This is a genomic window from Robertmurraya korlensis, assembly GCF_023715225.1.
Classification (GTDB): Bacteria; Bacillota; Bacilli; order Bacillales; family Cytobacillaceae; genus Robertmurraya_A.
This window is the reverse complement of record NZ_JAMBNS010000003.1, coordinates 115344-346029: the sequence shown is the minus strand read 5'-3', so window position 1 is coordinate 346029 and position 230686 is coordinate 115344. Positions and strand designations below refer to the sequence as shown.

Genomic DNA, 230686 nt, shown 5'->3' with positions numbered 1-230686 from the left:
CATATAGGCACCAGGTTTTTTTAAAAGCAATCCTGGTGCCATTTTTATCGATGGAGTTAATGGATTATGGAAGATATTCTTACAGCTTGCTGTACGCGACTGAAGGAAAATGGAAGAATCGTAAATAGGTTAAAGATTACAAGCAAAAGTGTTAACACGAACAATACTTGAAATCTATTATTTGGGCAAGTTCATAGGGTGATTCAAATTTTGTCCTCAAATGATAGCTTACTTTTATTTCACGGTGTAGGGGGTACATCTATGCGTAGAGCACAATCCATTATGATTCAAGGAACACATTCAGATGCAGGAAAAAGCGTGATATCAACAGCGCTTTGCCGAATTTTTTCAGATATGGGCTATAAAACAGCACCATTTAAATCTCAAAATATGGCGTTAAACTCTTATATTACGTTGGATGGTAAGGAGATTGGGAGAGCTCAAGGAGTTCAAGCCGAAGCCGCACGAACCATAGCGACTACGGATATGAATCCGATTTTAATCAAACCATCGAGGGACTATGAGGCACAGATCGTTGTTCATGGGAAGCCGTATAAAAATATGCAAGCAGGAGCTTATCGGCAAGATTTTTTCCAACAAGGGCTCACCTTAATTAAAGAGGCGTACAAGCGACTCGATCAACAGTTTGAGCGAATTGTGATTGAGGGAGCGGGAAGCCCAGCCGAAATCAATCTAAATGATCGTGAATTAGTAAATATGAGGGTTGCAAACATGACGGAATCACCTGTCATTCTAGTAGGTGACATTGAGCGTGGTGGAGTGTTTGCGAGCTTAGTCGGAACGCTTCAGTTGATCGATGAGAGTGATCGGGACCGAGTGATAGGGGTCATTATCAATAAATTCCGGGGAGACGTAAGCTTACTCGAACCAGGTCTTGATTGGTTTACCGAGTATACTGGAGTGCCTGTTCTAGGAGTCGTTCCCTTTACGAACGTGAAGGTGGATGCTGAGGACTCTGTTGCCTTAAAGCTATACAGCACAGAAAGAGATTCAGCGAAAGAAATAGATATCGCAGTGATTCAATTTCCTAAAATATCAAATTTCACAGATATTGACCCCTTTTTATCGGAAGAAGACTGCCATGTACGCTTTGTTAGCAGCAAGGTACAGCTTCAGAATCCTGACCTGCTTATTTTGCCTGGCAGTAAAAATACCATTGAAGATTTGATGTTTCTTAAGCAATCCGGATTGTATGAAGAAATTCTAAAGCTCACGAAAAATGGGAAATCAATGGTGTTTGGAATATGTGGAGGCTACCAAATGCTAGGTGCAACGGTCGAGGATCCAGAAGGTATTGAATCCCAGGTTGCGATTGAAGATGGTTTAAAACTATTGCCAATCTATACAACCATCACATCTGAGAAAAAGACCACCCTATCAGAAGGGACCATTCAAATAAATGAGCAAACTCATGATGTGAAAGGTTACGAAATTCATATGGGAGTTACGACGTTTCTAAAGCCTTGTACACCATTAATTACTCATGGTACCACTACAGATGGAGTTATAAGTGACAATCAACAAATTATAGGAACATACTTTCATGGAATCTTTGATAATGACTCATATCGTGCAGCAATTATTAATCAAATTCGGAAAGTGAAAGGCCTAGAAGAAAAACATGACCGTGTTTCATTTCGCTCACAACGGGAGGAAGCCTATGACCAGCTGGCTGATCATGTAAAAGAACATATCAATCTTTCATTTATAGAAGAGAAGATGCGTGAGTATTACGAAAAGAAGATACGTTTTGAAAATGAAACAGCGATGGAGGGAACTCGATGAAAATAGGAAAGGTATTTCTTGTTGGAGCAGGTCCTGGAGACCCGAAATTACTAACTTTGTATGGGCTAGAATGCATTCAAAATGCCGATGTTATTTCCTATGATCGCTTAGTGAATAAAGAATTACTGAAGCATGCGAAAGAAGACTGTGAACTGATTTATAGTGGGAAAAGACCAGGCAAGCACCATTTGATTCAAGATGAAATCAATCAACTTCTTGTGGATCATGCGATGAAAGGGAAAATTGTAACAAGGTTGAAGGGGGGCGATCCGTTTGTATTTGGTCGAGGAGGGGAGGAAGCAGAGTTTTTAGCAAGACATGGGATCCCTTTTGAAGTGGTTCCTGGAGTAACCGCAGGAATCGCAGCTTCAGCTTATGCAGGGATTCCTGTCACACACCGAGATTATGCCACCTCTTTTGCGATGGTAACCGCACATGGACGTGAGGAGAAAGGAAGTGAATTTTTGAATTGGGAGGCTCTTGCTAAAGGGATTGATACGATCGCTTTTTATATGGGCGTAAACAATCTTTCGAATATTTGTAAGAACCTAATATCCCATGGGAAAAAGGCTACAACACCGGTAGCAGTCATTCATTGGGGGACGACCTCTGTTCAAAGAACCGTGACAGGAACGTTAGAAACAATTGAAGAAATTGTGAGTAAGAACCAAATATCTCATCCTTCTATCATTCTTGTGGGAGGGGTTGTTCAAATGAGAGAAAGAATCCGTTGGTTTGAAGAAAATCACGCTGAAGCGCTAGCTATGGCAAGGGCGTAAGGAATGCAAGAGAAGGGAACTGCATGATGGAAAAAAGGGTACTCTTTTTTGTAGAGTATCCTATTTTTTTGTGGTCATAAAGAGCAGTTGTAGGATAAAGTAGAGGGTAAGAATGGAGGGATCGTTGCTTGGCGAATTTTATTACGGTAAAAAATATTCGTATTGGCGTGGGAACACCGAAAATTTGTGTGCCAATGACAGGGAGAACAGTGGCAGACCTTTTAGCGGAGGCAGAGCTTATTCATTTAAATAAGAATGTGGTCGATATGGTTGAATGGCGGGTAGACTTTTTCAATGGTAGTGAAGACCTTAGTAAGGTGATGACTGTACTTTCAACAATCCAACAGCGTTTGGAAGAGCTTCCTCTTGTTTTTACATTTCGAAGCCTAGAAGAGGGTGGGGAAAAGGAAATTCATACTTCTTATTACTTCGAATTGAATGAAGCGGCAGCGAAGTCAGGTAAGGTCGATTTAGTAGACATTGAGCTACGCCATCGAGATGAGGATATTAATGAGATTCTCTCCATCATTCATGAGAATGGTCGATTTGGGATCCTTTCTAGCCATAATTTTGCCTCTACACCTTCTAAGGATAAAATGGTGGAAATTCTTGAACGTGGTAAGAAGCTAGGAGGCGATATTCCAAAAATAGCAGTAATGCCGACCTCTGCTAGAGATGTGCTAGCACTGTTGGAAGCTACTGTTGAGATGCAAGAAAATCATCCAGAAACTCCGATTATCACAATGTCTATGGCAGGGCAAGGAGCCATTAGTCGCCTATCTGGTGAAGTGTTTGGATCCAGCGTTACATTCGGAGCGTTAAAGAAGGCATCCGCACCAGGACAAGTAGAAGTAACTGATCTCAAACGAACACTAGAAGTCATTCATCATAGCTTACAAAAGTAACGAGCCAATTTTATTGGTTCGTTTTTTTATTAATTGACATAAATATCTGTCTCCATTATGATAATCGAGTAGATAGTTAAATAGTTGAACTATTAAATAATGAAACTATTTTTAGAGGTGATAGGGTGCCAGATCAGCGTATTGAAGAAGTTGTGAATAAATATATTTCTCTATCTTTTTCCGTTAATAAGATAGGGGAAGCACTTGTTAAGGAGCAGCTTGATTGTGACCTAACAAGTGAGCAGCATTATATGTTGCGCTACATCTATCAAAATCATTCTTGCACATCGTCAGAGCTTGCGGACGTTTTTTCTGTAAAAAAGAGTGCGATCACTGCTATTATTACTCGATTATGGACGAAGGGCTTAATAAAGAGAACGAGAGATGAAAATGATCGTCGAGTGGTGTACTTAACGTTAACGGATCATGGCAACGAGCTTTATTTAGAAACGGAAGCTAGAATCCATAAACTGGTGGAGTCAATTATCACGAAATTCGATCAGAACGAAATAGAAATGTTTATCAAGTCATACGAGAAATTGCATGACGTACTTTTAGAAACAAAGAAGAATCAACTGGAGGATTAGCTCATGTATGCGATTATAAAAAATAAGTGGTTAGTGTTAGTGGCGTGGATTGCTCTAATTGTTGGACTGTTTATGCTGGCTCCTAACATGGCCGATCTTGTTCGTGAGAAGGGACAAATTGATGTTCCGGAAGGATATTCCTCTTCACTAGCCTCTGACATTATGGAAAACGTCCAAGAACAGGAAGGCGGAGGAGATGATACGCAGGTCGCCCTCGTTTTTCATAGTGAGGAAAAATTAACGGATAAAGAAATACAAGAGGCTGAAAAGGCGATTCGAGCACTTGAAAACAAAAAAGAAGAGCTTGGGATTACAGACATTCTTACTCATTTTAATGAAGAGGTTCTAGAAGAACAGCTTGTCTCAAAGGATGGAAAAGCGATTCTTACATCACTTACCATTGAGTGGAAGGACCGTGAACCGAAAGAATTAAGTGAAGCCCTTTATGAAACGATCGAGGACGTGAAGGTCGACCACGATTACACGAGTAACTGGTTAATTAATGAAGACTTGATGACAAGCTCTCAAGAAGGATTGAAAAAGACAGAAGGAATAACAGTTGTTTTCATCTTAGTGGTTTTGTTACTCGTTTTCCGTTCGGTGGTAGCACCGGTCATCCCATTGTTAACGGTTGGATTCTCCTACTTAGCTGCTCAATCGATTGTTTCAATTTTAGTAGATAGATTGGATTTTCCAGTTTCGAGTTATACACAAATCTTCCTTGTAGCAATATTGTTTGGGATTGGAACGGACTATTGTATCCTTTTACTTAGCCGTTATAAAGAAGAACTTACACATTACGAAAACCGTGCAGATGCGATAGTAGCAACGTATCAAAATGCCGGACGTACGGTATTTTTCAGTGGATTAGCCGTAATGATCGGTTTTGCCGCAATCGGGTTTTCAAAATTTGTGCTTTACCAATCAGCAGCAGCTGTTGCGGTTGGAGTAGGGCTTTTGTTAATTGCCTTATTTACGATTGTTCCGTTTTTTATGGCAGCCCTTGGCGGAAAAATTTTCTGGCCATCAAAGAGTACCGCAGAGCATGGTGAAAGCAAATTCTGGGGTGTAGTTGGTCAATTTTCTCTAAAGCGCCCAGTGATTGCGCTTCTTATTGTAGCAGCCGTTTGTGTTCCGTTCTTAGTCACATACGATGGCAAGCTATCTTATAATTCTCTTGAAGAAATAAGTGGAGATGTCCATTCTATTCGTGCCTTTAATGCCATTGCCGATAGCTTTGGGCCAGGTGAATCAATGCCGACACAAATCATTTTAAAAAATGACGAAGCAATGGATTCAATGGAATATATTAATTTAGTGGAAGAAATCAGTAAACAGTTAGCGCGTGTACCACTGGTAGACACCGTTCGTTCGGTGACACGACCAACGGGTGAACCAATTGAAGACTTTTTAATCGCGAAGCAAGCCGACACGTTACAAGAAGGACTTGGAGAAGGAAAAGAAGGTCTCGATCAAATTAGCTCAGGTCTAAAGGAAGCAAGTACTGGTCTTGAAAGTTCGGCTCCACAACTTGAACAAGCAACTGCTGGGATCGGTGAGCTCGTAACGGGAACATCGCAGGTTCAGTCAGGATTAACCGAAATTCAAACAAACTTAGCAAAAATTGAAGATGGTATTCGTCAAGGAGCAGCAGGTTCAGCTCAAATCAAGACCGAGCTTGGAAAAGTAAAATCTGGTGCAGAGCAGTTGCTAGCAGAGTACAAAAAGCTTGCTGGTGCTTATGGACAAATGGGAGCTGGCTTAAACGAGCTTTCTGCCGCTCTTGCTTCTACTGATCAGTATTTTGCCGCTTTAGAATCGAGTTATCCTGCGTTACAAATGGATGAATCTTATCAAAGATTAAAGGGAACGGTTCAAACGGTTCAGCCACAATTAGCTGGAGTAGCTAGTGGCATGGCTGAGGCTAATGCTGGATTTGCAGTCATTAATGAAAACCAACAAAAAATCGTTTCTGGTTTAGAGCAGTTTATCGTTGGAATTGATAAGCAGCTTGCCGGTCTCAATCAGCTTGCAGACGGTCAAGGGAAAATTGTTGATAATATGCCAAAGCTAACTTCTGGATTAGCTGGAATTCGTGACGGTCAACAGCAGCTTGCAGCTGGTTTTGGTGAATTAGGCGGTCAATTAGGTCAACTAACAGATGGTTTGAACAAAAGTGTGGATGGCTTAAATCAAATCTCAAATGGATTAGGCTCGGCTCAAGACTATATTAAAGGTCTTTCTGAAAACGATAATGGTGCATTCTATCTACCACCTGAGGTTCTTGAAAGTGAAGATTTTGTCCAGGTGCTAGACACTTATATGTCTGAAGATCGAAAAGTTATGACGATTGATGTGATTCTTGAAGCAAATCCTTACTCCAATGAGGCCATCCATCAAGTAGATAAACTAAATGAAGCGGTAAAGAGTGCCACCGCGAATACAAAGCTTGAAAATGCCGTGGTTGCCGTTGGAGGAGTGACAAGAACCAACGCTGACCTTGATGCCATTTCAGGAGAAGATTACTCTCGTACGGTTGTGCTAATGTTAGTAGGGATAACCATCATCTTAGTCATTCTTTTCCGTTCAATGATCATGCCAGCGTATATCATTGCATCGTTGATTTTAACGTTCTACACATCTATGGGAATTAATGAAGCGATCTTTGTTAACCTCCTAGGCTATACAGGAATTAGCTGGGCCGTACCATTCTTCGGCTTTGTAATCTTAATCGCACTTGGAGTCGACTATAGTATCTTCTTAATGGACCGATTTAATGAATATAAGGACCTATCGATTCGTGAAGCAATGCTTGAATCAATGAAAAAAATGGGTACGGTTATCATATCAGCAGCTGTCATTTTAGGTGGAACCTTTGCTGCGATGATGCCTTCAGGAATGCTATCCTTACTACAAATCGCATCCATCGTATTAGTAGGATTATTCCTATACGCCCTTGTGATTCTTCCATTATTCATCCCAGTCATGGTAAGAACCTTCGGAAAAGCCAACTGGTGGCCGTTCTTACGGGAAAAGTAGGATAGATTGTGAGACTCCGCCATGGTTGGCGGGGTTTTTAGTTGGAAATAAAACAACGGATAAGAAAGAAGAGTGGAAAGATACTATACAGGAGGTGAGTGAATTGCAAAATAAAGAAAATGAAGTTGCTGCCATTAATGATGCCAATATTGAGCTAGCCGAAAGACTTGAGGATAGTGAGGTTCATTCTTCAAGTCCAGGTGATACGGAAGCGACGAAAGCGAATTTAGAAATTGATAAGGCCTTCTCCCATGATCAAACGGCCGATCCACTTCCTACTTATGTTATGTATGAAACACCGGCCATTAAGATTAACCCAAAAAGATAGGTGCTGAAGCAAGCTTCAGCACCTTTTTTAATTCATTAATCAAGATCAGTCTTATCGTTTTGATCCTTATTATTTCGCTTGTTTCCTTTGCTATTGTCTCCACTTCCATGTAAGACGCCATGGTTTTCTGGAGAATTTTGGTTCTTGCTGCCTTTATTATACTTTTTAGTCATGTTATGAGCTCCTTTCAAAATTACCTTCGATGATAGTTTGGCTCACAACGGGTTCCTTCAATCATGAAAAAGAAAAAGACCTCCACTACTGGGAGGTCAAAGAAAAAGGGGGAATTACACTTGTACTAATATCATCACCAATGTGTTACCATTTTATACATGTATAGGAAAAAATTTATATAAAAAAGTAGCTTCAGTAATTGGAAGCTACTTTAGTAGATTATTCACGCTATAAATTTTTCCGTTTTCAACCTCTTCAGTAAGAAGCAAGTCAATGAGTGCATCGGCAACAACCTTTGTGCTTCTTAGCATCCCATTTTCTTTATAAGCAATAAATTTATTCACCTCTTGGAAGGAATGTTCCGTTGAAGAGCGTATAACACCTTGCATATCGGTATCCATAATTCCTGGACTATAACCAATAATCGTTGCATGGCCTGAATGGTTTTGTTCTACTGCCACGGTTTTGGTAAACATATTTAATGCTGCCTTTGTGCTACAGTACACACTCCAACCATGAACAGGCCTTTCGGCAGCACCCGATGTAACATTAACAATGGTTAGCTTCGTTCCGTTTGCCTTTTGTAAGAAAAGGTTTGTCGCGATCATCGGAGCAGCAACATTGAGTTGAAGGGACATTTCAATTGCCTCATGATCTAAACTCCCCACTGTGTCAATCGGTTCAACCACACCTGCGTTATTAACGAGTAAAACTTCATTATCTGTACTAGAACAAATGGTCTCGACAACTGTAGAAAAGGCATGTTTGGCATCCCTGCTATTCGTCAAATCACACGTTATATGCTTATAAAATAATCCATTTTCTAAAGCAAGCTGTTTTAGTGCAGGATTTTCATTTCTGGAAATAGAAATGAGCCCAAAATGTTCCTGCAGAACTCTTTCGGCAATCGATGCACCAAGTCCTTTGGAAGCCCCAGTGACAACTGCATACTTCATCACAACACGTCCTCTCATCATATGAGATATTTTACCATACGAGATTAAAAATTATCACATCATAAGTCTTTTTCCGATTGCTGAAATTTGAGGAGCTGATCTTCAATCAAAATATAAATCGAGGTAATAATGCCCGCTACAAGCCAAGAGATTGTGATTAAGTCGTAGCCTAAAATGAGATACAATAAAAAGGATGAAATAAAAGTGAAAAATAAATAGTGGTGAGGGAGAACATGCAATTTATCCATTTACCTTCTCTGCCTTCCAATAGTATTCACTAAAGATCTCCGCAAATGCCTCAATCGTGTTATACAGCTCAGTTAAGTCATTATCCACTCCGCCAAACTCAACGAGAATCGATCCTGTTGATAAATCTTGATTATAGACTCCGTTTCCTTCTGTTAGTCCTTTTGCTAGAACACCGCGACTTAAGTTCGGATATTTTTCATCAATCATTTCATTTAATTCGGTTGCCACTTTTAAATTCTGTTCGTAATTTTTATTTGCCTTTCCGACAACAAAGAAGAGTCTTGCGTAAGATTTTCCATTAATGACCTCTGTTGTTTTTTCTTTTCGAAGTGCATCACGGTGAATATCGATAACATAATCAATAGCATCATTTCCTCCAAGCGCCTCTTGGACGAGTTTACGGGAGAGATCGTAGGAATGATCAGTTGTAAGATTATTTTCTTTTAATAGGTTAGGCATGCTTGTAGTATCATGAAGAACACTAATGCCATTCGTATTTAGTTCTTCAGTAAGCTTTTTCCCAACAGCAATGATATTTGCTGATTCATTGTTACTCGTAGCCTCTTCCGGTTCTTTAGCATTTTTCAATAATGGTAAAAATGACTCCCAGCTATGAGTATGATAGATAAATACACTTTTTTTTCCTGCCACCACTGGGGTGTTTCCACCTTCAGCCTCTTTAAGCATTTCCTTTGCTATTTCTCTTTCTTGTAAGAGTATTTCTACCGGTGGAGCGGATTCGATCGGTAGGTTAGTGAAATTCGTACCGCTACCGGCAACTACGATATTTGTATCAAACACGGAATATCCAGGGAGTTCTCTTCCTAGAAATGTTCTTGTATCCTCCGGTTGAATATTTGTTGCCAGCTTTAGAGCGAGCTTTGATAAGGACGAAACAGTGAAGCTCGCTTTTTCATTATATATATGGTGGTTCTCCGATTTTACAAAATAAACAAGCCATTCATGTGTGTCAATATTCGAAATCCACTTTTTGACGGTTTCAGAAGTAAAGGCATTTGTGTAGGTTGTTGCGATTCCTACAAGTAAGAATGTAGCTATCATGATAGCCACCCAGCCTTGTAAAAAGGTCCATATTGATAGCTTTGAAGACTTCATGTCAACACCTCCATAGCTACTATATGAGCCTATCCACTTTTTCAGAAGAAAAAAAGGAAACAAGCATCGCACGAAAAGAGGAAACCATGTTTTTCACTATTGGAAATATCAATGTCTCACTTTATTCACATTTATACAGTACATTAGTTACAGGACTGGTATGTAATCATTCCCAAACAGGAAAGAAGAGTTGTGCTTTACTAGAATTAAAAATATAATGGAGTATTGAATACCATGTTTTCAGATGGGAGTATTACTATGTCTTCAAATCAACAGCCTTCGTCTAAAATAGACTTTCATTTAATATTTATCTTAATGCTTCTGTTTTTATCGAGCTGTATTGCGATTTACAGCGCGCAATCGACAGGACAATATGATTCAAACTTTTTATTAAAACAGATCATCTGGTATGGAATTGGAATAGGGATTATTGTGGCAGTCATAACACTTGACTCGGACCAGCTTAAAAAGCTCTCCTGGTATGCGTACGGATTTGGTGTCTTCTTATTGGCATTTCTAATTATTGCGCCAACTGGTATTGCACCTGTTATTAATGGGGCTAAGAGTTGGTATAAAGTTCCATTTATGGGATCGTTTCAGCCAGCTGAACTCACGAAGGTCTTTATTATCCTCGCACTTGCAAGGGCAATAGGAGATCATCATGAGAAATACCGAATCAAAACGATTCAAACGGATTTTATCCTATTAGGAAAAATCGTTCTTATTACGATGGTACCTTTACTGCTCGTCATGCAACAACCGGATTTAGGAACATCTCTAGTGATGATTGCGATTATGATAGGGATGATTTTTATATCGGGGGTATCATGGAAGATTCTTCTCCCGATCTTTTCATCAGGAATCACTTTGATCGGAGTCATTTTCTACTTAGTACTATGGAAACCTGAAATACTAGAAAAGTATCTCGGAGTTAAGGAGTATCAGTTTGGGAGAATCTATTCCTGGATTGATCCTTACAATTATCAAAGTTCTACCGGCTTTCAGCTGACCCGTTCCTTGCTTGCTATTGGTTCAGGAGAAACGACAGGAAAGGGTTACGGTACGAGAGAAGTATACTTGCCAGAAAGTCATACAGATTTTATCTTTAGTATTGTGGGCGAAGAATTTGGTTTTGTCGGAGCTAGCGTTATTATTAGTTTGTTTTTCTTACTGATCTACCATATTACAAAGGTTGGTATGGAAACGAAAAATGAGTTTTATACGTATATTTGTGTCGGGATTATTAGTATGATTACCTTCCACGTGTTTCAAAATATCGGAATGACGATTGGTCTTTTACCAATCACGGGAATTCCGCTTCCATTCATTAGTTATGGGGGAAGTTCCATCATGGGGAATTTCCTTGCAATTAGCTTAATCTTCTCGATTCGCTATCACCATAAAAAGTATATGTTTTCAAGTGATGATTAAAAACCCTCGCCGATATGGCGAGGGTTTTTTAGGGGAGTACTCCTTGTTATATTGAGGGGGTAATAACAGGAGCTAGTCATATATATCAAATTTAAGAAGTTAACTTATTTTAAGAAATACTTTTCGATATCATCAAGCATCAGGTTCGCTGCGACAACTCCGCCAGCTGTATTCCAGATGGCATCATCAATTTTATAAACATTACCTTGCTTAGCAACCTCAAGGTTTTTAAATAGTGGATCTTCAATCCATTCCTTCTCTACTTGAGTAGCGGCTCCGTCACCTGTTTCATAAGTGAAATAGAATAGAATGTCTCCATCCATCAATGGAATCTGTTCTTTTGTTGCACCTTTGATCGCGAATTCATTCACATCTTGACTTTCAGGACGAGCAAAACCTAATTGATCTAATACCACACCAGAGAAAGAGTCCTTTTGATATATACGAACATCAGCCGCTAAGAAACGAACGATAGATACTTTTTTCTGAAGCTGGTCACCAAGCTCTGTTTTTAAGTCAGCAACACGAGTATCGTAATCAGAAATCACTTTGTTTCCTTCATCTACTTTATTTAACGCTTTTGCGTAAAGCTCAAAGTTTTCCTTCCAGTCTCCACGTAATGTTTCAGAGAATACGGTAGGAGCAATGGCACTTAATTGATCGTAAATGGATTCTTGACGCATTTTATTTCCAATAATTAAATCCGGTTGTAAAGCAGCAATGGCTTCAAGATTTACTTGTGTATCTGTTTCAAATCCAACTACTTGAACATCCTTCATATCATCAGCAATATGCTCGTACCAAGGATCTCCATTTGCTGTCCAAGATTGTACCGCTCCAACAGGAGTTACTCCTAATGCTAATAAGGCTTCAGTTCCTTCATTTGTTAAAATAACAACCTTTTTAGGTGTATCAGCAATAGTAGTTGTCCCCATTGCGTGCTCAACAGTATAGCTTGTATTTTCTGCCTTCGCATCCTCTTTTTTGCTATCTGTGGATGCTTCTTCGTTGCTTCCGCATGCTGCTAGAAGACTAAGAATTAAGATGGTTAACATAGTGAAAGAAAATTTAATAAGTTTCATAAGTTCCTCCTACAATGAATGTATGTAATTGTTAATGATAATCATTTTCACTTACGGGTATTATCATAAAATGAATTGGAAGGGGTGTCAATAGGCAATTGAGATTTATTTTCATTTAGATAATAAAATAATAGGGAATTACCTAATGAAAATGATTCTCAAAATCATTGACAGTGTGTATGGCATCCAATAGACTGAATCTTGTAAGCAGTAACAATATGTAGAAAAGGATAAGAAGGATGCTGTTAAAAAATAATTTTCAAAGAATAGTTGGACTCATTTTTATCGTTTTATTATTTCTCTATTTAATAGGTGCAAGCATTGTATATGGGTATACCGATACATCGTGGAAAATGGCATGGGAAGCATTTCAAAACAATAATGGATCAAACGAGCATTTAGTAATTGAAACAGTGCGATTACCAAGAGCATTAATTGCAGCTGCAGTAGGTACTAGCCTCGCCATCGCAGGTGCTTTGATGCAAACATTAACAAAGAATCCATTGGCATCACCTAGCATTTTTGGCATAAACGCTGGGGCAGGTTTTGCTGTGGTTATCGCTGTATCACTTTTTCAAATTAGTCATTTACAAGCCTTTGCGTGGATTGCATTTCTTGGTGCAGCTGTTGCGGCTATCAGCGTCTATTTCATCGGTTCCCTCGGACGAGAAGGACTCACTCCGATGAAGTTAACATTGGCTGGTGCAGCGATTGCTGCGATGTTCTCCTCCTTTACACAAGGTTTTCTTGTATTAAGTGAAGTCGCACTAGAACAGGTATTGTTTTGGTTAGCTGGTTCTATTCAAGGGAGAAAGCTCGAAATTCTTGTTTCTGTTATCCCTTACCTTGTCGTTGGATGGATAGGTGCGTTACTTCTCTCCTCCAAGCTTAACGTTTTATCCATGGGAGAAGATGTGGCTAAAGCACTTGGCATTCGTACGGGTTTATTAAAAATTGGAATCGGTGTAATTGTCATTTTATTAGCAGGTGGGTCGGTAGCAGTGGCGGGTCCTGTCGGCTTTATTGGAATTGTGATTCCGCATATTACAAGAAGTATGGTCGGAATTGATCATAAATGGGTTATTCCCTATTCCGCATTTTTAGGAGCCATTCTATTGCTTTTGGCTGATATTCTTGCAAGGTATGTCATTATGCCTGAGGAAGTACCAGTCGGCGTGATGACAGCGATCATTGGGACTCCTTTCTTTATCTATATTGCTAGAAGGGGGTTTAACGCAAAGTGAAGCAATATCAAAATCTTCGATGGTTTCAAGGGAAAGTGTCTATATTAATAGATAGAAAAGCAAGCTTTGTCATGCTTTGCTTGCTGATCGTAACAATGTCTATTTTCATTATTAGTACGGGTTTAGGTGATATGAAAATAAACCCTGTCACGGTGGTCTCGGTCTTCTTTGGTGGGGGTACGGAAATGGAAAAGCTCGTGGTTCAATCCTTTCGTCTGCCAAGAATCATTGTCGCTTTAGTCGTAGGAATGTCACTGGCTGTGGCTGGGGGAATTTTACAGGGGATGATTAGAAATCCATTAGCGTCACCAGATGTTCTTGGAATTACTGGCGGAGCATCAACAGCCGTTGTACTATTTTTGGCCATCTTTAGTAATGAAAGCAATGCATTAACGGTTAGCATTCAATGGATGCCGCTTGCAGCTTTTATTGGATCAGCTGTTGCGGGTTTACTCGTCTATATCTTTGCATGGAAAAACGGAGTATCCCCGGTTCGGCTTGTATTAATAGGGATCGGTTTATCAGCCCTTTTCCAAGCATTAACTACAATGATGATGCTCCTTGGCCCAATTTACCGGGCAAGCCAAGCAAATATTTGGATTACAGGAACGGTCCATGGCTCAACTTGGAGCAATGTGTTTACGATTGTTCCGTGGGCATGCACGCTCATGTTTTTGGCCTTTTTTATGGCTAGAAAAGTGAATGTGCTAGGATTAGGAGATGATGTAGCCACAAGTGTAGGGACTTCTGTGCAAAAACTAAGATTCGTGCTGTTGCTCATAAGTACAGCTTTAATAGGAAGTTCTGTTGCTTTTGCCGGAGGGATTGGTTTTGTTGGTCTCATGGCACCACATATGGCTCGGCGCCTAGTGGGCTCAGTATATGGGGCGTTACTACCGGTCTCCGCTTTGATCGGTGCCATTTTGGTCATGGTCGCCGATTTGATTGGCCGAACGATGTTCTCTCCATTAGAAATTCCAGCAGGCGTATTTACAGCAGGTATCGGTGCACCGTACTTTATTTATCTTCTTTTTAAAACAAGAAATGCATAAGGTCAGGGAAGGAGTACGAATAAGGATGAAAAAAGCTATTGAAACGAAACAATTAACACTTTCATATGGTGACTCCATCATTATAGATGAATTAAATTTAACAATTCCAAAAGGCGAAATTACTGTATTTATCGGTGGAAATGGATGCGGAAAATCAACTCTTCTACGGTCAATCGCTCGGCTATTAAAGCCAAAAAGCGGAGAAATCGTTTTAAATGGAAAAGAAATTGCCAAGATGTCCTCAAAAGATGTGGCAAAGCAAATGGCTGTGTTGCCTCAGGGGCCAGTTGCTCCTGAGGGTTTGACGGTTCTTCAGCTGGTGAAACAAGGGCGCTATCCCTACCAAACATGGCTGAAGCAATGGTCTAGTGAGGATGAAGAAAAGGTCTATGAAGCGCTTGAAGCAACCGGTTTGCTCGATTTGAAGGAACGGTCAGTAGACTCTCTTTCAGGAGGTCAACGTCAGAGAGCATGGATTGCGATGACATTAGCACAGGATACAGACTTTATTCTTTTGGACGAACCAACCACCTATTTAGATATGACACATCAAATAGAAATACTAGATTTATTATTTGAGCTGAATGAGAGGGAAAATCGGACGATCGTGATGGTGCTTCATGACTTAAATTTAGCGTGTCGTTATGCACATAATATCGTTGCAGTAAAGGATAAGAAAATAGCAGCTATGGGGAAACCCGAGGATGTAGTGACAAGAGGTCTTGTGAAAAGGGTATTCGACATGGATTGCGAAATCTCCATTGACCCCTTATTCGGAACGCCGCTTTGCATCCCATATGGAAAGGGAAGAACGGTATTTAGACAGGCAGGAGCAGTCAATGGATAAATTTTTTTCAGAAACAGAATTAAGTCAACTGAAGAATTACCGATTTACATTGGAAAAGGTTCATCAGGAATCTGATTTATCGATTACGTTAAGTGAGCTTCTTCAAAAAGATCAGCTTCGAACCTTTATCAGTCGGGCTTCCGAGCATATTGGTTCGCCGAATGTAAAAGTGACAGCGTCCATGTTTATTAAAAGATACGCTTTTCTATCAGCTATTTATTTGTATGCGATGACCGCTTTTAACAAACGATTTCATATACAGCTCGAGCATATGCATCTTCAAACAGACGAACAAGATCCACTCTGGCTGCCTACGTTCTTTTTCTCAGAGTGGAGAATCAGTGAACCAACAGGTGATAGAGACCAATGGAGATATGAAGCCATTGCTGACTTTTTCTCCAATATCGTTACTCCTATTGTGGAGAGTGTGAAGACGGAGTCCAAGCAATCCAAACTCGTATTATGGGAAAATATTGCGATTTATATTTTTTGGCTGTATGAATCCGTGTTGTCTGAACATGAAGATGAAGAGGTTCGTGGCCGTGCAGTGGAAGACCTACACTTCATTGCTCAACAAGCACCTGGCTCATTGTTTGGGAGTTATCACGAAAATCCCATAAAAAAGCATTTTCATGTAAAACGTTATATTCCTGAGCTTGGAGAAGAAGTTCGTGTACGAACCACGTGTTGCTTCTTTTATGCTTTAACAGGAACATCGGACCGTTGTAAAATTTGTCCACAAACTTGTAATCGACCAAAAAGGTACATAAGAACGGAGGGAACTCGTGAGCAATAACTTAGATGAAAAGATCAATGGACTATTAACTAAATATACCGAGTTGCTACTAGGTGAGGCAGATGCTGATCATGTGGAAAAAGTGAAGGCGTGGATCCTGTACTCTCACATGAGCAAATCAATGCCAGCTCTTGTTAAGCATTGGAACGACACGTATCCTGATGCTAAGAATGAGATTAAGGAAACAATTAATGAAATCAAAGAATTAAATGAAGCGCACAGACAAGCGAAGGAATAAAGCCGAGTCCAAATGGGTTCGGTTTTTTCATGGTCCGATCTTGTTCGATTCCTTTCCATCATCGTAGGAAATGACGATCGGAAATGGTAAAATGACAGGTAGAAACGCTTAGCTTTTCCTTTTCATATAGCTATAGTAAACGCTTGCAGGAGGGATAACACAATGGAACAATTGATGAGAGATTTCTTTTTATTCCTTTCTAAAAACAAAGCATTAACTAGACTAGCAAAGCGATATGGATTAAGATTCGGTGCATCACGGTTTGTTGCTGGTGAAACAATTGAACTCGCAACACGTGTTATTCAAGACCTCAATAAAAATGGTCTACTTGTTACAATCGATTATTTAGGGGAATTTGTCGACAATGAGAAAGAAGCAAATGAAATGGCTGACAACTCCATTCTTGCGATAGAAGCTATAGGGCGGGAAAAACTCCAATCACAATTATCATTAAAAATGACGTCGATGGGATTAGATATTTCTGATGACGTTGTTCTTCACAATATGAGAAGAATACTAGAAGCAGCAAAAAAGAACGATGTGTTCGTAACGATAGATATGGAAAACTACTCTCGTGCACAGAAAACAATCGATATTTTTAAGATATTAAAAAGTGAATATGACCATGTTGGTACAGTCATCCAGGCCTATTTATATCGAACGGAAAAGGATATTGCAGAACTGAACCACTATCATCCGAACCTACGCTTAGTAAAGGGAGCTTATAAAGAATCCCCGGAGGTAGCCTTTCCAGTAAAAAAAGACGTGGATGAAAATTTCAAAAAGATTATTAAGATGCATATGCTAAACGGAAATTACACGGCTGTTGCCACCCACGATGATGCGATTATTGAATACACCAAGCATTTAGCCAAAACCAATGCCATAAGCACTGACCAATTTGAATTCCAGATGCTCTACGGCATCCGACCGGAACGGCAAGTTGAACTTGTTGAAGAAGGGTATAAAATGAGAGTATACGTCCCGTATGGAACCGACTGGTACGGCTACTTCATGCGCCGTCTAGCCGAACGCCCAGCAAATGTAGCCTTCGTACTAAAGGGTATGTTTAAAAAATAAGTAAGGAACTACCCATTCGTTTGAGTGGGTAGTTTTTTATGTCCTTCGAAGGATGAAGGGAGTTAAGAACTTTAAATTGAACAATATTTTGCAGCTATTTAAAGGGGGCAACGTCCTTCAACAGGTGAATGAAGAACGTTAGAAAGGCTTGGAAAGGGGGTAACGTCTTTCAACAGGTGAATGAAGAACGTTAGGAAGGCTTGGAGAGGGGGCAACGTCCTTCAACAGGTGAATGAAGAACGTTAGGAATGCTTGGAAAGGGGGCAACGTCCTTCAACAGGTGAATGAAGAACGTTAGGAAGGCTTGGAGAGGGGGCAACGTCCTTCAACAGGTGAATGAAGAACGTTAGGAAGGCATGGAAAGGGGGCAACGTCCTTCAACAGGTGAATGAAGAACGTTAGGAAGGCTTGGAAAGGGGGCAACGTCTTTCAACAGGTGAATGAAGAACGTTAGGAAGGCTTGGAAAGGGGGCAACGTCCTTCAACTACGACCCCAACAAAAAAACGTACCCGACACCATATCGAGTGCGGGTACACTTATCATTATTTTTTATACTGGTTGTTCTGGCTGTTTCGTTTTCCACCACCATCATTTTCAACAGTTGGGCCAGCATCACCCTTTACGCTAGCGGCACTTACGCCAGCCTTTGATGGATTTTTCTTTATCTTTGCCATGTGTACACCCCCAAACTTTTTCCCTCGTGTATAACATATCCACAATCATAGGATTCTATTGACCGCATAAAATAATGTAAATTTCAAAAAATTTTCAAATTTCAACGACAAAGGATTGCGTAATATTTTTAAATATCTTATGATAAAAGTAACCAAAAATGAATGAGTATTCATTCAAACTAATGAATCCACTCAAAAAAAGCTAAAGGGGGAGACAAAAGTTGATCCAACAAATTAAAAAGGCTGCCGTTTTAGGCTCGGGGGTAATGGGGTCTGGTATAGCCGCACACCTTGCCAATATCGGGATTCCAACATTGCTATTAGATATTGTTCCGCGCGAACTAACTGAAGACGAGAAGAAAAAGGGGTTAACACTAGAAGATAAAGCAGTCAGAAATCGTATCAGCCAAACAGCAGTACAAAAGCTGTTAAAGCAAAAACCTGCACCATTAACCTCAAAAAACAATTTAACCCTCATCGAAGCAGGAAACTTTGAAGATGATCTATCAAGACTTAGTGAAGTTGACTGGATAATTGAAGTAGTTGTCGAAAACTTAGCCATTAAGCAGCAGATTTTCAAGAAGGTTGATCAATATCGAAAGCCTGGTAGCTTTGTAAGCTCAAATACATCTGGTATTTCTGTAGAGGCAATGGTAGAAGGCCGCTCTGAAGACTTCCAACAGCATTTCCTTGGTACTCACTTTTTTAATCCACCTAGATACTTAAAGCTTTTAGAAATCATTCCAACTCAGCATACTTCACCCGATGTACTTCATTTTATGAAGCAGTACGGTGAAGATATTCTCGGAAAAGGTGTGGTTATCGCTAAGGACACGCCAAATTTTATTGCTAACCGAATTGGTACGTACGGTCTGTTAGTGACAGTAAGGGAAATGTTAAAAGGTGGATACAGTGTTGGAGAAGTGGATTCTGTAACAGGACCGCTAATCGGACGACCGAAGAGTGCAACCTTCCGTACATTGGATGTAGTTGGACTAGATACTTTTGCGCACGTAGCAAAAAACGTATATGACCAAGTAAATGGTGCAGAGAAAGAAGTATTTGAGGTACCTGCCTTTATGAATCAAATGCTTGAAAAAGGGTGGCTTGGAAGCAAATCTGGTCAAGGGTTCTTCCTGAAAAAAGGGAAAGAAATACTTGAATTAGATCCGGCCACTCTTGAATACGTAGAACGAAAAAAATTAAAAACCTCCTCTATTGAAATGAGTAAACAGGAAAAGGGCTTAGTAAATAAAATGAAAGCGCTTGTATATGCAAACGATCGTGCAGGAGAACTACTATGGAATATTTTTAGTCCAGTACTTGTGTATTCTGCGGATTTACTCGGTACGATTGCCGATGATATCGTCGCGATTGATCGTGCCATGAAATGGGGCTTTGGTTGGGAGCAAGGTCCATTTGAAGTATGGGATGCTATTGGACTAGAAAAATCAATTGCCAAAATGGAGAAAGACGGTCTGGCCGTTCCAAGCTGGATAAAGGAAATGCTAGCAAATGGCCATACCAGCTTTTATAAGGAAGAAGAGAACGGTGATCTTTTCTTCTATACCAATGGTGAATACAGGCTTGTCGAAGAAAACCAAAAGGTTATTAACCTGAAAAAAATCAAAAAACAGCGTGGCGTGATTAAGAAAAATAGTGGTGCAAGCTTGATTGATCTTGGAGATGGAGTGGCCCTTCTAGAATTCCACTCACAAAGTAATGCCATTGGGCTTGATATTGTGCAAATGATTAATTTTGCTGTTGATGAAGTGGAAAAGAATTTCAAGGGCTTAGTGATTGGGAATCAAGGGAAGAACTTCTGCGTCGGTGCAAATCTTGCCATGATTCTAATGGAAGCACAAGATGATAATATTTTTGAAATTGATATGGTTGTTCGTCACTTCCAGCAAGCGATGATGAAAATTAAGTACAGTACAAAGCCGGTTGTTGCCGCACCATTTGCGATGACCCTTGGTGGTGGAGCAGAGGTTTGCCTACCGACTGCACATATTCAAGCGACTATGGAAACGTATATGGGACTCGTGGAAGTCGGGGTAGGTCTTATCCCTGGTGGTGGCGGAAACAAAGAGCTATACATGAAATTCTTAAATAGCATGCCAAACGGAGTTCCATTTGACCTTCAAAATGTGGCGAATAAAGTGTTTGAAACGATTGCGATGGCAAAGGTGTCCACATCGGGAGAGGAAGCGCGTGAAAACAACTTCTTGAATAAAGCAGATGCTGTCAGTGTAAACGGAGACCACCAGCTTTATGATGCGAAGCAGGCTGTTCTAGCACTTTATGACAAAGGGTATAAGCCACCCGTTCGAAAGAAAATTCCAGTCGTAGGTGAAACGGGTTATGCCACCTTACTTTTAGGAGCACAAACGATGCATTACTCGGGATATATTTCAGAGCATGATTTAAAAATTGCAAAGAAACTAGCTTATGTGATAGCAGGCGGAAAAGTGCCTTTCGGAACAGAAGTCGATGAACAATACTTGCTTGACCTAGAAAAAGAGGCATTCTTGAGCTTAACTGCAGAGCCAAAATCGCAAGCAAGAATGCAGCATATGCTTCTAAAAGGAAAGCCGTTGCGAAACTAATAGATTAATAGAGTGATAGTAGCATAAATAGGAAGCGAGGGAACGTGATGAGAGAAGCGGTTATCGTTGCTGGAGCACGAACTCCAGTCGGAAAATCAAAAAAAGGGTCGCTTGCCAGTGTTAGACCTGATGATCTCGGTGCACTGGTTGTAAAAGAAACCTTAAAGCGGGTAGGAAATTACGATGGAAATATTGATGACTTAATTATTGGATGTGCTATGCCTGAAGCAGAGCAAGGGTTAAATATGGCGCGGAATATTGGGGCACTTGCTGGGCTTCCTGATACAGTCCCTGCAATCACCATCAATCGTTATTGTTCATCAGGGCTTCAATCGATTGCCTATGCGGCAGAAAAGATCATGATTGGTCATGCCGACACCATCATTGCGGGTGGAGCAGAATCCATGAGCTTAGTACCAATGATGGGTCATGTAGTAAGACCCAATGTCAAACTCGCTGAAACAGCTCCTCAGTACTATATGGGGATGGGGCATACAGCAGAAGAGGTAGCAAAGAAATTTGGAATTTCTCGTGAAGATCAGGATGCTTTTGCGGTTAGAAGTCATCAAAAAGCAGCGAAAGCTCTTCAAGAAGGAAAGTTTGTTGATGAAATTGTACCAGTAGACGTTATTCTTCGCTCGGTTGGAAAAGAAAATAAACTAATCGAAAAACCATTCGTTTTTAGTCAAGACGAGGGGGTTCGTCCTGAGTCAACCGTAGAAACATTGGCGAAGCTTCGTCCAGCCTTTTCGGTAACAGGAACCGTTACAGCAGGGAATTCCTCGCAAACAAGTGATGGAGCCGCAGCCGTCATGGTAATGGATCGTGAAAAAGCAGAGGCTAGTGGACTCACGCCACTTGTCAAATTCCGGTCATTCGCTGTTGGAGGTGTGCCACCTGAAATTATGGGGATCGGCCCAGTTGTAGCCATTCCAAAAGCACTAAAGCTTGCTGGATTAGAGTTATCGGATATCGGATTATTTGAACTAAATGAAGCCTTCGCTTCTCAATCGATTCAAGTCATTCGTGAGCTAGGAATTGATGAGGAAAAGGTAAATGTGAACGGTGGAGCGATTGCACTAGGTCATCCACTTGGCTGTACCGGAGCTAAGCTAACCCTTTCTTTAATTCATGAAATGAAGCGACGTAATCAACAATTTGGGGTTGTTACGATGTGTATCGGTGGCGGAATGGGTGCTGCCGGAGTGTTCGAACTTTTATGATAGAACGGAGGAAAAAAGATGACTAATCAAACAGATAAATTAATTAAAGGTGGAAGCTTTCTAATCGAAGATGTTTCCTATGATCGAGTCTTTACTCCAGAGGATTATACAGATGAGCAAAAAATGATCGCAAAAATGACAGAGGACTTTGTTACCAATGAAGTTCTCCCACAAGTGGAGCATATTGAAAATCACGAATTTGAACGTTCGGTAAAACTTTTAAAAGAAGCTGGTGAACTCGGTCTTCTAGGCGCTGACGTTCCGGAAGAGTATGGTGGCTTGGCTCTAGATAAAATCAGTTCTGCACTAATTGCAGAAAAAATGTCTCGTGCAGGTGGTTTTTCCATTTCACACGGTGCACATGTTGGAATCGGGTCGCTACCAATCGTATTGTTTGGGAACGAAGAACAAAAGCAAAAATACTTACCTACACTAGCGACGGGTGAAAAGCTGGCTGCCTATGCATTAACAGAACCAGGCTCGGGTTCAGATGCATTAGGGGCAAGAACCACGGCTGTTTTAAATGCAGAAGGAACCCACTATGTGCTTAACGGAGAAAAGCAATGGATTACAAATGCTGGCTTTGCCGATGTATTTGTTGTTTATGCAAAAATTGATGGCGAACATTTCTCTGCTTTTATCGTAGAAAGAGAGTTTTCGGGCGTGTCTGTTGGTCCAGAAGAAAAGAAGATGGGTATTAAGAGTTCCTCCACTCGTACATTGATTTTAGAAGATGCTCAAGTACCGGTAGAAAACCTTTTAGGAGAGTATGGCAAAGGCCATATTATCGCCTTTAACATTTTAAATATTGGTCGTTATAAGCTTGGGGTAGGTGCAGTCGGTGGTTCTAAGGCGGCGTTTGAAATTACGACGAAGTACACGAACCAACGTCAACAATTTAAAACAAAGCTATCTCAATTCAATTTAACAAAAGAAAAACTAGCCACCATGGCTTCCAGAATTTATGCAGCAGAAAGCTCTGTCTACCGTACAGTTGGACTTTTCGAAGAACGCATGAGTAAGCTATCGGACGAAGAAGTGAAGAATGGGAAAGCGGTAGCGGCATCAATTGCTGAATATGCAATTGAGTGTTCATTAAATAAGTTTTTCGCGACGGAAGTGTTGGATTATGTAGCGGATGAAGGCGTACAGCTTCACGGTGGCTACGGCTTTATGAGTGAGTATGAAATTGAACGAGTGTACCGCGATTCTAGAATTAACCGAATTTTTGAGGGCACAAACGAAATCAATCGACTATTAGTGCCAGGTACTTATTTGAGAAAAGCATTTAAAGGGGAACTTCCTTTATTCCAGAAAGCACAGGCCCTTCAAGAGGAGCTAATGATGCTTATGCCAGAAGAGCCAGGGGATGCCCCGTTAGCTCAAGAAAAGTATTTAGTGAAAAATGCAAAGAAAATCGGACTTCTTGCAGCAGGCCTAGCAGCGCAAAAGTTTGGTAAAGCACTTGAGCGTGAGCAGGAGATCTTAGTGAACATCGCCGATATCGTATCTAATGCTTATGCGATGGAATCAGTGGTTCTACGAACAGAAAAAGCAATCGCTAAGGACGGAGAAGAAAAGAGCAAGCAAAAGCTTTTATACACACAAATCTTCTGTCAGGAAGCGTTCAATGAAATTGAGCAGCATGCAAAGGAAACACTTGTTGCAACAGAAACAGGTGATGCACTGCGCATGATGATTTCCGCCCTACGTAAATTTATAAGACACACTCCAATTAACGTTATTGCGAAAAAGCGAGAAGCATCCGAAAAACTAATCGAAGCAGAAAAATTTGTTCTATAACTACAAAATCCCCCCCCCTTTAAATAGATGAAGGGGGGATTTGTTCGTAAAGTAGAAAATCCACGGAAATTTCGTAGTCAAAGTTATGAATTTGTACCTAATTATGTTAATATGCAATTGAAAGTGTAAAAGGATGGTGGTAACATGGCATTGACCTTCTATTGGTATCCGAAATGTGGAACCTGTCGAAACGCGAAAAAATGGCTGGATTCTCACAATATTGAGTATCAAGAGGTACATATCGTAGAGCAGCCTCCTTCAAAAGCGGAACTTCAATCCTACTATAAAGCAAGTGGACTTGAGCTGAAAAAATTCTTCAACACGAGCGGACAAAAATACCGCGAGCTCGGTGTAAAAGATAAAATCGCAACATCTTCAGAGGACGAGCTTCTTGAGCTTCTTTCCTCGGATGGAATGTTAATCAAGCGCCCATTGCTAACAGATGGAGAGAAAGTAACGCTTGGCTTTAAGGAAGCAGACTATGAAAAAGTATGGCTTACAAAGTAACCAACAATTAATACATAATATGGAGGGGTTTTATCGTGAGTACACCAAAGGATCTACGTTATTCTGAAGAACATGAATGGGTAAAAACAGAAGGAAATACCGTTCGTATCGGTATTACACATTTCGCTCAATCGGAGCTTGGTGACATCGTGTTTGTTGAACTTCCAGAAGTAGGTGACACAGTAACTGCTGATGAGCCATTCGGTAGCGTTGAATCTGTTAAAACAGTTTCTGAACTTTACGCTCCAGTAAGCGGAAAAGTAGTAGAAGTAAACGAAGATTTAAACGACAGCCCAGAGTTCGTTAATGAGTCACCATATGAAAAAGCTTGGATGATTGTTGTTGAGCCAACTGACGCAAGTGAAGTGGATAACCTAATGACAGCTGAGCAATACGAAGAAATGATTAACGAAGACTAATCACAAGAGGCACCTTTTAGGTGTCTTTTATTGTCTCTTTTTTTTCTAGCAAACATGGGCATGCTACTCCTAAGACAGAAAAGAAAGGGATGGCTTACAACATGACTTTGCAGCAAGGAAAATTAGATATTACAGACCGTGTTGTCGGAAAGCTTCAAAATGGCGAAATAGTGCTTTATCTAGAGAATGAGAAAATCGGAAAGGTTACTTTACCGAGTGGGAGTGATATGCAGCTTGAGCATCATTTTGAAAGTGCTGGAGAGAAAATTTTCCAGCTTGTGTCCACTCCATCCAGCGACGAACCCAGATATACGGATTGTGATGAAGGTGGATGGTGTTAATTCTAGGGCAGCGGTTTTTTTCCGCTGTTTATTTTTTTATAATCGTAAATAGTTAGAGGAATTGTACACCTCTTTCGAGAATAATGAATAAAGTAAAGAAAATACAACATGTTCACAGGTGATGCATATGACTGAAATGAGACCTGAAAAAGTAATTATTGTGGAAGGTACGTCAGACAAAAAGAAGGTGCAAAAGGTTATTAAGGAGCCTGTAGACATTATTTGTACAAATGGAACGATATCTCTTTCGAAACTCGATGAAATCATTGATGATTTGTTTGGAAAGGATGTCTATATCCTTGTCGATGCTGATGAAGCTGGAGAAAAGCTTCGAAGACTTTTCAAACGGGAATTTCCAGAAGCAGACCATTTATACATCGATCGAACTTACAGGGAGGTCGCTACTGCACCAGAACATCATTTAGCTACTGTACTGCTTGGGGCAAACATCGACGTCTTTACGCAATTTTTAGACAAAGTGTAAGAAGGGGTAACAACATGCAAGAGTTGCTGGATAATAATAGGGAACGGCTCCTCTCAGCTGAGGAAACAAAATTTCTCTACTTGTACACACCATTATGTGGTACATGCCAAGTGGCAGGAAAAATGTTAAGGGTCGTTGAAGAGCTTTTGCCACACCATAACTGGTTAAAGGCAGATTTGAATTTTGTGTCGGACTTAGCTGAACAATATTCGATTGAGTCCGTTCCCTGTTTACTTGTTATAAGAAACAATGAACTGGTTAAGAAAATTTATGCTTTTCAATCGGTACCATTTTTATATGAAAGCTTAAAATCTTTTTAGGAATCAGACGGTACATGTCTGATTTTTTTATTTGTGGATTTCCTAATCTCTTCGACAGTAAAAGTAATTTCGTTCAAAAAGTTGACATATTTCTCGGGAAATGAACTCTAACTACAGCATTCGATACAAAGCTTGTTAGATACCCCTGACAAACGCCCCGAAAATTTGTCGAAAAGATATTAAAGGTAAGCCTTCTCTCAAAGTGGAATATATATGTAGTCGTATTTTTAGAGGAGGAAGACCGATGCTTGTTCAGTTACAAAGAACAGTAAATGAATGGAATAACCGAAGTCATTTACTGCCTTTTTTAAAGAAGGCACCAGTTGTTATTTGTATTAGATCAGAAGATGAGGCCTTCTTTATCCATATAAATAATGGGAACGTTGAACTTTTACTCAAAACTGACCATCATCATATTGACGCACATCTTCAAGGACAGAAGGAACATATCATATCTTTGCTCTCTGGGGAAATCAAGCTAAGGCAAGCGACATTAACGAATTTAATTTCCTTACGGGCAACATTTAGAACAGCTCTTTATTTAGAAACCTTGTTCTTTTTAGTAAAACCATATAAGCATGTTAATAATTTATGAAATTTTTCTGAACTTTCTAAATTGTTGTTGACTTACCAATTTTACCCATGATACCATCAACTACGTGATTAATAAAAATATTCTTATCATGAGTGGTGGAGGGACTGGCCCTTTGATGCCCGGCAACCGGTGGTATACACGGTGCTAAATCCAGCAGAGGAAACTCTGGTAGATAAGAAGAGACACTACCACCCCCTCTTCTTAGGATGAGGGGGTTTTTAAAATAATATTTTTTTGGGAGGGAATGGAATGACAGAACAGAAGAAGTATCGGTTAGAAACGCTTGGAGTACATGGAGGATTGAGCCCAGATCCTACTACAGGAGCAAGAGCGGTACCGATTTATCAAAACAATGCTTATCAATTTAAAAACACTGAGCATGCTGCTAATCTCTTTGCACTAGCTGAAACTGGATATATTTATACACGCATTCATAATCCAACTACTACTGTATTCGAAGAAAGAGTTGCCCTGCTAGAAGGTGGAGTAGGAGCACTTGCAGTATCGAGTGGAATGGCAGCGATTACACTGGCGATTCTTAATCTGGCTGAAGCAGGGGATGAAATCGTTGCGGCTTCTAATCTATATGGAGGTACATATAATCTATTTGCCGTTACACTACCTAAATATGGGATACAAGTAAAGTTTGTGGATTCGACCAATCCAGAGAACTTTAAACAAGCTATTACAGAGAAAACAAAGGCGGTATTTGCAGAGACCATTGGAAACCCAAGCTTGCGAATTTTGGATATCGAAAAAGTAGCAAAGGTCGCACATGATGCAGGCATTCCGCTAGTAATCGATAATACCTTTGCTACTCCTTATTTATGTCGTCCAATCGAGCATGGTGCGGATATTGTCATTCATTCGGCAACAAAATGGCTTTTAGGGAATGGTACGACTCTTGGAGGTATTATCGTGGATGGCGGAAAGTTTGATTGGAATTCGTCAAAGTTTCCTGGATTTACAACCCCTGATGCAAGCTATCATGATATTGTATATAGTGAAGCAATTGGTGCTGCAGCTTATATTGTAAAAGCAAGAGTTCAATTACTACGTGATCTAGGTCCAGCATTAAGCCCTCAAAATGCGTTTCAATTCACACTTGGGCTAGAAACTTTGCATGTGAGAATGAAGGAGCATGTGGCAAATACGAAGAAGGTAGTAGAGTATCTAGAAGCACATCCTGCGGTTAATTGGGTGATGTACCCAGGAAATGAAAAGCATCCAGATTATGAGCTTGGGAAGAAATACTTACCTAAAGGAGCAGGTTCTATCGTTGTTTTTGGAATCGATGGAGGTCGTGAGTCCGGAGCAACTTTCATAAATAGTCTCAATCTTTGGGCGCATGTTGCCAATGTTGGCGATGCAAAAAGCTTAGTCATTCATCCAGCAAGCACAACTCATCAACAGCTTGACTCTGAGGGATTAAAAGCAGCAGGTGTTCCAGAGGATTTAATTCGTCTATCAATCGGAATTGAAAATGTTGAGGATTTAGTTGAAGACTTAGAGCAAGCGATTACATTGGCGACTGGGAAAACATCGCTTACTAGCCATGTGTAATCCATAAGATTTATTGTCGAAATTTATCGTTGACACTCCGGTTTTTCCGTGTTACGATAGCAATCGTGATTAAGACTACAACGTAAAGTTCATATAAATTGATAAGCTCTTATCAAGAGAGGTGGAGGGATGTGCCCTATGAAGCCCGGCAACCGTCAAATTTTTGAAATGGTGCCAATTCACACAAAGCATATTGCTTTGATAGATGAGAGAAAGGTGATTGTTTCTGCCTTTCTGCTCATGCAGAAAGGTTTTTTTTTGTTCATTTAGATAGTTCTCATTCGAATAGGAATGGTACGAATGATAGAACCTAAGTGGTAATGAAGCCTTCTGTTGCATGATCCTATGTAGTTTTATCAGAATAATCGGAAATGGAAGGAGGAGAAACCTTTGATCTCGATAAAAGACGTGAAAAAGATTTATTCTTCAAGACAGGGAAAAGTAACGGCTGTTGATAATGTAAATCTAGAAATTACTGAAGGAGAAATCTTCGGTGTAATTGGTTATAGTGGGGCAGGGAAAAGTACGCTTATTCGCATGTTGAACGGGTTAGAAATTCCTACTGAGGGATCCGTCATTGTGGCAAATAATGAAGTATCGAAAATTAAAGGTGGTAGCCTTCGTAAAGCTAGACAGGAAATAAGCATGATTTTCCAACATTTTAACCTTTTATGGTCTCGAACGGTAAGAGAAAATATTGCATTTCCACTTGAAATTGCAGGAGTGCCTAAAGGGCAAAGAATGAAAAGAGTAGACGAGCTTATTCGTTTAGTTGGATTAGAAGGAAGAGAAGATGCTTACCCTTCTCAATTAAGTGGAGGGCAAAAACAAAGAGTCGGTATTGCGAGAGCACTTGCTAACAATCCAAAAGTTCTCCTTTGTGATGAGGCAACATCTGCTCTTGATCCACAAACAACAGATTCCATTCTAGAGCTCCTAGTTGATATTAATAAGCGTTTAGGTTTAACCATTGTCCTTATCACCCATGAAATGCACGTAATCCGAAAGATTTGTCATCGCGTAGCTGTTATGGAAGGTGGAAAGGTTGTTGAACTCGGTCCAGTACTTGATGTATTTAAGCATCCTAAGGAAGAAATTACGAAACGATTTGTTCAACAGGTAACAGAGCCGGAAGAAACGAAGGAAACGATTGAACATTTATTAGAACTGTATCCGCATGGTACGGTCGTTCAACTAGGCTTTGTTGGAGAAGCAGCAGAGCAACCGCTGATTACGAATCTTATTCGTCATTACCATGTGACGGTAAACATCCTGCAAGGGAAAATATCACAAACACAGAATGGTTCTTACGGAACACTTTTTATTCATTTAGATGGGGAAAAGGAAGAGCTTTCAAAGGCCATTGCATATATCGAATCACAACAGGTAGGAGTGGAGGTGATTTCGAATGCTTGAGACACTTTTACCAAACGTGAACTGGGAAAAAATGATTGAAGCGACGAATGAAACTCTTTATATGACAGCTATATCAGTTGTTATCACATTTGTTCTTGGTTTAATTTTAGGACTTTTATTATTTTTAACAGCTAAGGGTAATATTTGGGAAAATGCAATAGTGAATAAGGTGATCAGTTCTGTAGTGAACGTCTTCCGCTCAATTCCCTTTATTATATTAATCGTTCTTCTTATCCCTTTTACAAAGCTTATACTAGATACAATGATAGGTGAAAATGCTGCTTTACCGGCATTAATTATTGGTGCGGCTCCGTTTTACGCGAGAATGGTGGAAATCGGATTGCGTGAGATTGATAAAGGGGTTATTGAAGCGGCTAAATCGATGGGAGCTAAAACAAGCACGATTATTTTTAAGGTGCTTATTCCTGAATCACTGCCAGCTTTAGTATCGGGTATTACGGTTACGGCTATTGCCTTGGTGAGCTATACAGCAATGGCTGGTGTCATTGGTGCGGGTGGTTTAGGAAACCTAGCATATCTTGAAGGGTTCCAAAGAAGTCGTAGTGACGTAACCTTTGTGGCAACTGTCATCATTTTAATTATTGTGTTTATTATCCAATTTATTGGAGATTCTATAACATCAAAACTTGACAAAAGATAGGAGAGAAAAAAAATGAAGAAATTTTTAAGCTTATTTTTATCATTAGCAGTTGCTCTAGTTCTTGCTGCTTGCGGTACAGCGAATCAAGATGAGTCTAACGCTGGTGAAGGTGAAGAAGCAGCAGAAACAACTGAATTAGTAGTTGGAGCTTCTAACGTACCACATGCTGAAATTCTAGAAGAAGCAAAATCACTATTAGAGGAAAAAGGAATTGAATTAAAGATTGAAACTTTCCAAGATTATATCCTACCTAACCAAGCGTTAGAATCTGGTGATCTTGATGCAAACTATTTCCAACACATTCCTTACCTTGAGTCTCAAATGGCTGAGCATGGCTATGATTTTGCTAATGCTGGTGGAATTCATATCGAGCCAATGGGCGTGTATTCTAAAAAGTATAAGAGCTTAGATGAGCTTCCAGAAGGAGCACATATCATCATGAGTAGCTCAGTAGCAGACCACGGTCGTATTTTAACTATGCTTGAAAAAGAGGGGTTAATCACTCTTAAAGAAGGCGTAAATAACGTAGAAGCAACGGTTGAAGATATCGCAGAAAATCCTAAAAATCTTCACTTTGACACAGAGTACGAAGCATCATTATTACCACAAATCTATAACAATAATGAAGGCGATGCAGTACTTATCAACTCAAACTATGCAATCGATGCAGGTCTGAATCCTATTGAAGATTCAATCGCAATCGAAGACAAAGAGTCTCCATACGTTAACGTAATCGCTGTTCGTAAAGGCGATGAGAACTCTGAAGCAATCAAAGCTTTAGTAGAAGTGTTACACTCAAAAGAAATTCAAGATTTCATTCTTGAAAAGTATAAGGGTGCTGTAGTACCTGTATCTGAATAATTTGAAATGCAGATGTCTCTTAAAAGAGGCATCTGTTTTTTTATGTAATAATTTACGTTAATTCAAGGATACTAACATATGTGATACTACATAACTTGAGGACTGGAGTGGGACAAATGGATCAAGGATTTATTGCAAGTAACCCGAGTGAAGAAGCTCTACATGAATATAAATTAGGACTTGGCACGTTTACTCAAAAAATGCCAGAAATCGCTAGTCATTTTAATGCTTTCACAGAAGCATGCTTTAAAGAGGGCGTCTTATCACAAAAACAAAAACAACTAATTGCACTTGGAATTAGCTTATATTCTCAGGATGAATATTGCATCATCTACCATATCAAAGGATGCATGGATCAAGGGGCAACTGAGCAAGAAATACTTGAAGCAGTTGGGGTGACAGCAGCGTTTGGTGGTGGAGCGGCTCTGAGCCAGGCCGTTACCCTTGTTCAAGATACAATGGATGATTTTAATCAATTAAAACAGTGAGTTAAGCTTATATCGAGAGCATTTGGTAAGAAAACACTGGAAATCATAAGGTGAGTATTTCTAACAAAGTCTTAGTCTAATACATCCCTAAATATCGTGTTTTATCGGCTTTGTTCCAAAGTTTTGACCTGTGTTACGATAGATGTGACCAAAAGAGTCGAATAAAGCGATATTTGGAAGGGATGGATTCATTATCAGTCAACTAAGGTTGAACTACACGAGTGAGATGGAAAAGGCGATGTATGGAGCTCATGGAGTGGGATATGAAACCTACAGTAGAAAGCATAAGGTTAGAATGAAAATTGAAAAAGCAAGGCAACAAAATTATCTACAAAGTCAAAGAATGATTGCTGATTTGGACCGAAGGGTTCATGCCTAGTAGCTAATATATATATAGAAGAAATTAGGGCCAGTGGTGATTTCCACTGGTTTTTTTGTTGAGCCAATGGTATCGTACATAGAAAAGATAGTCGGAGAAAAAAATAGGTAGGTAATATGTCGATAAGAGGTTCATAAGAGTTGATATCACATTTCATTTGTTATAAGATTGTAATGAGAATAAAATGAGAATGAAAATAAAGTTTTTATAGTAAAGAGATAACTAATTTTCTTTCAAATTATGGAGGTAATAGATATGTCAGGATCAACTTTATCCATTAAGGATTTACATGTGTCAATCGATGAGAAAGAAATTTTAAAAGGGGTAACACTTGAAATCAAGGGTGGAGAAATTCACGCAATCATGGGACCTAACGGAACTGGTAAATCTACTTTGTCTTCTGCGATTATGGGACATCCTAAATATGAAGTAACTTCTGGTTCAATCTCTCTTGATGGAGAAGATGTACTTGAAATGGAAGTTGATGAGCGTGCTCGTGCTGGTCTATTTTTAGCGATGCAATACCCAAGCGAAATTAGTGGGGTAACAAATGCTGACTTCTTGCGTTCAGCTATTAACAGCCGTCGTGAAGAGGGTGAGGAAGTTTCTTTAATGAAATTCATCCGTCAAATGGACAAAAACATGGAGTTTTTAGAAATGGACCCAGATATGGCTCAACGTTACTTAAACGAAGGGTTTTCTGGTGGAGAAAAGAAGCGTAACGAAATTTTACAATTAATGATGATTCAGCCAAAGATTGCCATTCTTGACGAAATCGACTCTGGATTAGATATCGATGCGTTAAAGGTTGTTTCAAAAGGAATTAACGAAATGCGCAGCTCTGAGTTTGGTTGCTTAATGATTACTCACTATCAACGTTTATTAAACTACATCACACCTGACTTCGTTCACGTTATGATGCAGGGACGTATCGTTAAATCTGGTGGCCCTGAGCTTGCTCAACGTTTAGAAGCTGAAGGATATGATTGGATTAAAAAAGAGCTTGGCATTGAGGACGAAACTGTCGGGCAAGAAGCGTAAGTTAGGGGGACCAGACATGACTACAGAAACCGTATTACCATTCGATAAGGAATATGTGACTTCTTTTTCTAAAGAGATGGGTGAGCCAGCTTGGTTAACAGAACTTCGCGTAAATGCGTTAGTGACAGCTGAAAACCTTTCACTTCCAAGACCTGATAAAACAAATATTACAAAATGGAACTTTACTCAATTCGATAAGCATATCGTAAAGAGTGAAGATTATGCTTCTCTTGCAGATCTTCCGGAAGATGTAAAATCATTGATCGGTACAGAAGAAGGCGAGAAAACATTATATATTCAACGCAATAACCGCCCGACGATTCTTTCTGTTTCAGAAGAATTGAAAAATCAAGGCGTAGTGTTTGTAGATATCTTTACGGCTGCTCGTGAGCATGGGGACCTTTTACAAAAGTACTTCATGAAAGACGGTGTAAAGGTTGATGAACACAAACTTACTGCTCTTCATGCCGCATTAATGAATGGTGGAGTATTCCTATATGTTCCTAAAAACGTAGAGGTTTCTGCACCAGTTCAAGCGGTATTTATCCATGATGACAAGGAAGCAAATGTGTTCAACCATGTTCTTGTAGTGGCTGAAGATAATAGCTCTGTCACTTATGTTGAAAACTATATTTCAACGGTGGAAGAAGCAAATTCAATTTTTAACATCGTAACGGAAGTAGTTACTGGTACAAATGCAACTGTTCAATATGGTGCAGTTGATACTTTAGCTAAAGGTGTAACCACTTATGTCAACCGTCGTGGGGTAGCTGGACGCGATGCTCGTATTGAGTGGGCACTTGGCTTGATGAACGATGGAAACACAGTATCTGAAAACGTAACAAACCTAGTCGGTGATGGTTCTGTTGGTGATACGAAGACAGTAACCGTTGGACGTGGCGAGCAGACACAAAACTTTACAACAAGTGTTGTTCACTGGGGTAAACACACGGATGGCCAAATTCTTAAGCATGGTGTAACGAAAGACAGTGCTACTTCTATCTTTAACGGGATTGGAAAAATTGAATACGGTGCAACCAAGTCAAATGCCGAGCAAGAATCACGTGTATTAATGCTTAGTGAAAAAGCACGTGGAGATGCTAACCCTATTCTTCTTATTGATGAAGATGATGTAACGGCAGGACACGCAGCTTCAGTAGGACGAGTGGACCCACTTCAACTTTACTACCTAATGAGCCGTGGAATTCCTAAAACAGAAGCAGAACGTCTTGTTATTCATGGCTTCTTAGCTCCGGTTGTTAACGAGCTTCCAATCGAAGGCGTGAAAAAGCAGTTAGTGGAAGTTATTGAGAGGAAAGTAAGATAATGAATATTCAGGATATTCGCAGTCACTTTCCGATTCTACATCAAGAAGTGAATGGCAAACCATTAGTGTATCTTGATAGCGCAGCAACTTCTCAAAAACCGATCTCAGTAATCGAGACGTTAGAGAAATATTATAAAGAATACAATTCGAATGTGCACCGAGGTGTTCATACGCTTGGTACAAAAGCAACCGATGCATATGAAGGGGCACGTGAAAAGGTTAGAAGATTTATCAATGCAAAATCTACAGAAGAGATTATCTTCACTCGTGGAGCGACTACTGCATTAAACTTTGTCGCCCATAGCTATGGTTCAGACAATCTTCGTGAGGGTGATGAAATTGTCATCACCTTTATGGAGCACCACGCCAATATTATTCCTTGGCAGCAAGTAGCGAAGAAAACGGGTGCTACCCTTAAGTACATTCCCCTTCAAGAGGATGGAACAATTAGTCTGGACGATGTAAGAGCAACTGTTACTTCAAATACAAAAATTGTGTCCGTGATGAAGGTTTCAAATGTTTTAGGCGTGATGAACCCGATCAAAGAAATTGCCAAGGTTGCACATGAAAATGGTGCGGTAATGGTGGTTGACGGTGCCCAGGCTGCTCCTCATATGAAGATTGATGTACAGGATCTAGATTGCGACTTCCTTGCTTTTTCAGGCCATAAAATGTGTGGACCAACTGGAATTGGAGTTCTTTATGGAAAGAAACAGCATTTAGAAAAAATGGAGCCGGTTGAGACAGGTGGAGAAATGATTGACTTTGTAGATTTATACGAATCTACTTGGAAAGAGCTTCCTTGGAAGTTTGAAGCAGGTACCCCAATTATTGCGGGAGCTGTTGGACTTGGAGCAGCGATTGATTTCTTAGAACAAATTGGCTTAGAAAATATAGAAGCACATGAGCATAAGCTCGCTGCTTATGCGATGGAGAAATTATCATTAATAGAAGGTATGACGATCTACGGTCCGAAAGATCCAGGTCTTCGTGCAGGCGTGGTTACTTTCAATATCGATGATGTTCATCCACATGATGTGGCAACAGTGCTCGACGCAGAAGGTATTGCCGTACGTGCTGGTCATCATTGTGCACAGCCGCTAATGAAGTGGCTAAAGGCTTCGGCAACTGCTCGTGCTAGTTTTTACCTGTACAACACCGAAGAAGAGATTGATAAGCTTGTGGAAGGGCTTATCAAAACAAAGGAGTATTTTAGCGATGTCTTCTAATCATTTAGATACCCTCTATAGACAGGTAATTATGGATCATTACAAAAACCCTCGTAATAAAGGGGTCCTAGAAAACGATAGCCTAACCATCAATATGAATAATCCAACATGTGGAGACCGGATTCAGCTTACACTTCAGCTCGAGGAAGGTGTCGTGAAGGATGCAAAATTTGAAGGAGAAGGCTGCTCAATCTCTATGTCATCTGCTTCTATGATGACGCAAGCCATCAAAGGGAAAAAGCTGGACGAAGCCTTAAAGTTATCGGAAGTGTTTTCCCAAATGATGCAAGGTAAGGATTACGATGATAGCCTTGACTTAGGTGATATAGAAGCGTTACAAGGTGTTTCCAAGTTTCCTGCGCGTATTAAGTGTGCGACTTTAGCGTGGAAAGCAATGGAAAAGGGAATTAAAGAAGAACAACAATAAGGGGAAGCATAAACGCATGCTCCTACGAATGGAGGAACACGACAATGGCTAAAAAAGCGCCTGAAATCGGTGATTATAAATATGGCTTTGCCGATAAAGATGTGTCTATCTTCCGCTCGAAGCGTGGATTAACACGTGAAATCGTGGAAGAAATCTCAAAAATGAAGCAAGAGCCACAATGGATGCTTGATTTCCGTTTGAAATCATTAGAGCATTTTTACAATATGCCAATGCCACAATGGGGTGGAGATTTAGCGGCATTAAATTTTGATGAAATTACGTACTATGTAAAACCTTCTGAAAAGACAGAACGTTCTTGGGATGAAGTTCCTGAAGAAATTAAACAAACATTTGATAAGCTTGGTATTCCTGAAGCGGAACAAAAGTACTTAGCTGGTGTATCTGCTCAGTACGAATCTGAGGTTGTATATCACAATATGCAAGAAGATCTTGAAAACCTAGGTATTGTGTTTAAGGACACGGATTCTGCCCTTCGTGAAAACGAAGACATCTTCCGTGAGCACTGGGCGAAAGTGATTCCTCCAACAGATAACAAATTTGCTGCATTAAACTCTGCTGTATGGTCAGGTGGATCTTTCATCTATGTACCAAAAGGTGTAAAGGTAGAAACTCCACTTCAAGCATATTTCCGTATCAACTCTGAAAACATGGGGCAGTTCGAACGTACGCTTATCATTGTTGATGAAGGCGCACATGTACATTATGTAGAAGGTTGTACAGCACCTGTTTATACAACTAACTCACTTCATAGTGCAGTTGTTGAAATCATTATCAAGAAAGATGCTTACTGTCGTTATACAACGATTCAAAACTGGGCAAACAACGTGTTTAACCTGGTTACGAAGCGTGCAGTTTGTGAAGCAAATGCAACAATGGAATGGATTGATGGGAACATCGGTTCAAAGCTGACTATGAAATATCCTGCGGTAATCCTTAAGGGCGAAGGTGCTCGTGGAATGACATTATCAATCGCACTAGCTGGTAAAGGTCAACACCAAGATGCTGGAGCGAAGATGATTCACCTAGCTCCTAATACGTCTTCTACTATCGTTTCAAAGTCGATTTCGAAGCAAGGTGGAAAAGTAACGTACCGTGGAATCGTTCATTTTGGACGTAAAGCAGACGGAGCGCGTGCGAACATTGAGTGTGACACGCTGATTATGGATAACCAGTCAACTTCAGATACCATTCCTTACAATGAAATCTTAAACGACAACATTTCATTAGAGCATGAAGCAAAGGTTTCAAAGGTTTCTGAGGAGCAATTGTTCTATCTAATGAGCCGTGGTATTTCTGAAGAAGAAGCAACTGAAATGATCGTAATGGGCTTTATTGAACCATTTACGAAAGAACTTCCAATGGAATATGCAGTTGAAATGAACCGTCTAATCAAGTTCGAAATGGAAGGTTCAATCGGTTAAGAAATAAGAGAAACGTTCACCTAGAAGGTGAACGTTTTTTCATACATATGATATGATGGTGACAAAAGTTGGAGGGGTGGAATGTGATCTATATTGGAGTGACTGGTTGGGGTGACCATGATCGATTGTACGGTCCACATACCTCACCTAGAAATAAGTTAAAAGAGTATGCTGGTTTTTTTCCAACTGTCGAAGTGGATTCCTCCTTTTATGCGATACAGCCTATAAAAAATTCGCAAAGATGGACCCGGGATACCCCGCCTTCCTTCCGTTTTATTGTAAAGGCCTATCAGGGGATGACTGGACATTCGAGAGGAGATATTCCTTTTGAAAGCAAGGAGCAAATGTTTCAAGCGTTTAAGGACTCACTTGCACCTTATATAGAGAGTAACAAGTTAGCTATTGTCTTGTTTCAGTTTCCGCCTTGGTTTGATTGTAAAAGGGAGCATGTAGAATACTTGCGTTGGTGCAAAAAACAGATGGGGGATATCCCATGCGCACTTGAATTTCGTCATCAATCGTGGTTTCGTTCCTCGTTTTATGAGCAAACAATTCAATTTATGAAGGATGAAGAGTGGATTCATAGCATTTGCGATGAACCACAATCAGGAGACGGGTCTGTCCCTACTGTGCTCGAATCACTAGAGAGAGAGAAGCTGCTTATTCGTTTTCATGGAAGAAACGTACATGGTTGGCAAAAGCGTACAGAAAACTGGCGGGAAGTCAGATACTTATATCGATATAATCAGAGTGAATTGCGACAATGGGTAGAGCATATAAAAAAACTAGAAGAAGAAACAGAACATCTATATATCGTTTTCAATAACAATTCTGGTGGAGATGCCGCTGATAACGCGCTTGAGTTGATTGATCTACTCGGAATCGAGTATGAAAACTTAGCGCCTCGCCAGCTTGATTTGTTTTAGCATTTTTGTAAGGGGAGAGAAAGTATGACCTTTGAAGATATTCATATTTATCACACGAATGACTTACATAGTCATTTCGAGCACTGGACAAGAATTAGCTCTTTTTTACAGAGAAGGAGAGACCTTCACCAAAGTGCAAACGAAAACGTTCTTCTATTTGACATAGGTGATCATATGGACCGTTGGCATCCTCTTACAGATGCTACAAGGGGAAAGCGGAACACCGAGTTATTAAATGAAGTGGGATACACGGCCGTGACGATTGGAAATAATGAAGGAATTACGCTCTCCTTTGAAGACTTAGACAATCTATATCAAAAGAGAACATTTGATGTGATTGTAGCGAATTTCTTTACGGCTAAAGGTACGCGTCCTCAGTGGGTAGAGCCATATCATATTTATGAGCTTAAAAATAAAGTACGTGTGGCTGTTATCGGTTTGACCGCTTACTTTTCACATTTTTATGCACAGCTGGGCTGGAAACTATCCGAACCGATGGAAGAACTAAAGCATCAGCTCGCCTTAATAAAAGAAAAAGCAGACATCATTATTCTCCTCTCTCATTTAGGCATACATGATGATGAGGCCATTGCTGAAGAGTTTCCTGAAATTGATGTGATTTTAGGGGCACATACCCATCATGTGTTTCATGAAGGAAAAGAGATAAATGATGTCATTCTAGGTGCTGCAGGAAAGTACGGAATGTTTCTTGGCCATATTACACTTACGATTGATTGTGAAACACGTCAGGTGACAAAAAAGCGAGCTATAGCGTATGATTCAAATAAACTTCCTTATGTAGAAAACGAAAAGGAAGAGGAGAATCAGCTGTATGAGGAAGGAAAGGCATTGCTTTTTACAGAAGTTGCTAGAATAAGAGAGCCTTACCGATCGAGGGAAGTATTAGCACGCCTTCTTTGTGAAACTCTTCGCAGCTGGTGTAACGTAGATAGTGCCTTTTTAAACGAAGGGTTAATATTGCATGATTTACCAAGTGAAATGGTTACGGAATACGATTTATTAACAATTTGTCCACATCCCATAAATCCTACGGTGGTCGACCTTTCAGGTGCCGAATATCAAGAAGTCATCCGACTTGCATTAGATGAGAAGTGGGGGAATATGGTGATTAAGGGGTTGGGATTTCGTGGGACTTTCATGGGGAAAATGATTTTTGAGGGTGTCGAGGTGAAGCATGGGAATAATGGACTCTCTTTTTATATTAATGGTAAGAAAATTGAAAGAGAAACACGTTATCAATTAGCCATTCCAGACATGTTTACTTTTGGTCAGCTGTTTCCTGAGATTAGACGAGCGGAGCATAAAGTATTCTTCTTCCCAGAGTTTATGCGTGACTTGTTACGCTGGAAGCTTCAAAACTTGCAATAGCTAGGCAAATGAAACTCACATTTTTTCTTCCTAATACATAAGTTGATAAGGAAGAAAGGAGAGTGTAGCAAGTGATTGAGCTTTCACCTATTGAAATCAATGGGCACACTTTTTTAAGTGTATCAGTAAAACTCCCAAAAACAAATTTGCTCGTCGTGAGCAATGATAAAGGATACATCATGTGTGGTGCTCTTGATGTGGCACTTCTCAATGAAAAGCTTAAGGATAGAAAAGTAATTGCTGGTAGAGCCGTTGGTGTTAAAACCATAGAGCAGCTTTTAGAGGCACCTTTAGAATCCGTTACGTTTGAAGCTGAAAATTTAGGGATTACAAAGGGTATGCTTGGAAAAGATGCCATGTTAAAAATGATTTAAAAAGGCGCAGAATATGTGCCTTTTTTTAGTTTTATTTGGAAATAATGGTAATAGGAAATAGGTTTGTTCTTACTGATAAGTAAATATAGCCATTTGGCCTATTTATTTTTGTAATTAGGTACTAAAGTATGTTGTAATTTAGTCGATAATAGAGTTATCTTAGAAGATAAAGTAGGAATTTGTCAGAACTTGTTGAATAATCTCAGTCAGACTAATACAGGAGAACTATAATGAGACTAGTAGCTACCGCTAATGTAGAATCTGGAACAATACTAGGAAAAACGGTTAGAAATGATAAAGGACAGATTTTACTAAGCGAGGGAGTAGAGTTAAACGAAAAAATGCTTAAGCGATTACAATTGCTGGGCATTACCTACATATATATAAAGGATTCTTTAACAGAGGGGATCGAGTATATTGAGGTACTCCCTGATTCGATTCGAAGAGAGGCTGTCCAAACGATAGAAACAACCTTCCAAGAACTTCAAATGGATAGCAAATTTAATACCACATTTGTTATTGAAAAAGCTTCAAAAAGATTTAAAGATCTAATAAGACAGCTTTTATTTGAGTTGAAAAATAACGGAAATTTGTTAACCATGTTAGCTGACGTCTATACATATGATAACTATATCTTTACCCATTCCTTACACGTGACGATGTATTCTCTTGCGATTGGAATCAAGTTAAAGCTTCCTCCTAAAGAGCTTGAAATGCTAGGAATGGGAGCCATCCTTCACGATGTAGGGAAAATGAAAGTATCATGTGAAATTCTTCAGAAGCCTGGAAAATTAACAGATGAAGAATACGATGAGATAAAAAAACATCCTGAAGAAGGATTTCAAATGCTTCGTAATGTTCCGGCGATGTCTCTTATTGTCGCTCATTGTGCGTATCAGCATCATGAACGGCTAAATGGGACGGGGTATCCACGAGGGATCGTTGGAGAAGATATTCATCAGCTTGCAAAAATTATTGCGGTAGCTGATGTGTTTGATGCGGTTACTTCAAATCGAGTGTATCGTGATGCTATGCTACCTCATCATGGCTTGGAAATTTTGTTTGCCGGCTCAGGAACTCTTTTTGATCCTAAAATAATTGAGGCATTTCGCAAAGGGGTAGCTATATACCCTGTTGGAATTACGGTTTTACTTGATGATGGCCGTAAAGGAGTTGTATCCAAACAAAACATAGGAGTTAGCGACCGGCCCGTTGTAAGAGTCATTGAAGTAGATGGGATAAGCATTAACCCATACGAACTAGACCTAAGCAAAAGCTTAACAACAATGATTGTCGAATGTGACACGACCTTTCCTAAAAAAGCGTAACTAGTCTTTCAACCATAAAAAAATTCATATTTTTGCGCTAGTTCCCTCCTTTACAGCATACATATAGCTTGTAAAGGGGGGATTTGTCTTGCGTAAATTTCGCGGTCGTCTGCCGCGGAGAGGTCCATTGCCGTTCAGATATGTTTTTTTACTTACCTTTGTGTTTTTTATCTTTTCAACAGCAGCTGGTCTTTGGATAATAAATGAGGGATTGAAGCCTACACTTGTTAGCTATGCAAACTCACAAACTCGAAAAATTGCTTCACTCGTCATAAATAATGCAGTAAGTAAAAAAATAACTAATGTTATGGATATAAAGTTCGAAGAAACCGGGAATGGAGACGTGGTGTTCTTAAACGCAGAACATTTAAACCGTGTTAAAGCAGAAGTAACAGAGTTGGTACAAGACAATATTAAAAAGGCTGAAAAGGGAGATCTCTCAGAGCTTGAATCCTTCACCGATATTGAAATCAATACGGATAAAAAGGAAAACGGAATCGTTTATTATGTTCCGTTAGGTCAGGCTACCAATAATGCCCTTTTAGGTAACTTAGGACCAAAAATACCAATAAAATTTAACTCTATCGGTTCCGTTACTTCTACCTTTAAGACAGTGAAAGAAGAATTGGGAATCAATAATACATGGGTAGAAATTCATGTTCAAGTAGAAGTAAAGGTACAGATTATCATTCCATTCGCTACGGAAATTATTACCGTTAAAGAGGATGTACCGGTTGCGACTGGTCTAATAAAAGGTGAAGTTCCACAGTTTTATAACGGTGGCGGTGGTGATTCAGGTGCATCAATTGACCTCCCTATGGACAACTAATCAGTAAGTGAAAAAGTCAGAGAATATCTTTGTTCTTCTGACTTTTTTTCTAAATAAAAGTAGAAGAGAGAGGAGGGAAAGAAATATATGAGAATAATATTCTGAAATGTTAGTATTTTCACATATTTAACAACTTCTACTATATTAACGTGTTAAACTAAATTATTATTCTGAAAATAATGTTTTGACAGATGGACAAAAACTAGCTATACTAACTTTAGATTAAATTAAATAATCAGAAAATATAAAAAGTTCCAATTCTTCACTAAAATAAGGAAATAAGGTTGGGACTCAGTAGGAGGTCATTTTTACTATGGATAATCGTCCACAATGGGGGACTCGTGCAGGTTTTATTATGGCAGCAGTTGGATCAGCTGTTGGTCTAGGAAATATCTGGCGTTTTCCCGCAGTAGCTTATGAAAATGGAGGAGGAGCATTCTTTTTACCGTACTTATTCGCTATCTTAACTGCTGGTATCCCGCTTCTCGTTCTAGAGTTTACACTAGGTCATAAATATCGCGGATCATCTCCATTAACATTCGCTCGTCTAAACAAGAAATCTGAATGGCTTGGCTGGTGGCAAGTCGCAATATCTTTTGTTATCTCAACATATTATGCTGTAATTATCGCTTGGGCAATGTCATTTGCGTACTTCTCTTTCGGAGAAAAATGGGGCAAAGACCCAGGAGCATTCCTTTTTGGAGACTATTTAAAGCTTGCTGAAGCACCAGGTCAGGTTGGTAGCATTGTTCCTAGCGTATTTATTCCATTAGTACTAGTTTGGGTAATTGCACTTGGTGTGCTTTTCAAAGGTGTTAAAAAGGGTATTGAAGCAGCGAACAAGATCTTTATTCCGGCACTTGTTATTTTATTCCTAGTAATCGTCGTTCGCGCTGTAACATTAGATGGAGCTGCTCAAGGTTTGGATGCATTCTTCAAACCGAACTGGAACTTAATTGCTGAACCTAAGGTTTGGGTTGCTGCATACGGTCAAATTTTCTTCAGCTTATCCATTGGTTTTGCGATTATGGTCACGTATTCTAGTTATCTACCAAAGAAAACAGACTTAACAAATAATGCATTTATCACAGCTTTTGCTAACTCTGGTTTTGAATTATTAGCAGGTATTGGTGTATTTGCTGCACTAGGTTTTATGGCTCAGCAGCAAGGTGTGGCAGTTAGTGAGGTAGTTGCAGGTGGAGTAGGGTTAGCTTTCGTGGTTTTCCCGCAAATCATTAGTGAATTCCCTGCGTTTAACGGCTTATTAGGATCTATTTTCTTCCTATGTTTAGTATTAGCAGGTCTAACATCTTTAATTTCAATTATTGAAACATATGTAGCTGGTATTCAAGACAAGTTTAAGGTTTCACGTAACAAAGCGGTAGCAATTGGTGGAGGAATCTCTGCAGTCATTTCAATTCTATTTGCCACTCAAGGTGGATTATACTTCCTTGATGCTGCTGATTATTTCATCAACCAATTTGGTATTGTTGTAGCTGGGTTTGCTGAGGTAGTATTAGTGGCATGGGTATTACGTGAAATGAAGAATCTTCAACAGCATGCGAATAGCATGTCAGATATGCTATTAGGCGCATGGTGGAAAGTTTGCTTAGGATTTATTACACCAGTTGTTTTAGGATATATGATGATTCAAAACTTCATCAATAACTTAAAAGATAACTACGAAGGTTATCCAACAAGCTTCCTATTATATACAGGTTGGGGAGTTGCAGTAGCTGCGATTGTGGTTGGATTTGTATTCGCTGCTTTCAAGTGGCAAAAAGGTTCCTTGGATTTACCTTCAACTGATAGCAAGGGGGTTTCAAAATAATGTCAACCAGTGCGATTGTTATGATGGTTGTTGGTATGGTTATTCTATGGGGTGGATTAGCAGCTAGTATTGCTAATGCTTATAAAAAATCAAAAAGCGCTTAATATAATAAGGGAGGACTAACGGATTAAAACCGCTAGTCCTCTTTTTATTTTCTTCGAGCACGTTCTTGCCGTTCCCAAAGTTTTAAATGCGGAAACGGATCATAGCTCCATTCTGTATATCCATTATCACGATACATTCCATAATGAAGATGTGGTGGGAATTTACCTGAAGTACCTGGAGGTCCATAACCAGAACTTCCGACACCACCTATGACCATTCCGGGTTCAACGATTTGTCCTACCTTTAAGTCCTTACTAAAGCCGCTTAAATGGGCAAAATAATGATAGTTATTGTTAATGTCACGTATCCCAATTCGCCAGCCGCCAAAACGGTTCCATCCTTTCATCTCAACAATGCCAAATGAGGTTGCACGAACAGGTACACCATAGTGGGCAAAAATATCTGTTCCTTCATGCATGCGTCTTCCACCCCAGCCACGAGCGTCTCCCCATGTGTTACGATAGCTATAATCGGATCTAAGAGGTACTGGAAAGGCATGACTATCAAGATCCAGACGACCATATTTTTTATAAATTTCTGACTTTCCGATAATAATCCCTACAGTTTTATCTCGTTTATAATAATCCCAAAGACCAATTTTTATATTATCATGGTCCGTCCCGTATGATAGGATGAAGTTTGCAAAAGAAAAGAGAACATCCTCGTCATCTTTCAGACTGGCCTTTCCATCGCCGTTCCCGTCGATTCCAAAACCGTTAAAGTATTTAATGGACATCGGATTCTCATCTTCAAGATTTGGGTTTAGCGGCCCAACCCATTCCTCTGGTTTGTAGTAAATGCCAGTTAAACCCTCCGCTTTCGGCAAATCACGTCGAGACTGCCTGAGACTTCTTTCATATTGGTCAACAGCGGCCATATAGTACCAAGGTATATTGGTAGCTGCTTCAACTTCTTTATATAGCTCGAGGCGCTTTGCGTAAATGGTCTGTTGATCGGTTTCAGCATGTGCATATCGAACAGAAGGTAATAATAGCATCATAACAAGAAAAATAACGATTCCTTTTAGCAGTTTCCGCACGATGATCCTCCTTCAAAAGAATTAACATGATTTAGTTTGTCTTAAATCATTTAAAACAATATATATCAATTACTGGTAATAGTAAGTCTCTTGCTTGTCGTATAATCTTCATTATGTTAAAGTGATTCAGGAGTAGTATGAATTAGCTACATAGTGTGAAAAAAACACTTATCATATAAGGATGGTGTGGGAAGTTGAGCAAAAACCAAGAACATCTACGTAAACCCGAGTGGTTGAAAATTAAATTAAACACGAACGAAAATTATACAGGCTTGAAAAAGATGATGAGAGAGAAAAAGCTTCATACCGTTTGTGAAGAAGCAAAATGCCCAAATATCCATGAATGTTGGGCTGTTAGACGTACCGCTACATTTATGATTCTAGGTGATATTTGTACTCGTGCATGCCGTTTCTGTGCGGTTAAAACAGGTCTTCCGACAGAACTTGATCTTCAAGAACCAGAACGTGTGGCTGATTCTGTTGTGTTAATGAATCTAAAGCATGTGGTTGTTACAGCTGTAGCGCGTGATGACTTAAAAGACGGTGGTGCAGCTGTATTTGCCGAAACCGTTCGTGCGATCCGTAGAAAGAGTCCATTCACAAGTATTGAAGTACTTCCATCAGACATGGGTGGTATCGAAGAGAATCTTCGTATGCTAATGGATGCACGCCCAGATATCCTGAATCATAATATTGAAACGGTGAAACGGTTATCAGATCGTGTGAGAGCACGTGCAAAATATGACCGTTCACTTGAGTTTTTAAGAAGAGCAAAAGAAATGCAACCGGATATTCCTACAAAGTCTTCTATTATGATTGGTTTGGGTGAAACGAAGGAAGATCTACTTGAAGCTATGGATGATTTACGAGCAAATAATGTTGATATTTTAACAATTGGACAGTACCTGCAGCCGTCTAAAAAGCATCTGTCAGTTGAAAAATACTACCGCCCTGAAGAATTTGCTGAACTAAAGGAAATAGCCTTAAGCAAAGGCTTTAGTCACTGTGAAGCTGGTCCACTTGTGCGTTCTTCTTACCATGCAGACGAGCAGGTTAATGCTGCAGCTAAGCACAAGCAATTATTAGGTGAAAAAGAAGCAAAAGAAGCATAATACGAGAAAAGAGGCATTACGAAGTTCGTAAGCCTCTTTTTCTTATTGGTTCATTTTCGCCTTCAATTGTTGGCTTATATCGTCCTTATCCATGTCTTCATTAAGCTCTCCTTGAGCTTCACCATTCGCATTTTCACCTGTGCTCATGTTTTTCCCTTGAGGAGAGACTAACATTTGCTTAATGAGTTGGTTGATTCCAGTTTCCGTATTTGCACTATTCGGACCAAGGTTGGCAAAATTCTCTACATTTGGACGAAGTGCTTCGTTATCACTAACATATACATGGTACCATCTCGGAACAACGGACATAGCCATACGCTTTACTTGGTCAGCTGTTAAATTGCGGTCACTAGAATCGGTATGGTACACTATGAGAACTTCCTCATCTGTTACCAATGTGGAGATATCGTCTACATTAGGAACATCTGTGCAATACTCACCGATGATATCAGCTACCTTTTCGCGATCAATGGCAGCATAGTGATTTTGGGACTGTGTACGAGCCATTTCGTCCTTTTTATGTCTTACATAACCAAAATCTTTAGAACCATTTTTATCTCGATTGTATATATCACCAGTTGGGTCATTAACGCTTAAAGCATTGCTTCGTTCGTTTTGAACATCATCACGCCCTAAATTATTTTGACAAGCAGTAAGTGTTGTCATTGCACAAATTCCAAGGATTATCATTGAGTTTTTCAAGATTTACACCCCCTCTTTTATAGAATGACCACGAGAATTCTTTTTTCCTCTTAGTAATTCATGGAGAATCAGTTATAATTTAAAATAGATGAGTGAGTGAGGTGGACAAATGATCTGTATCGGAAATATATGTTACGAAGTAGTAGAAGAACGAACAAATGGATTTAATGAAGATGCCTTTAAGGCTCGTTACAGCGATATATTAACAAAGTATGATTATATCGTGGGTGATTGGGGTTACGGTCAACTCCGTCTAAGAGGGTTCTTTGAGGATAGTAATCATAAAGCAACATTTGACACGAAAATCAGTACATTAACAGAATATCTGTATGAATACTGTAACTTTGGATGCCCTTACTTTGTAGCTAAGCGTGTAAAAAACACCAATACGATTAAAAATGACGTGTAGCGGTACACGTCATTTTTCGTCCATAAATGCATTATTCTTATAAGGAGCCTGAGTATCCCTTGTTGAATCATCGTGCGTTGGATGTGCCCCGTCCATTTGTCTAGGGAGCCCCTCATGGAGCGTTTTATTTTCGTAGTTGAATGCACTATAAGATCGCTGTTCGGTTGCCCCTGTAAGTTCCTGTTTGCCTTGTAGAGGCTCGTCTGCCTTATAAGGAGAGCCATATGGACCTTCTGGTGTTTGTTGAGGAGGAATATAACTTCTTCCGACCTCTACATTTGAAAAATCTGTATACTTCTCATCACTCATGGTCTTTCCACCTCCCTCATTAGTATGTGAGAGGTTAAGGAAAGAATTCAATTCTTACACTAATTCCATTAAAAAGGAACGTAATTCTTCTGCATCTTCCTCAGATAGTTGAAAAGCATACTCTATATATCCTTCTTCTTTTAAATCATCTGGACCAATAATCGCAAAACGACTACCTTGAATATCTAAAACGATTTGTTTGCCATAATGTCTATCAGATTGAATAATGGCTAAGTCAAATCGAGTGTTTTCCCCCATAAAACTTACAAAACGTGTTTTTGTATTTACTAAATCATCGTATAGAAAGAAACGATCTCCCATCTTAGTCACCCCTATGTCTCAATGTAACGCCTATTATCATCTTAACAGAACAAGCAAGCCCATACTAGATGCTTGCTCTGAAGAGAAATATAGAATAGGAAAAGCCTCTCGTTTTTCCTAATTTATGTTACAATGGAAATAGTTTTCACCGCGAACTTCTGAGAGGACTGAGACGAAATGGCATGGACCACGAAGTCAATAAACAACATAATACAGTGGAGAAAAGTAGTCTGGCCTTTAAGGTCCATTCGAATGTATCCTCCACAATTCGTCATTAGAGACCCGATTATTCAAGGGGTACGAAAAGCCTTTAATCAAGGCCATGAAGTGGCTGTTATTGTTTTTAATATTTCTAATATGAAAGATATTTATGAGCAGTTAAGTGAGAAGCAATATATAGATTTTATAAAAAAGTTGAAAATGAATTTTCAACAGGTCATTCAAGAGCAAATTGAAGATGATGACCTGCTTTTGTTGCATGATTACAACAGTGATGGAGTCACTTTATTTATTAAGGTAGATCATGAACAGCACTGTATTTCTGAAATTGATCAGGTGATGAAGAAGGTCTTAAGGGAAACGGAAAATAGGCTATGCAGGCAATTTCTAAGCTTAATCATTCAGTTTGAATCAGGCTATATGTTTGTGGAAAAGAAGCAATATTCTATTCAGGAAGCGATCTTAAAGGCTGGGCAGCAAGCGTTGGCAATGGCAGAGAAGCGGGTACAAACGGAGTTTAATGAGCTTCTTTATAGTCTGAGCAGAATTGTCGCGCAAAAGAATATTTTGCTTCTCGCCCAACCGATCATTGATGTAGCTACAAAAGAAATCCGAGCCTGGGAAATGCTAACTAGAGGACCAAAGGGGACGGAATATGAAAATCCATTACACCTATTTTCGGTTGCACGCCAAACAGGAATGTTGTATGACTTAGAGTTAATTGTACTAGAAAAAGCACTGCAACAAATTGCTGATACAGGTTGTACACACGATATTTTCATTAACTTTACCCCGATTACGGTAGGAAATCAAAAGTTCATTCGTGATCTAAAGAAGTTGATGGGGAAATATAAAAATATCTCACCAACTCAAATTACAATTGAAATCACCGAGAGAGATTCTATCGATGGTATGGAATACTTTATTTATAATATCAACCTTCTTAGAAATTTAGGATTCCGTATTGCGGTGGACGATACGGGTGCTGGATACGCGTCATTAAACACAATTAGTGAAATAATGCCTGATATTATTAAGATTGACCGTTCTGTTATTCAGGATATTGATAAAAACTCGCTGAAAGAATCTATGCTCAAGGGACTTCTTCTTGTTGCCCGTGAGGCTGGATCTCTTGTTGTCGCTGAAGGAATTGAAAGTGAAGAGGAAGCCTCAGTATTATTCAGAAATCGTGTTGACTTAGCACAAGGATACTTATTTGCTAGGCCAGCTTCGTTAATTCATGGACTAGCGTCTGTATAAACAAAAATGGTTGTGCTATTTGGAAAGGAGCTGAAGATGCGTGTACTTTGTTGATAGAGAATTAATTGAGGAAAGATTAAACTATTTAGAAAAGCAAATACAGCAGTTTGAAGAAAAGAATGAGTGGAGTACCGCTCTTGAACAGGCTGCACTTGAGCGCCTTACACAAATGATGATTGAATCTATCCTTGATGTTGGCAACGCGATGATCGATGGATTTATCATGCGTGACCCAGGTAGCTACGAGGATATTATTGATATTCTTGAGGATGAGAAGGTCATTTCGCTTAATATGAGTCAGGACTTGAAAGTGATGGTTCAATATCGCAAAACACTTGTTCAGGATTATACGAGAATTGATCATGAAGATGTGAAGAACACTTTCTCGAGGATCCTTCCATCGATTAAACTTGTTTCTGAATCTGTTAGACAGTACTTAACGAATGAACTCGGACCAGTCACCGCATTTAAAAACTAAGCGAAGCCTCTCATGTTGAGGCTTTTTTGTGTTTGCCATCTGTTTTGTGCAGAATAATGATAACCAAATAAAAGGGACAGGAGCTATAAAGATGAAAAAGTATAAAGGATACCTTATCGACCTTGATGGGACGATGTATAGAGGAACGGAATTAATTCAAGAAGCGGCAGATTTCGTGAAGCAGTTAAAGGAACAAAACATACCGTATTTATTTGTAACAAACAATTCCTCAAGAACTCCGAGTCAGGTCGCAACAAAATTACGTAATTTCGGTATTCCAACGACCGATGACCAAGTGTTTACAACTAGCATGGCAACAGCAAACTATATTGCAAAGCAAAAACAAGATGCAATCGTGTATTGTATAGGAGAAGAGGGGCTTAAAACCGCATTAGCTGAAAAAGGATTTCAGCAAGCGGAGTCACATGTTGACTTTGTGGTATGTGGGATTGACCGTGATATTACCTATGAAAAGCTTGCAACTGCTTGTTTAGCAGTTCGTGCGGGAGCAACCTTTATTTCAACAAATGCAGATATTGCGATTCCAACAGAGCGTGGATTGATGCCTGGAAATGGATCACTCACTTCGGTAATTGCTGTCTCAACCGCAACAAAACCCATTTTTATAGGAAAGCCAGAGGCCATCATTATGGAGCAAGCGCTTGAGGTACTGGGGACAAGTGAAGAAGACACCATCATGGTGGGAGATTATTATGACACAGATATTTTGGCTGGGATGAACGCAGGGCTAGACACATTATTAGTTCACACAGGAGTAACGACAAAGGAGCTTCTACAAGGGTACAAAAAGCAACCAACTTATGTTCTTGACTCGTTGGATCAATGGGAAGTATAAGAAGAAGAAAGGGGATGAACACTCGTGTTCATCCCTTCTTATATTATTCTGTATTCTGTGCACGATGAGCTAATCGGCTAGAAGCAGCTGCGGCAACCGCGCCAACAATGTCATCTAAGAAGGTGTGGCATTTTCCTGAAGACTTGTCATTGAGATCTTTTAGTATCCCAGGTTTTAATTTATCAATATACCCGTAGTTCGTAAAACCAATGGAACCGTACACATTTACGATAGAGAAAGCAAGAACCTCGTCAACTCCATAAAGTCCTTCATCCACCTCAATAATGGACTGCAATGGCTCTTCCATCAGCTTTTTTTCAGCCATTATATCTAACTGTATTCCAGTTAAAATGGCATTTTGAACTTCTCTTTTTGAGAGCACTCGCTCTACATTTTCAATGCAGTCTTTCATCTGTAAATCAGGATGATACTTTTCCTGTAGAAAATAGACAAGGTCAGCAATGTCTTGAACTTCCACGCCTCGCTCGTGTAGCCATTTACGTGCTGTTTCTTCTGATAGACTCATCTTCTTCTCTTCAGCCATTCGCTTCACCTTTTCTCTCTCATTTTCACTATATATATAACTATATCATTAAAATTATGCACGGAACCAATTTTGGGTGCACGGTCTACCTTTGAAGCATTTGTCACTTCGGTATCCTTTATACAACAAAACACAAGTTTTCTTTGCCATGAACATATACATAGGTAGTAAAACAAACAAAAGTGGGTGTATGTATGCTTCGAGAAATATTAAGTGAACATTTTCAACTTCAAATAGAAGAACCACTCTCGATAGGAAGATATGAGTCAGGAAGAATAAAAAATCAGATGTATATGCTCGTCCCTGTAAGTTCCCTGCCTGAGGAAAGTCTATCTGAGCTTATGCAGCTTTCTACACATGTCATGAATCAAGGCGATCGGAATACTTGTCAGTTTTTACAAAAAGAATCAGGTCAATCGGTAATTGAGAGTCAACAGGGGAAATATGTGGTCCTTGTCTGTCAGATGTCTGCAAATAGAAATCAGCAGCATATAGGTCGTAAGCTATCCAAATTTCATTACAGGGGAAGAACCATTCAATTCCAAACAGACAAAATCAATCGAATCGGTAAGTGGAAACAGTACTGGGAGCAACGACTTGATCAAATGGAACGCGTATGGAATGATATGCTTTACAAGCAGCCAGACCATGAATTTGAACGATTGTTCTTAGAAGCATTTCCTTATTATATGGGGATTGCCGAAAATGCTATTCAATACTTAGTTGATACGGAGCTTGATGATGATCCGCAAGCCGTAGACAGTGGAACGATCTGTCATGTCCGATTCACAAAACATACATGGGGAAATCAAATTTATATGAAAAATCCATTTGATTGGGTATTTGACCACTGTAGTCGGGATTTAGCAGAATGGACAAGAGACCGCTATTTTACCAATATTAAGTTATACGAGCCAGAAGTAAGTCAGTTCTTTCAAGATTATCAAACCGTGATGCCACTATCCTCTTTCTCCTGGAGACTGTTGTACGCAAGATTGCTATTTCCCCTTCATTTCTTTGATAATGTCGAGAATTACTATATCACCAGCTCGGAGCAGGAAAAAAATAGTTTGCAGGATCGATTTGTTAAAAGTCTTGATCAAACAAAGGAGCATGAAGAATTTTTATCGTCCTTTTATCAATTGGCAGAGGTGCCTGTCCGCAGAATGAAGATCCCGAAGCTGGATTGGCTATAATATAGAAAAAATATATTTCTCGAAATAATCAAACAATACAAGGGATGAAGCGTTTTCATATAAATTCCTTCTACAATTACCCCTTGTAATATTGAGTCCCTCCATCTATAATGTCTACTATATACAAACAACTGTTCATTCCAGAAATACACATAGGAGGGGAAAAGGATGAAAGCTATCTCAATTGGATTATTAGGTTTAGGCACGGTCGGTACGGGTGTAGTTAAAATTATTGAAAATCATCAAGACAAACTCATGCACCAAGTTGGCTGTCCTGTTCAAATAAAAAAAGTGTTAGTAAAAGATATCGACAAACAAAGAGATGTAAGTTTAAATAGAGAAATGTTAACAACAAATCCCAGTGATATACTACAGGATTCAGAAATCGATGTGGTTATTGAAGTAATGGGTGGTGTTGAAGAAACAAGGCAACATCTTCTATCAGCTCTAAATAATAAAAAACATGTGGTAACTGCAAACAAGGATTTAATGGCTCTCTATGGTTCGGAGTTACTCACTGCAGCTTCTGATAACGGCTGTGACTTGTTTTATGAGGCAAGTGTAGCAGGTGGGATACCTATTTTAAGAGGTTTAGTAGATGGGTTAGCCTCTGATCGTATTACGAAGTTGATGGGAATTGTAAATGGTACAACCAACTTCATTTTAACGAAGATGGCACAGGATGGAAGTGCATATGAAGAGGTGTTAAAAGAGGCGCAAGACCTTGGTTTTGCTGAAAGTGATCCAACAGCTGATGTAGAAGGCCTTGATGCGGCAAGAAAGATGGCCATTCTTTCAACACTTGGATTTTCAATGAAAATTGATTTAGATGATGTAAAAGTAAAAGGAATTACCGATATTACTGAAGAAGACTTAGAATACGGAAAACAGCTTGGATATACAATGAAGCTAATTGGGATCGCGGATCTTGATGATGATAAAGTTGAGGTAAGTGTTCAGCCAACGTTCTTAGTAGAGTCACATCCGTTAGCATCTGTTCATAATGAATACAATGCTGTGTATGTATACGGAGAAGCGGTAGGAGAAACGATGTTTTACGGACCGGGAGCTGGAAGCCTTCCAACAGCGACAGCTATTGTTTCAGATCTAGTTGGAGTGATGAAAAACATGCGTCTTGGTGTCAATGGTACAAGCGCGGTATCTCCACAATATCCGAAAAAGCTGAAAGAAGCTTATGAAATCAGATCAAAGTATTTCTTGCGTTTATTAGTGAAAGATGAAGTAGGTGTATTTGCAAACATCACTTCTATTTTCTCAGAGCATCATGTTAGTTTTGAAAAAATTCTTCAGCTTCCAGTGAAGGAAAAAGGCTTAGCAGAAATTGTGTTAGTTACACATCATGCTTCTTTACAGGATTACGAGGATATTTTGGTAAAATTAAGAGACCTAGAAACAACAAAGCAAATCAAGAGCTCGTATCGAGTGGAAGGGAGCAAGTAGAACATGAGGTGGCAAGGATTAATTCAAGAATATAAAGAGTTTCTTCCGGTAAGTGAGAACACTCCGAAATTAACATTAAACGAAGGCAATACTCCATTAATTCACCTTGAAAATCTTTCAAAAGAGTGGGGAGTAGAGCTTTACGTTAAGACAGAGGGAACTAATCCAACGGGTTCTTTTAAAGACCGTGGAATGGTTATGGCAGTTGCCAAGGCGAAGGAAGAAGGCAGCGATACCGTTATCTGTGCATCAACAGGAAATACGTCTGCAGCAGCTGCGGCATACGCTGCAAGAGCAGGAATGCGTTGTATTGTTGTTATTCCTGAAGGTAAGATTGCAATGGGGAAGCTTGCGCAAGCAATTATGTACGGAGCAGAGATTATTTCTATTGAAGGAAACTTTGACCAAGCTTTAGCGATGGTACGTAAAATCAGTGAAACAGAGCCGGTTGCATTAGTTAACTCGGTAAATCCATACCGACTTGAAGGACAAAAGACTGCTGCATTTGAAGTGTGCGACCAGCTAGGTGGGGCTCCGGATATTTTAGCCATCCCTGTTGGGAATGCAGGAAATATCAGTGCGTACTGGAAAGGTTTTAAGGAATATCACGAAGCAAAGGGAACTGCCCTACCTAAGATGCATGGTTTTGAAGCAGAAGGGGCAGCAGCAATCGTTCATAATCGTGTGTTTGAAAATCCTGAAACAATTGCCACTGCGATTCGTATCGGAAATCCAGCAAGCTGGCATTTAGCTTCTGCTGCTGTTGAAGAATCAGCAGGGAAAATTGACGAAGTAAGCGATGAGGAAATTCTGGCTGCTTATCAAAAGCTTGCCTCTACAGAAGGTGTATTTGCTGAGCCTGCATCATGTGCGTCTATCGCTGGTGTGTATAAGCAATTGCAAAATGGTACCATCGCTAAGGGTAGCAAGATTGTTGCAATTTTAACTGGAAATGGATTGAAGGATCCAAATACAGCGATCGAGTGCAGCCCAATTAAGCCGGTGTTGTTACCAAATGATGAACAAGCTGTTGCTAACCATATTCGAGGGGTTGTTCATCAATGAGTGAAGAAGCTGTACTTATCATCGATGTACCAGCAAGTACGGCAAATCTAGGACCTGGTTTTGATTCTGTCGGGTTAGCACTAAATCTTTATTTATCACTTGAAGTAGAAAAAGCAGAGAACTGGCAAATTGAAATGCTTTCCGAAGAGCTTGAAGTATTTCCGAAGGATAAAACAAACTTTATTGTTTCAACCGCCATCGAAATTGCTGAGAAGTATGGAAAGAGTTTATCTCCATGTTTAATTAAAATGAAAAGTGATATTCCATTAGCAAGAGGTTTAGGTTCAAGTGCTGCAGCGATTGTTGCAGCGATTGAACTGGCTGACCATGTAGCCGAACTAAGTCTATCAGATGAGGAGAAAATGAAGATAGCTTCGGTTATGGAGGGGCATCCAGATAATGCAGGTGCAGCTCTTTACGGTGGTTTGATTGTAGGAACGCAGATCGGAGAAGAGGTTGATTTTTTAACCTATACAGATCTTGCTTTTGATATTGTTATGGTCGTACCAAAAGAAGAGTTGCTAACAAAAGCCTCCCGAGGTGTCTTGCCTTCAGAGCTTTCATATGCAACAGCTGTACGAGCTAGTTCGGTATCGAACGTGCTAGTGGCCGCACTCTTACAAGGAAATTTATCATTAGCAGGTAAAATGATGAGCAAGGACTTGTTTCATCAGCCTTATCGCAAATCAATAGTGCCTGAACTCGAGCAAGTTGAAGACTTAGCGCTTCAATACGGTGCCTTTGGAGTTGCTCTAAGTGGTGCTGGTCCAAGTGTCATCTGCTTTGTAGAAAAAGGGCTCGGACAAAAGGTAATTGGTCGTATGGAGCCGTATTTGCCACATGTATCGTTTTACTCTTTACAAATAGACAAAGACGGAAGCCGTGTGCAAAAAAAGGTGAAAAGACTAGAAAAATAAGAAAAAGCGATTTCGCACGAAATCGCTTTTTCTTCAATCATTGAATTAGAAAACTTGTTCTACTTCTACTACGCCTGGAACTTCCTCTAATAGAGCACGCTCAATTCCAGCTTTTAAAGTAATTGTTGAGCTTGGGCAGCTACCGCATGCGCCTAACAAACGAAGCTTAACAATGCCATCCTCAACGTCTACTAATTCACAGTCCCCACCATCACGAAGAAGGAATGGACGTAATTTATTTAGTACCTCTTGAACTTGTTCAAACATTTCTTGCTCTGCCATCTAAATCGCTCCCTTCATACCCCTTATTATAATCATTTTAATTAAAAAAATCTATCGGTAAAACTCAAATCCAAAAATCGTCAATCTAGTGTGTTCTGCGCCTATTATCATGTAAAATAGACATAGTGATTAAAAGGGGGAAGGAACATGATTGAGCTAGTAGTATACGGGGCAGAAGTACTTTGCCCAAGCTGTGTGAATTTACCATCATCAAAAGAAACTTATGAATGGTTGGAAGCGGCCATTGGAAGAAAGTACCCAAACCAGCCATTTCAAATAACTTATGTAGATATTTACCAACCACCAAAAGATGAAAAAAAGCAAGCCTTTGCTGAACGCGTCATTGAGGAAGATATGTTCTATCCAGTTGTAGTCCTAGAAGATGAAGTGGTAGGGGAAGGGAACCCGAAACTAAAAACGATCTATGCGGCAATGGAGAGACATGGCTATAAGGCAAGTGAATAGAGAGGAGATCTAAGTTTTGATCGATCAAGCAGTGCATTTACTCCAATCTTATTTTGGATACTCTAGCTTTCGAAAGGGTCAAGAACAAATTATTCAAACAGTGCTTAACGGGAATGATGGAATTTGTATTATGCCAACAGGTGGAGGGAAATCACTTTGTTATCAGATACCAGCCCTACTGTTTGAAGGGACAACGATTGTTATTTCTCCATTGATTTCTTTAATGAAGGATCAAGTAGATACTCTTCAACAGGCAGGTGTTTCTGCGACCTATATTAACAGTTCATTGACGAACAAAGAGATTCAAGAAAGGTTGACCGGAGCGAAGGAAGGAAAATATAAACTTTTGTATCTTGCGCCAGAACGGCTGGAGTCAAGTGATTTTCTCCAAAGTCTGCAAATGATCCGTATTCCTTTTATCGCAATTGACGAGGCACACTGTATCTCACAATGGGGGCACGATTTTCGTCCGAGTTATTTACAAATTCAAAAGTTTATTCGCAGCTTACAAGATAAACCGGTCGTTTTAGCCTTAACGGCGACTGCGACACCACAAGTAAGAGAAGACATATGCAAAACCTTACACATAAATGATGCCAACAGTGTAATTACAGGATTTGAGCGTGAGAATCTAACTTTTTCGGTTGTCAAAGGACAAGATCGAAATGCATTTATAAAGAGCTATGTGAAGAAAAACAATAAAGAAAGTGGCATTATCTATGCTGCTACGAGAAAAATGGTTGATCAGCTGTATGAGCGATTAAAGAAAGAAAAAATCTCAGTCACACGTTACCATGCGGGGATGAGTGATGAGGAAAGAAATTCAGAACAGGAATTATTTTTAAAAGACGAAAGTAATGTGATGATTGCTACTTCCGCATTTGGAATGGGAATCGATAAATCGAATATTCGATATGTGCTTCACTATCAGCTTCCGAAAAATATGGAAAGCTATTATCAGGAAGCAGGACGTGCAGGTAGAGATGGACTTAAAAGTGAATGTGTCGTTTTATATTCCCCTCAAGATGTTCAAATACAGCGCTTCTTAATTGATCAGTCTGCTGATCGTAGCCGAATGAGTCAGGAGCTCGAAAAGCTTCAATCAATGGTCGACTATTGCCATACAGAAGCCTGCCTTCACACACATATATTAGAGTATTTTGGTGAAGAAGAGGCAACTGATTGTGGTAGATGTGGAAACTGTAGAGATACGAGAACGAGCGTAGATGTTACAAAGGAAGCACAAATGATCTTATCGTGTATCATTCGTATGGGTCAGAAATACGGTAAAAACTTAGTAGCTCAAGTGCTTACCGGTTCAAAAAATAAAAAGGTCTATGACTTTCGTTTTGATCAGCTGAGCACTTACGGAATTTTAAAGACAAAAAGTGCAAAAGAGGTTAGCGAGGAAATTGAGTTTCTCATTACCCGTGAATTGATCGGTGTGGAGCATGGATCTTATCCAACGATATATGTCACACCGGCTGGAAGAGAAGTATTAATTGGGAATGAGAAAGTGCTAAGAAAGGAAGCTGTAAAGACAAGAGCGATTACGGAGGTGGACAGCCCACTGTTCGAAGAGCTTCGTGCTAAAAGAAAAAGCTTGGCTGAGAAAGAAAAAGTTCCACCGTTTGTCGTTTTCTCGGATGCTACATTGAAGGACATGTGTGCAAAAATGCCTCACACACCGGAAGAATTTTTAAATGTTAACGGTGTTGGTCAAAATAAGCTGAACAAGTATGGAGAAGAGTTTATGGAAGTCATCCGTAGCTTTTCTAGTAAAGTACCTGTTCAATAAAAAAAGCTCTCCTACCATAATAGGAGAGCTCTTTTTTGAAAGATAAGAGAGTATAAAGTTTTCGACTTTTGAAATTGTCTAGCTCCATCGCCCTAGCGCCTAGTGTCCTTCGCTCTCCGCCCTACGATAAGTCAAGCACGAATGCGCCTCTGGCTCTTCGTGTTTCCTTTATCTCAGTTGGAGCGCTCCAGGCCTGTCGTGCGCTGAACAGGGCGCTTGCGCTTTTCTATCAGCCATTATGATATTTATACTGGTCACTCCATTAAAATCCATTGTTAAATCAATGTTTACACAGTAATTTATTATAAATACCCGCCCATTACCCGCCTAACTTGGTAAAATCCATCAAAGTCCATTTTATCGATTGATGAGATCACCGAATACAGCACCAAGCTTGTCCGCTGTGTCGGATTTCATTTTTTCTGTAACATGCGTATAAACAGCAAGAGTCGTTTTAGCATCTGTATGGCCTAACCGTTGCATAATTGCTCGCAAATCAGCACCAGCCTCTGTAAGCATTGATGTATGCGTATGACGTAAGATATGAGGGTGTAATTTCTTTTTGATTCCATAGTCCTGCCTAAGAAACTTTTCAAGACGCTTCATTCGATAATGAATAAATCTTGGTGACATAGGAAATCCATCTTCTCGAGTTATAATAAAGTCAGCTTCATGCCATATATAACGGTTCCTCATTTTTTGTTGATTCTGTATATTTTTGTGATTCTTTAAAAGTTTTGATATATTATCATCAAAGGATATCTTACGAATTGATTTCTTTGTTTTAGGGGTGAGTATTTTATACTCATCCTTTTTTCCATCTATATTAAACATCGTTTTAGTAATACTTATCTCTTTAGTATCAAAGTAAATATCACTCCACTTGAGAGCAAGTAATTCTCCTACCCTCATCCCAGTGAAAGCCAACAGGGTAAAGATCGAGTCATCCATTGGAAGCATATGAACATCCACAACTTTTAAAAACACTTTCAATTCATCTGTTTCTAAGTAGCTTTCAAGAACCTCATCCTTTTCAATATCTTCTACTGTTTCTATCTTCTTCGGCATGATTGCACCTTCAGCAGGAGAACTTTTAATAATATCCCATAGAATCGCCTGTTTAAAGATGTTTTTAGCTACAGCGTGAGCTGCATAAATAGTGTTAAAGGAATATCCATCCTTATGCATTTGGTCTATAACATTCTGATAAGCCTTTCCAGTAATGTTTCGGACTGGTATCTTAGCGATATACTTACCAAACCGTTTGACATGGTATTCTCTAGAACGTTGAGCACTCTCCTTCATATTCTTTTTATGAGTAATTAACCAATCATTTGCTAAATTTTCAAAGGTTATAGAGCTTTGTTGAGGGTCTGTGGTCAATCCATATTCGGTAATCTCCTTTAGTTTTTGTTGAAGATTCGCTTTGGCCTCAGGTTTAGTTTTTCCACGTGCAGAAATACGTTTTCTTTTTCCAGTCACGGGATCTTTGGGAGCTTCCTCAGTCGCCTCCCATATATACCCTTTCTTAAGTTCAACCTTCCTAAAATTCACAATTTCACATCCTGTCCACAAAATGTTATATTTATTATAGAACATCCGTTCGTATTTGTGCTAAAATTATACAGTATAGTCCCAAAAATTCCAAACTTCGACATATTTTGCGATAAAAAGTATGTTAGAATATTTTCAAAGTTAACTACAAAGATGATTTTAGCCAGTGAGCAGACAAAAACTTGTCTACTCTTAACGCCTACTCCGATGCTCATATAGTTCTTCCATAGAACATTTTAAAATTACGGAAGCATTATAAGCATTTTCATAATCCATTACAGCCTGGTCTTTTACCCAGCGGTTAACAGTTTGTGGCCTTACGTCCATCAGTTCGGCAAACTCCACCTGGGTTAAATCATTCCGGTGTAAATGTTTAAGGAGCAGGCACTTACCGACTGCGTAAGTCACCTCTACTCATCCCTTTAGGAGCTGATGTTGATCATGGCGAAAGAAGTAATTAATCTGTCCGAAATTATTATGGTTTTACTTGAAGAACAAAAAAAGAATACTACTCCATCGCTCGCAGAGACCGTACATAAGCCATGATGCCTTTTAACTCGGTTTCACTTAGTTCTTTTCCGTCCAGTTGAATTTTGTACTTATCTCTTAATTGAGAATCAGTAAGGTCGTTTAAGTCATTAATAAACGCCTTATTTTTTTCTGTGTAAAGAGAGCTTAAATCTATCTCTTGTTGCCCCTCAAAAAAGAAACCAGGTTCAACCTTATATAGTTCTGAAGCTTTCAGGATTAAATCGATACTTGGTTTTGATTTATCATTCTCCACCTTCGATAAAAAAGCAGGGCTTATTTCCAAAGCCGCAGCTGCATCCTTCTGATCCATTCCCTTTCGAGTTCTGGCTTTGATAAAATTCCTTCCGAAATTCACACAAAACACCACCTTCTAAAATAAATTTACTATAGTCAACAACCCCTTTCAACGTGCCTAAATTAACTCATAAGTTAATTATTTTCTTAAAACTGAAAAATATTTATAATAATTAATTGACTATGTGGAAATTATGGATTAATATTAACTTATAGGTTAATTAATTAGTTAAATTAACCCGAAAAAATTTTTAAACATCGGTTAACCAATAGGTTAATTACGGAGGTGAAAAACTTGGAAAAAAATTTTGAATTGCCTCATGTGTTAACTGCTAGTGATATTTGCCAACATCTAAATATCAGCAAAAGTAAAGCATATGAACTTTTTAAAGTGGAAGGATTTCCGGTAATTGCAATCGGAGGAAACAAACGCGTTTATAAGGATGACTTTCTTAATTGGGTTGAAAGCCAAAAAGCCACAAACAAAATAGAAAGGAGCATGTAAGGTGCTTACGATAGAACTAGATGAAAGGGAGCTGGAGCAACGCTTTACCGAAGAATTAAAAAAGCGTTTAGCCAATATAGAAAGAAGACATACGTTTTGGGATATGAAAGAACTTTGTCGTCAAACTTGTTTAAGTGAAAGTAGTGTTAAAGAAAAGTTCTTCTATGATCAACGCTTTCCGAAGTTCAAAGCAGGAGGAGGCAAATGGTTATTTCCAGCTGCTGAATGTGAAAAGTTCCTATTGGAATGGGCCAAAGAACAACCAAGTAGTTAAAAAGGAGCCTGATCACCATGAATATGCTTGAATGTCCAAATGAGCAAACAGCTAGAAGGTATTTATCAGGGTTAAAAGTGAAGGAGCTTAAAGCAATAGCCCAGGAACATGTAGTCTTCGTGAGAGACATGAACAAAACAGAAATGATTGAGAAGATTATCCGTTCTACAGTCATAGCTAGAGATAGAGCTGTAGGTATTCAAAATCGCGTGAAGGAGGTCAAATAAATGTCAAAAACAAGATGGGATGAACTTTTCGATAAGCCAACTGATCTTGATTTAGACAAACAAGCAAGAATATTAGCAAGATTTTTCGTTCATTTAGAAACGAGAGATGATGATAGCGATTATGAAAAATTGAAAAAACACGTAGAAAGTTTTCAAGAAAACAATTAAGCCTGAATGGGCTTTCCTTTTAGCCAAATGGCGAAAATTGACTAACAGTTTTTGTTCTAAAAACTAGATTACCAGAATAGGAGGTTTGCTCAATGAATCCGGTAGCTATCTATTTCTTAATGACTCTTTGTTTAGTTGGTGGTATCTTGATTGGTTCTTTTCCTAAGAAAGGTGATGCAAAGTGAAGTCGGCTGGATGTTATGCAATCTACAAAGGTGATGATTTCATCTGTTTAGGTACCGTGAAAGAGTGTGCAAAAGAGTTAGGAGTTAAGGAAGATACGATCCGATTCTATATGACTCCAGTTTATAAAAAGCGAATGACTAAAAGTTCATCCGGAAACTACATAGAGGTGTTTCGCGTGGAAGATGATGAGTAGTCAATCGACACAAGGAGCAAACAATTGATGAAAATATTAAATCCAAACTTCGGAATTGGTTTTAAAGTTGCGTGGTTAATACATGTACTTATTGAATTTCTAAGTGGTGATATTAATACGTTGATTACAGTTCTTATGGGTAGCATGTTAATTTTGGCTATCGGTTTAGAAAGTATGACTATTCATAACAAATATGACGAAAGGAAATAACCAATCGACAGAAAGAACGACATAAGACTAGGAGGAATTTTATTATGAAAACAGTTCAAGAAAGATTATTACAACAAGTGAAAAACATTAACGATACAGTTGAAAACATTGAAATGACAGATGAATTTAAGGTTGTGGCAATTGGTGTTATGAAAGAAAAAATAAATGAAATGGTTGATGAATTAATTACAAGTCTTAATGCATAGTTCGAGGATGTAGTGAACGTAAAGGAGGCGAAATAGTGATCTTCATCCTAGCATGTATATTCAGCGGAATGGTCGGTGCGTTTGGGATGGCAATATGTGCAGCAGGATCTTATGAAAAAGGTTATGAAGATGCAAAGAAAGGACTTTAAAGGAGGTGATGGAGTTGCAAGGGGATGATATCCAATATGATCGGAGAGGACACATGTTATATCATCCGGAGTTTCATAAGAACCATGGGAAGCCTTTCTCTGAATTAGAGAGAGAGTACCTTTGTAAGTATTACGAGCATGATGGCCGTTTTTCCATTTCATTAGCTTTAGGTAAAACAGAAAATGCGATAAAAGAGGAGCTGCGGAAATTACGCAAAGCCGGTTTGTACGAGTACTACAAAAATCTTAATAAACATTGGTGAGGAGGAGCATTATGAATAACCAGTTGGTTTTTATTGAAAACAATCAAGTGGTAACTGATTCATTAACTATCGCAGATGTCTTTGGTAAAGAGCACAGAAATGTAAAAAGAGATATTGAAGTTCAAATGGATAAATTACGTGAAGCAAACGAAAGTGAATTTAATACGCTCAACTTTGAGCGCATTAACTATCGAGATTCTAGAGGTCGTCTTCAAGAAAAGTACATTTTAACAGAAGCAGCATTTACTTTAATTGCTATGTCGTATGTAACACCAGAGGCAATGAAGATGAAAGTCGCATTTATTGAGGAGTTTCATAGAATGCGAGATACATTGCGTGGTGTTCGTCCTCTTAGTGAAAGAGAACAGTTAGTAGCATCTCTTAAGTTGTCATTAGAGACAGCTGAGGAAATCACAGAGGTTAAAGGAGAAGTGAAGGAAATTCGGAACATGGTGGAACAACAAATCACGCTTGATCACGGAGAACAAAGACGGGTCCAGAAAGCTGTCGGCCATAAAGTATATGAATTAGAACATGATCCTGATTTAAGACCTGCGTTATTTAGTGAGATTTACAGAGAAATTAAAGACCGTTTCGGAGTTGGAAGCTATAAGGATATCAAACGTAAAGATATGCAGTCAGCACTTAGATATATTGAGGCATGGGTGCCAAAAAAGGTGGTGTAGGTATGAGTGAAATATATTGTGGAATCGATGCATGTGGTGATGACATTTTTGTTGGTGACGTCATTTTAGAAATTAACGGAGAAGTCGTTTTAATTGGTAATGCTGCTCGTTATCTTGAAGAATTTCATGGAGCTAAACAAAAAGTAGTGAAAGTTGAAGAATGACTCTTGCTGCAACAAGAGCCATCCAAGACTAGTATCATCATAAATTATCATACCTTACTTTTAGATTGTAAGGCAAACGAGGTTTGTAATGATTGATCAAAACGATGTGTATAAAGTTTTGCTGCCAAACTGGATATTTGAAACAGCAAAAGATAATGAACACTTAAAACAGCTTGTACTAAAGTATATGACTGCTTATCCAAATTATTCCGTCAAGACGATAAAAAATCGTTTTGCTCATTGCGTAAGAATAGATGTTCCCGAGAAAGGAGTAAAAAGGAATGGCAAAGTTTAGAAAGGTTCAAACCACCTTCTGGCAAGATTCAAGAGTACTTGAAGAATTAACTCCAGAAGATAAGTATTTTTACTTATATCTTTTAACAAATCCTAATACAACCCAAATTGGTGTCTATCAAATAACTAAAAAACAAATGGCCTTTGATCTAGGGTATTCAACAGAGTCCATTAGTAGTTTACTTGATCGATTTATAAACGTTCATCGATTAATTAAATACAACGAGAAGACCAGAGAAATTGCTATCAACAACTGGGGAAAGCACAACTTAACTAATGCAGGTAAACCGGTTATTGATTGTATTAAGAAGGAGTTACAGGAAGTAAAAGACGTGAACTTACTGGTCGAAATCATCTCACATATCCCAAATGAGGACATTGCAACGCTTTTTTCACGAACCGTCCACGGTACGTATAACGATGCGTCCACGCTAGGTGGGGAAGAAGAAGAAAAAGAAGAAGAAAAAGAAGAAGAAAAAGAAGAAGAAAAAGAAGAAGAAATAAAAACTCACGCTTCGCCTCCATTCCGAGAAATTATCGAGTATCTAAATGAGAAGTCCGACTCATGTTATCGATATACCACAACTAAGACACAAGAGCTCATTCGTAAACGATGGAAAGAAGGCTTCCGTTTAGAAGATTTCCAGAAGGTAATCGATATAAAGGTAAATGAATGGTTAAAGCATAAGGAAATGAGCCGTTACTTACGACCTGAAACATTATTTGGAACTAAATTTGAAGGCTACTTGAATCAGAAAGTAGGTGATCAAGATAAAAAGCCTCCAGGAGATTATGACAAGCTTTTCTAAAATTAGAGTTGTTGGTTCTCGTGTTTGTGATGATTGCGGTAATGAAGTCCTTATGATGGAGCGAATTGTTGGTGATCAAGTAATTCCAGTAAGCAAGTGCCTAAACTGCATCAATATTGAAACGAAGAAACAATATGAAGAGTTTGTAAAGAAAGCTGATAGCAAGAAACATGAATACATTTATGAGCAATACAGTTTAGTCCCATTCGATTTAGAAAAGGCATCCTTTGATTCCTACATACCAAATCATCCAACTCAATCAGATGCACTTCAAAAAGCAAAATGGTATGCAGATAACTTCTCAAAAATTGATGGGTGGAATTCTCTAATCCTAAAAGGTCCTTATGGAGTAGGTAAGTCACACTTGGCTAAATCCATTTCAGACGGTGTTAGAAGTAAGAATTTCACGGTGATCTACATCGACACTCCAACTTTAATGAACAAAATTAAAAACACTTTCGGTAATAAAAAAGAATCACCAGATAAGATATTTGATGCAATTGAAGCAGCTGACTTAGTAATATTCGATGACTTGGGAGCTGAACGAGTAAAGACGGATGAAAAAGGTGAAAGTTGGGTAGGAGAAGTTCTTTTTCAGATGTTTTCTGCAAGGACTAGCAAACCTAAAGTAATAACTACTAACTGTGGATCTGGTGAATTATCTGAGAAGTACGGGCAAAACGGGGGAAGAATTGTTTCTCGAATGATGAAGGGAACCAAATTAATCATTGTTGAAGGCAAGGATATGAGAGTTCAAGATTTTTAGATTGGGAGACAACTATATGTGCGAATTATGCAACGGAAAACATGTGGTTCGTAGTATCACTTCATTCTCCATAGAATTTCAACCTTGCCCCAAATGCGGACCTTTACCAGAAGAAAAATGGATTGAAGATTTGACTAGATTACGTGAAAAAATAGCAGTTGCTAAAGAAAGAGTTCGGAGGAGAAAACATGAGTCAGTTTCCAATTACCAATAAAGCAGTAGCAACCATGATTGAAACCATGCACCGACAGGATATGGTTGGTGTTCAAAAGTACGGAAAACCATTGAGTCACCTGGACAATTATAACTGGTTAGAAATGTTCTTAGAAGAAATGGCTGATGGACTGAAATATATCCAATGCGAAATGGAACGAAAGAACGATTTGATTAAAATACTCGAAGCAGGGGAAGAAGCATCAAATCCAAGATTCTACATCTCAATGGCCCTTAGCGTATTAAAAATGGAGGGGACAAGCCATGGAAAGAATGAAGCAAATCAGACTGAATTATAAAAACGGTCGTATGACTTTTGAGGATCTGGAATGGATGATGGAAACAGTTGAACAGCAGCATCAAACAATTGGTGATTTAAAGCAAAAATCTCGTTTTAAATCTTTTATGAGCATGGCTACGGAGAACTTAGAGCTCATGGAAAAGGTAAAGCGTTTAGAAGATATTGAAAAGCGTTATGACGCAATGTTGAAGGCAAAATAATGCCCATTGGGAGTTGATGTATATGAAAACTTACAACTCTGTAAAACAACATAATGAAATTAAAAAACAATTTGTTCTAGATAAATTAATTAAAGCTGGAGTTACAAAAGGACAAAGCGGAAAGTCCGTACATGATATGGATTATGACGAATTGAAGTATGAGTTAACACTTCAGGCTTTCAGAGAAATTGATATTACTTCAGATAGTAGTAGGTGGTGGTAAATATGGCGAATCCTACTTGCCCTAAATGTAAAAAGGAAGGTCAGTTTTATGCAAATGCTTATCCGATGGTCTTGATGGAATGTATTCCTTGTCGGGTGACTTGGAAATCTAAATCTCCTGTATGTCCGAATTGTAAAAAGCCTAATGGTTTTGCTGTAGAGGGTACATGCAGCACATGTTATTCCGAGGGGAGTGGTAAAAAATGAGCAAGAATCCACTCCTTCAAAAGAAGTATGAGGAAGGCAAGAAAATAGGCATACAAATTGGTTCGAAGTTTGGGTTTGAACAAGGTAAGTATAGTGCTTGCATGCATTTTGCTGATAAGTTAGAGGATTTGGGTAAGGTGCCAGGCATTGGACCAAAGACAATAGAAAAGATATTAAATCACCTTGGTGCTGAATACAGGGTGGAGAGATGAAAATACTCACTCTTGGACAGTTGTATTTTTTAGCAAGATATTCAGACAAGTATAGATATGCTGCTTTACTTGAAATAGATCGGAGGATACCTAGATGAACATAAATAAGCTATTTGGAATTCAAAAAATATTACGAGATCGGATTAACTATACAGAACCAGACCGTTTTAACAAGTTAATTCTCGCTCTGTTAGTGGAATTAGGGGAATGCGCAAATGAGCTTCCAGAAATATTTAAGTTTTGGAGTAAGGGTAAAAAAAACAACCATGAGAAGGCCTTAAAGGAATATGTTGACGGCTTACATTTTGTTTTTGAATTAGGACTGGAATTAGATTATATCCCAGAGCATCTTCCAGGATTGTACCATAGTAAACCAGCTATTCAGTTTATTGATTTGTACTATAAAGTTTCGGAGTTGAATTTCTTAGTTTCTTCTTACGGGAAAGAAGAAAGAAGAGTGACTGATTCATACCAGGATATTTTTGATACATTCCTTCACATTGGTAGACGACTAGGATTTACTTGGGAACAAATTGAACAAGCATACGTCCAGAAAAATGAGGTTAATCATCTAAGACAAGACAACGGTTACTAATCATGAAAGTGCTCATCGCTGACGATCGTAAGCCATGGATGATTAAAGAAGATAAGAAAATGTCTTGTCTAACTAGGTATTCTCTCTACAAACATTGTAGCAATCACATAGGGTTTGATTGTAAGAGATTAGGTGGTACCGAGATTCCTAAGTTACGGGGGAGAAAGCATGGATGACATCGATTATCAAGCATTAATAGACAAACTTGGAAATGTAACCATGCAAAATAAACAGCTAAGAAGAGCAAATATCAATAAGGATAAAACAATTCGCCATTTAAAAAGGGTGATTAGGAAGTTAAAGGAAGAATTGGAGAGGGACCGGAAACCTCACTACAAGAACGGCAAAAGGGGGACGAAGTTTAATGGCTAGAGTTAATCGCAAAAAAAGATTAGATGATAAATTATCTCGTGAGAAAAAACAAGCCGAACAGGAACAATTAAATAAAGCTTTTAGAAATATTCTCGTTAAAAGAGGTGTTTTGAAATGATTAATGGCCCAGTGATTACTTGGCAAATGACCGAGGAAGAACGTTTGGAGTACATTAAAAAACATCCCATAATCCCAATAAGCAAAAAAGACAGCTATGCAGGTGTCGAAGAAAGAATGTACAGAAGAGTAAAAGAGAAGAAAATGAAACCGCCAGCTCCTAATCATAAACCTAAATCCAACAGCCCATGGCATAAGCAATCCATTAAATATGGTGAAGATATTTAATGAGGGTTATAAAATTTAGAGCCTGGGACGAGGAAAACAATACTATGATTCCTGGTGATTCATTAGCATTTGAGGAATATGCACCAGTTAGCCACTTGTTGAGCAGTTGTAAAAACATTAATCAGTTTACTGGTCTATTAGATAAAAACGGAACTGAAATTTACGAGAACGACATTGTTAAGATTCCAGATTGGCTTATTGATCCACCGGATGAACCTCAAATTTTCTCCGAATCAACTGTTGTATTCAGAGAAGGTTCATTCTGCTTAGATGATGAGTGGAGAATCCTAAATGAATTTGTCGCCAGTATGTGTGAAGTGGTCGGAAATGTGTACGAGTGACACATAAAGCGCAGTAATAAAGGGGGATGAAGAATGGAAAACAAGAAACATCAGTTGAAGATACTACCCGAATATTTTGAAGCTGTTACAGAAGGAATAAAAACTTTTGAAATCCGAAGAAATGATAGGGATTACCAAGTCGGGGATGAATTATTCCTAAACGAATTTGATATTGAAAAGCAAGAGTATACAGGCAGACGAGAGAAAGTAACCGTTTCTTATATTACCGACTATGCACAAAAAGAAGATTATATTGTCATGGGTATTATTTTTACTTAATGCACATTCCGAAAAAACAACACCTTTTTGGAGGTGATACGAAAGTGGAAGATAAAGAGTGGTTAAGGCGATCAATTAATATCGTTCTAAACCATCAAACTAATAAGGACGAGCAATTAGAAAACATTATGAGACTAGTTGAGGCTTATGAAAATATGAAACAAATTTAAGAATATAAGAGGTGAAACGTCATGTACGCTGGAGAACAACTCATATCAGAGATTGCTGCCTTAATAGGTGATATTGTACCAGCCTTTTCCTTTGATGATGCTAAAAATAAAATATCAGCTATTGTTACTAGATACAACATTCAGAAGATTGATGAAGAAGAGGTTCATCCAGATTTACACGATAAGGTTCACCTCTTTATTTCATCCAAAAAGCTTGAAGGATTGAGTCCACTAACATTAGATGGTTATCGATTAGAGTTAGGTCTATTTGCAAACTCAGTTAAAAAATTAACCAAGGATATTACTGCAGCTGACATTCGTAATTACCTTGCGCAACAGACCAATGTAAAGATGAGTACAATTGGTAGAAAGTTATCAGTAATCAAAAGCTTCTTTGGGTGGTTGGCAGGAGAAGAAATCATCAACAGAGATCCTGCAGCAAAACTAAAGCCACCTAAGACTGAAAAGAGATTACCGAAAGCTTTAACAATCGAAGAGCTTGAATTACTTAGAGAATCGTGTAAAACAGTTAGACAAAGAGCATTCATTGAAGTGTTATACGCAACTGGTTGTCGTCTATCTGAAATACATCAACTAAACAGAACAGATATAAACATTCAGTCCATGTCTACAAACGTAATTGGTAAAGGAAATAAGGAGAGAGAAGTTTATCTTTCTTATAAGGCTATGTACCACTTGAAGAAGTATTTAAAGAGTCGAACGGACGATGATCCGGCATTAATGGTGTCGGAAAGAAAACCATACGGTCGTCTTTCTAAACGGGGAATACAGAGAGAAATTAAGCAAATAGCAAAGGATGCTGGTTTAGAAAAGAAGGTTAGTCCACATGTACTCAGACATACCTTTGCTACTTTGACACTTAATAATGGAGCTGAGTTAGTAGCTGTACAAGAGTTATTAGGTCATAGTAGCCCAGATACAACTTTAAGATATGCCAGAATCACCGAAGAAAGAAAACGAGAGCAACATAAGAAACATCTAGTTATGTAGGTTAGGAGGGTAGTAGGTTGCAACAGTTAGAGATATTTGAATTTGTACCTCCTTTAGAATGGTGGATTGAAGAACAAATAAAATCGACAGCACCAGGTAAGGAAGTAATATTCAATAGAGATGATGGACAAACATTACATGTTTTCTATAATGGAAAAGCCGAACACTTGTATAAAGGAGAAATAGAAGATTATTCATATCACTCTTCAGTAATAAGTGGAGCTTGTTATTCGTTGGAAGACATTATAAAAACTGTTTTATCGTGGTTATCTTATGAGGTAAGGAGCCGTAGAAAATAGTGATATTTAAAAGGTTAATGGTACATGAGATAATAAAAAAAGCCAGGATTTCTCCCAGCTCAGCCTATTAATATTATACCATTGGGAGGGGTCATATGGTGAGTCAGTTATTCTTTACATTACCAGAAATCGACAGAGAGCAAACGAAGTCACTTGTTGAAAAAGCATTGGAGAATTACCGAATCTATTTGCTTTCAGTTCCCGAAGATAAGATTCCAAAAATGACAGCTACTTACTCACTTGTACCTCCAACATTTTCAAATGAATTCCACTCCCAGACCGAACAGATAGCAATTGGAAATATTGATTATGAAGTAGCAAAAGAAAAACACATTGAGTGGGTAACAAGAGCTATAAATCGTTTAAGATACAAAGAGAGAGAACTAATCATTAAAAGGTATCTTGAAGATGAAGTGTATGACTATGAACTATATAACCAAATGGGTATGTCAGAACGGAAGTATTACCGATTAAAAGCTCGAGCCTTTTACAATTTAGCTTTTGCTCTTAAAGTGGAAAAGTACGTTGAAAAGGATGTGGTTGGTTCATGAACTTTGTCCAACCCATTCGAGATCCTGATATGATCTTTGAAATTAAGAAGTTCTTAAGAGAAAAAAGCGAAAGAAATTACATGTTATTTGTGACAGGTATTAATTCAGGGCTTAGAGTATCTGACATTCTTCAACTAAGGGTAAAAGATACGAAACGGTCTTACTTTAACATCATTGAGATAAAAACAGGTAAGAAGAGACGTTTTGATATGACGACTCAACTACAAAGCGAATTAAAGAAGTATGTTGAGGGAAAAGAAGATCATGAATACCTTTTTGTAAGTCGAAAGGGTATAAATAAACCCATTGGTCGAAGCATGGCTTATAAGATACTACGTGAGGCTGCAGAGTATGTTGGGTTAGATGATATCGGCACACATACCATGAGAAAGACATTCGGATATCACATGTACATGAAATATAAAGATGTGGCCTTGCTCCAAAAGATACTTAACCACTCAGACCCAGCATTTACTTTAAGATACATTGGAATAGATGAGGACATCCAAAACAAAGCAATCAGAGGATTTAAAATCTAAGCTCTCCTATTTAGGTAGGATGAGCTTTTTTTATTTTGATTCATTCAATTAACCATATTAAGCGAGTGTGTCATTCGTTTTTAAGAAGTTGAATTGAACCATGTGTATCAATGGTTTCAGCGTTTATGTGAATGAAACAAAATATAAGATATGAGTAATTCATTAGAATAATTAAGTGGTGAGCAAGGAATTAAAAATAATGGCAGACAAAAGGCAGATAAAAGGCAGAAGGTTGGCAGGTTATTTGGAAATATACATGGTAAGATAGTAGAGTGATAAGAATGTGAACTGCGGAAAAAGATTCACATTCGGTTATAGATTTCCTTCGACAGAATTCTATAAGAAGACGTTGTTACCAATTGGTGCAGCGTCTTTTTTATTTATTCAAAGCAGGTGATTGTATGTTGTTTTCCGATCATTTAACCAGAGCTGACATACAGCGTTTGAACAACCTTAGAAAAGCTTCGAGGAATAAAAAAGAATCTAAACCTAAAGAATAACCTATTAAGGTGAAAAGAAATGAGAACTTATCCAGGAGAGACATCGAGGATCTAATGGGTATTCGAAAAGATACTTATAAGAGGGAGAGAGGAGCAGTGAAGAGAAGATGAGTGACATAGTAAAAGCACTAATCTTAGGATTTTATGCTGGATGTATCTTTACCTTCTTTCTCTTATATAGTGGTGAGTTATTGAGAAAGTATCGAGATAGTAATAATTTGTGAAACCAAAAGGAATATCCTTCCGTATAGAGAATAAATAAATAGTACATTATTCTTAGGAGGGAATCATCATGTTATATCTATTAGCTATTATCTTGCCACCTGTTGCTGTTTTACTAAAAGGCAAACCATTCCAAGCATTACTTAATCTTTTATTGACTATCTGTTTCTGGTTGCCTGGAGTGATACATGCATGGATCGTTATTAATGGAGCGAATGCAGATGCACGAATGAAGAAGCAAGCCAAACTAATAGCAGAAGCGAATAGCAAACAAAGCTAAGCATCTCATCATGAGGTGCTTTTTATTTTGGGGTGAGAAACATCAAACCTTATGCACAAAAGTTTTATAAGTCCAAAGCTTGGAAAGATTGTAGAGCTTCTTACTTTACTCATCGTCATGGATTGTGTGAACGATGTGATAACCCGGGTAAGATCGTACATCACAAGAAGTACATAACACCTGATAACATCAATGACCCAGATATAACACTTAACTTCAACAACCTTGAGCTTCTTTGCCAAGATTGTCATAACAGAGAACATCACGCAATGACGAGCGTTACGGTTGAGGGTGTAAAGTTTGATAGCAACGGAGATTTAGTACAGGCATAGCCCCCCTATCAATCTCAAAATTTTAACCAGCCAAAAGACCGATGGGCAAGTTTCCGTGAACGCACGGGTTGCGCGCATGAGGGGTGTAGGTCAAATCGCTATGAAAGGAGCATGTTTTTATGGATGAAGAAAAAAAGATAGAAAAACTTAAACGGATAAAGAGAGAAATATCGAGACTTAACCAACTCTTCAAAAACCTAGAACCGAAGAAAAAGAAGGCTGTGGAATCACTTATAAAAAATGCTGCTTTCATGGCTATTACCTTAGAGGACCTGCAAGATGATATTAATATAAATGGAACTACCGAAGAGTACCAAAACGGGGCCAACCAAAAAGGGATAAAGAAATCATCTTCCGTGGAAGTCTATAACACGATGATAAAAAACCATGTGCAAGTAATGAAGGCTCTCACTGATTTACTACCAAAGGAAGAGCCAAAATCAACAGATGATGGGTTTGAAGGATTCGTGATCGATAGATGATTAGATACCCATTAGCTTATAACCCTATTATCGAATATTGGAACAAGATTGAATCAAACGAGGAAATTGTTTCTAATAAAGTTCGACGTATTTACAAAAAGGTGGTTGGAGATATTACCGACACTTCGAGTGAATACGAATATGATCCTAAAAGGGCAAATCATGTAATAGAGTTTATCGAAAACTTCTGCAAACACTCTAAAGGTAAATGGGGAGGAAAGCCGATTGAGCTGGAAGTATGGCAAAAAGCGTTTCTTGCTGCTTCATTTGGATTTATTCACAAGATCGATGGTACACGTAAGTATCGTGAAGTACTTCTTGTGGTCGCCCGTAAAAATGGGAAATCCACCATAGCATCCGGCATAGGTCTTTACCTTCAAGTAGCTGATGGAGAACCAGGTTCAGAGGTTTATGCTGTGGCCACTAAGAAAGACCAGGCTAAATTAGTTTGGTTAGAGTCAAAACGAATGGTAAAGAAATCTCCTTCTTTGTTGAGACGAATAAAACCTCTGGTGTCCGAGCTTGTATCCGAATGGAATGATAGTTCGTTTAAACCTCTTGGGTCTGATTCTGAAACGTTGGATGGCTTGAACGTTCACGGGGCCATGATGGACGAAATTCACGCATGGAAAGATAAGAATCTTTACGATGTTATTGTGGATGGTACATCGGCTCGTGAGCAACCGATGATCTTTATGATAACTACGGCCGGGACCATTAGAGAATCCGTTTATGATATGAAGTATGATGAGGCTGAAATGCTTCTTAATGGATTTGATGATCCAGATGGTTATAAGGATGATCGTTTCCTTCCAATCATTTACGAATTGGACAAGCGTGAAGAATGGACGGATCCAGCTAAGTGGAAAAAAGCGAATCCAGGCTTAGGTAGCATAAAGAAAATTGACCAATTAGGGACAAAAGTAAATAAGGCTAAAGCAAATTCACTTTTAGTTAAAAATCTACTAACGAAAGATTTCAATATCAGAGAAACATCAAGTGAAGCATGGTTAACATTTGAACAGATTCTTAACGAACATAAATTTGATATGACTGAATTAAACCCTAGTTACGGCATCGGCGGCTGCGACTTATCGAGCACCACCGACTTAACGGCAGCTAAGGTTATTTTTATGATGCCAGGCGATGAAAAGATATATGTGAAGCAAATGTACTGGTTGCCTGAGGACTTACTAGAGCAACGAGCAAAGGAAGATAAGATTCCTTATGATTTGTGGTATGAGGCTGGTTTAATGAGGACCACACCAGGAAATAGTGTACATGCAAAATTCGTTACTGAGTGGTTTTTGGAAATGCGTGATGATCATGGAATCTATTTACCTTGGATTGGTTATGACAGATGGTCAGCGAAGTATTGGGTAGAAGAAATGCAAGGACATTTCGGATACGAGTCAATGATTCCTATTGCTCAAGGTAAACAAACCTTATCTATGCCCATGAAATTACTTGGTGCCGATCTGGAAGCAAAGAAAGTGATTTATAACAATCATCCTATCGACAAATGGTGCTTGTCTAACACGGCTATTGATGTGGATAAAAACCTTAATATACAACCAAATAAGACAAGTAACCAACGTCGAAGAATTGACGGAACTGCAGCGTTATTAAATGCGTATGTTGTTCTTCAAGAAAAGAAAAATGATTATCTCAACATGATTTAATTTGAAAGGTGGTGAGAATTTGGGATTATTTGATCGTATTTTTGGAAAGAAAGAACCTCCTACCACCACAAGGTATGAACTAATAAGCGACACATCAAATGGGTTCTTTTTGTGGAATGGAAATATGTACGAAAGCGATATTATTCGCTCGTGTATTCGACCGAAAGCAAAGGCAGTAGGGAAATTAGTTGCAAAACATATTCGCGACAATGCAACTGGCTTTAAAATTAATCCAGATGTGAGTATTCGGTTTCTCTTAGAAGAACCAAACCCGTTTATGACCGGGCAAATGCTTCAAGAAAAGCTTTCTACTCAATTAGAACTTAATAACAATGCTTTTGCTTTAATCAAACGTGATGAATTTGGTTATGCCACAGAAATTTATCCGATACCTTGTGTATCACTTGAAGCTGTGGAAGGTCCAATGGGAGATTTATTCATCAAGTTTTACTTTCGCAACGGTAAAAACATGACCATTTACTATGGTGATATTATTCACTTGCGTAAGGACTTCAATGAAAGTGATTTATTTGGAGATCATCCAGGCAAAGCTCTAACAAATCTCATGGATATCGTAACTACCACTGACCAAGGGATAATTAAGGCCATAAAAAACGGGGCAATCATTAAATGGATTCTAAAGTTTAAGAGCGTCCTCAAAAAAGAAGATGTTGAGTTACAAGTAAGTGAGTTTGCTAATAATTATTTGTCTATCGAGAATGCAGCAAATGGTGGAGCTGCTTATACAGATCCACGCTATGATTTAGAACAAGTAGAACCAAAAAGTTATGTACCAAATGCCGAACAAATGAAAGAAACGACTCAACGTATTTATAGTTTCTTTAATACAAATGAAAAAATCATTCAGTCAAAGTATTCAGAAGACGAATGGAATGCCTATTATGAATCTGAAATAGAACCTTTGGCCATGCAGCTTTCCGGTGAATACACCAGGAAGCTTTTTTCACGTACTGAAAGAGGGCATGGAAACAAAATTATTTTTGAAGCTTCGAGTTTGCAGTACGCTTCTATGTCCACAAAGTTAAATCTTGTTCAGATGGTAGATAGAGGTTCTCTCACTCCTAATGAATGGAGAGCAGTTTTAAACCTAGGACCAATTGAAGATGGAGATAAACCTATTCGTCGTTTGGATACTGCTCTAGTTAACGACAAAGGAGATAAAGGAGGTGAGACAAATGGACAAAACGGAACAAAGGGAACTGATAACCAACAAAATTGAGATTAGAGAAGATGACGACGGAAATCGAACGCTTACCGGGTACGCTGTTAAGTGGGAAAAGAAATCTGTTGTCATGGGATACTATCGCAAGTTTCGCGAACAGTTTAAGTATGGTGCTTTTTCAGAATCACTCCAAAGAGATGATCAACGTTTCTTGTGGTCTCACGATACTTCAAAAGTTTTAGGAAGAACAAAAAACAACACATTACGTTTGGTTGAAGATTCTATAGGGTTACGATTTGAATTAGATTTACCTAAAACAACCCTTGGAAATGATACCTACGAAACAATAAAACGTGGTGATGTTGATGGAGTAAGCTTTGGTTTTAGTATGATAAGCGAAGAAATTGATGAACCAGATGATGATTTAATGCTTCGAACAGTAACGAAGGCAAAATTATTAGAGGTTAGTGCTGTTGCCTTTCCTGCATATCCAGATTCTGAAGTTAGTGCACGTGGTTACGATCCATATAAGAACTATGTGGATGCAAAAAAACAGCAAGATTTAAGAAAAAAACTGATATTAAAAACTTACCTTTAAGGGGGAAATCAAATGAAACAACCTATTAAACTATATCCTTTAAACATTCAATTTTTCGGACGTACATTACAAGAAATCACTGCGCGTAAAGAAGAGATTCGTAGCGTTTTAGAAGGTGATTCTCCAGATGTAGATTTAAACTCCTTAGAAGAGGAACTTCGAGGTTTAAACGAGGAGAAGCAACAATTAGAAAAGCGTCAACAACTTCTTAAGGATGCAGCAAATATTAACCAAGGCAAAGGCGAATACCGTAGTATCGAATCTTTCAATCCACAAGAAGAGAAGCGTGAAGAAGGTACTGATTCATTAGAATACCGTAAAGCATTCATGAACTATGTTCTTCGTGGGGAAGTAATTCCTACTGAATTACGTGCTGATGCAATTACTAAGACAACTGATGTAGGTTCTGTCATTCCACAAACTGTGTTAAACCGTATCGTCGAGAAACTTGAAGCTGTTGGTATGATCTTACCTCTTGTAACTCGTACTTCTATTAAGGGTGGAGTAACAGTTCCAACTTCTTCTGTAAAGCCAGTAGCAACATGGGTAGCGGAGGGAGCTGGAAGCGATAAGCAAAAGAAAACAACTGGAAGCATTACTTTCAACTACCACAAACTACGTTGTGCTGTAGCTGTTTCACTTGAAGTGGAAACTATGGCTCTTGCAGTATTTGAAACTACATTAATCAACAATGTTGTAGAAGCAATGACTAAAGCAATCGAGCAAGCAATCATCAGTGGTTCTGGTACAGGTCAACCTAAAGGTATCTTGACAGAGACTCCTGCTGCTGGACAAGCTATTGATGTTTCTGTTCAAAACTACAAATCTTTAACAGATGCAGAAGCTGCACTGCCACTTGAATACGAAGCAAATGCAGTATGGGTTATGACTAAGAAAACATTCATGGGATATGTGGCCATGGTTGATGCTGACGGACAACCTATTGCGCGTACTAACTACGGTATCAACGGAAAGCCAGAGCGTACTCTTCTTGGTCGTCCGGTTATCCTTTGTAATTACATTGACAGCTTCTCTACCGCAACAACTGGTGAAGCATTTGCTTTCTTATTCAACTTTAGCGATTACGTCTTAAACACTAATTACCAAATGGGTGTTAAGAAGTACGAGGACAATGAGACTGACGATCTAGTAACTAAGGCTATTATGATTGTGGATGGTAAAGTCTTAGATGTTAACTCTCTAGTTGTTCTTAACAAAGCTGCAGTGGTTTAAGGAGGACATAACCAATGAGATTAGCAGTAATTACGGCTTTCATTGATAAAAATACACATATCGGTTATTCAGTTGGAGACACGTTCGAGTCTGACGATTCAGAGCGTGTTTCTTTTTTGCAAGACGAAGGGTATCTATTCAAAGATGATGAAGAAGAAAACCCAGAGGCCATTAAACATGTCGGGGGAGGATATTATGAGCTCCCTAATGGCGAGAAAGTAAAAGGGAAAGACAATGCTTTAAAAGCATTGGAAGAGTTAGAAGAATCTCCTCCAATTGAATAGGAGGTATAGTAATGCTTAAGGATATAAAAATTGCCCTTCGAATCAACCATACTGCTTTAGACAGTGAAGTACTTGATCTAATTGAGGAAGCCCGACACGACTTAATGTTGTCGGGCATTTCTTCTATTAAGGCTAATGACGATTCTGATCCATTAATTAAACGAGCAATCAAGACTTATGCAAAGGCTAACTTTGGATGGGATAATCCAGATTCCGAGAAGTTGAAAATCTCTTATGAGTCATTAAAAAACCATCTTGCTTCATCGGGGGATTACAATGCTGTTTCGTGATGTATTAAACCTAATAGCTGTTGAAACCACAGAGAATAGCATGGGAGATATTATCGAGGTTGAAACTCCAAGACAAGTTTTTGCTAATAAGAAATCCATCAGACAAACAGAATTTTACCAAGCACAGGCAACAGGATTGCGTCCTGAGCTTATGTTTGAGGTAATGACACTAGAATACCAAGGTGAACCTAAACTCTCCTATGATGGCAAAGAGTATAGCATCATAAGGGTATACGATAAAAACGGTGAAATAACTGAACTTATTTGCTCCAGTACAATAAATGGGGTGAATTAAATGCCCATGCCTAAATCAGTTACACGTGTTAAGAAAAACGGTGTAAAGTATATCTCTAATGTTGATCGAGCGCAGTATACCATTAAGGAATTATCAAGAGCTGCATTAAAAGATGTAGCCAAATTAGTTCGAAGAAGGATGTTAGACAAAGCTCGTAAAATGCCAGGTATGAGAAAAGGGAAACGTATTTCGAACGCTTTTCAATACTGGGTAAGAAAACGTGAAACAGATCTAATTGTAGGTATAAAACACGACACTTGGTATGGGGTTGAACAAGAATTAGGCACTAACAATCAGCCGAAACGCTCCATATTGCGTGATACAGTTTATGAAAATATCAGTGAAATACGAGTAATTCAAGGGAAATACCTTAGTGCAATTGAAAATGAAAACAGAGCATTAGGATTGATCAATGAAGAGGAGGAAATAGGCGATGATTGATATACGTAATGTTATAGTAACCAAGCTGAAAACCATCCATTCTAGAGTCTATTTCCTGAAGTCCTCTTCTACTGCTTCCTTCCCTTACCTAGTCTACGATGTCAATATCACAAACTTAGAAGATGGCTTACAATTAGTGACCCTAGATGTGGATGGTTGGGACAATGCGAGCGACACAACAGCATTAGAACAACTAATGGGTGAAGTAAAAGAAGAATTAAATAATCAAACAGTAATCGTTGATAAATTGGCGGTTACTTTTTATTTGGACCGTATGACAACGTTAGTTGACGATGATCCAACTCTTAACCGTAGAAAATATATCTTTGAAGGAAGATTATACGAAAGGTAGTGAAACGAAATGCCAGTAAAAACAAGCGGATTAACAGCTAATTCTCCATTACATTATTTAATGAATGCTGGAGCTGTTTATAAAAACCTAACTTATGATGAACTGACAGGGGACTTTACAGGTACATTGTTAGGAGCAACCAGTGGAGGAAATGAATTCGCTCTTGCTCAAGAAATTCGAAATCTGGAAGTAGATGGAGCAAAGGGACCAACAAAAGGAAATGTAGTAATTGACTCAGAAACAGCTACTCTTACTGTAAACTTGAAGGAGTTAACTGCTTCTAATATTGCACTAGCTATTGCTGGTTCACAGACAACTTCAGATACAAACTATGACATTATTACTTCTAAGAAGAAAATTGAGCTATCTGATTATCTTCAAAACATTGCTTTTGTAGGTCGTTTAAGTGGATCATCAGACCCAGTAGTAATTGTAATTGATAACGCAATCTCTCTAGAAGGATTAACAGTTGCAACCACAGATAAAAATGAAGCCATTGTACCTGTGGTATTCACTGGACATGAAGGTGAAGATGGAACTTCTCCATATAAAATTTACTGGCCTAAAGTGGTGGTAGCGTAATGAGAGAATTAAAGTTTCCTGATGTTTTTTCTGTTATCCGTATCATTAAAAAAGCTGGTATCAGTAGACAAGTACGAGCTATTTTTGCTGATTCCACGGAGGGAACTTCGCAAAAAGAAATCGGTGCTAAGTTTTTATTTTCCTGTATTGAAAATTTAGGCGAAGCACAAGAGGAAATTACAGAATTTCTAGCTAGTTTAAAAGAGGTTGAAAATGAAGTCATTGAAAAAATGAACCTTGAAGAAACTGCGGAGTTGCTGATGGGTTTTTTGGAGCATCCAGGACTAAAGAGTTTTTTGTCCAGTGTGTCCAAATTGATGAAATAGACATGTATGATACCCTTTTGAAGCGGTATGGAGACATGTCTTTTATTATGTCTTTATCAGCTGAAGAAGGACTTTCTCTATATAAAAAAGCAACTGAAAAGAATTTTGAAGAAAAAGCATGGGAACGATGGTTGGTGGATTATTCGAAAATGACTAAGGAAAATTTTAAATCCTTTGCTCAATACTTCAAAGAAATTAAACAGCCTCCTAAGTCGGTAGATAATCGTTCGGATGAAGAAATTATTAACGATGCTGAAGAAATTTTAAAGAGCATGAAGCGGTCTGAATAAGATCGCTTTTTTTATTTGCCTTGAAAGAAGGTGAACACATGGAACTATTTAAGCTGTTTGGCAGCATATTCATAAATTCGGATGAAGCCGACAAATCACTAGCTGCTATAGATAAAAAAGCTGAAGGCGCTGGAGGAAAACTCGATAAGTTAGGTGGAGTTGCACTTGCTGTAGGGGGAGTGTTAACCGGAGCATTAGCTGCTGGATTAGGAGCTGCTGCCACAGGTATAGGTGGACTTTTTATAGCAGGTAATAACTTGCAAAAAGCACTTAATGGGTTGCAAGCACAAACAGGCTCAACTAAAGAAGAAATGGAATCAATGGAAGAATCATTAAAATCTATTTATACCAATGGTTATGGAGAATCCTTTCAAGATATTGCTGATACCATGGCTATTGCTAAACAATCCACGACAGCTCTTGGTGAGGAATTAATGTATCTTACTCAGGATGCGCTGATGCTTCGTGATACGTTCGGTTTGGACGTTTCTGAATCCTTACGTGGCGCTGAGACGATGATGGAACAGTTTGGTGCAACTGGTACAGAAGCTATGGCATATATTGCCGAAGCTACACAAAAGGGACTAAACCAAAACGGGGACCTAGTTGATACCATCGAAGAATATTCGGTTTACTTCAAAACAGCCGGATTAGATGCTAAAGATATGTTTGGAATTCTGGAAAATGCAAGTAAAGCAGGAGTTCGAAACCTTGACTATGTAGGCGATGCTTTCAAAGAAATGGTCATACGAACGAAAGACGGTTCAAAATCTACAACTGAAGCATATCAAGCCTTGGGTTTAAATGCTAAGCAGATGATGGATGATTTTGCAGCTGGTGGCGATAGAGGTAAACAGGCTTATCAAAAGATGATGGAAGCATTGAATGCCATTGAAGATCCAGTAAAGAGAAATACTGTAGGAGTTCAATTATTCGGTACAAAGTTTGAGGACCTAGAAGCCGGAGCAGTTGAAGCTATGTCTAATCTTACAGGTACCATTACAGGCTCTGTGGATACCCTTAATGAAATTAACGAAATCAAGTACGATTCATTTGGCGAAGCTCTAAAAGGCATAGGACGAAACGTAATGATGGGTATTTTTGAACCATTTCAACAAAAAGTAATGCCAGTTGTAAATGAATTCGCTAACTGGATGGTTGAAAAAATGCCGGTGGTGCAAGAGATAGCATCCACAACATTTTCAGCAATGTTAGATGTAGTAGGTAAAGTTTGGACTTTCTTTAAAGAAAACATCTTGCCTGTCCTTTCGGAGTGGTTCTCGAATGTACAAACTAATTTCCCAGTAATTAAGGGTATTTTTCAAGAGGTTTTTGATGTCATAAGAGATGTATTAAAAACGACATGGGATTTCATGAAGGAATATTTCATACCTGTGTGGATGGAGATTTTCACATGGATTCAAGGGCATATGCCAACCATTCGTGCGACGGTATCAACTGTTTTCAATAGAGTAATCGAAGTCGCTTCAATGGTATGGAATTTCTTTAAAAGTAATATCATTCCGATATTTGAACGTTTTTACTCGTTTATCATGGCTAATATGCCACAAATACAAAGAATTATAGAAAACGTATTTAACATAATTGCGAATGTGGTTAGAATCGCATGGGATATTTTCGAAAACTTATTACTTCCGGTTCTTAAAGCACTATGGGATTACATTGTTGCTCCAGCATTTTCAAAGGTTCAAACCATCATAGAAAAAGTCTTTGGTGCTATATTTACGGTGGTTGATGAGGTCGTAGGAGTATTTGACGATGTAGTGTCGGCTATTAAAGACGCGATCGATTGGTTGACATTCTGGGATAACAAAAAAGTATCAAAAAAAACAATTCAAGTCGAAGAAAAAAGAACAGTTACGAACAGTGGGATTACGGGTGGATATCCTAGAAATGCAACAGGTACAAATTATTTTGATGGTGGAGCTACATTAGTCGGGGAATTCGGCCCTGAATTAGTCACATTACCAAGAGGTAGTAAGATTGATCCAGCGAACGAAACACGCAATAAGCTGTCAGGTAGTGGGGGTGTAGTGAAAATTGAACCTACTCCTATTATTCTGGATGGATTTGAAATCGCTCGAATCATCTTCCCTCATGTGGATTTATTACAAGGAAATAGCATGACAGGGGAACTTCGGTTAAGTGGGGTGAAGGGATGATACACAATTTTAAAGTTCAACGATTAAATGGCACAACTTACGACATGAATGAACTAGGAATCATCGTCAATCGTCTGATTGTGGAATCACCTTCTCCTATTCACTATCGAGAGAAAATAGAAGGGCGAGATGGATATGTTGACCAAGGCACAGAGTATGATGGACGAAATGCAAACGCAACTCTTACTTTAATCGCAATAGATAACATCGATTACACGTTATATCGAGATGAAGTATTTCGTATATTCGACTCCAGAGAAGCGTTCTATTTACTGCCTGATGAATCACCTGGTAAGCGAATCTTAGCAAAATATAACTCTCCTTATTCCCTAGCAAGACAAGGAAACACAGGAGAGTTCAATATTTCCTTTTCGTCAGAAAGTGCTTACTTTGAATCAATCGGCACCACACTTGATCCTAAAACCTTCGATACCGAACTATGGCAAACAGGGCAAGGGTTAACACTGGATGAAACCATGTACACTCACAGCACAGCAAGCTTTCAAATCTACAATGCAGCTGACGGTGTAACTATTAACCCTCGTCAAATGCCATTAGAAATAACCTTCAAAGGTGCATCGAGCAATCTTAAAATCACAAACGCTACTACAGGCGACGTGTGGCAGTATACGAAGACAACAGCATCCGGAGATACATTGAAGCTCACAGGTGTACGATCGCTTAAAAATGGCTTATCAGTGTTCTCGGACACTAACCACAAATTAATTACCTTGGCACCAGGATATAACAATTTCACCATAACAGGTGCAACCGGAAGCTTCACTATTAGCTTCTCGTTTAGGTTTTACACGCTCTAGGAGGGGTGAATGATGGGTAAATACAGAGTACTAGGTTCACTCCTTGATAGAGTGTTCCGTAACAATTTAAATGCTAATTTTGATGATGTGGATGCAGATATCCAAGCGCAGAAGAAGCGCGTGGATGATTTAATCATAGCGAATCCTTCACCGAGTGAAGTACAAGATGCTCGATTAGGGTTCCCTGTTTTGCGCGATAAACTGGTAGATGTTGATGAACAATTGGCAGAAAATACGACTAAGTTAGACCATGTAATAATTAACGTTGCTAAATTCCCAATTCAAACACCAGAGGTTGATGATACAGCAAGAATAAAAAGAGCTATCGATTCTTTGGCTGAAAATAATACGTTATTTTTACCGGAAATTAATCGATGGTACAACATATCGGACAGCATCACCATTAGTAAAAAAATCAACTTTATTTGTCGGGGTCGAATTCAGTTCTCAGGAGTTCGTGATCGAGTAGCCTTAAAATTTATGGATATGACCATGTGTAAGATTGAAATTTTCAAAGTCTTTGACCAAGCATCTGTGGCGAATGAATATGCTGGTTATCATGGTTGGGAAAACGATGCTTATACAGGTGTTGAATTAGATAACCTAAAACAGTGTGAAGTTCGCATCGATGAGGTACGAGGTTTTACAACTGGTGTACGTGCGAAAGCATCAAGAGGTCAAGGTTTTTGGTTTAATCACATCCACATCAAGCAAATATCTATGGCTAGATTATTTCTAGAATTAAACTCAGATGGTGCAGGCAGTTGGTTAAACTCTAATTACTTTTACGATACTTCTTTTTATTTAAGTGGAGATGCGACGATAAGAACGTCTACCCAACTGAAGTATTCGATTATCCAAACTATGACAAATGGGAATGCATATGGAGGTAATTCAAACTACTTTTATCGTCAAAAATACGAGGTCAACACACTTTATACAGGTGGTATGTGGACACAAATCAAACTACTTAAAGCGAGTGGTTGGATTTTTAGAGATTACCGAGTAGAGCTAAGTGGAGCAAGTCAAAAGTTTTTAGATATAGACATGAGTAAGGCAGACGGTTCATCTACTTCCAAAGGTATTAGCTCCAATGATAATAAATTTTTCGCTACGGATGCGGGAGGAAACACTAATTTTTCTTATGCAACTAGTTTTACAAACACCCTAAACATCAATTGTTCATATCCAGAAATCGCTAGTCTTGAACCAATTAAAAATTATTTAGTCTTGCATGAAAGAGATTTTAAGTTAAGGTATAGAAGATTTCAGGATAATTACCATACAATCAAAGGTTTAGTAAGAAAATCTTTAATTTCAACTAGTCTAACAGAAGAAACTTCATGGGAGTATAAAACCGAAGACTTACTTGCTGAAAATGGAATCGTCATTAACTCTGGCTCACCTATTGTATTTTACATTTCTAATCTTAGTAAGGGAGATACAATTACCATTGAAAAAATCCATTCATCAGGTACTTTGTATAGTAACTGGTATAAACCATTTGACACACTTGATGTGTTATGTGCTAATGGATTAATCGATGGAGGCAAAGCGTTGGGACATTACGGATATTGGGATGCTGTTAATAATGTTTGGAGACAACATGCAGGTACAGAAGTAGATACTTTTACAGTTAACAGTACCAGTATCAAAACCGTTGCAATATTAGTAGCAGGAACATTAAACGGCATTAAAATATACTCAACAAATAAAAATACAGTAGTTAAAAAGACGATGAATCCAAGTATTTATAAGTCTGATGGTGTATATGTTAGATCCATTCCTAGTAGAGCATTAAATGGATACTTTATGCCTGAAGATGTGGTTTACAATGAAAACAATGCAACTGGACAAGCGATAGGATGGAAGTTGGTAAATAACGCAGGTGTACTATCCTGGCAGAGTATAGGAACTTACTAATTACAAGTGTTGGAAAAATGTAGTATTATTAACTCAACTACTTAATTAGGGGAGTTTTTAGAATGAGTAATCCTATTGTAAATTTCTTGTTAGATTCTGTTCGACATTACAACCATAAGAAGTATTGGAAGAAACGGGAAGAAGTTATCAATCCTGCCTCCAAAATTCCAAAATTTATTAGATTTATATATATGTTGCAAATAAAAAGGATGGACACTTATCACTGCTCTTCGATGGGTACAGCTTTTGGTTACGGAACAAAATTTAATTCCTTTCCTAATCTACCTCATGGATTAAACGGAATAATTATTTCTCACTATGCCAAGATCGGAACCAATTGCACTATTTATCAACAAGTCACGATAGCAGAAAGTAAGGACGGTAAGGCTGCTATAATTGGAGATAATTGTTTAATTGGCGCAGGAGCAAAAATTATAGGAGATGTCAAAATAGGCAAAAACGTAAAGATTGGTGCAAACGCGGTAGTTCTAAAAGATATACCTGATAATTGTACAGTAGTAGGTGTTCCTGCAAAAGTCATAAAAAAAGATGGAGTTAAGGTAGCGGAAATTGAGAATAATCGACAATTAGTAAATTCATAGTTGGATGAAATAGTGCAACAGATGGAGAGTCCTTTCGAGGGCTCTTTTTATTATGTGAAGGCGGTGTGAAATGACAATCGAAATAGGTTTAGCCCTAACAATCTTGAGCGTAGTAATCGCACTTCAAGGTTATCAATTAAACAAGCAAAAACACCGAGATGAACAAACAGAAAAACAGACCAAAGAAGAAAAAGATGATGCAAAAGAAAGCGCAGAGATTAAAGCGCAACTAGGCTACATTTCAAAAGGTGTAGATGATATTCGAATTGACTTAAAAGCAAATGAACGTCAAATGGCTGCTCTAGGCGAACGGGTTACTCGTGTGGAAGAAAGCTCAAAGCAAGCTCATAAACGTTTAGACAATCTTGAAAGTAAAGGGGATTTGTAATTATGGATAAAGCAAGTATTGGACGTGTAACAGCATTAGTAATCGTATTAATCAATGCAGTACTAAACTTATTCGGATATAAAACTATTCCTGTGGAGTTTGGTGAACACATTAGTGCTGCTCTCCTTATTGTTATGAGCTTGTGGGCAGCATGGAAAAACAATTACCTAAGCAAAAAAGGTGGACTTCAGAAGAAAGCATTACAATCTCAAGGGCTAATTAAAAAGTAAAGGAGAGGGTAAGTAATGGCTGAAATTAAAGTTGGTTTTCGTGCGGTTTTCTATAGTGGCGAGAAAAAGATTGATGTTAATCCTGTTAGAAAAACTTATGAGGAAGCTGAACAGGACATTAAAAATGCTAATGAAGCTTATGACATGTTTAAATACACACCTTGGACTCATGCTCAAGTTGAAAAAGTTCATTACAGACATTAGTAAAGGGAGATGAAATATTATGTCGTTTATTAAAACAATCGCTCCATTCGCTCAAAAGTTGTCTAAGGAATACGGTGTACTCGCTTCTCTGATTATCGCTCAGGCTTGCCATGAATCGCGGTATGGTGAAAGCGGACTTGCTAAGAAAGCTTTTAACTTATTCGGTATCAAAGGCACATACAACGGTCAAGCCATTCAAATGCCAACATGGGAGCATTACAACGGTAAGGATGTAACGGTCCTTGCTAACTTCAGGAAGTATCCTTCATATCTGGAATCGATGGAAGACCTATGTAAGTTATATGTAAATGGTGTCTCTTGGGATCGTAACAAGTATCGGGGCGCGATTGATCAAAAGGATTTTGAAAAGGCTGCAAGAGCTGTAGAATCTGCCGGATACGCCACTGATCCATACGGCTATGCAAATAAGCTTCTAGGAATCTACAAACAAGCCAATCTAGGACAGTATGATACTGTGGATGGAAAGACACCATATTACGTAATTGTTCCAAATACAGCCTTCTGGCAAGCGAAAGCATTAGTTGCTGCTTATGAGAAGAAGGGTTATAAGTGCCAAGGGGTATCTGATAAAGTGTATGGCCCAGATGAAAAACCACAGAAAGATGATCCATATCAGTTCTATATCCACACAGATTTAGATACAGCTAAGAAGCTTGTAATTGAACTAAAGCACAAAGGTTATAGCAAGACGTTTGGACGAAGCAAGTAATGCCCTCTTTTTGAGGGCTTTTTTATATATGGAGGTGTTTCAATGATTACGATATAAATCTTCTTGTTATATTTTCCTAGTTTATCTATAATCTTTATAAAGAACAAATTATTTCTTTATAGAGGTGATCTTATGAAGTTATTTTCTGTAGGATTTAAAAATAGAGACGGTATTACTTGGAAAACTATATCAGGTGATTCAAAACGAGATGTAAAAAAGAAGATCAGTAAAGGTGAACAAACTGGTACGGTTATTAGTATCGCTGAAGTAAAATAAAAATAGCCCTCTTTCATCACGAAGGAGGGCTTTCTTATGTCGCAGTATCCTATTGTTGTAAAACATAAATATTGAAATGAGGTGATACCTCTTGATCGTCACGAACATAGCTGGAACATCAGAAATTATCACTGACTATACAAACTTAACTCGTAAGAAAAGAGTGAATGGAGAACAGTCCATCTCCTTTTTATTACTTAAAACAGATAAGAATAGTCATTCCTTTGATTTGGTTGCAGAGGAAAGCATTGTAGAATATGACTCCATTAAATATCGAATTAAAGGACTAGTCGAGAAAACAAAAGGAAAACCAATTAAATCAATCACAGCGTATCATACCTTCTTTGATATCGTGGATGAATACAGATATACAACTCTTACTACAGGATTCAAGTCCATAAATACGGTACTATCGTTTATTTTTAGTGGTTTAGATTGGACGTTCTCTGTTATAGACTCTTTTTCCACAGTAGAATTTGAAAACTTTGGTAATGAAAATTGTTTATCTTTATTTCAAAAAGTGATTGATCGTTACCAGGCAGAGTTTGAAATCATCGGTAATGACGTGAGGATTAAAAAGAAAATTGGTTCTACTGCAGATTTTCAATTCCGTTACGGTTACAACATTAAGACCTTTAAACGAAATGTAAATACAAGCAATCTATCCACATACATCAAAGGTACCGGAAAATTAGATGAGGATGAAAATCCTATTGTATCAGCTGAGTATACATCACCTATGGCTGCCATCTATGGAGTACGTCATGCTCCACCATACAGTAATGAATCAATCACCCATTATGATACACTTGTAGAAAATCTGAAAGCTAAACTTCAAGATACACCTGAAATAAGCATAGAATTGGAGTTTGTGAGCTTACAAGAGCAAGGGTATACATCTGTTAACCCAAACATCGGCGATACCGTACCGACCATTTATGAGCCTTTAAATATCGATGTGGATTTAAGGATTATTGAGAGTGAAGATTATCCAGAAAGTAAGAAATCACCAAAGGTTACACTTTCAACTGTTCCTAAATCCTTCGTGAAGAGTGTCATGGATTATCAGAAATCATTGCTCGATAAAATTTACGATGAGAACGTGGGAAAACTTCGATACAACGTATACGATGAAGCTGTTAAACGAGCAACTGAAGCATTGAATAATTCTCTAACACAACTTGAATATCCTGAGAATATGGGAATACTCGCTCGCGATCCAGAGAATCCGGAAAGGTTCGTTGTTTTTCGCAGCTCGGGAATTGGTGTGACGACTGATAACGGGGTAACTTTCCCAGATGCAATCACTCCATTTGGAGTAAACACATCACTATTAACAGCCGGACAAATAAAAACCAACAACATTCAGATTATCGGAAACGATGATCTTTTTTATTGGGATGGAAATTATTTAATCGCCATCGATGCAGCCGATCCAAATAAGTTTGTAAGGTTGGATTCTGGTGAGATCTATATTGCTAAAGGCGCTATGGTGATTGAACGTCCCGACGGTTACAAGGTGGTTAATAACGGTATCCTATCCAACAGTTTTTCCATCCAAGGCTCCACACCAACATTTAAAACAGCCGGTATAGAAGAATCTGGGCAATTTTACAGGACTTCAGCACAGAATCGATATGAAAACGTTCAACGATTTGTTTTCAAGCATGACAGTCGATATTTGAGAATTATTTGTAGCATGTCTGTGGATGGCGGAGTTGACTTTGGTAACGTAGGAAGCATTTCCTTTGATGTGTTAAGTGACGACGAAACACAAAGTATCGCATCTGTTACGGTTACAGAAACAAGAAAACATGCTACCCAAGGGTATAGAAAAGATATCCTAGTTGATCTAGGCACACCAACAGGAAATATCTTAGTCTGCTACTGGCGCATGTACTCAAGCTTAAATTACTACACGTACGGAAGTGTTAGATATATAGTCCAGGAGGGATAATATGGGCGTATTATTTTTTTGTGATGTAGATGAAGAGGGAAAGATCGTTGACAGTTTGATTGGTGCGAGAGTCATTCCGATGAAACAGTACGATTTCTTTTTTTATTTAATGGATGATTACGAGACGGTAATCAGCAACGTGCCGAATTATCGGGTGGTAAATGGTCAACTCATATTAGAAACAGTATAAAAAAGAGCCCTTCCTAAGTGGAGGGGCTTTAAAAAGGTAAATCTAACTTATAAAACCGCGCTTTTTGTTCTTCTAATACTTTCTCGGTTATATCTTCTTCACTATTCAAAATAACCTTATCTAATTTCCGTTCATACCCTCTACCTACAGACTTCTCCCACCAATCCAAAGCAATCTCCTCTGGACGTTGACCACGTAAAGGGAAAGATCCTTTTTATTCGACTCTTCCGGCTGGTCCTGTGTAGTGGATGGCTAGGAATACTTCTTTCATGTTGATCATTCCCATTCAAAAGGATAAACAGCAATGTTTGCTTCACTAAATGTATCATTAAGAGTAATCTCATATCCAATTCGATTTTGCTCTATCTGACCATCCTCAAACTTCATTCCTAAAGCATCCTCAATTTCCTCGATAGCAGCTGTTGTTTCAAACTGAATACTGGCTAACTTACCTTCACTATAGATAGCAGTGGCATAATCAAATAAATCACTAGAATCATAACTAATAAAATCAGCATTTACAGTTGAACCATCTGCAAGCTCAAACTTCCCATTAGGGTATTGAGTCTCTTCGGGATCTTCTTGATATTTTGCTTCAAATTCTTCTTTGGTAATCTCCGTTTTAGATACTGTTGCTGTTTTTTCTACATTTTCTTCTTTATTAACAATAGCTTTTTTTGCATTTTCAGGTACAGTAGGTTCTTCTACTAATTCATTAATAAATTTTAGCCCTAAAGAAATAACCCCAACAACAATTAAACCCGAAAAAATAAGTCTAATAACCAATTTACTACTCATTCTCTTCTCTCCATTCATACAGTTCATCCACTTTTACATTCAATAACCTAGCAAGCTTAAATAGATCCTCTACAGATGGCCTTGACTTACCAGAGCACCAAGAAGATATGGTATTGGTTCCCACTCCCATCTCCTTTCTGATCTCTTCTCTAGTTAAAGTTGAAAGTTCAATATACGCTTTTATCTTACTGACTAGCATTATATGTCCTCCGAAAACTTGATAAAACTTAATTCTCTAAATGTCTCTGATTTTCCTTTCACAAAAATTTTATGATAAATTCTAAAATTTTTGTGATAGACAGGCAAGTTTTAGGATAAATGCCCATATGATGTATTACAAACGTAACACCGGAGCCGATTAAAAAGCTAAGGTAATACGAATGTAATACCGGATTAATCAGGAGGGAGCCCTATGAAGGAAAGAGATATTAAGCCAGTATCATTCAGTTTGCAAGATCCTTTCGAAAGTGAATTATTATCGTTTGCAACCGATCAGGGGAAATTCTCAAAATACGTGAAAAGATTGATATGGAGAGATATGGAGGCGAAGAAGAAAGTAAAAAAAGCGCCTTCCCCAGCCAATGTAATACATTGTGGGAAAAACGCCTTAAACGGTTTTGTGTTAGGCCAGAAATAGGCTAGGTTGCTAACACGCTCTCACGTTAGCATATGCCTACAAACTCAAAAATATGCATGTCTAGGAGGGTTTTAGGTGAAAAAATATCAAACGATGTCTGTTAAAGAATTTATGAATAGAGAGTATGAGATTAAGAAGCCAATCCAAAAGGTTGAAGAGCATTTCAGAAAATACAAAGTGGTTTATCGAGTAGTCGGTTCCACCATTATTCTTTTCATGATTGGTGATGGGTCTCATTTAGCGAGTGCTGCCTTAACAAACGGATATACAGATGGAATTATCGACAAGGAAGCAAGTGTTATCTATAAAGATTTAGCCGATATTGGGAAATGGCTAATCATTGGAAGAGGGGGCTGGGAAATCATCCACAATGTTTTAAAACAAGATGTTGATGGAGCCAAAAAGAACTTCATAGGTTACGTACTAGCATATGCCCTCCTGTTGGCATTCCCACACATCATGGATAAGGTCGATGGTATTTTCGATAGATTCGGAGCGTGATCGTATGAAATTTCGACTAAGCAGCGCGTATGGAGTCATGGAAGAGGTCAGGGAAGGGAAGCACTCAGGAGTGGATTTAGCAGTCCCAGAAGGCACCACATTAAGAAGTATCGTAGAAGGAGAAGTCGTGAATGTGTACGATGGCTCTGGTCCGATTGGAGAAGGAGTTAAAATTTTAGGTGAGGATCATCGTGAATATATTTACGGCCACATGAGCGATGTAGATGTAAAAGTTGGAGATAAAGTCCAATTCGGAGACGTCATCGGAGAAAGTGGAAACACAGGAAATTCAACGGGGGCACATCTACACTTTGGAGTGAAAGAAGATGGAGAGTTTGTGGATCCGTCCGTCCTGGTACCGAGATTGGATAGTATAACCGGTGATATAGAAATTGATGATTCTGTTGCTTGGTATGACATTGAAGGAAGAATGGATTTAGCTTTAGAACATGCCAAGGAAGATATGAAAGAAGAATTTAAGGAAATGATTTTTGAATTCTTAAAAGCTCTTAGAGATGTCACTTTAGATTTAATTGATGCAATCACTATGTTAGGTGGAGGAGTCTTTATCATCTTAGGGGCATGGAGACTGAAGAACGCTAATCGATGGGTAAGTATTTTGTTTGTATCAAGAATACTCATCAAAGCTTTACTAGGAGGGTACATCGGATGAAATTCAGTGAAGTGTTTCAAGTTGTTAAACCTCAATATGTTTTCCTCAAGCTTAAACCCAACAATTCTATTCGCAATAATTCCACTCATTTAGTCGCAAGAACCATTTCCAGTATGTATAAAAACGTATTTCAATCGATCGTAGTTGAAGAAAAGAAGTTAGTTAGATTATTAGGAAAGGAGTTTTTCTTAGGTACCAAATATCAGTTTCATGTCCAAGGAAAGGTAGCGTACTTCGTTTACATTGAAAAGAAGAAGATTGAGTTTTATTTCATCGTCCCTAAACAGTATGAAAGCATTCTAACAGAAAAAGTCGGTGACGTTTGGAACAACGTTACGATTGAAGAAGTAGGCGAGCTACCTAGTTTCCATGAGAAGGCCACGAAGTATCAGCTAGTGTATGAGAAAGAAGATGCGATGAGCTTAAAAGTAGATCGGAGAGATAACGACTTGTTGCGCTCCAATTTAAATATTGTTGATGTCCTTGAGGAAGGAGATAAAGTGGGAATCATGTATAACTTTATTCCTTCTTCTCAGGAGAGCTTTAAATTTAGTTACAAAGCTACTGTTGAAAAGGTAAAGAAAGGAATACCGGTGGAAAGAAACAAGATGGGAGCTAATTACCTCTTTAAGATGGCTATCGGTATTGTTGATGGTCTAGTGAAAGACGTAAGTGAAGTATTAGCTGGGAAGAAAGAACAACTCGCTGAATCATCCTGGTTAGAAACGCTTGTAGATCGTCTACAAGGAGGAAGGAAATTAAGTGAAGGAACCGAGAGTAAGATTAGAAATCAAATTCTCCCTTCTCAGATTATTATTCTGAGTGAGAGTCAAGATAAGCTACGTGAAATGAACAACGGAAGAAGCTTAGCGAATAGTTTTGAAATCATTAGTGAAGATAACCGGCTAGTAGCTAAGAAATTAGGAGGAAAGGTCAATCTGTTGAAAAACAACCTAGGGACCGAAATCAATAAATTGAGTGACCAGGAATGTCAGAACTTTATCTCGCTTGCTGGAAGGGAACTTTTAGAGATGCATGATTGCATTGAAAAAGTTGAGACTCATGAAACCTTGGTTCCAGAGGATCTTCAAAAAGGAAAAGTATCAATTGGGGAGTCCACTTACAGGGGGCACAAACAAACGGCTTATCTTACCACCGATCGAGAATATGAAAACTTATCACTGATCATCATCGGTCCCAATCGAGCAGGAAAATCCACTCTCATCGGAAACTTAACCAATGATGCTTTAAATGTAGATGAATGTGTAGTGCTGTTTGATTTCATAGAGAATTGTGAATTGAGCTCCGAAGTGGCTGCTCTTTTTGATCCGGAAAAAGTATTAGTGATCGATTGTAGCGATGATAAAAAGGCTGAAGGACTTGGATATAACGAAATAAAGAAAAGCGCCGATACATTTGAGCAATACAAAAACGCTAAGCTTCAGACTAGCCAATTAGAAACACTGGTGAATTCAATTAATGCAGATGAAAGTCGTCTATCGCCAAAGATGGAAAGATATCTACAAAGTGCTGCTAATGTGGTGTTCTTGGTTGGGGGCTCTATAAAAGATGTATTTACAGTATTACAAAACCACAAGGCACGTGGTCAATATCTTTCTAAAGTACCTGAAAAACAATACGAAAATCTTGAAGAATATATGGAGAGTTTACGTGAGCTGGACGAACGAGACAAAGACGGGTTAATTATCGGTACGAAGTTGCACTTAGTTGTAGGTATTATTGATCGCCTTAACAAATTGAAAGCTAATGCATTTATGGAGTTGATGCTGAAGAAGAGTACAGATCAAAACATTGATTTAGTTGAAGAGACTCAAAAAGCTCAATTGATCATTGTTAAAATGCCAGAAACCATGTTTCCAACGGATAATGAGAAGGACATTTGCTCCACGTACTGGATGACGAAATTATGGTTAGCCATGCAAGTAAGAGCAGATAAAGTTCGAGACAAAAGTAAACGTCGTAAGGTTAACTTCATCATCGATGAACTATACCAGGTTAAGAATACAGAACGTTTTTTAACTGAAAAACTTTCACGTTTACCTAAGTTCCGAATTAAGCCAATTATCAGCTGTCACTATTTGAATCAGATCAAAACCATTAGAGAGGAATTACGATCGGCAAATGCAAGTTACATGTTAATAGCTGGATGCGATAAAAAGAATTTTGATGAATTGAAAAGTGAATTGTATCCATTTACTGAGGAGGATTTATTGAGATTACCTCGGTACCATTCCATGAACCTTATAAAGAGTCGAGAAGGATACGGCCGTTTTATAACAAAATTGCCTAAACCAGTAGGAAAGAAGGAATCAGCAAATGCTTAATTTAACGATTTATCATTGTTTCTTTTGTCGTATGGATTTTGGGTTATCGGAGATCATGCAGCCGTACTGTCCTTGCTGCAGAAATGAAGATGATGTATTACTGATTGCTGAATCTAAAACTCTTTATCTAAAGGAGGAGACAGTATGAGATGTGCCTATTGTGATAATCGGTTAAAAGGCGAAGATCAGGTTGTGGTATTCGATAGTGAATTAGTCCATGATGGTGATTGTTTTATAAAGTATGTACGTGAACATTTTGCGGAAAATACAACTACCTATCTGGACTATTTAGAGGAAGAGTTAAACGCATAAAAAAAGACGGGCAAAAAACCCGCCGAATACCCGCCCGATTTTTAAAAAGATTTAATGTATATTAATCCACACTTTTTATAAAACCTTGTTAAACCAACGTTTTAACTTAGAAAAAACGGAAAATATTCTATTAGCCATTATGATATTTATACATCCATAGAATACCTGATTTTAATAGTCTTGCCACTCGTCCAGTGATTGGACGTTCTGCTACTAATCCAAAGCCATGCTTTTTACCTAAAGAGCCAAGAACTCCCTTTAACTTTATAACCGGCATTGTTTCAGGAAGCGGTTCGTTTGACCATCTTTTTAAGAGAATTTGTACAATCTGTTCCGCTTGTCCTTCTGCTAATTGAGCGCTAGGTGCGTGCGGTAGACTTGCACAGTCACCCACAATATACACATGTTCATCATGAGGTAAATTGTGATGAACAGTTAGGACCACTCGCCCTTGATGATCCTTTTCAACATCAAGGTTTCGTATAATTTCTACGGGTTGAATGCCTGCAGTCCATACAATCGCATCTGAATGTAGTGGCTCATCGTGATTGTATAAAGTATTTTCTTCTACCTTTGTGATATGTGAATTGTTAACAATTTCTACTCCGTGATTATCAAACCAATTTTCCACATACGTTCCTAAACGAACAGGGAAGGCAGATAAGATATGATTTCCACGGTCGAATAGCTTAACCTTTAAATCAGGCCTGCTTTCATTTAATTCACTTGCTAGTTCTACTCCGCTCAAACCTGCCCCAACAATGCTGACAACAGATCCAGGCGAAAGGTTATTCAATGCTTGGTACGTTGTTCTAGACTTTTCGATCGATTGAATGCTATACGTATATCGATCCGCACCTGGAACATTATGGTATTTGTCTTCGCAACCAAGTCCAATTACTAAATCATCGTAAGTGATTAGGTCATTATTCACGAGAACGGTTTTCTCTTCAAGATTAATATCTTTAACCTCTCCGTATTTAATTGTAAGTCTTGGGTGCTCAGGGAAAGCTACCCGTACATGCTGATCGGAAATCGTACCAGCTGCTAGAGCGTAATATTCTGTTTTTAAGCAGTGATAAGGAATTTTATCAACTAGCGTAATGGTTACATCGTCTGGAAGTTGAGAGGGTAATAAGCGTGCGAGTATTCTCATTCCCCCGTAGCCTCCGCCGAGAATAACGAGATTCTTCATAATCAATTTCCCCTTTTTCTCTACAGTTGAGTTGCTATTCTCTCTTATAAAAACGTTTGCAATATGATGACATATTACAATGATAAATATTATATATGTTTCAAAACACCATAAAAAGTATAACGAAATTGTGACAAAACCACAACACATTCAGTACAATTTCTTGACAATTAAAATTTTTGGAAGGAAACTACCTACTTGAACTTTTTGGTTGGACAAGGTACATTTACTTAGTAGAGGTGGGAGAAATGATAAAACCAATTATAGAGTTTTGTATAAGCAATTTAGCAAGTGGTGCTCAAAAAGCACTCGAACAGCTTGAAAAGGATTATGACCTAGATATCATTGAATATGGGTGCCTTGGCTATTGCGGCAAATGTGCATCAACACTGTATGCACTAGTAAATGGAGAAGTGGTGTCTGGGGAGACACCTGATGAACTGGTTGAAAATATTTATCAGTATTTAGAAGAAAATCCAATGTTTTAACATACAAAAAAGGGTCACCTCATAGGTAGACCCTTATTATTATATTTTGGTTTTTTGCTCTTCACGTATTTCCTGCCAACGATCTCTTGCCATTTCAATGATTTTGGCCTCATTAAAGCTTCCTTGTTTTTCGATAACCTTTGAAAAATATCTCACTGATTGGTCGACCTGACCTGTACGTCTTGATAGCTCCGCAATCATATAGAGAAGCCGAAGCTCGGTCATTTGCGTTCCACGATAATCATCAGTGATATAAGCTTCCATATACTCGTCCACAGCAAGCTTCATAAATCGTTGCTCCTGCTCGTGATCTAACATTGCTCTGTAGATCCAAGCTAGTCTCATAAATAAACCAGCAATAGATACATGCTTTTCTTTTTTTAAAGTTCCGCAATAGGCGGCAAGTTTAATTGTTTTTGCGGCCACTTGATACGACCTTACTTCACCAAAGCTGCGCGGGAACCACTGTTGGGCTATTTTAGAATCAATGATTTCCTTGCTGCCTGGTGGAAAATAGGGGGCAAAGTCATCTGTAAATGAAAAGCCGCATTTCGGACATACCGCAACAAAATAAAGGTTAGGATCATTTTCTATGTTTTCATATGTAGGGGCAAAGTCAGTGTCATAGGACTTTGCTACTACAAAACGTGAGCGAAGCTTCTTTGTGGTAAACTTGGTTTTACACATCATACATTCACATTTCTTATCATAAAGCGGCTGTAGTTCAGTCATTGTCACACACCCCTTTTATTTTTACGACGATTTTAATAATACTATTGTACCTTATTACTTGTGATAAAAGAACTATAAAATGTTATATTTCAAAAGAAGAAGGCTTAACGTCTTAAATTTACATAATATAGTAGATTGTATGGGGAAATGTGTCATTTAGCACATGTAATTTCCAGCATCTGGTGGAATAGGTAAACTAAGTTGCTATTTAGAACCTATGATTTCCAGTATCTAGTGGAATTGTTGAACTAAGTTATCACTTAGAACATGCAATTTCCAGTATCTAGTGGAATCACTGAACTAAATCGGCTTTTACAACATACTGATTCCAACATTTGGTAGAATCTATGAACTAAACCGAAATTTAGGTAGTCCTATCCTTGGGTAAAAGTATCAAAAAGGCAATATTTCTCCCCAGCCCCAGCCCAATTAACCAAATGCCCATTTGTCAAAACCAATTCCATTTTTCTAAGTCCGTTCAGTTGAGTATAAAGACATTGCTGTATATACTAAAAGTAAAGATGTTCGAGGGAGGAATGAATAATCATGAAAGACATTATTATTGTGACAGAAGCGGCTGCACTTCAAATAAAAGATATGATGAAAGAGAACGAAGAGGAAAATGCGTACTTACGCGTAGCGATTAAAGGTGGCGGCTGTAGTGGCCTATCGTATGGTCTTGGTTTTGCTCATGAAGTAGAAGAAGGCGACACGGAGCTTGTTCAACATGGAATTACGTTCTTAGTTGATAAAGAGAGTGCTCCTGCGTTGGTAGGAACCGTTATTGACTATAAGCATTCCTTAATGGGTGGAGGCTTCACCATCGAAAATCCTAACGCCATTGCTTCATGTGGGTGTGGTTCCTCTTTCCGTACAGCAACCAACCAAGGTACACCGGAAGAATGCTAAAAAAGTGCAAGGTTCATCCTTGCACTTTTTTATTATTTAAACATAGAAGAGCTATGAAGCGGCTGTGCTTTTGCCTTTGGATCAATAAATGTTTTTGCGTTGTTCACGGCTGTTGGTGCTTCGCCGAAGCCGCAGGCAATTAGCTTTACCTTTCCTTCGTACGTACAGATATCGCCCGCTGCATAAATGCCGGGAATATTCGTTTCCATTTTTGAATTTACCATAATAGAGTTTTTTGAAATCTCAAGTCCCCATTCTTTGATGGGACCAAGGGATGAAACGAATCCATAGTTACAAATTACAGCATCGACTTCGACGGTTTCTTCTGTTTTATCATTCACATTTTTTAGCAGGACCTGAGCAATGTCTCCTTTGCTGTTCGAAAGTAAATCAGCGGGGACATAGGGAGTTTTTATCTCCACCTTGGAATGTTGAAGGTTTTGTACACTGTGCTCGTGAGCACGGAACTTATCACGACGGTGAACAATCGTTACTTTTTCGGCAATCGGTTCGAGCATTAAAGCCCAGTCAACGGCTGAATCTCCACCGCCGAATACCACCACCTTTTGACCAGCAAATTGGCGGAGATCGTCAATAAAGTAGTATAGATTTTTCCCTTCGTATTGGGAGGAGTTTTCTAACTCTAATCGACGGGGCTGAAAGGCTCCATTGCCAGCAGTGATGATAATTGTTTTTGAAAAATGGACTTCTTTATTCGTGATTAACTTAAAGGTTCCATTTGTTTGTTTCTCGATTTTTTCAACGGATTGCTCTAAGCAAATGGTTTGATTAAATGTAGCCATTTGCTCCTTTAGGTTATTGACTAACTGTTGAGCTCGGACTTTAGGGAATCCAGCAACATCATATATATATTTTTCAGGGTATAAAGCGGACAATTGCCCACCTAACTGTGGCAAGCTTTCAATCAATTTAACAGTAGCTTGTCTCATTCCCCCATAGAAGGCAGTAAATAGTCCAGTAGGTCCTCCGCCAATAATGGTAATGTCGTAAACTGTCTGGTCCTCTTTCATTCTATATCCCCCTAACTATGTGTAGGATTTATCATTTCATACTACCAAAAGTATTAAAAATAGCCCGGAGTTATGACTAAATAATGAAACTCCCTCTGAATAAGTCACTAATAGCAAGAGGATTGTCAGAAAAGTTTACCATTTATGTGATCGATTTTTGGTAGATTTTCTGCTTGAAAAAGTGAATGAAAAGGAATATGATGATATGTAGACATATTGTTAACTTTTTGTGTCTTTTTTTCAACATTTTCTTGTCTTCTTTCGTGAAAAACATCACAAACTTTTCGTTGTTATTATAAAATAAATTCCTTTATAGAAGCGGAAGATAAAAAAAACACAAAAACTATATATAAAAAAAGGTGGGTTTGAACGTCTTGAGAAAACCAAAAATTGTAGTATTAGGTGCCGGATACGGTGGATTAATGACAGTAACAAGATTACAAAAGCAAGTCGGTGTTAATGAAGCAGATATCGTCCTTATTAACAAAAATGATTACCACTATGAAACAACATGGTTACATGAAGCGTCAGCGGGTACATTACACCATGACCGTGTACGTTACAATGTAACAGATGTTATTGACACAAACAAAGTGGAGTTCATCAAAGGAACGGTTCTTTCAATCAACCATGAAGAAAAGAAAGTGGTACTTGATAAAGGTGAAGTTGAGTACGATTACCTTGTAGTATCACTAGGTGCAGAGCCAGAAACGTTCGGAATTAAAGGTTTGAAAGAGCATGCATTTGCAATTGCTAACATCAATGCAGCACGTCAACTTCGTGAACATATTGAATATCAATTCGCAACGTACAATATGGAAGAAGAAAAGAAAGATGAGAGATTAGCAATCGTTGTTGGTGGTGCAGGATTTACAGGTATTGAATTCTTAGGGGAATTAACAAACCGTATTCCTGAGCTTTGCCGCGAGTACGATATTGATTTCGGTAAAGTGAAACTAATTTGTGTAGAGGCAGCTCCAATGGTGCTACCAGGATTTGATCCAGAGCTAGTAAGCTACGCAACAGCACAATTAGAGCGTAAAGGTGTAACATTCATGATCGGTACGGCTATTAAAGAAGCAACTGAAAATGGAATTGTTGTTGGTAAAGGCGAAGACGAAGTAGAAGAAATTAAGGCTGCGACAGTGGTTTGGGCAGCTGGAGTTCGCGGTAGCTCAATTATTGAAAACTCTGGTTTTGAAGCAATGAGAGGTCGCGTAAAGGTTCAACCTGACCTACGTGTTCCTGGACATGACAATGTATTCATCATTGGTGATTGCTCTTTAATTATTGACGAAAAGGTTAATCGTCCATACCCACCAACAGCTCAAATTGCCATGCAACAAGGGGAACTTTGTGCAAGCAACCTAGTAGCTCTTATCCGTGACAAAGGTGAGTTAGGTCACTTTACATTCGATAACAAAGGTACAGTTTGCTCACTTGGACACGACGATGCAATTGGAGTAGCATTTGGTAAAAAGATGACTGGTGGAACGGCTTCATTCATGAAGAAGATGGTTGATAACCGTGCATTATTTATGATCGGTGGACCTTCACTAGTTCTGAAAAAAGGGAAATTCAACGTTCTATAATAGATGAGAAAGAACAAGCTGAACAAACAGCTTGTTCTTTTTTGTTAAAAAAAATCCATGCTTTCGGTGATATAATAATTGTATAAGTGGGGTGTGGAATGTGAAGAAAACGGAAAGAGGAAAGGTCTGGCTGGCAGTGGCTGGTTTGGTTATAAATGCACATGGTGAGTGGCTTGTGGTAAAAAAGAAGTACGGTGGGCTAAAGGGGAAGTGGTCTCTACCTGCGGGATTTGTAGATGAAGGGGAAACAGCAGACGAGGCTGTTATTCGAGAGGTAAAAGAAGAAACAGGATTAACCTGCCGTGTTGAACAATTGCTTGGAGTACGAACAGGAGTCATTAAGCATGAAATTAGTGACAATATGATTATGTTCCTTCTACAGCAAACAAAGCCTGAAGAGAGTATTGTTATTCAAGAAAATGAGCTGTATGAAGCTGCTTTTATCCTTCCAGACCAGCTGCTTGATGAGAATACAGCTTCGATTATGCTTAGATATATGATTGAAGCGATATCATCTGAAGAAAGATTGAAAGTCGACAGTATTGATCCTGGACAGCAGTTTGGATACACATCATACAAGTTGTTTTTATAATTATTAAAATATTTAGAAACGCTATGAAAAACTGAGAAAAAAACACTTGTATGCGTTTCCAATCTTTGTTTTTGGAAGATTTTCTTACTTTCCTTTTTTGTTTTTTCATGATATATTATCTGAAAATTCAGTCGTTTGGAAAGGTTGATGAAAATGAGTGCAGTGAAGGTTGAAACAAAGGAATGTCTTTATTGCTCAGGAAAGGGTTACTTCCAGCTTTTACTTGGTGGCTCAGAAACATGCCCAAGCTGTGGAGGAACTGGAAAAGAGAAAGAATCAAAATAACCAAATTTCCTCCGTATATGATGCGGAGTATTTTTTTGTCTTTCTTTCCTCCCGCCATTATATTGACGAAAAACGATTGCTTTTAGTACACTAAAAGTTGATGTGTGAAGGGGGAAACAATCAAATGCCAATGACGATATTTGTTCTACCAATATCGATGCTTTTGTTTTTTGTTTTATTTTTTGGAATCGGATTCATCTTAAATATGCTACTAAGAATGTCGTGGATTATGGCAATCATTTATCCAATCGTTTCGATCCTCATTGTTGATGTAGTTAGCTTCAGTGAGTATTTTACAAATAGTGCAACTGCTTTTCAAGACTTGGGGAACCGATTTATGAATCTAGCACTTGCAGATATTCTAATTTTAAGTAGCGGAATGGCAGGAGCCATACTGGCTGGAATAACGATAAAAATGTTAAGAAATAAGGGATACCGCATGTTTTAGCCTTCACATCTGTGGAGGTTTTTTTGATTTATATGTGAACTTGTTAAAATATACCAAAATCTATTAATTCACTAAAATATGAATACTTCTTTCAGAAATGGGAAATGACTATTTTTGGGAGGAGTGAAAAAAGATGAAAATGGTGAAATTGTTTATAAGGCGTGTCATGCTGATGGTGTTGTTTATTGGAGCATTAGGTGCAACATTTCAAAGCATCTCTGGTGTAAAAGCTGAATCTCTACTGGCAAATACAAATTATGGTGACGAAGTGGATACTGAGGATTCTGTTTTTGATCACACCGTAAAACAAATTGGGTTGGCATTTAAATTCTTAAATAATATAGCTAGTGAAGAAACATTAATCTCATCAAGTGAAGAAGTAATCGGGGCTCCACCAAAGCTTGAAGAAGCATTTGATTGGGGGCAATACCCGAAAGCAACGGTAACAGCCACTGGCTACACTGCAGGAGTTGAATCAACTGGAAAGAACCCTGGGCATCCAGAGTTTGGAATTACATATTCAGGTGTCAAGGTAACGAGAGACTTATTTTCAACAGTAGCTGCGGATTTAAATGTTTTTCCAATCGGAACCATTCTCTTTATTCCTGGATATGGATACGGAGTGGTTGCCGATAAAGGTGGAGCGATTAAAGGCAATAAGGTAGACCTTTATTATGAAACAGTTGAAGATGTGTATAACAACTGGGGTAAGAAAACAATTGAAGTGTATGTTATTGAAAAAGGTGACGGAAAGCTAACTGAAGAAGAGCTTCGTGCCTTAAATGAGGACAAAGCATTACAAGTATTCCGTCAGCAATACACGAGCTCAGAAAGTAAATAAGTAAAAGGCGAGTTTCTCATGAGAGGAACTTGCCTTTTTAGTTTTCCTAATTATCCTGATTAGTTAAGTGGAAATATTATCTTTGTTTATGTAGTGATGAACCGTAGGAAGAATGCAACGAGAACACCAGTAATTCCTCCAAAGAATACTTCAATTGGTTTGTGCCCAAGTAGCTCTTTTAACTCTTTTCGTTTCTCTTGTTCTGGCTTATTTGGCCACCCTTTTGCTTCATCTAGAAATTTATGAAAGTCATGTACAAGTTGATTTAATACAATCGCTTGTTCTCCAGCTTGTCGTCGTACACCTGTAGCATCAAACATGGTAATAATAGCAAACACAGCTGCTACAGCGAATAAAGCGGAATCAACCCCAGCTTCAAAAGCCACGCCGGTAGACAGTGCGGTTACAGCAGCAGAATGGGAGCTAGGCATTCCTCCTGTACTCGTAAGCAGGGACCAATCAATTTTTCGTGTAGCCAGATACTGAATAGGAACCTTTACAAACTGAGCAAAAAAGATTGCGATCAAGGAAGCGATTAATGGGAAGTTAAATAAAAATTCCATAAATATATACCTCTTTTCTCCATCATGAATCAATATCACAAAAATTCTAGTTATAACATGATTTTCCCATTTTCCTTTGCTAAGATAGTGGTAAATGTAGCACATTTAGGGGGGAAGTCATTGTCACACTATCCAGCTGAATATTATGAGTTTTTTATTTCTTTTAACGAAGGCGATTATTATACTTGTCACGATTTACTGGAAGAAATGTGGATGACTGATAAAGGAAATTACTTTTTAAAAGGATTATTACAAATGAGTGTAGCCATTTATCATTACGAGTACGGTAATGTGGTTGGTGCAAGATCAATGATGAAGGTGGCTTATGAATATTTAGACTCGTATCGTCCCAAGTACTGGGGTTTGGACGTTGAAAAGCTCCATGCATTTATTTACCAGTGTCTTACTATTATACCACAACATATGGATCGAATTCCCTTTGAAGAAGTAGGGACTCTTCCAAGACTCCCCCAGTACTACTTATTTTTAGAAGAAGATAATTAGATATTCGAAATAATTTTTTATATAATAGTTTTATAACAGATGGAGGTGACGGTATGTTTTCCGTACATGATAAAATGAATTTATCCATGAAATTGGACGCATTAGTCGTTGGATTATTTGATAAGCCAGTAAAGTTCGACGGTGAGTTAAAAGAGCTAGATAATCAATTTGATGGCTATTTAACCGATTTAGTGAAAAGCGGTGACTTGTCAGCGAAAAAGAAGAGCATAACGAAAATACATACATTTGGAAAAATTGGAGCTAGAAATTTATATATTGTTGGTCTTGGAAAAGAGGATCAAGCTACCTTTGCTTCCATACGCGAAGCATTTGGAGCGGTGTGCAAACAAATTCAATCAGCAAGGTTAGTCGAAATGGCTGTTCACTTAGATTCTTTCATAGGGAAAGAACTAGACGCGTTGGATGTAGCCCATGCTGTCGGAGAAGCGCTTGCTTTAGCTACGTATGAGTTTAAAGGTTATAAGCAAAAATCGAATGAGCCGGAAAAAAGGATTGAAAATGTCCATGTTTTTAGTGAACAGTTAGAAAAGGAAGACCATCAGGCTGCGTTAACCGTTGGGTATGTATACGGTAAAGGAACAAATTCTGCTCGTACACTAGTAAACTTACCTGGAAATATGCTAACAGCTACCGATATGGCTAATTACGCAAAGGAGCTAGGTGAGAAATACGAATTTGAAATAGAAATACTTGAAAAGGAAGACATGCTAAAGCTAGGTATGGGCGCCATGTTAGCCGTCAATCAGGGATCAACCGAGCCGCCAAAAATGATTGTTCTGAAGTATCAAGGGAAAGAGGAATGGACAGATGTTATTGGTTTAGTCGGTAAGGGGATTACCTTTGATACGGGTGGCTATTCAATCAAGCCAAAGGATGGCATTGTTGGAATGAAAACTGATATGGGTGGAGCTGCTGCCGTGCTTGGAGCGATGGAAATCATCGGTGAGTTACGTCCTGAGCAAAATGTGGTTGCCGTCATTCCTTCAACTGATAACATGATTAGTGGTACAGCCTTTAAGCCAGACGATGTGATTACGTCTATGAGTGGGAAAACGATTGAAGTATTAAACACAGATGCAGAAGGCAGATTAGTATTGGCTGATGCTGTTACATACGCGAAGTTCCACGGAGCGGAGTATTTGGTTGATATAGCAACGCTTACTGGTGGAGTGATTATCGCGCTTGGAACAGATACAACTGGTGCGATTACGAATCATGAAGGATTATTTGAGCAAGTACTTGAAGCCTCTTCTGAAGCTTGCGAACCTATGTGGCGTCTTCCTCTTTTCGAAAAGGATAAAGAAAGAGTAAGAAATAGTAAGATTGCTGATCTGAACAATTCACCTGGTCGAGAAGGTCATGCGATCATGGGTGGAGCGTTTGTCGGTGAGTTTGCCGAAAATACCCCATGGGTACATTTAGATATTGCCGGGACAGCTACCACCTCTAAAGCGTCAGACCTAGGACCGGACGGAGCGACAGGTGTGATGACAAGAACACTCGCCCTCTTTGTTGAACGATTTGAAGCAATTAAATAATTGGTGAAAAAAACTCTAGGGGTAAAAGTCCTTAGAGTTTTTTTAATTTCCTTGACAGGCTTTGAAATTCTATGCTATTTTAATTCTTGTGTTTTATTACTCTACCAATTTACCAAACTAAAGGATTGTTAATAGAAAGGAGCACTTATACAACATGAATGCAGTCATCCTTGCCGTGCTTGTTATGCTACTATTAAGTTTATTTCGCGTAAATGTCGTGTTATCCCTTATTATCGGAGCGATCGTCGGTGGATTAACCGGCGGGTTATCGATAGGAGAAACGATTGAAATTTTCTCTGGAGGATTAGGAGGAAGTGCGGAGGTTGCCTTAAGTTACGCTTTATTAGGTGGCTTTGCTATTGCCATTTCAAAGACTGGACTGCCAAATGTATTGGTCGATGCCGTCTTAAAAATGGTTCAAAAGAATGGTGATTCGAAAGCTAAAGTTTATTCAAAAGCGCTGATTGTTTTTGCGATTTTATTAATGGCTTGCTTCTCGCAAAACCTGATTCCTATCCATATTGCGTTTATTCCTATTTTAATTCCACCACTATTAAATGTGATGAATGAGTTAAAAATAGACAGAAGATTAATCGCGTCTGTATTAACATTCGGGTTAACGGCCCCTTATATTCTTTTACCCGCAGGATTTGGAAAAATCTTTCATGATATACTAGCTACTAATATGTCTGATAGTGGATTAACCATTGACCCTGCTGATATTCCGACAGCGATGTTAATTCCGACAGCAGGTCTTTTAGTAGGATTATTAATTGCTATTTTCTTTTCTTACCGTAAAGGAAGAAACTATGTGACACACGACTTAATTAAAGTAGAAAAGCAAGAACAAAGTAAGTTAGCTATCGTTTTTGCTGTACTGGCGATCATTGGTGCATTGATCGTGCAAATTCTCCTCGATTCAATGATCATCGGTGCTCTTGCAGGGATTATTATTATCTACTTGAGTGGTTCCGTGAAGTGGCGTGAAGCGGACGAGCTTCTAACAGATGGAATGAAAATGATGGCCTTTATCGGATTTGTCATGTTATCGGCCTTTGGATTTGCCGAAGTGTTAAAAGCAACTGGAGCAGTGGATGAGCTTGTTCAGCAGTCCGCAAATGTGATTGGTGGAAACCAGGGGCTTGCTGCATTATTGATGCTAGTAGTAGGTTTGTTAGTGACTATGGGTATTGGATCTTCTTTCTCTACCATCCCTATCATTGCTACCATTTTCGTGCCACTTTGTATGGAATTAGGTTTTAGTCCGATGGCTACGATCGCATTAGTAGGTACAGCAGCAGCGCTAGGAGATGCAGGGTCTCCGGCTTCTGATAGTACGCTCGGTCCTACAGCCGGATTGAATGCAGATGGTCAGCATAATCATATTTGGGACACATGTGTGCCAACCTTTATTCATTACAATATACCACTTGTCATTTTCGGTTGGATCGCGGCTATGGTATTATAATAGGTGAAAGTGCAGCTTTCTTAATGAAGGCTGCATTTTTTGATTTGCTTATACATATTAACAATAGGGGAGTGCTTGTATGTACTTTGGAAAAGTAAGCAAGAAGACAAACGAACGTGTACCTCCTAATCAAAATGTAACCACCACTTTTCCTGTGTTACATCACGGGAATGTTCCATATTATAAAAACTTAAATGAATGGAATCTTCGTCTATTTGGTGAAGTGAAAGAGGAAGTAGTTTTCACTTTTTCTGAGCTTATGGAATTACCACAAACAGAATATCAAAACGATATTCATTGTGTGACTGGGTGGTCGAAGCTTGATAATACGTGGGGTGGAATAAGTACACGGGCTGTGCTGGGTGCGGTTGAATTGTTAGAGGGAGTAGAACATGTCATTTTTCATGCGGAAGAAGGCTGGTCAGCTAATATTCCTTTTGAAGACTTTGCAAAAGAGACAAGTTTGCTCGCTCACAGCTTTAATGGGATACCGCTCACACCTGAGCATGGATATCCTCTGCGCGCGGTAATTCCCCATTTGTACTTTTGGAAAAGTGCCAAATGGCTTCGGGCAATCGAGTTTTCTAAAGATGATAAACCTGGCTTTTGGGAGAAAAATGGCTATCACAACTATGGAAACCCATGGAAGGAAGAACGTTTTACTTGGGATTAAAAGAGGGAAATTAAACCATATTCTAAAAAGAAGGTAGACAGGGCATTGCACAAATGATTACAATTATGAAGTTGAAGACAGAACGAATTGATTTGAAAAGGGCTGTTTGGCAAGGAGGAAATTATGGAAGAATGGATCTTTAATATTATTGAGAACTATGGGTATCTTGGGGTATTTTTAATTATTGTAATAGAAAATGTGTTTCCACCCATTCCATCTGAACTTGTACTACCGTTTAGTGGATTTATGACAACCAAAACTGAATTGTCGGTAGCGATGATGATCGTTGCGTCAACGGCTGGATCAGTGGTTGGTGGAACGATTTTATACTATATTGGGACGATTTTGGATGTTGAACGTTTGGAAAAAATTGTGGACCGTTGGGGTAAATACCTTCAATTAAAAAGAGAAGATGTATACAAAGCGGATGCTTGGTTTGACCGTTACGGAATATGGACGGTATTCTTCTGCCGAATGGTTCCGTTATTAAGAAGTCTTATTTCTGTACCTGCCGGGATGTCTAATATGAAAATGCCGTTGTTCCTACTTTTTACGCTTTTAGGAACAGCGATTTGGAACACGCTTCTGATTGTTATTGGAGCAAAGCTTGGAGAGAATTGGAAGCAGATTTTAAGTTACACAGAAGTGTATTCCGATATTATTTATGGAGTAGGTGCTATCGCGATTTTAGCGGTACTCATCTTTTTCGGAAGAAGAATTTTTTATAAAAAGTAAGTGTTTATGCATGGAACGAATTAATAGAAACAGAGGTATGTAATTGATGAATGTATGGGATATATTTGTTGCGATTATTTTAGGCCTTGTAGAAGGATTAACGGAATTTGCTCCAGTTTCCTCAACTGGTCATATGATTATAGTAGATGATATGCTTTTTAAATCAAAAGAATTGTTCGGCAGTGAAGTGGCTAACACGTTCAAGGTTGTTATTCAGCTTGGTTCTATTTTGGCGGTTGTTATTGTGTTCAAAGACCGTTTTATACAGTTATTGGGACTTTCATCAAGAAAAACGAAGCAAGAGTATGGTGGGAAAAAGCTTAAACTTTCTCAAGTTATCGTTGGTCTCCTTCCGGCTGGACTTCTTGGTGTGTTATTTGACGACTATATTGATGAGCATCTTTTTACAACAGAAACAGTATTAATCGGACTTGTTGCTGGTGCGGTACTTATGATTATTGCTGATTTAATGCCAAAGGATAAAAAGCCAAAGGTGGAAACGGTCGATCAGATTTCGTACAAGCAAGCCATTATCATTGGATTGTTCCAATGTATTGCATTATGGCCAGGGTTTTCTCGTTCAGGATCGACGATGTCCGGGGGAGTCATTTTAGGATTAAGCCACCGTGCAGCAGCTGACTTTACATTCATTATGGCTGTTCCAATCATGGCTGGTGCAAGCTTAATTTCTCTATTAAATAGCTGGGAATACTTTACAATGGATGCACTCCCTTTCTTTATTGCCGGCTTCATTAGTGCGTTCGTATTTGCACTTATTTCAATTCGTTTTTTCCTAGCGTTAATTAATAAAGTTCAATTAATTCCATTTGCAATTTATCGAATCATTCTTGCAACGATTATCTTTGTAGTATTTATCTTATAACAGAAAAAGGCCTCTATAGGGGGCCTTTTTCTATTATTCGAAAAAATTCATATAAAACATACCGTATCCTTTTTCAAAAAACAGTTGAAATACGATATAAGCAAATCCTAAATACTCATAAACTTCATCATACATTTCTATTTCCAATCTAGATTACCCTCCTCGCTTTCTATGAGTAATGGATGAGACCGGCTTGCTAACCAGTGAAAAAGGGTGGTGGGTAATCCCGCACCTGAAGCAATACCAGTATGTCCATTTGGCAACTGTATAAGCTCCTTGTCTTCGCTTCCTACTAATGTCATCATGGGCAAGGCTTGCTCTATTGGTACGAGTTCATCATTAGTTGAAGCAATCACTAATAGGTTAGAAAGTATTTGTTGCAATCTGGCTGGTTTTCCACCAATCGTAAATTTTCCTGTTACTAACTTATTGTGGATGATTAGCTCATTCACCATTTGCTTAAGAGCGGCACCCGGAAAGGGAATATGCTCCTTTGTCCATTGATTGAATAATGACCATTTGTGTGCGTATTCTTTGTTATGTCCTTTTACTAATAGTGATAAATACGGAGAGATATAGACAGGGGAAGTGATTAGTCGAACGCCATAATGGATAAAGGTTGCTGGCATAATTCCTAGACTATCTATAAGAGGTGATAGGTCGATCGTTTTATCCTTGATGGCTTGGTGTAAGAGATCAAACTTCGGAAAATGCGAAAAGTCGACAGGAGTAACAAAGAGAATAAGATTCTCGATTGGTTCCTTGGCTATGGCTGCGTAAATAGCTGCGAGTGTTCCTCCGAGGCAAAATCCCATGAGACTAATGCTATTGCTATTGGAATGTTTCAGAGCGATCCTTGCACCTGACTGGATATACTTGAGTACATAATCGTCGATGGTCATGTCGCGATCTTCGTATCTTGGGATTCCAAAGTCGATTAAATACACTTCATAGCCAGCATTGGTAAGAGCTCCGATTAAACTTGTATTTGGTAATAAATCTAGTATCGTTGCTTGATTGACTAAAGAATAAATTAAATAGAGTGGTGTCTGATATCTTTTAACAGGTGCAGGATAGTACCATAAAGTGGCTTTGTTTCTTTTCCAGAGTGCTTGTCTAGGTGTTGCTGCTGTAATGGAAGGTCCGTCGGTAAACGCACGGAACAGTGAACTCCATCGATTTTTCTCAAGTGAAAATCGTTCAGCTTCCATACTACTCACCAAGCTTCGATTGATTTAATAAAGCATCTGAGAGCCTTGCAAGATTTTCTTGAACAAGCTGTGCTCTTTCATTACGGTCAAGAGGTCTTCTGCTTGCTCTTTTTAAAGGGGTGTTAGTAGGTGAGGGTTTTGTACCCATTCCAGCTTCTAATCGCTGTAGCGTCGTTTCTATTTGTGCTAATTTTTGCTGAATATCCTCCAGCCGATCTTCGTTTTGAATCGTCAGTTTGGCCACACTTGCTACGTCCCTTTTGGTTGGTATGTTTAATGGGACCGAGGCTGTTTCCACAGCGTCTTGCAGCTCCTTAATAAGCTTCCCGTACCATTGTGTTCTTCTACCTAGTAGTCCAATGATGTCCTCTTTGTTTACTCGATTTTTTATCCAATCGTTTATTAAAGTCTCTGCTTTCGATCCAGTTAATTTTATTTGGCTATATAAATCATCAAGCTGTTCGCTGTCCAATGATTTCAGCTCCCTTTTGTAATGTACAAAAAATATCACTATATATTATAGACAGGCACTAAGAGAAGGTGCGAAAAATGGATATTTGCCTCTGCCTTATTTTTAACTGTCAAGAAAATGCCAATACTTTGTGCAAGGGAAAAGCATATTCTACTTCAAAAGGTAAATAATATCTCCGTACCATATATAAGGAGGTTTTTATTCATGCAGAAAAACGCTAGAGGATATGTCCAAGATTCAGTAAGTGCCTTATCAGAAGCAAAGGATTGCTTACAAAATGCTTTAAATACAGTTGAAAAGGGATCTAACCGTGACCGCATCGAGCAAACCTTGCAACAAGTAAACTCAGCCCTACAATCATGCGACCAAACAGCTGGGATTTTAGGTCAGGAGTAAAGGCGACAGGCGTGAATTCTTCAAGAGTTCACGTTTTTTTTTTTTTGCATGAGTAGGAAACGACGTTCATTGAGCTTATGAAGATCAAAACGGGTTAAGATCCAGGAGAAATGGTCTTCATCGCCTTGATGAAGACCAAAATCAGCAAACAGCTAATGGTCTTTCTCCACACAACTCCACAAAGACTCCACCAACCTACCTCCTTATAATCCAAACATTATACAAAGCCCGCCTTATATTATCTTTCCACATGATGGACGTTAGCCTATTCCAACTAGGTGTTTGTTGCATATGAAGTAGTGTAGGGAAGTACAGACATGAAAAGGAGGTATACGAATGCAACATCATTACGTTGGACCACATCATCGTGGAGATCGATTTTTCTTCGGAGCACCATTTGCGGCTGGATTATTAGGTGGTTTTGCGGGAGGGTTGTTAGGTGGCGCATTTTATCGGCCAAGACCATTCTACCCATACCCATATCCATATCCATACTATCCACCAGTCTATGGATATGGATATCCATACTATTAATAAAAAATTATGTTAGAAAACTAAAAGGTACGACGAAAAGGTTGAAATCACTATAACGATTTTCAACCTTTTTATTGTGAACACACCCTTACATCCACCTGACCGTAAGAGTCAAGTTACAGCAATTTATCGTATCTATATCCCTGCTGAAGACTAGTTTTAAACCATCCGGTGTATAGCTTACAACAGGGATGTTCTGAATTCCCGTATGTTTAATTTGGTCTTCGACAAGCTTCTGCTTCGATTCTTGTGCGTTGCTCATAAGCTGTTTGGCAAACTCCTTTGAATCAGCCATTCTTTCAAGAAGCACACTTGCATCTTTCATCAGTGATTGCATATATTTAGCTGAAGTCATAAATAACTGTGGATTTACCTCTTGAAAAGGCCGGAAGTAATAATCGGGTTGAAAGTAGAAAGGTGACTGACGTGCGCCTACGGAGTAATAGGGTGAGAAGTGTGGGTAGGCTTGAAAGGGTACGTAATAGTATTGAAAGCTTCTAGGATCGTAGTAATACAACCATTTCACATCCTTTATTAGAAAATGGATATATATCCGACATAATATATGCGTCCGAAAGAATGTCTAATGATAACATTACAAAAATGTTAAAATGACCTAGTTGGTACTATATTTTGCTATAATTAATTTACTTAGTTACTAATGTTGTTAAAGTGGTTTTGGGAGGTGGAAGAATGGAGTTAGATTTTATTCTTGATTTAATTGAGGAAAATGGATATTTAGGGCTGTTCCTTTGGCTTTGGTTCGGAGTTGTAGGCATGCCAGTACCTAATGAAATCATCGCCATGACGGTGGGGTTAGCAGCATCTCTAGGTACCTTAAATCCAGTATTCATCTTTCTTTCTACATATCTAGGAATAGTTGCTGCATTAACTACAAGCTACCTCGCAGGAAAGTACATAGGTGTTAGACTCCTTCCATTCTTTCGAAAGAGCAAACGAATGGCTCGTACCATTGACCGTTCCTTCCAATCCATAGAAAAGTACCATGCTTTTTCCCTTCTGTTTAGTTACTTTATCCCTGGATTACGAAACTTTGTCCCCTTTATTTATGGAGTAAGCAAGCTGTCTTATAAAGTTTTTGCCTTGTTTGCCTACAGTGGGGCTTTTATTTGGCTGAGTATCGTATTTTCGCTTGGATATTGGTTTGGTGATCAGAAGGAAATCCTTGTCCAGTATGAAACAGAATTACTGCTTATGGGAAGTATCGTTTTTGTATGTTCGTTTCTTTTAATAAAAGTGATCAATCGGAAAAAAGTAAAAAAGCTTAGGAGGTCTTCAACTTTATGAAGGGAAACTCATTAATTCAAACGCTAGGAATTGAAATTAAGCAGATTGAAAAAGGAAGAGTCGTCGCTACGATGCCTGTAGATGATCGTACACGTCAACCGTTCGGCCTTCTCCATGGCGGTGCATCAGTGGCCCTTGCAGAAAGCGTTGCTTCCATTGGAGCATACGAATTGGTTAATAAGGAAAAGGAAGTTGTCGTTGGATTAGAAATCAATGCCAATCATATTAAAGCTAAAAGAGACGGTATCGTAACCGCTACTGGAACAGTCCTTCATCAAGGTCGAACGACAATGGTGTGGGATATTAAAATAACTGACGAACAAGATCAGCTTATAAGTGTGTCACGCTGTACAATAGCTGTAATCGAGAAAAGATAAAAAATCCATGTGTGATAGTCACACATGGATTTTTCCTATTCCCCAGCACGTTCTTTTTTCACTGCAGCTAAATCGTCCTGAACACTATTTTCCCAAAGCTTTACATTTGTATTGTACGCAGCTCTAGCGATAAGATGTCCGGCTACTGGTGAGGTCATAAAAATAAACACAATTCCAAGAATTAGTCGAGAATTCATATGGCCTTCTAATAGGTAGAAGTATAGAAAGGTACCTGCTAAAACAAACATAACTCCTAATGTAGCGGCTTTAGAGGCAGCGTGTGTGCGTGTATACACATCTGGTAATCTTATAAGGCCCACTGCTGTAACGACGGTTAGGAGCGCTCCAAGTGCGATGCATATCCCGATAATAACCTTAACTATTTCGATCACGTTCAAGGATGACCCCCTTTTCTAAATACTTGGAGAAGGCAACTGTCCCAATAAAAGCTAAAATTCCAATCAACAAGATAACCTCTAGGAAAGCATTTGATTTTAACATGATTGAAACAAGCGCGATGATGGCAACTAAACAAATTCCAAGTGCATCAAGTGCAACCACCCGATCAGGTGTTGTAGGACCTTTAATCACTCGATACACCATAGCAAGCATGGATAAGGTAATACATACTAAAGAAATGGTTATCACCCACTGTAACATTACCTGCTCACCTCCATGATGGCTTTTTCAAATGTATTCTTGATGCTAGAAATGGCTGCCTCTGCATCTGAAGCGTCCATCGCATGGATATAAAGAGTCTGATTATCATCTGAGATATCAACAACTAATGTCCCAGGTGTTAATGTGATCAGATTGGATAACAAAGTGATTTCCCAATCTTTTTTTAATTCAGTAGGAAGAGCAAAAATTCCTGGCTGGATATCAAGCTTTGGTTTAATGATGACCTTTAAAACAGCAATATTAGATAAAAGAAGCTCTTTTATAAAGATGGCGATTAGGTTGATTACTGCTACTACTCTTAATAAGTAAAAGCGGGAAGGGAAGAAACGTCGAAAAGTAAAGACGAGCAATAACCCGAAAAAGTAGCCAACCAAGAAATCGATGGGTTCATTAGAGACCTTTAAAAACATCCAAACAAGAGCTAGAAAAACATTTAATAGTATTTGAAATGCCATTGTTATCACTCCTTCATGACGGCATTGATGTAGGTGGAAGGATTAGTAAGTGTTTCCGCAGCTTCTAAAATATACGGGTAAACCAGCTCCGCTCCAACTCCATACAACACAGAAATAATCACTAAAATAGCGGGAGAGATAAGCAACCAGCTAACAGGAGCTTTTTCTTCCTTTTCATATGTGCGATGGATGCCCCAAAATCCATTAATAAAGATTTTCATAACAGAAAAAAGAACCAGGAGACTCGACATCAACACAATTCCAGCACCCCAATAGGCTTCTGCCTCAAAACCACTCTTGATAATCAGCAGTTTACCGACAAAACCACTAAGTGGGGGAATTCCAGCTAAAGCAAGGGCAGATAGTAAGAACATCCAGCCTAATAAAGGATAATTCTTAATCAATCCGCTGATCTTCTTTAAGTTACTCGTACCTGTAATCGCAATGACGACTCCAACAAGCAGGAACAATGCGGCTTTAATAAGCATGTCATGAATCAAATAGAAAATCGCACCTGTCAAGGATTCAGTTGTATTTACCGATACCCCAAACAAAATAACGCCAACAGCAACGATAATGTTATAAATAATAATCTTCTTAATATCCCAGTACGCTAAGGCTCCGATAATGCCAACAATAATCGTAATCACCGCAAGTACCCCTAATAGCTCATGAGTATAGCCAGGGTCATGAGGGAAAAAGAGTGTATACGTCCTCATGATAGAGTACACACCCACTTTGGTTAAGAGCGCCCCGAACAACGCCAAAACAGGTGCAGGTGGAGCGTAATACGATCCAGGTAGCCAGAAATAAAGTGGGAAAATGGCTCCTTTTAAACCGAAAACGATTAAAAATAACACGGCAATCACTGTTAAAATACCAGGCTGTCCCACTTCTGCAATCCTTGTGGAGATATGTGCCATATTTAGTGTTCCTACGACCGAATATAAGTAAGCAACGGTAATAACAAACAACGAACTAGAGATAATATTCACTAGAATATATTTCACCGATTCGCGAAGTTGAGCCTTTGTTCCGCCTAGTACCAATAACACGTAGGAGCTCATAAGCATCACTTCAAAGAAGACGAATAGGTTGAAAATATCTCCAGTCGTAAATGCACCATTAATCCCGACAATCAGGAATTGTAAAATAGAATAATAGTAGAACTTTTCTCTTTCCTCTCCAATTGCTCGGAAGGAATAAAGACAGCAAGCAAACGCAATGACGCTAGTTGTCAAAACAAGTAGGGCGGAAAGCATGTCAGATACTAACGTAATCCCAAAAGGTGCTTCCCAATTTCCTAAGTTTAATGTTTGAATTCCATCTGTTCGGACCTTTTGAAAAAGTAGAACAGAAACAAATACGGTGGACAATAATGATAAAACGGATACCCACCTAGAGGCTACCGTAAAGCGATTTAAAAAGATTAATATGACCGCCGTAAAAAGCGGAATAAGTATAGGTAATAAAAGCAAATTATTCATTTATCTTCGTCCCTCTCAAGCGATCCATGTTGTCTGTTCCTAGCTCCTGGTATGCGCGATATGCTAATACTAGAAAAAAGGAAGTAACACCAAAGGCAATAACGATAGCCGTTAATATTAAGGCCTGTGGCAAGGGATCATTGTACTGGGCAGCATGTTCTCCCAGTAAGGGAGCAGCACCATTTTTTAGGCCTCCCATCGTTAAAACCAATAAATGTGTGCCATGACTTAAAAGTCCCGTTCCGATAATAATTCGAAGTAAACTTTTAGAAAGCATTAAATATGTGGCTGCCATAAAAATAATACCAACTACAAACGCCATAACGATTTCCATTATTCGTCCTCCCCAATTGTTTGAATAATGGTCATTGTGACACCGATAACGACAAGATACACACCGATATCAAATAACACGGCTGTATGCAACGATGTTTTGCCTAAGATAGGCAAGTATACATCATTAAATGCATGAGTTAAAAATGGAACATTAAATAGCAATGATCCAGCTCCTGTTCCAATCGAAAAAAGAAGCCCAATTGCCGTCATAATGCGGTAATTAACGGGTAAAATATTGGCTACCGTCTTCATATCAAACGCTAGCAACAAGAGAACAAGAGCTCCTGCCGTCATCAACCCTCCAATGAACCCTCCACCTGGATAATAATGTCCAGCAAAGAACAGATGAATAGAGAAGAGGAGAATGATGAACAAAATCACTTTTGTCACTGTTTGTAGAATGAGGTCATTCGTTCTCATCCTTCTTTCCCCCTTGTTAGACGTAGTTTAATCATGGCAAAAATACCAAGTGATGCAATGGCAAGTACACAGATTTCAAATAGCGTATCAAAGCCACGGAAGTCAACGAGAATAACGTTAACCATATTTTTTCCCGCCGCACGGATATACGTATTGTCTACGTAAAATTGTGAGATGGAATCAAATAGTTTTGTACTATTTGCAGAAAGTGCAATAGCTGTAACAATCGCGCCCACTCCGATAGAAATAAGAGCATTTGTGAGCTTAAAAGGAATTTTTGATTCTTCCTTTTTGAATTTCGGTAAATGATAGAAACAAAGTAGAAACAATGCAACAGACACCGTTTCAATTACCAGCTGAGTAAGTGCTAAATCCGGCGCACGGAAAACGACAAAGAACAAAGCAACCGTATACCCAACGGCTCCTAGTAAGATAATGGAGGTGAGTCTTGATTTAGCAAACAGGATGGTAATGGTGGCTACAACTATTAGTAAGGAAAGAACTATCTCATAAAAGCCAATGCTAGATACATTTGTTGTATCGATCACAAACGCGTCTTTCGTATAAAGGGTGTATCCTAAAATCAGAATGAAAAAGGCGAAAATATAGACCAAATACGTCCGGATATAGCCATTCATATAAAATCTTGTCAGTTTAAACGAACCAGATTGAATCGATTCGAGTCCTCTGTCATAAATCTTGTTTAACGTTAATTTTTCAGGCAGTAGATGATAGGCTTTCTCCCATTTTGGTAATGTCAAATACAGAAGAATCCCAAGAATCACGACTCCAATCGTCATAAATAATTCTGGAGTTGGTCCGTGCCAGAAGTAAATATGAACGTCAAAAATATCTCCTGGGGAAAGCAGACTCGGTAAAATCGAAGCCATCGCCGGTGATATTAAGTTATGGGAAAGAATATTCGGAAACAATCCAAAAATGATCACTAAAGAACCGAGTACAACTGGTGAAATGAGCATGCCAAGTGGTGCCTCATGTGGCTTCTTTTTTAATCCTTCCGGTTTGTATTTGCCGGTAAATGTTCTAAACACGAGTTTCATACTGTATATGAACGTAAATACACTGGCGATCCAAGCAAGAACAGGAAACAATAATCCCCAAGTGCTTAGAGAGAAAAGATCCAATTTTAAAATATTTACCATACCGGTAAAAAACATTTCTTTACTTAAAAAGCCGTTAAATGGCGGCAAGCCAGCCATAGAAAATGCACCGATAATCGCAAGCGTAAAGGTAACTGGCATCAAATGCATGAGTCCGCCAAGCTTCCGGATATCTCGTGTTCCTGTTTCATGGTCAACAATTCCTACGACCATAAACAAGCTTCCTTTGAAGGTAGCATGATTAATTAAATGAAAAACAGCAGCGGTCGTTGCCACAGTAAAAACATTATCATCTATTCCATCATAATGTAGGGCAGCAGCACCAACACCTAACAGAGACATAATCAACCCTAATTGGCTAACGGTTGAGAAGGCAAGTATGCTCTTTAAGTCAGTCTGTTTGACAGCTGAAAAAGAACCCCAGAACAAGGTGACGATACCGAATCCTCCGACAAGCCAGAGCCATACAGGTGATTCAGCAAACACGGGGCTCATTCTCGCTACAAGATAGATACCCGCCTTAACCATGGTTGCCGAATGGAGATAGGCACTAACAGGTGTTGGAGCTTCCATTGCATCAGGTAGCCAAATATGGAAAGGAAACTGAGCTGATTTAGTAAAAGCACCAAGTAAAAAGCAGAGTATGGCTGGAATAAGCAAGGTGTGCTCTAACACAATGTCTGATTGCGCGACAATTTCTGAAATACTAAAGGACCCTGTCATGATATATAGCAGGATGATTCCACCTAGCATGGCAAGACCACCAAAAACGGTAATTAACATAGACTTTTGTGCACCATATCTTGACTTCTCTCGATGATACCAGTAACCGATAAGTAAGAAGGAAGAAATACTAGTTAGTTCCCAAAAGCCGTACATTACGATTAAATTATCGGATAGAACTACCCCGAGCATCGCTCCCATAAATAGAAGAAGATACACATAGAAGTTGCCGAGCTGTTCCTTATCCTTTGCTAAATAATAAATTGAATATAGAACAACTAAAGCCCCAATTCCTGATATAAGCAAAGCAAAGAGTAATCCAAGTCCATCTATTTTAGCCGCAAAATTAATGCCAAGAGAAGGAATCCACTCAAAGCTTTCATATACTGTACCTTGGTGCGATGTGGTACTAATAAACGAAAGAAAATAGCTAAATAATACAACTGGTAATGGAAGTACAAACCACCCTGTATGTATTTGTCTAATGCTCTTGGAAAAAATAGGTATGATGACCGCGAGCAATAGAGGTGAAACAATGGCCAAGTGTAGCAAAGACAAAACAAAACCCCCTCTTTATATGTAAGTGATAACTGTTTTTTTAAAGTAATACTGCCTATTACTATTTCCATATTTTTCTCTGAACATGCTTCCACATTCTTTTCCCGAAACAGCCATATAAAAAAGTATAACGTAAAAAAACAGACCTTGCATGCCTCAAGCGTACAACATCCCTTACTTGAAGCAAAACTAATAAATAGGTAGAAACGCAGATGAAATGGTGAAAAAATTTTTATTTTTTTTGAATAAAATCAGACTTTTATCCTCAAAATAATTTTAAAGTGAGGTGTGAGGATGAAAAAGAAAATACTAGCGTCATTGTCCATTTTTCTCCTCTTAGTGTCCTTGGCATGGGCATTAGATAAAAAAGATAAGCGTGAATTTTATAGTCCTGATGAGGAGGGCGATGTGGTTGAGATCTTTACCACTGATCCAGGATTAGAGATTCAGAAAAAAAAGTATCGCATGTTCAAGGCAAGGGAATATGTAAGAATTGAGAGACCATAAAGACTTGTAATATGTTCTCCTATCTCTCATAATAATGAAAGATAATATACATGTGGAGAATTCAATGAAAAATACTTATTTAACAAGTTACTTTCCTTTGGTGTCTATTTTATTATTTAGCTTGTCCTTTGCGATGCTCGTTGAGGTGCATCTTTTTAAATTTTTGAATGCTACCGGCATTTATGTGGGAATGCTAGAATTCTTTTCTAGAAGTGGAATTAAGCTTGCGTTGCTTATCTTATTACTGGTTGTCTTCTTTATGGTTTTTGCAGCATTAAAGCTGATTGCTGATACGATCAATGAGCTTTCTCTGCTCTTTTTCTCGAAGGATTTTAACGGAGAAAGTTTAAAGGATGTTCGTGCCGGAGCAATTATTTATTTTTCAGGCTCTGTATTATCGCTTTTAGGTTCTGCCCATGTAACTATACTAGCTGTCATTTTTTCCCTTACAACGATCAGTTACTTTGTCTTTTTCGTGTATAAGGTAAGCTCGAAGCTGTCACTATCAGGAATCATTGGACTGATTTTCTTTCAAGTACTTACCTGGTCAACGCTCGTGTTAGGTGTTGTATTTATTGCGTTAAAAGTATACAACAGCATCGTTGCTAGTTTACCAGTATAAACAACCCCGGATGAACAACTCATCCGGGGTTCTGTTTTTTAATTCGACATGATCGCTTTCCATATATATAGATGTGGAGAGTACTGCTCAATATTTTCAATGCTAGAGGGCATATCTCTTCCGACCCAGACCCCGACCGTTAGCGAATCGGTTAAACCAACAAACCAGTAGTCTTGGTAATTATTCGTTGTTCCAGTTTTTCCGCCTTGGTAGGTCGCTCGAGATAAATGCGCTTTTCGAGCGGTTCCTGAGGAAATCGTTTCTGATAAAAGACTCCGCATGCTGCTGACGGTTTCAGCAGACCAGACTTGTTTTTTCTCATCCTTCCACTCGTAAAGAACGTTTCCTTGTAAGTCGGTCACCTTACGAATGGCACGTGGCTGCTGGTACCCTCCATCATAAAAGGAGGTGTAAGCCCCTGTCAGCTCTAATGGTGACATGCCGTACGTAAAGCCACCAACGGCAGCTGGTAACACATGGTCATCTGGTACTAACTTCTTAAATGGGAATGATGTTAGATATTGAAAGCCAGTTTCTACACCGATGTCGTTTAACAGTCGTACAGCAGGTGTATTGTATGAGTTGGCAAACGCACGTTCAAGTGTTACATTTCCATATACTTTTCCACCATAGTTTTCAGGGCAATAGTTACCAATACAGAGCTCTCCTGCATCTACTGTTTTAGAGAGAGAGGCATGCGTCTCCTCTAAATAAGGAGCGTAAACAAGTAAAGGCTTAATCGATGAACCAGGCTGACGATAAGCTTGGAACGCCCGATTGAATTCACCCTTTTGATAGTTTTTTCCACCAACAAGTGCGAGTATCTGTGCATTCGTATGATCAATTACAGCTACCGACCCTTCCACATCAATAAAAGGAAGATTATCACTAACCGCAGTTTTTGCTCGGTTTTGAAGACTTTGGTCCAATGAAGTTTCGATGCTAATTCCGGAAGCAATCACTTCTTTAACTCGATTGTCAATCACTTCTTTGTCGGACAGTCCTTCTGAAAGGGCAATTAATTGTGATAATTCATTTTGAACATACGCCATGTAATCAGGTGCTTGGTCCATTCGTTCATGCAAGGTTAGATTGATAGGAGAATTTTTTATCTCTGTTGCTTCTGAAGCCGAGAGCTTGTCTTTTTCAACTAATAAATCTATGAGTCGCTCTTGACGCGCTTTTGCTCGATCGAAATGGGTTAATGGATCGTAATAAGTCGGATTGTTCGGAACAGCAGCTAGAAAAAGGAGCTCCGCTTTTGTCAGTTCAATTGTTCCACGGTTAAAGTAATGCTTAGCCGCTGCTTCAATTCCGTAAGCCCCATTTTGAAAATAAATAGAATTAATATATAAATCTATGATTTCCTTTTTTGAATAAGTTTTTTCTAGTTTGTAGGCGTAAAGAATTTCGGTAAGCTTTCGATTGTAAGACTGCTCGTGAGTTAAATAAAGATTTCTAGCGAGCTGCTGTGTAATCGTACTTGCACCCTGTTCTATTCCATTTGACTGAATATTGATCGTAAGTGCACGACCCATAGCTGTTAAGTCAAAGCCAATATGTTCATAAAAGTGCTGATCCTCTGATAGAACAAACACCTCACGCAATAGCTCAGGAATGTCCTTTGTTGGTAAAACAATGCGGTTTACGGTGCTGTACCATTCTAAAACGGTTTCCCCATTGCGATCTTTGATCAAGCTTGTTTGTGATAAGTTTGTTTTTTCTAACTGTATCTTGTTTTCTATCACGTGATCGAAAGTATCAAAAGAGCGTACCTCTTTGCTAGAAAAATAGGCAAGCAGAAAAAAGACGGGGAGGAGCAAAATAATAAATAAATAACCGGTTGCTACTTTCATTGGGGGTGCTTCCCTTTCTTAATAAAAATTATGATGGTGTATAAAGTCATTTAGTTTTTCTCACACTTCACCATAATAAGACAAAAGCAACAAGGAATAAAGCACTAGCGACAAAAAAGACAGTTGAGATATTATCCCACCTGGAATAAGTACATCTATAGCAGTCCATTTAGGCTCCTTTCCCTATCCGCACTTTATTTGAATGAATTAAACAGAAAAGTTAAAAAATTATTATGAAACATGATATAATAAAGCAACATTCATGTTCATTTTTTGGAATGGTTATTTCATATAATGGTAGTGATAGTCGAAGGAGGAAAGAGGGTACGTAAAATGAGGAAGGAGCATCAGTATTTATTTATTGATTTTGAGTTTACGATGCCTGAGAGATCTGAGCGCTTTAAAGGTTTTTACCCAGAAATCATTGAGGCTGGCATTGTGTCGGTTGTAAATGACCAAATCTGCGAGAAATTTTCTTCGTATGTTACTCCTAATCGTTTCCCTATGCTATCGGATCGCTGTAAATCATTTTTGAAAATTTCACAGGAACAAGTCAATTCAGGCATTAGTTTTACAGATCTTGTGAAAAAGTTTGAGCAATTAAGTTCCCCAACTATAGATCTGACAATTGTTACGTGGGGCAATATGGACATGAGGGTTCTTCGCAATAACTGCGAACAAGCCGGTCTAACTTTTCCATTAAAAGGGGAAGAACTCGATCTATCCATGGAGTACAAGCGATTCTTCGGAGACCAAAATCAAACGGGTTTATGGAAAGCGGTACAAGAGTATGGCAAGGAAGGAACGGGAAAGCACCACCGAGCGCTGGACGATGCATTAACTACATTTAATATTTTCCGTTTAGTGGAGAAGGATAAAAAGTACCTTCAAGGACATGCACCAACCACGATTGGTGACCGCATTGATTTCTCTCAAGTACTTAATAAGTTCGCATAAAAAGCCAAATCCCTCAAATTGGATTTGGCTTTTGTGTGTTAGAAATATTCTTTCTCAAGTGTTGAAATATTTTCAAGGCTCTTTTTTGCCCAAAGGGAGTCATCGTCAGATAACTGGTCTCTTAATTTTTGAATCGCACCTTTCAGTGACTCTTTATATTCAGGAATTTCGTCTGTATAGGACTTGACCATTTTTGCAGGGATGTTGGCTTGTTCTCGGTAAGCAAGAGCTCGTCTTTCATGAAAAAGCGGCACATCTGCATCTTTATGGCTATGTAAATCTCCTTGTGTCGGATGAGTAACAACAGCGAGGACCCGGACAAGAATGGTCTCTGGACGGATGTTTGTTACTTCACCAATATACTTTCCGGTTTTATAAATAGCTGTGACCTTGTCACTGATTTGAATGTCGGACATTTTCGTTTCTCCTTTCAAATTGGGCTAGAACTGTATATGATAATAATTATGACGTAAGCATTATGAAAAACAAAGTATTTTGGAGGGTGATTACATGAAGAAATTCCTAGCGAGTATATTATTCATTGTTTTCCTTGTTACTGGATGTGGGACAAGCAATGAAGAAGGTACGGAAAATTCGAACGGAAATGCAAGCAATAATGAAACCGCTAACCAAGAGAATATTGAACTACCACAGGCAACCACAGAGGTTGGTGAAAAGGAAAGACTAGTCGAAATGGAAACATCAATGGGAAATATCAAAATCAAGCTGTTTCCAGAACAAGCTCCAAAGGCAGTAGAAAACTTTATTACTCATAGTGAAGAGGGATATTACGAAGGAGTGATTTTCCATCGAGTGATAAATGACTTTATGATTCAAGGTGGAGACCCAGATGGAACAGGGATGGGTGGAGAAAGCATATATGGTAAGCCCTTTGAAGATGAGTTCTCCAATCAGCTTTATAATTTTAGAGGTGCTTTATCAATGGCTAACTCAGGTGCAGACACGAATGGAAGTCAGTTCTTTATTGTTCAAAATAAAACACTCGACCCTGGCTTAGTAGACCAAATGAAGCAGGCTGGTTATAACGATAAAGTAATCAAGCAGTATGAAGATGGTGGTACTCCGTGGCTAGATCAAGCACATACCGTATTTGGTCAAGTGATTGAAGGAATGGACGTGGTGGATAAAATCGCTACCACTTCAGTAGGTGAAGGTGATAAGCCAGAAGAAGATGTTGTCATCAAGAAAATTACCGTGCTGAAATAATCGTCCTTGGACGATCGATTAGAACCTTGATATAATAAGCATGAATGACTGCTCGTTTGCAGAAAGGAAGATCATCATGATCGATTCGTTTATATTATCATTGTTTCTATATTTTCCTGAAGATAAGTCTGAATATATACCAGCTGCTATTTCTTTTACCATCTTCTTAATCCTCTGCATTTTCACGATGCGATTTATCGTGAAAATCTCACGAAAAGAAGAAGCAAAAGCAAAAGAAATAGAGAATCAAATTATGAGTGAACATCAAAACAAAGGATAACGTACACTTTTTTTAAAGTGTACGTTTTTAAATTTAATAAAAAAACGGAAGAGCCCCACTCTTCCGTCTGACTATTAAACAAATGCTGCTTTCAAGCGCTCCAATCCTTCTGTCACATGTTCCTTAGAACACGCGACATTCATGCGGACAAAGCCTTCTCCGCCGGCTCCGTATTTTGGCCCAGGCTCGAGTCCAAGTTTTCCTTTTTCAATAAGTGCTTTCTTTAAGTCATCATCTGAAAGTCCAAGCCCCCTACAATCCATCCAAATTAAGTAGGTCCCTTCCGGCTGCATCATCTTTATTTGTGGAAGCTCGGCCTCTAGGAACTCCTGTACATAGCGAATATTTTCAGCCATATAGGCAAGAGCTTCTTTTAACCAAGTTTCACCATGAAGATAAGCGGCCTCCATTCCGACGATGCCAAAAGTGTTTAATGTATGAAATCCTTGCTTTTGCTGTTCGGCTTGGAATAGCTCTCGAAGATTCTGATTGCTCGTAATAACTGCAGAAGCCTGCAAGCCTGCTAAATTAAACGTTTTACTAGGAGCGATACATGTCATAACAAAATCAGCAAAGTCCTCTAATCTAGCAATCGGGACATGTGTATTTCCCTCAAACACAAGATCGGAATGAATTTCATCTGATAAAATTAAGCAATTGTATTTTTTGCAAAGTTCACCGATTTGAAGGAGTTCTTCTTTCTTCCATACTCTTCCGCTTGGGTTGTGAGGATTACATAATATAAATAACTTAACGCCCTCTTTCAGCTTAGCTTCAAAATCCTCAAAGTCGATTTCATAACGGTTATTTACATTTTTTAATGGAGAGTTCACGACCACACGCTCGTTTTTTTCAACCATGGAAAAGAACGGAGTGTACACAGGAGATTGAAGCATCACCTTGTCTCCAACAGAAGTAAATGCTCGAACGGCGGTACTAATAGTTGGCACAACTCCTGAACTGTATGTAATCCACGCTTGACGAATTTCCCAATTATGCCTTGTTTTCACCCAAGCTTGAATGGCTTTTCCAACAGACGCGGGAACAAAGGTATAACCGAAAATTTCATGCTCCAATCGATTTCGAATGGCATTTGTTACTTCAGCAGGTGGTGGAAAGTCCATATCTGCCACCCACATGGGATGAAGGTCACTGCTTCCGAACACATCGTGGAGGAGCCCCCATTTAACGGATCCTGTATTATTTCGGTCAATCACTTTATCAAAGTCATACGTAGTCATAATGCACCTCACCTTTTTCCATTTTATTTGGTCTATGTAATATGATAAGATATGTGAACGAAAAGATAAAATAAAAGGTGATTTTACATGGAAATGCTCGAAATGAATTTAAGTTTGTTACAGCGTCTGATGGATTGGGATCCACTAGGATATGGGGAAGACAGCTACGAGACGGAAATTGCGGATACGATACAAGCGGTACATGTTTTGTCATCTGCAAAGGAGCTTGCTCGAAAAATCCAAAGCATATATGAGTTTTCTTTTGAAGAAATCATTCCTTTATCTGAATGTACAAGTATGGCCGAAGAATTGTTAGCGATTAAAAACGAAAGCTCGTGCTCGTTGTAATGTTTTAAAGCTTCAAGCGGATACGGGCTTGAAGCTTTATTTATACAAGAAACTCCTTAATATACTTGTGAACCATTTCAGGTCGTTCTTCAGGTACTAGATGTCCTGTCTCCTTTAACACAATGAGCTCGGAGTTCTTTAAATCTTGTTTTAATCGTTTTCCAACTCTGAGTGGGACGACTCGGTCATGCTCGCCCCAAATGAGTAGACATGGAGTCTCGATTTTCTTTAGATCGTACTCATCCAGCTCGTCCTCTCGATGCCGTATCATCCGAGTTAAGGCCGGGAAAATATCTCCTTTTAAAAAAGGAACTAAATATCCGTTCAACATATCGTCATCAATCATTGAGTGGTCATGAACCACATTGAGCAGATTTTTTTTTACTCCTGATTTCGCTAAATGTCTTTTTACATACAGGTGAAAAAACGGGAGATAACTAGATAGAACAAGAGGAAGCTTCATTCGTTTTAAATATCCGGAGCTACATAATAATACCGACCGCTTTACGAGATCAGGCCGTAATTGCGATATTTTTAACGCGATTTGTCCTCCCATCGAGTGACCGATAATGGATACATTTTTTATATGAAGATGCTCCATAAAAGAAATGATCGAATGTGCTATATTTTCATACGAATAAATAAATTTCTTCGATTTACCGCTTTTGCCGAAAGGTGGGAAATCAATGGCGATGACGTTAAACTCTTCACGAAGAAGAGGAATCAGTCTTCGAAAGCTAAAGGTGGATGAAAGAAAACCATGAATGAGCAATAGCGTGTCTGTTGCTTGGGAATGTTTGTAATGTTCATAATACAGGTCGTTTCCGTTAATATTGACCATACCAGTGATGCCAGCGTCATCCATATTCATATTCACTCCTTTTATGGCATTTTGTTTTTTCATAGAATACCCATCAATGACAAAAACAATCATAAAAAAAGTGATGATAAATTTGAAAATTAAATTATTTTCCCCGCATTTTTGTTATAATGTAACTATTTTAAGCGATAAAGCAGAAAAGGATGTTAACGCATGAAACTTTCGGAAAAAGAACTCGAAGTTGTAGAAATTCTTGAAAAAGACGCCCGAATTTCATCTGAGGATGTAGCTAAAATGATCGGCCTAAGCTTGCAAGAAACAGATGAACTTATTAAGAAGCTTGAAAAGGAGAAAGTTCTTGTTCATTACACAACCGTAGTGGATTGGTCTAAAATCGACGGTCATGAAGGCGTCACGGCTATGATTGATGTGAAGGTCACACCGAAGCGAGGGGTAGGCTTTGATGAAGTAGCTGAGCGTATCTACCGATTTAAAGAAGTAAAATCCGTTTATCTCATGTCAGGAGCCTATGATCTTAGTGTCATTATTGAAGGAAAATCCATGAATGAAGTGGCTAGATTTGTTTCTAATAAGCTATCTACCCTTGATTCTGTACTATCAACAACCACGCATTTTATTTTGAAAAAATATAAGCATGATGGGACGATATTTGAACCATTAGCAGAAGATGATAAGAGAATTGTGGTGTCACCGTAATGAAACAGACAAAATCTTATTTGGCAAAAACGGTAGAAGACCTTAAGCCATCTGGAATTCGTAAATTTTTTGATCTTGCAGCAGGAATGGAAGGGGTTATTTCCTTAGGGGTAGGTGAACCTGACTTTGTCACTTCTTGGTCAGCTAGAGAAGCAGCGATCCTTTCCCTTGAACAGGGGTTTACATCATATACAGCCAATTCTGGATTATTAGAGCTTCGTAACGAAGTGTCCTCGTATATGAAAAAGCGATTTGATGTAGATTACAATCCGAAGAGCGAGATCATCATTACGGTTGGTGCGAGTCAAGCCTTAGACATTGCCTTACGTGCGATCCTCGATCCTGGTGATGAGGTTATTGTTATTGAACCAAGCTTCGTCTCCTATGCACCGCTCGTTTCGTTAGCAGGTGGAAAGCCAGTTGCGGTTCAAGCAACAGAAGAGTACGATTTTAAAATTCAAACGCATCAGTTAGAAAAGGCGATTACCGACCGAACGAAGGCGATTATGCTTTGTTCTCCCAATAATCCAACAGGCACAATGCTTAATGAAAAAGAGTTAACGGAGCTTGCTACATTCATTGAAACACATGACCTTCTCGTGTTATCTGATGAAATTTACGCGGAGCTTGCCTATGATGAACCATATGTAAGTTTTGCAGCGATTGAAGGCATGAGACATAGAACCCTTCTTATTAACGGTTTCTCAAAAGGCTTTGCGATGACAGGTTGGAGACTTGGTTTTGTTTGTGCGAACGAAGAACTAACAGCAGCGATGTTAAAAATTCATCAGTATGCCATGATGTGTGCTCCGACGATGGCGCAGTACGCGGCACTTGAAGCATTAAAAGGCGGCAGAGAAGACGTAGAGGATATGAAAAAAAGCTATCGTCGAAGAAGAAACTATTTTGTTCAGTCACTTAATGATATCGGGCTTTCCTGTCATATTCCTGGTGGTGCGTTCTATGCATTTCCATCCATTGTAAGTACAGGTCTGTCATCGGAGCAATTCGCAGAACAATTATTGATTGAAGAGAAAGTAGCAGTTGTTCCAGGTAATGTGTTTGGCAGTAGCGGGGAAGGACATATTCGCTGCTCGTATGCTTCATCCATGGAACAATTACAAGAAGCAGTGAAACGAATCAAACGGTTTGTTGATAAATAAATACCTATAAGAAGGACAACGGGCTTATTTTCTGCTTGAGGGTGCTTTCTGAAAAGACACAAGAAAAGACGTATGAATGTAGACATACGTCTTCTCTTTATTTATTAAAGTTTTAAAGAGGGTCAAAACCCTGCCATTTGCAGTGCCATTTTTTCTTCGCTGCTGATTCACTTATCTAGCTTCAAGAGATTCAGCGATTATCGGTTGGTGGATAAGATTAAGCAACCTAGCTGATAAAATAAACGGAGAAATTCCGCTTATTTAAAATTTATTAGTAAAAAAGCTTAAATAGGCGGAGAAATTCCGCCTATTGGCTCGAAAAATACAAAAATGAGAGATTTTTCTTTGTATAAGCGGAAAATCTTCCCTTATTTACCACGAAATGAGCTCTATTCTGCATATAACGGAAAAATCTCCGCTTATTTGCCTTTGGCTGGTTACAGAATAGTACTACAAAACGACAACCTTTTCTTATTAAACAGTTGTCCCTTTTATATTTAATCCTTCATGATGTATGACAAAGCAATCGTTCCCACACCAGTATGAACACCAGCCACAGGAATTAATGGGAGTACTTCAATCTTCAAGGATTCATACTCAGCCGCAATTTTTGCAAGTAAGCCTTCAACAATCTCCTTTTCCCCTGCGTGCATAATTCCGATTCGATCGTAGATTCCCTGCTTGTACGCTTCGTGCAAACGGTCAATTAATGCCTGCTCCGCTTTTCTCATCGTACGAATCTTTTCAACGATATTTACTTTGCCTTCCTTAAATGCAAGAAGTGGTTTTATTTGTAGAAGATTTCCTAAAATAGAGCCAAAATTAGAAACTCGTCCACTTTTTCTCAATTGATCTAAGTTCGCAGGAATGAGGATCAAGCGACATTGTTCTCTTAATGAAAGAAGTTCTTTTACAATCTCAGACGGCTTTCGTCCTTTATTATACAAGGTGATTCCTTCTTCTATTAAGAACTTTAAAGGGAAAGAACCGATCCACGAGTCAACTGGGTGTACAGGGAAACCAACGATTTCAGCCGCTTGTGTGGATGTAGAGTAGGTTCCAGATAGTTCACTAGAAACATGGACGATGATCGCTTCATCGTAGCTTTCTTTTAATTGAGTATAAAGGTCAATAAAGTCTCCTAAGGCAGGCTGTGAACTAGTTGGTGGAAAAGCTGAGTTACTCATCATCTCATAAAATTCCTCAGTGGTTATATCTACGCCCTCTTTAAAGGATGCGTTTCCAAACGTAAACGAAAGGGGAACCACATAAATATCATTGTCTTGTAACCATGCTTGATCTTTTTCTGAGAAGCTAGCTGTTGAATCGGTTACCCAAGCAATTTTCTTTGCCATAATATCCTCCATAAGATGTTATATAAGCACTATGATAATGAAAAATAATCTCAAAATAAAACAAACGAATAGCGAGGAACAACTCCCTCGCTTTACTAAACCAATTATATATGACTTTCTTCTTGCATCAATTCAGAGACTGGAATATCAAGTACAGTAGATATTTTTAAAATGGTTTGTGTGTCAGGAGTTTGTAGGCCTGACTCATATTTGTCAATCGTAGCAGTGCCAACGCGGATCTTAATTGCAAGGTCCTGCTGTGACATTTCTAGTTCTTCCCGAAAGCGTTTAATGTTTTGCCCAATTGCAGTCATGGCTCATCTTCCTTTCGAAAAAGATTATATTCTTTATTTATTTTATCACGATTAGGATAGGGAGAATTTACCCTAATCGTGAACGTTTCGTTACAGTTACAAAAGACCAATCGAACGTAAAAATACAAAGATAATTGCTACAGGTACGACAAATCGAATCGTAAAATACCAGATTGTAAACAGCTTGTTCATATTTCCGAATGTTCCTAATGCTAACTCGCTTTTCAATAGCTTGTATGGAAGCCGGTGCCCAACAAAAATAGAGATTAAAAAGGCTCCTAAAGGCATCCCAATATTACTTGCAATAAAATCAGCAAAATCAAAAATCGTTTTCCCGAAGATAAGCACATCAGACCATACACCAAAAGATAGTGCGCTAGGAATTCCAAAAATAAAAATAACCATTCCAGTTTTCCAAGCCCACTGTTTTCGCAGTTCGGTTTTTTCTTTAACAATCGCTGCTACAACAATTTCTAAAATGGAAAAAGCTGATGTTAATGTCGCAAACAAAAGCAACACAAGGAAAATACTTAAAAAGAATGCGCCAAAGGCCATTTCGTTAAACACAGCAGGGAGGACCACAAACACTAAACCAGGTCCTGCTCCAGGTTCAAATCCGAGTGCGAATACCGCTGGGAAAATAACGAGCCCAGCAAGTAGAGAAATAAAAATATTTAGACCAACAACCGAAAATGCTGACTTAGTAATGTTTTCCTTCTTCGAAAGATAGGATGCATACGTGACCATGACGGAAATACCAACGCTTAATGCAAAAAAGGATTGTCCTAGCGCAAGCAAGATGGTATCAGGAGTTAGACTGCTCCAATTCGGCTTAAGAAGAAACTCGACCCCTTTTGATGCTCCTTCAAGAGTTAAGGAACGAATCGCTAGGATGATAAAAAGAATAAAAAGGGCTGGCATCATGTACTTACTAGCTTTCTCAATTCCTTGCTGAACCCCACCTTGAATCACAAAAATGGTTAATATCATAAAGATTGCTTGTGCAAGGATGGCTTCAATAGGATTACTAATAATTGTACCAAACAAGGAACCATACTGATTTTGTGAGAGTCCTGTTAAACTGCCAGTAACACTACGAAATAGATAAGATAAAATCCATCCGCCTACCACACTATAAAAAGATAAAATAAGTCCAGAAATGATGACTCCTAAATACCCTATAACCTTCCAGTTTGAGTTGGGAGCAAGAATTTTATAGGCGGTGATTGCATCCTTTTGTGTATTTCTACCAATAATAAATTCAGCAATAAGGATCGGTGCACCGATGAATAAAGTTAACAATAAAAAAAGAAGGAAAAAGAGTCCTCCACCATTTGTTCCAGCCATATATGGGAATTTCCAAATGGCTCCAAGGCCAATTGCAGAGCCAGCTGCTGCAAGTATAAAGCCAATCTTTGATGTCCATTGCTCATGTGTTTTCATTACCGTTTTACACCTACTTTAAAAGATATTTTCCCATAATACTATATTTTCGGACTATTGTGTAGTAATTTTTTTTGAATAAGTTGTGACATTGTGATATGATCTTATATTGCGTATAAAAAGGATAAATAAACTATATTTAGGAGTGTTTCTATGTCAGAGAAAATTGAAGTTGGAAGTGTTGTTACAGGTAAAGTTACAGGAATTCAAGCATACGGTGCGTTCGTTGCACTTGATGAAAATACTCAAGGGTTAGTTCATATTTCAGAAATTACTCACGGATTCGTAAAAGATATTAATGAGCACCTTAAAGTAGGAGATGAAGTTCAAGTAAAGGTTCTTTCAATCGATGAAAACGCTGGGAAAATCGGTCTTTCTATCCGCGCAACTGTAGAAGCTCCTGAAGCACCAGTAGCTGCACCAAAGGCTGCACCGAAGAAGCCAAGAAAGCGTACAGCTGCAGCTGCTATCAAGCAAGATACAGAAGCACCACAAGGCTTTAACACGCTAAAAGATAAGCTTCAAGAGTGGATTGAGCAATCACAAAGATAATAAATAATCAAAGTGTGGGAGAAATTCTCCCACTTTTTTTATGTTTTTTTCTCGAGAAAGGACATAAGTTATTTTTTTAAGATACACTAAGATAAGGTAGTTTTTTCACCACGAACCAATGAGATCGGAGGTAAATATAATATGGCGAGTAAGTCACAAGAAGTGATTGAGCAAACGGAAAAGTTTGGGGCTAATAACTATCATCCTCTTCCGATTGTTATTTCTAGAGCAGAAGGTGTTTGGGTGGAGGATCCTGAAGGAAACAAATATATGGATATGCTTAGCGCGTATTCGGCTGTGAACCAAGGTCATCGCCATCCAAAAATCATCGAAGCATTAAAGGAACAGGCGGATCGTGTAACACTAACATCTCGTGCGTTCCATAATGACCAGCTTGGACCGTGGTATGAAATGATTTGTGAAATGACCAATAAAGAAATGGCATTGCCAATGAACACGGGTGCGGAGGCTGTGGAAACAGCGGTTAAGGCTGCACGGCGCTGGGCGTATGATGTGAAGGGTGTTAACGATAATCAAGCAGAGATCATTGCATGCTTAGGAAATTTTCATGGCCGTACAATGACAGCGGTTTCCTTATCTTCTGAAGAAGAGTATAAGCGGGGATTTGGACCGATGCTACCAGGAATTAATCTGATTCCATATGGTGATATCGAAGCATTAAAAGCTGCAATTACACCAAATACTGCAGCCTTCTTAATCGAACCTATCCAAGGTGAAGCAGGGATTATTATTCCACCTGAAGGATTTATGCGTGTTGCTTTTGATCTTTGTAAAGAAAACAATGTCCTATTTATTGCGGATGAAATTCAAGCTGGACTTGCCCGTACTGGGAAAATGTTTGCTTGTGAATGGGAAGGCATTGAACCAGATATGTATATTTTAGGTAAGGCGCTTGGTGGGGGCGTATTCCCAATCTCGTGCGTCGTGGCAAATAATGAGGTTCTCGGTGTATTTAATCCTGGATCACACGGATCAACATTCGGTGGCAATCCAATGGCATGTGCGGTTTCCATTGCCGCATTACAAGTTCTGAAGGAAGAAAAGTTAGCGGAACGTTCTCAGGAGCTTGGAAGCTTTTTTCTTTCAAAATTACAAGAAATCAAAAACCCAATCATTAAAGAAGTTCGCGGTCGCGGCCTGTTTATTGGTGTCGAACTAACGGTTCCTGCTAGAAAATACTGTGAGCAGCTAAAAGAAGAAGGACTGTTATGTAAGGAAACGCATGACACTGTCATTCGCTTTGCTCCGCCATTAGTGATTAGCAACAAAGACCTTGACTGGGCGATTGAACGAATTAAGAATGTATTAAGCGCATAAAAAAAATCCTTGCACTTTTTGGTGCAAGGATTTTTTTCAATTAGCGAGTCGCTCTTGGTTCAGGATCTCTCACGGTTTGTTCATTTGGTTTAAATAGGAGGCCTAGATTTAATAACCCTGCGATACCAACTAAGCCGTAGATAATTCTAGAAAGTGCAGAACCTTGTCCACCAAAGATAGCTGCCACTAGGTCAAATTGAAAGAATCCAATTAATCCCCAGTTGATAGCCCCGATAATTGTAAGTACTAGTGCAATACGTTGAATGGTACTCATGCTGTTTCCTCCTTGGGATGGTTTTTTATATAGTTTGGCTATATAAAGTTACACAATCTTATCGTTTGATTCTTGCTCCCCTTTTATGCATTTTCATAGGAAGAATTTTGGAGTCTATTTTTTTGCATTCACTATTATTTTGGAACATAATAAGAATTGAAGAGGAGGATGAAGTATGGATAATTTTACATTTTTTAATCCGACGAAATTGATTTTTGGAAAAGGAACTTTAGAACAATTGAAGGCTGAAGTACCTCAATACGGCAAGAAAGTGTTACTAGTGTATGGAGGCGGAAGTATTAAACGAAATGGCCTATATGATCAGGTCTTGTCATTATTAAAAGAAATAGATGTTAAGATATTTGAATTACCAGGTGTGGAACCTAATCCACGTCTTACTACCGTAAATAAGGGAGTAGAAATCTGTAGAAATGAAGGTATTGATTTTCTATTAGCCGTTGGCGGTGGAAGTGTTATTGACTGTACAAAAGCCATTGCCGCGGGTGCTAAGTATGATGGTGACACATGGGATCTAATGACTCGAAAAGCTGTTGCGAAGGAAGCGCTTCCGTTTGGTACAGTATTAACTTTAGCTGCAACAGGCTCCGAAATGAATTCAGGCTCTGTTATTACTAATTGGGAAACGAATGAAAAATACGGGTGGGGCAGTGCAGTTACTTTCCCGCAATTTTCTATCCTAGATCCAGTCAATACATATACGGTTCCAAGAGATCAAACGGTGTACGGAATCGTCGACATGATGACACATGTGTTTGAACATTACTTCCATTTAACCGAAAATACAGAGCTTCAGGATCGTATGTGTGAGGGGTTATTACTGACCGTAATGGAGGCAGCACCTAAGCTTCTTGAAAACCTTGAAAGCTATGAGCATCGTGCAACCATCCTTTATAGTGGAACAATGGCACTAAACGGTATGCTTTCTATGGGATACCGTGGAGACTGGGCTACACATAATATCGAGCATGCAGTATCGGCTGTTTATGATATTCCACACGGTGGTGGACTTGCCATTCTATTCCCGAACTGGATGAAGCATAACTTAAAAGTGAAACCAGAACGCTTCAAGAAGCTTGCTGTGCGCGTATTCGGAGTAAACGCAGAAGGCAAAACAGATGAGGAAGTAGGTCTAGAAGGAATCGCTAAACTTCGTGAATTCTGGAACTCAATCGGTGCACCGTCACGTTTAGCGGACTACGATATTGACGATAGTCAAATCGAAGTTATGGCTGACAAGGCCATGGTATACGGTGAATTCGGAAACTTCACAAAGTTAAACAAAGAAGATGTCATGGCGATTTACCGTGCCTCTCTATAAAAATATTCTTGCGTGCAATTTTCGTAATTGCACGTGTTTCTTTTTTTATAGGGTGGAAATACTACGGTAAGAAGGTGGGTTTTTTGAGCATTTCTTAACAATTATCATATTTGTTTGAAATGTGTACGCTTACATAAGTAGACGGTTCTTGATTCCTTAACCAGCTTTCGATAAAGTGATATAGTAAACAACAAATCATTGGAGGATCATTCATGACACACGTTCGTTTTGATTACTCAAAAGCACTTAGTTTTTTTGGGGAACATGAAGTTACTTATTTACGTGATTTTGTAAAAGTTGCTCATCATTCATTACATGAAGCAACAGGAGCTGGAAATGACTTTTTAGGTTGGATTGACCTTCCGGTTAACTACGACAAAGAAGAATTTGCACGCATCCAAAAAGCAGCAGAAAAGATCAAGCAAGACTCTGATGTTCTTTTAGTTTGTGGAATTGGTGGTTCATACTTAGGTGCACGCGCTGCCATTGAAATGCTGCAACACAGTTTTTACAATGCATTGCCAAAGGAAAAGCGTAGCACGCCACAAATTATCTTCATCGGAAACAACATTAGTTCTACATACATGAGAGACGTTATGGATCTTTTAGACGGAAAGGATTTCTCGCTTAACGTCATTTCCAAGTCTGGGACAACAACAGAACCAGCCATCGCTTTCCGTATTTTCCGCAAGCTTTTAGAAGAAAAGTACGGAGTAGAAGAAGCGAAGAAGCGTATTTATGCAACAACTGACAAAGCAAGAGGTGCATTGAAAACGCTAGCTACTGAAGAAGGATACGAAGCATTCATCATTCCTGATGATGTAGGTGGTCGTTATTCAGTTCTAACGGCTGTAGGATTACTTCCAATTGCTGCAAGTGGGGCAGATATCGAAGCCATGATGAAAGGTGCAGCAGCTGCACGTGATGACTTTGGAAGCTCGGAGCTAGAAGAGAACTTAGCATACCAATATGCAGCCGTTCGTAACGTTCTTTACAACAAAGGAAAAACCATTGAAATGCTGATTAACTATGAGCCAGGCTTGCAATACTTCGCAGAATGGTGGAAGCAGTTGTTTGGAGAAAGCGAAGGAAAAGACCAAAAAGGAATTTACCCTTCTTCTGCAAACTTCTCAACCGACTTACACTCTTTAGGCCAATATGTTCAAGAAGGTCGTCGTGACCTATTTGAAACCGTTGTACGGGTAGAAAATCCTCGTCATGAGCTTACAATCGAAGAAGCTGATAGTGATTTAGATGGATTAAACTATCTTGCTGGCCAAACAGTGGACTTTGTTAACAACAAAGCATTTGAAGGTACATTGCTTGCGCATACAGACGGTGGAGTTCCTAACCTAGTAGTGACGATTCCACAAATGGATGCTTACACATTCGGTTATCTTGCATACTTCTTTGAAAAAGCATGTGCAATGAGTGGCTACCTAATGGGTGTAAATCCATTTGACCAACCTGGTGTAGAGGCATACAAAGTAAACATGTTCGCATTATTAGGCAAACCTGGATTCGAAGAGAAGAAAGCAGAGCTTGAGAAGCGTTTATAATTTTAAAAAAAGTGTTAGTCATTGGAGATTTCCTCTCTTTTGACTAACACTCTTTTTTTTGTGAGAAACTAAAAGAAAAAGGGGGATGGCTATGATTCAAATTCCTTCACAAATTGAAGGCAAGCATTTTGATTTGTATAAGCTAGAGCAATTGTTAAAGCCGCTGGGTTATACCATTGGCGGTAATTGGGATTATGATCATGGATATTTAGACTATAAAATTGATGATGAAAAAGGATATCAATTTTTAAGGGTTCCGTTCCGAGTAGTTGATGGACAGTTAGACGCACGAAATTGTACGGTAGCAATTGAAAGACCATTATTGCTATCACATCTATATCAAGACGACTTAGACGATCATGCTTATATTGGCAATGCATCTGCTTCCTTTGATCAGTTCCAGGAACCGATTGATAAGGACGCAAGCTTTCCTGAAAAATTTGTAGATATCGGTAAGGCACTCGTTCAAGAACTCGAACAAATTCTAATTGATTAAAGTCGGTCGATAAGAAGTAACTCATCATGATCATCAATAACTGTTTCTTGAGGAGGATTCACTATGGTGTTTTCTCCTCTTTTAATGCCAATTAATAGCTTTCCCTCTTTAAGTAACTCCCCATTCGCGGTATAAAATGATTTTGAAATGTAGTCTTTACTTGGATGAAAGCAAACTCTACTTCCATGAAGTTGATCTAGTACTTCAACAAAAGTGGATACAATTCGGTCGGTGGCGATGCAATTTGTCATAATATAACTCATCATTCGATTCGATTGAATAATTTCGTCAGCGCCAGCTCTTTTTGCATTTGCCATCTGTTCACGGGTAAGAACTTCTACAATAGCGGTAATGTTAGGATTTAAGCCTTTAATGGTAAGCAACGCAAGGATCGTGTTCATATCAGCATCAAGCTCATCCTTATGTTGATCAGCAGTAATAAGGACCTTTTCAGCAGTTGCAATATTTGCCTTTAGTAACACATGGTCTTGAGAAGCTCTTCCTCTAATAAAGTGTACCTTTGCATCCATAATTGGATTTGATTCCAATGTTTCATCTATTAAAATAATATCTGAAAATTGATCGATTGTACGTATCGACTGAATAATTTCTTTTGACCGTTCATTCCATCCAATGATAATCAAATGTCTATCTCCTCTAAAATGAACTTTTCCTTCTAGATAATTGTTTTGCCTAGAAACAGCAGTTGTAGCAAGGGTAATAAAATAGGTGGATAAGAACCCAGCTCCTATAAAAATAAGGAGTATTCCTACGATTCTTCCTAGAAATGTTTGAGGAGAGTAGTCCCCATATCCAACGGTTGATGTAGTAATGATGGCCCACCAGATTCCTTCAAAAACAGTAGGAAAACTCTTCGGCTCAACAAGATGGATCATTATTCCAAAGAAAAGAACGAGTAATATAGCCATAGTTAATATTCGGACAAGCGTGGGCAATCTCAAAAAACTAGTATAAATTCGGTGGTGCATATCCTCACCTCCCTGAAAGTTTCTCTAAAAGTATAGACCATATCCTTTTGTGTTAAACGCAAAGGAAGACCCTCAGGAACGAGGGTCTTAGGTTATTTTCGCTTAGCTGCAGCTAATGCTCTATTTACATCAATTAATCCTTCTCCAAAATATTCATCTTTCCCCACTTCTCCAATGTCATAGCTGGAAGAACGAATAATGTTCATGACTTCCTTATTTGATAAAGTAGGATTGGTCGATAGTATTAAACCAGCTAATCCTGTCACATGTGGAGACGCCATGGATGTTCCAGAAAGGGCGGCATATTGGTTTTGAAAATAGGTGCTGGGAATATCAACACCTGGTGCGGCTACATCGATGTAATTTCCATAGTTCGAGAAAGAGGCTCGTTCCCCTGAATAACCGATCGCTGATACGCTTAGCACTTGGTCGAAAGCAGCAGGGTAACTTGGCTGGTTCGTATTATCGTTACCTGATGCAGCGATTAGAACGACTCCTTTATCATATGCATATTGAATGGCCTCTTTTAAAACGGTAGCTGGTTGATAATTACCTAGGCTTAAATTAATAACATCGGCTCCATGGTCTGTGGCCCAGACAATGCCTTTTGCAATATCGAACGTATAACCATATCCGTCCTTCGCTAATGTTTTTACGGGCATAATTTGATTGTACCATGTAATTCCAGCCACTCCTTCGTGATTATTTGTCTCAGAAGCGATGATTCCTGCGACGTGTGTCCCGTGGCCATTATCGTCATCTGGGCTTGCCTTCTCATCAATCGCGTTATATCCTTTTACCAATTTATGCTTTAGATCTGGATGATCCAGATCGACCCCTGTATCCACAACCGCAATAACGACATTTTTATCTCCCTTTGAAATATCCCATCCTTTTTCTGTTTCAATAACGGGAAGATTCCATTGATACTGCTCTTGATAATAAGTGTCATTTGGTGCAACCGATTCATTTTGTAAAAGAATGAAGTTAGGTTCAGCATACTCCACTTCCTCTAACCCACGGAAGTAAAGGAGCATTTGGTGAGTCGTTTTTGATTTGGAGCGGAACATATATAGGTTCGCTAATTTTTCACTTCTACTTGCATCAATCTCTCTATTAATTTGAGCAAGCCGTTCATCGGTAATGTCTGTTTTAAATTTAACGGTTGCCTCGTGCTCGTAGTAATGACTTTGATCGTCTTCATTATGGTTAATAATCTGAATTTCTGAGTGATGATTAAGTTTTGAAACTAACCGGTTATTCGATGGATCATTGTTTAAATTCATTAATCTAGATGTTTGAACTTGAGAAGGTTCATTATTCACTTTACGCATATCTATCGTATTTCGGTCGAGCGTTCTTATTTCTCGATCCGGCATCATTCGAGCAACACCTATAATCAGCAAAAGTGCTAAGCCAATAAGCATAAGCGGTTTTGTTCTTCGAAACATCCTTCTCACCTCATCGTTTAATTCCTACTATTAGGATGTTCAGTCACTGTCCTAGTATTGATGGTAATTTTAAGGAAGCGAGAACCATACATAAATCTCGTGCAAAACAGCAAAAATGTACGTATGTGCCATAAAAAGGAGGGAACCTAAATGAACAAGCCATTAGCTTATTTAAGAGAAATATTGTCGAACTATACAGATCGATCTGACACAGCGGAATACATTTTTAAAAAGATTGAGCAAGGACATTTTTCAACGGAAGAAAGCTTTGTCCGAAGCTTATCGGATGAAGAAAATAATTTTTTAAACAGTATTTTGCCCGAAGAAATTAAGCATGCAAACAATGAACAAGATGAGACTCGTGCCAAACAATTAAATGAGGTGTACGAGCTTTTGTTTTAAAAAAGACAGAGAAAAGGACAATGAATCATTGTCCTTTTTCATCTCTTTCTTCAGCTTCTTCTACATAAGGGTCATGTTCAAAGGCTGGAAGATCACCGAAGGTTGTCATAATACCTTCTTCATCGAGTTCCTCTTCATACTTTTCATGTTGCTTATTTGGATAGACGGTAACATGCTTCCCGGTAATATCAACGCCGACGAAGTTTTCATAGTCCTCCACATATCCAACATTTTCTTGAGGTTCAATATACATGTCATTATAATGATCTACTTGCTCCACTAAATCTGAAGGGCTCTCAGATGTTCCATAGCTTGCAACATCCTGCCAAGAATCTTCTGCATCATACGAGACATTTTCATCGGTCTCATCCATATCAAATTTTCCAAAAGGAGGCATTAATACACCTTCTTCAATCGGTCTTTCATGAGAGGTCACTTTATCTGGAGTGTGCTCTATACAATAGAGTGTATTTGGAAGTGCTTCTAAACGCTCAACAGGGATCTCTTTATGACAAACCACACATGTACCGTATGTTCCGTTTTTGATGGCTTCTATTGCTTCAAGAGTATTACGATACTCTAATCGATAATGCTCGTTAAGGGCGAGATCTTTTTCTCGTTCATATAATTCGGTTCCAGCATCACCAGGGTGGTTGTCGTAAACAGAAAGTTCACTTACCGAATCGGAAAGACTTCGCTGTAAATTAAAATGATCATTGTTTTCAAATTCCTCTTCTATCTGAGCTTTACGGTCTTCTAACACTTGCTTAAATTGCTGTAGTTGCTGACTTGATAGCATCTCAACCAATCCTTTCGCTGGTCTGGTACATGTTTTAGTATCTCCCGATAGATGTAGTTCATAAAAGGTAAAATGTGCTTAGAAAAAAATGTCGATTCGTCTCCTAATTCTCCTTAAAACTTTGTTATAATTAGTTGGGTGTGGAAGGGAGAACTGAAAATTGGGAAATAGGGAATTGCTAAAAAAGAATTTAAAAAGTAGATCATTTCGGTTAAACCTACTGTTCTTTGTTATATTTTGTCTATTTACACTTCTCATTATCCGTTTAGGATTAGTACAAATCGTATTCGGAGAATCATATAGTAAAGAAGTATCAAGACTTGATGCAACGGTTGTTAGTTTGCCAGCCCCACGAGGCAAAATGTATGACCGACATGGACAAGTGATTGTCGATAATGAAGGAATGGATGCTGTCGCCTTTTCAGAAGAACCAGGCATGACAACTGAAGATAAAGTTGAAGTAACGCGTAAGCTTGCAAAACTATTAAGCTTAGAAAAAGAGAGTTATAAAGAAAGAGACTTAAAGGATTACTGGTTAGCTGCTTATCCTGATGAAGCGGAAAAGCTTTTAAAAGAAAAAGAACTTTCGCTTACGGGAAAAGAACAATATGCCCTGCAAATTGAACGTGTTCCTGAAGCTGCTTTGAAGGAAATTGAAGAAAAAGAGCTTGAGGAAGCGATCATTTACAAGCGCATGACAAGCGGCTATATGTATGAAATACAAACGATTAAATCTGAGGGCCTTACTCTTGAAGAAATGGCAACCGTCTCAGAAAATCTAAGCTATCTTCCAGGTGTAGAAATTATTACAGATTGGAATCGTATTTACCCTTATGGTGAAATGTTAAAGCCGGTTTTAGGAAGTGTAACTACAGCCAAACAGGGGATATTACAAGAAAGAAGCAATTATTACTTATCAAGAGGCTACTCTCGTAACGATCGGGTTGGAAAAAGCTATTTAGAATACCAATATGAAGAATTACTTCATCCAAATAAAGGTCAAAAGAAATACGTAACAGACCGAAGCGGTAACGTGGTTGATGAAGTGATTGTCTCTGAAGGATCTAGGGGAATGGATTTACGCTTAAGTATCAATGCGGACTTGCAAAAGGAAGTCGAAAAGATACTAGAAGAGGAAATTCGGGATGCAAAAGCAGGAAAAGGAAATAACCTCCTTGACCGTGCCTTTGTCGTGATGATGCACCCGTATACCGGTGAAGTGTATAGCATCGCTGGAAAAATGATTAATCAGGAAAATAAGAGTGAACTACTCGATTATTCTGTTGGAGCGTTTGCGAGTCAGTATGAAATGGGATCAACAGTCAAAGGAGCAACCGTTCTTGCTGGATATCAAACAGGAGCCATTAAACACGGTTCATACTTCTACGATTCACCGATCCTTTTAAAAGGAGCAAAACCAAAGTCGTCATGGAAAAACTTTGGAAGCTTGAATGACTTAAAAGCTCTAGAAGTATCCAGTAACGTGTATATGTTCCATACTGTGATGAAAATGGCAGGCGTAAATTATGTCGCTAATTCTCCTATATCCGTTCAACAAGAGGATTACATGAGATTAAGAAACATCTATAAGCAATTTGGTCTCGGTGTGTCAACAGGGGTGGACCTTCCGAACGAAGCAACTGGGTTCCAAGGAGTACCCGATAACCCAGGGTTGCTACTCGATATGGCCATTGGACAGTACGATACGTATACACCCCTTCAAATGGCACAATACGTATCAGCGATTGCAAACGGCGGCATGCGTGTGAAGCCTCACCTTGTGGCAAGTGTCCACGAACCTATTAGTGAACAAGGACTAGGGCCGGTCGTTCAGAACATCAAGACTGAAGTATTAAATCGTGTATTAAACACTGATGAAGATTTGGCTCGTGTTCGTGAAGGGTTTTACCGTGTTGTTAATGGGTCGAATGGAACGGCGAAAGGCTCATTCACGATGGACGTATCAGGGAAAACAGGAACGGCACAAACCTACTACTACGGACCAGACCGCTCAAAATGGGGGCAAGCAACATACAACCTAACATTCGTCGGTTACTACCCATCCGAGAATCCTAAAGTAGCGTTCTCCGTAGTCGTTCCATGGGCGTCGAATGATAAACACCCTGTTAACAAACGCATTGCTAACCGTGTAGTTGAAGCGTTCATTAAATACGAAGAACAACGTGCGGTAGAAATTCCTACAGATGTTGAGGGCGAAGAGCCGTTGATGACAGAAGCACAATAAAATTATGAGAAACCTAGATTCGGTTGGATCTAGGTTTTTTTGTGTGAAAAGGAGGAAGAGTAAATCGAAAATAAAAAATACCCGTTGACACGTTCTTTATATAGAACTAAAATGTTATTAAATAAGAATAGGTGTTTTTAAAAGAGCTATTATTTGAAATAAAAGTAAGTAATAAGTGTATGTTTATTTTAATGTTTTTGTTCTTTATTGAGAAAAAATCTGTGTTATATAGTTTTTTGGCGATGTCTCCTTGCCATTATCAATGGGGACACTCGGTCATGCTGTGGGTGTAACAAACCTTAGACGCTAGTCGTCGTTAGTGTGATGTGAGGGGGGGTTAAATGCCCCATACATATTTAAAGGCTTTGATAATTATGACTAACAAAGAGTTCTAATTATCAAAGCCTTTAATCCTATTTATTATGTAGAAATGGTGGATAAAAAATAAGAAAAAGGGGAGAGAGTATGACTTATGGACAAAGGTTGTCATTTTTCTTTTTTGTTGACTCTTGTATTGTATTAACAACAATTTTTTTAAGTAGCTTTTTTACTAATGATTCATTAAGGATTATCCATACTCCAGTCATTATAACATCCATAGTCATTTTGGTTTGCCACCATTTATTTTCTTTTAAATGGAAGCTGTATAAGAAGGCATGGGAATATGCTAGTACTGGGGAACTATTTATTATACTTAAGATTGTAACTGCATCCATCATTATTGCAGGAGGAGTTCAGTACCTGTCCATGAATGAAGTTCACTATAGGCTTTTAATGGTAACTTGGGCATTTCACATTCTATTCATTGGTGGTTCAAGATTTTTCTGGAGAATGTACAGAGATGATATTAAAAATAAAGATATAAATAAAAATAGAACATTAATTGTTGGGGCTGGATCAGCCGGTACAATGGTAGTGAGGCAACTTTTAAAGAATCATGAAGTAAATCTTTTACCTGTTGGCTTCATTGATGATGATTTTACTAAGCAGAAATTAGATATTCTAGGAGTACCTGTGATTGGTGGAGTTCATACAATAGAGCGATTGGTGAAAGAGTTATCTATTGAAAATATTATAATCGCTATCCCTTCCTTATCACGAAAAGAGCTAAATGTGATTTTTCAAGAATGTGCAAAAACATCGGCAAAAACACAAATTCTACCTATGCTCGAAGACTTAGTTACAGGAAAGGTTTCGGTTAATCAATTTCGCGATGTCTTAGTAGAAGATCTTTTGGGACGGGATCCAATAAATCTTGACATCGAATCTATTTCAAACTTTCTTTTCAATCAAACAGTGTTAGTCACAGGGGCAGGTGGCTCTATTGGTTCGGAAATATGCAGACAACTTATAAAGTTTAATCCAAAAAAATTAATACTGTTAGGACACGGTGAGAATAGTATTTACACAATTGAGATGGAGTTAAAGGAAAGTGTAGGAAATTCATCAATAGAGATCATTACTGAAATTGCCGACATGCAGGATGCAGAAAAAATGGAGCTAGTTATGAGACAGCATAAACCAGATGTTGTATACCATGCTGCGGCACATAAGCATGTACCGCTTATGGAGAGAAATCCTGAAGAGGCAATCAAGAATAACGTTATAGGTACTAGAAATGTAGCTAACGCGGCGAGTTGGCATGGAGTTAAAACCTTTGTAATGATTTCAACAGATAAAGCAGTTAACCCTACAAGTGTCATGGGATCAACCAAGAGAATCGCTGAAATGATTGTTCAGTCCATGGATAAGGACAGTGAGACAAAGTTTGTTGCAGTAAGATTTGGCAATGTACTTGGTAGTCGGGGAAGTGTTATACCATTATTTAAAAAACAAATTGAAAAGGGGGGACCAGTAACAGTTACACATCCGGATATGATTCGTTATTTCATGACAATTCCAGAAGCGTCTAGACTTGTTATACAGGCAGGAGCACTAGCCAAAGGTGGAGAAATATTTGTACTGGATATGGGGGAACCAGTAAAAATTGTCGACTTAGCAAGAAATCTAATAAAGTTATCGGGTAATTCAGTTGAAGAAATCGGAATACATTTTACCGGAATTCGCCCTGGCGAAAAGCTTTATGAGGAATTATTAAAGGTAGATGAAGTTCATGAACAGCAAATATATCCAAACATATACATTGGAAAGAACAATGAATTTTATAATGAAGAGATAAATAACCTACTATCTACATTTTCAACTATGGAAAAAGAAGAACTTAGAAGCCGAGTACTTGCAATTGCTAACAATAAAGAGATTACAAAACCAACATTATACTCGATTTCGAGTTAGTGGGGTATTGAAATACCAAACAATAATTAAAAGTGAAGGAAGGGCTTGAAATGAAACGTGTGATCGATTTAGTCATCTCTCTGACTTTGTTAGTCTTTCTACTTCCTCTAATTATATGTATTGCACTCTTAATTAGATTTAAACTTGGATCCCCAGTTATATTTAAACAAAAGAGACCTGGAAAAGATGGGATTCCTTTTTATATCTACAAATTTCGAACCATGAATGATCAAAGAGATTCAAATGGTAAATTACTTCCTGATCATTTCAGATTAACTAAGTTCGGTAACTTCTTAAGAAAGTATAGTTTAGATGAGTTAACGCAGCTATTAAATGTTGTTAAAGGTGAATTAAGTTTAGTAGGTCCTCGACCATTACTTATGGATTATCTTCCCCTTTACTCTATGGAACAAAGGAGGCGTCACAATGTAAAACCAGGTATAACTGGTTGGGCACAGGTGAATGGACGTAATTTACTATCATGGGATGAGAAATTCAAACTGGATATCTGGTATGTAGATAACCAGAACATATGGTTAGACTTGAAAATTCTAATATTAACACTAAAACAAGTCTTTAACACGGAAGGCGTACAAAGTAAGGACTATGTGACAATGCCAGATTTTACAGGGAGTAAAGCAGATGAAGGTATGTAAGTGACTTTAGAACTATAGGGGTGATGGATGTTGCAGAACAATCATAGAATTTACCTTTCACCACCACATATGGGTGAAAGGGAAAAAATGTACATCAATGAAGCCTTTGAAACAAACTGGATTGCACCACTTGGACCTAATGTAGATGGTTTCGAAAATGATATTATCTCTTTTACAGGAACTGGTGGAGCAGTTGCTCTAAGCTCAGGTACAGCAGCTATTCACCTTGCCTTGATATTGCTAGGGGTAGAAAAAGGAGATAAAGTTTTTTGCTCAAGTCTTACCTTTGTAGCAAGTGCAAATCCGATATTATATCAAGGAGCTGTACCAGTTTTTATTGATTCAGAGCCTGAAACATGGAATATGTCTCCTAAAGCTCTTGAACGTGCATTAAGAGAAGCAGCTGATGATGGTAAGTTACCAAAAGCAGTCATAGTTGTTCATCTGTATGGTCAGAGTGCTAAAATGGATGAATTAATATCAATTTGTAATTATTATAGTGTTCCAATAGTTGAAGACTCTGCAGAATCCTTAGGGTCAACATATAAAGGAAAGGCAAGTGGAACGTTAGGTAAATTTGGAATATTTTCCTTTAATGGAAATAAAATTATTACTACTTCTGGAGGTGGGATGCTCATTTCAGATGATTTAGTTTTGTTACAAAGAGCTAGGTTCCTAGCAACACAAGCTAGGGATCAAGCAGCATACTATCAACATAGTCAAAGAGGCTATAACTATCGTTTGAGTAATATACTTGCTGGAATTGGTAGAGCTCAAATGGAGTTGATTGAAGAGCGTGTCTTTTCAAGAAGAACCATCTATGAGAAATATGAAAAAGGGCTAGGAACACTTCCAGGAGTATATTTTATCAAGGAATTGGAAAATACACGATCAAACCGTTGGCTAACGGCAATAACAATTAATGAAAAGGAAACAGGAGTTCATGTCTCTCAAGTGTTAAGAGCTCTTGAAGAAGAAAATATTGAAGCAAGACCTGTTTGGAAACCTCTCCATTTACAACCTTTATTTAATGAGTCTAAATATTACGCTCATGGAGAGGATGTATCTGCCAGATTGTTTCAATCGGGAATTTGTCTGCCATCTGGTTCAAGTTTGAGAGATGAAGAACAACTACGAGTAATTAATTGCATATATAAAACTTTAAAAGAACCATATATTACAGAAAAAGTGGCAAAATAATCCATTGAATGAGGTAAACAAATGATTGGTAAAAATATTTATCAAATCCGAAAACGTAAGGGGCTTTCATTGTCAGAACTTGCTGAACGAGCAAAAATATCAAAATCCTATTTAAGTAATATTGAACGTAATCTGAACCAAAATCCTTCCATTAATATGATCGAAAAAATAGCTTCAGTTTTAGACGTTGATATGCAAGTATTGTTATATTCAAATACTAACGGTGACCCGCGAACTACTCTTGAAAGGGAATGGATTGACTTTGTCCAACAACTAAAAGACTCAGGAATTGAAAAGGAACAAATTGAGGAATATAAAACACTTATTGAATTTATCCAGTGGAAAAATGAAAAGAATGAAGATAATAATAATAGATAAAAGAGTTGAAAGAACTAGTATGCCTTATCGTTCGCTATAAGAAACAAAAAAGTTGTTTTGTGTATGATATTTAGGTCTTACAATAAAAACATTTGTGGAGGAGCATATGAATGAAACCGTTAATATTGTTGATTTGATTTTGGTGTTAAAAAAGAGATGGAAGCTAATTGTTTTTCTGACCATACTGGCGCCTTTTATTAGTAGTTTAATAGCTATTTATTTCATCACACCAATCTATCAAGGGACTACTTTAATCTTAGTCAACCAAAAAAATTCAGAAAATCAAATAGATCTAAGCCAATTGAGTGACAATATTGATTTAATAAACACGTATGGGATGATCATAAAGAGCCCTGCCATTCTTGGAAAAGTGAAAACCAATCTTGATTTGTCTCAAAGTGTTGACCAACTCAATAAAAAAGTTACGATTAATAGCCAGAAAGATTCTCAGATTTTTTCTCTGACTGTTGAAGATAGCGATGCTAGTCAGGCGGTGAAGATTGCAAACGCTGTTTCGAAAACTTTTCAACAAGAGATAAAAGGAATTATGAATGTAGATAATGTTAGTATTCTTGCCGAGGCTGAACTAAATGAAAACCCTGTCCCAGTAAAGCCAAACTTACTTTTTAACATAGCAATAGCATTTATTATAGGCTTGTTGGGGGGGACCGGTATCGCTTTGTTAATGGAGTTAATGGATACTACATTAAAGGATGACCAAGATGTCATTATCCATTTAGGCCTACCTGTTCTTGGATCTATTCAAAAGACCTCTAAAACGTATTCAGGTAATACAAATGTATCAGGACAAACAAGGAGTGAGACTTTTGGGTCGTAAAAAAAGGGTAAAAAAAAGAAGGAATATTCAACTGATTTCTTTTAGCAATTCTATATCACCAATAAATGAACAGTATCGATTAATAAGGAATAACATTCATTTCTCTTCAGTGGATAATGAACTAAGTTCCATATTAATCACTTCGGCTGAACCAAGTGAAGGGAAATCCACCACAGCAGCTAACCTTGCAATCGTCCTTGCTCAAAAGGGGAAAAGGGTAATTTTAGTTGATGCAGATCTAAGAAAACCGACTATTCATTATGCCTTTTCTCTTAGTAACAAAGAAGGGTTAACAACGGTATTGACAAAAGATTGTACGTTAGAAACAGCAATTATGCGGACAGAGGTGGCTTATCTAGACGTTTTAACTAGTGGTCCGATTCCACCAAATCCTTCAGAACTACTTGATTCAAAATCAATGGAGATAGTGATGAAGGAATTAAAAGGGCTTTATGATTATATTGTTTATGATACACCTCCAATATTAGCTGTAGCTGATTCACAGAACATTGCAAATAAATGTGATGGTGTAGTAATGGTGATATCGAGTGGAGAAACTCGTAGAGATCGTGCAATAAAAGCAAAGGAACTAATAGAAAAGGCAGGATCGAAAATGTTAGGAGTAGTCATTAATGGTGTGGAAAAGAAGAAAGACGATTTTTATGGGTTATATAGTTAAAGTAGGAGGGTGATTCTTTTGGTAGATTTGCATTGTCATATATTACCTGGTATAGATGATGGTCCATCAGATGTATCGGAGTTTTTAGAAATGGCAAGTGCGGCAACAGAAACAGGAATTACCCATATTTATGCAACACCACATCATTTAAATGGTCAATATGAAAATAATAAAATAGAGATAATACAAAGTGTCAGTCGAGCTAATTACCTCCTTCATTTAAAATGCATACCACTTTTTATCCATCCGGGGCAGGAGCTAAGAATTCATCAAGGCTTAATCGATTCCATTGAAAACAATGAGGTGTTAACTCTAGATAATAAAGGAACTCATTTGTTATTAGAACTTCCAGCTGGAGAATTTCCATCATATACGTTTGATGTCATTTATGAACTATTGTTGAGAAGAATTACTCCAATAATTGTCCATCCAGAAAGAAATAAAGCGATTATTGAAAACCCTAAATATTTGTATGATTTAGTTAAAGAAGGAGCAATGACTCAAGTCACTTCAGGAAGTATTTTAGGGATATTTGGAAAGAGAATAAAATCTTTTTCTGAAAAAATGATTGTTCATCAATTAGCCCACTTTATCGCTACTGACGCTCATAATTCTCATTTAAGAGGTTTTTCACTTAAGCATGTTTTTAATTGTATTACTGCAAAATATGGAGAAGAGACTACCTTTTATTTTAAAAATAACGCTCAAATGCTTATGCTTGGGCATAATATCCATGTTCAAAAGCCCATTCATTTTAGAAGAAGGTTTATGGGAGTTTTCTAGGAAAAGAAAGGATGGTGGAGACAATAAGTGTCAATACACTACAACTTAACAGTGTGAGAGTTCCATTTACCCTTTCTCTTTTTTTTATTTCCATTCTGATGCATCAATCCAATATAATTTTTGGAATAAATCTTTCACTAGCAGATATATTTTGTATCTTCACATTGGTGCATTTAATTGCAATCAAGAAATTGTATATTCCAGTTAGCCCGCTTTTATGTTTTCTATTTTTATCTGTTCAAGTCATATTTACAGCTTCCTTTTATATTCCAATAGTTTTTAATCTGCACCCATACCCTGCCTCAATTATAAATGATTACTTTAAATTACTAGCGATTTTTGGTTATTTTCTCCTTGGATATAACTTATCAAAACTAAATCTAATGGAAAAAGTATTGAATTGGTATTCATTATTTGGGATTATAATTGGTTCAGTAGGAATTATATGGACGTTTTTAAATGTTAACTTATTTAGAGACCTTCTATTTTTTGGGGGCTCTAGGTATCGTGGACTTATGATTGATCCGAATTATTATTCTGTTTTACTAGTTACAGCAATCGTTTATTTCACTAGAATAAAAACGGTGCAGAATAATTTGAAATATCTAGCAATCTTAGTTACTATTTTATCTGTTTTAATATCTGGTTCAAAGACCGGTCTTATAACGTTAGGATGTTATTTTCTATTAAGGTTATTAGAATATTTACTTACACGAAGGAAAAAATTATTCGTTCTTGCGATTCAAGTAGCGCTACTTACAATGGTATTTTTACTAACTCCCCTGTTAATTAATTTTTTTCACGATCTGTTTAATACAATGGCTAGTAATATTCCATCATTTGGTAGGGTTTATTATTTGTTTGTCGATTTTAATGCAGCCCTATCTGAAGGAGGGTCAGGGAGAGAAACAACCTGGGTTACTGCTTTGCAAGTTATTCAAGCATCACCATTTGTTGGAGTGGGTATTGGAACATACACCTTGATGGCATCTAAGCTATTTAATTATGATAACGTCGCACATAATACTTTTTTGCAATTGTCAGCTGAATGGGGTCTTCCATTAGCATGTGCTTTTTTCTTATATATATTTTTCGCTTTAGGAAAAACAACCTTTTTAGCTTCGCATTCTTCTACCTTGAATATTATTTTAAGAGACATCATTGTTATTTTGTTAATTGGATCCATGGCTATTTCTTTAAATAATGCACGGATGCTGTGGCTATTCCTAGGTGCATTAGTATTTTCTTTGAGGTTAAATCATTTTAATAGCCACTCTGAATCTGAGAAGTTTAAATGAGGAGGAAAAATGTTAGGGAAAATTCATCACTATTTAATAGAAAAAAGGAAAGTTGTCGATGCTTTTTACAAATGTAATCACTATTTGGCATCAGGAATATACATTTTTGATGACTCGGTAAAATATATAGTCAAATTGGATCCTGGGATCAAAGAAAAGGCTTCTAGGATTCTTCAAAAGAATGAGTATAAAAAGAGGAGTACACGTTGGCTTGTATTTATATTAAAGCAAATAATATTTAAACAAGCTAAATTTACTTTATGGAATGACTCTTCTGATAAAGAGTTTTCTGGGAATGTCTTTTTACCAGTTGGAAGTACGAATGGATACAAGGATAAAAAGATTTTTGACTTAGTAAATAATAAAGTATTAACGGTGTTTTTTGACCGAAAGGAATACCAATCTACCTTAAACAATTATGAATACTTTAAAGATTATTTCCCTATGCCACCTATTATTTTCAGAGATGATAAAAAGTTTATCACGATTGAAGAACTTTTCTACTTTCATCCAGTAAATGATTGGAAGGAAGAGGATTTATCACTAGTAATGGGGGATATTTTTAATCATTATCTTCAATACTTAAATGATTGTGAAATAATGGGAAATTATTATTATGCTAAATCAACAATAGATTTAATAAAGGAATTACCAACGTCTGAAGAGATTCTATTTATTCAAAATCAAATTGATTCGGGTTTGTTTGAAACGGAGTTTCCTACACTAAAATTACATGGAGATCTTTGGGCTGCTAATACATTATTAATTAAAGATGAAAAGAATCAGGTTCTTTACATTGATTGGGAATTCTCAAAAGAACTTATATTCTTCTATGATTTCTTTAATATGATGTGGCTAGATGTATATATGAAGAATAGGTTTTTTATTTTTAATGAATATGTAAACGGAATCTATGATCAATATTTTAAAAGCGTATTTTCTTTATTTAATCTAACCTATGACAGTAAGCATAGAATGGATTACTTTCACCTATTTTTCCTATACTTTTATAAAGAGCGCTTAGTCCATTTTACTGAATCAGAGAAAAAAGCCTATTTTCTACAATATAAAAGGTTAGTGGAAACCGTAGAACGGTAAATCTAGGATAGCAGGGGAATGTATGAAAAAAACAGTTGTGATGCTAATGGTCATAGTGCTCCTTTCAAAAATAATAGGCTTTCTGAGAGATATCAGTTTATCTTACTTTTATGGTGCGTCCAACATAAGTGATGTCTATTTAATAGCTTTAACAATACCAACTGTAATTATAGGGATTATTGGCAAGGGGATTTATACTGGATTTATCCCAATGTACACGAATATCGAAATACATGAAGGTCTAGAAAAAGCAAATCAATATACAAATAACTTAGTAAACTTTGTCATGTTACTATGCAGCGGTATCTTTTTAGTAGGAATAATTTTTACAGAACCAATCGTAAAACTCTTTGCCGCTGGGTTTACGGGACAGACACTAGAACTAGCCATAGTGTTTTCTAGAATTACGTTAGTAAGTTTGTTTTTTAGTGGACTTATTTTTGTTTATACTGCATTTTTACAAGTAAAGGGAATTTTTATCATTCCAGCAATGATGGGGCTTCCTGCCAATATAATCGTCATAGGTTCATTTTTCCTAAGTTCACAAACAAATGTGTATGTTTTAGCAGTTGGTAGTGTGGTGGCTACGTTTTCTCAATTTATATTACTCTTAGTTTATAGCTATAAGCATCAATATAGTTTTCGTCTGGGATTGAATTTGAAAGAGAATAATATAAAAAGAATGATGTTATTAGCGTTACCTGTTATTTTAGGATCATCCGTAGAGCAAATAAACTTACTAATTGATCGAACCTTGGCCTCTCATATAGCTGAAGGAGGAATTTCAGCATTAAACTATGCAAACACCATAAATTTGGTGGTGTTAGGGGTTATTGTTTCCTCGATCACTTCCGTTTTATATCCTAAGATTTCTAAAATGGCTTCAGAGAATAATCAAAAAGAGATTCAGAGACATTTAACGGTTGCTATTAATACAATTAATTTATTTATTCTTCCAGCAACAGCTATTTATATGCTTTTCCCAAAGGAAATTATTCAGCTCTTATTTGGGAGAGGAGAATTTGATACACAAGCAATTGAAATGACTTCTAGTGCACTTTTTTACTACTCAATTGGAATTATTGGAATGAGCCATAGGGAACTTTTCTCTAGGGTTTTTTATTCATTGCAAGATACAAAAACACCAATGATAAATGCATCCTTGTCTATGTTTGTTAACATTATTCTGAATCTCTTGCTTTATCGGACCATGGGGATCGGAGGTCTAGCTCTAGGAACTAGTATTTCTTTCCTTTTATGTTCATACCTGCTTTTTTACCAACTTAGAAAAAAAATCGGGCGTTTTGAGCTAAAGTCAATTACCATAACATTCATTAAAACAGGTATTGGGACAATATTAATGGGAGGTATCAGTGTAATTGTTTATAACAACCTACTAGACTTAATTAGACCTACCTTTGCTCTATTGATGTCTATTGTTATTGGACTTGTAGCATACATAGTTGCAATTTTTTTCATGAAAATTAAAGAGGTTCAGACATTAGTTTTCCATTTCAAGAAACAAATTAAGACCATAAAGAGGACCGAGCATATGTAGTAAATAAATTTTGATCTCGATTGCAATGGGGAAAAGAGCTTTTTATAAGGCTCTTTACTTATAAATAAGTTTATAGATGAGCGAGAGGAGAAAAACCTAAACATGAAAATATTGTATGTAACAACCATATCAGACACTGTCAATGCTTTTTTAGTCCCACATATAAAATGGCTCGTTGAAAATGGCAATGAGGTTGCCCTTGCTTTTAATACTAATCAAGAAGTTAATCCTGAATTAATAAGCGCTGGTTGCAAAGTATACCACATTGAATTTCAACGTAATCCTCTAAAAAAGGAAAACCTTAAAGCTTACCAAAAAATAAGGAATGTTATTTTAAATGAGGGATTTAATTTAATTCATGTTCATACTCCTGTTGCATCTTTCATTACTCGACTAGCATGTAGAAATATAAGGGGAGTTAAGGTCCTTTATACTGCACATGGGTTTCATTTTTTTAAAGGTGCACCAAAGAGAAATTGGGTACTGTATTATACACTGGAAAAAATTGTATCAAGGTGGACGGATGGAATAATTACAATGAATGAGGAGGATTATGGAAGTGCAAAAAAACTAAGTTTGAGAGAGTCTAATTCCATTTATAAAATACATGGCATTGGACTTGATCTGAATAGATTCACTCCGCAAACAGTGGAGAGGAAAAATCACTTGAGGAATAAATACGGATATGAAAAAACAGATTTTATACTTATTTATGTCGGAGAACTTAGTTATCGGAAACAACAGGATTTATTAATTAAAGCTATAAGTCACCTTAAAGAAGAGATCCCCCACATAAAGTTATTGCTTGTTGGTGAAGGAGAGCGGTTGCTTGAATATAAAGAGTTAGTTATGTGCAATGGGGTAGGTAATAACGTTGAATTTATGGGTTTTCGGAATGACGTTCACAACTTAATGGCTATAGCAGATATCGCTATTTCAACTTCTAGGCAGGAAGGGCTTCCAGTAAATGTAATGGAAGCAATGGCAACTGGTTTGCCATTAGTTGTAACGGATTGCAGAGGTAATCGAGACCTAGTGACCAATGGGGAAAATGGTTATATTGTTCATATTGACGATGCTTTAGCCTGCGCAAATAGAATTAAAAAGCTCTATCAATCAAATGATTTAAGAGAAGCGTTTGCGAAAAGCAATAAGGAAAAAATAAGGAAGTATGAAATTAAACAAGTGTTAATCGAAATGGAAGAAATATATGATAAACAATCATTAAATTTATAGCCATTAAAAATTGAGCATTCATAAGGGGTGATTATATAAATGATTCAAAAAGTGTCGATAATCATGGGGATATATAATTGTCAAGAGTCATTATCGCAGACCTTACTATCTATTAAAGATCAATCCTATCGAAATTGGGAGTTAATAATGTGTGATGACGGATCGACTGATGCTACCTTTGACATTGCACATAAGTTTACACTGCAGGACAGTCGGATGAAGGTAATTAAAAATGAAAAAAATGTTGGGTTAGCGAAATCTCTGAATCACTGTTTGGAACATTCTACAGGTGATTATATAATGCGACATGATGGAGACGACTTGATGGTAGTGGATAGAATTGAAAAACAAGTAAAATATATGAATACTCATGAATGTGATGCCTGCGGTTCGTGGGCATATTTATTCGATAATAATGGTGTTTGGGGTATAAGGAAACTCGCGGAGAAACCTGAAAAACAAACAATGGTACTTGGAGCCCCTTTTATCCACCCAACAGTCATAATGAAACGTGATAGACTACTCGAGGTTAAGGGGTATTCTGACAACTGGATCACTAAACAGAGGTTAGAGGACTATGATTTATGGGTTAAATTTTTTGAAAAAGAGTTCGTACTCTATAACATACAAGAAGCCTTAATTTATTTCAGAGAGGACAAATACTCTTATAACCGGAAAACTAGAACATTTAGAATTACTGAAACGAGAGCGAGATTAAATGCCTGTAAGAGATTAAAGCTCCCATATTTTAAGAGAGTTTTAGCTTTAAAACCACTGTTTGTCATGATGATTCCTAAAAGGGCACTTAGGAAATATCATATATGGAAATCAAATCAACAAACCCCTGCTCTTAACTCGAATAAAGCTAATATTTCCTAGCACTTTGCTTTAGTTATGATAAAAAACTAGTAGAGATATGGAGAGAAGGTTATGAGTTCATCACTACGTACTGCCTTTATTTTACAGATTCATAAAAACCCTGAACAAGTAAATAAATTTATAGAACAACTTATTTATGGTGACCAAGCGGATGTTTATATTCATATAGACCAAAAGTCTAAAGAAGAATTAAATGGAAAAATAAGAACTGGGCCAAACGTAACGATATTAAATAGGTCTCTCGATTGTGAATGGGGGGATATCAGTCAGGTAGATACCACACTTTTATTACTTAGGGAAGTGCTTGCCACGAAAAAAAAGTATGATTTTGTTTGTTTAAGAAGTGGTCAGGATTTATTAATAAATGGTGGATTTAAGGAATATTTAAAAGAACAACAGAAAAATATTTTTTTGAATTTCCGAAAAATGGAGAGAAACGAATTAGGTTTAATGAGGATCAATTGGCCAAAAATTACAAGGAAAAGATACACGAGCGCTAATCCTATAAGAATATACAGGCGAATGCTGCTTTCTCTTTATCGAAAAGGAATCAATATAATACCCAATAAAAATAAATGGCCAAGGGAATTCTCTTTTTATAAAGGTTCCCAATGGTTCACTATTCCGCACGACGTCGCTTCTTATATTATTGAGTTTTTAGAGGGAAATGAATGGTATTATCATTATTTTAAAAATACATTGGTCCCAGATGAAAGTTTTTTTCATACCCTCATTATGAACTCACCTTATAATCAAAATGTAATAAATAATAATTTATATGTTTTAAAATGGGGTGAGACTTTGAGTGATAGGAATTCTCCTCAGGACTTATCTATAGAGGATATCCCCATGTTGGAAAGTTCAGAACAATTCTTTGCTCGGAAATTTGATGAAACTAAAGATCCATTAGTTGTTCAATATATAACGGGTAAAGTTGTGTTAGGTTGCAGTTGCAGTGAAAAAGAAGATCTATTAGATGTAAGAAAGATTTAAATTCTATTAATAAATACCAAATATCAAACAATTACAATATTGTTTGGAAGAAGGTAAACATGAATATAGTAAATTATATAGGAAGAAACAGGATGTTGTTAGTGATAATTCTTGTCTTATTTCTAGGATGTATAACAGTTTTAGGTTATCAGAAAATAATTAATGGGAAATTCCAAGAGTCGGCCATAAAGGCAATAACTGTAGATTCAAAAAATTATAATTTACGAAGTAGTGAAAGTCGCCTTATATTTGTAACAGCTCAATATGTGGATGGAAGACAGATTAATGTTAATGATTTAAGTACGTTTTCTTCTACTAGTAGTAACGTTGTTATGGTAGATGAGAATGGTGTCGTTACAGCCAAAGAAAACGGTGAAGCGAATATAAAAATTACCTATGCAGGGCTAAGTGAAACGATCAATGTCTCTGTAACAAGTCAGCTTCATCAGGTAAATGTAAAAGATTTTGGTGCTTTTGGTGATGCTTTTCATGATGACACGCTTTCTTTTCAAAATGCAATAGACTATCTAGCTAAAAAAGGTGGAGGTGATGTATATATCCCATCGGGCACATATATGCTACAGCCTATCTTTTTAAAGAGTAACGTTAATTTAGTAGGAGAAAATCGTGATAACGTTATTTTAAAGTTGTCTGATCATGCTTCAAATGGCCAAACGAGATTAATAGAAATGAATAACAATACAAAAGTTCAATCTCTTACGTGTGATGGAAACTATCAGAACCATCCAAATGGAAGTGAACATATGCATTGTATTTTTGTTTACGATAAAGATCATATTCTTATTGAAAATAATAGACTTATTAATGCTGTTGGTGATGGTATTTCCATTTCTGGTTCTAGAGGGAGTAGTAATTATGTGGTGATTGAAAATAATATTGTTGAGGAAAACCAACGGTCACAAATAGTAATAGAGCAAGTTAACCATTTAAGAATATTCAATAATAAAATTAGTTCTAAAACAGGACGTCCTGGTATTCATTTTGAGCCATGGGAAGAGATTCACTATTACGATGCAAAAATTATAGGTAATATTGTTGAAACTAATACAGAGGGATATAGTATCCTACTTACTGGTGCTGACTCGGAAGGTTCTGGCGTAGAAAGTTTAGGCTATTACTTTCATGGAATAGAGTTTTCGAATAATCGTGTAATTAGTCCATCAGGATATGTAAGGATTGTCGATACATCAGGGTTGAAGGTTGCAGACAACACATTTGATGTAAAGTATCTACACTTATGGAGAAAAAATGAAAAGGTATCTATAAGTAATAACTTCATTACTGCAGAGGACGGGGTGCGGGTTGAAGGGGGGGCAAATGGGAAGCTTGTATCTTCAGACACGTCTATTTCAAAAAATACCTTTCATACTTCAAAGAAAGGAATTGTTATTCAGGATGGTACTGAGAATATTAAAATAACAAATAATCGTTTCCTTGGTTCGGGAGACCAAACAGGAATAGAGCTATTTGTAACAGAAGATATTTCTAATGTCATTGTATCAAAGAATTCTTTCCGTAAATACAAGTACGGAATTTATTTCGATTATATCTCACATGAAAATAAAAGTATTAGAGATGTATCATTGTTGGAAAATGAGTTCATTCATTTAAGTGAGTATGCAACTTTCATGATGGGACCTGTTCATAATGTTGTCATTGATAAGAATAAAGTAATCCAATCATCTGGTGTATATATTAGTACGCACGAAGGACACTCAATGTCTAACTTAAGAATAAGTAACAATGTAATTGCAGGCGGAAAAAGAGGAATATACCAAACGGAGGTTGGTAAAGGTTCCCTAGTAGGTTTGATAATTAATGGTAACACTATTTTAGATTCAACTGCTAAAGGAGAAGGGGAGTATTCAACTGGGGCAGCTATTGAGCTAAATCGGTTTGCAAATCCCCCAGTAGATGTTTTGATTAAAAATAATACACTACTAAATAATGATCGAAATTTTATAACTGTTCCTGAATCATTATTGGATAGTGTAGTAGAAAATAATTTTAAAAAAAGTGAAAATTCATTGGGGGGATAATAGTTGGTGGGCTTATATGAAATTAAAGGTGAAAATAATTTGCATGTAGCGGACGTAGAGTTAAGCTATGAAAATATAACTAAATTAGAAGCTAATTTTGGATCGCCTCTATATATACTAAATGTAAATAAATTAAGAGAGAATTACCGAAAGATGGAGACTGCTTTTAAGAAACAATATCCCAAGACATTAATTGGATATTCTTATAAAACAAACTATCTTCCCTATTTATGTAAGGAATTATCAAAACTAGGTGCTTATGCGGAAGTAGTTTCACGACTAGAATATGATTTAGCTATTAAAATTGGAGAAAATCCAAAGCGAATTATCTTTAATGGTCCTCTCAAGAGCAAAGAAGATGTTCATTATGCATTAAAAAACAAGAGTAAAATAAACCTAGATTCTTATTATGAACTAGATTTTGTAAAAGAATATGCCCTTATAAATCCAACAGAAAAAATTAAAATTGGAATGAGAGTCAATTTTGATTTATCAAAGGATGAAGAAAGCTCACTTCAAAATGGATACAAGGTTAGTAGATTTGGGATTTGCGTAGAAAATGGAAACTTAGAAAAAGCAATACGAGAGTTAATGGAGTTTAAGAATATTCAAATTGTTGGGTTCCATGGGCATTTTTCTACTAGAACTAGAAGTGTGGATACTTACAGGAAAATTACTTTAGAGCTATGCAAATTAGCCAAGAAATATATACCGAATAATGTTGAGTATATTGATGTAGGTGGTGGGATGTATGGGGAATTACATGAATCTTTTGAGATTGTAACACCTACCTTTGACGAATATGCAGAAGCAATCGGAACGGTTATGAATGATCAATTCGCTGACACTCATCATAAACCATTATTAATTATTGAACCAGGTGTTTCAATGGTGGCGAATGTGATTAGTTTTGTTTCAAAGGTGATTGAGATTAAAACAATACAAAATCAGCAGTTTGTATTAGTAGACGGAAGTGTTCACAATATTAAACCGACAATGCACACTAGAAATCTTCCAATGAAGATTTTAAGGCATAAGGGTTCTAAAGGTCATAAAGAGACTTTTAATATTGTAGGTTATACCTGTATGGAGAAAGACTATCTAGCTCACAATATTCATGACGGACTCCCTCAAAGAGATGATTACATAGTCTTTGAGAATGTTGGTGCTTATACAATCGTGTTCAATCCACCATTTATAAAAGAACGCCCTTGTATTGTGGCATTTGATAGTAATAAGATTTTTTTGACAAGGAAAAGTGAAACATTCAAGCAATTTTTTAATGAGGAACTTTATTGCTTTTCCAAAGGAGACACCGATGAATATCTTACTTTGTAGTGTGGGGCGTCGAGTTAAATTGGTTGAGTACTTTAAAGCGGCGTGTAACGAAAGAAACGGAAAGATCATAGCAATTGACTGCGATTCAACAGCAGCAGCTCTATATTTTGCTGATGAATACGAAATAGTACCAAGGATTGATCACCCAGAGTATATTTCCATAGTAAAACATCTTTGTCGTCAATATGAAATTAGTGCCATTCTATCATTGATTGATCCTGAATTGTCTCTACTAGCAACACATAAGGAGGAATTTGAGCTAGAGGGTGTGACTGTTGTTGTTTCTAATCCGGATGTGATTGAGACGAGTTTTGACAAGTATTTGACTTATGAGTTCCTAAAAGCTAACAACCTACCATTTGTTCCCACATATACCGATTACAATCAAGTAATAAACGAAGTTCAGAATAATAACCTGGAATTTCCTTTAATTGCAAAACCAAGGCATGGAAGTGCGAGTATAGGAATAACTAAGGTCCATAACATGAAAGAGCTTGAAGTTTTGAAGGAGGAATCTCAAAAGATAGTAATTCAACCCTTTTTAAAAGGTGAGGAATACGGTGTTGATTGTTATGTAGATATTATCTCAAAAGAAACAATTTCTATCTTCCTTAAGAAAAAGTTAAGAATGAGAGGAGGGGAAACAGATAAGTCAGTATCTATTGTCGACCCGGCATTAAGGACGCTTATTGAACAGCTTCTTAAAGCTTTAGGACCTATAGGACCAGTAGATGTTGACTGTTTTATGACCAACAACGGGTATGTTATATCTGAGATAAACCCAAGATTCGGTGGTGGATATTTGCACGCATATGAGGCTGGCCAAAATTTTGTAAAGTATATTATAAAGAATATATGTGGAAATAAAAATATTCCTAATGAAAATGTATATAAAGAAGGAACAATACTAGTAAAGTATGATTCTTTTATTATTATGTAGTTGGTTCGGAAAGAAATGGGAAGGGAATTATATAAACTTTTTTAATATCCCTTTCCTCCTCTCTCTTAATAGCAATATCAATAAATTTCTTTTAATTCTTCAAGTATTTTTATGCCTCCACATTGGGTGAAAAGTTAGTTGAGTATTCTAACAATTAATGGTAAAATAATTTCACATGAACATAAAAAGAAACAGCGTTGCGTAATAAGAAACAGTCTATTTTCAAAGGGAGGAAGGAAAATGTCTATTTATGTAACAAAGGGGAAGTTAAAGATTGCTGCAGAGCTTTATCATTTCATCCAAAAGGAAGCGCTCCCACATACTCAGGTAGTTGAAGAATTATTTTGGGAGGGGTTTTCAGAGCTTGTCCATGATCTAACACCAAAAAATGAAGCCCTTTTAAGAAAAAGAGAGGATCTCCAACAGCAAATCAACAGATTCCATAAACAACCATCAACCTTCACACCTGAGTCCTACAAAAACTTTTTAACAGAGATCGGTTATCTAGAAAAAGAAGTACCAGATTTTGAAGTAACAACAGAAAATGTGGATAAAGAAATTAGTCTTCAAGCGGGTCCACAGCTCGTTGTTCCAGTTGACAATGCTCGATATGCATTAAATGCGGCCAATGCCCGATGGGGAAGTCTGTATGACGCTCTTTACGGAACGGATGTCATAAGTGAGGAAGGTGGAGCATCAAAGTCAGGAGCTTATAATACTATCCGAGGGGAAAAAGTAATCTCTTTTGCCAAGCAATTTTTAGATCAAACGGCTCCTCTTCAGGAAGCCTCCCATTCAGACGTAACCAATTATCATATTCAAAAAGAACAGTTAATCATTACATTAGCAAATGGAACCAAAACACAGTTGAATAACCAACACCAATTCGTCGGATACCGAGGCGGAGACGAAAATCCGTCAGCAATTTTATTGAAAAATAATGACCTTCATTTTGAAATCCAGATTGACCGTCATTCACCCATCGGGAAGACAGATGCTGCTGGTGTAAAAGATATTGTCATGGAATCCGCCCTAACGACCATTATGGACTGCGAAGATTCCGTTGCCGCAGTAGATGCTGAAGATAAAGTATGTGTGTACCGAAATTGGCTAGGATTAATGAAAGGGGACTTAATAGCCACCTTCCAAAAAGGCTCACAAACCTTAACTCGTAGCTTGCAACCTGACCGTGAATATACGAGTCCAACCGGTGACCTATTCACATTAAAAGGTCGCTCTCTCATGTTCGTAAGAAATGTCGGCCATTTAATGACGACCAATGCAATCCTAGATCAAGCAGGAAATGAAGTGCCAGAAGGGATCATGGATGCTGTGGTAACAAGCTTGATCGCAAAGCACTCTCTTTTAGGAAATGGCTCCTACCAAAATTCCTCTAAGGGCTCGATCTATATTGTAAAACCAAAAATGCACGGATCTGAGGAAGTTGCCTTTGCCAATGAATTATTCAATATGGTTGAGGACTTAATCGCTGTACCACGGAACACGATAAAGATTGGGGTAATGGATGAAGAAAGACGTACGAGTCTCAATTTGAAGAATTGCATACATGAAGTAAAGGAACGAATCGTGTTTATCAATACCGGTTTTCTAGACCGTACGGGGGATGAAATTCATACTTCAATGGAAGCAGGAGCGGTGATACGAAAAAATGAGATGAAAGCTTCCACTTGGCTTCAAGCCTATGAAAAGTCCAATGTTGCTACGGGCCTAACGGTGGGCCTTAAAGGAAAAGCACAAATTGGAAAAGGGATGTGGGCAATGCCTGATTTGATGGCCGAGATGATGAAACAAAAAATCGGTCATTTGAATGCAGGAGCCAACACGGCTTGGGTGCCATCACCGACGGCCGCTACTCTGCATGCTCTTCATTATCATCAAGTTCATGTAGGTTCGGTTCAAGAGGAATTAAAGCAAAACCTACAAAACTATCAAGATGATATTTTAAGGATTCCAGTGGCAATAGATTGTGGCTGGAGTAAAGAAGAGGTTCAAGCAGAACTAGACAATAATGCACAAGGGATACTCGGATATGTCGTGCGTTGGGTCGAGCAAGGAGTCGGCTGTTCTAAAGTTCCGGATATCCATCATATCGGCCTAATGGAAGACCGAGCGACCTTACGAATTTCCAGTCAACATATGGCCAACTGGCTACATCATGGAATTTGTACAGAGGAACAAGTCTTTGAGACGATGAAGCGAATGGCAAAAGTAGTGGACGAACAAAATGCGGGAGATGAAAACTACCGTCCAATGGCAGAAAGGTATGAGGATTCCGTTGCCTTCCAAGCAGCATGTGAGTTAGTGTTTAAAGGATATGAACAACCAAGCGGGTATACTGAACCCATTTTACATCGTCGAAGAATCGAAGCAAAAAGAAAATTTGCCCATCAAAAATAATCAACAGATCAGGGCGTGAGGTGAAGAAAATGGAAAGAGAAAATATGGTCAAATCGGTAAGTCGCGCCCTTGATATTATTGCTCTAGTTTCAATGAAAAAAGAAGGTCTAGGCGTTACAGAAATCGCCAATCAAATGGATATAAACAAAAGCTCCGTCTACCGTATTCTTTCGACGTTGGCTCAATACGGGTATATTGAGCAGAATGCTGATAGTGGTCGTTATCGGCTAGGATATACCTTTTTGGATATTAGCTCAAAGCTTTTAGATTCTATCGATATCCGAACAGAAGCGAAGCCATACTTACAAGAGTTAGGAAAGGTGACTGATGAGGTAATCCACTTAGTGGTTTATGATCATGATGAAGTCGTTTATATTGAAAAATTTGAAGGGACAGAGACGCTTCGTATGCACTCAAAGGTAGGGAGACGAGCACCCATGCACTGTACAGGAGTAGGGAAAGCCATTTTAGCCTACTTACCATCTGCCACCACTGAGGACATCATCCATAGAAAAGGGTTGCCTGTCCATACAAAATATACCATTACCGATCGTGCAAATTTTCTATCTGAATTAGAAGCAGTTAAACAAAGAGGGTATTCTTTAGATTTACAGGAAAATGAAGTGGGCATCACGTGCATTGCCGTACCCATTTTTGATCATGCCGGAAACCCGGTTGCGGCACTCAGTGTCTCTGGACCAACGATCCGAATGACGGACGAACGTATTGAAGAACTGAAACCACATGTTCTTGAAACAGGATCAAACATTTCAAAGCGACTGGGATATCGATAAATGAAGAGCTCCAGGAAATGTTTGAAATCGAGTAAAGTAAAATAAGTGGAAATTTTCCGGTTAGATGCAGAATGAAGCTCATTTCGGGGTAAATAAGGGGAGGTTTTCCGCTTAAGCAGAGCAAAATCTCCCCTTTTCGAAATTTTCGAGCCAATAGGCGGAAACTCTCCGTTTATTTAAGCCTTTTTTAAAAAAATTACTAAGTTAAGCGGAATTTCTCCGTCTATTTATTAGCTCTCTGGTTTACTATGTCAAAGTAAATGGGGTTTCATGAAAACGTGAAAAGACGTATGACTAATTCATACGTCTTTTCTTGTGTCTTTTAGTAAGAAAATACCAGCCTAGTAGTTATCTGTAAGTATTACTCAGCTTTAGCAGCTTCTAAAGAAATAGAGAACTTCACTTTATCTCCAACAAGAACTCCACCAGTTTCAAGAGCAGCATTCCAAGTTAGACCATAATCACTACGGTTCACTGTACCTTCTGCACTGAAACCAACCTTTTCATTTCCCCAAGGATCTTTGCCTTGACCTTCGAAAGTGACAACAAAAGTTTCAGATTTTGTTACGCCGTGAAGAGTAAGGTCCCCAGTTACGTTGTACTCATCTTCGTCTTTTCTTTCAATTGAAGTAGATTTGAAAGTCATAGTTGGGTAGTTTTCCACATCAAAGAAATCAGCCGAACGAAGGTGGTTGTCACGATCTTCGTTACGAGTATCAATGCTTGCTACATCTACATTAAACACGATATTAGCAGTTGTTAAATCAGTTGGATTTGCTTCGATTTCTGCATCAAACTTATGGAAGGCACCATTTGTTTTAGCGATCATCATATGTTTAATTGAAAAATCTACGTTGCTGTGTGCTGTGTCTACTGCCCATTTTGCTTTTGTCATTTTAATAAACCTCCAATAATTTTATTTCAGTTCATATATCTTGAATTAAATATATTTTATTTCGAAGTAATTATATTATGAGGATAAAGCCTTTGTCAATAAATAAATTTTCAAAAAAATAAAAACAGTTTGCGCTACGTGCGCAAACTGTTTTTTGTAAAAGTAATATCAATCAAAAGTATTTCTGATCGACTCCCAATCCTGAGAGGAGGACCCCAAAAGCCAAAGCCTGAGGAAACAAATGCATGAAGCTGACTTTTCTTCAAGTATCCCCAATCAAGCTCGAAAATTCTTCTGGTAATCAAGTGGTTCGGTGCCATCTGTCCACGATGAGTATGTCCAGACAACATTAAATCGGCTCCGTGCTCTGCTGCTTGAACAAGCTCAAGTGGCTGATGATCCATGATAAAGATGGGTTTTGTTTCATCTAAACTCTCTAATAGGTTTTCAATGTGTTTTCGGTTGCGATCGGTCTTATCTTTTCTCCCTACAAGCTGAATGCCACCTTCAAGGACAACGGTTTCGTCCATTAAGATAGGAATTCCAATACGTTGCATTTCTTTTGTATATATGGGAATTCCACCACCATAATATTCATGATTTCCTAAAACCCCGTATACGCCATAGGTAGCTGATAGGTTTTCCATAATGGAACCGAATCCTTTTTGAATAAAAGGCTCAGGGTCATCATCAATAATATCTCCTGGTAACAGAATCAGGTCGGGATTAAGTGAATTCACTTCTTGAACTAATCGATTCGCATGAGTTTTACCGGATAAATGGCCGAAGTGCATATCAGATGCCATAACGACCCGGAGAGAAGAAAATGAAGTTTCCTTCTCTATTTCAATTTCATGCTCTCTAATTACAGGATTATATGCGTTAAAAGTACCAAGCCCCAAAATACTGATCATCCCCAAAAGGACAACGGTACCAACCCAAAAAATAACACGGTCAGAAGAGAAGCCAGCAAAAATAAATAGCCAACCAATAAAATCTGCGATTGGAAGAAGCAACAAGGTGTATTGAATAATCCCGAACCAATAGGAACCTATATATTTTAGAAATAATAATTTTTTTAAAAATCTCGCTAGTACATAGCTGTAGGATAATAAAAAGATAACTGCAACGACTAAACCGGGTATATTGACTGAAAAAGTGGACTGTAGCCACAGATGTACATTCCAACTGATATAAAAGGTAAAGGCGCTATATAAAATAATGGTTAGGACAAGCCTACTGAACATGGCTGTTTTCAAAGTATTCTACTCCTATTCATGTGCTACAAGGCGCTTACATAGTGAAGCTTGTATCCCTTGTTTTTGCAGCTTTTCAACAATTTGCGCACTCGTTAATCGTTTGCTTATTGTCACCGTTTCACGAACTGCTTGCTTTACTACCTCATTTAGCTTCATGTTTACCCCTCATTTCATTTGACTAGACGGTCAGAAATAGTATACCTTTTAGATGACTATCTGGTCAAACTATGTAAAAAACGTTCAACCGCTGAACGTTTACTTTTTTGAATAATATTCTGAGATAAAATCTTTGTAGTGGTCAAGGCTAGGGTATTCATTGAAATTTGATAACATCCCTTGAATAACAGGAGCTCGAGGCTTCTCTTTTTCTATTTCTTCCCTTAATACCTGAATAGTTACAAGTAGTGTGTCTTCTCCTATTTTTTCTATCTCTTCTTCTAAGTTTTTTAATACAGTTGAAATAGATGGTTGATTAGACGAAAAGAAAAAGGTCAAAAGTTCCTCTACTTTCTTATTTGTTAAGAATGGATTGTCCTCATGAATATCCTTCACGATACTATCTGTTCTCCTAAGAATAAACTCAGTAACCTGTCTAATATTGAAATCAGGTGAAGAAAATAATAAAACACCCATATACGATTTAATCATGCCCTCAAGGATGATGGTTATATCCCAAGAATACGGTTCTATATCAGGACCGTAGATTTCAATAATGCTTCTACGATAGTGTTGATGAGATTCCATTTGCTTTTCTAATAATAGTTGTTTAATGGTTTCATTTCTAGGTATTGCTTGTTCCTTTGTAAGCATAATAAGAAAGTCTCTGTGCGTAATAAAATGTGAAAACAATACCATTTGTTGACAGATTAGCTTTTCACGTGGACTTTGTATGTTTATCGTTTGTTCAGAGAAGGCTTTCTCTATCATTTCAAAATGGTATTTTAAAATAGCTAATAGTAAGTCGTCTTTTGATTTAAAGTGTAAATAAAAGGCTCCTTTAGAAATTCCGCTTTCTGTTGCAATTTCTTGGATGGATGTTGTTGAAAATCCTTTACTAGCGAAAAGCCTCATGCTCACTTCGATAATTTGTCTATCTTTTTCATTCATATAAAAACCCCCGTTAAACCAAGTTTCATCTGTAATATACCTTTTTTATGATAAAAATTTGAATCTTTCTTAATCGGAATCCGTATTAACACATTGTGAGTACAAACAAGTTGACGATTGACTAGTCAGTCAGTTATATTGTTATAGTAATGACTAATCGGTCATTTGTAGTTTTGATTATAACAAATTCTAGGACATTAATCAAAAAGGGGAGAACAATGTTTGAAAAGTTTAGTTAATTTCGTCCTGAAAAATAAACTTGCTGTATGGTTATTAACCATTATTGTAACAGCTTCTGGTATATACTCTGGGACAAAAATGAAGATGGAAAGTATTCCAGATGTATCCATTCCATATTTAATTGTCATGGATGTGTACCCAGGTGCAACAGCTGAACAAGTAATGGATGAAGTATCGATACCGATGGAGCAGACGATTGAGGGGCTTGAAGATGTAAAGGCGGTCTTTTCAAACTCATCTGCAAACGTAGCGCAATTACAAATTGAGTATGATTATGGCGTTGATATGGATGAGAAAAAACGTGAACTAGAAGCAGCCCTAGATAATATAACATTACCGGAAGCTGCTGAAGAGCCGTCGATTATGGCCCTTAGTATGAATATGATGCCTATCTTGGCTTTATCAATTTCTAGTACAGAGGAAGATATTGTTGACTTGTCAACAACAGTAGAAGAAACCATTTTACCGAAAATAAACAATATTGATGGCGTTGGTTCAACAACGATTACAGGTCAACATATTGAAGAAGTGCAATTCACGTATAACCAAGAAAAGATGGATGCGCTTGGGTTAACGGAAGACACCGTGAAACAAATGGTTCAAGCAAGTGATATGGCGTTATCATTAGGTCTCCAAGAGTTTGAAGAAGGAGAAGAAGCGGTAGCTATTGATGGAGATATTAAAACGGTTGATGAATTAAAAGAAATGTTAATTCCGGTTACTCCAACGGCGGAAAATCCAAGCCCATTTGTTCAATTAGGAGATATTGCTACTATAGAAACGGTTGGAAAAGTGCAATCTATTTCCCGTACAAATGGAGAAGAGGCCATTGCTATTCAAATAACCAAAGGGCAACAGGCTAATACAGTTGAAGTTGTTAATGAAATTAAAGACTTAATTAAGGAAGAAAAAGAGGCCATTGATGGTTTAGTCATTGATGTAACGCTAGACCAAGGAAAACCAATCGAAGATTCTGTTTTCACAATGGTAGAAAAAGCACTATTTGGTGGCTTGTTTGCGGTCATCATCATTCTTTTATTCCTGCGTGATGTGAAATCAACACTTATATCAATCGTATCCATTCCAGTTTCTATTTTTATGGCATTCTTACTATTAAACTGGCTTGATATAACCTTAAACATTATGACGTTAGGTGCCATTACAGTAGCGATTGGTCGTGTTATTGATGACTCGATCGTTGTTGTAGAAAACATCTATAGACGTATGAATTTGGAAAATGAAAAACTTAGAGGTCGTGCGTTAATTCGTGAAGCAACCATTGAAATGTTTAAACCAATCCTTTCATCCACACTTGTAACGGTTGCAGTATTTGCGCCACTTATGTTTGTTGGTGGGATGGTTGGAGAACTTTTTAGACCATTTGCATTAACAATGGCATTTGCCTTAGGTGCATCGCTAATTGTTGCCATTACGATTGTTCCAGCGCTATCACATTTCTTATTCCGTAAGAATTTATATGGAGAAAAGAAAGTAAAAGACCACAAAGAGGTTGGAAGGTTAGCAACATGGTACAAAGGTGTGCTAGCTAAAGCATTAAATCATAAGATCATTACATCTCTTATTGCGGTAGTATTACTTGCAGGATCACTAGCGTTAACTCCAATCATTGGTTTTAGTTTTATGGGTTCCGAAGAAGAAAAAACCATTTACCTTACGTATACACCAGCTGCTGGTGAGTTAGAGGCAGAATCGTTAGAAAATATTGAAGAAGTTGAACAAGAACTCATGAAACGTGAGGACATAGACATTGTTCAAATATCTTATAACAATAGCGCTTCTACAGATATGTCGTCGATCATGACGGGTGGGGCAAAAGGTGGGTTAATGTACCTGATCTTTGATCCTGACATGAAGGATTTTCCTAAAGTGAAAAAAGAAGTAGAAGATTATGTGTTTAACATTGATCATTCTGGTGAATGGAAATCACAAAACATGGCGATGGGTAGCATGAGTTCAAACGAAGTAAGCTACACTTTGTACAGTGAAGACTTAGAAGACTTAAATGAAGCGGTGAACCAAGTTGAGGATGCATTAAAAGATGTGAAAAACTTGGAAGATGTGACATCTGATATGGAAAATCCATATGTGGAGCATGTGTTAAATGTGGATCAACAGGATGTGCTAAAATACGGTCTAACTACCGCACAAATCGTTGGAGCACTAGCAAATACCGGAACTGAAGATGTGTTAACAACCGTAGAAAATGACGGTGAAAAAATTGATGTCATTGTTCAACGTGAAGCAAAAACAGATGCAAAATCGATTGATGAATTATTGGAAACTCAAATACCGACTGCATTAGGTACAACCATGCCGTTATCTGAGCTTGTATCCATAGAAGAGGGAACAACCTATAACACATTAGCTCGTAGTGAAGGGGAATACTACTCTACCGTTTCAGGGACAGTCACGACGGATGATGTTTCTGCCGCAACCTCTGCCGCAGATAAAAAGATCGATAAACTTGATCTGCCTAAGGGAGTAACACTTGGAGTTTCTGGTGTAGCGGCGGATATGCAAGAAACGTTCACGCAACTTGGGGTAGCGATGTTAGCGGCAGTACTGATTGTGTACTTCATCCTAGTTGTCACATTCGGTGAAGGGTTAGCGCCATTTGCGATCCTATTCTCCTTACCATTTGCGGTGATCGGTTCATTCGTAGGACTATGGATTGCTGGTGAGACAATCTCAGTATCCGTGATGATGGGACTATTGATGTTAATTGGTATCGTTGTTACGAATGCAATTGTTCTCGTCGACCGTATAATTCATATGGAACGTGAAGGAATGTCGATTCGCGATGCAATTATTGAAGCTGGAGCTACAAGATTGCGTCCAATCCTAATGACAGCCATCGCAACAATTGGGGCAATGGTGCCGATGGTGTTTGGCGCTGGCGGATCTGGATTAATCTCAAAAGGATTAGCGATCACGGTAATTGGTGGTTTAACTTCATCAACACTTCTCACACTAGTGATTGTACCGATTGTGTATGAAGTGCTTTCAAAGATGTTGAAGAAAAATCGTAAAGAAATTGAAGAGAACTAATCAAAATAGACCGTTGGATATGAATCCAACGGTCTTTCTATTTACTTCATAATTAGATTGAATTCATCTTTGACCTTTTCTTCGCCATTCACAAGAATACAAATTCCATGTACCCCTTCATAATGTTTACGTGTAGTCAAGTTCTTAAAAACATGTTCTCGGGTTAAGTGGGTCGTTCCACTTGGATAGGTCTTCTGTGATAAATGAAAAATCTTTCGGGTTTGTTTTCCATTTGCTTTCATAAAATCAATCCCGTATTCAATACGAAGGTTTTGGGATTCAATGGATTCGGTAATAATGTCAAATGAAAACGTTAATGTCTCACCAAGTGACAGTTGATCGCATGAAAGAGTGAAATTTTGAACACCAATATTAGCCGCAGATGTGTATCCAAATAGTTGAAGAATCTCAACATCCCCTTTTTTCAGTAAACTGCGACTCGCATGCTTTAAAATCCAATCGGTGTGCGGATGTTTTCCTCTCCATTCACGAACGATTTGCTTTAACAGGTTGGGGTGATCTTTTGAAATATCGTTTAAATTATTTGCTACAGATTTCCTTACATAAAGGGAAGGGTCTTCCTTTAATGTTTTAAGGATAGGTAAGATGGGAGTGGGATCTTCCTTTAAAGTAGTCAAAACTGGAGCCCAAGGTAGACGTGGACGGCAGCCCTCACTCGCTAATCTTCGTATATGCTCATCCTCGTCAAATGCCCACTGCTGCATTTGAATCATCATTTCTGTTTCATCTTTCAAAATAAACGGTCGAACCGCAAACTCAGAACTCGAGTATTTAGTAAATTGCTCTAGTGCAATAATTGAGGTTTCCCAATGATCGAGACCGTACACTTCAACAAAATCAGGAAAAAACAAATATTCTACACCTTTGCATTTTGGAGCGATCGTCAGCAAAATTTCAATAGAAGTATCATACGGTTGCGGTAAGGACTCTCTTAATGCGAGTGTTATATGGCGAATTCGTTGCTTGAATTCCAGCTGTTCCCATTCGCCATTATAAATAAAGGTTAAAAACTGGTTTTCATCAAAGGCCGGATAAGCTGACTTCAATATTTTGATAAATTGGTTAAAAAATGAAGGGCTATATCTATCTTTTATTAACTCTGCCATATATATATCCTCATTCCATTTTCGTTTCTTACATAATAACAAAAAAAACCACCCCACATCAGTGGGATGGCCGAATGTCTATATTAAGAAGCTTTCTGCTCATTCAAAACCGGTTGAACACGTTCCGCTTTCGGAGCAACATTAAATACAATATTTAAAAGAATGGCCGTTATACTACCAGCCACAATTCCGTTGTCAGTCAAGATACGAATGCTTGATGGCATTTGAGCAAAAAGATCAGGAACAGCTGTAACTCCAAGACCAATTCCAACCGAACAAGCAATGATTAATAAGTTTTCTTGTGACGCAAAGTTTACCTTGCTTAACATTTTAATACCATATGCAATAACCATACCGAACATCGCAATCATAGCTCCACCTAGAACAGATGTAGGAATAATGGTTGTTAAAGCACCGATTTTAGGGATAAATCCTAATATAATTAACATAGTTCCCGTTGTATAAATCACATTTTTGCTTTTTACTCCCGTGATTTGTAAAAGACCAACGTTTTGAGAATAAGTAGTGTAAGGGAAAGCGTTAAATAGTCCTCCAAGAAGAATCGCTAAACCCTCTGCACGATAACCATTAGCAAGATCCTTTTCCGTAACTTCCTCTTCACAAATATCACTCAAAGCAAAATATACTCCAGTAGACTCAACCAAACTTACCATCGCAACAAGAATCATCGTTAAAATGGCTGTGATTTCAAATGTTGGTAATCCGAAATAGAAAGGAGTGACCATGTGGAACCAGCTAGCTTCAGCTACAGCTGAAAAATTAACCATTCCCATAAAAGCCGCAACTACTGTACCTACTAATAAACCTAAAAGAATCGAAATCGAACGAACAAAACCAGTGAAAAAGCGGTATAAAACTATAATAAAAAGAAGAGTTCCAAAAGCTAATGAAATGTTCGTCATTGAACCGAAATCAGGGCTTCCTTGACCACCAGCCATATTGTTAATCGCAACAGGAATCAATGTAATCCCGATAATTGTAACAACTGATCCTGTTACAACAGGTGGGAAAAATCGAACAAGTTTTCCAAAGAACTTCGCAATTAAAACTACGAATAAACCAGAAACTAAGATGGATCCATAGATAGCTGAAATCCCGTATTCTCCACCAATGGCAATCATCGGACCAACAGCTGTAAATGTACAACCAAGAACAACAGGTAAGCCGATTCCAAAGAATTTATTTTTCCAGACTTGTAAAAGTGTGGCCACACCGCACATTAAAATATCGATTGAAACTAAGTATGTTAATTGCTCGCCAGTTAATCCGAGTGCTCCCCCAACAATTAGTGGAACAATAACTGCCCCTGCATACATGGCAAGCACATGTTGAATTCCTAAAGAAGTAAGTTTGAACGGATTTGTTTTCATTATACCGATTCCTCCACCTTGTCTTTTACAAATTTGACCTCTCCATTTGAAAGGGACTCTACTCTTGCTAGTGACTCAACCTTCCAGCCTTGTTCTCTTAATTTACTTCCCCCAGCTTGGAACGATTTTTCAATGACGATTCCAATTCCAGCAATCGTTGCTTCTGCCTGTGTAACAAGTTCGATTAGACCTAAGGCGGCTTCCCCATTTGCCAAAAAGTCATCAATGATAAGAACGTGATCCCCTTTTTCGATAAACTTGTTAGAAATAGAGATTTCATTAGACTCTTGTTTCGTGTATGAATAAACAGTGGCCGTTAGTAAATCGTCTGTTAATGTAAGAGATTTGCGCTTTCTAGCAAAAATAACAGGGATGCCAAGCTTTAATCCTGTCATCACCGAGGGAGCGATCCCTGAAGACTCGAGCGTGAGAATCTTAGTAATACCTTGATTTGCAAAAAGCCTTGCGAATTCCTCGCCAATTTCTAGCATGAGCTGAGGGTCAATTTGATGATTTAAAAATGAATCAACCTTTAAAACAGACTCGGAGAGTACTTTTCCCTCTTGTAAAATCTTATCCTGTAATAACTTCATATGTCCTCCCTAAGAAAGAAAAATAAAAAAGCCTAACTTCATCGCATTCACATCAAATTGAGTGAAGCAATGACCTTAGGCTTTAAAGGCGTGGTTTGCATAGATAAAAAACAACTATCGTAGCAATTCCCATTGCTCACTCATAGTCGAATCATTTACGGTGATTCGGTAGAAACTTGCGAGCCATATTCTCGCTATTATATGAGTGAATCCTATGAAGTTAGTTATTATTATATCACCATTATATTGTAGTTCAATAGAGAAATTGCAATTAATTCCGAAAATTTATGGTAAAAAGATGCATTAATATTCGTGTTAAGGGTTTCAATAGTCAGATAAATATGAAAAGATAGCAAACTGCCTATAAAATACGAACAAAGAGGTGCCCGTTTCGGACACCTCATGGTCTATTATTTGGTAACTGTAACAACTTCTACCTCTAACTCAACCGGGTGCTGTTTATGTTTACTATAGAAAATTCCTGTGGTGAGCAACGAAATAGCTCCGAAAATAAGCACCATGATTTGCAGTCCGACGACATCTAATAAAAAACCGGTTCCTAGTAGCACGACCTGAAACATGATTCGGTCAAGCATATTTCGGAACGAAAAGAAGCGACCGTGGAAGCTCTTTGGTACCTTTGTTTGAAATAAAGTTGATACGGTCGGATAAAAGCAGCCAACCGCAAAACCTACAATCGCAAAGGAAAGAATGGCTAGAGCCTTATTCTCAACAAAATACAGGGACATTTGGCCCAAACCGATTACGGATGAAAAAACGAAAATAATGGTAAAAGGAGACCATTTATCATTGAGCCTTTTAATCACAAACGTTCCTAGCATAAAGGCGATTCCTTCTGCTGTATATATCAAGCCTTTAATCGAGGAATCATCATGAATTTCACTAATATTGATGACCATCAAATTAAACCCACTTAGAAACAACAAGGGAACAAGTGCCATAATTAGGGTCATAAAGACGACGGGCATTCCTTTGATAACCGGGAGAACGTCTTTAAATCCACTAGACCCGTTCGTGTTTAGTGCGGAGTTGGACAACTCTGGCTCTTCCAGTTTTAAAAAGAAGGTGAAAACGAGTAAAACGCCGTAAGCAACAAAAGATGCAACATACAACATGGATAAAGGCATAACGACAAGCATGGCACCCGCCAGAGCTGTACCTAGTACACGTGAAATGGTCGACACATTCATATGTACGCCATTCAGTTGGAGAAGTTGATTTTCTTTAACGATTAAAGGGATAGCTGATTGTAATGCTGGAAAATAAAAAGCTGCGGAAAGCTGAATTCCAATCATAAATACGACCATCCACCAGACGGAGCCGGTATAAAGCGCAAGGAACATAAAGATGACACTAAGCATTCGTGCAATTCCCGAATAAACCATGAGTGTTTTTTTACTATATTGATCGGTCATCCGACCAGCAAGTGGTCCAACTAGAATTCCTGCTAATAAGCCAGTGGCGAGGATAAGAGACTTTAGAAAATCAGAAGGTACCTTTGCTTGCATAAATTCTAAGTTTCCGATAATTCCGGTCCATAATCCAACCCCAGCAATAAACTCGCCAATTAAAATAATCCATACATTCCGATTTCTCCACATCATTTTATATCCTCTTTTTAATTTAATATATTCTTAGTTTAACAAAAAATTTCGTATCTCGAAGATTATTATAGAGGTTTTTGTAGAATCTGTCATCGGTAAAAATGATGGAAACGAAAGCTGTTCCAATAAAATAAAACAACAGAGCTCTATACTCTGTTGTAATTTCTTTCAATAATAAAATGGGTTAAATCTCCCCGGAATATCGTCTTTGAGTACTCGATAATGGATCCATCCTCTAAGTACGCATGTGTGTCTAAAGAAAAGCAAGGGCTGTTCACAGGTATTTGCAGCTTTTTCGCTACTTCCTCATCCGGCAGATACAATTCTAAGTTCTCAATGGTTTTACTTACGTAAAGGTCATATTGAGTTTGTAACAGCTTGTACAGTGAATCTTCGCAGCCTTCTTTACTAATAGCAGGCGTCTTGTACCAAGGGAGATAAGAAATCTCATACTGAATAGGCTCATCATTTACGTAACGAACCCGTTCAAGTAAATTTATAGGCTCGCCTTCGTTCACTTTTAGAAGATTCATCAAATAATCGTCAGCAGGAACTACTTCTAAATTAATCACTTTAATCGACGGTATTTTTCCTTGCATCGAAATTTGATCTGAAAAACGTTCAATCGTAGCGGTCAACACTTGCTTCACTTTATGGTTAGATACAAATGTACCGCTTCCTCTTTTTCTATAAATATATCCCTCGGATGTTAACTGCTGAAGTGCTGTTCTTACGGTCGTACGGCTAACCCCAAAGGTTTCACAAAACTCTGCCTCTGTCGGAAGCTGGGAATCTGGTGGATATTCTCCATCCTTTATTAACTGGATAATAGCATCCTTCACTTGTAAATGTAGGGCATTTCCATCTTTCGTTTCTTCATTCATATCTGAAAACCTCCTTGTTCCATTATAGCAAAGAATATTCCAATTTGTATTTCCAAATATATAAAATAAAAATTTGTAGTAACAAATTAAATATTTGTATTGAAATATAATACATAAGTCATTACAATGAAGGTACATCTTGGTAAGCGCTCTCAGAATAACAACATAAGGGGGAATAGATGGATGATGAATTTTATTGATAAATACATCATGCCGGTGGCGAACAAGTTGGGGAATAACAGGCATTTACTTGCCATTCGTGACGCGTTGGTTGGAATGATTGCGATTACGATGGTTGGTTCTTTGGCCGTCCTGTTAAACAACTTAGGATCAGTACCAGGAATTGGGAAACCGTATCAAAAAATGATGGTGGCCTTATTCGGAGAAACATGGAACACACTTGGCGGAGATATCTGGTGGGGGACGCTTGCGTTCATGACCGTTTTTGCCGTCTTTGGAATTGCCTACAAGCTTGCGAAGTCTTATGGAGATGATGGATTTGAAGCGATGCTTGTTGCTGGAGCTGCTTTCTTTGTACTCATTCCCCAAATAGGAAATGTGACTCTCACACCTGAGGGAGGAGAAGCCGTCACAGGTGGCGCATGGGGCTTTATTAGTTGGAATTATTTTAATGCTACTGCACTTTTTACAGGTATTATCGTTTCTATTATTGCTACTGAAATTTTTGTGCGACTAGCGAAAATTAAGTACCTGGTGATCAAGTTACCTGATGGAGTACCACCAGCTGTTGCAAGATCTTTTTCAAAGCTTCTACCTGGGATGGCGACCATTTTTACGATGGGGTTATTTGGTCTTATTTTACGAAAATTCATTAGTGACGGGGCGTATTTAAATGATTGGTTAAACCAAGTTCTTGTTACCCCTTTAACGGGCGCCGTCGATTCATTGCCATTTGCCATATTAATTGTTGGGTTGGTTCATGGATTCTGGGTCATTGGACTACACGGACCGAATATTTTAGGTGGAATTACAACGCCATTAATGACAAAGCTTGGGCAAGAAAACTTGAATATGTATGCGCAAGGGGTGGAGAAGCTAGGTGATTATAACATTCTTGCAGGGTCTTTCCTCGATGCGTTTGTATACTTAGGAGGTTCGGGAGCGACGCTCGGCTTGCTCATTGCGATGTTTATTGCCGGAAGAAGAAGGCATAAACAGCTATTAGCACTAGGGACTCCTCCAGGGGTATTCCAAATTAACGAACCGATTCTATTTGGTCTTCCAATTGTATTAAACCCGATCTGGTTTATTCCGTTTATTTTAGGTCCAATTGTAATGACAATTATTGCGTATCTATCGATTAGTTTCGGTTTGGTTCACCCAGTTGTGGCGGATATTCCGTGGGTAACACCAGCCATTCTAGGGGGACTACTTGCTACGGGTGGGCATATCTCGGGAGCCGTTCTTTCTGCAGTAAATCTAGTAGTCTCTATTGCTATTTATCTACCATTTGTGATTGCCCAAGGGCGGATAGAAGCAAGAAAAGACCGTGAAAGAGAACTTCAAGCATCATCTGATACTTTGAAAATGTAAAAATGATTCCCTGGGCAAAGTGATTCATCTTCCCAGGGAGTTTCTTTTTTAAAAATATTAAGGAGGTCATACCATGAATAAAGGATTAAAAATTGTAACGATTGGCGGAGGATCTAGCTATACGCCTGAATTAATTGAAGGATTTATTAAGTATTATGACGAACTACCAATAAGAGAAATATGGCTTGTGGATATAGAGGCAGGAAAAGAAAAGCTCGATATTGTTGGAAACTTAGCCAAACGAATGGTTGAAAAATCAGGGCTTCCTATCAAGGTTCACTTAACACTCGATCGAAGAAAAGCATTAGAAGGAGCAGACTATGTCACCACTCAATTGCGAGTTGGCTTGTTAGAGGCTCGGAAACTTGACGAAAGCATTCCGTTAAAGCATGGAGTGTTGGGACAAGAAACGAACGGACCAGGTGGACTGTTTAAAGCGTTCCGAACCATCCCGGTAATCCTCGACATCTGTCGTGAGATGGAGGAGCTTTGTCCCAATGCGTGGCTCATTAACTTTACCAATCCAGCTGGTATGGTGACTGAGGCAGTATTAAAACATACGAAAATAAAAGTAGTAGGGCTTTGCAATGTTCCGATCGGAATGGAAATGGGAGTGGCGAAATTATTGGGTGTGGACCACAGCCGAGTCAGAATTGATTTTGCTGGTTTAAACCATCTAGTATATGGACTGGATGTTTTTGTGGACGGAATTTCAGTGAAAAAGGAAGTAATTTCTCAGTTAACGAATCCAGACAAGGCAATTACCATGCAAAATATTCATGCGATGGGCTGGGAGCCTGAATTTTTAGAGGCATTAAATGTCCTTCCATGTCCATATCATAATTATTATTACAAGTCTGGTCACATGCTAGAAGAAGAACTCAAAAAATTTCGTGAAGGAAATATTCGAGCGGAAGTGGTAAAGAGATTAGAAGATGATTTATTCGAGTTATACAAGGACCCAAGCTTAGATATCAAGCCTCCACAGCTAGAAAAAAGAGGCGGAGCCTACTACAGTGATGCTGCCGTCCGATTAATTCACTCAATGTATACAGATAAACGTGATATCCAAGCAGTGAATACAAGAAATAGCGGGGCTATCTCCAATCTTCCTGCACATGCCGCTGTAGAAGTAAGCTGTGTGATAACAAACGACGGTCCGAAACCAATTAGTATGGGAGAATTGCCAGTAGCGGTTAGAGGACTAGTTGGTTATATGAAATCCTTTGAAGAGGTGGCCATTGAAGCAGCTGTAACAGGAAATTATAACACAGCTCTTCTAGCCATGACGATGAATCCCTTTATTCCAAGTGATCAAATAGCAAAGACGATTCTCAATGAAATGTTAGAAGCACATAAAGATCATTTGCCACAGTTTACTTTAAGATAAGGAGAATGTACACATGATTCAATTAATTGTAAATGCAGATGATTTTGGTTTTAGTTCTGGAGTGAATTATGGGATTATTGATTCTCATCTGAATGGAATTGTGAACTCCGCCACAATGATGATGAATATGGAAGGAACCGAGCAGGCCATTCAGCTTGCAAAAGAGCATCCTAGCCTCCAAGTAGGAATTCATTTAGTCCTTACATGTGGAAAGCCTCTTTTACAAGATGTTGGGTCACTTACTAACGAAGAAGGATCCTTTCATTCCTTATCGGAACTTCACTTGAAAAAAGACACTATACGGCTTGAAGAAGTGGAGAGAGAATGGACAGCTCAAATTGAAAAGTTCCTAAGCTCTGGTGTCCCTCTAACTCATATGGATAGTCATCACCATGTTCATACGATTGAGGAGTTATTACCGGTGGTTCAACGATTATCGAAAAAATATAACTTACCGGTTAGAGCAAATGGATTAGAACAAATTCATGGAGTGGAGCCGTTCACGGATGTGGCCTTATTTGATTTTTATGGGGACGGGTTGGAAGCGAAGTATTTCGACAAGCTTAAGGAAAGCTTCACCCAACCAATAAAAATTGAAGTTATGGCTCACCCAGCTTACTTAGATACTGCTCTATTAAATGGTTCCTCCTATACGTACAAGCGCATAGAAGAGGTGGATATATTAAAAGCAGTGGTTCTGCCTGAAGGGATTCAATTATTATAAAAGGGAAAATGTTACAAGTTTTATAGTTGCATATAGTAATATTTTTGTGTCATAATAGGTATGTAATCATTTAGTTACGACTATAGTAATAGTATAGTACAAATGAATATTATCGGTTTTCCTTTCTCAGTAAAGGGGAGTAGCGTCAGGATTTATCCTGAAACAAAGTCGTCATTACATGGAGTTAAATCCATCGGCTTTGTTGGCATATACATGTGCTTAGCGAGACCTTTGCCTACAATGGCAAGGTCTCTTTATTTTTGTAGGCAAAAAAATCGATAAGAACTTACTTTTTAGGAGGGAATCTTTTATGGAACTAGAATTCTTAACTGCACTACTTACCATTATTGTCATTGACTTAGTTCTTGCCGGTGATAATGCCATTCTGATTGGTTTAGCAGCTAGAAATCTTCCAAAGGAACAGCAGAAAAAAGTTATTTTATGGGGTTCACTTGGAGCAATTATTATTCGTGTAGTAGCAACACTTGCTGTTGTATGGTTACTTAAAATTCCAGGCTTACACTTAGTTGGTGGATTGTTACTTGTATGGATCGCGTATAAGTTATTAACGGATGATGATAGCCATGGGGATGTAAAAGCGGGTGATTCGTTCTGGGCAGCAATACGCACGGTTATTATTGCAGATGCATTAATGGGATTAGACAACGTTCTTGCAATCGCTGGAGCATCTCACGGTAATATGACTCTAGTTATTATCGGATTATTGATTTCTGTACCAGTAGTAATGTGGGGTAGCACGATGATTATTAAATGGATCGAGCGCTTCCCAGTTATCGTAACCATTGGATCAGCTATCTTAGCATGGACAGCCGCAAAAATGATTGTTGGCGAAGGATTCCTAGAAGGTATCTTTGCAAATGGTTTTGTGAAATACGGTTTCGAAATCCTTGTCATTGCTGGTGTTGTTTTAGCAGGAAGAATGACAATGAAAAAGAAACAGCTTGCAGCGCAAACCGAAGAAACCTTCGAGTTGAAAAAGGCTGGTTCTCATTAATATATGTAAGGTGCTCCCAAATGTGGGAGCACTTTTTATATTTTTAATTCTTGATGAAGTTGGGTGGATGTTTCAATTTGAAAGGTGGCATGTTCAATATGAAATTTCTCCCGTACCACACGAATAGCCTCTTTAAGAATCGTTTGTGAAGTCTGATCATCCTTTACAAGCAAATGACATGTTAACGAATGTAGCCCAGATGTAATCGTCCAAATATGGAGATCGTGTACATCGACCACCCCTTGAATGGATTCAAGGGCATTCTTAACATCCTCTTGATTCACAGATAGTGGTGTTCCCTCCATTAGTATATGAAGAGAATGAGAAATGACACCCCATGCACTACGTAAAATTAATAAAGCGACAATGACGGAAATAATAGGATCCGCGATATACCATCCAAACAGTAGCATCACGATTCCAGCAATTATCGCCCCAACAGACCCTAACGCATCTCCTAATACATGTAAATAGGCACTTCTCACATTAACGTTATCTTTGACATCACCATTTCGTAATAGTGACCAAGCGCTAATTAAGTTTGCTCCGAGTCCAATACAAGCAATAAGGATCATCGTCCCACTTGCAACAGTTGGAGGTTCAATAAATCGTTCAAATGCTTCCCAGACGATAAAACCCGCAATCACAAATAGAGTGACTCCATTAAACAGGGCTGCCAATACTTCAAAACGGTAAAACCCAAAGGTTTTTTTTGGTGTAGCCGGACGAGAAGCAATCCAAAGAGCAACCACACTTAGTAGCAAAGAGCTCGCATCACTAAGCATATGCCCCGCATCTGACAAAAGTGCAAGACTATTGGTAATTAATCCTCCAAAAAACTCGGTGAACATAATTCCGGTTGTAACAAATAAAGCGATTAGTAATCCCTTTTTGTTCCCTTCACGCTGCGAATCAAAATGATCATGGCTATGGTCATGATCATGATGGTGATGATGCCCGTGACCGTGGTGATGATGGTGATGACCCATATGAATTCCTCCTAATTACAGTTAATATGGGAAAGGACTTGGTGGAGAATCGTGATAACATGTTCGTCATCGTATGAATAGTACAAAGTGCTTCCTTCCCGACGATATTTGACTAATCGAAGCTTTCTAAGGGTGCTAAGTTGATGAGAAACGGCAGATTGAGTCATCTCAAGTACTTCCGTAATATGACTCACAGAGCATTCCTCCTGTGAGAGTAGGTATAAAATTTTTATTCTTGTTGGATCAGCGAGTGCTTTAAAAATCCTTGATGCTTCATCCGCTGTTGCTTGGCTAAGAAAAGAATGATCCGTACGTTCCATCATCTAGCTCCTTTGATCAGTAATTTAACATATGAGCATATGTTCATATACGTATAGTATCATAAATTTGGTCATTTGGTGATAAAAAAACTTGAATTCTCAGAAATTTATTTTGGAACAAACGTAAAAAAGTGATAACATGGTAGAAAACAATATGCTTTCGTCCGGTTAAGTATTGGAGTGAACGTTGGAGTGATGACAGTGACTTTAAGAGAAGTTCCATTAAGAGAAAAAAGTATCGTATTTATCGGCTTTATGGGTGTGGGGAAAACAACCATTGGAAAATTAGTAGCTAAAAAGCTTTACCGTGATTTTATAGATATCGATCAAGTAATTGAAGAAGAATACGGTGCACCGACTTCAGAAATTTTCAAACAAATTGGGGAAAAAGCCTTCCGTGCTAAAGAAAAAGAAGTAATTACTGAATTAAGCAAGAAGAAGCTATCTGTTCTTTCTTTAGGGGGCGGAGCGTTTCTTCAAGAAGATATACGCGAAGCGTGCTTGAAAAATTGTATCGTATTTTTCCTAGATTTATCGTGGGAATATTGGAAGGATCGTATTAGTTTAATTATTGATTCAAGACCCGTTCTTCAAGGTCGAAATATTGATGAAATTTTGGAGCTTTTTAATAGCAGACAAGAGATCTATCAATACCACCATTCAAAAGTAAAAACGGATACTCAGGATGCTGATGAGATCGCTGACTATATCGTCGATTCTTTAAAGGTTGCATGGGATATTTATGAGCCAAGATAATACATGAGGAAAAAGCCATTCGATTGAATGGTTTTTTTGTTTTTATTGGAAATTTTAATAGGGACAGCCTATGAATCAGGCTGTTTTTTTCAATTAGACTTTCCTTTCTCTCCCCCATACAATTAAGGCATAACATGAATTCATGATAGAAAAAGAAAACACTTTATTCATTCTTGTGAATCATTTCACAATTATATAGCTAGGACAACAACATTTCAATTGGAGGCAAGAAACATGGCAGATTTAGGACGCATCGATGGAAGAACAAAATTAATTGGACTTTTAGCAACACCAATCGGTCACTCATTATCACCAGCTATGCAAAACATGTCATTAAGAGAACGTGGTTTAAATTACGCATATATGGCATTTGAGGTAGGAAATCAGCAGTTAGCCGATGTAGTAACAGGAATGAGAGCCCTTGGCGTAAGAGGGTTTAATGTATCCATGCCAAATAAAACGAAAATCCTCCCATTATTAGATGAACTTTCGCCTGCTGCTCAGTTTACGGGTGCAGTGAATACAGTGGTTAATGAAAACGGGAAGCTAGTCGGTCATATTACAGACGGAACTGGATATATGAGAGCATTAAAAGAAGCAGGTGTAGACGTTGTTGGCAAGAAAATGACCTTGATGGGTGCTGGTGGAGCAGCAACTGCGATTGCCATTCAAGCAGCCTTGGATGGAGTAGCTGAAATCTCAATTTTCAACCGTGAGGACGACTTTTACCACCGCGCATTAAAAAATGCTCAAATCATTAACGAAGAAATAGAAGGCATCAATTGTAAGGCAACGGTTTACAATCTTGATGATGCAGATCGTTTAAGGGAAGAAATTGCAACTAGCGATATTCTTACAAATGCAACAGGTGTAGGAATGAAGCCGTTAGAAGGAGAAAGCGTGGTGCCAGATGCATCTTGGTTACGACCAGAACTCATTGTATCTGATGTTGTATACATTCCACGTAAAACAAGATTACTAGAATTAGCAGAAGAAGCTGGTTGTGCGAAGGTAATCAACGGGTTAGGAATGATGCTTTGGCAAGGTGCAGCAGCATTTAAGCTTTGGACTGGCGGAGATATGCCTGTTGAGTATGTAAAAGAGCAAATGTTTTAAAAGAGAAAGGAATCGTATTCCTTTCTCTAATAAATAAATTTTTTTCGCTAATAATGTGAAGTGATTCACAAATTTGAAAGGAGAAGAAAGTATGGAGACAAATAAAAAATATTACCCAATCGCTTTTGCACTATATTTTACTTATTTAGTTCACGGAATTGGGGTATCCATCTTAGCACAATACAAACAGAATTTTGCAGAAAAATGGGGGGCTATCACATTAACGGACGGTACATTTGATGTTAGTATGGTGCTTACGGTCATTGCTGCATTAGGTTTGGGACGATTAATCTCGCTTCCAATAGCAGGACCACTGTCAGATAAGTTTGGACGTAGAGTATCTGGATTAATTGGTATTACAGCATATGTAACTTATTTTATCGGTCTTGTGTTCTCACCAAGTATGTATGTTGCCTACGCATTTGCTTTACTAGGTGGGGTAGCGAACTCTTTTATAGATACAGCAGTTTATCCAGCCATCATGGAGATTTTTAAGAAAAAAGGCGATGTGGGCAATCTATTTGTAAAGTTCTCGATCTCCATTGGACAATTCTTACTTCCATTTATGATTGGTTTTGTAGCAGCAAATACGATGTCATTTACAACCTTATTCTATTTATCAGCGATTCTTTTAGCAGTAGCGGGGGTACTCATGGCAGTTTTACCATTCCCTCCAATGTTGGTCAAAGTTGAAAAAGCAGACTCTAAAAAATCAGAAAAGATAAAGCTAACCGGACCAAGTTTAGCGATTGTAATCTTAGGATTCACCGTTACTTCAACATTTATCTTGTGGTTAAATGCGAATCAGGAATTAGGAAAACTATATGGTTTAGAGGACCCAAGTAAAATTCAATCGTATTATGCACTTGGTACAGTGATTGCCATCTTAGTCACATCCTACTTAATTAACAAAAAAATTCTTCAATCGGTTCAAGTGGTTGCTATTTACCCAGCGATTGCTGCCGTTATGTTGCTAGTGATTTACTTTGTGAAGGTGCCTTCAATTTTATTGGTCGGTGGATTCGTTCTAGGGTTTACTGCTGCAGGTGGAGTTCTACAATTAGTCACCTCTCTAGCTGTAGAGTTGTCTCCAGCAAACGGTGGAAAAATGACATCGATCGTAATGATCGCTTCAAGTCTTGCAAACTACACGATTCTAACAGCTGCAGGAGCAATTACGAAAGCTGGCGGAGTAAATGGCCCATTGTATCTTCTATTGTTTAACTTTTCCATCACAGCAATCGGTGTTGGGCTTGCGGTATATGTGAACAAGAAGTATGCAGAAAAGGCGAAAGCTCCGGTTAAAATGGCGAGCTAAAAAAGGAAATGGCACTAATCGTATGTATTAGTGCCATCCCCAATGTTTCTAGAAAGTTCTCAATTTAGACAATTTGATTTCAAAAAGTAGACTCATTTACAACGTAATAAGTATCTTAATATTGATATAATATGCTCAAGTTCTCACAAAGTGTACGTTACTTAAGAACAAAGGAGTGCTGAAAATGAAAAATAAATACTCTTTCACTGCAATTGGCTGCTACATCAACTATTTTGTCTTTGGCATGGCCTATATTATGATTGCACAAAATATGTCTTTCTTAACGGAACAATTCCACACAGATAAAGCTGGGATCAGCTTTATCATTTCGGCGTTTGGACTCGGACGACTATTGTCACTCTATTTAGGTGGTGTATGGTCAGATAAGATTGGAAGAAAACCATTTATTGTCGCTGGTTGTCTATTGTTTGCTGTGTTCCTAATCGGTATTCCACTTAGTCCAACCTATGTAATGGCGATTGTGTTTGCTTTCTGTGGTGGATTGGGCAATGCATTTCTAGATGCAGGAACATATCCAACCTTAATGGAGGTTTTCCCAAAAACAGCTGGTTCAGCTACAGTTGCATTAAAGGCATTTATTTCTTTCGGCTCTGCTTTACTTCCATTACTAATTGCCTTTTTTATTCAGCATGATATTTTTTATGGTGTATCGTTTTTTATTCCAGCCATCATCTTCTTAGTATCAGGTTTCATGTTAGTGAAGGCAAAGTTTCCTAATCATAAGGTTACGGCAGAAAGTACGGATAGCGGTCCACCTGTTGTGTTTTATACAAAACCTAATTTTATGATTGAGGGAGTGGCCATTCTCATCATTGGTTTTACTGCGCCAGCTCTTCTTTACTTAATGAATATTTGGATTCCCACTTACGGGCAGGAAATGATCGGAATGCCTTTAGTTGATTCGTTAAAGCTGATGTCTTATTACAGCTGGGGAGCTCTTCTCTCCGTCATCTCTTTAGCATTTTTAGTAAGAAAGATGATTCGCCCAGTCACCATTGTTCTTGTTTATCCCATTTTCTCGTTTTTGTCGATTTTAACTTTATTGACTTTTAAAACACCAGCATTCGCGATGATCTCAGCATTCCTTATCGGCTTCTTTCTAGCAGGTGTTCTTCAGCTAGGATTAACTGTGTTATGCGAGTTCTTCTGGGATCGCAAAGGCTCAGTAACAGGAATTATGTACACGGCAACAGGATTAGCAACGACCCTTATTCCGATGGTATCAGGATTCATTACCAGATATGTGGATATTTATGGTGTATTTGTGTTTGCACTTCTCGTCAACTTCATCGGAATTCTAGCAGCAGGAGTCGTATTCATCCAATATCGTAAACTAACAAGCTTAAAGCAACAACAACTAGCCGCATAAGGAAAGGCAGCCACTTTTGAATACGGGCTGCCTTGTTTTATTTTGATTGAAATTTTCTTTGGAAAAGGTCAAATAGCATCATTTTGTCACGCAACATTACTGAACATGGTTGCTGTCCCATTGGATAAGTGAGCGTATATTTGTCGCAAACAGGACATTTCCCGTCTTCTTTAAAATAATGAATAATGTTCATTGGAAAGTTGAAATTGCCTCCCCCAACTAACATTTGATAAGAGTGGCCTTTCACTTCAAATATCACCTGATATCCACTAAAGATGGATAATTTACTAATTTTTATATTCGTAGCAGAATAATGGCTCATTTTTTTACACATCCCTAGGAAATTTCAGTAGAAGACTAGCTTATGGTTTTATTATAGCGGAATATGGATGGGATTTCATGGCATTCTGTAACAAAATGGGGGAGAAATTGGTGTGGTTAGGGGGGATCCGCGACTTTTGGTGTTCTATCCGGGAGTTTCAGTGTTCTATCCGGGAGTTTCAGTGTTCAATCGGTGACCTCTCTGGATCCTTCAGCTCCCACGCTCAACTATCAGCGCTATGTCCAATATATCAGCGACTTTTGCAATATATCAGCGCCATATCAAATATATCGGCGACTTCCGCGATATATCAGCAACCTCCTAAAAAACAGAGGTTCCCAATCAATAAAAAGCGAGCTACACCTCGTGCAGCTCGCCTCTAAAATCATAATAAAGATCAGCCGCAATCGACAACTAACCCTCTCTTAATCATTAATAAGGATCAGCTTCGTGGCTTTTCTTTACGGCTTCTTCTGTTGCTTCATTTGCAGCTAGTGAACCTTGACCATATTTTGATTGACCTGCTTCGCGACCAGGAACTTTACCTGCTTCTATGCCTTCCATTTCTTTCACTTTCATTTGAAGGCCTTCTTTCACACGTCGACCATATTCTTCATCGGCTTGCGTGAAGTGATTAATCATAGCATCTTGAATTTTGGGGTCACAAACGGCAAGTGCTTCGGATAGATTCTTAATTAATTCATCGCGTTCCCAATCTTCAAAGCTTCGGTAGGTGTGGCCTGCTTGCCCATAGTTGTTAGGTCGATCAATTGGTGCACTCATCGCTGCTGCATTATATGTTGGGTGGTGCGGTGCACGACCTTCTCTACTGGCTTCTTTAAAACCACCGAGCATTGATGGCTCATAGTTAATATGTGGATTTTCCCCTGATTCCTTTGGGTCACGTATATCCATTTGCCCACGTTGCTGATTGGTGTGTACAGGTGCTTTTGGCGCATTTACAGGCAATTTTAAATAGTTTGCTCCCACACGATAGCGTTGCGTATCAGAGTAAGAGAAGGTACGACCTTGCAACATTTTATCATCCGAAAAGTCCATTCCATCAACAAGAACTCCTGTACCGAAGGCAGCTTGCTCAATCTCCGCATGAAAATCAACAGGATTGCGATCAAGAACCATACGACCTACTGGTAACCATGGAAACTGATCTTCTGGCCACAGTTTGGTGTCATCGAGAGGATCAAAATCAAGTTCCGGATGGTAATCGTCTTCCATGATCTGAACAAAAAGCTCCCATTCTGGAAAATCTCCTTGTTCAATTGCTTCGTATAAATCTTGTGTAGCATGACCTACGTTTTTGGCTTGAATCTCGTTTGCCTCATCTTGTGTTAAATTTCGGATTCCTTGCTTTGGCTCCCAGTGATATTTCACCAACACAGCCTCACCCTCAGCATTCACCCATTTATAGGTGTTTACACCAGAACCCTGCATATGACGATAGGTAGCAGGAATTCCCCATGGAGAGAAGAGGAAAGTAATCATATGGGTCGCCTCAGGTGTACGGGAAACGAAATCAAACATCCGCTGTGGATTGGGAACGTTTGAAGCAGGATCTGCTTTAAAAGCATGAATCATATCAGGAAATTTCATCGCATCACGAATAAAGAAAATCTTTAGGTTGTTCCCAACCAGATCCCAGTTTCCGTCTTCCGTATACATTTTAACAGCGAAACCACGCGGGTCGCGTGCAGTTTCCGGTGAATCCTTCGCTCCTGCCACTGTAGAGAAACGAACCATTAGTGGTGTTTTCTTCCCAGCTCCAGAAAATACTTTGGCACGTGTATATTTTTCTACTGGTTCATCTCCCACTTTTCCATACGTTTCAAAAAAGCCAAAAGCTCCAGAGCCACGCGCGTGAACGACACGCTCTGGTATCTCTTCACGATCAAAGTGGGAAATTTTTTCAATGAAGTGATAATTCTCAAGTGTGGCTGGTCCGCGGTTCCCTATCGTACGGATATTTTGATTATCGGGCACGGGATGGCCCTGACGTGTGGTTAGTGTCTCACGGTTCTCGTCTTGTCCGCTTGAACCATTCGTATCTTTGTTCTCTGTCAAAAAGATAACCTCCTAATAATTATTACTGTCATAGAATGTCCAATTAAAGGTGGTGTATGCAAGATTTTCCATAAGGCCCCAAAAGGACATTAACAGGACATTCACCACCCATCATCCCATTCATACACTGTACGTGAAGTGGATGCCCTTTACCCATTTAAAGCTAAAGTGAGAAGAAGTAGGCTTGCAAACTAAAGAGAATGAGGATGATATCAAGTGACAAGGAAAATCCCTACAGGTTACAAATCAAAGCTCGATTTACTACAAACGGAACAAGCGATTAAAAAAGTGAAGGATTATTTTGAAAGTAATTTGGCAGAAGAATTGAATCTGATTCGCGTATCAGCACCAATCCTTGTTAAAGAAGGGAACGGCATTAACGATAATTTAAATGGAGTGGAACGAATAGTTTCCTTTGATGCTCTGGATATAAAAGACACGGAAATCCAAGTAGTTCAATCATTGGCTAAGTGGAAAAGGCTCGCTTTAGCGAAATATGGAATTGGTTTAGGTAAGGGATTGTATACCGATATGAATGCCATTCGAAGGGACGAAATCCTAAGCAATCTTCATTCCCTATATGTGGACCAATGGGACTGGGAAAAGGTCATTACAAAAGAACAACGAAATGTTCAAACCTTACAAGCAGAGGTTCGAAAAATTTATAATGTGCTTCGATCTACCGAGATTTACCTTAATGACTTTTTCCCAGAATTAAAACCATCACTTCCGATGAATATTCATTTCGTCACTACACAGGAACTTGAAGATCAATATCCCGAGTTAACACCGAAGCAAAGAGAGGATATCGTTGCAAAGGAATACGGTGCCGTGTTTATCTCTCAAATTGGCGGTGCATTAAAGTCAGGTAACAAGCATGATGGTCGCTCTCCTGATTATGACGATTGGACGTTGAATGGTGATATAGTCCTTTGGAATCCTACCCTTGAAATGGCATTTGAAGTCTCTTCTATGGGGATACGAGTAGATGAGGAAGCCTTGAAACATCAGTTAAAACTAGCTGGTGCTGAAGAGCGTGCACAGTTAGAGTTTCATCAAGCTATTTTAAATAAGGAAGTTCCTTACACCATTGGTGGAGGAATTGGCCAATCAAGATTATGCATGTTTTTCCTACAAAAAGCACATATTGGTGAGGTTCAAGTGTCGATTTGGAATGAGGAGATTTTACAGTCTTGCAGAGAGGCGAATATTCAACTGCTATAGCTGACGAAGTCCCAATAAGCTTACCCTTATTGGGGTTTTCCTTGCAAAGTCTTAACAAGATAGCAAGCATCAAGGAACTAGAGTGGTAGAATTATTTTTTTAGTTGTTACAAACTGGACGAATGTATAGTAATTGGCGAAAATAAGATAAAGAAGTATTTCATTATCCAACAGTGAGATAGTAAGTATATAAAAAGAAAAAGAGCTGATTCGATGAGTATTATTTTAGCTTTACTTGCTGCTTTATTCGCAGCACTAACCGCTATCTTAGCCAAAATCGGAATTGAAAATGTGAATTCGAACCTCGCGACAGCCGTACGAACTGTAGTGGTACTGATCATGGCTTTTCTCATGGTAATCATCACCAAGCAAACAGATGCCCTGTTTGAGGTTTCGGGAGAAGCACTGTTTTACCTCGTGCTGTCAGGGTTAACAACCGGACTATCCTGGCTTTGCTTTTTCAAAGCGATTCAAATTGGAGATGTATCGAAGGTTGTTCCCATTGATAAAGCAAGCGTTGTATTAACGATTATTCTTTCGTTTATTGTACTTCAAGAGCCAGCGACAACCCTGGTCGTAGCTGGAGGAGTCATTATCTCTGTCGGAACCTTTGTGTTAATTGGAAGAAATAAAGAGAAGAAAAAAGTTCGAGTAGGCCAGTCGTATATTTGGTTGGCGGTTCTCTCAGCCATCTTTGCATCTTTGACAAATATTTTAGCTAAGATCGGAATCGAAGACGTGGACTCCAACATAGCCACCTTTATCCGGACTATCGTTATCATCCTGTTTGCATGGGGCATTGTTTTTTTTCAAAAGACTGGCAAGGAGTTAAAAACCATTTCAAAACGATCGTACATATTTTTGATTTTATCTGGTGCGGCTACAGGACTTTCATGGCTCTGCTATTTTGCAGCGCTCGCCTTCGGAAAGGTGAGTGTAGTCACGCCGATTGATAAGTTCAGTGTCGTTATTACGATGGTACTTAGTTTTATTATCTTGAAGGAAAAGCCGTCGAAAAATACGATTGCTGGAGCGGTATTGATTACGATTGGTACGGCGTTGTTAATTTTATAGATACGCTTTAAAGTGTAACAGTAAAAAATTCTATAGGGTTAGAGAACTTTTAACATTCATAAATAACAGAAGCTGTAGGTCTGATCACAAGACCTACAGCTTTTTTTGGTCTTCAAATAAATAACATTCCCACATTATATATCATATTTACTATTGTCTTCCTCACTTTCACATGATAAAGTAGGTTTATTCTTTTGAAAAGCGAATGTTTTAAGGATTTGTTTTAATAATGTTCGTGTTTTGGTTTGGTCAATCCGAATATAAGCAAAATCCGTTATGATCCATTCATAACGTTTTTAGAATTTACTAAGGAGAGATGTTAGTGAGGAAGAACAGGTGGTTGATTGCATTATCAGCAGTGGGGATTCATATTTCGATTGGCTCCGTGTATGCATGGAGTAACTTTACTGCGCCGTTAAAAGAGATGTTTGGTTGGTCTGATTCTGAAGTGGCTTTAACCTTTAGTATTGCTATTTTATTTTTAGGATTATCTGCGGCTTTTCTAGGGCATTTTGTAGAGAAATATGGACCGAAAAAAGCTGGGTTACTAGCAGCGGTTTTCTTTGGGATTGGGATGACAGGTGCAGGGTTCGCCGTTGATATGGAGTCTAAATCCCTGTTGTACTTATTTTATGGGGCACTTGGGGGAATTGGACTTGGAGTAGGTTATATTGCTCCTGTTTCAACTCTTGTAAAATGGTTTCCTGATAGAAGAGGTCTTGCAACAGGTTTAGCTATTATGGGGTTCGGCTTTTCAGCAGCGATTGCTAGCCCTATTATGAACTCATTAATTACTTCTGTTGGAGTGGCAAACACATTTTATATTCTAGGAATCTCTTATTTTCTCATCATGGTTGTCTCTTCTTTATATCTTGAAAAACCAAAAGAAGGTTGGTTGCCAGAAGGCTTTAAAGAGAAGATTGCAAGTGGAAAAGCAAAGGCTATGTTGGATTTATCCCAATTAACAGCCAATCAAGCTGTTAAGACCAAACGTTTTTGGTATTTGTGGTTCATGTTATTCATCAACATTACTTGTGGAATTGCGATATTAGCAGTAGCAAAACCACTAGCAATGGAAGCAATCGGTATTGATATGGCAACAGCGGCTGCATTAGTTGGTGCGATCGGAATTTTTAATGGTCTTGGACGAATTGGCTGGGCTTCTTTATCCGATTATATTGGGAGACCGAATACGTATACAGCATTTTTCGTGCTGCAAATGGTGATCTTCTTTTTCTTACCGCAAGTGTCGATTCAATGGTTGTTTATGGGCATGCTGATCGTCGTTTATACTTGCTATGGTGGGGGATTTGCATCCATTCCAGCTTATATCGGTGATCTATTTGGTACGAAGCAATTAGGTGCGATCCATGGGTATATATTAACCGCATGGGCAGCTGCTGGTTTAGCAGGTCCACTTTTTGCCGCTTGGATTAAGGATACGACAGGAAGCTATGCCGGAAGCTTAACCTTCTTTTCGGGATTATTTGTAGTTGCACTCATTCTTTCTCTATTAATTCGAGCTGATATTCATAAATTAAAATCTCAAGCCATAATTGAATCGGTAAAACAGGCTGGATAAAAAGAAGGGTTCGTGCTAAACCAAAGCATGAACCCTTCTTTTGTTAACAATCACAAGTGTAAAAAAAATTTTCTATTGGTGTGTTTTTCAGCTAAAGGTATCTCGAAATTTGTCGATATTTCATCTAGGAAAACAAAGTAATTAATAGAAGAGGTGCACTATGGCTACACATTATGAAAAACTGGGCACGAAGTTACTGACGTATACAGTAATCTCGCTCTATTTATCAGCAATTCCGATCATTGGGCTCATGTATTTTTTCAAGCAAATTGAGCTTGAACCGATGATTGGTTTCTTTGCGTTAACAGTAATCGTTTGTTCTTTACTATTTGTGATTAACAAAAAACTTGCAAGCTTCAGTTGGACGAAATATTTAGTAGTCTCGTTAATGTTTATTGCGAGTCATTTTCTACTAATAGCCATTCCAACGTTTAATGCTTGGACAATTTTTATTCTGTATTTGATCTTTTCTATTGTTTATTTGGATCGTAAAGTGATGATTGTGGCAACAGCTCTTATGTTACTCATTTTTACCATTCAGTTTTCTATAAATCCAGCATTTCAAGCCGTTCAATTGCCCGTTCTGGATCTGGTTGTTTTATATGTGTTAATTGCGATGTGTGGTGTGGCTGGAATCATCATCTCAGTTATTGGTAGAAAAGTAGTTTCTGATGTGAATGTGCACTTAGAAGAATCAAAAAATCAGCAGCAGCAACTTCAAGAAACCTTTGAGAACATTAAAGGGTCTGTTCAAGGGTTATTATCTTTTTATCAATCCATTCAAGCCGAGGTTAGTCATACGGGCAAGGCAACGGAGGAAATTGCGGTTGGTTTTGGGGAAGTGGCTAAAGGGGTGGAATATCAAGCAGTTTCCATTCATGATATTAAGGATAATATCGAGAAGATTCATAAGGAAATCTCGCTTGTTACTCAAACATCCGAAGAGATGAAGACTTTATCTGGGAAGACGGGTGAGTCCACTCAGGTAGGTGCAACACACTTATCTCAGCTTGCTTCTAATATGGGAAAAGTGGAAGGAAGCATGACGGAAACGGTAAGCTTAATGGGAACACTCGCGGCACAAAATAGTAAAATTGAAGAGATGCTTGGGTCGATTAAAGGAATTACGGAACAAACGAATTTGCTAGCACTTAATGCAAGTATTGAGGCAGCTCGCGCTGGAGAACAAGGTAAGGGGTTTGCAGTTGTTGCCGACGAGGTTCGAAAATTAGCTGAACATTCTCGTCGAGCAACCGAAGAAGTGGGAAGCATGTTAACGGATATTTTTTCTAAAATTATTCAGCTTCAAGAAAAACTCGATCACAGCAAAAGTGCGTTTGAACTAAGCTCGCAAGCGGCAAAAGAGGCAGAAAATATACTTCAACTCATTAGTCAAAATGCAACCAATGTATTTTCGCAAGCCGATCAAATTCAGGATAAAACGAAGTCTCTGTTGGAAGCTTCGGACAGTATTGTAAATGAAGTAACTTCAATTAGTAATATTACAGAAGAAGCATCCGCCACAACGGAAGAAATTTATGCTGGAGTCGAAGACCAAAGACATTCAATGAAGGAAGTTATTGCTAGCTTGGATCAACTCAATGATTTGATTGTTGCTTTAGAAGATATGGTAGCTCAAAATTCAAACAACTAAAAATAGAGTGTCTTCATCAAAATTGGTGGGGGCACTTTTTTGATTATAGGGACAATGAAGAACGTTAGGCAGGAGGATTAAGCAGGAATCGTCCTTCACTAGGTGAATCAAGCATTAATAATGGGAGATAGTAACTTTAGGAAGGAGGCTGAAACACGATGAAACCATCCTGTTATACAGAGTACGATCTACTGCAAAAAGTGGTTGTTTGTCACCCAAAGTACATGGGGGATGGGAAAATAAGAAATGTAGAAAATCAAAATACAAAGAAGGTTTCTATACATATTGATAAGGCTATGAGTCAGCATGGAGGATTTGTACGAAAGTTAAAGGATTATGGAGTAGAGGTTGAGTATCTCACTCCTAAAGAAGAAATGACAGAAGGTGTTTATACAAGAGATATCGCATTCACACTGGGAGAAGAAATTTTTATCGCGAAAATGGCACATCCGCCACGTGTGGGAGAAGAGAAAAATCTCATTCAGTGGTTAAACCTACAAGGTATTCAGCATAATGATCTTTTTAAAGATCATATCGAAGGCGGAGATGTACTCATTGATCAAGATACCATTTATATTGGAGTAAGTAATCGTACGACAGAGGCAGCGATTAATCATATCCAAAGCTTGCTCCCCAATTTCAATATCATTGATTTGCCTTTCAGTGATAAGTTTCTTCATTTAGATTGTATTTTCAATATCCTATCCCCAACCGAGGCGCTCATTTATCCTGGGGAGTTTCCGAAAGAAAAAGAGGATTATCTCAGGTCGAGGTATCACTTAATTGAAGTGACAACAAAGGAACAAGAATCACTTGGGACCAATGTTCTTTCGATCGGTCACAAAAGGGTGTTTAGTCATTCGAAAAATGTTGGAGTGAACCAGTCTCTCCGTTACCATGGCTACAAAGTAATCGAAGTTGATTTTTCAGAGATTATTAAATCAGGTGGAGCGTTTCGCTGTTGCACCTTTCCACTAGTAAGAGCGTCCTCGAATTAATCACGGGGGCGCTTTTTTACAAAAAAATAAATAATAAAAATCATGATAACAGCAGCAGCTAAGATGAGTTGAAGCTTCGTATCAAATTTCAGAACTTGGTGAACCCCATAAGCTTCGATGAACAAAGAAGGGATCTTTCCAAGGGTACTCACGATTCCAAACGCTACAATATTCATCTTACCAATCGCAGCAGTTAACGTCACGAAACCTGATGGAACAAAAGGCAATAACCGGAGCAAAAGAACGATGGCAACAGCTTCAAATCCTCTCGATTGATACAATCGGTCAAGGAGGACTCGAACCCATCTGCTCTTGAAATGTATCTTCTCCTTCACCCGCGAAAATCCTTTTCGATATAGCCAAAAGCTCACAATGGCACCAAGCGCTTCTCCTATAATAGAAACAACTAACCCACCCTCAAATCCAAGGAAAGCAATATTCACAGCTGTTAAAAAGGCACTTGGAATAACACCAGCGACAGCGATGAGCACATTTCCTATTACACTTCCGAAAATAAAAAGAATTTCGTTCATTGTCCGTCCTGCCACTTGTATCCTAATCCCCAAACGGTTTGTAAGTGCTCATCGGCAGGGAAATGGGCTTTTCTTAATTTTTCTCGTAAATTTCGAACATGAGAGTCAATGGTTCTGTCCTCAGTAGCAACTCCATGGCCCCAGATCGAGGTGATCAAATGGTCGCGTGTAAATACCCTATTAGGATGAGTTAAAAACATCTCCATCATGGAAAATTCCTTTGGTGTCAGTGGAATGGGTGTTTTTTCATAATGCAGGTCAAAGGATTCTAGATTCAAAACTAGTCCTTTAAAAGTTAGTAGTGTGTTAGTGGACTTATGTCTCCTCAATACAGCCCCAATTCGGGCAAGTAGTTCATCTTCATCAAATGGCTTTGAGATATAATCATCTGCACCAATACCAAGTCCCTTCACCACATCGGTCTTATCTGTTCGTGCCGTTAACATGATAATAGGAAGATCCGATTTCTTTCTTATTTCTGCACATAACGTCCAACCGTCCATTTCAGGCATCATGATATCTAGTAGTACGAGGTCAACCTGATACGATGATAAGTATTCCAGTGCATACAAAGCAGAGGTGTGTGGAACGCATTTGTATCCTTTTGGTTCTAGGTAAAGGCATAATAAATCCAACATTCGTTGCTCATCGTCCACCAGTAAGATCGTTTTCATCACTCCACACTCCCTTAAAGATCATTTGAAATTCGGTTCCTTGTTGTATTTGGCTTTTTACTGTTATCGTTCCGTCATGTTTATTCACTAGTTCTTTAACAATGGAAAGACCAAGACCAGCCCCACCTAGCATACGAGTTCGTGATTTATCTACTCGATAAAAACGGTTAAAGATATGTGGTAAATCCTCTTCAGGTATGCCGTTACCGGTATCATGAATGGTCACATAAAGCTGGTTTTTTCTTCGTTCAACCATCACGCTAGTACTTCCTCCATGTGAAGAATATTTCATGGAATTATCCAATAAGTTTAAAAAAATCTGTTCCATTCGGATTGGGTCAGCCAGTAAAAAGAAATCTCTTTGGCAGGAGATATGAAGATTCATTCCCTTTTCTTTAAAAGCAGGAGCCAGTTTCACCTCTACTTTTTCAAGAATCTCCTTTATGTTAACTTCTGTTTTTTCAATTAAAAATGAATTTTGATCCATTTTGGCTAAATCAAATAGCTGCTTAATTAAGTCATTTAGACGATTGGTTTCTTCAAGAATAATAGCTAGGTAGTTCTGTTTTTCTTTCTCAGATAACTCGCGTTTCATAACAATTTCGGTATAGCCTTTTATATAAGTAATCGGTGTTCGTAATTCATGTGATATGCTTGCCAGAAAGTCATTTCTTTCTTGCGTTAAAAAGGTAAGATCATGTGCGAGCGATTCAATCGATTTGGCTAGATCGCCCAGTTCATCGTTCCCTGTTTCAGGTAAGGAGATAGAGTAGTTCCCCTGGCTGATTTGAAAGGTTGCATCCTTCATTTTGATAAGTGGCTTGGTGATTGCTTTCGACAGCAAAGCGATAATAAATAGTGTTAGACCAACCGTTAAGAATCCAGCAAGGAGAAAATGTTGGTTTAATCGTTTAATTAAGGAATGAACGGTTTCTGTGTCTTGAAACATGAACACATATCCGATCATTTCCCCCTCATTTTCTAAAGAGCTAACGGTTGATATGAAAGGTTCTGTCTCCCAGTCATTCTCGATGATGATGCCTTCCTTAGGAACCTCTTTTAAAGGAAGCTTTACGTTTTCCATAAGTTGTTCATTTTTACTCGATGACCCAAGGATATGTAAGTCAGCATCGGTTACCACTACATCTGTTGTGGATTCTGTTTCCATTAAAGCAACGTGATCGATAGTTTCTGGGGTAAAATGGTTTTCTAAAATCGCACGATGGGAATTCCCGCGGGCTTGAAGGGCATTCAGTTCTTCTTGTATACGTGATTCTACTAAAGCAGAGTGAAGAAAAAGGAACATAAACGATTCAAGTCCTAAAATGCATAAAAAGAAAATGGCCCCTAATTTGATGGATAGCTTTTTCAAGGGAATTCTCCTTTCTGGTCATACTTCTATAGTAATCGAATTTACTATGGAAATCTTAATTTATGTATAAGAAAAATAAGGGAATATTAGCAGATGACAAAAAAGAATCAAACTTTATGCATAAATTCTGCACAAAGTATTGGTAAAGTGAGACTATGTTTTTACTATGAATTTGTAGAAAAAGGATAGTTCCGTAGATGAAAAAGCAATATGCAAGTATGATAAGTATAGTATTTGAAAAGCCGGGACATAGTTCACATTAATATTAGGAGGCCATTTTTTAAGATGAATAAATTTTTACTAGTAGCTGCAATTAGCCTTTTGGCGCTATCAGCGTGCAGCCAAGAAGACGAGACAGCGCAACCAGAGGAATCAACAAATCAAACCGAAACTCAGGACTCAGACGCACAGGATGAAACCGGAGATTCAGCTACAGTTTCGCTCGCATCACATGACTTTTTTGAATCGTTCACTGGAAAAATAGATCATATCCACGGGCTGGGGTATGTTGGAGATCAAGATGCTACCTTTTTTGCAGCTCATGATGGGTTAAAGGTATATGAGAACGGAACATGGTTAAAAACAAATAGGGAAAATAATGATTATATGGGCTTTAACGCCACCGATGATGGATTTTATTCAAGCGGTCACCCGGGAACAGATTCTAAGCTTCCCAACCCAATTGGCATTATGAAAAGTGTGGATTATGGTCAAACTTTACAAAGTCTTGGCTTTGAAGTCGAAGTGGATTTTCATCTTATGGCGGTAGGATATAACAACCATCAAATTTTTGCGATGAGTCCACATAAAAACTCCGTTATGAAGGCTGATGCATTTTATGTAAGCGAAGACGATGGAGCCAATTGGAAAGAAGTTTCAGCGAATGGTTTAAAAGGTGAGCTCATTGGATTAGCTGTACATCCAACAGATAAAAATATATTGGCAGCAGCGGCTGAAGACGGAATTTACATGTCTAGAAACCAGGGAGAAACGTTTGAGTTACTAACAACAGGAACACAGGGAACAAGTGTTTATTTTACTGGTGATAGCCTCCTTTACGGTGAATATGATGGTCAGCCTTCATTTGTAATAAGAAACTTAACCGATGATAAAGAAGAGGAAATTACGTTGCCGGAGATGGAGGAAGACGCCGTTATGTACGCCGCAATCAATCCAAAAAACGAACATGAAATCACATTCGTTAGCTTTAACAATGACATATACCAAACCACCGATCACGGTGAAAGCTGGAAGTTGCTAGCGAAATCAGGAAAATTACAATAAAGAATGTGACGTAGAGAAGTAGTTCTCTACGTCTTTTTTATGGTGATAAAGTATAATTTTTTCCTCTTAAAGGATAATAATCCTAGCATAATTTTTACTTTGTGAAAGTTCGGTGAGAAGTATGATGAAAAAAGGGAGTAATAAAAAATCAGAGAAAAAACCAGAAATAACAACAATCCGGGAAGCGTTTGATTCTCTGAGGAAATCAAGTGATTTTGTGTTTTATAAAAAAGAGCAGGGGAAGGTTCCGTATGTTATCTCCTATTTTTCAAGTATCGTGGATGCGGAAGTAATTCATCAATATATCCTACCGAATTTGCTACAAATCAGTGACTTGGAGGAATTCAAGTCAAAAATTCCAATTGAGGAAATCATTGATGTGACAAGCCCGAAGGATCTACTAGAGAAGATGCCTTCTGGCTATGTGTATATTTACTTTACAGATTCTAATCATCATGGAGTTTTAGTTCCAGCACCCAAAGATGAAAATCGGTCCATCTCTCCACCAGAAGTAGAATTTAGTGTGGTCGGTCCGAAAGAATCTTTTATTGAATCATTAGATACAAATATTTACCTTATCCGAAGAAGGTTGCCGATTGATAGCCTGAAAGTGGAAAAAATCACAATCGGTGATTTATCGAATACCGAAGTTGCCTATTTATATATAGAAGATATTGCAGATGAAGTAAACGTAAATACGCTTAAACAGCGATTGAACGAAATCGATTTTGATGCGATTGGTGATTCGGCTTATATTTCACAAATTATTGCGGACAATCAGCGATCTCCATTTCCACAAATTCTGGATACCGAAAGACCAGATCGGGTGGCAACCGCACTTGCAGAGGGAAAAATTGCTATTATAGTTGACCGATCGCCACATGCCTTAATTGGTCCCACCACTTTTAATGAGTCCATCTCCACATTTGAGGACTATTTATTAAATTGGTATGCCGCTTCCTTCATACGAATTGTTAGAATTGCTTCTATTGCCTTCTCTATATTGATTACACCTATATATGTCGCGACTTTGACGTATCATTATGAGTTAATACCTAAGGATTTATTAGCGACATTGATTACATCGAGAAGAGCCATTCCCTTACCGCCTATCTTAGAAGCGCTGTTTCTTGAGCTCACCATTGAATTACTAAGAGAGGCTGGAGCTAGACTTCCGACAAAGGTAGGTCAAACAATTGGTATCGTAGGCGGGATCGTTATCGGGACTGCGTCGGTTGAGGCCGGGTTAACAAGTAATGTTTTGTTAATTATGGTTGCCTTAGCAGCGCTGGCTTCGTTTACCACTCCAACTTATCAATTCGGTAACACCATTCGTATTATCCGATTCCCGTTTTTGCTTTTTGCCCATGCATGGGGCTTACTCGGGATTGTCCTTTGCTTTTCATTACTTGCAGGACATTTATTGCAGTTAACCTCTTTAGGGAGACCATATCTGGAACCTTTTTATCCAACAAGGCTCAGAGATTTAAAGGATACCATTATTCGTCTGCCTTTTTCCAAGCTAAGCCGAAGACCTGTTCACAATCGTCCTGAACAGAAAAAACGCTTCACACCAAAAGATGAAAAAGTTCATCGAGATATTGATGAATAGCTCGTTATAAGGAGTTGTTCTTTTGTGACTAACATTCCAGACCGATTAAAAGTGTCTCCATTCTTTTCTTTTTACTTGGTTCAAGCAATTCAAATAGGGGTTGGTATATTAGGTTTTCAGCGATTGCTTACTAAGGCTGTCGGAAATGATGCGTGGATAACAATTATTTTAGGTGGAATAAGCGTTCATGTGGTCATATGGATGATGTATAAAATCCTTGATAAGCAACAGGGGGATATTACCGATGTACATCGAACACTATTCGGTAAATGGATTGGGTCTGTTTTTTCTATTTTGCTTGTCATCTATTTTTGTTTATTAACACTTACGATCCTTAGGTCGTATATCGAAGTCGTTCAAGTGTGGGTGTTTCCTGGAATCAGGATTAGTCTTTTTTCTATCGCTATATTGACTATTGTATTTTACATTGTAAACGGAGGTCTTCGTACCGTTACGGGGATGGCTGTTTTAGGGGTTGTCCTTCCTGGTTACTTGCTATTTTCTTTATTTTATCCCTTGAAGTATGCATTTTTTGAAAACCTGCTTCCTATCTTAGATCATTCCGTTATAGAAATTCTGAAATCAACCAAACAAGTAACATTAAGTTTGTTAGGATTTGAAACCTTGTTATTTTATTACCCATTTTTTAAAGAACCAGAAAAGTCGCAGAAATGGGCTCATCTTGGCTCAGCGTCAACCATCTTTATCTATTTAGCAGTCATGGTTGTTAGTACAGCTTTTTTCTCTGAGGAACAATTAATGAGAAATATATGGGCGACATTAACGATGCTAAAAATTGTTCAGCTTCCTTTCGTTGAGCGGATTGAGTATGTAGCGATTTCTTCCTGGTTATTTGTCATCCTGCCCAATCTATGTTTAGCGATGTGGTCGGCTAGCCGCGGGGCAAAAAGGGTATTCAAAAAAAGGCAACGTCCTTTACTTGTTATTCTTTTACTGCTCGTTTGTACGGCTAGTTGCCTAATAAAAACTAGAGAGCAAATTGATATGATTAGTGATTATACGGCGCAAATTGGTTTTTATTTACTTTACGGATACATTCCTTTTATGTTCCTCTTTAGTAGTATTTTTTATCGTATGAAGGGGAGGAAATCTACATGATCAAGATCTTGAATATCCTATTTTTAATCGTTTTCCTTACAGGTTGTGTTGAACAAAAAATCATTGATGATATTAATATTATGAGTGGAGTTGGCTATGATGCCAAAGAGGATGGAAAAGTGAAAGGAACCATTGTTATTCCGGTATATAAAGCAGATAAAAGTATATCGAATGAATCTTTTGTGGCGGAGGCAAAAGTTAGCAAGGAAATTAACCGGCAGGCACAAATGAAATCAGCTGACCCCCTCGAGAATGGAAGTATTGAAATTGTCTTGTTTGGTAAAGAGCTAGCAGAAAGGGGGTTATATGAGATAACCGATACCTTTGAACGTGATGCTGGAATTGGATCACGATTGTATTTAGCCGTTGTTGATGGAACAGCCGATGAAATCATGCAGAAAAATCTTGGAAACCTCGGAACAGGATCTTATTTAAATACTTTACTAGAACATAATATGAGGCATCGAGAATTACCTCTGTCCAATCTGCATTTATTTATGTACTCATATTATTCAAAGGTGCAGGATCCTTTCCTACCTTATGTCAAACTAACAGGTAATAAGGTAAAGGTACAGGGAATTGCATTATTTGATCATGACCGAGCGGTTGATTACTTAAATTCTAAGGATATGTTTTTCTTTAAGGCTCTCATGGAAAACTTTAGAAATGGAGCCTATACATTTAATGTAGGGAAAGATATTGTAACAACGTATAATATTACAACGAAAAGGAAGTATGATATCAAAGATCCATTAACGCAACCAAAGGTGAATTTATACGTAGAGTTAGAGGCACATATAAGAGAATATACGGGAAAAAAACTTGATTCGAAAGTGGTTGATCAAGCGGGTAAGGCATTTGAGGAGGCAATCAATAAAAAGACAAAAGAATTACTAGAGCGCTTTCGAGATCAGAAAATTGACCCTATTGGTATTGGAGTATTAGCAAAAACTCAAACAAGAAAGTTTGATCCAGATAAATGGAATGAAGTGTATCAAAATGCTACTTTTCATGTTTCGAGTAAAGTGTTAATTACAGAAACGGGAGTAATTGAATAAGAATAAAAAACCTCTTAAAGTGGAAGATCCACATTAAGAGGTTTTGTCTTATTTGTAAATAACAATGGATCCAACCGACTTATCTTTTGCTTGTCCATTTACGCGAATCTTTAAGCCATATTGAGCTAGATTTCGACCAGCATCTGGCATAAAAGTGTTTGTGTACGACTTACTATCATCAAATAGTGACACTCCAGGTAGACTTGAGGATACTAATGTCTGCACTCCAGGGTAATTCAAGTTCAGACCGCTAGTCGCATGTAAGCCAAAGGCTGCATCGGCAATATGGTAACGTGTACTTGCTTGTGCTTTTGTCCCATTTGCTAAAAGCCATTGAAGATCTGTGCTAACATGTGCATCTACTACTCCAAGATAGCCTTCACCAGGGTGTTGTCCAGTCCAGTTTTCAGTGTAACTATCATCTGCGTACCAAACAACTAAGCCACCATCATAGCTCATAATCGATTCTCCGCGAGCAATATGAGCGAGCCCTTCGTCAACGCCTTGATGATTACGCCACTCTAGCAAATAATAGTGGTCCGTTAATTTGTTTCCATCCATTTTAGTAAATCCGTTTAATGCAAAGGTAGAAGTTGCAGCTTCTCCACCATCTTCAACAAGTGTTTGACCATCGGCAACGACCTTCACATTGTCTGCGAAGAAACCAATAAGTGATGTACCCCAATCTGTTGCATAGCGTAAACGAAGTTGGATTTTCTGACCAGCATACGTTGATAAATCAAATGCTTGTGCTTCCCAACCGTCTGATTTACCAGTTAATCCAGGCATTGAGTTCAAAATTGTTGGATATCCTTCAGGTACTACATCAGAACGAGTGTTATTATTTCCAAGTGACTGCCAAGTGGCTCCATTATCAGTTGATACTTGAACAAAGGCAAAGTCCCATTGCTCTTCAATATCGTACCAAGCATCAAAGGTTAATGTGGCAGAAGTTTTACCAGTTAAATCGACTGAAGTCACCATGTTTGTGTCCATTTCATCTGCTTGTCCACCCCAGTACTCATACGTTCCAGCAGCAGGCGTATTTACAGGTGTTTTCTTTTGTGGCAAATTCACACGAATGGCTTGATTGTTTTTTCCAAGTGGTGAATTTGCTTGGTCTAATAAGAATTGTGTTCCTTTCGTAGAAACATCTTCCCACTCAACGACAGTAGGGTTTGTCCATTTACCACCTAGTGTTGATTGGAAGAATTGCTTTGCCCAAGGAGAGAAGCCTGTTGGTTCTGTTCCTGGAATTTTCCCAGCCCATGAACCACTTGCCATAATCGACCAGTAACCAACTGCTTCACCAGTTCCACTATAAATCGTATCGTATTCATCTGGTAAGCCTAAATCATGTCCATATTCATGAGCAAATACCCCAGTCGCGCCGTCTTCGGGCATCACTGTGTAATCATAGAATCCTGGCAATCCTTTGCCAAGTCCGTCTGGATCATAAAAGACTGCAGAGCGGTGAGACCAGATTGCGTTGTCTCCTAAAGAACCACCGCCAGCTTCTTGGCCAACACCTGAGTGAATGATTTGAAGGTGATCAACAAGACCATCTGGCTCCCAGTAGTTTCCGTCACCATCTAAATCATGTGGATCTTCTAAATCATAGTCCTCTAGTGGAACGCCTGCTGCTTTTGCTGCATCTAACGTGTCTCTTACCAGTTGCTTGGACCCACCCGGATTAACATTATCGTGTCCACCGCTTGCACGATCGGCACCGTAATAAGCAGCCGTTTCAGGAACCTGTAACCAACCATAAGCTTGTCCCTCAATGGTGTATGTTCCACCTGACTGTTCTTCATAAAATTGTTTTTGAGACACGAATGTTTCCCCGTTTGGTCCTTCCACACCGTTATCTCCAAAAATCATATCCTCGTAATGCTCTGTATTATAGTCTGCATAATAATTATCCGTTTCTTCAGGTTGAATATTATTATGTTCGTAGTCTGAGTATTCGACCATGAGTGTTAATAGCTTCCCTTTCTTTTGAACTCCAGGTGATTCGCTTTCCTCTACTGAAGTGGGATTGCCTTTTAATTGACCATTTTTGTTTCCTTTTCCTTTTAATAGACCATTGTTAAATTCTTTAAAGTTTTTTTCTATTGCCGCTTCAGCTGCTTTTACCTTGCTCGCTAAAGGATCTGTTGCTTTAGTGTCTTCATTCTTCCCTTTTAAAGCAATATAAGCATTTAACGCATTCTGTTTTTCCTTTGCTGTTGCAGTAGAAGAAATAATTCCTCTCTTAATTAATGAGTCTAGTAATCTTTCATCATTCACAAGTGCCAAATCGATGGTGCCATGTGAATGCGTGCTAGCTGCTTCAACCTTATGTACTTGACTGCTTGTTCCAATAAGATTTCCAGAGAATAATGTGCCGGCTAAAACAACGGAAGTTATTCCTGTTTTGAGAAATTTATTCAATGAATTCTCCCCCTTTTACTTCGAGTTACAAAATAAATAATATTCTTAAAATTCAGTATGAAACAGGGGCTATTTTCCTAAAAATGTTATATTACTATAAAATGGTAGAATAGTAATGGTGCTGATTTTCCTATATATAGAAAATTTAATTCTTTTATGGTTGACTTTATAGGGTAGGAGGGTATAGTATAAAAGAATACAAATAGTGAACTGGAGGAATACAATCATGAAAAAGTGGACTTTATCAGCCATTCTGTATGTACTCTTGGTTGTTGCAGGATACACTCTTAATGGGTTTTTTCAAGTTGAAGAAAGTTCAGATGCGCAAAGTGAGAGTGGTAACCATGGTCACTCAGAAAAGGAACAAGTACAGGAACACACGGAAGAAGAAGGTCATGAAGGACATGGGGTAGCCGATAGTGAAGTAAACGTTACACTTGATTACAAAGAGGATCTATTGTACATCACTTTGACTGATAATGAGGGGAATCCTGTATCAGACTTGGAGATTAATCATGAAAAATATATGCATGTTATAGTGGTGAATGAACATTTAGACACGTATCAGCATATTCACCCGAATGAAGTTGGAGCGGGAAATTACGAAGTTGCTGTTGAATTAGAAAACGATAATTATAGAGTGTTCGTTGACATCAAGCCTAAGGATTTATCCTATACAGTTCAACCGATGTCGATTGTAGTCGGGGAAGTTACCGATACTCACGGTCATGGGCTACAACCTGATAATGATTTTACTCAGGAGATGGATGGAAAAAAGGTAACTTTACAAATGAGTTCACAAACCGCTGGAGAAGCAGTGACACTTAATTTTGAGCTTGATGCAACAGAGTTAGAACCATATTTAGGTGCAATGGGCCATGTCGTTATTCTAGATGAACATGGTGAAAAGTATCTTCATGTACACCCAGAAGATACTACAAAACCTGTATTTGGAACACAATTTGACCAGCCGGGAATATATAAAATATGGGCAGAATTTAAGCAAGATGGGAAAGTGAGAGTCTTCCCGTTTGTTGTGGAGATCCTGTGATAATAAGAAGAGGTACAGACTTATCGTGATCGTCTGTACCTCTTTTAATTGTTACACTTGGCTTTCAAATAAGGTGTTTCGATTATTATATTTAGATATTAAGAAGAGCAGCAGCACGTTAATCATTAATAAGAAAAGGCCAACAAAAAGAAGGATGATCGGACTAATAATTAACATTCCTGTCGCTTGGCCAACAAATAAACCAACAATCGGAAGGATAACTAGTCCACCGATTTGCTGAGCTTCCTGAAAGCTTTTTGACCGGGCTGAGACTAATACTTCTATTAGAATCGTAAATAAAGTAATGATTGGTGATAACCAAAATACAAGTAAAATCCAATTGGTATTTGGAAAAATAAAACCGTTAAAGATTGGATAGGTAATGGCAGTTGTAATAATACCAAAAATGACAAAGCTGCTGATGGTTAAAACCATCGTTGGTATAAAAGCCGAAAGTACTTTTCCAATAAACAAATCCTTTACGGTGATTGGTGCAAATAACAGGCTCTCTAAAGTACCTCTTTCCTTCTCTCCAACAAAGCTATTAAGCGCAATCATCATGGAATTGATTACGGGAATAAGTAGAAACATAGACCCTAACAAATAATTGACAACCACATAAATGATTTGATGGTTAAAGGATGGTAACTCGTTAATCGTATCTTTAATTTCACCGTTAGGCAGTCCAGATAAAATGGTGTTTGTCATTGTCTCTATATCAGAAGAGGTAAGAGGAACAAAATTAATAACTAAAATAAATGCAGCAGGAAAAATGACCGCAAAAATCAAAGGCAGGATAATCAGACCGATGAGCACTTGTTTATTACTCGTTATGCCCTTAATATCTTTCAAAGCGATTGCCCAGACTAGTTGCCTATTTATCTTCATTTTTCACACCTCTAATCTGAAAATACAAACTCTCTAAATCTCGATTTTGAATTTCTACATGATGAATCCAGAATTGCTTTTTCAATATTTCCTCTAATAATCTTGGCAATTGGTCCTTTGTTTGTAAGATAAAGGTGATAAAAGAACCGTCCTGTTTGGCTACTTTATATAGAGGGCTTAATTCATTTACAACCGCGTTTGTTTCAATTTTTACAGAAATTTCTTTGATGTATTTTGCTTCTAATTCTGATTTGGTACCAGACTCAATAATGGTGCCATGATCCAAAAATAAGTATTGTGAACAAACGCTTTCAATCTGATGCAGAATATGAGAGCAAAGGAAGATCGTGGTTCCGTATTTCTTGTTTAATGTATAAATATTTTGCAGTACCATTTGAATACCTTCTGGGTCCAATCCATTGGTAGGTTCATCTAAGAAAAGGATGGTGGGGTTATGTAAGATGGCTTTTATGATTCCTAATCTGCGTTTCATACCTGTGCTATATGTACCCACTTTTTTCTGCTGGTGGTCGGCTAGTTGAAAATCCTCAAGTAATTGTTGTATCCTCTTTTCATCATTCACTCCGTAAAGTTTTCCAAAGAATCTAAGATTATCAACACCACTCATTTCGTGGTAAAGACCAGCTCCATCAGTTAGGATACCACTGATTTTTCGAATTTCATGACCTTGAGATTGTGGATCCCAATTGTTGACGAGTATCCTTCCCGCTGTGGCTTCAATGACACCATTTACTAATCGAATAATGGTCGTCTTCCCACTGCCATTTGGTCCTAACAACCCGACAATATCGCCTCTATTGACGGTGAAAGATACATCATGTAAAACGGGCCGTGCATCAAATTGTTTTTGTATTCCTTCTACTTGAATAATTGGAACCAATCTTTTGTCCCCCTTTTCCCTAGGAATGTGTGAATTTTCCAGTATTAAGGTAATTATATCATTTTATAAGGCTTTAGTGCCCCTTTTAACAAAATAGTAGTATTATGATAGGTAAGGAGAGGTAATTAGATGCAGGAGAAACATGAGCTTTTTCATAGCATTCACCAACTTTCAAGGAACCTGACCAAACGAGTAAATGCGGCGTTAGAACCGTATGAAATCTACAGCTCTCAGTGGTCAGTTTTATTTGTGCTTAAGGAAAAAGGATCTATGACACAAAAAGAGCTATGTCATTATTTAGCGATTGAAGCTCCACCGATGACAAGAACCATTCAGAAGCTTCAAAAACTAGGGCTTATTGAACAGACGGAAGGGGTAGACCGACGTAAAAAATACATTGGCCTTACCGAAAAAGCAATCACAAGCTATCCAGTCTGGGAACAAGCCGTGATGGATGTTAATAATCAAATCCTAAGCGGTCTTTCCGAACAAAACCAAAAGGAACTACGAGTCATTGTGACCACATGGTTAAAAAAATTATAGGGAGTTGTGAACATCTTGGATGATACAACACAAAGCAAATTGTGGACGAGAAACTTTATTGCGGTTTCTGCCAGCAATTTCTTTTTATTTATGAGTTTCTATTTTCTCTTAGTAACATTACCAGTGTACGTCGTTAATGACTTAGGGGCATCCAAATCCTCAGCTGGTTTACTTACCACGGCTTTTCTACTAGCAGCGATCATTATACGCCCCTTTTCAGGTAAACTAATTGAGAAATATGGCGGAAGAATCATTCTAATCACTTCATTGCTATTATTTCTTGCTACCACCCTTTTTTACTTCTTTGCAAATAGTGTTCCACAACTGCTAACAGTAAGACTGATTCATGGAATTAGCTTTGGGATGGCAACCACTGCTGCTGGTTCAATCGTAGCGGATATTATTCCTGAACAAAGAAGAGGAGAAGGAATGGGATACTTTATCTTATCCTCAGCACTAGCAATGGTCATTGGCCCTTACCTCGGGCTAACTTCCATGCAAAGTGGTGGCATACATTTGATGCTTATGATTGCCTTTGCTGCTTCATTAGGTGGACTCGTTGCAGGTTTCTCACTATCAAAACCAAATAAGAGGGTAGCGCCTTCTGAAGAACCAACGAAGTTTACAACTGGCTCTTTGTTTGAAAAAACAGCATTACCGATTGCCATAACAGGTGCATTCTTTGCGATTGTATATTCGTCGATTATTTCATTCATCTCTGTGTATGCAAATGAGATTCAATTAGGTCATGTGGCAAGCTTCTTCTTTGTTGTTTATGCATTTGTTCTTTTAGTGTCGCGTCCCTTTACTGGTAGATGGTTTGATCAATTCGGGGCAAATATCATTGTGTTTCCTGGGATTATTCTATTCTCCATAGGTTTGTTCATTCTCAGTCAAGCATCTTCAGGTTTCATCTTTTTACTTGCAGCTGGTTTTATCGGCCTTGGTTGGGGTACATTGTTTCCAACCTTCCAAACCATCGCGATACAGTCCGCACCACCGAAACGAAGAGCTATGGCAACGGCTACTTTCTTGTCTGTATTTGATATGGGAATTGGTCTCGGATCCTATATTGTTGGACTATTAGCATCTGGGCTTTCATTTAGCCAACTGTACTTTTACGGATCGTTTTATGTATTGGTAGGTATGATCGTATACATCTACTTTAATTTGAGAAAATCGATGAGTAAGACTGGAAAAGCAACCTATAACACAGAATTGAATAAGCGGGCTAATTAGTCTGGTGTTATTTTGGGAGAGGACTCGGATTTGATTCGAGTCCTTTTTTTTGTAGGGTTAAGACAGTTTAGGGTTCGGAAACGATGGTAGAGTCCAAATGAAGGGTTCATTCGGACAGGGGCTATAGCAGAAAGCGCAATCAGAGTCCGAATGAGAGCTGGATTCAGACAGCTGAGAGCTCAAAATCAATCACTGAGTCTAAATCGAGGACTCTTTCAGACAGGAGACAGTTCATAAGCAAAAAATGAGTCCGTATAAGATATTGACCACAGAGCTGAATGGTTTAAATACATTATTCCCTCTACCCATAAACTAGCATAGCTATCCCTTCACAAACCAGGTCCTTAAAAGAGAGCTGGTTTGTTATATTTACGTCTTTATTCACTTTCTGTGTTAGATTCCCTTACAAAAATATACATTTGTTATTTTTATTTTGTTATGATTCATAAATACACTGAATTATATGAAAATTAGAGGAGGGGCACGGATGGAAGCAATCCATGACATTCTAAAGATGATTTCAACTTCTAATGAGGTGGTTCTTGCAACGATCATCCGAGTAGAGGGCTCCGCCTATAGAAAAGAAGGAACATCTATGTTGTTCCATAAAAATGGGTCAAGAACTGGAATCCTCAGTGCAGGATGTCTGGAAACCGATCTTGAATGTCGAGTAAAAGAATGGTTTGGAACAAGTGAGCCACAAACCATTGTTTATCATATGCAAGCGGAAGATGATCTTTCATGGGGGCAAGGCGCAGGCTGCAATGGAATCATTACAGTTTTACTCGAACCGATTGACGATCAGCTTCTAGAACATCTGATTATATTAAAAAACCATCTAGCACTTGGGAATCGAGTGACGATGATCAAACAATTAGACGAACATTTATCTGCATCCTCTTGCCTGTTTATGACCGATGATGGAACTATTTTTGGAAACTGGACGGGGAGGAATGTTTTAGCAGCTAAAAGTCTTTTAAAGAATTATCATTCAATGCCCCAAAAAAGCGGAACCCTGTTTTCCTCCGAGTTAGCTTCGAACGTATATATCCACACCTTTGAACCAAAACCTCGACTCATGATTTTCGGAGCGGGAGAAGATGTCATTCCATTAGTAGAATTAGCTTCTAAAACTGGATTTTCGGTCATTGTTTCTGATTGGCGCCCCGCGTTATGCGATAAAGAAGTGTTCCCTAACGCAGATCAACTGATTGTTGGATTTCCTGAGGAGAGTGTAGAAAAATTAACTTTTCACCCTACAGATTCAGCCATCGTCGTTTCCCATAATTTTCAGAGAGACAAGGAATATTTACAGTATCTGCTGACCAAAGAAATCAGGTATCTAGGCGTACTTGGTTCGAAAAACAGGACACAACGATTGCTAGAAGGAAATGACCTTCCACCCCACGTAAAAAGTCCAATTGGTTTATCTATTGGAGCAGAGGGACCAGAGGAAATTGCGGTTAGTATCGTAGCTGAATTAATTCAACAACGGAAAAAAAGCAAAGAGGGAATTCACTATGAAGAATGGAATCATCGCCATATATCTTGCTGCGGGTAAGAGTAGCAGAATGGGTGAAAACAAGCTTTCTCTTCCACTCTCTACTTGTACCATCGGAAACTCCGCTCTACGTACAGCATTATCTTCCTCACTTGAACATGTTCTTGTTGTTTCAAAAAAAGAAGACTCCCTCGAATGGGTTGATCCCTCTCTGTTCTGTTCTCCTTTTTCAAGTCAATGGTCTCATGTGGTATGTGAGGATGCGGAGAAAGGGCAGGCGCATTCATTGAAGCGAGGATTTCTTTCTGCTATGAGTGTGAATCCAAAAGGAATCATGGTTCTCCTAGCCGATCAGCCTTATTTATCGAAGGCTACCATAGAAAAGGTAATCATGACTTATATCAGTGCTGATCAGCAAGAATTCGTAGCTGCTTGTTTCGAAGGAATTCCTAGGCCACCTGTCATCTTTGCACCAGGGGTTATTCCTAAGTTGATGAAACTACAGGGAGATGTTGGGGCAAGAAAGATTTTTAAGGAATTAGAAGGAATGGTTGTAGAGTTCTCAAATGCTCGAGACTTTTATGATATTGATACGAAGGAAGATTATGAAAGAGTAATTGGAGGTGAATGGAAATGATTAGACAAGGAACCACTTCACTAATTGATACGGAAGTCCTCATACCCACATCTCTCGAGCAGGCATGGGATCTAAAAGAAAAGTTCGGGGAAACTGCTTCGTTTATCGCTGGCGGAACTCTTATGCAAACTCATTGGGCGAAAGGATTCAATTGTCCTTTATATTTAATTAGTTTAGATCAAGTGAATGAGGTGAAAGGCTGGGGGAAGGATCTGGTTAATGGTCAATCATATACTCGACTTGGTGCAAGCATTACCTTGGACTTCTGTCGTCAAAACAAGGAACTGTTCCATCCTCTTCTTGTGGAGGCTGCTAGAAATATTGCAGCACCTGCTGTCCGAAACAAAGCGACGATCGGAGGTAATATCGCTAATGGATTTGGGGATATGATTCCAGCCTTACTAGCAATGGATGCTGTTATTACCGTGTTTGATGGTAACTTAGTTCATCTTCAACCATTCTATGATTTTATAAAAAATCACTCTCAATCGCTCATTATCTCTGTCCAGGTGCCAGATGATCAAACTAAGCGTTTTTTCTATAAGAAGCTCTGTCATCGTGAGTCATTTACACCAAGTATTGTAACGGTGGCAGGAACGTTCCATCTTAATGAAAAAAAGGAGCTTTCTGCCGTTCGATTGGCTGTAAGTGGTAGTACTACTCAGCCTCAGCGATTATATGAATGTGAGCGATTATTAGAAGGTTCAGCACCTACGAACGATCAATTACAGAAGCTCTTCCAAACAATTGAAGAAGAATTTACTCCTACTACAGACGTGTTTTCTACTGCAATATACAAAAAGTCAGTAGCTGCCAATTGGGTGGTTTCAGAGATTGCTAGGCTAGCTACATAAAGGAGGGGCCAATGGCGATACAAATTAGCTTGTTTAATAAGAAAAAGAAGATACGTCCTGACGGTCTAGGAAAAGTAACTGGTGCACTAAAATATTTAACCGACCTATCGTTTCCAGGTATGTTATACGGAAAAATCTTAAGAAGTACGGAACCTCATGCAGAAATACAATCTATTTCCGTTGACCAGGCAAAACAGCTTCCAGGGGTAAGAGCGATTGTCACTTATAAGGACGTTCCAGGGTTAAACGGGTTTGGGCTCATATTTCCTGATCAACCTGTGCTATGTGAGGATCGAGTGCGCTATGTTGGGGATGCGATCGCAGCTGTGGCTGCAGATACGATAGAAATTGCTGATGCAGCTTTGCAACTTATTAAGGTGGAATATAAGAAGCTCCCTGTCATTGTTGATCCAGAAGAAGCCCTTCATCCTAATGCACCAAGGCTTCATCCTGATGGAAATTTACTCCATCGTGCCTATTATTCAAAAGGAGATGTGGAGGAAGGATTCCAATCATGCTCTCATATTGTAGAGGAGATATATGAACTTCCGAGGCAAATGCATGCTTATATGGAGACAGAAGGTGGAGTGATTGTCCCTGAAGTTGATGGGAAATTAACGGTCTATGTTGGTACGCAGCATGGGTTCAAAGATCGTTATCAGCTGTCAAGAATTTTAAATATGAATGAGACTGACATTCGGATTGTATCGAGTCCAATGGGTGGATCGTTTGGGGGGAAAGATGAATTAAATATTCAGCCTTACGGAGCATTGCTGGCACTTGCAACAAACTGTCCTGTTAAAATTCACCAAACGAGAAGAGAATCGGTTCGTGCTGGGTTAAAACGACATCCGATGAAAATAACCATGAAAACGGGTGTGGATGATTCGGGAAAAATCCTTTCGCATAAGGTAAAGATTTTAGCTGATACAGGAGCTTATGCCACACTTGGTCCTGCAGTTTTGGATTTTTCTGTAGAACATGCTCCTGGTCCCTACGTGATTCCTAACATTGAAATCGAAGGGTTGTCCGTTTTTACGAATAATGGTGTGGCAGGTGAATTTAGAGGGTTTGGTGGGAATCAGGTGACGTTCGCACTCGAAGGCCAAATCGACCGTTTAGCTGAAAAATTAAAGATGGATCCTCTTGAATTTCGCGAAAAAAACTTGAGACAAGTAGATAGTCCTGGACCCTTAGGACAAAAAATTGCTCCAACTAGTGGCGCTAGAGATGTCTTAGAGGCAATAAAGGAAAAATTGCATGAAAATACAAACAACAGTCATTTGTCAGATCAGTGGAAGGTAACAGGAACGGGAGTGGCCATTTCCATACATGGTGGGGGATTGGGTGTCGGTCGAATCGACCCAGCAGGTGGACGACTTTCTTTTACTAAAGAAGGAAAAATAGAAGCTGCTTTCGGTTTTGAAGAGTGTGGGCAAGGCTTACTAGCTGTCATTGAAACATTAGTTATGGAAGAGTTTAAATGTAAGGAAGATGATATACGTATTGTTGTCGGTGATACAGACTCCGTACCGATATCGGGATCGTCAACAGCTTCTCGTGCGACGAGTATGGTGTGGAATTCGATACAAAGAATGAAAGAAACATTTCGAGACGAGATTTTGGAGAGGGCATCAAGAGTAACCGATTTACCTGTTAATGAATTGACTATGGGACCAAATGGAATTTGGCTAACTGATGAAAGTCTATGTATCTCGTATGTCGAATTAGCCGAAAAAACTCTCAACAAACCCCTTTTAAAAGTAGAAACTTCTTTTAATTTCCCAGTAAGTCCTGATGCTGTTGTAGACGGAAGTCATTTCTTATATGCATTTTCTTCTGTGTTAGCACGGGTGGAGGTAGACCTTTTAACAGGAAAGGTAAAGGTGCTGGATTTAGAACAAGCAATCGCGGCTGGCCCTGTTGTTAGTTTGCTAGGTTATCAGGGACAAATTGAAGGAGGGGGGATAATGGCATTAGGCTACAGTTTGATGGAAGAAGCAAAGATGGAGAATGGAGCGTACGTAAATGATAATTTCGATACGTATTTAATCCCTACCATCCAGGATGTGCCATTCGTAATGAATGTAGAAGCAATTGAGAAGCTACAAGAGGGGGATATATATGGGCCGCGTGGAGTGGGAGAGATTGGTACAATTGCAGTTGCTCCAGCGATTGTGAAGGCTATTCATGATGCAACGGGGTGTTGGGTGAATAAGTTACCTGTATCAAGGGAGTTTTTGCTAGAGCAAATGGCTACTAGAGGGGAGAAGCGATGGGTATGAAAGAACATGCAGAAATCATGACTCCCCCAAAAATGGAGATCTCTTTAACCATCAATGGAACCAATGTGGTATTACAGGTTCCACCCACGAAAAGGCTTGTCACCATTTTGCGGGAAGAACTCCACCTCACTGGTACGAAAATTTCATGTGAAGTTGGTCGTTGCGGAGCTTGTGCGGTTCAAATGAACAATCAATTAGTTAATTCATGCCTAGTCATGGCTTATCAGGCCAATGACACTTCTATTGTTACGATAGAAGGCTTGGCAGGAGAAGAACTGGATCCTATTCAACGTGCATTTTTAGAAGAAGGTGGTTTTCAATGTGGCTATTGCACGCCGGGAATGGTGATGGCGGTAAATGCCTTGTTAGCTACAAACCCTTCTCCATCAGACGAGCAAATCCAAGAAGCTCTATCTGGGAACCTTTGTCGATGTACGGGGTATGGTGGAATTATACGAGCTGTCCAAAAGGTGATTACAAACAATAATCAAGCAATTTGAGGGCCCTATTATGAGGCCCTTTATTTATTTATATAAATCTTTAAGTATATTTTACAATTTTCCAAAGTCTCGTTTAAAACACTTTTTTATACTAAATGGATAGTATGAAAGGTGTTTTTTTATTTTATTTAGACTCAAGTTTGTCCGTATGAAAAAAACGAGCAAAGGTGGCTAAATATGAAAATCTTACTAACAACGGAGTGCTATGCTCCTGTTATAAATGGGGTAGTCACGTCTGTTATGACTTTGGAAAAAGAACTAAGAGAATTAGGGCATGAGGTGAAAATACTAACTTTATCTACAACAAAACGGTCGTATCAAAAGGGCCATGTAACCTATATTCGCTCACTTGGAGCGGGTAAGCTGTACCCTGGAGCAAGATTTGCTTGGCGCACAGATACGCAATATCTTGACGAGATGATTGACTGGCAGCCAGATATTATTCACTCTCATTGTGAATTCAGTACCTTTTTAATGGCTCGACAACTAGCAGGGAAACTGGGAATTCCGATTGTGCATACATATCATACAGTTTACGAGGATTATACGCATTATTTTTCTCCTAACCAAAAATGGGGAAGAGCCATGGTTGCTATTTTTTCAAGGAAAGTATTAAAAAACACTCATTGTGTGATCGCACCTACGAATAAAGTTCGCTCCATTCTGATGGAATATGGAGTGACTCGACCCATTCAGGTGGTTCCTACAGGAATCAATTTAGTTAGAATAACTAAATCTATTGATGATCAAGAGAAGCAAACTCTTCGAATGAGATTGGGTATTCCTATACATCATAAGGTACTTTTATCGGTGGGTCGCTTAGCCAAGGAAAAGAACCTTGAGGAAATACTATTTTTTCTATCAAAAACAGAACAAAAGAACGTGACGCTACTGATTGTTGGTGATGGACCCAATCGGGAGAGCCTGGAGGAATACGCAAAAACTTTGGGAATTCGTAATAATGTGATCTTTGTGGGAATGGTCTCTCCCGCAGACATTTCGGCTTATTACCAATTGGGGGATGTGTTTGTGAGTGCCTCAAATAGTGAAACACAAGGATTAACTTATGTTGAGGCATTAGCAAATGGAGTGCCTGCCCTTTGTCGGAAGGATAGTTGTTTAGATGATGTGATTACAGATGGGGAAAATGGCTGGCAATACTCAAGCTTTGATGAGTTTGATGAAAAACTTCGCATGATGCTTAGTCAGGAAGAGGTATATCGTCGATTAAGCACTCATGCAAGAGCGAAAGCCGCTTGTAACTATTCTTCTGATTCTTTTGCAAGGAAAATTGAACAGATATATCAACAGGAAATTGTTAATTTTGGTAGAACGATTTTAAAATCCCGAGGTGACGATCTTCATAGGGTGGATGAAGGACGTTAGCCCAGGTAATCTGGGAGGAAACGTTCTTCATAAAGGAGATGAAGGACGTTAGCCCAGGTAATCTGGGAGGAAACGATCTTCATAGGGTGGATGAAGGACGTTAGCCCAGGTAAAATGGGAGGAAACGGTCTTCATAAAGGGGATGAAGGACGTTAGCCCATGTAAAATGCGAGGAAACGGTCTTCATAAAGGGGATGAAGGACGTTAGCCCAGGTAAAATGGGAGGAAACGGTCTTCATAAAGGGGATGAAGGACGTTAGCTCAGGTAAAATGGGAAGAAACGGTCTTCATAAAGGGGATGAAGGACGTTAGCTCAGGTAAAATGGGAGGAAACGGTCTTCATAAGGGGGATGAAGGACGTTAGGTCAGAAAAGTTCGAAGGAAACATTCTTCATTGTGTGGATCATGTTTCTTATCTCTGCGGACATGAAAAGAAGCACCAGAAAATTCTGGTGCTTGCTTGTTAATAGGATACTCCGGTACGCTTATGGGATTTTTCAAATTCTGTTGGATTTGGATCGAAATACTCTGCTGTGTATTGTGCGACGAAAGCATCGTCTTTAATGTATCCTGCTCCCCAGGTTGGATCCATGGTGAGCCAGTTTCCATCAACCTTTGCCTCTACCCAAGCATGCTTTTGTGGCCAAAATCCTCCAAAGGCATTTCCTTCTATTAATCGTGCTTCCACATTGCTGGCTCGTAATAAGGCAATCGTAAGGTAAGCATAATCCTGACAAATTCCCTTCTTTAACTCAAGAGTTTTTAATGCACTATCATCCCAGTTATAATTCTTTGTTTTATACTTTTCTACATCGTAGGAAATATTGCTTGCGACATATTTGTAAATGGCTTGTGCTTTTTCCCTGTCGGTTGTTAATCCGTTTGTTAACTGCCTAGCTTGCTCTATAATTTCTGGTGCATCAGACTCAACCCCGCGTGATGGTAGTAGATCACGCTGATCCTCAGAGGTAGACTCTACCTCAAATTTGGCAAATCCGAAATATCGAAATCGATCACTGTTTTCTTCCTTGATTTCAGGGACGCTAAGCATCACTTCATACGTTCCAGGTCCAAATCTTAAATAGAAGGAATTATTAAATGAGAAATCTTCTACAGGAATTACGTCTAGCGCTTCGTCTTCACCTTTTTTCGTTGTTACATAAATATGTGTGGTTTCGGGTCCAAATGAAGCTTTCGGGTCAATTGTTCCTTTAATCGTAAAAAGTCCATCCGATTCGACACCGCCAAATTGCGGATAATGGAGTGTGACACCTCGTTCTAGGTAAGTACTTGAAAAATCGATCGGTAGCATGGTTCGGTCGGACTCGTTATTAATAAGTATCTTTGTTGCTGGTTGATAATATTTTTCTCGCTCTTCATCAGGGACTAGAACTTCGAGTTCATGCACGCCTTTTCCATATAAAAGCGGGACATCAAAGGAAAATTGACCATCCACAATCGGCAATACGTGCGTCCAGGAATCGGAGTCTTTGGTTAGTTTAATCATGATGGTGTCGTTATTGGATAATGCTCCAGCATCTCCACTTAATGAGAAAATTTCTTCTTCCGTCACATATCCATGATCAAGATTCAGTAGTATTTCTGCTTCTTGACCAAAAGGAGAATACGTCACATCACGTTCAATGTCTGGGTTTACGTTATGAACTGTAAATGATGCAGTCTCATAATAATAGTCTTCACGATCTAAGCTTGGCACCTGTACTTTCACTTCATACTGACCTTCTCCATTAAAAAGGGAAATCTCTTGCTTAAACTTTCCTTCTTTAATCGGTACGTAGTATTCCTGTTCCGTTCCTGCAGGTCCCTCTTCGTTAGCCTGAACCTTGATCCATACATAATCAGACTTTATCTCTGAAAACTTCTCAATTGCACCTTCAACTATTACCTTTTTATTTACGGCAAATTCTTTATAAGTTGGTTTTTTTAATGTGACTCCAGCTTCCTTGCTATAAGATGTTAGCTCAATGGGTTGAAGTTCGAGTTCTTTGTTCTTTTCTTTCGCGAGCTTATCGTATTTATTTTCTTCTTTTTGAGTTTCCTCTGTTTTAGCATTACTTGTCTCAGAGTTGCTGCATCCTGAAATAAAAAGAATAATGCTTAGTAAACTGATGATAATAAATATGACAGGTGTTTTCTTTTTCATATATCCTCCTTTAAAACGACCGTTTACAAAGGTATTTACGTTAACATACTGGGTTAGGTTTCTGGGTCTTCCTCCTTATTTATGGTTTGTGATTTAATTCACAAAAAGTTCAATATTCCTATCACCCAAAGAACGTTTGGTAAAGTATATTAATAATATGTTAATAGTGTTATTCGCAAGGAGGACTAACAATGAAGAAAATCTTTTTCTTTACAACACTAATTGGATCAATCCTAACCCCTTATTTTGCACAAGCACATGTGAAGTGGTTCACAAAACTAGTGCCGCAAAAAGAAACCATTGAAAATATATTATCGCCTTTATTTCTATCTTTAGCACTACTTGCTGCAGTAGTTTTAGGGGTACTCACATTACTTATTCCAAGATTTGCTGAATGGAAGCAAATTAAGGTTTGGGATGACAAATTATCAAGTCTCAGAAAATATTCAAGATATTTGCTAAAATATGGGACAGCTATTGCTCTTATTTTGCAAATTATTAATGGAACATTATTTGCGCCTGAACTACACGTAAGTCAGATGGTATCCATTATTGCATGGATTAGCGTTGGATTCTTATTGATTCCACATCATATTGCAACAAAGATTGGTTCAGCGATTCTATTAGGATTATTTATTTATATTACTGCCGAACATGGTATTTTCTACATGCTTGATTACAGCTTTTATATCGCTATTATTGGAGTTTTACTTGTAGGAAAAACGAAACTTGAAAATGTAGGCTTTCCATTTTTATATTTAGGAACAGGGTTGTCACTATGCTGGGTGGCCGTTGAAAAATGGGTGTATCCAAGCATGTCGATGGACATTATTGTGAACCATCATGTTCCAACGTTTGGCTTTGCACCAGCGACTTTTATTGTAATGGCTGCATTTATTGAATTTGTAGTAGGTTATTTACTAGTGGTAGGTATCCTAAATAGAGTGTTAGGTCTTGTTGTTACAGTTATCTTTATTATGACGACCATGTTATTTGGTTTTACAGAAATTATCGGTCATTTTATGATTCATATTGTTTTAATTATTTTTATCATTGAAGGCGTATCTTTCTATAATCCACCTATTAAATGGCATAAAACAAAACTAGATCAGTTTATCTTTGTATTTTTAAATTTCTTGTTTGTACTAGCAACGATTGTCTTGGTTTACTATCGTTTTGGATGATAATTAATAATTCCTTGAAAGCTACCGTGTTTGGGTAGCTTTTTTTTCTATGTCATATAATCTGACATGTCCCTTGAACTGGTACTTTTATGCGTCTATACTTCAGAGTATAAAAGCATACAGGTTCTCGTTAAAATAATTGAGAACGAAAATGGCTCTCTAGGGTTCCGGTTGAAAAACGTCTGGTCCGAGAGAGAGCGTACAGTATATCTGTAGACACGGAGGGACAAAAGCCCGGGAGAATTTTTATGTAAAATTCTCCTGGGCTTTTGTTTTTTTTACACGAAATCCAATAAAGAAGGTGTAAGGGAATGAATAAAGGAACAGGATTAGTTAAATCACTGAAGTTACATCAAGTTGTATTTATGGGACTTGCTTGGATGACACCGATGATTTTCTTTACCGTTTATGGCGTTGCTTATGAGGCATCGAGTGGGATGATGGCGGCTGCCTATTTGACAGCCTTCATTGCGATCTTTTTCACTGCTTATAGCTACAGTTTAATGGTTAAGGCTTACCCCGTCTCAGGTTCCGCCTATACGTATACGAAGAGGGCAGTTCATCCAATGGCAGGCTTTCTTGTAGGTTGGGCTCTTCTTTTGGATTATATCTTCTCTCCTATTATAGCGATTCTTACATTTGGCATCTTTATGCATACTGAATTTCCTTCTATACCGGTTTTTGTTTGGATTATCATTATGAATATCATCCTGGCTATTGTTAATATCGTTGGCATCAAATCGGCTGCTCGGGTGAGTGGGATGTCTGTACTTGTTCAAATCGGGTTTATTCTCATTTTTTGTATTCTCGTTGCAAAGGATCTTTTAGCAGGTGGAACAGGTGCAAGCTCACTATTCTCCTTAACACCTTTCTTCGGCGAACATATGGCCTTAAGTGCCGTATTTTCCGGTGCAGCATTGATCTGTTTTTGCTTCCTCGGTTTTGATGCCGTGACAACGATGGCAGAGGAAACGATCGACGCAAAAAAGACGATACCAAAAGCAATCTTTCTTATTGTGATAATAGCCGTAACGATGTACACAGCAATATCTTATTTGACGCAACTTGCTTATCCAGATTTTACTTTTACCAATCCTGATAATGCAGCCTATAATCTTGTTCAATTAGTAGGTGGCAATTTATTCAGTTCTCTTTTTATCATGGTTCTTATGGTTGCAACCTTTACACAAGGGGTATCTTCTGTAACGAGTGTGAGCCGATTTTTATACGCACTTGGAAAGGAATCGATTCTTCCAGGTAAAATATTTACAAGCATTCATCCTAAATACAAAACACCTTTTGCCAATATCATTTTGGTAGCGATTATTTCCTTTTCTGCGGTGTTCATTAGTCTAGATACTGCTGTCATGTTTGTAAGCTTCGGTGCCTTAACCGCATTTATATTTGTCAATTTATCAGTGATTGCTCATTATTATGTGAAATTGAAAAAACGCTCATTAAAAGACACATGCTTCTATCTTGTTTTCCCGCTTGTCGGGGCTAGTTTTATCGGCTGGCTGTTAACCTTGCTTGATAAGAATACTTTAACAGCAGGCGTCATCTGGGTGGCTATAGGATTTACGTATCTCTTCTTAAAGACTGAATGGACCAAAACGAAGGAACGTAAAATCGCTTTGTCTTTTCATCAAACAGCGATTAAGAAAAACATTGTTAGATAGTCTGACACTTTCATTGTTATCTATCTTTTCTGATAGTTATACTAATTACAACAACATACAGGTTTCCACATCCTGTTGGAAACGAAAAAGCTTTCTAGGGTTCCGGTTATATACGTCAGGTCCGAGAGAGAGCGTACAGCACCTGCTGCTGTATACACGGAAGGATAAAAGCCTGGGAGATGAATGATCTCCTAGGCTTTTATCCTTTTTTATTTTAAAGGAGGCTACATGATGAGTAAGGTACTAACAAAAGTAATTCCTGCTGGTGGAAAATGGTCAACAAAAATTAAAAGTGGAAAACAACTAACCTTTACTGCTCTTGGAGATGGAGCCAATCTTTCTCTTCTTTTATATAACGCAGATGACACATCAGAGCGTTACAATATGCCGGATACTTTAAAGGCTCAGCATACCGCTCACTTAACGACGGGAAACGTCTTGATGAGTGACAATGGAAGAGTATTAGCTAGTATGATTGATGATTCTCTTGGCTGGCATGATACGATATCAGGCTATGCAACACGCCTTATGATCGACGAACGATTTGGGAAGACCACCTATCAAGAACAAAGAAATGATTGGTATCGAAGTGGGGAAGAAAACTTTGCGGTTGAATTGTTCCGAAATGGTTTAACGAACAGAGATCTGATCCCCGTTGTAAATTTATTTTCAAAAGTATCTTGCAAGGAAGATGGTTCCCTTCATTTTGCCTCAAGTCATTCCAAGAAGGGTGACACCGTTACATTGAGAGCCGAAATGGACGTTCTTATGATCTTATCCAACACGCCAAACCCGCTTGACCCAAGTTCAAATTATCCTTCTGTTCCAGTCGAGATAACGATCACCGATGCAGCTCCTGTAGAGGAGAACGATATTTGTGTGAACCATCGTCCGGAAAACCGTCGTGCATTTGAGAACACATGGGATTACGCATTGTTAACGAAAGGAGGAACAAATTAATGGCCACTTTACAATACAGAGTTAGTGAAAGAAAGGAAGAGGAAGCGATTGATAACTATATTGTTCCTGCTGGAGAAGGGTGGACACAAATCCTAGAACCAGGACAGGTGTTACGAATTGTTGATTTAGAAGGAAATCAAGCAGCAGACACCTTATTCTACGATGCTGATCATCCAACAGACCATTATAGTGCGATCAATACGATTCAACAACAGGGAAATGTGTATTTAACCTCTGGTTCTGTTCTAGTTTCAGAGTCTGGGAAAGAACTGGTTGAGATTGTTGCTGATACATGTGGACGCCACGACACGCTTGGTGGAGCTTGTTCCGCCCAAAGTAACACGGTTCGCTATTCTCATGACACACTTCCAATGCATAACTGTCGAGATACGTTTATGCTTCAACTCTCAAAGTATGGAAGCCAATTTAACAAACGGGACTTAGCGCCAAATGTAAATTTTTTTATGAATGTTCCTGTTACGCCAGAAGGTGGATTAACGTTTGAAGATGGTGTATCCGCTCCAGGATATTATGTAGAAATGCAAGCAGTCAGTCGGACGCTTGTCCTTATTAGCAACTGTCCACAATTAAATAACCCGTGTAACGCCTATAATCCAACTCCTATTCAACTACTAATCTGGGATAAATAACATAGAGAGGAGCTCCAACCATGTTCAAGAAAGTACTTATAGCAAACCGTGGAGCGATTGCGGTTCGAATTGAAAGAACGCTAAAAAAACTAAACATATCATCGGTTGCGGTGTATACAAAAGCAGACCAAGATAGCCTTCATGTCGATCATGCGGATGAAGCAGTATTAATTGGTGAAGGTGCTGCTAAAGATAGCTATCTCAATGCCGAACTCATTTTAAAAACAGCTCTTGAAACAGGAGCAGAAGCGATACATCCAGGATATGGGTTCCTCAGTGAAAATGCTGATTTCGCCCGTGCTTGTCAAAAACATGGAATCATCTTTATTGGTCCTACTCCTGAGCAAATGGAGCTGTTTGGTTTAAAGCATTCAGCTCGTGAAATAGCAGTGAAGGCAGGCGTTCCGCTTTTACCGGGAACATCCTTAATCACGAAAGTTGAAACCGCAGTCGTGGAAGCAGAAAGAATTGGATATCCTGTTATGCTTAAAAGTACGGCAGGAGGTGGAGGAATTGGCATGCGTGTCTGTGCAGATGAATCTGCACTAACAGATGCCTTCGATTCGGTCTGTCGCCTTGCAGAAACGAATTTTAACAATGGAGGAGTCTTTTTAGAAAAATATATTCAAAAAGCACGCCATGTGGAGGTTCAAATTTTTGGAAATGAGTATGGTGAAGTGGTCGCATTAGGAGAACGTGATTGCTCCATTCAACGTCGTAATCAAAAGGTGGTAGAGGAAAGTCCAGCGCCATGTTTATCTCCGGCTGTTCGTGAGGAAATGCTAGCTGCTTCTAAACGATTAGCAGAGGAAGTAGGATACAGAAGTGCAGGAACGGTTGAATATTTGTATGACCCAGAAGCTGAGAAGTTTTACTTTCTTGAAGTAAATACCCGCCTTCAGGTAGAACACGGTGTGACCGAAGAAGTACTAGGTCTTGATCTAGTCGAATGGATGGTTCGTGAAGCCGCTGGTGAGCTTCGTGATCTAAATACTTTGTATACCTCTCCGAGAGGGCATAGTATTCAAGCTCGGATTTATGCGGAAGACTGTCTAAATGATTTTCGTCCGAGCGGTGGCCAATTGGATCAAGTTCGATTTTCAGAGGATGCTCGGATTGAAACTTGGGTAAGAGATGGCTTAACCGTTACTTCTCTGTATGACCCAATGCTTGCCAAAATTATTGTTCATGCGGACACACGTGAACAAGCCATTAATCAGTTAAGTCAAGCGTTACAGGATACAAGACTATACGGTGTCACCACCAACTTACAATATGTACAGTCTCTGTTAGAGGAAGAAGAATGTCGTTCTGGACGTGTGCATACTCAAATGTTGAAAAAATTTTCACCAGCGGAGTGTGCCATTGAAGTATTGGATGGTGGGATCCAAACAACTGTTCAAGATTGGCCAGGACGAGTGGGGCACTGGGATGTGGGAGTTCCTCCTTGTGGTCCGATGGATCCTTTCTCCTTCCGAATCGGAAATCAGTTGCTAGGGAACGATTCTCATGCCGCTGGATTAGAGCTAACTTTAAGAGGGGGCTCTTACCGTTTCCGTGGAGATATCGTTTTTTGCTTAACCGGATCAGATATGAAAGCTACATTGGATGATATTCCTGTTCCTACCTACAAGGTGGTCACTGCCAAGCGCGGTCAAATTCTTACATTTGGTGAAGCTACACAAGGAATGCGCACTTATTTGCTAGTGGCAGGTGGGTTCGATATGCCCCTCTATTTAGGAAGTGCCTCCACCTTTACGCTTGGAGGGTTTGGTGGACACGGTGGGCGTGCCCTTCGAACAGGAGATGTGTTACGCGTTCATCCTTGTGCTACGCCTCCCAATCAAGAGCTTTCCATCTCTCAACAGCCTATGTTAACAAAAGAATGGACAATAGGTGTTATTCCTGGTCCACACTGTACAGAAGAGTTTTTATTACCAGAGTATTTAATACAGTTGACAGAAATAAGCTGGGAGGTTCATTTTAATAGCTCTCGTACAGGTGTCCGTTTAATTGGTCCTGCTCCACTTTGGGCTCGAGAAGACGGAGGAGAGGCGGGATTACATCCTTCAAATATACATGACAACGCGTATGCGATAGGGACATTAGATTTAACCGGAGATATGCCGATCTTACTTGGTCCTGATGGTCCGAGTCTTGGCGGGTTTGTTTGTCCAGTGACAACAGCATCAGCAGAATTCTGGAAACTTGGCCAGCTTCATGCAGGTGACCGCGTCCGCTTTCAGCTTTTAACGCTAGAAGAGGCGGAACAACTAAGAAAATCACAAGAATTGTTTTTAAAAAATATAGGGGATTACTCAGTACCTACATTGCCAGAAGAAACGAAGCTCCTGTCTCCAAGTTATCCTGTACTCGTTCAAAACGAAGAAAGCCGTTTTCCAATGACCATTCGTGCGGCGGGAGATGAACATATTCTCATTGAGTATGGCGACATGGAGTTAGATCTGCTGCTCCGTTTTCAAATTCATGCATTGATGGATAGGATTCAAGATCGTAAGGATATTCCGGTTTTAGACTTAACACCAGGGATTCGTTCCTTACAAGTGCATTTTGATGCATCCAAAATATCGACCTTTGCTATTTGTGCATTAATTGAAGGTATCAACCGAGAGTTACCTCCGTTAGAGGAGATTGAAGTACCGTCCCGTGTGGTTCGACTTCCTCTTTCATGGGATGATCCGGCTACACAGCTTGCCATCGATCGTTATCAAAAAAATGTCCGACCGGATGCTCCTTGGTGTCCAAGTAATTTAGAGTTTATTCGACGAGTGAATGGTCTAGAACAAATAGAAGATGTGAAGAAGACGGTCTTTGATGCGAGCTATTTAGTGCTAGGTCTTGGGGACGTGTACTTGGGTGCACCTGTTGCCACCCCAATTGATCCAAGACATCGATTGGTAACGACAAAGTATAATCCTGCTCGAACATGGACTCCGGAAAATGCAGTTGGAATTGGTGGCGCTTATATGTGTATCTATGGAATGGAGGGACCAGGCGGGTACCAGTTTGTTGGACGTACGGTTCAAGTGTGGAATCGAGTTCGTGAAACAAAGAGCTTTACAGAGAAAAAGCCATGGTTACTTCGTTTCTTTGACCAAATTCAATTTTATCCAGTCAGCACAGAAGAGCTTTCAGTCATGAGAGAGGAATTCCTAAGAGGACGTTTTGAAGTAGATATTACCGAGACAACCTTTAATCTTGGAGAGTACTTAGCGTTTTTGGATTCGATTAAAGAGAGTACAGAAGAGTTCCGACAAACGCAGGAAGCAGCATTTAAGGCGGAGCGTGAGAGCTGGAAAGAACTTGGTCTTGCTGAGTATATTTCGGAACAATCGGTGTCCGAAACGGTTGAAGAAGAATTGCCACAAGGGGTTGAAGCGGTTCGTTGTACGATGCCAGGCAGCGTGTGGAAAGTCCTGGTTTCTCCCGGTGATTCAGTAAAGAAAGGCGATGTATTAATGATTGAGGAGAGTATGAAGATGGAATTTCCTCAACATGCTCCGTTTGATGGATGGATTCAATCTGTCCACGTATCACCAGGGGATGAAGTTCATGCGGGACAACTGTTTGTCTCCATTACAAAAGAAAATCGGGGGATAGCCAATGAAAACGATGAACACGCCAAAGCTACTATCCATTCATAATCTAAGAGAAAAATATAAATCTAACGAGTTTACTCCAGAAAAGCTTATTCAAGAGATTATCCAACGAAGTGAAGCTGACAAAGAGATGAATATTTGGATCACTCCGCCATCAATGGAATTGATTCAGCCTTACTTAGATAACTTGAAAAAAATCGACCCAGAGAAAGCTCCTCTCTGGGGAATCCCCTTTGCAATCAAAGATAATATAGATTTAGCAGGTGTGCCAACAACAGCTGGTTGTGCTGAGTTTGCTTATACTCCTGTAGAACATGCGACAGTAGTAAAACGGCTCATTGACG

At 38.5% G+C, this 230686-nt stretch carries 256 protein-coding genes, 1 pseudogene and 6 riboswitches (1 of these 263 running past the window's edge); of the genes and pseudogenes, 195 read left to right on the top strand and 62 right to left on the bottom strand.

What is annotated here, in order from left to right; translation table 11 throughout:
• The first annotated feature begins 261 nt into the window (after positions 1 to 261).
• From M3175_RS08335 to M3175_RS08310, 6 genes are all read left to right on the top strand, one after another.
• Complete coding sequence (locus M3175_RS08335) at positions 262 to 1806, top strand: cobyric acid synthase (protein WP_251517520.1); 1545 nt, start codon at positions 262 to 264, stop codon at positions 1804 to 1806.
• Entirely contained in the window at positions 1803 to 2585 is a 783-nt protein-coding gene (gene cobA, locus M3175_RS08330; protein WP_251517517.1) for a uroporphyrinogen-III C-methyltransferase, read from the top strand. The genes M3175_RS08335 and cobA overlap by 4 nt, the downstream gene beginning before the upstream one ends.
• A gap of 128 nt (positions 2586 to 2713) precedes the next feature.
• A complete protein-coding gene (gene aroD / locus M3175_RS08325; RefSeq protein WP_251517512.1) occupies positions 2714 to 3490 on the top strand; it encodes a type I 3-dehydroquinate dehydratase in 777 nt (258 codons plus the stop codon).
• A 125-nt stretch (positions 3491 to 3615) separates the two neighbouring features.
• On the top strand, positions 3616 to 4077 hold the full coding sequence (locus tag M3175_RS08320) for a MarR family winged helix-turn-helix transcriptional regulator (RefSeq protein ID WP_251517508.1): 462 nt from the start codon (positions 3616 to 3618) through the stop codon (positions 4075 to 4077).
• Positions 4078 to 4080: 3 nt separating this feature from the next.
• Positions 4081 to 7116, top strand: a complete 3036-nt coding sequence (locus M3175_RS08315; protein ID WP_251517504.1) for an MMPL family transporter — start codon at positions 4081 to 4083, stop codon at positions 7114 to 7116.
• Between the two features lie 103 nt (positions 7117 to 7219).
• Positions 7220 to 7444 carry a hypothetical protein gene (locus M3175_RS08310; RefSeq protein WP_251517501.1) on the top strand — a complete coding sequence of 75 codons (225 nt, stop codon included), beginning with the start codon at positions 7220 to 7222 and terminating at the stop codon, positions 7442 to 7444.
• A 35-nt stretch (positions 7445 to 7479) separates the two neighbouring features.
• On the opposite strand, the gene M3175_RS08305 is transcribed toward M3175_RS08310, so the two are convergent.
• The 3 genes from M3175_RS08305 to spoIIP all read right to left on the bottom strand — a co-directional run bounded on the left by M3175_RS08305 (position 7480) and on the right by spoIIP (position 9939).
• Positions 7480 to 7617, bottom strand: a complete 138-nt coding sequence (locus M3175_RS08305; protein WP_251517496.1) for a hypothetical protein — start codon at positions 7615 to 7617, stop codon at positions 7480 to 7482.
• Between the two features lie 207 nt (positions 7618 to 7824).
• Positions 7825 to 8595, bottom strand: a complete 771-nt coding sequence (locus M3175_RS08300) for a (S)-benzoin forming benzil reductase (RefSeq protein ID WP_251517493.1) — start codon at positions 8593 to 8595, stop codon at positions 7825 to 7827.
• A gap of 219 nt (positions 8596 to 8814) precedes the next feature.
• Entirely contained in the window at positions 8815 to 9939 is a 1125-nt protein-coding gene (gene spoIIP / locus M3175_RS08295; protein WP_251517490.1) for a stage II sporulation protein P, read from the bottom strand.
• Positions 9940 to 10197: 258 nt separating this feature from the next.
• Here spoIIP and M3175_RS08290 point away from each other — a divergent pair, with 258 nt between their 5' ends.
• On the top strand, positions 10198 to 11370 hold the full coding sequence (locus M3175_RS08290; RefSeq protein WP_251517487.1) for an FtsW/RodA/SpoVE family cell cycle protein: 1173 nt from the start codon (positions 10198 to 10200) through the stop codon (positions 11368 to 11370).
• 104 nt (positions 11371 to 11474) lie between these two features.
• Here the strand turns inward: M3175_RS08290 and M3175_RS08285 are convergent, their stop codons facing one another.
• Positions 11475 to 12452: an ABC transporter substrate-binding protein gene (locus M3175_RS08285; protein WP_251517484.1), complete on the bottom strand. Its 978-nt coding sequence runs from the start codon at positions 12450 to 12452 to the stop codon at positions 11475 to 11477.
• Positions 12453 to 12691: 239 nt separating this feature from the next.
• Between M3175_RS08285 and M3175_RS08280 the strand changes: the two genes are divergently transcribed.
• From M3175_RS08280 to M3175_RS08255, 6 genes are all read left to right on the top strand, one after another.
• Entirely contained in the window at positions 12692 to 13696 is a 1005-nt protein-coding gene (locus M3175_RS08280; RefSeq protein ID WP_251517481.1) for a FecCD family ABC transporter permease, read from the top strand.
• Positions 13693 to 14748: a FecCD family ABC transporter permease gene (locus M3175_RS08275; protein WP_251517478.1), complete on the top strand. Its 1056-nt coding sequence runs from the start codon at positions 13693 to 13695 to the stop codon at positions 14746 to 14748. The genes M3175_RS08280 and M3175_RS08275 overlap by 4 nt, the downstream gene beginning before the upstream one ends.
• A gap of 25 nt (positions 14749 to 14773) precedes the next feature.
• Complete coding sequence (locus M3175_RS08270) at positions 14774 to 15595, top strand: ABC transporter ATP-binding protein (RefSeq protein ID WP_251517474.1); 822 nt, start codon at positions 14774 to 14776, stop codon at positions 15593 to 15595.
• Entirely contained in the window at positions 15588 to 16391 is an 804-nt protein-coding gene (locus M3175_RS08265) for an IucA/IucC family C-terminal-domain containing protein (RefSeq protein ID WP_251517470.1), read from the top strand. Before M3175_RS08270 ends, M3175_RS08265 begins: the two co-directional genes overlap by 8 nt.
• The gene (locus M3175_RS08260; protein ID WP_251517466.1) at positions 16381 to 16629 is read left to right on the top strand and encodes a YusU family protein; all 249 of its coding nucleotides are present in this window, start codon (positions 16381 to 16383) and stop codon (positions 16627 to 16629) included. The genes M3175_RS08265 and M3175_RS08260 overlap by 11 nt, the downstream gene beginning before the upstream one ends.
• Before the next feature lie 162 nt (positions 16630 to 16791).
• Positions 16792 to 17709, top strand: a complete 918-nt coding sequence (locus tag M3175_RS08255; RefSeq protein ID WP_251517462.1) for a proline dehydrogenase family protein — start codon at positions 16792 to 16794, stop codon at positions 17707 to 17709.
• Positions 17710 to 18252: 543 nt separating this feature from the next.
• Here the strand turns inward: M3175_RS08255 and M3175_RS08250 are convergent.
• Positions 18253 to 18384, bottom strand: a complete 132-nt coding sequence (locus tag M3175_RS08250; RefSeq protein WP_251517458.1) for a YuzL family protein — start codon at positions 18382 to 18384, stop codon at positions 18253 to 18255.
• Between the two features lie 224 nt (positions 18385 to 18608).
• Between M3175_RS08250 and M3175_RS08245 the strand changes: the two genes are divergently transcribed.
• The 27 genes from M3175_RS08245 (at position 18609) to M3175_RS08115 (ending at position 44300) form a co-directional block, all read left to right on the top strand.
• Positions 18609 to 20993 (top strand): 3-hydroxyacyl-CoA dehydrogenase/enoyl-CoA hydratase family protein, encoded by a 2385-nt coding sequence (locus M3175_RS08245; RefSeq protein ID WP_251517710.1) that lies wholly within the window; start codon positions 18609 to 18611, stop codon positions 20991 to 20993.
• 47 nt (positions 20994 to 21040) lie between these two features.
• Positions 21041 to 22216: an acetyl-CoA C-acetyltransferase gene (locus M3175_RS08240; protein WP_251517705.1), complete on the top strand. Its 1176-nt coding sequence runs from the start codon at positions 21041 to 21043 to the stop codon at positions 22214 to 22216.
• Positions 22217 to 22234: 18 nt separating this feature from the next.
• Positions 22235 to 24019 carry an acyl-CoA dehydrogenase FadE gene (locus tag M3175_RS08235; protein ID WP_251517455.1) on the top strand — a complete coding sequence of 595 codons (1785 nt, stop codon included), beginning with the start codon at positions 22235 to 22237 and terminating at the stop codon, positions 24017 to 24019.
• A gap of 144 nt (positions 24020 to 24163) precedes the next feature.
• On the top strand, positions 24164 to 24526 hold the full coding sequence (locus tag M3175_RS08230) for an arsenate reductase family protein (RefSeq protein WP_251517452.1): 363 nt from the start codon (positions 24164 to 24166) through the stop codon (positions 24524 to 24526).
• A gap of 35 nt (positions 24527 to 24561) precedes the next feature.
• The gene (gcvH, locus tag M3175_RS08225) at positions 24562 to 24945 is read left to right on the top strand and encodes a glycine cleavage system protein GcvH (RefSeq protein WP_119709834.1); all 384 of its coding nucleotides are present in this window, start codon (positions 24562 to 24564) and stop codon (positions 24943 to 24945) included.
• An 89-nt stretch (positions 24946 to 25034) separates the two neighbouring features.
• The gene (locus tag M3175_RS08220; RefSeq protein WP_251517447.1) at positions 25035 to 25286 is read left to right on the top strand and encodes a YusG family protein; all 252 of its coding nucleotides are present in this window, start codon (positions 25035 to 25037) and stop codon (positions 25284 to 25286) included.
• Positions 25287 to 25413: 127 nt separating this feature from the next.
• Positions 25414 to 25770 (top strand): toprim domain-containing protein, encoded by a 357-nt coding sequence (locus tag M3175_RS08215; protein ID WP_119709832.1) that lies wholly within the window; start codon positions 25414 to 25416, stop codon positions 25768 to 25770.
• Between the two features lie 14 nt (positions 25771 to 25784).
• The gene (locus tag M3175_RS08210) at positions 25785 to 26090 is read left to right on the top strand and encodes a thioredoxin family protein (protein ID WP_251517444.1); all 306 of its coding nucleotides are present in this window, start codon (positions 25785 to 25787) and stop codon (positions 26088 to 26090) included.
• 244 nt (positions 26091 to 26334) lie between these two features.
• The gene (locus M3175_RS08205; RefSeq protein WP_251517440.1) at positions 26335 to 26685 is read left to right on the top strand and encodes a hypothetical protein; all 351 of its coding nucleotides are present in this window, start codon (positions 26335 to 26337) and stop codon (positions 26683 to 26685) included.
• Positions 26686 to 26765: 80 nt separating this feature from the next.
• Positions 26766 to 26864: riboswitch (SAM riboswitch) on the top strand.
• 70 nt (positions 26865 to 26934) lie between these two features.
• Positions 26935 to 28248: an O-acetylhomoserine aminocarboxypropyltransferase/cysteine synthase family protein gene (locus tag M3175_RS08200; protein ID WP_251517437.1), complete on the top strand. Its 1314-nt coding sequence runs from the start codon at positions 26935 to 26937 to the stop codon at positions 28246 to 28248.
• A gap of 106 nt (positions 28249 to 28354) precedes the next feature.
• A riboswitch (SAM riboswitch) is annotated at positions 28355 to 28460 on the top strand.
• A 178-nt stretch (positions 28461 to 28638) separates the two neighbouring features.
• Complete coding sequence (locus M3175_RS08195) at positions 28639 to 29664, top strand: methionine ABC transporter ATP-binding protein (protein ID WP_251517434.1); 1026 nt, start codon at positions 28639 to 28641, stop codon at positions 29662 to 29664.
• The gene (locus tag M3175_RS08190; protein WP_251517431.1) at positions 29657 to 30325 is read left to right on the top strand and encodes a methionine ABC transporter permease; all 669 of its coding nucleotides are present in this window, start codon (positions 29657 to 29659) and stop codon (positions 30323 to 30325) included. The genes M3175_RS08195 and M3175_RS08190 overlap by 8 nt, the downstream gene beginning before the upstream one ends.
• 12 nt (positions 30326 to 30337) lie before the next feature.
• Positions 30338 to 31186 (top strand): MetQ/NlpA family ABC transporter substrate-binding protein, encoded by an 849-nt coding sequence (locus M3175_RS08185; RefSeq protein WP_251517428.1) that lies wholly within the window; start codon positions 30338 to 30340, stop codon positions 31184 to 31186.
• A 116-nt stretch (positions 31187 to 31302) separates the two neighbouring features.
• Complete coding sequence (locus M3175_RS08180; protein WP_251517425.1) at positions 31303 to 31674, top strand: carboxymuconolactone decarboxylase family protein; 372 nt, start codon at positions 31303 to 31305, stop codon at positions 31672 to 31674.
• A 208-nt stretch (positions 31675 to 31882) separates the two neighbouring features.
• Positions 31883 to 32053, top strand: coding sequence for a YuzK family famiily protein (locus M3175_RS08175; RefSeq protein ID WP_251517422.1), 171 nt, complete (start codon positions 31883 to 31885; stop codon positions 32051 to 32053).
• A 255-nt stretch (positions 32054 to 32308) separates the two neighbouring features.
• Positions 32309 to 33094 (top strand): Fe-S cluster assembly ATPase SufC, encoded by a 786-nt coding sequence (sufC, locus tag M3175_RS08170; RefSeq protein ID WP_251517419.1) that lies wholly within the window; start codon positions 32309 to 32311, stop codon positions 33092 to 33094.
• Between the two features lie 16 nt (positions 33095 to 33110).
• Positions 33111 to 34421, top strand: a complete 1311-nt coding sequence (gene sufD / locus M3175_RS08165) for a Fe-S cluster assembly protein SufD (RefSeq protein WP_251517416.1) — start codon at positions 33111 to 33113, stop codon at positions 34419 to 34421.
• Positions 34421 to 35650, top strand: coding sequence for a cysteine desulfurase (locus M3175_RS08160; protein ID WP_251517414.1), 1230 nt, complete (start codon positions 34421 to 34423; stop codon positions 35648 to 35650). The genes sufD and M3175_RS08160 overlap by 1 nt, the downstream gene beginning before the upstream one ends.
• Positions 35640 to 36077 carry a Fe-S cluster assembly sulfur transfer protein SufU gene (gene sufU / locus M3175_RS08155; RefSeq protein WP_251517410.1) on the top strand — a complete coding sequence of 146 codons (438 nt, stop codon included), beginning with the start codon at positions 35640 to 35642 and terminating at the stop codon, positions 36075 to 36077. The genes M3175_RS08160 and sufU overlap by 11 nt, the downstream gene beginning before the upstream one ends.
• Before the next feature lie 44 nt (positions 36078 to 36121).
• Positions 36122 to 37519: a Fe-S cluster assembly protein SufB gene (sufB, locus tag M3175_RS08150; RefSeq protein WP_119709820.1), complete on the top strand. Its 1398-nt coding sequence runs from the start codon at positions 36122 to 36124 to the stop codon at positions 37517 to 37519.
• Positions 37520 to 37602: 83 nt separating this feature from the next.
• On the top strand, positions 37603 to 38445 hold the full coding sequence (locus M3175_RS08145; protein WP_251517408.1) for a DUF72 domain-containing protein: 843 nt from the start codon (positions 37603 to 37605) through the stop codon (positions 38443 to 38445).
• 24 nt (positions 38446 to 38469) lie between these two features.
• The gene (locus tag M3175_RS08140; protein WP_251517404.1) at positions 38470 to 39834 is read left to right on the top strand and encodes a bifunctional metallophosphatase/5'-nucleotidase; all 1365 of its coding nucleotides are present in this window, start codon (positions 38470 to 38472) and stop codon (positions 39832 to 39834) included.
• Between the two features lie 71 nt (positions 39835 to 39905).
• Positions 39906 to 40208, top strand: coding sequence for a YunC family protein (locus M3175_RS08135; protein ID WP_251517400.1), 303 nt, complete (start codon positions 39906 to 39908; stop codon positions 40206 to 40208).
• A gap of 230 nt (positions 40209 to 40438) precedes the next feature.
• Positions 40439 to 41536: an HD-GYP domain-containing protein gene (locus tag M3175_RS08130; RefSeq protein ID WP_251517397.1), complete on the top strand. Its 1098-nt coding sequence runs from the start codon at positions 40439 to 40441 to the stop codon at positions 41534 to 41536.
• An 88-nt stretch (positions 41537 to 41624) separates the two neighbouring features.
• The gene (yunB, locus tag M3175_RS08125) at positions 41625 to 42365 is read left to right on the top strand and encodes a sporulation protein YunB (RefSeq protein WP_251517394.1); all 741 of its coding nucleotides are present in this window, start codon (positions 41625 to 41627) and stop codon (positions 42363 to 42365) included.
• 313 nt (positions 42366 to 42678) lie between these two features.
• Positions 42679 to 44196, top strand: coding sequence for a sodium-dependent transporter (locus M3175_RS08120; protein WP_251517392.1), 1518 nt, complete (start codon positions 42679 to 42681; stop codon positions 44194 to 44196).
• On the top strand, positions 44196 to 44300 hold the full coding sequence (locus M3175_RS08115) for a methionine/alanine import family NSS transporter small subunit (RefSeq protein ID WP_251517344.1): 105 nt from the start codon (positions 44196 to 44198) through the stop codon (positions 44298 to 44300). Before M3175_RS08120 ends, M3175_RS08115 begins: the two co-directional genes overlap by 1 nt.
• 44 nt (positions 44301 to 44344) lie before the next feature.
• Here the strand turns inward: M3175_RS08115 and M3175_RS08110 are convergent, their stop codons facing one another.
• Positions 44345 to 45301 (bottom strand): M23 family metallopeptidase, encoded by a 957-nt coding sequence (locus M3175_RS08110; RefSeq protein ID WP_251517701.1) that lies wholly within the window; start codon positions 45299 to 45301, stop codon positions 44345 to 44347.
• Between the two features lie 233 nt (positions 45302 to 45534).
• Here M3175_RS08110 and lipA point away from each other — a divergent pair, with 233 nt between their 5' ends.
• Positions 45535 to 46452, top strand: coding sequence for a lipoyl synthase (gene lipA, locus M3175_RS08105; RefSeq protein ID WP_251517322.1), 918 nt, complete (start codon positions 45535 to 45537; stop codon positions 46450 to 46452).
• 42 nt (positions 46453 to 46494) lie between these two features.
• Here the strand turns inward: lipA and M3175_RS08100 are convergent, their stop codons facing one another.
• The gene (locus M3175_RS08100; protein ID WP_251517289.1) at positions 46495 to 47154 is read right to left on the bottom strand and encodes a YhcN/YlaJ family sporulation lipoprotein; all 660 of its coding nucleotides are present in this window, start codon (positions 47152 to 47154) and stop codon (positions 46495 to 46497) included.
• A 109-nt stretch (positions 47155 to 47263) separates the two neighbouring features.
• On the opposite strand from M3175_RS08100, the gene M3175_RS08095 reads away from it, so the two are divergent.
• Positions 47264 to 47563 (top strand): YutD family protein, encoded by a 300-nt coding sequence (locus tag M3175_RS08095; RefSeq protein WP_251517287.1) that lies wholly within the window; start codon positions 47264 to 47266, stop codon positions 47561 to 47563.
• Positions 47564 to 47572: 9 nt separating this feature from the next.
• On the opposite strand, the gene M3175_RS08090 is transcribed toward M3175_RS08095, so the two are convergent.
• Entirely contained in the window at positions 47573 to 47872 is a 300-nt protein-coding gene (locus M3175_RS08090) for a cytosolic protein (protein ID WP_251517286.1), read from the bottom strand.
• A gap of 54 nt (positions 47873 to 47926) precedes the next feature.
• Positions 47927 to 48193: a DUF3055 domain-containing protein gene (locus M3175_RS08085; RefSeq protein WP_251517285.1), complete on the bottom strand. Its 267-nt coding sequence runs from the start codon at positions 48191 to 48193 to the stop codon at positions 47927 to 47929.
• Positions 48194 to 48445: 252 nt separating this feature from the next.
• Here M3175_RS08085 and M3175_RS08080 point away from each other — a divergent pair, with 252 nt between their 5' ends.
• The 3 genes from M3175_RS08080 to nucF all read left to right on the top strand — a co-directional run bounded on the left by M3175_RS08080 (position 48446) and on the right by nucF (position 51006).
• Positions 48446 to 49672, top strand: a complete 1227-nt coding sequence (locus M3175_RS08080; RefSeq protein WP_251517284.1) for an EAL domain-containing protein — start codon at positions 48446 to 48448, stop codon at positions 49670 to 49672.
• 40 nt (positions 49673 to 49712) lie between these two features.
• Entirely contained in the window at positions 49713 to 50150 is a 438-nt protein-coding gene (gene hepT / locus M3175_RS08075) for a type VII toxin-antitoxin system HepT family RNase toxin (protein ID WP_251517283.1), read from the top strand.
• A 91-nt stretch (positions 50151 to 50241) separates the two neighbouring features.
• Complete coding sequence (gene nucF / locus M3175_RS08070; RefSeq protein ID WP_251517282.1) at positions 50242 to 51006, top strand: 5' nucleotidase NucF; 765 nt, start codon at positions 50242 to 50244, stop codon at positions 51004 to 51006.
• 43 nt (positions 51007 to 51049) lie between these two features.
• Here the strand turns inward: nucF and M3175_RS08065 are convergent, their stop codons facing one another.
• Positions 51050 to 51550 (bottom strand): phosphatidylglycerophosphatase A family protein, encoded by a 501-nt coding sequence (locus tag M3175_RS08065; protein ID WP_119709804.1) that lies wholly within the window; start codon positions 51548 to 51550, stop codon positions 51050 to 51052.
• A 194-nt stretch (positions 51551 to 51744) separates the two neighbouring features.
• Between M3175_RS08065 and yutH the strand changes: the two genes are divergently transcribed.
• The 4 genes from yutH (at position 51745) to thrB (ending at position 56189) form a co-directional block, all read left to right on the top strand.
• Complete coding sequence (gene yutH / locus M3175_RS08060) at positions 51745 to 52746, top strand: spore coat putative kinase YutH (protein ID WP_251517281.1); 1002 nt, start codon at positions 51745 to 51747, stop codon at positions 52744 to 52746.
• A 168-nt stretch (positions 52747 to 52914) separates the two neighbouring features.
• Positions 52915 to 54207, top strand: coding sequence for a homoserine dehydrogenase (locus M3175_RS08055; protein WP_251517280.1), 1293 nt, complete (start codon positions 52915 to 52917; stop codon positions 54205 to 54207).
• A gap of 3 nt (positions 54208 to 54210) precedes the next feature.
• On the top strand, positions 54211 to 55272 hold the full coding sequence (gene thrC / locus M3175_RS08050; RefSeq protein ID WP_251517279.1) for a threonine synthase: 1062 nt from the start codon (positions 54211 to 54213) through the stop codon (positions 55270 to 55272).
• Complete coding sequence (gene thrB, locus M3175_RS08045) at positions 55269 to 56189, top strand: homoserine kinase (RefSeq protein ID WP_251517277.1); 921 nt, start codon at positions 55269 to 55271, stop codon at positions 56187 to 56189. Before thrC ends, thrB begins: the two co-directional genes overlap by 4 nt.
• Positions 56190 to 56234: 45 nt before the next feature.
• Here the strand turns inward: thrB and M3175_RS08040 are convergent, their stop codons facing one another.
• Positions 56235 to 56471, bottom strand: a complete 237-nt coding sequence (locus M3175_RS08040) for a NifU family protein (protein WP_119709799.1) — start codon at positions 56469 to 56471, stop codon at positions 56235 to 56237.
• A gap of 147 nt (positions 56472 to 56618) precedes the next feature.
• Between M3175_RS08040 and M3175_RS08035 the strand changes: the two genes are divergently transcribed.
• Both M3175_RS08035 and recQ read left to right on the top strand, forming a co-directional pair.
• Positions 56619 to 56936: a YuzD family protein gene (locus M3175_RS08035; RefSeq protein WP_251517276.1), complete on the top strand. Its 318-nt coding sequence runs from the start codon at positions 56619 to 56621 to the stop codon at positions 56934 to 56936.
• A gap of 16 nt (positions 56937 to 56952) precedes the next feature.
• A pseudogene (gene recQ / locus M3175_RS08030) lies at positions 56953 to 58725 on the top strand (DNA helicase RecQ); the annotation flags it as partial.
• 366 nt (positions 58726 to 59091) lie between these two features.
• On the opposite strand, the gene M3175_RS08025 reads toward recQ, so the two are convergent.
• From M3175_RS08025 to M3175_RS08015, 3 genes are all read right to left on the bottom strand, one after another.
• A complete protein-coding gene (locus M3175_RS08025; protein ID WP_251517263.1) occupies positions 59092 to 60288 on the bottom strand; it encodes a tyrosine-type recombinase/integrase in 1197 nt (398 codons plus the stop codon).
• A gap of 192 nt (positions 60289 to 60480) precedes the next feature.
• Positions 60481 to 60696 (bottom strand): helix-turn-helix transcriptional regulator, encoded by a 216-nt coding sequence (locus M3175_RS08020; RefSeq protein WP_371321674.1) that lies wholly within the window; start codon positions 60694 to 60696, stop codon positions 60481 to 60483.
• Positions 60697 to 60796: 100 nt separating this feature from the next.
• The gene (locus M3175_RS08015) at positions 60797 to 61174 is read right to left on the bottom strand and encodes a helix-turn-helix domain-containing protein (protein ID WP_251517257.1); all 378 of its coding nucleotides are present in this window, start codon (positions 61172 to 61174) and stop codon (positions 60797 to 60799) included.
• Positions 61175 to 61408: 234 nt separating this feature from the next.
• Between M3175_RS08015 and M3175_RS08010 the strand changes: the two genes are divergently transcribed.
• The 55 genes from M3175_RS08010 (at position 61409) to M3175_RS07735 (ending at position 90943) form a co-directional block, all read left to right on the top strand.
• A complete protein-coding gene (locus tag M3175_RS08010; protein ID WP_285852208.1) occupies positions 61409 to 61618 on the top strand; it encodes a helix-turn-helix domain-containing protein in 210 nt (69 codons plus the stop codon).
• Position 61619: 1 nt separating this feature from the next.
• The gene (locus M3175_RS08005) at positions 61620 to 61892 is read left to right on the top strand and encodes a hypothetical protein (protein WP_251517251.1); all 273 of its coding nucleotides are present in this window, start codon (positions 61620 to 61622) and stop codon (positions 61890 to 61892) included.
• Positions 61893 to 61909: 17 nt separating this feature from the next.
• Positions 61910 to 62119: a hypothetical protein gene (locus tag M3175_RS08000; RefSeq protein WP_251517248.1), complete on the top strand. Its 210-nt coding sequence runs from the start codon at positions 61910 to 61912 to the stop codon at positions 62117 to 62119.
• Positions 62120 to 62287 (top strand): hypothetical protein, encoded by a 168-nt coding sequence (locus tag M3175_RS07995; protein ID WP_251517245.1) that lies wholly within the window; start codon positions 62120 to 62122, stop codon positions 62285 to 62287. It abuts the gene before it with no gap.
• A gap of 181 nt (positions 62288 to 62468) precedes the next feature.
• Positions 62469 to 62666, top strand: a complete 198-nt coding sequence (locus M3175_RS07990) for a MerR family transcriptional regulator (protein ID WP_251517242.1) — start codon at positions 62469 to 62471, stop codon at positions 62664 to 62666.
• A 27-nt stretch (positions 62667 to 62693) separates the two neighbouring features.
• The gene (locus M3175_RS07985; RefSeq protein ID WP_251517240.1) at positions 62694 to 62876 is read left to right on the top strand and encodes a hypothetical protein; all 183 of its coding nucleotides are present in this window, start codon (positions 62694 to 62696) and stop codon (positions 62874 to 62876) included.
• A 44-nt stretch (positions 62877 to 62920) separates the two neighbouring features.
• Positions 62921 to 63082, top strand: coding sequence for a hypothetical protein (locus M3175_RS07980; protein ID WP_251517237.1), 162 nt, complete (start codon positions 62921 to 62923; stop codon positions 63080 to 63082).
• Between the two features lie 157 nt (positions 63083 to 63239).
• Complete coding sequence (locus M3175_RS07975; RefSeq protein WP_251517234.1) at positions 63240 to 63494, top strand: DNA-entry nuclease; 255 nt, start codon at positions 63240 to 63242, stop codon at positions 63492 to 63494.
• 11 nt (positions 63495 to 63505) lie between these two features.
• On the top strand, positions 63506 to 64180 hold the full coding sequence (locus tag M3175_RS07970; protein WP_251517231.1) for a Rha family transcriptional regulator: 675 nt from the start codon (positions 63506 to 63508) through the stop codon (positions 64178 to 64180).
• 2 nt (positions 64181 to 64182) lie between these two features.
• Positions 64183 to 64344 (top strand): YqaI family protein, encoded by a 162-nt coding sequence (locus tag M3175_RS07965; RefSeq protein WP_251517228.1) that lies wholly within the window; start codon positions 64183 to 64185, stop codon positions 64342 to 64344.
• Between the two features lie 88 nt (positions 64345 to 64432).
• Positions 64433 to 64639 carry a hypothetical protein gene (locus tag M3175_RS07960; protein WP_251517225.1) on the top strand — a complete coding sequence of 69 codons (207 nt, stop codon included), beginning with the start codon at positions 64433 to 64435 and terminating at the stop codon, positions 64637 to 64639.
• Positions 64626 to 65447 carry a conserved phage C-terminal domain-containing protein gene (locus M3175_RS07955; protein WP_251517222.1) on the top strand — a complete coding sequence of 274 codons (822 nt, stop codon included), beginning with the start codon at positions 64626 to 64628 and terminating at the stop codon, positions 65445 to 65447. Before M3175_RS07960 ends, M3175_RS07955 begins: the two co-directional genes overlap by 14 nt.
• Complete coding sequence (locus tag M3175_RS07950) at positions 65431 to 66213, top strand: ATP-binding protein (protein ID WP_251517219.1); 783 nt, start codon at positions 65431 to 65433, stop codon at positions 66211 to 66213. Before M3175_RS07955 ends, M3175_RS07950 begins: the two co-directional genes overlap by 17 nt.
• A 188-nt stretch (positions 66214 to 66401) precedes the next feature.
• Positions 66402 to 66725 (top strand): hypothetical protein, encoded by a 324-nt coding sequence (locus tag M3175_RS07945; protein ID WP_251517216.1) that lies wholly within the window; start codon positions 66402 to 66404, stop codon positions 66723 to 66725.
• Positions 66691 to 66927, top strand: a complete 237-nt coding sequence (locus tag M3175_RS07940) for a hypothetical protein (protein WP_251517213.1) — start codon at positions 66691 to 66693, stop codon at positions 66925 to 66927. Before M3175_RS07945 ends, M3175_RS07940 begins: the two co-directional genes overlap by 35 nt.
• 22 nt (positions 66928 to 66949) lie before the next feature.
• A complete protein-coding gene (locus M3175_RS07935; RefSeq protein WP_251517210.1) occupies positions 66950 to 67150 on the top strand; it encodes a hypothetical protein in 201 nt (66 codons plus the stop codon).
• Positions 67151 to 67352: 202 nt separating this feature from the next.
• Positions 67353 to 67568: a ComEA family DNA-binding protein gene (locus M3175_RS07930; RefSeq protein WP_251517207.1), complete on the top strand. Its 216-nt coding sequence runs from the start codon at positions 67353 to 67355 to the stop codon at positions 67566 to 67568.
• A 94-nt stretch (positions 67569 to 67662) separates the two neighbouring features.
• Entirely contained in the window at positions 67663 to 68163 is a 501-nt protein-coding gene (locus tag M3175_RS07925; protein ID WP_251517204.1) for a dUTP diphosphatase, read from the top strand.
• A gap of 2 nt (positions 68164 to 68165) precedes the next feature.
• Positions 68166 to 68339 carry a hypothetical protein gene (locus M3175_RS07920; protein ID WP_251517201.1) on the top strand — a complete coding sequence of 58 codons (174 nt, stop codon included), beginning with the start codon at positions 68166 to 68168 and terminating at the stop codon, positions 68337 to 68339.
• Positions 68332 to 68535, top strand: coding sequence for a hypothetical protein (locus tag M3175_RS07915; RefSeq protein WP_251517199.1), 204 nt, complete (start codon positions 68332 to 68334; stop codon positions 68533 to 68535). Before M3175_RS07920 ends, M3175_RS07915 begins: the two co-directional genes overlap by 8 nt.
• A complete protein-coding gene (locus tag M3175_RS07910) occupies positions 68528 to 68653 on the top strand; it encodes a DUF3983 domain-containing protein (protein ID WP_251517195.1) in 126 nt (41 codons plus the stop codon). The genes M3175_RS07915 and M3175_RS07910 overlap by 8 nt, the downstream gene beginning before the upstream one ends.
• Positions 68650 to 68880 (top strand): hypothetical protein, encoded by a 231-nt coding sequence (locus M3175_RS07905; protein ID WP_251517192.1) that lies wholly within the window; start codon positions 68650 to 68652, stop codon positions 68878 to 68880. Before M3175_RS07910 ends, M3175_RS07905 begins: the two co-directional genes overlap by 4 nt.
• Entirely contained in the window at positions 68880 to 69221 is a 342-nt protein-coding gene (locus M3175_RS07900; protein ID WP_251517189.1) for a YopX family protein, read from the top strand. Before M3175_RS07905 ends, M3175_RS07900 begins: the two co-directional genes overlap by 1 nt.
• A 33-nt stretch (positions 69222 to 69254) precedes the next feature.
• On the top strand, positions 69255 to 69500 hold the full coding sequence (locus M3175_RS07895) for a DUF3850 domain-containing protein (protein WP_251517186.1): 246 nt from the start codon (positions 69255 to 69257) through the stop codon (positions 69498 to 69500).
• Entirely contained in the window at positions 69500 to 69670 is a 171-nt protein-coding gene (locus M3175_RS07890) for a hypothetical protein (RefSeq protein ID WP_251517183.1), read from the top strand. Before M3175_RS07895 ends, M3175_RS07890 begins: the two co-directional genes overlap by 1 nt.
• A gap of 21 nt (positions 69671 to 69691) precedes the next feature.
• Complete coding sequence (gene xerA, locus M3175_RS07885) at positions 69692 to 70681, top strand: site-specific tyrosine recombinase/integron integrase (protein WP_251517180.1); 990 nt, start codon at positions 69692 to 69694, stop codon at positions 70679 to 70681.
• A gap of 17 nt (positions 70682 to 70698) precedes the next feature.
• The gene (locus M3175_RS07880) at positions 70699 to 70980 is read left to right on the top strand and encodes a hypothetical protein (RefSeq protein WP_251517175.1); all 282 of its coding nucleotides are present in this window, start codon (positions 70699 to 70701) and stop codon (positions 70978 to 70980) included.
• Positions 70981 to 71075: 95 nt separating this feature from the next.
• Entirely contained in the window at positions 71076 to 71531 is a 456-nt protein-coding gene (locus M3175_RS07875) for an ArpU family phage packaging/lysis transcriptional regulator (RefSeq protein WP_251517172.1), read from the top strand.
• Positions 71528 to 72070 (top strand): site-specific integrase, encoded by a 543-nt coding sequence (locus tag M3175_RS07870; RefSeq protein WP_251517169.1) that lies wholly within the window; start codon positions 71528 to 71530, stop codon positions 72068 to 72070. The genes M3175_RS07875 and M3175_RS07870 overlap by 4 nt, the downstream gene beginning before the upstream one ends.
• A gap of 792 nt (positions 72071 to 72862) precedes the next feature.
• Positions 72863 to 73072, top strand: a complete 210-nt coding sequence (locus M3175_RS07860) for a YqaE/Pmp3 family membrane protein (RefSeq protein ID WP_251517166.1) — start codon at positions 72863 to 72865, stop codon at positions 73070 to 73072.
• 41 nt (positions 73073 to 73113) lie between these two features.
• Complete coding sequence (locus M3175_RS07855; protein WP_251517697.1) at positions 73114 to 73404, top strand: HNH endonuclease; 291 nt, start codon at positions 73114 to 73116, stop codon at positions 73402 to 73404.
• A gap of 119 nt (positions 73405 to 73523) precedes the next feature.
• A complete protein-coding gene (locus M3175_RS07850; protein WP_251517163.1) occupies positions 73524 to 73886 on the top strand; it encodes a hypothetical protein in 363 nt (120 codons plus the stop codon).
• Positions 73883 to 75568 carry a terminase large subunit gene (locus tag M3175_RS07845; protein WP_251517160.1) on the top strand — a complete coding sequence of 562 codons (1686 nt, stop codon included), beginning with the start codon at positions 73883 to 73885 and terminating at the stop codon, positions 75566 to 75568. The genes M3175_RS07850 and M3175_RS07845 overlap by 4 nt, the downstream gene beginning before the upstream one ends.
• 19 nt (positions 75569 to 75587) lie before the next feature.
• Positions 75588 to 76808 carry a phage portal protein gene (locus M3175_RS07840; RefSeq protein ID WP_251517157.1) on the top strand — a complete coding sequence of 407 codons (1221 nt, stop codon included), beginning with the start codon at positions 75588 to 75590 and terminating at the stop codon, positions 76806 to 76808.
• Positions 76765 to 77349 (top strand): HK97 family phage prohead protease, encoded by a 585-nt coding sequence (locus M3175_RS07835; RefSeq protein WP_251517132.1) that lies wholly within the window; start codon positions 76765 to 76767, stop codon positions 77347 to 77349. The genes M3175_RS07840 and M3175_RS07835 overlap by 44 nt, the downstream gene beginning before the upstream one ends.
• A 12-nt stretch (positions 77350 to 77361) precedes the next feature.
• Positions 77362 to 78582, top strand: coding sequence for a phage major capsid protein (locus tag M3175_RS07830; RefSeq protein WP_251517051.1), 1221 nt, complete (start codon positions 77362 to 77364; stop codon positions 78580 to 78582).
• A 14-nt stretch (positions 78583 to 78596) separates the two neighbouring features.
• Entirely contained in the window at positions 78597 to 78866 is a 270-nt protein-coding gene (locus M3175_RS07825; protein WP_251517048.1) for a hypothetical protein, read from the top strand.
• Between the two features lie 11 nt (positions 78867 to 78877).
• Positions 78878 to 79156 (top strand): phage head-tail connector protein, encoded by a 279-nt coding sequence (locus tag M3175_RS07820; RefSeq protein ID WP_251517044.1) that lies wholly within the window; start codon positions 78878 to 78880, stop codon positions 79154 to 79156.
• Positions 79143 to 79451: a phage head closure protein gene (locus M3175_RS07815; RefSeq protein WP_251517041.1), complete on the top strand. Its 309-nt coding sequence runs from the start codon at positions 79143 to 79145 to the stop codon at positions 79449 to 79451. The genes M3175_RS07820 and M3175_RS07815 overlap by 14 nt, the downstream gene beginning before the upstream one ends.
• A 6-nt stretch (positions 79452 to 79457) precedes the next feature.
• Positions 79458 to 79892: an HK97-gp10 family putative phage morphogenesis protein gene (locus tag M3175_RS07810; RefSeq protein ID WP_251517038.1), complete on the top strand. Its 435-nt coding sequence runs from the start codon at positions 79458 to 79460 to the stop codon at positions 79890 to 79892.
• On the top strand, positions 79885 to 80244 hold the full coding sequence (locus M3175_RS07805; RefSeq protein ID WP_251517035.1) for a hypothetical protein: 360 nt from the start codon (positions 79885 to 79887) through the stop codon (positions 80242 to 80244). Before M3175_RS07810 ends, M3175_RS07805 begins: the two co-directional genes overlap by 8 nt.
• Before the next feature lie 9 nt (positions 80245 to 80253).
• On the top strand, positions 80254 to 80826 hold the full coding sequence (locus M3175_RS07800) for a hypothetical protein (RefSeq protein WP_251517032.1): 573 nt from the start codon (positions 80254 to 80256) through the stop codon (positions 80824 to 80826).
• Positions 80826 to 81152, top strand: coding sequence for a hypothetical protein (locus M3175_RS07795; protein WP_251517030.1), 327 nt, complete (start codon positions 80826 to 80828; stop codon positions 81150 to 81152). The genes M3175_RS07800 and M3175_RS07795 overlap by 1 nt, the downstream gene beginning before the upstream one ends.
• A 35-nt stretch (positions 81153 to 81187) precedes the next feature.
• Positions 81188 to 81442 (top strand): hypothetical protein, encoded by a 255-nt coding sequence (locus M3175_RS07790; RefSeq protein ID WP_251517028.1) that lies wholly within the window; start codon positions 81188 to 81190, stop codon positions 81440 to 81442.
• Positions 81443 to 81480: 38 nt separating this feature from the next.
• Positions 81481 to 83625, top strand: coding sequence for a phage tail tape measure protein (locus tag M3175_RS07785; protein ID WP_251517026.1), 2145 nt, complete (start codon positions 81481 to 81483; stop codon positions 83623 to 83625).
• Positions 83622 to 84443, top strand: a complete 822-nt coding sequence (locus M3175_RS07780; protein ID WP_251517024.1) for a phage tail family protein — start codon at positions 83622 to 83624, stop codon at positions 84441 to 84443. The genes M3175_RS07785 and M3175_RS07780 overlap by 4 nt, the downstream gene beginning before the upstream one ends.
• Positions 84444 to 84455: 12 nt before the next feature.
• Entirely contained in the window at positions 84456 to 86366 is a 1911-nt protein-coding gene (locus tag M3175_RS07775) for a hypothetical protein (protein ID WP_251517022.1), read from the top strand.
• Between the two features lie 62 nt (positions 86367 to 86428).
• On the top strand, positions 86429 to 86968 hold the full coding sequence (locus M3175_RS07770) for a serine O-acetyltransferase (protein WP_251517020.1): 540 nt from the start codon (positions 86429 to 86431) through the stop codon (positions 86966 to 86968).
• Positions 86969 to 87038: 70 nt separating this feature from the next.
• Positions 87039 to 87356, top strand: a complete 318-nt coding sequence (locus M3175_RS07765; protein WP_251517018.1) for a hypothetical protein — start codon at positions 87039 to 87041, stop codon at positions 87354 to 87356.
• A gap of 2 nt (positions 87357 to 87358) precedes the next feature.
• On the top strand, positions 87359 to 87586 hold the full coding sequence (locus M3175_RS07760; protein ID WP_251517016.1) for a phage holin: 228 nt from the start codon (positions 87359 to 87361) through the stop codon (positions 87584 to 87586).
• 15 nt (positions 87587 to 87601) lie between these two features.
• The gene (locus tag M3175_RS07755) at positions 87602 to 87790 is read left to right on the top strand and encodes a hypothetical protein (protein WP_251517014.1); all 189 of its coding nucleotides are present in this window, start codon (positions 87602 to 87604) and stop codon (positions 87788 to 87790) included.
• Between the two features lie 19 nt (positions 87791 to 87809).
• Positions 87810 to 88520: a glycoside hydrolase family 73 protein gene (locus tag M3175_RS07750; protein ID WP_251517012.1), complete on the top strand. Its 711-nt coding sequence runs from the start codon at positions 87810 to 87812 to the stop codon at positions 88518 to 88520.
• Between the two features lie 132 nt (positions 88521 to 88652).
• Positions 88653 to 88796: a hypothetical protein gene (locus tag M3175_RS07745; RefSeq protein WP_251517010.1), complete on the top strand. Its 144-nt coding sequence runs from the start codon at positions 88653 to 88655 to the stop codon at positions 88794 to 88796.
• A 91-nt stretch (positions 88797 to 88887) separates the two neighbouring features.
• Positions 88888 to 90753, top strand: a complete 1866-nt coding sequence (locus tag M3175_RS07740; protein WP_251517008.1) for a phage tail protein — start codon at positions 88888 to 88890, stop codon at positions 90751 to 90753.
• Between the two features lies 1 nt (position 90754).
• The gene (locus M3175_RS07735) at positions 90755 to 90943 is read left to right on the top strand and encodes a hypothetical protein (protein ID WP_251517006.1); all 189 of its coding nucleotides are present in this window, start codon (positions 90755 to 90757) and stop codon (positions 90941 to 90943) included.
• A 28-nt stretch (positions 90944 to 90971) separates the two neighbouring features.
• Here the strand turns inward: M3175_RS07735 and M3175_RS07730 are convergent, their stop codons facing one another.
• The 3 genes from M3175_RS07730 to M3175_RS07720 form a co-directional block, all read right to left on the bottom strand.
• Complete coding sequence (locus tag M3175_RS07730; protein WP_251517004.1) at positions 90972 to 91112, bottom strand: hypothetical protein; 141 nt, start codon at positions 91110 to 91112, stop codon at positions 90972 to 90974.
• 107 nt (positions 91113 to 91219) lie between these two features.
• Entirely contained in the window at positions 91220 to 91741 is a 522-nt protein-coding gene (locus M3175_RS07725) for a hypothetical protein (protein ID WP_251517002.1), read from the bottom strand.
• Complete coding sequence (locus M3175_RS07720; RefSeq protein WP_251517000.1) at positions 91734 to 91940, bottom strand: helix-turn-helix transcriptional regulator; 207 nt, start codon at positions 91938 to 91940, stop codon at positions 91734 to 91736. The genes M3175_RS07725 and M3175_RS07720 overlap by 8 nt, the downstream gene beginning before the upstream one ends.
• Before the next feature lie 213 nt (positions 91941 to 92153).
• Between M3175_RS07720 and M3175_RS07715 the strand changes: the two genes are divergently transcribed.
• The 6 genes from M3175_RS07715 to M3175_RS07690 all read left to right on the top strand — a co-directional run bounded on the left by M3175_RS07715 (position 92154) and on the right by M3175_RS07690 (position 96209).
• The gene (locus tag M3175_RS07715; RefSeq protein ID WP_251516998.1) at positions 92154 to 92378 is read left to right on the top strand and encodes a hypothetical protein; all 225 of its coding nucleotides are present in this window, start codon (positions 92154 to 92156) and stop codon (positions 92376 to 92378) included.
• A gap of 75 nt (positions 92379 to 92453) precedes the next feature.
• Positions 92454 to 92879, top strand: a complete 426-nt coding sequence (locus M3175_RS07710) for a hypothetical protein (protein ID WP_251516996.1) — start codon at positions 92454 to 92456, stop codon at positions 92877 to 92879.
• 4 nt (positions 92880 to 92883) lie between these two features.
• Complete coding sequence (locus M3175_RS07705) at positions 92884 to 93552, top strand: M23 family metallopeptidase (RefSeq protein ID WP_251516994.1); 669 nt, start codon at positions 92884 to 92886, stop codon at positions 93550 to 93552.
• Entirely contained in the window at positions 93549 to 95897 is a 2349-nt protein-coding gene (locus M3175_RS07700; protein ID WP_251516992.1) for a type IV secretory system conjugative DNA transfer family protein, read from the top strand. The genes M3175_RS07705 and M3175_RS07700 overlap by 4 nt, the downstream gene beginning before the upstream one ends.
• Positions 95890 to 96045, top strand: coding sequence for a hypothetical protein (locus tag M3175_RS07695; protein ID WP_251516990.1), 156 nt, complete (start codon positions 95890 to 95892; stop codon positions 96043 to 96045). The genes M3175_RS07700 and M3175_RS07695 overlap by 8 nt, the downstream gene beginning before the upstream one ends.
• Complete coding sequence (locus tag M3175_RS07690; RefSeq protein ID WP_251516988.1) at positions 96042 to 96209, top strand: hypothetical protein; 168 nt, start codon at positions 96042 to 96044, stop codon at positions 96207 to 96209. The genes M3175_RS07695 and M3175_RS07690 overlap by 4 nt, the downstream gene beginning before the upstream one ends.
• 130 nt (positions 96210 to 96339) lie before the next feature.
• Here the strand turns inward: M3175_RS07690 and M3175_RS07685 are convergent, their stop codons facing one another.
• Entirely contained in the window at positions 96340 to 97404 is a 1065-nt protein-coding gene (locus M3175_RS07685; protein ID WP_251516985.1) for an NAD(P)/FAD-dependent oxidoreductase, read from the bottom strand.
• Positions 97405 to 97652: 248 nt separating this feature from the next.
• Between M3175_RS07685 and M3175_RS07680 the strand changes: the two genes are divergently transcribed.
• Positions 97653 to 97892, top strand: coding sequence for a YuzB family protein (locus tag M3175_RS07680; protein ID WP_251516983.1), 240 nt, complete (start codon positions 97653 to 97655; stop codon positions 97890 to 97892).
• A 39-nt stretch (positions 97893 to 97931) separates the two neighbouring features.
• On the opposite strand, the gene M3175_RS07675 is transcribed toward M3175_RS07680, so the two are convergent.
• Positions 97932 to 98624: a DUF2225 domain-containing protein gene (locus M3175_RS07675; protein ID WP_251516982.1), complete on the bottom strand. Its 693-nt coding sequence runs from the start codon at positions 98622 to 98624 to the stop codon at positions 97932 to 97934.
• A gap of 546 nt (positions 98625 to 99170) precedes the next feature.
• Between M3175_RS07675 and M3175_RS07670 the strand changes: the two genes are divergently transcribed.
• A complete protein-coding gene (locus M3175_RS07670; protein WP_251516980.1) occupies positions 99171 to 99533 on the top strand; it encodes a HesB/IscA family protein in 363 nt (120 codons plus the stop codon).
• 32 nt (positions 99534 to 99565) lie between these two features.
• On the opposite strand, the gene M3175_RS07665 is transcribed toward M3175_RS07670, so the two are convergent.
• Entirely contained in the window at positions 99566 to 100564 is a 999-nt protein-coding gene (locus tag M3175_RS07665) for an NAD(P)/FAD-dependent oxidoreductase (RefSeq protein ID WP_251516978.1), read from the bottom strand.
• 374 nt (positions 100565 to 100938) lie between these two features.
• Here M3175_RS07665 and M3175_RS07660 point away from each other — a divergent pair, with 374 nt between their 5' ends.
• From M3175_RS07660 to spsC, 5 genes are all read left to right on the top strand, one after another.
• On the top strand, positions 100939 to 102156 hold the full coding sequence (locus M3175_RS07660; protein WP_251516976.1) for an NAD(P)/FAD-dependent oxidoreductase: 1218 nt from the start codon (positions 100939 to 100941) through the stop codon (positions 102154 to 102156).
• 100 nt (positions 102157 to 102256) lie between these two features.
• Positions 102257 to 102748 (top strand): NUDIX domain-containing protein, encoded by a 492-nt coding sequence (locus M3175_RS07655; protein WP_251516974.1) that lies wholly within the window; start codon positions 102257 to 102259, stop codon positions 102746 to 102748.
• Positions 102749 to 102901: 153 nt separating this feature from the next.
• Positions 102902 to 103033, top strand: a complete 132-nt coding sequence (locus tag M3175_RS07650; RefSeq protein WP_371321673.1) for a YuiA family protein — start codon at positions 102902 to 102904, stop codon at positions 103031 to 103033.
• Positions 103034 to 103157: 124 nt separating this feature from the next.
• Positions 103158 to 103481 (top strand): YuiB family protein, encoded by a 324-nt coding sequence (locus M3175_RS07645; protein ID WP_251516972.1) that lies wholly within the window; start codon positions 103158 to 103160, stop codon positions 103479 to 103481.
• 133 nt (positions 103482 to 103614) lie between these two features.
• Complete coding sequence (gene spsC, locus M3175_RS07640) at positions 103615 to 104322, top strand: stationary phase survival protein SpsC (RefSeq protein WP_285852207.1); 708 nt, start codon at positions 103615 to 103617, stop codon at positions 104320 to 104322.
• An 86-nt stretch (positions 104323 to 104408) separates the two neighbouring features.
• Here the strand turns inward: spsC and M3175_RS07635 are convergent, their stop codons facing one another.
• Complete coding sequence (locus tag M3175_RS07635) at positions 104409 to 104885, bottom strand: divergent PAP2 family protein (protein ID WP_251516970.1); 477 nt, start codon at positions 104883 to 104885, stop codon at positions 104409 to 104411.
• Between the two features lie 120 nt (positions 104886 to 105005).
• On the opposite strand from M3175_RS07635, the gene M3175_RS07630 reads away from it, so the two are divergent.
• The 6 genes from M3175_RS07630 (at position 105006) to M3175_RS07605 (ending at position 110707) form a co-directional block, all read left to right on the top strand.
• Positions 105006 to 105389: a DUF309 domain-containing protein gene (locus M3175_RS07630; RefSeq protein ID WP_251516968.1), complete on the top strand. Its 384-nt coding sequence runs from the start codon at positions 105006 to 105008 to the stop codon at positions 105387 to 105389.
• A 53-nt stretch (positions 105390 to 105442) separates the two neighbouring features.
• Positions 105443 to 106948 carry a leucyl aminopeptidase gene (locus M3175_RS07625; RefSeq protein WP_251516966.1) on the top strand — a complete coding sequence of 502 codons (1506 nt, stop codon included), beginning with the start codon at positions 105443 to 105445 and terminating at the stop codon, positions 106946 to 106948.
• A 154-nt stretch (positions 106949 to 107102) separates the two neighbouring features.
• Complete coding sequence (locus M3175_RS07620) at positions 107103 to 108416, top strand: Na+/H+ antiporter family protein (RefSeq protein WP_251516964.1); 1314 nt, start codon at positions 107103 to 107105, stop codon at positions 108414 to 108416.
• Between the two features lie 79 nt (positions 108417 to 108495).
• Positions 108496 to 109089 carry a sulfite oxidase-like oxidoreductase gene (locus M3175_RS07615; protein ID WP_251516962.1) on the top strand — a complete coding sequence of 198 codons (594 nt, stop codon included), beginning with the start codon at positions 108496 to 108498 and terminating at the stop codon, positions 109087 to 109089.
• A 123-nt stretch (positions 109090 to 109212) separates the two neighbouring features.
• Entirely contained in the window at positions 109213 to 109824 is a 612-nt protein-coding gene (locus tag M3175_RS07610; RefSeq protein WP_251516960.1) for a DedA family protein, read from the top strand.
• A gap of 46 nt (positions 109825 to 109870) precedes the next feature.
• Complete coding sequence (locus tag M3175_RS07605; protein ID WP_251517687.1) at positions 109871 to 110707, top strand: undecaprenyl-diphosphate phosphatase; 837 nt, start codon at positions 109871 to 109873, stop codon at positions 110705 to 110707.
• Positions 110708 to 110844: 137 nt separating this feature from the next.
• On the opposite strand, the gene M3175_RS07600 is transcribed toward M3175_RS07605, so the two are convergent.
• Both M3175_RS07600 and M3175_RS07595 read right to left on the bottom strand, forming a co-directional pair.
• Entirely contained in the window at positions 110845 to 111918 is a 1074-nt protein-coding gene (locus M3175_RS07600; RefSeq protein ID WP_251516958.1) for an alpha/beta fold hydrolase, read from the bottom strand.
• 1 nt (position 111919) lies between these two features.
• Positions 111920 to 112390, bottom strand: coding sequence for a hypothetical protein (locus M3175_RS07595; protein WP_251516956.1), 471 nt, complete (start codon positions 112388 to 112390; stop codon positions 111920 to 111922).
• A gap of 204 nt (positions 112391 to 112594) precedes the next feature.
• Here M3175_RS07595 and M3175_RS07590 point away from each other — a divergent pair, with 204 nt between their 5' ends.
• Both M3175_RS07590 and M3175_RS07585 read left to right on the top strand, forming a co-directional pair.
• Positions 112595 to 112786 (top strand): hypothetical protein, encoded by a 192-nt coding sequence (locus tag M3175_RS07590; protein WP_251516954.1) that lies wholly within the window; start codon positions 112595 to 112597, stop codon positions 112784 to 112786.
• A gap of 336 nt (positions 112787 to 113122) precedes the next feature.
• Positions 113123 to 113320: a hypothetical protein gene (locus tag M3175_RS07585; RefSeq protein ID WP_251516952.1), complete on the top strand. Its 198-nt coding sequence runs from the start codon at positions 113123 to 113125 to the stop codon at positions 113318 to 113320.
• Positions 113321 to 113408: 88 nt separating this feature from the next.
• Here M3175_RS07585 and M3175_RS07580 read toward each other — a convergent pair whose 3' ends face one another.
• Positions 113409 to 113837: a YuzC family spore coat inner layer protein gene (locus tag M3175_RS07580; RefSeq protein ID WP_251516950.1), complete on the bottom strand. Its 429-nt coding sequence runs from the start codon at positions 113835 to 113837 to the stop codon at positions 113409 to 113411.
• Between the two features lie 176 nt (positions 113838 to 114013).
• On the opposite strand from M3175_RS07580, the gene M3175_RS07575 reads away from it, so the two are divergent.
• Positions 114014 to 114628, top strand: coding sequence for a DedA family protein (locus M3175_RS07575; RefSeq protein ID WP_251516947.1), 615 nt, complete (start codon positions 114014 to 114016; stop codon positions 114626 to 114628).
• Complete coding sequence (locus tag M3175_RS07570; protein ID WP_251516946.1) at positions 114625 to 115005, top strand: PaaI family thioesterase; 381 nt, start codon at positions 114625 to 114627, stop codon at positions 115003 to 115005. Before M3175_RS07575 ends, M3175_RS07570 begins: the two co-directional genes overlap by 4 nt.
• A gap of 35 nt (positions 115006 to 115040) precedes the next feature.
• Here the strand turns inward: M3175_RS07570 and mnhG are convergent, their stop codons facing one another.
• From mnhG to M3175_RS07535, 7 genes are read right to left on the bottom strand one after another with little or no spacing between them, the layout of a single operon-like run.
• A complete protein-coding gene (gene mnhG / locus M3175_RS07565; RefSeq protein WP_119710705.1) occupies positions 115041 to 115397 on the bottom strand; it encodes a monovalent cation/H(+) antiporter subunit G in 357 nt (118 codons plus the stop codon).
• Entirely contained in the window at positions 115381 to 115665 is a 285-nt protein-coding gene (locus tag M3175_RS07560) for a Na(+)/H(+) antiporter subunit F1 (protein WP_119709774.1), read from the bottom strand. Before M3175_RS07560 ends, mnhG begins: the two co-directional genes overlap by 17 nt.
• Complete coding sequence (locus M3175_RS07555; RefSeq protein WP_251516944.1) at positions 115665 to 116141, bottom strand: Na+/H+ antiporter subunit E; 477 nt, start codon at positions 116139 to 116141, stop codon at positions 115665 to 115667. The genes M3175_RS07560 and M3175_RS07555 overlap by 1 nt, the downstream gene beginning before the upstream one ends.
• A 5-nt stretch (positions 116142 to 116146) precedes the next feature.
• Positions 116147 to 117628: a Na+/H+ antiporter subunit D gene (locus M3175_RS07550; protein WP_251516942.1), complete on the bottom strand. Its 1482-nt coding sequence runs from the start codon at positions 117626 to 117628 to the stop codon at positions 116147 to 116149.
• Positions 117621 to 117962, bottom strand: a complete 342-nt coding sequence (locus M3175_RS07545; RefSeq protein ID WP_160546225.1) for a Na(+)/H(+) antiporter subunit C — start codon at positions 117960 to 117962, stop codon at positions 117621 to 117623. Before M3175_RS07545 ends, M3175_RS07550 begins: the two co-directional genes overlap by 8 nt.
• Entirely contained in the window at positions 117962 to 118384 is a 423-nt protein-coding gene (locus M3175_RS07540) for a Na(+)/H(+) antiporter subunit B (RefSeq protein WP_251516940.1), read from the bottom strand. Before M3175_RS07540 ends, M3175_RS07545 begins: the two co-directional genes overlap by 1 nt.
• Positions 118381 to 120786: a Na+/H+ antiporter subunit A gene (locus M3175_RS07535; protein ID WP_251516938.1), complete on the bottom strand. Its 2406-nt coding sequence runs from the start codon at positions 120784 to 120786 to the stop codon at positions 118381 to 118383. The genes M3175_RS07540 and M3175_RS07535 overlap by 4 nt, the downstream gene beginning before the upstream one ends.
• Positions 120787 to 121080: 294 nt before the next feature.
• On the opposite strand from M3175_RS07535, the gene M3175_RS07530 reads away from it, so the two are divergent.
• Positions 121081 to 121293: a hypothetical protein gene (locus M3175_RS07530; protein ID WP_251516935.1), complete on the top strand. Its 213-nt coding sequence runs from the start codon at positions 121081 to 121083 to the stop codon at positions 121291 to 121293.
• 64 nt (positions 121294 to 121357) lie between these two features.
• On the top strand, positions 121358 to 121915 hold the full coding sequence (locus M3175_RS07525; protein WP_251516932.1) for a DUF5366 family protein: 558 nt from the start codon (positions 121358 to 121360) through the stop codon (positions 121913 to 121915).
• A 38-nt stretch (positions 121916 to 121953) separates the two neighbouring features.
• On the opposite strand, the gene M3175_RS07520 is transcribed toward M3175_RS07525, so the two are convergent.
• Entirely contained in the window at positions 121954 to 123771 is a 1818-nt protein-coding gene (locus M3175_RS07520; protein WP_251516929.1) for a transglycosylase domain-containing protein, read from the bottom strand.
• Between the two features lie 333 nt (positions 123772 to 124104).
• Between M3175_RS07520 and kapD the strand changes: the two genes are divergently transcribed.
• Positions 124105 to 124728, top strand: a complete 624-nt coding sequence (gene kapD, locus M3175_RS07515; RefSeq protein WP_251516926.1) for a 3'-5' exonuclease KapD — start codon at positions 124105 to 124107, stop codon at positions 124726 to 124728.
• 38 nt (positions 124729 to 124766) lie between these two features.
• Here kapD and kapB read toward each other — a convergent pair whose 3' ends face one another.
• Complete coding sequence (gene kapB, locus M3175_RS07510; protein ID WP_251516923.1) at positions 124767 to 125144, bottom strand: kinase-associated lipoprotein KapB; 378 nt, start codon at positions 125142 to 125144, stop codon at positions 124767 to 124769.
• A gap of 94 nt (positions 125145 to 125238) precedes the next feature.
• On the opposite strand from kapB, the gene M3175_RS07505 reads away from it, so the two are divergent.
• Together M3175_RS07505 and M3175_RS07500 are read left to right on the top strand one after the other, a co-directional pair.
• Positions 125239 to 125955, top strand: a complete 717-nt coding sequence (locus M3175_RS07505) for a peptidylprolyl isomerase (protein WP_251516919.1) — start codon at positions 125239 to 125241, stop codon at positions 125953 to 125955.
• Positions 125956 to 126031: 76 nt separating this feature from the next.
• The gene (locus M3175_RS07500) at positions 126032 to 126235 is read left to right on the top strand and encodes a hypothetical protein (RefSeq protein WP_251516916.1); all 204 of its coding nucleotides are present in this window, start codon (positions 126032 to 126034) and stop codon (positions 126233 to 126235) included.
• A 74-nt stretch (positions 126236 to 126309) separates the two neighbouring features.
• On the opposite strand, the gene M3175_RS07495 is transcribed toward M3175_RS07500, so the two are convergent.
• Entirely contained in the window at positions 126310 to 127476 is a 1167-nt protein-coding gene (locus M3175_RS07495; protein ID WP_251516913.1) for a MalY/PatB family protein, read from the bottom strand.
• Between the two features lie 87 nt (positions 127477 to 127563).
• Here M3175_RS07495 and M3175_RS07490 point away from each other — a divergent pair, with 87 nt between their 5' ends.
• Positions 127564 to 127824, top strand: coding sequence for a DUF1871 family protein (locus tag M3175_RS07490; protein WP_251516910.1), 261 nt, complete (start codon positions 127564 to 127566; stop codon positions 127822 to 127824).
• Positions 127825 to 127864: 40 nt separating this feature from the next.
• Here M3175_RS07490 and M3175_RS07485 read toward each other — a convergent pair whose 3' ends face one another.
• Positions 127865 to 128689, bottom strand: a complete 825-nt coding sequence (locus M3175_RS07485; RefSeq protein ID WP_251517683.1) for an alpha/beta fold hydrolase — start codon at positions 128687 to 128689, stop codon at positions 127865 to 127867.
• A gap of 168 nt (positions 128690 to 128857) precedes the next feature.
• On the opposite strand from M3175_RS07485, the gene M3175_RS07480 reads away from it, so the two are divergent.
• Together M3175_RS07480 and M3175_RS07475 are read left to right on the top strand one after the other, a co-directional pair.
• Positions 128858 to 129361, top strand: coding sequence for an Lrp/AsnC family transcriptional regulator (locus tag M3175_RS07480; RefSeq protein WP_251516907.1), 504 nt, complete (start codon positions 128858 to 128860; stop codon positions 129359 to 129361).
• A complete protein-coding gene (locus tag M3175_RS07475) occupies positions 129361 to 130524 on the top strand; it encodes an aminotransferase (protein ID WP_251516904.1) in 1164 nt (387 codons plus the stop codon). Before M3175_RS07480 ends, M3175_RS07475 begins: the two co-directional genes overlap by 1 nt.
• Positions 130525 to 131021: 497 nt before the next feature.
• Here M3175_RS07475 and M3175_RS07470 read toward each other — a convergent pair whose 3' ends face one another.
• The 3 genes from M3175_RS07470 to M3175_RS07460 form a co-directional block, all read right to left on the bottom strand.
• Complete coding sequence (locus tag M3175_RS07470; protein WP_251516891.1) at positions 131022 to 131879, bottom strand: DegV family protein; 858 nt, start codon at positions 131877 to 131879, stop codon at positions 131022 to 131024.
• A gap of 104 nt (positions 131880 to 131983) precedes the next feature.
• A complete protein-coding gene (locus M3175_RS07465; RefSeq protein ID WP_251516888.1) occupies positions 131984 to 132193 on the bottom strand; it encodes a helix-turn-helix domain-containing protein in 210 nt (69 codons plus the stop codon).
• A 96-nt stretch (positions 132194 to 132289) separates the two neighbouring features.
• The gene (locus tag M3175_RS07460; protein ID WP_251516885.1) at positions 132290 to 133636 is read right to left on the bottom strand and encodes a sodium-dependent transporter; all 1347 of its coding nucleotides are present in this window, start codon (positions 133634 to 133636) and stop codon (positions 132290 to 132292) included.
• 153 nt (positions 133637 to 133789) lie between these two features.
• Between M3175_RS07460 and yugI the strand changes: the two genes are divergently transcribed.
• Together yugI and M3175_RS07450 are read left to right on the top strand one after the other, a co-directional pair.
• Entirely contained in the window at positions 133790 to 134188 is a 399-nt protein-coding gene (yugI, locus tag M3175_RS07455) for a S1 domain-containing post-transcriptional regulator GSP13 (RefSeq protein ID WP_119709753.1), read from the top strand.
• 141 nt (positions 134189 to 134329) lie between these two features.
• Positions 134330 to 135526 carry an ornithine--oxo-acid transaminase gene (locus M3175_RS07450; protein ID WP_251516882.1) on the top strand — a complete coding sequence of 399 codons (1197 nt, stop codon included), beginning with the start codon at positions 134330 to 134332 and terminating at the stop codon, positions 135524 to 135526.
• Between the two features lie 40 nt (positions 135527 to 135566).
• Here M3175_RS07450 and M3175_RS07445 read toward each other — a convergent pair whose 3' ends face one another.
• Positions 135567 to 135800: a DUF378 domain-containing protein gene (locus tag M3175_RS07445; RefSeq protein ID WP_119709751.1), complete on the bottom strand. Its 234-nt coding sequence runs from the start codon at positions 135798 to 135800 to the stop codon at positions 135567 to 135569.
• 175 nt (positions 135801 to 135975) lie between these two features.
• Here M3175_RS07445 and M3175_RS07440 point away from each other — a divergent pair, with 175 nt between their 5' ends.
• The 3 genes from M3175_RS07440 to M3175_RS07430 all read left to right on the top strand — a co-directional run bounded on the left by M3175_RS07440 (position 135976) and on the right by M3175_RS07430 (position 139194).
• Positions 135976 to 137139, top strand: a complete 1164-nt coding sequence (locus M3175_RS07440) for an iron-containing alcohol dehydrogenase (protein ID WP_251516880.1) — start codon at positions 135976 to 135978, stop codon at positions 137137 to 137139.
• A gap of 212 nt (positions 137140 to 137351) precedes the next feature.
• On the top strand, positions 137352 to 138698 hold the full coding sequence (locus tag M3175_RS07435) for a glucose-6-phosphate isomerase (protein ID WP_251516878.1): 1347 nt from the start codon (positions 137352 to 137354) through the stop codon (positions 138696 to 138698).
• A gap of 91 nt (positions 138699 to 138789) precedes the next feature.
• A complete protein-coding gene (locus tag M3175_RS07430; RefSeq protein ID WP_251516876.1) occupies positions 138790 to 139194 on the top strand; it encodes a YugN-like family protein in 405 nt (134 codons plus the stop codon).
• On the opposite strand, the gene M3175_RS07425 is transcribed toward M3175_RS07430, so the two are convergent.
• On the bottom strand, positions 139191 to 140183 hold the full coding sequence (locus tag M3175_RS07425) for a potassium channel family protein (protein ID WP_251516874.1): 993 nt from the start codon (positions 140181 to 140183) through the stop codon (positions 139191 to 139193). The two genes, M3175_RS07430 and M3175_RS07425, sit on opposite strands and share 4 nt — an antisense overlap.
• Before the next feature lie 92 nt (positions 140184 to 140275).
• On the bottom strand, positions 140276 to 141634 hold the full coding sequence (locus M3175_RS07420; RefSeq protein WP_251516872.1) for a S8 family peptidase: 1359 nt from the start codon (positions 141632 to 141634) through the stop codon (positions 140276 to 140278).
• Positions 141635 to 141784: 150 nt separating this feature from the next.
• Here M3175_RS07420 and M3175_RS07415 point away from each other — a divergent pair, with 150 nt between their 5' ends.
• Positions 141785 to 142036 carry a sigma-G-dependent sporulation-specific acid-soluble spore protein CsgA gene (locus tag M3175_RS07415; RefSeq protein ID WP_251516870.1) on the top strand — a complete coding sequence of 84 codons (252 nt, stop codon included), beginning with the start codon at positions 141785 to 141787 and terminating at the stop codon, positions 142034 to 142036.
• A gap of 25 nt (positions 142037 to 142061) precedes the next feature.
• Here the strand turns inward: M3175_RS07415 and M3175_RS07410 are convergent, their stop codons facing one another.
• Positions 142062 to 142835, bottom strand: coding sequence for a TraR/DksA C4-type zinc finger protein (locus tag M3175_RS07410; protein WP_251517679.1), 774 nt, complete (start codon positions 142833 to 142835; stop codon positions 142062 to 142064).
• A gap of 160 nt (positions 142836 to 142995) precedes the next feature.
• On the opposite strand from M3175_RS07410, the gene M3175_RS07405 reads away from it, so the two are divergent.
• The 19 genes from M3175_RS07405 (at position 142996) to M3175_RS07315 (ending at position 166521) form a co-directional block, all read left to right on the top strand.
• Positions 142996 to 145080: a peptidoglycan D,D-transpeptidase FtsI family protein gene (locus M3175_RS07405; protein WP_251516868.1), complete on the top strand. Its 2085-nt coding sequence runs from the start codon at positions 142996 to 142998 to the stop codon at positions 145078 to 145080.
• 465 nt (positions 145081 to 145545) lie between these two features.
• Positions 145546 to 147375, top strand: a complete 1830-nt coding sequence (locus tag M3175_RS07400) for a polysaccharide biosynthesis protein (RefSeq protein ID WP_251516866.1) — start codon at positions 145546 to 145548, stop codon at positions 147373 to 147375.
• Between the two features lie 50 nt (positions 147376 to 147425).
• Positions 147426 to 148031 carry a sugar transferase gene (locus M3175_RS07395; RefSeq protein WP_251516864.1) on the top strand — a complete coding sequence of 202 codons (606 nt, stop codon included), beginning with the start codon at positions 147426 to 147428 and terminating at the stop codon, positions 148029 to 148031.
• Positions 148032 to 148058: 27 nt separating this feature from the next.
• The gene (locus tag M3175_RS07390) at positions 148059 to 149231 is read left to right on the top strand and encodes an aminotransferase class I/II-fold pyridoxal phosphate-dependent enzyme (RefSeq protein WP_251516862.1); all 1173 of its coding nucleotides are present in this window, start codon (positions 148059 to 148061) and stop codon (positions 149229 to 149231) included.
• A gap of 21 nt (positions 149232 to 149252) precedes the next feature.
• The gene (locus tag M3175_RS07385) at positions 149253 to 149609 is read left to right on the top strand and encodes a helix-turn-helix domain-containing protein (RefSeq protein ID WP_251516860.1); all 357 of its coding nucleotides are present in this window, start codon (positions 149253 to 149255) and stop codon (positions 149607 to 149609) included.
• A gap of 106 nt (positions 149610 to 149715) precedes the next feature.
• A complete protein-coding gene (locus tag M3175_RS07380) occupies positions 149716 to 150447 on the top strand; it encodes a YveK family protein (protein WP_251516858.1) in 732 nt (243 codons plus the stop codon).
• Positions 150428 to 151126, top strand: coding sequence for a CpsD/CapB family tyrosine-protein kinase (locus tag M3175_RS07375; protein ID WP_371321672.1), 699 nt, complete (start codon positions 150428 to 150430; stop codon positions 151124 to 151126). Before M3175_RS07380 ends, M3175_RS07375 begins: the two co-directional genes overlap by 20 nt.
• Positions 151127 to 151144: 18 nt before the next feature.
• Entirely contained in the window at positions 151145 to 151909 is a 765-nt protein-coding gene (locus tag M3175_RS07370; protein WP_251516854.1) for a tyrosine-protein phosphatase, read from the top strand.
• 14 nt (positions 151910 to 151923) lie between these two features.
• On the top strand, positions 151924 to 153207 hold the full coding sequence (locus M3175_RS25060; RefSeq protein ID WP_251516852.1) for an O-antigen ligase family protein: 1284 nt from the start codon (positions 151924 to 151926) through the stop codon (positions 153205 to 153207).
• Positions 153208 to 153216: 9 nt separating this feature from the next.
• Positions 153217 to 154305, top strand: coding sequence for a hypothetical protein (locus M3175_RS07360; protein ID WP_251516850.1), 1089 nt, complete (start codon positions 153217 to 153219; stop codon positions 154303 to 154305).
• A gap of 22 nt (positions 154306 to 154327) precedes the next feature.
• A complete protein-coding gene (murJ, locus tag M3175_RS07355; RefSeq protein ID WP_251516848.1) occupies positions 154328 to 155863 on the top strand; it encodes a murein biosynthesis integral membrane protein MurJ in 1536 nt (511 codons plus the stop codon).
• 102 nt (positions 155864 to 155965) lie between these two features.
• On the top strand, positions 155966 to 157099 hold the full coding sequence (locus tag M3175_RS07350) for a glycosyltransferase family 4 protein (RefSeq protein ID WP_251516830.1): 1134 nt from the start codon (positions 155966 to 155968) through the stop codon (positions 157097 to 157099).
• 39 nt (positions 157100 to 157138) lie between these two features.
• The gene (locus tag M3175_RS07345; RefSeq protein ID WP_285852205.1) at positions 157139 to 157978 is read left to right on the top strand and encodes a glycosyltransferase family 2 protein; all 840 of its coding nucleotides are present in this window, start codon (positions 157139 to 157141) and stop codon (positions 157976 to 157978) included.
• A 51-nt stretch (positions 157979 to 158029) separates the two neighbouring features.
• Positions 158030 to 158971 (top strand): beta-1,6-N-acetylglucosaminyltransferase, encoded by a 942-nt coding sequence (locus M3175_RS07340; protein WP_251516826.1) that lies wholly within the window; start codon positions 158030 to 158032, stop codon positions 158969 to 158971.
• Between the two features lie 92 nt (positions 158972 to 159063).
• The gene (locus M3175_RS07335) at positions 159064 to 161031 is read left to right on the top strand and encodes a right-handed parallel beta-helix repeat-containing protein (RefSeq protein WP_251516788.1); all 1968 of its coding nucleotides are present in this window, start codon (positions 159064 to 159066) and stop codon (positions 161029 to 161031) included.
• 6 nt (positions 161032 to 161037) lie between these two features.
• Positions 161038 to 162369, top strand: a complete 1332-nt coding sequence (locus tag M3175_RS07330; protein ID WP_371321675.1) for a type III PLP-dependent enzyme domain-containing protein — start codon at positions 161038 to 161040, stop codon at positions 162367 to 162369.
• Entirely contained in the window at positions 162350 to 163309 is a 960-nt protein-coding gene (locus M3175_RS07325) for an ATP-grasp domain-containing protein (protein WP_251516729.1), read from the top strand. The genes M3175_RS07330 and M3175_RS07325 overlap by 20 nt, the downstream gene beginning before the upstream one ends.
• Before the next feature lie 240 nt (positions 163310 to 163549).
• Positions 163550 to 165727, top strand: a complete 2178-nt coding sequence (locus M3175_RS07320) for a malate synthase G (protein WP_251516726.1) — start codon at positions 163550 to 163552, stop codon at positions 165725 to 165727.
• A 29-nt stretch (positions 165728 to 165756) separates the two neighbouring features.
• Entirely contained in the window at positions 165757 to 166521 is a 765-nt protein-coding gene (locus M3175_RS07315; protein ID WP_251516723.1) for an IclR family transcriptional regulator, read from the top strand.
• 361 nt (positions 166522 to 166882) lie between these two features.
• On the opposite strand, the gene M3175_RS07310 is transcribed toward M3175_RS07315, so the two are convergent.
• From M3175_RS07310 to M3175_RS07295, 4 genes are all read right to left on the bottom strand, one after another.
• On the bottom strand, positions 166883 to 167416 hold the full coding sequence (locus M3175_RS07310; RefSeq protein WP_251516720.1) for a YceI family protein: 534 nt from the start codon (positions 167414 to 167416) through the stop codon (positions 166883 to 166885).
• A gap of 134 nt (positions 167417 to 167550) precedes the next feature.
• Positions 167551 to 168675, bottom strand: coding sequence for a metallophosphoesterase (locus tag M3175_RS07305; RefSeq protein WP_371321671.1), 1125 nt, complete (start codon positions 168673 to 168675; stop codon positions 167551 to 167553).
• Positions 168676 to 168687: 12 nt separating this feature from the next.
• A complete protein-coding gene (locus M3175_RS07300) occupies positions 168688 to 168831 on the bottom strand; it encodes a hypothetical protein (RefSeq protein ID WP_251516717.1) in 144 nt (47 codons plus the stop codon).
• Between the two features lie 99 nt (positions 168832 to 168930).
• Entirely contained in the window at positions 168931 to 169782 is an 852-nt protein-coding gene (locus tag M3175_RS07295) for a TetR/AcrR family transcriptional regulator (protein WP_251516715.1), read from the bottom strand.
• 222 nt (positions 169783 to 170004) lie between these two features.
• Between M3175_RS07295 and M3175_RS07290 the strand changes: the two genes are divergently transcribed.
• Positions 170005 to 173091: an efflux RND transporter permease subunit gene (locus M3175_RS07290; RefSeq protein WP_251516713.1), complete on the top strand. Its 3087-nt coding sequence runs from the start codon at positions 170005 to 170007 to the stop codon at positions 173089 to 173091.
• 41 nt (positions 173092 to 173132) lie between these two features.
• On the opposite strand, the gene M3175_RS07285 is transcribed toward M3175_RS07290, so the two are convergent.
• The 5 genes from M3175_RS07285 to M3175_RS07265 all read right to left on the bottom strand — a co-directional run bounded on the left by M3175_RS07285 (position 173133) and on the right by M3175_RS07265 (position 178711).
• Positions 173133 to 174218, bottom strand: coding sequence for a DNA alkylation repair protein (locus M3175_RS07285; RefSeq protein ID WP_251516710.1), 1086 nt, complete (start codon positions 174216 to 174218; stop codon positions 173133 to 173135).
• Positions 174219 to 174301: 83 nt separating this feature from the next.
• The gene (locus M3175_RS07280) at positions 174302 to 175609 is read right to left on the bottom strand and encodes a nucleobase:cation symporter-2 family protein (RefSeq protein WP_251516708.1); all 1308 of its coding nucleotides are present in this window, start codon (positions 175607 to 175609) and stop codon (positions 174302 to 174304) included.
• Entirely contained in the window at positions 175609 to 176202 is a 594-nt protein-coding gene (locus tag M3175_RS07275) for a xanthine phosphoribosyltransferase (RefSeq protein WP_251516706.1), read from the bottom strand. The genes M3175_RS07280 and M3175_RS07275 overlap by 1 nt, the downstream gene beginning before the upstream one ends.
• Positions 176203 to 176325: 123 nt before the next feature.
• Positions 176326 to 176427, bottom strand: a riboswitch (purine riboswitch).
• A 185-nt stretch (positions 176428 to 176612) separates the two neighbouring features.
• On the bottom strand, positions 176613 to 177824 hold the full coding sequence (locus tag M3175_RS07270; protein ID WP_251517665.1) for an MFS transporter: 1212 nt from the start codon (positions 177822 to 177824) through the stop codon (positions 176613 to 176615).
• 149 nt (positions 177825 to 177973) lie between these two features.
• A complete protein-coding gene (locus tag M3175_RS07265) occupies positions 177974 to 178711 on the bottom strand; it encodes a GntR family transcriptional regulator (protein ID WP_251516703.1) in 738 nt (245 codons plus the stop codon).
• A gap of 183 nt (positions 178712 to 178894) precedes the next feature.
• Here M3175_RS07265 and M3175_RS07260 point away from each other — a divergent pair, with 183 nt between their 5' ends.
• The 4 genes from M3175_RS07260 to M3175_RS07245 all read left to right on the top strand — a co-directional run bounded on the left by M3175_RS07260 (position 178895) and on the right by M3175_RS07245 (position 183394).
• Positions 178895 to 180265 carry a PTS sugar transporter subunit IIC gene (locus tag M3175_RS07260; protein WP_251516701.1) on the top strand — a complete coding sequence of 457 codons (1371 nt, stop codon included), beginning with the start codon at positions 178895 to 178897 and terminating at the stop codon, positions 180263 to 180265.
• A gap of 73 nt (positions 180266 to 180338) precedes the next feature.
• Entirely contained in the window at positions 180339 to 181655 is a 1317-nt protein-coding gene (locus M3175_RS07255; RefSeq protein WP_251516699.1) for a 6-phospho-beta-glucosidase, read from the top strand.
• A gap of 13 nt (positions 181656 to 181668) precedes the next feature.
• The gene (chbG, locus tag M3175_RS07250; protein ID WP_251516696.1) at positions 181669 to 182379 is read left to right on the top strand and encodes a chitin disaccharide deacetylase; all 711 of its coding nucleotides are present in this window, start codon (positions 181669 to 181671) and stop codon (positions 182377 to 182379) included.
• A gap of 122 nt (positions 182380 to 182501) precedes the next feature.
• A riboswitch (yybP-ykoY riboswitch) is annotated at positions 182502 to 182600 on the top strand.
• Positions 182601 to 182689: 89 nt separating this feature from the next.
• A complete protein-coding gene (locus M3175_RS07245; RefSeq protein WP_251516694.1) occupies positions 182690 to 183394 on the top strand; it encodes a TerC family protein in 705 nt (234 codons plus the stop codon).
• 35 nt (positions 183395 to 183429) lie between these two features.
• On the opposite strand, the gene M3175_RS07240 is transcribed toward M3175_RS07245, so the two are convergent.
• Both M3175_RS07240 and M3175_RS07235 read right to left on the bottom strand, forming a co-directional pair.
• Complete coding sequence (locus tag M3175_RS07240) at positions 183430 to 184383, bottom strand: cation diffusion facilitator family transporter (RefSeq protein ID WP_251516691.1); 954 nt, start codon at positions 184381 to 184383, stop codon at positions 183430 to 183432.
• An 11-nt stretch (positions 184384 to 184394) separates the two neighbouring features.
• The gene (locus M3175_RS07235) at positions 184395 to 184703 is read right to left on the bottom strand and encodes an ArsR/SmtB family transcription factor (RefSeq protein WP_251516689.1); all 309 of its coding nucleotides are present in this window, start codon (positions 184701 to 184703) and stop codon (positions 184395 to 184397) included.
• A gap of 195 nt (positions 184704 to 184898) precedes the next feature.
• On the opposite strand from M3175_RS07235, the gene M3175_RS07230 reads away from it, so the two are divergent.
• The 4 genes from M3175_RS07230 (at position 184899) to M3175_RS07215 (ending at position 189283) form a co-directional block, all read left to right on the top strand.
• Complete coding sequence (locus M3175_RS07230; protein ID WP_251516687.1) at positions 184899 to 185459, top strand: shikimate kinase; 561 nt, start codon at positions 184899 to 184901, stop codon at positions 185457 to 185459.
• A 234-nt stretch (positions 185460 to 185693) separates the two neighbouring features.
• Positions 185694 to 186575 carry a shikimate dehydrogenase gene (locus tag M3175_RS07225; protein ID WP_251516685.1) on the top strand — a complete coding sequence of 294 codons (882 nt, stop codon included), beginning with the start codon at positions 185694 to 185696 and terminating at the stop codon, positions 186573 to 186575.
• A 91-nt stretch (positions 186576 to 186666) separates the two neighbouring features.
• Entirely contained in the window at positions 186667 to 187893 is a 1227-nt protein-coding gene (locus tag M3175_RS07220; RefSeq protein ID WP_251516684.1) for an MFS transporter, read from the top strand.
• A gap of 184 nt (positions 187894 to 188077) precedes the next feature.
• On the top strand, positions 188078 to 189283 hold the full coding sequence (locus M3175_RS07215; protein ID WP_251516683.1) for an MFS transporter: 1206 nt from the start codon (positions 188078 to 188080) through the stop codon (positions 189281 to 189283).
• 37 nt (positions 189284 to 189320) lie between these two features.
• Here the strand turns inward: M3175_RS07215 and M3175_RS07210 are convergent, their stop codons facing one another.
• Together M3175_RS07210 and M3175_RS07205 are read right to left on the bottom strand one after the other, a co-directional pair.
• Positions 189321 to 189605: a hypothetical protein gene (locus M3175_RS07210; RefSeq protein ID WP_251516682.1), complete on the bottom strand. Its 285-nt coding sequence runs from the start codon at positions 189603 to 189605 to the stop codon at positions 189321 to 189323.
• Between the two features lie 432 nt (positions 189606 to 190037).
• Positions 190038 to 191684 (bottom strand): catalase, encoded by a 1647-nt coding sequence (locus tag M3175_RS07205; protein ID WP_251516681.1) that lies wholly within the window; start codon positions 191682 to 191684, stop codon positions 190038 to 190040.
• Between the two features lie 216 nt (positions 191685 to 191900).
• Here M3175_RS07205 and asnA point away from each other — a divergent pair, with 216 nt between their 5' ends.
• The 5 genes from asnA (at position 191901) to M3175_RS07180 (ending at position 198215) form a co-directional block, all read left to right on the top strand.
• On the top strand, positions 191901 to 192908 hold the full coding sequence (asnA, locus tag M3175_RS07200; protein ID WP_371321670.1) for an aspartate--ammonia ligase: 1008 nt from the start codon (positions 191901 to 191903) through the stop codon (positions 192906 to 192908).
• 212 nt (positions 192909 to 193120) lie between these two features.
• Positions 193121 to 193981 carry an EamA family transporter gene (locus M3175_RS07195; RefSeq protein WP_251516680.1) on the top strand — a complete coding sequence of 287 codons (861 nt, stop codon included), beginning with the start codon at positions 193121 to 193123 and terminating at the stop codon, positions 193979 to 193981.
• 316 nt (positions 193982 to 194297) lie between these two features.
• Positions 194298 to 195563, top strand: a complete 1266-nt coding sequence (locus M3175_RS07190; protein WP_251516678.1) for an L-lactate MFS transporter — start codon at positions 194298 to 194300, stop codon at positions 195561 to 195563.
• A gap of 160 nt (positions 195564 to 195723) precedes the next feature.
• On the top strand, positions 195724 to 197217 hold the full coding sequence (locus tag M3175_RS07185; protein WP_251516677.1) for a methyl-accepting chemotaxis protein: 1494 nt from the start codon (positions 195724 to 195726) through the stop codon (positions 197215 to 197217).
• Between the two features lie 158 nt (positions 197218 to 197375).
• Positions 197376 to 198215, top strand: coding sequence for a dimethylarginine dimethylaminohydrolase family protein (locus M3175_RS07180; protein WP_251516675.1), 840 nt, complete (start codon positions 197376 to 197378; stop codon positions 198213 to 198215).
• Here the strand turns inward: M3175_RS07180 and M3175_RS07175 are convergent.
• From M3175_RS07175 to M3175_RS07165, 3 genes are read right to left on the bottom strand one after another with little or no spacing between them, the layout of a single operon-like run.
• On the bottom strand, positions 198212 to 198748 hold the full coding sequence (locus tag M3175_RS07175; RefSeq protein WP_251516673.1) for a TVP38/TMEM64 family protein: 537 nt from the start codon (positions 198746 to 198748) through the stop codon (positions 198212 to 198214). The genes M3175_RS07180 and M3175_RS07175 overlap by 4 nt on opposite strands.
• The gene (locus tag M3175_RS07170; RefSeq protein ID WP_251516669.1) at positions 198745 to 199422 is read right to left on the bottom strand and encodes a response regulator transcription factor; all 678 of its coding nucleotides are present in this window, start codon (positions 199420 to 199422) and stop codon (positions 198745 to 198747) included. Before M3175_RS07170 ends, M3175_RS07175 begins: the two co-directional genes overlap by 4 nt.
• Positions 199394 to 200794, bottom strand: coding sequence for a sensor histidine kinase (locus M3175_RS07165; RefSeq protein ID WP_251516666.1), 1401 nt, complete (start codon positions 200792 to 200794; stop codon positions 199394 to 199396). Before M3175_RS07165 ends, M3175_RS07170 begins: the two co-directional genes overlap by 29 nt.
• A 285-nt stretch (positions 200795 to 201079) precedes the next feature.
• On the opposite strand from M3175_RS07165, the gene M3175_RS07160 reads away from it, so the two are divergent.
• From M3175_RS07160 to M3175_RS07145, 4 genes are all read left to right on the top strand, one after another.
• Positions 201080 to 202078, top strand: coding sequence for a F510_1955 family glycosylhydrolase (locus tag M3175_RS07160; protein ID WP_251516663.1), 999 nt, complete (start codon positions 201080 to 201082; stop codon positions 202076 to 202078).
• Positions 202079 to 202202: 124 nt separating this feature from the next.
• Entirely contained in the window at positions 202203 to 203690 is a 1488-nt protein-coding gene (locus tag M3175_RS07155) for a spore germination protein (RefSeq protein WP_251516660.1), read from the top strand.
• Between the two features lie 24 nt (positions 203691 to 203714).
• Positions 203715 to 204809, top strand: coding sequence for a GerAB/ArcD/ProY family transporter (locus tag M3175_RS07150; protein ID WP_251516657.1), 1095 nt, complete (start codon positions 203715 to 203717; stop codon positions 204807 to 204809).
• Positions 204806 to 205867 (top strand): Ger(x)C family spore germination protein, encoded by a 1062-nt coding sequence (locus M3175_RS07145; RefSeq protein ID WP_251516654.1) that lies wholly within the window; start codon positions 204806 to 204808, stop codon positions 205865 to 205867. Before M3175_RS07150 ends, M3175_RS07145 begins: the two co-directional genes overlap by 4 nt.
• Before the next feature lie 48 nt (positions 205868 to 205915).
• Here M3175_RS07145 and M3175_RS07140 read toward each other — a convergent pair whose 3' ends face one another.
• Entirely contained in the window at positions 205916 to 208300 is a 2385-nt protein-coding gene (locus M3175_RS07140) for an immune inhibitor A domain-containing protein (protein ID WP_251516651.1), read from the bottom strand.
• Positions 208301 to 208526: 226 nt separating this feature from the next.
• Here M3175_RS07140 and M3175_RS07135 point away from each other — a divergent pair, with 226 nt between their 5' ends.
• The gene (locus tag M3175_RS07135) at positions 208527 to 209351 is read left to right on the top strand and encodes a DUF8832 domain-containing protein (protein WP_251516648.1); all 825 of its coding nucleotides are present in this window, start codon (positions 208527 to 208529) and stop codon (positions 209349 to 209351) included.
• Between the two features lie 51 nt (positions 209352 to 209402).
• On the opposite strand, the gene M3175_RS07130 is transcribed toward M3175_RS07135, so the two are convergent.
• Positions 209403 to 210239: an ABC transporter permease subunit gene (locus M3175_RS07130; RefSeq protein WP_251516644.1), complete on the bottom strand. Its 837-nt coding sequence runs from the start codon at positions 210237 to 210239 to the stop codon at positions 209403 to 209405.
• Entirely contained in the window at positions 210226 to 211140 is a 915-nt protein-coding gene (locus tag M3175_RS07125; RefSeq protein WP_251516641.1) for an ABC transporter ATP-binding protein, read from the bottom strand. The genes M3175_RS07130 and M3175_RS07125 overlap by 14 nt, the downstream gene beginning before the upstream one ends.
• Before the next feature lie 129 nt (positions 211141 to 211269).
• Here M3175_RS07125 and M3175_RS07120 point away from each other — a divergent pair, with 129 nt between their 5' ends.
• The 8 genes from M3175_RS07120 to M3175_RS07085 all read left to right on the top strand — a co-directional run bounded on the left by M3175_RS07120 (position 211270) and on the right by M3175_RS07085 (position 220085).
• Complete coding sequence (locus tag M3175_RS07120; protein WP_251516638.1) at positions 211270 to 211683, top strand: MarR family winged helix-turn-helix transcriptional regulator; 414 nt, start codon at positions 211270 to 211272, stop codon at positions 211681 to 211683.
• Positions 211684 to 211698: 15 nt separating this feature from the next.
• Entirely contained in the window at positions 211699 to 212922 is a 1224-nt protein-coding gene (locus tag M3175_RS07115; protein ID WP_251516635.1) for an MFS transporter, read from the top strand.
• A gap of 487 nt (positions 212923 to 213409) precedes the next feature.
• On the top strand, positions 213410 to 214483 hold the full coding sequence (locus M3175_RS07110) for an XdhC family protein (protein ID WP_251516632.1): 1074 nt from the start codon (positions 213410 to 213412) through the stop codon (positions 214481 to 214483).
• Positions 214443 to 215060: a nucleotidyltransferase family protein gene (locus M3175_RS07105; RefSeq protein WP_251516629.1), complete on the top strand. Its 618-nt coding sequence runs from the start codon at positions 214443 to 214445 to the stop codon at positions 215058 to 215060. Before M3175_RS07110 ends, M3175_RS07105 begins: the two co-directional genes overlap by 41 nt.
• Positions 215057 to 215914: an FAD binding domain-containing protein gene (locus tag M3175_RS07100; RefSeq protein WP_251516626.1), complete on the top strand. Its 858-nt coding sequence runs from the start codon at positions 215057 to 215059 to the stop codon at positions 215912 to 215914. The genes M3175_RS07105 and M3175_RS07100 overlap by 4 nt, the downstream gene beginning before the upstream one ends.
• A gap of 11 nt (positions 215915 to 215925) precedes the next feature.
• Complete coding sequence (pucD, locus tag M3175_RS07095; RefSeq protein WP_251516624.1) at positions 215926 to 218199, top strand: xanthine dehydrogenase subunit D; 2274 nt, start codon at positions 215926 to 215928, stop codon at positions 218197 to 218199.
• Complete coding sequence (locus M3175_RS07090; RefSeq protein WP_251516621.1) at positions 218190 to 218699, top strand: (2Fe-2S)-binding protein; 510 nt, start codon at positions 218190 to 218192, stop codon at positions 218697 to 218699. Before pucD ends, M3175_RS07090 begins: the two co-directional genes overlap by 10 nt.
• 177 nt (positions 218700 to 218876) lie before the next feature.
• Positions 218877 to 220085 carry a glycosyltransferase family 4 protein gene (locus M3175_RS07085; RefSeq protein ID WP_251516618.1) on the top strand — a complete coding sequence of 403 codons (1209 nt, stop codon included), beginning with the start codon at positions 218877 to 218879 and terminating at the stop codon, positions 220083 to 220085.
• A 463-nt stretch (positions 220086 to 220548) separates the two neighbouring features.
• Here the strand turns inward: M3175_RS07085 and M3175_RS07080 are convergent, their stop codons facing one another.
• Positions 220549 to 222249, bottom strand: a complete 1701-nt coding sequence (locus tag M3175_RS07080; protein WP_251516615.1) for a transglutaminase domain-containing protein — start codon at positions 222247 to 222249, stop codon at positions 220549 to 220551.
• Positions 222250 to 222440: 191 nt separating this feature from the next.
• On the opposite strand from M3175_RS07080, the gene M3175_RS07075 reads away from it, so the two are divergent.
• The 6 genes from M3175_RS07075 to atzF form a co-directional block, all read left to right on the top strand.
• Positions 222441 to 223433, top strand: a complete 993-nt coding sequence (locus tag M3175_RS07075; protein ID WP_251516612.1) for a hypothetical protein — start codon at positions 222441 to 222443, stop codon at positions 223431 to 223433.
• A 148-nt stretch (positions 223434 to 223581) separates the two neighbouring features.
• Positions 223582 to 223676, top strand: a riboswitch (guanidine-I (ykkC/yxkD leader).
• A 68-nt stretch (positions 223677 to 223744) separates the two neighbouring features.
• Complete coding sequence (locus M3175_RS07070; RefSeq protein WP_251516609.1) at positions 223745 to 225112, top strand: APC family permease; 1368 nt, start codon at positions 223745 to 223747, stop codon at positions 225110 to 225112.
• A gap of 83 nt (positions 225113 to 225195) precedes the next feature.
• A riboswitch (guanidine-I (ykkC/yxkD leader) is annotated at positions 225196 to 225293 on the top strand.
• Between the two features lie 50 nt (positions 225294 to 225343).
• Entirely contained in the window at positions 225344 to 226072 is a 729-nt protein-coding gene (locus tag M3175_RS07065; RefSeq protein ID WP_251516606.1) for an urea amidolyase associated protein UAAP1, read from the top strand.
• Positions 226072 to 226722, top strand: a complete 651-nt coding sequence (locus tag M3175_RS07060; protein WP_251516603.1) for an urea amidolyase associated protein UAAP2 — start codon at positions 226072 to 226074, stop codon at positions 226720 to 226722. The genes M3175_RS07065 and M3175_RS07060 overlap by 1 nt, the downstream gene beginning before the upstream one ends.
• A gap of 20 nt (positions 226723 to 226742) precedes the next feature.
• Positions 226743 to 230387, top strand: a complete 3645-nt coding sequence (gene uca / locus M3175_RS07055; protein ID WP_251516580.1) for an urea carboxylase — start codon at positions 226743 to 226745, stop codon at positions 230385 to 230387.
• Positions 230347 to 230686: the beginning of an allophanate hydrolase gene (atzF, locus tag M3175_RS07050; protein ID WP_251516569.1), read on the top strand. 1409 nt of this gene lie beyond the right edge of the window; the window shows 340 of its 1749 coding nt (coding positions 1–340); the start codon lies at positions 230347 to 230349; its stop codon lies off the right edge, out of view. Before uca ends, atzF begins: the two co-directional genes overlap by 41 nt.

Coding starts and splice junctions, on each gene's coding strand:
- sufB (WP_119709820.1), top strand. CDS start 36,122: ATGGCTAAAAAAGCGCCTGAAATCGGTGATTATAAATATGGCTTTGCC.
- M3175_RS08035 (WP_251517276.1), top strand. CDS start 56,619: ATGATTGAGCTAGTAGTATACGGGGCAGAAGTACTTTGCCCAAGCTGT.
- M3175_RS08290 (WP_251517487.1), top strand. CDS start 10,198: ATGTCTTCAAATCAACAGCCTTCGTCTAAAATAGACTTTCATTTAATA.
- M3175_RS07825 (WP_251517048.1), top strand. CDS start 78,597: ATGAGATTAGCAGTAATTACGGCTTTCATTGATAAAAATACACATATC.
- M3175_RS07925 (WP_251517204.1), top strand. CDS start 67,663: ATGAACATAAATAAGCTATTTGGAATTCAAAAAATATTACGAGATCGG.
- M3175_RS07480 (WP_251516907.1), top strand. CDS start 128,858: ATGAAACTTTCGGAAAAAGAACTCGAAGTTGTAGAAATTCTTGAAAAA.
- M3175_RS07395 (WP_251516864.1), top strand. CDS start 147,426: ATGAAACGTGTGATCGATTTAGTCATCTCTCTGACTTTGTTAGTCTTT.
- M3175_RS07390 (WP_251516862.1), top strand. CDS start 148,059: ATGTTGCAGAACAATCATAGAATTTACCTTTCACCACCACATATGGGT.
- M3175_RS08300 (WP_251517493.1), bottom strand. CDS start 8,595: ATGATGAGAGGACGTGTTGTGATGAAGTATGCAGTTGTCACTGGGGCT.
- M3175_RS07770 (WP_251517020.1), top strand. CDS start 86,429: ATGAGTAATCCTATTGTAAATTTCTTGTTAGATTCTGTTCGACATTAC.
- M3175_RS07090 (WP_251516621.1), top strand. CDS start 218,190: ATGGGTATGAAAGAACATGCAGAAATCATGACTCCCCCAAAAATGGAG.
- M3175_RS07590 (WP_251516954.1), top strand. CDS start 112,595: ATGCAGAAAAACGCTAGAGGATATGTCCAAGATTCAGTAAGTGCCTTA.
- M3175_RS07465 (WP_251516888.1), bottom strand. CDS start 132,193: ATGACTGCAATTGGGCAAAACATTAAACGCTTTCGGGAAGAACTAGAA.
- M3175_RS07520 (WP_251516929.1), bottom strand. CDS start 123,771: ATGAAAGTAGCAACCGGTTATTTATTTATTATTTTGCTCCTCCCCGTC.
- M3175_RS07170 (WP_251516669.1), bottom strand. CDS start 199,422: ATGAAAACGATCTTACTGGTGGACGATGAGCAACGAATGTTGGATTTA.
- M3175_RS07935 (WP_251517210.1), top strand. CDS start 66,950: ATGAAAACTTACAACTCTGTAAAACAACATAATGAAATTAAAAAACAA.
- M3175_RS07875 (WP_251517172.1), top strand. CDS start 71,076: ATGGTGAGTCAGTTATTCTTTACATTACCAGAAATCGACAGAGAGCAA.
- M3175_RS08160 (WP_251517414.1), top strand. CDS start 34,421: ATGAATATTCAGGATATTCGCAGTCACTTTCCGATTCTACATCAAGAA.
- M3175_RS07600 (WP_251516958.1), bottom strand. CDS start 111,918: ATGGAAGCTGAACGATTTTCACTTGAGAAAAATCGATGGAGTTCACTG.
- M3175_RS08185 (WP_251517428.1), top strand. CDS start 30,338: ATGAAGAAATTTTTAAGCTTATTTTTATCATTAGCAGTTGCTCTAGTT.
- xerA (WP_251517180.1), top strand. CDS start 69,692: ATGTACGCTGGAGAACAACTCATATCAGAGATTGCTGCCTTAATAGGT.
- M3175_RS08230 (WP_251517452.1), top strand. CDS start 24,164: ATGGCATTGACCTTCTATTGGTATCCGAAATGTGGAACCTGTCGAAAC.
- M3175_RS07835 (WP_251517132.1), top strand. CDS start 76,765: ATGGACAAAACGGAACAAAGGGAACTGATAACCAACAAAATTGAGATT.
- M3175_RS07060 (WP_251516603.1), top strand. CDS start 226,072: ATGGCCACTTTACAATACAGAGTTAGTGAAAGAAAGGAAGAGGAAGCG.
- M3175_RS07500 (WP_251516916.1), top strand. CDS start 126,032: ATGATCGATTCGTTTATATTATCATTGTTTCTATATTTTCCTGAAGAT.
- M3175_RS07335 (WP_251516788.1), top strand. CDS start 159,064: ATGTTGTTAGTGATAATTCTTGTCTTATTTCTAGGATGTATAACAGTT.
- M3175_RS07160 (WP_251516663.1), top strand. CDS start 201,080: ATGAATAAATTTTTACTAGTAGCTGCAATTAGCCTTTTGGCGCTATCA.
- M3175_RS07805 (WP_251517035.1), top strand. CDS start 79,885: ATGATTGATATACGTAATGTTATAGTAACCAAGCTGAAAACCATCCAT.
- cobA (WP_251517517.1), top strand. CDS start 1,803: ATGAAAATAGGAAAGGTATTTCTTGTTGGAGCAGGTCCTGGAGACCCG.
- M3175_RS07895 (WP_251517186.1), top strand. CDS start 69,255: ATGGAAAACAAGAAACATCAGTTGAAGATACTACCCGAATATTTTGAA.
- nucF (WP_251517282.1), top strand. CDS start 50,242: ATGAAAAAGTATAAAGGATACCTTATCGACCTTGATGGGACGATGTAT.
- M3175_RS07425 (WP_251516874.1), bottom strand. CDS start 140,183: ATGCACCACCGAATTTATACTAGTTTTTTGAGATTGCCCACGCTTGTC.
- M3175_RS08000 (WP_251517248.1), top strand. CDS start 61,910: ATGAATATGCTTGAATGTCCAAATGAGCAAACAGCTAGAAGGTATTTA.
- M3175_RS07620 (WP_251516964.1), top strand. CDS start 107,103: ATGAATGCAGTCATCCTTGCCGTGCTTGTTATGCTACTATTAAGTTTA.
- M3175_RS07310 (WP_251516720.1), bottom strand. CDS start 167,416: ATGACAAAAGCAAAATGGGCAGTAGACACAGCACACAGCAACGTAGAT.
- M3175_RS07460 (WP_251516885.1), bottom strand. CDS start 133,636: ATGAAAACACATGAGCAATGGACATCAAAGATTGGCTTTATACTTGCA.
- M3175_RS07260 (WP_251516701.1), top strand. CDS start 178,895: ATGATGAATTTTATTGATAAATACATCATGCCGGTGGCGAACAAGTTG.
- kapB (WP_251516923.1), bottom strand. CDS start 125,144: ATGTCCGACATTCAAATCAGTGACAAGGTCACAGCTATTTATAAAACC.
- M3175_RS07570 (WP_251516946.1), top strand. CDS start 114,625: ATGAAGGGAAACTCATTAATTCAAACGCTAGGAATTGAAATTAAGCAG.
- M3175_RS07145 (WP_251516654.1), top strand. CDS start 204,806: ATGATCAAGATCTTGAATATCCTATTTTTAATCGTTTTCCTTACAGGT.
- M3175_RS07215 (WP_251516683.1), top strand. CDS start 188,078: ATGAAAAATAAATACTCTTTCACTGCAATTGGCTGCTACATCAACTAT.
- M3175_RS07350 (WP_251516830.1), top strand. CDS start 155,966: ATGAAAATATTGTATGTAACAACCATATCAGACACTGTCAATGCTTTT.
- M3175_RS07815 (WP_251517041.1), top strand. CDS start 79,143: ATGCTGTTTCGTGATGTATTAAACCTAATAGCTGTTGAAACCACAGAG.
- M3175_RS07495 (WP_251516913.1), bottom strand. CDS start 127,476: ATGACTACGTATGACTTTGATAAAGTGATTGACCGAAATAATACAGGA.
- M3175_RS07720 (WP_251517000.1), bottom strand. CDS start 91,940: ATGCTAGTCAGTAAGATAAAAGCGTATATTGAACTTTCAACTTTAACT.
- M3175_RS08040 (WP_119709799.1), bottom strand. CDS start 56,471: ATGGCAGAGCAAGAAATGTTTGAACAAGTTCAAGAGGTACTAAATAAA.
- M3175_RS07270 (WP_251517665.1), bottom strand. CDS start 177,824: ATGTGGAGAAATCGGAATGTATGGATTATTTTAATTGGCGAGTTTATT.
- chbG (WP_251516696.1), top strand. CDS start 181,669: ATGATTCAATTAATTGTAAATGCAGATGATTTTGGTTTTAGTTCTGGA.
- M3175_RS07585 (WP_251516952.1), top strand. CDS start 113,123: ATGCAACATCATTACGTTGGACCACATCATCGTGGAGATCGATTTTTC.
- M3175_RS07325 (WP_251516729.1), top strand. CDS start 162,350: ATGAATATCTTACTTTGTAGTGTGGGGCGTCGAGTTAAATTGGTTGAG.
- M3175_RS07505 (WP_251516919.1), top strand. CDS start 125,239: ATGAAGAAATTCCTAGCGAGTATATTATTCATTGTTTTCCTTGTTACT.
- M3175_RS07190 (WP_251516678.1), top strand. CDS start 194,298: ATGTTAGTGAGGAAGAACAGGTGGTTGATTGCATTATCAGCAGTGGGG.
- M3175_RS07155 (WP_251516660.1), top strand. CDS start 202,203: ATGAAAAAAGGGAGTAATAAAAAATCAGAGAAAAAACCAGAAATAACA.
- M3175_RS07420 (WP_251516872.1), bottom strand. CDS start 141,634: ATGTTTCGAAGAACAAAACCGCTTATGCTTATTGGCTTAGCACTTTTG.
- M3175_RS07975 (WP_251517234.1), top strand. CDS start 63,240: ATGGAGTTGCAAGGGGATGATATCCAATATGATCGGAGAGGACACATG.
- M3175_RS07220 (WP_251516684.1), top strand. CDS start 186,667: ATGGAGACAAATAAAAAATATTACCCAATCGCTTTTGCACTATATTTT.
- M3175_RS07735 (WP_251517006.1), top strand. CDS start 90,755: ATGGGCGTATTATTTTTTTGTGATGTAGATGAAGAGGGAAAGATCGTT.
- M3175_RS07650 (WP_371321673.1), top strand. CDS start 102,902: ATGAGTGCAGTGAAGGTTGAAACAAAGGAATGTCTTTATTGCTCAGGA.
- M3175_RS08115 (WP_251517344.1), top strand. CDS start 44,196: ATGTCAACCAGTGCGATTGTTATGATGGTTGTTGGTATGGTTATTCTA.
- uca (WP_251516580.1), top strand. CDS start 226,743: ATGTTCAAGAAAGTACTTATAGCAAACCGTGGAGCGATTGCGGTTCGA.
- M3175_RS08085 (WP_251517285.1), bottom strand. CDS start 48,193: ATGGGAGATCGTTTCTTTCTATACGATGATTTAGTAAATACAAAAACA.
- M3175_RS07860 (WP_251517166.1), top strand. CDS start 72,863: ATGTTATATCTATTAGCTATTATCTTGCCACCTGTTGCTGTTTTACTA.
- M3175_RS07295 (WP_251516715.1), bottom strand. CDS start 169,782: ATGAATGAAAAAGATAGACAAATTATCGAAGTGAGCATGAGGCTTTTC.
- M3175_RS07905 (WP_251517192.1), top strand. CDS start 68,650: ATGATTAATGGCCCAGTGATTACTTGGCAAATGACCGAGGAAGAACGT.
- M3175_RS08065 (WP_119709804.1), bottom strand. CDS start 51,550: ATGGCTGAAGAGAAGAAGATGAGTCTATCAGAAGAAACAGCACGTAAA.
- M3175_RS07750 (WP_251517012.1), top strand. CDS start 87,810: ATGTCGTTTATTAAAACAATCGCTCCATTCGCTCAAAAGTTGTCTAAG.
- M3175_RS07920 (WP_251517201.1), top strand. CDS start 68,166: ATGAAAGTGCTCATCGCTGACGATCGTAAGCCATGGATGATTAAAGAA.
- M3175_RS07070 (WP_251516609.1), top strand. CDS start 223,745: ATGAATAAAGGAACAGGATTAGTTAAATCACTGAAGTTACATCAAGTT.
- M3175_RS08090 (WP_251517286.1), bottom strand. CDS start 47,872: ATGAGTGATGAGAAGTATACAGATTTTTCAAATGTAGAGGTCGGAAGA.
- M3175_RS07105 (WP_251516629.1), top strand. CDS start 214,443: ATGAAGAATGGAATCATCGCCATATATCTTGCTGCGGGTAAGAGTAGC.
- M3175_RS07940 (WP_251517213.1), top strand. CDS start 66,691: ATGGAAAGAATGAAGCAAATCAGACTGAATTATAAAAACGGTCGTATG.
- M3175_RS07135 (WP_251516648.1), top strand. CDS start 208,527: ATGAAAAAGTGGACTTTATCAGCCATTCTGTATGTACTCTTGGTTGTT.
- M3175_RS08140 (WP_251517404.1), top strand. CDS start 38,470: ATGACCTTTGAAGATATTCATATTTATCACACGAATGACTTACATAGT.
- M3175_RS07255 (WP_251516699.1), top strand. CDS start 180,339: ATGAATAAAGGATTAAAAATTGTAACGATTGGCGGAGGATCTAGCTAT.
- sufU (WP_251517410.1), top strand. CDS start 35,640: ATGTCTTCTAATCATTTAGATACCCTCTATAGACAGGTAATTATGGAT.
- M3175_RS07870 (WP_251517169.1), top strand. CDS start 71,528: ATGAACTTTGTCCAACCCATTCGAGATCCTGATATGATCTTTGAAATT.
- M3175_RS07610 (WP_251516960.1), top strand. CDS start 109,213: ATGGAAGAATGGATCTTTAATATTATTGAGAACTATGGGTATCTTGGG.
- M3175_RS07320 (WP_251516726.1), top strand. CDS start 163,550: ATGTCTATTTATGTAACAAAGGGGAAGTTAAAGATTGCTGCAGAGCTT.
- M3175_RS07575 (WP_251516947.1), top strand. CDS start 114,014: ATGGAGTTAGATTTTATTCTTGATTTAATTGAGGAAAATGGATATTTA.
- M3175_RS07910 (WP_251517195.1), top strand. CDS start 68,528: ATGGCTAGAGTTAATCGCAAAAAAAGATTAGATGATAAATTATCTCGT.
- M3175_RS07755 (WP_251517014.1), top strand. CDS start 87,602: ATGGCTGAAATTAAAGTTGGTTTTCGTGCGGTTTTCTATAGTGGCGAG.
- M3175_RS07675 (WP_251516982.1), bottom strand. CDS start 98,624: ATGACTGAACTACAGCCGCTTTATGATAAGAAATGTGAATGTATGATG.
- M3175_RS08200 (WP_251517437.1), top strand. CDS start 26,935: ATGACAGAACAGAAGAAGTATCGGTTAGAAACGCTTGGAGTACATGGA.
- M3175_RS08280 (WP_251517481.1), top strand. CDS start 12,692: ATGCTGTTAAAAAATAATTTTCAAAGAATAGTTGGACTCATTTTTATC.
- M3175_RS08265 (WP_251517470.1), top strand. CDS start 15,588: ATGGATAAATTTTTTTCAGAAACAGAATTAAGTCAACTGAAGAATTAC.
- M3175_RS07695 (WP_251516990.1), top strand. CDS start 95,890: ATGCTTAATTTAACGATTTATCATTGTTTCTTTTGTCGTATGGATTTT.
- M3175_RS07680 (WP_251516983.1), top strand. CDS start 97,653: ATGATAAAACCAATTATAGAGTTTTGTATAAGCAATTTAGCAAGTGGT.
- M3175_RS07625 (WP_251516966.1), top strand. CDS start 105,443: ATGTTTTCCGTACATGATAAAATGAATTTATCCATGAAATTGGACGCA.
- M3175_RS07995 (WP_251517245.1), top strand. CDS start 62,120: ATGTCAAAAACAAGATGGGATGAACTTTTCGATAAGCCAACTGATCTT.
- M3175_RS08095 (WP_251517287.1), top strand. CDS start 47,264: ATGATCTGTATCGGAAATATATGTTACGAAGTAGTAGAAGAACGAACA.
- M3175_RS07955 (WP_251517222.1), top strand. CDS start 64,626: ATGGCAAAGTTTAGAAAGGTTCAAACCACCTTCTGGCAAGATTCAAGA.
- M3175_RS08215 (WP_119709832.1), top strand. CDS start 25,414: ATGACTGAAATGAGACCTGAAAAAGTAATTATTGTGGAAGGTACGTCA.
- M3175_RS07970 (WP_251517231.1), top strand. CDS start 63,506: ATGAATAACCAGTTGGTTTTTATTGAAAACAATCAAGTGGTAACTGAT.
- M3175_RS07075 (WP_251516612.1), top strand. CDS start 222,441: ATGAAGAAAATCTTTTTCTTTACAACACTAATTGGATCAATCCTAACC.
- M3175_RS07360 (WP_251516850.1), top strand. CDS start 153,217: ATGTTAGGGAAAATTCATCACTATTTAATAGAAAAAAGGAAAGTTGTC.
- M3175_RS08255 (WP_251517462.1), top strand. CDS start 16,792: ATGGAACAATTGATGAGAGATTTCTTTTTATTCCTTTCTAAAAACAAA.
- M3175_RS07180 (WP_251516675.1), top strand. CDS start 197,376: ATGAAACCATCCTGTTATACAGAGTACGATCTACTGCAAAAAGTGGTT.
- M3175_RS08130 (WP_251517397.1), top strand. CDS start 40,439: ATGAGACTAGTAGCTACCGCTAATGTAGAATCTGGAACAATACTAGGA.
- pucD (WP_251516624.1), top strand. CDS start 215,926: ATGGCGATACAAATTAGCTTGTTTAATAAGAAAAAGAAGATACGTCCT.
- murJ (WP_251516848.1), top strand. CDS start 154,328: ATGAAAAAAACAGTTGTGATGCTAATGGTCATAGTGCTCCTTTCAAAA.
- M3175_RS07275 (WP_251516706.1), bottom strand. CDS start 176,202: ATGAAGTTATTACAGGATAAGATTTTACAAGAGGGAAAAGTACTCTCC.
- thrC (WP_251517279.1), top strand. CDS start 54,211: ATGAGGTGGCAAGGATTAATTCAAGAATATAAAGAGTTTCTTCCGGTA.
- M3175_RS07745 (WP_251517010.1), top strand. CDS start 88,653: ATGAAGTTATTTTCTGTAGGATTTAAAAATAGAGACGGTATTACTTGG.
- M3175_RS07525 (WP_251516932.1), top strand. CDS start 121,358: ATGAAAAATACTTATTTAACAAGTTACTTTCCTTTGGTGTCTATTTTA.
- M3175_RS07965 (WP_251517228.1), top strand. CDS start 64,183: ATGAGTGAAATATATTGTGGAATCGATGCATGTGGTGATGACATTTTT.
- M3175_RS08120 (WP_251517392.1), top strand. CDS start 42,679: ATGGATAATCGTCCACAATGGGGGACTCGTGCAGGTTTTATTATGGCA.
- M3175_RS07665 (WP_251516978.1), bottom strand. CDS start 100,564: ATGAAAGAGGACCAGACAGTTTACGACATTACCATTATTGGCGGAGGA.
- M3175_RS07605 (WP_251517687.1), top strand. CDS start 109,871: ATGAATGTATGGGATATATTTGTTGCGATTATTTTAGGCCTTGTAGAA.
- M3175_RS07635 (WP_251516970.1), bottom strand. CDS start 104,885: ATGGAATTTTTATTTAACTTCCCATTAATCGCTTCCTTGATCGCAATC.
- M3175_RS07385 (WP_251516860.1), top strand. CDS start 149,253: ATGATTGGTAAAAATATTTATCAAATCCGAAAACGTAAGGGGCTTTCA.
- M3175_RS08080 (WP_251517284.1), top strand. CDS start 48,446: ATGTATCCTCCACAATTCGTCATTAGAGACCCGATTATTCAAGGGGTA.
- M3175_RS07615 (WP_251516962.1), top strand. CDS start 108,496: ATGTACTTTGGAAAAGTAAGCAAGAAGACAAACGAACGTGTACCTCCT.
- M3175_RS07345 (WP_285852205.1), top strand. CDS start 157,139: ATGATTCAAAAAGTGTCGATAATCATGGGGATATATAATTGTCAAGAG.
- M3175_RS07285 (WP_251516710.1), bottom strand. CDS start 174,218: ATGGCAGAGTTAATAAAAGATAGATATAGCCCTTCATTTTTTAACCAA.
- M3175_RS08180 (WP_251517425.1), top strand. CDS start 31,303: ATGGATCAAGGATTTATTGCAAGTAACCCGAGTGAAGAAGCTCTACAT.
- M3175_RS07430 (WP_251516876.1), top strand. CDS start 138,790: ATGATTCAAATTCCTTCACAAATTGAAGGCAAGCATTTTGATTTGTAT.
- M3175_RS07195 (WP_251516680.1), top strand. CDS start 193,121: ATGAGTATTATTTTAGCTTTACTTGCTGCTTTATTCGCAGCACTAACC.
- M3175_RS08335 (WP_251517520.1), top strand. CDS start 262: ATGCGTAGAGCACAATCCATTATGATTCAAGGAACACATTCAGATGCA.
- M3175_RS07785 (WP_251517026.1), top strand. CDS start 81,481: ATGGAACTATTTAAGCTGTTTGGCAGCATATTCATAAATTCGGATGAA.
- M3175_RS07930 (WP_251517207.1), top strand. CDS start 67,353: ATGAGCAAGAATCCACTCCTTCAAAAGAAGTATGAGGAAGGCAAGAAA.
- M3175_RS07690 (WP_251516988.1), top strand. CDS start 96,042: ATGAGATGTGCCTATTGTGATAATCGGTTAAAAGGCGAAGATCAGGTT.
- yugI (WP_119709753.1), top strand. CDS start 133,790: ATGTCAGAGAAAATTGAAGTTGGAAGTGTTGTTACAGGTAAAGTTACA.
- sufC (WP_251517419.1), top strand. CDS start 32,309: ATGTCAGGATCAACTTTATCCATTAAGGATTTACATGTGTCAATCGAT.
- M3175_RS08240 (WP_251517705.1), top strand. CDS start 21,041: ATGAGAGAAGCGGTTATCGTTGCTGGAGCACGAACTCCAGTCGGAAAA.
- M3175_RS07175 (WP_251516673.1), bottom strand. CDS start 198,748: ATGAACGAAATTCTTTTTATTTTCGGAAGTGTAATAGGAAATGTGCTC.
- M3175_RS07470 (WP_251516891.1), bottom strand. CDS start 131,879: ATGGCAAAGAAAATTGCTTGGGTAACCGATTCAACAGCTAGCTTCTCA.
- M3175_RS07960 (WP_251517225.1), top strand. CDS start 64,433: ATGATTGATCAAAACGATGTGTATAAAGTTTTGCTGCCAAACTGGATA.
- M3175_RS07705 (WP_251516994.1), top strand. CDS start 92,884: ATGAAATTTCGACTAAGCAGCGCGTATGGAGTCATGGAAGAGGTCAGG.
- M3175_RS07225 (WP_251516685.1), top strand. CDS start 185,694: ATGGCAGATTTAGGACGCATCGATGGAAGAACAAAATTAATTGGACTT.
- M3175_RS08190 (WP_251517431.1), top strand. CDS start 29,657: ATGCTTGAGACACTTTTACCAAACGTGAACTGGGAAAAAATGATTGAA.
- M3175_RS07775 (WP_251517022.1), top strand. CDS start 84,456: ATGGGTAAATACAGAGTACTAGGTTCACTCCTTGATAGAGTGTTCCGT.
- M3175_RS07340 (WP_251516826.1), top strand. CDS start 158,030: ATGAGTTCATCACTACGTACTGCCTTTATTTTACAGATTCATAAAAAC.
- M3175_RS07540 (WP_251516940.1), bottom strand. CDS start 118,384: ATGAGAACGAATGACCTCATTCTACAAACAGTGACAAAAGTGATTTTG.
- M3175_RS07080 (WP_251516615.1), bottom strand. CDS start 222,249: ATGAAAAAGAAAACACCTGTCATATTTATTATCATCAGTTTACTAAGC.
- M3175_RS08110 (WP_251517701.1), bottom strand. CDS start 45,301: ATGATGCTATTATTACCTTCTGTTCGATATGCACATGCTGAAACCGAT.
- M3175_RS08205 (WP_251517440.1), top strand. CDS start 26,335: ATGCTTGTTCAGTTACAAAGAACAGTAAATGAATGGAATAACCGAAGT.
- M3175_RS07400 (WP_251516866.1), top strand. CDS start 145,546: ATGACTTATGGACAAAGGTTGTCATTTTTCTTTTTTGTTGACTCTTGT.
- M3175_RS07685 (WP_251516985.1), bottom strand. CDS start 97,404: ATGAAGAATCTCGTTATTCTCGGCGGAGGCTACGGGGGAATGAGAATA.
- M3175_RS08210 (WP_251517444.1), top strand. CDS start 25,785: ATGCAAGAGTTGCTGGATAATAATAGGGAACGGCTCCTCTCAGCTGAG.
- M3175_RS07760 (WP_251517016.1), top strand. CDS start 87,359: ATGGATAAAGCAAGTATTGGACGTGTAACAGCATTAGTAATCGTATTA.
- M3175_RS07765 (WP_251517018.1), top strand. CDS start 87,039: ATGACAATCGAAATAGGTTTAGCCCTAACAATCTTGAGCGTAGTAATC.
- M3175_RS07485 (WP_251517683.1), bottom strand. CDS start 128,689: ATGGATGACGCTGGCATCACTGGTATGGTCAATATTAACGGAAACGAC.
- thrB (WP_251517277.1), top strand. CDS start 55,269: ATGAGTGAAGAAGCTGTACTTATCATCGATGTACCAGCAAGTACGGCA.
- M3175_RS07240 (WP_251516691.1), bottom strand. CDS start 184,383: ATGGGTCATCACCATCATCACCACGGTCACGGGCATCATCACCATCAT.
- M3175_RS07900 (WP_251517189.1), top strand. CDS start 68,880: ATGAGGGTTATAAAATTTAGAGCCTGGGACGAGGAAAACAATACTATG.
- M3175_RS08305 (WP_251517496.1), bottom strand. CDS start 7,617: ATGACTAAAAAGTATAATAAAGGCAGCAAGAACCAAAATTCTCCAGAA.
- kapD (WP_251516926.1), top strand. CDS start 124,105: ATGAGGAAGGAGCATCAGTATTTATTTATTGATTTTGAGTTTACGATG.
- M3175_RS08270 (WP_251517474.1), top strand. CDS start 14,774: ATGAAAAAAGCTATTGAAACGAAACAATTAACACTTTCATATGGTGAC.
- M3175_RS07440 (WP_251516880.1), top strand. CDS start 135,976: ATGGATAATTTTACATTTTTTAATCCGACGAAATTGATTTTTGGAAAA.
- M3175_RS07210 (WP_251516682.1), bottom strand. CDS start 189,605: ATGAGCCATTATTCTGCTACGAATATAAAAATTAGTAAATTATCCATC.
- M3175_RS07100 (WP_251516626.1), top strand. CDS start 215,057: ATGATTAGACAAGGAACCACTTCACTAATTGATACGGAAGTCCTCATA.
- M3175_RS07780 (WP_251517024.1), top strand. CDS start 83,622: ATGATACACAATTTTAAAGTTCAACGATTAAATGGCACAACTTACGAC.
- M3175_RS07475 (WP_251516904.1), top strand. CDS start 129,361: ATGAAACAGACAAAATCTTATTTGGCAAAAACGGTAGAAGACCTTAAG.
- M3175_RS07530 (WP_251516935.1), top strand. CDS start 121,081: ATGAAAAAGAAAATACTAGCGTCATTGTCCATTTTTCTCCTCTTAGTG.
- M3175_RS07450 (WP_251516882.1), top strand. CDS start 134,330: ATGGCGAGTAAGTCACAAGAAGTGATTGAGCAAACGGAAAAGTTTGGG.
- M3175_RS08315 (WP_251517504.1), top strand. CDS start 4,081: ATGTATGCGATTATAAAAAATAAGTGGTTAGTGTTAGTGGCGTGGATT.
- M3175_RS07795 (WP_251517030.1), top strand. CDS start 80,826: ATGAGAGAATTAAAGTTTCCTGATGTTTTTTCTGTTATCCGTATCATT.
- M3175_RS07700 (WP_251516992.1), top strand. CDS start 93,549: ATGAAATTCAGTGAAGTGTTTCAAGTTGTTAAACCTCAATATGTTTTC.
- M3175_RS07085 (WP_251516618.1), top strand. CDS start 218,877: ATGAAAATCTTACTAACAACGGAGTGCTATGCTCCTGTTATAAATGGG.
- sufD (WP_251517416.1), top strand. CDS start 33,111: ATGACTACAGAAACCGTATTACCATTCGATAAGGAATATGTGACTTCT.
- M3175_RS07265 (WP_251516703.1), bottom strand. CDS start 178,711: ATGAATGAAGAAACGAAAGATGGAAATGCCCTACATTTACAAGTGAAG.
- M3175_RS07415 (WP_251516870.1), top strand. CDS start 141,785: ATGAACAAGCCATTAGCTTATTTAAGAGAAATATTGTCGAACTATACA.
- M3175_RS07235 (WP_251516689.1), bottom strand. CDS start 184,703: ATGGAACGTACGGATCATTCTTTTCTTAGCCAAGCAACAGCGGATGAA.
- M3175_RS07280 (WP_251516708.1), bottom strand. CDS start 175,609: ATGAAAACAAATCCGTTCAAACTTACTTCTTTAGGAATTCAACATGTG.
- M3175_RS07890 (WP_251517183.1), top strand. CDS start 69,500: ATGCACATTCCGAAAAAACAACACCTTTTTGGAGGTGATACGAAAGTG.
- M3175_RS07490 (WP_251516910.1), top strand. CDS start 127,564: ATGGAAATGCTCGAAATGAATTTAAGTTTGTTACAGCGTCTGATGGAT.
- M3175_RS07300 (WP_251516717.1), bottom strand. CDS start 168,831: ATGAAGCTAAATGAGGTAGTAAAGCAAGCAGTTCGTGAAACGGTGACA.
- M3175_RS07130 (WP_251516644.1), bottom strand. CDS start 210,239: ATGAAGATAAATAGGCAACTAGTCTGGGCAATCGCTTTGAAAGATATT.
- M3175_RS07845 (WP_251517160.1), top strand. CDS start 73,883: ATGATTAGATACCCATTAGCTTATAACCCTATTATCGAATATTGGAAC.
- M3175_RS07820 (WP_251517044.1), top strand. CDS start 78,878: ATGCTTAAGGATATAAAAATTGCCCTTCGAATCAACCATACTGCTTTA.
- M3175_RS08220 (WP_251517447.1), top strand. CDS start 25,035: ATGGCTTACAACATGACTTTGCAGCAAGGAAAATTAGATATTACAGAC.
- M3175_RS07560 (WP_119709774.1), bottom strand. CDS start 115,665: ATGTTACAGTGGGTGATAACCATTTCTTTAGTATGTATTACCTTATCC.
- M3175_RS07245 (WP_251516694.1), top strand. CDS start 182,690: ATGGAACTAGAATTCTTAACTGCACTACTTACCATTATTGTCATTGAC.
- M3175_RS07830 (WP_251517051.1), top strand. CDS start 77,362: ATGAAACAACCTATTAAACTATATCCTTTAAACATTCAATTTTTCGGA.
- spoIIP (WP_251517490.1), bottom strand. CDS start 9,939: ATGAAGTCTTCAAAGCTATCAATATGGACCTTTTTACAAGGCTGGGTG.
- M3175_RS07120 (WP_251516638.1), top strand. CDS start 211,270: ATGCAGGAGAAACATGAGCTTTTTCATAGCATTCACCAACTTTCAAGG.
- M3175_RS07800 (WP_251517032.1), top strand. CDS start 80,254: ATGCCAGTAAAAACAAGCGGATTAACAGCTAATTCTCCATTACATTAT.
- M3175_RS07445 (WP_119709751.1), bottom strand. CDS start 135,800: ATGAGTACCATTCAACGTATTGCACTAGTACTTACAATTATCGGGGCT.
- M3175_RS08250 (WP_251517458.1), bottom strand. CDS start 18,384: ATGGCAAAGATAAAGAAAAATCCATCAAAGGCTGGCGTAAGTGCCGCT.
- M3175_RS07230 (WP_251516687.1), top strand. CDS start 184,899: ATGACAGTGACTTTAAGAGAAGTTCCATTAAGAGAAAAAAGTATCGTA.
- M3175_RS07985 (WP_251517240.1), top strand. CDS start 62,694: ATGAAAATATTAAATCCAAACTTCGGAATTGGTTTTAAAGTTGCGTGG.
- M3175_RS08055 (WP_251517280.1), top strand. CDS start 52,915: ATGAAAGCTATCTCAATTGGATTATTAGGTTTAGGCACGGTCGGTACG.
- M3175_RS07550 (WP_251516942.1), bottom strand. CDS start 117,628: ATGAATAATTTGCTTTTATTACCTATACTTATTCCGCTTTTTACGGCG.
- M3175_RS07850 (WP_251517163.1), top strand. CDS start 73,524: ATGGATGAAGAAAAAAAGATAGAAAAACTTAAACGGATAAAGAGAGAA.
- M3175_RS07980 (WP_251517237.1), top strand. CDS start 62,921: ATGAAAACAGTTCAAGAAAGATTATTACAACAAGTGAAAAACATTAAC.
- M3175_RS07435 (WP_251516878.1), top strand. CDS start 137,352: ATGACACACGTTCGTTTTGATTACTCAAAAGCACTTAGTTTTTTTGGG.
- M3175_RS07545 (WP_160546225.1), bottom strand. CDS start 117,962: ATGGAAATCGTTATGGCGTTTGTAGTTGGTATTATTTTTATGGCAGCC.
- M3175_RS07645 (WP_251516972.1), top strand. CDS start 103,158: ATGCCAATGACGATATTTGTTCTACCAATATCGATGCTTTTGTTTTTT.
- M3175_RS07670 (WP_251516980.1), top strand. CDS start 99,171: ATGAAAGACATTATTATTGTGACAGAAGCGGCTGCACTTCAAATAAAA.
- M3175_RS07185 (WP_251516677.1), top strand. CDS start 195,724: ATGGCTACACATTATGAAAAACTGGGCACGAAGTTACTGACGTATACA.
- M3175_RS07315 (WP_251516723.1), top strand. CDS start 165,757: ATGGAAAGAGAAAATATGGTCAAATCGGTAAGTCGCGCCCTTGATATT.
- M3175_RS07790 (WP_251517028.1), top strand. CDS start 81,188: ATGTCTTTTATTATGTCTTTATCAGCTGAAGAAGGACTTTCTCTATAT.
- M3175_RS07725 (WP_251517002.1), bottom strand. CDS start 91,741: ATGAGTAGTAAATTGGTTATTAGACTTATTTTTTCGGGTTTAATTGTT.
- M3175_RS07110 (WP_251516632.1), top strand. CDS start 213,410: ATGGAAGCAATCCATGACATTCTAAAGATGATTTCAACTTCTAATGAG.
- M3175_RS07555 (WP_251516944.1), bottom strand. CDS start 116,141: ATGGCATTTCAAATACTATTAAATGTTTTTCTAGCTCTTGTTTGGATG.
- M3175_RS07380 (WP_251516858.1), top strand. CDS start 149,716: ATGAATGAAACCGTTAATATTGTTGATTTGATTTTGGTGTTAAAAAAG.
- M3175_RS07915 (WP_251517199.1), top strand. CDS start 68,332: ATGGATGACATCGATTATCAAGCATTAATAGACAAACTTGGAAATGTA.
- yutH (WP_251517281.1), top strand. CDS start 51,745: ATGCTTCGAGAAATATTAAGTGAACATTTTCAACTTCAAATAGAAGAA.
- M3175_RS07065 (WP_251516606.1), top strand. CDS start 225,344: ATGAGTAAGGTACTAACAAAAGTAATTCCTGCTGGTGGAAAATGGTCA.
- M3175_RS07950 (WP_251517219.1), top strand. CDS start 65,431: ATGACAAGCTTTTCTAAAATTAGAGTTGTTGGTTCTCGTGTTTGTGAT.
- M3175_RS07410 (WP_251517679.1), bottom strand. CDS start 142,835: ATGCTATCAAGTCAGCAACTACAGCAATTTAAGCAAGTGTTAGAAGAC.
- M3175_RS07810 (WP_251517038.1), top strand. CDS start 79,458: ATGCCTAAATCAGTTACACGTGTTAAGAAAAACGGTGTAAAGTATATC.
- M3175_RS07945 (WP_251517216.1), top strand. CDS start 66,402: ATGAGTCAGTTTCCAATTACCAATAAAGCAGTAGCAACCATGATTGAA.
- spsC (WP_285852207.1), top strand. CDS start 103,615: ATGAAAATGGTGAAATTGTTTATAAGGCGTGTCATGCTGATGGTGTTG.
- M3175_RS08235 (WP_251517455.1), top strand. CDS start 22,235: ATGACTAATCAAACAGATAAATTAATTAAAGGTGGAAGCTTTCTAATC.
- M3175_RS07715 (WP_251516998.1), top strand. CDS start 92,154: ATGAAGGAAAGAGATATTAAGCCAGTATCATTCAGTTTGCAAGATCCT.
- M3175_RS08285 (WP_251517484.1), bottom strand. CDS start 12,452: ATGAAACTTATTAAATTTTCTTTCACTATGTTAACCATCTTAATTCTT.